This window comes from Qipengyuania zhejiangensis (assembly GCF_035607565.1).
GTDB classification, from domain to species: domain Bacteria; phylum Pseudomonadota; class Alphaproteobacteria; order Sphingomonadales; family Sphingomonadaceae; genus Qipengyuania; species Qipengyuania zhejiangensis.
Window position 1 is genome coordinate 1 of record NZ_JAYKGO010000003.1, and the last position, 225,733, is coordinate 225,733.

225 protein-coding genes, 7 tRNA genes and 1 other RNA gene (1 of these 233 cut by a window edge) are annotated in these 225,733 nt (G+C 62.6%); 104 read left to right on the forward strand and 129 right to left on the reverse strand.

The features are described 5' to 3' along the window. Positions 1–263: CHC2 zinc finger domain-containing protein (locus VR863_RS07600; protein WP_324827870.1), on the reverse strand; the 263-nt coding region annotated here is incomplete at its 3' end. 144 nt (positions 264–407) lie between these two features. Between VR863_RS07600 and VR863_RS07605 the strand changes: the two genes are divergently transcribed. Together VR863_RS07605 and VR863_RS07610 are read left to right on the forward strand one after the other, a co-directional pair. Then, positions 408–992, forward strand: a complete 585-nt coding sequence (locus VR863_RS07605; protein ID WP_324827871.1) for a lytic transglycosylase domain-containing protein — start codon at positions 408–410, stop codon at positions 990–992. After that, positions 989–1,192, forward strand: coding sequence for a DUF5818 domain-containing protein (locus tag VR863_RS07610; protein WP_324827872.1), 204 nt, complete (start codon positions 989–991; stop codon positions 1,190–1,192). The genes VR863_RS07605 and VR863_RS07610 overlap by 4 nt, the downstream gene beginning before the upstream one ends. A gap of 7 nt (positions 1,193–1,199) precedes the next feature. Here VR863_RS07610 and VR863_RS07615 read toward each other — a convergent pair whose 3' ends face one another. The 6 genes from VR863_RS07615 to VR863_RS07640 form a co-directional block, all read right to left on the reverse strand. Continuing rightward, positions 1,200–2,453 carry a tyrosine-type recombinase/integrase gene (locus VR863_RS07615; protein WP_324827873.1) on the reverse strand — a complete coding sequence of 418 codons (1,254 nt, stop codon included), beginning with the start codon at positions 2,451–2,453 and terminating at the stop codon, positions 1,200–1,202. A gap of 178 nt (positions 2,454–2,631) precedes the next feature. Continuing rightward, positions 2,632–2,708: transfer RNA gene (locus VR863_RS07620), tRNA-Met, on the reverse strand. 180 nt (positions 2,709–2,888) lie between these two features. Further along, positions 2,889–3,431 carry a 2'-5' RNA ligase family protein gene (locus VR863_RS07625; protein WP_324827874.1) on the reverse strand — a complete coding sequence of 181 codons (543 nt, stop codon included), beginning with the start codon at positions 3,429–3,431 and terminating at the stop codon, positions 2,889–2,891. Then, positions 3,428–4,402: an endolytic transglycosylase MltG gene (gene mltG / locus VR863_RS07630; RefSeq protein WP_324827875.1), complete on the reverse strand. Its 975-nt coding sequence runs from the start codon at positions 4,400–4,402 to the stop codon at positions 3,428–3,430. The genes VR863_RS07625 and mltG overlap by 4 nt, the downstream gene beginning before the upstream one ends. Position 4,403: 1 nt before the next feature. Further along, the gene (gene fabF, locus VR863_RS07635) at positions 4,404–5,663 is read right to left on the reverse strand and encodes a beta-ketoacyl-ACP synthase II (protein ID WP_324827876.1); all 1,260 of its coding nucleotides are present in this window, start codon (positions 5,661–5,663) and stop codon (positions 4,404–4,406) included. A 97-nt stretch (positions 5,664–5,760) separates the two neighbouring features. Further along, a complete protein-coding gene (locus VR863_RS07640; RefSeq protein ID WP_006834437.1) occupies positions 5,761–5,997 on the reverse strand; it encodes an acyl carrier protein in 237 nt (78 codons plus the stop codon). Positions 5,998–6,150: 153 nt separating this feature from the next. Between VR863_RS07640 and VR863_RS07645 the strand changes: the two genes are divergently transcribed. After that, positions 6,151–8,121 (forward strand): serine hydrolase domain-containing protein, encoded by a 1,971-nt coding sequence (locus tag VR863_RS07645; protein WP_324827877.1) that lies wholly within the window; start codon positions 6,151–6,153, stop codon positions 8,119–8,121. A gap of 109 nt (positions 8,122–8,230) precedes the next feature. Further along, on the forward strand, positions 8,231–8,662 hold the full coding sequence (locus VR863_RS07650; protein WP_324827878.1) for a ferritin-like domain-containing protein: 432 nt from the start codon (positions 8,231–8,233) through the stop codon (positions 8,660–8,662). 123 nt (positions 8,663–8,785) lie between these two features. Here the strand turns inward: VR863_RS07650 and VR863_RS07655 are convergent, their stop codons facing one another. Both VR863_RS07655 and aspS read right to left on the reverse strand, forming a co-directional pair. Continuing rightward, the gene (locus VR863_RS07655; RefSeq protein ID WP_324827879.1) at positions 8,786–9,772 is read right to left on the reverse strand and encodes a hypothetical protein; all 987 of its coding nucleotides are present in this window, start codon (positions 9,770–9,772) and stop codon (positions 8,786–8,788) included. Between the two features lie 153 nt (positions 9,773–9,925). Further along, positions 9,926–11,743 (reverse strand): aspartate--tRNA ligase, encoded by a 1,818-nt coding sequence (gene aspS, locus VR863_RS07660; RefSeq protein ID WP_324827880.1) that lies wholly within the window; start codon positions 11,741–11,743, stop codon positions 9,926–9,928. A gap of 154 nt (positions 11,744–11,897) precedes the next feature. Between aspS and rnd the strand changes: the two genes are divergently transcribed. Further along, a complete protein-coding gene (rnd, locus tag VR863_RS07665; RefSeq protein ID WP_324827881.1) occupies positions 11,898–13,100 on the forward strand; it encodes a ribonuclease D in 1,203 nt (400 codons plus the stop codon). 10 nt (positions 13,101–13,110) lie between these two features. After that, positions 13,111–14,007 (forward strand): hydrogen peroxide-inducible genes activator, encoded by an 897-nt coding sequence (locus VR863_RS07670; protein WP_324827882.1) that lies wholly within the window; start codon positions 13,111–13,113, stop codon positions 14,005–14,007. A gap of 144 nt (positions 14,008–14,151) precedes the next feature. On the opposite strand, the gene VR863_RS07675 is transcribed toward VR863_RS07670, so the two are convergent. Beyond that, complete coding sequence (locus VR863_RS07675) at positions 14,152–14,400, reverse strand: hypothetical protein (RefSeq protein WP_324827883.1); 249 nt, start codon at positions 14,398–14,400, stop codon at positions 14,152–14,154. Positions 14,401–14,463: 63 nt separating this feature from the next. Continuing rightward, a complete protein-coding gene (gene pgsA, locus VR863_RS07680; RefSeq protein WP_324827884.1) occupies positions 14,464–15,057 on the reverse strand; it encodes a CDP-diacylglycerol--glycerol-3-phosphate 3-phosphatidyltransferase in 594 nt (197 codons plus the stop codon). Positions 15,058–15,169: 112 nt separating this feature from the next. On the opposite strand from pgsA, the gene VR863_RS07685 reads away from it, so the two are divergent. Further along, the gene (locus tag VR863_RS07685; protein ID WP_324827885.1) at positions 15,170–16,498 is read left to right on the forward strand and encodes an MFS transporter; all 1,329 of its coding nucleotides are present in this window, start codon (positions 15,170–15,172) and stop codon (positions 16,496–16,498) included. Positions 16,499–16,502: 4 nt separating this feature from the next. Here VR863_RS07685 and VR863_RS07690 read toward each other — a convergent pair whose 3' ends face one another. Next, complete coding sequence (locus VR863_RS07690) at positions 16,503–16,697, reverse strand: hypothetical protein (protein ID WP_324827887.1); 195 nt, start codon at positions 16,695–16,697, stop codon at positions 16,503–16,505. A gap of 134 nt (positions 16,698–16,831) precedes the next feature. Between VR863_RS07690 and VR863_RS07695 the strand changes: the two genes are divergently transcribed. Beyond that, entirely contained in the window at positions 16,832–18,499 is a 1,668-nt protein-coding gene (locus VR863_RS07695; RefSeq protein WP_324827888.1) for a thiamine pyrophosphate-binding protein, read from the forward strand. A 67-nt stretch (positions 18,500–18,566) separates the two neighbouring features. On the opposite strand, the gene VR863_RS07700 is transcribed toward VR863_RS07695, so the two are convergent. After that, a complete protein-coding gene (locus VR863_RS07700; protein WP_324827889.1) occupies positions 18,567–18,749 on the reverse strand; it encodes a CsbD family protein in 183 nt (60 codons plus the stop codon). A 118-nt stretch (positions 18,750–18,867) separates the two neighbouring features. Continuing rightward, the gene (locus tag VR863_RS07705) at positions 18,868–19,275 is read right to left on the reverse strand and encodes an EVE domain-containing protein (RefSeq protein ID WP_324827890.1); all 408 of its coding nucleotides are present in this window, start codon (positions 19,273–19,275) and stop codon (positions 18,868–18,870) included. A gap of 168 nt (positions 19,276–19,443) precedes the next feature. On the opposite strand from VR863_RS07705, the gene VR863_RS07710 reads away from it, so the two are divergent. Genes VR863_RS07710 through VR863_RS07735 form a run of 6 tightly spaced genes read left to right on the forward strand, consistent with a single transcriptional unit; the run spans position 19,444 to position 25,186 of the window. Beyond that, positions 19,444–21,117, forward strand: a complete 1,674-nt coding sequence (locus tag VR863_RS07710) for a putative bifunctional diguanylate cyclase/phosphodiesterase (protein ID WP_324827891.1) — start codon at positions 19,444–19,446, stop codon at positions 21,115–21,117. A 51-nt stretch (positions 21,118–21,168) separates the two neighbouring features. Continuing rightward, positions 21,169–21,978, forward strand: a complete 810-nt coding sequence (gene dapF, locus VR863_RS07715) for a diaminopimelate epimerase (RefSeq protein ID WP_324827892.1) — start codon at positions 21,169–21,171, stop codon at positions 21,976–21,978. Next, positions 21,975–23,150, forward strand: a complete 1,176-nt coding sequence (locus VR863_RS07720) for a MiaB/RimO family radical SAM methylthiotransferase (RefSeq protein ID WP_324827893.1) — start codon at positions 21,975–21,977, stop codon at positions 23,148–23,150. Before dapF ends, VR863_RS07720 begins: the two co-directional genes overlap by 4 nt. Beyond that, entirely contained in the window at positions 23,147–24,070 is a 924-nt protein-coding gene (ftsY, locus tag VR863_RS07725) for a signal recognition particle-docking protein FtsY (RefSeq protein ID WP_324827894.1), read from the forward strand. Before VR863_RS07720 ends, ftsY begins: the two co-directional genes overlap by 4 nt. Continuing rightward, a complete protein-coding gene (locus tag VR863_RS07730; RefSeq protein ID WP_324827895.1) occupies positions 24,070–24,717 on the forward strand; it encodes an inner membrane-spanning protein YciB in 648 nt (215 codons plus the stop codon). Before ftsY ends, VR863_RS07730 begins: the two co-directional genes overlap by 1 nt. 10 nt (positions 24,718–24,727) lie before the next feature. Next, on the forward strand, positions 24,728–25,186 hold the full coding sequence (locus VR863_RS07735) for a GNAT family N-acetyltransferase (RefSeq protein ID WP_324827896.1): 459 nt from the start codon (positions 24,728–24,730) through the stop codon (positions 25,184–25,186). On the opposite strand, the gene VR863_RS07740 is transcribed toward VR863_RS07735, so the two are convergent. The 10 genes from VR863_RS07740 to VR863_RS07785 form a co-directional block, all read right to left on the reverse strand. Beyond that, positions 25,183–27,150 (reverse strand): potassium transporter Kup, encoded by a 1,968-nt coding sequence (locus tag VR863_RS07740; protein WP_324827897.1) that lies wholly within the window; start codon positions 27,148–27,150, stop codon positions 25,183–25,185. The two genes, VR863_RS07735 and VR863_RS07740, sit on opposite strands and share 4 nt — an antisense overlap. 121 nt (positions 27,151–27,271) lie before the next feature. Beyond that, positions 27,272–27,925 carry a tetratricopeptide repeat protein gene (locus tag VR863_RS07745; protein ID WP_324827898.1) on the reverse strand — a complete coding sequence of 218 codons (654 nt, stop codon included), beginning with the start codon at positions 27,923–27,925 and terminating at the stop codon, positions 27,272–27,274. Beyond that, positions 27,922–28,329 carry a cytochrome c-type biogenesis protein gene (locus VR863_RS07750; protein WP_324827899.1) on the reverse strand — a complete coding sequence of 136 codons (408 nt, stop codon included), beginning with the start codon at positions 28,327–28,329 and terminating at the stop codon, positions 27,922–27,924. Before VR863_RS07750 ends, VR863_RS07745 begins: the two co-directional genes overlap by 4 nt. Beyond that, a complete protein-coding gene (locus VR863_RS07755) occupies positions 28,326–28,853 on the reverse strand; it encodes a DsbE family thiol:disulfide interchange protein (protein WP_324827900.1) in 528 nt (175 codons plus the stop codon). The genes VR863_RS07750 and VR863_RS07755 overlap by 4 nt, the downstream gene beginning before the upstream one ends. Further along, entirely contained in the window at positions 28,850–30,805 is a 1,956-nt protein-coding gene (locus tag VR863_RS07760; RefSeq protein ID WP_324827901.1) for a heme lyase CcmF/NrfE family subunit, read from the reverse strand. Before VR863_RS07760 ends, VR863_RS07755 begins: the two co-directional genes overlap by 4 nt. Continuing rightward, the gene (gene ccmE, locus VR863_RS07765; protein WP_324827902.1) at positions 30,802–31,272 is read right to left on the reverse strand and encodes a cytochrome c maturation protein CcmE; all 471 of its coding nucleotides are present in this window, start codon (positions 31,270–31,272) and stop codon (positions 30,802–30,804) included. The genes VR863_RS07760 and ccmE overlap by 4 nt, the downstream gene beginning before the upstream one ends. After that, positions 31,269–31,409 (reverse strand): hypothetical protein, encoded by a 141-nt coding sequence (locus VR863_RS07770; RefSeq protein WP_324827903.1) that lies wholly within the window; start codon positions 31,407–31,409, stop codon positions 31,269–31,271. Before VR863_RS07770 ends, ccmE begins: the two co-directional genes overlap by 4 nt. 1 nt (position 31,410) lies before the next feature. Then, complete coding sequence (ccmC, locus tag VR863_RS07775; RefSeq protein WP_324829238.1) at positions 31,411–32,133, reverse strand: heme ABC transporter permease CcmC; 723 nt, start codon at positions 32,131–32,133, stop codon at positions 31,411–31,413. A gap of 85 nt (positions 32,134–32,218) precedes the next feature. Beyond that, a complete protein-coding gene (locus tag VR863_RS07780) occupies positions 32,219–33,283 on the reverse strand; it encodes a Leu/Phe/Val dehydrogenase (protein WP_324827904.1) in 1,065 nt (354 codons plus the stop codon). Between the two features lie 45 nt (positions 33,284–33,328). Then, a tRNA-His gene (locus VR863_RS07785) sits at positions 33,329–33,405 on the reverse strand. A gap of 468 nt (positions 33,406–33,873) precedes the next feature. On the opposite strand from VR863_RS07785, the gene VR863_RS07790 reads away from it, so the two are divergent. Continuing rightward, the gene (locus tag VR863_RS07790; protein WP_324827905.1) at positions 33,874–34,191 is read left to right on the forward strand and encodes a TraR/DksA family transcriptional regulator; all 318 of its coding nucleotides are present in this window, start codon (positions 33,874–33,876) and stop codon (positions 34,189–34,191) included. 77 nt (positions 34,192–34,268) lie between these two features. Here VR863_RS07790 and rpmE read toward each other — a convergent pair whose 3' ends face one another. The 12 genes from rpmE to rpsB all read right to left on the reverse strand — a co-directional run bounded on the left by rpmE (position 34,269) and on the right by rpsB (position 45,549). Beyond that, on the reverse strand, positions 34,269–34,493 hold the full coding sequence (gene rpmE, locus VR863_RS07795) for a 50S ribosomal protein L31 (RefSeq protein WP_324827906.1): 225 nt from the start codon (positions 34,491–34,493) through the stop codon (positions 34,269–34,271). Positions 34,494–34,588: 95 nt separating this feature from the next. After that, positions 34,589–35,047 (reverse strand): 3-hydroxyacyl-ACP dehydratase FabZ, encoded by a 459-nt coding sequence (fabZ, locus tag VR863_RS07800; protein ID WP_324827907.1) that lies wholly within the window; start codon positions 35,045–35,047, stop codon positions 34,589–34,591. Positions 35,048–35,075: 28 nt separating this feature from the next. Then, positions 35,076–35,747 carry an OmpH family outer membrane protein gene (locus tag VR863_RS07805; RefSeq protein ID WP_324827908.1) on the reverse strand — a complete coding sequence of 224 codons (672 nt, stop codon included), beginning with the start codon at positions 35,745–35,747 and terminating at the stop codon, positions 35,076–35,078. Continuing rightward, the gene (gene bamA / locus VR863_RS07810; protein ID WP_324827909.1) at positions 35,747–38,452 is read right to left on the reverse strand and encodes an outer membrane protein assembly factor BamA; all 2,706 of its coding nucleotides are present in this window, start codon (positions 38,450–38,452) and stop codon (positions 35,747–35,749) included. The genes VR863_RS07805 and bamA overlap by 1 nt, the downstream gene beginning before the upstream one ends. A 172-nt stretch (positions 38,453–38,624) precedes the next feature. Further along, a complete protein-coding gene (gene rseP, locus VR863_RS07815; protein ID WP_324827910.1) occupies positions 38,625–39,761 on the reverse strand; it encodes an RIP metalloprotease RseP in 1,137 nt (378 codons plus the stop codon). A 7-nt stretch (positions 39,762–39,768) separates the two neighbouring features. Then, positions 39,769–40,920: a 1-deoxy-D-xylulose-5-phosphate reductoisomerase gene (gene dxr, locus VR863_RS07820; protein WP_324827911.1), complete on the reverse strand. Its 1,152-nt coding sequence runs from the start codon at positions 40,918–40,920 to the stop codon at positions 39,769–39,771. Further along, a complete protein-coding gene (locus VR863_RS07825; protein ID WP_324827912.1) occupies positions 40,917–41,627 on the reverse strand; it encodes a phosphatidate cytidylyltransferase in 711 nt (236 codons plus the stop codon). The genes dxr and VR863_RS07825 overlap by 4 nt, the downstream gene beginning before the upstream one ends. Further along, positions 41,614–42,297, reverse strand: coding sequence for a polyprenyl diphosphate synthase (gene uppS, locus VR863_RS07830; protein ID WP_324827913.1), 684 nt, complete (start codon positions 42,295–42,297; stop codon positions 41,614–41,616). Before uppS ends, VR863_RS07825 begins: the two co-directional genes overlap by 14 nt. A gap of 28 nt (positions 42,298–42,325) precedes the next feature. Continuing rightward, positions 42,326–42,883 (reverse strand): ribosome recycling factor, encoded by a 558-nt coding sequence (gene frr, locus VR863_RS07835; RefSeq protein ID WP_324827914.1) that lies wholly within the window; start codon positions 42,881–42,883, stop codon positions 42,326–42,328. A 29-nt stretch (positions 42,884–42,912) separates the two neighbouring features. Further along, the gene (pyrH, locus tag VR863_RS07840) at positions 42,913–43,629 is read right to left on the reverse strand and encodes a UMP kinase (protein ID WP_324827915.1); all 717 of its coding nucleotides are present in this window, start codon (positions 43,627–43,629) and stop codon (positions 42,913–42,915) included. Positions 43,630–43,758: 129 nt separating this feature from the next. Beyond that, complete coding sequence (gene tsf, locus VR863_RS07845) at positions 43,759–44,685, reverse strand: translation elongation factor Ts (protein WP_324827916.1); 927 nt, start codon at positions 44,683–44,685, stop codon at positions 43,759–43,761. A 111-nt stretch (positions 44,686–44,796) separates the two neighbouring features. Further along, positions 44,797–45,549 carry a 30S ribosomal protein S2 gene (gene rpsB / locus VR863_RS07850; protein WP_324827917.1) on the reverse strand — a complete coding sequence of 251 codons (753 nt, stop codon included), beginning with the start codon at positions 45,547–45,549 and terminating at the stop codon, positions 44,797–44,799. Between the two features lie 351 nt (positions 45,550–45,900). On the opposite strand from rpsB, the gene VR863_RS07855 reads away from it, so the two are divergent. Beyond that, positions 45,901–46,143: a hypothetical protein gene (locus VR863_RS07855; RefSeq protein WP_324827918.1), complete on the forward strand. Its 243-nt coding sequence runs from the start codon at positions 45,901–45,903 to the stop codon at positions 46,141–46,143. Here the strand turns inward: VR863_RS07855 and VR863_RS07860 are convergent. The 3 genes from VR863_RS07860 to VR863_RS07870 are packed head-to-tail and all read right to left on the reverse strand — an operon-like array spanning position 46,127 to position 48,867. After that, positions 46,127–46,936 (reverse strand): CDP-alcohol phosphatidyltransferase family protein, encoded by an 810-nt coding sequence (locus VR863_RS07860; RefSeq protein WP_324827919.1) that lies wholly within the window; start codon positions 46,934–46,936, stop codon positions 46,127–46,129. The two genes, VR863_RS07855 and VR863_RS07860, sit on opposite strands and share 17 nt — an antisense overlap. Then, the gene (locus tag VR863_RS07865; protein WP_324827920.1) at positions 46,933–47,685 is read right to left on the reverse strand and encodes a phosphatidylserine decarboxylase; all 753 of its coding nucleotides are present in this window, start codon (positions 47,683–47,685) and stop codon (positions 46,933–46,935) included. Before VR863_RS07865 ends, VR863_RS07860 begins: the two co-directional genes overlap by 4 nt. A gap of 39 nt (positions 47,686–47,724) precedes the next feature. Further along, the gene (locus VR863_RS07870) at positions 47,725–48,867 is read right to left on the reverse strand and encodes a beta-ketoacyl-ACP synthase III (RefSeq protein WP_324827921.1); all 1,143 of its coding nucleotides are present in this window, start codon (positions 48,865–48,867) and stop codon (positions 47,725–47,727) included. Positions 48,868–48,942: 75 nt separating this feature from the next. On the opposite strand from VR863_RS07870, the gene VR863_RS07875 reads away from it, so the two are divergent. Beyond that, a complete protein-coding gene (locus tag VR863_RS07875) occupies positions 48,943–49,668 on the forward strand; it encodes a Crp/Fnr family transcriptional regulator (RefSeq protein ID WP_324827922.1) in 726 nt (241 codons plus the stop codon). Between the two features lie 80 nt (positions 49,669–49,748). Then, positions 49,749–51,620 (forward strand): ABC-F family ATP-binding cassette domain-containing protein, encoded by a 1,872-nt coding sequence (locus tag VR863_RS07880; RefSeq protein WP_324827923.1) that lies wholly within the window; start codon positions 49,749–49,751, stop codon positions 51,618–51,620. A gap of 47 nt (positions 51,621–51,667) precedes the next feature. Here the strand turns inward: VR863_RS07880 and VR863_RS07885 are convergent, their stop codons facing one another. The 10 genes from VR863_RS07885 to VR863_RS07930 all read right to left on the reverse strand — a co-directional run bounded on the left by VR863_RS07885 (position 51,668) and on the right by VR863_RS07930 (position 63,775). Continuing rightward, entirely contained in the window at positions 51,668–52,732 is a 1,065-nt protein-coding gene (locus tag VR863_RS07885) for a fatty acid desaturase (protein WP_324827924.1), read from the reverse strand. Between the two features lie 398 nt (positions 52,733–53,130). Beyond that, entirely contained in the window at positions 53,131–53,325 is a 195-nt protein-coding gene (locus VR863_RS07890; RefSeq protein WP_324827925.1) for a helix-turn-helix domain-containing protein, read from the reverse strand. Continuing rightward, complete coding sequence (locus VR863_RS07895; RefSeq protein ID WP_067673162.1) at positions 53,322–53,528, reverse strand: helix-turn-helix transcriptional regulator; 207 nt, start codon at positions 53,526–53,528, stop codon at positions 53,322–53,324. Before VR863_RS07895 ends, VR863_RS07890 begins: the two co-directional genes overlap by 4 nt. A gap of 656 nt (positions 53,529–54,184) precedes the next feature. Next, a complete protein-coding gene (locus tag VR863_RS07900; RefSeq protein ID WP_324827926.1) occupies positions 54,185–54,985 on the reverse strand; it encodes a universal stress protein in 801 nt (266 codons plus the stop codon). 142 nt (positions 54,986–55,127) lie between these two features. Then, positions 55,128–57,665: a magnesium-translocating P-type ATPase gene (gene mgtA, locus VR863_RS07905; protein WP_324827927.1), complete on the reverse strand. Its 2,538-nt coding sequence runs from the start codon at positions 57,663–57,665 to the stop codon at positions 55,128–55,130. Further along, positions 57,662–58,678, reverse strand: a complete 1,017-nt coding sequence (locus tag VR863_RS07910; RefSeq protein ID WP_324827928.1) for a lysylphosphatidylglycerol synthase transmembrane domain-containing protein — start codon at positions 58,676–58,678, stop codon at positions 57,662–57,664. Before VR863_RS07910 ends, mgtA begins: the two co-directional genes overlap by 4 nt. 11 nt (positions 58,679–58,689) lie before the next feature. Beyond that, entirely contained in the window at positions 58,690–60,246 is a 1,557-nt protein-coding gene (locus VR863_RS07915) for an MBL fold metallo-hydrolase (protein WP_324827929.1), read from the reverse strand. A 56-nt stretch (positions 60,247–60,302) separates the two neighbouring features. Further along, a complete protein-coding gene (locus VR863_RS07920) occupies positions 60,303–61,193 on the reverse strand; it encodes a ribose-phosphate diphosphokinase (protein WP_324827930.1) in 891 nt (296 codons plus the stop codon). Further along, positions 61,193–62,674, reverse strand: a complete 1,482-nt coding sequence (locus VR863_RS07925; protein ID WP_324827932.1) for a thymidine phosphorylase family protein — start codon at positions 62,672–62,674, stop codon at positions 61,193–61,195. The genes VR863_RS07920 and VR863_RS07925 overlap by 1 nt, the downstream gene beginning before the upstream one ends. A gap of 63 nt (positions 62,675–62,737) precedes the next feature. Further along, a complete protein-coding gene (locus VR863_RS07930; protein WP_324827933.1) occupies positions 62,738–63,775 on the reverse strand; it encodes a DUF389 domain-containing protein in 1,038 nt (345 codons plus the stop codon). A 208-nt stretch (positions 63,776–63,983) separates the two neighbouring features. Here VR863_RS07930 and VR863_RS07935 point away from each other — a divergent pair, with 208 nt between their 5' ends. Beyond that, positions 63,984–64,700, forward strand: coding sequence for a VIT1/CCC1 transporter family protein (locus VR863_RS07935; RefSeq protein WP_324827934.1), 717 nt, complete (start codon positions 63,984–63,986; stop codon positions 64,698–64,700). A 19-nt stretch (positions 64,701–64,719) separates the two neighbouring features. Here the strand turns inward: VR863_RS07935 and VR863_RS07940 are convergent, their stop codons facing one another. Then, positions 64,720–65,286 carry a DUF1003 domain-containing protein gene (locus VR863_RS07940; protein ID WP_324827935.1) on the reverse strand — a complete coding sequence of 189 codons (567 nt, stop codon included), beginning with the start codon at positions 65,284–65,286 and terminating at the stop codon, positions 64,720–64,722. Between the two features lie 166 nt (positions 65,287–65,452). On the opposite strand from VR863_RS07940, the gene VR863_RS07945 reads away from it, so the two are divergent. Beyond that, positions 65,453–66,319: a PPK2 family polyphosphate kinase gene (locus VR863_RS07945; protein ID WP_324827936.1), complete on the forward strand. Its 867-nt coding sequence runs from the start codon at positions 65,453–65,455 to the stop codon at positions 66,317–66,319. Between the two features lie 78 nt (positions 66,320–66,397). Next, positions 66,398–66,991 (forward strand): hypothetical protein, encoded by a 594-nt coding sequence (locus tag VR863_RS07950; protein ID WP_324827937.1) that lies wholly within the window; start codon positions 66,398–66,400, stop codon positions 66,989–66,991. Positions 66,992–67,040: 49 nt separating this feature from the next. Here the strand turns inward: VR863_RS07950 and VR863_RS07955 are convergent, their stop codons facing one another. After that, a complete protein-coding gene (locus VR863_RS07955) occupies positions 67,041–68,636 on the reverse strand; it encodes a SulP family inorganic anion transporter (protein WP_324829239.1) in 1,596 nt (531 codons plus the stop codon). Positions 68,637–68,790: 154 nt separating this feature from the next. Between VR863_RS07955 and VR863_RS07960 the strand changes: the two genes are divergently transcribed. Together VR863_RS07960 and cls are read left to right on the forward strand one after the other, a co-directional pair. Then, positions 68,791–69,354, forward strand: coding sequence for an HdeD family acid-resistance protein (locus tag VR863_RS07960; protein ID WP_324827938.1), 564 nt, complete (start codon positions 68,791–68,793; stop codon positions 69,352–69,354). A gap of 4 nt (positions 69,355–69,358) precedes the next feature. After that, positions 69,359–70,756, forward strand: a complete 1,398-nt coding sequence (gene cls, locus VR863_RS07965) for a cardiolipin synthase (protein WP_324827939.1) — start codon at positions 69,359–69,361, stop codon at positions 70,754–70,756. Positions 70,757–70,888: 132 nt separating this feature from the next. Here cls and VR863_RS07970 read toward each other — a convergent pair whose 3' ends face one another. Both VR863_RS07970 and VR863_RS07975 read right to left on the reverse strand, forming a co-directional pair. Next, positions 70,889–71,119, reverse strand: coding sequence for a conjugal transfer protein TraD (locus VR863_RS07970; protein WP_324827940.1), 231 nt, complete (start codon positions 71,117–71,119; stop codon positions 70,889–70,891). A 22-nt stretch (positions 71,120–71,141) separates the two neighbouring features. Further along, positions 71,142–71,447, reverse strand: a complete 306-nt coding sequence (locus tag VR863_RS07975; protein ID WP_324827941.1) for a conjugal transfer protein TraD — start codon at positions 71,445–71,447, stop codon at positions 71,142–71,144. A 173-nt stretch (positions 71,448–71,620) separates the two neighbouring features. On the opposite strand from VR863_RS07975, the gene traA reads away from it, so the two are divergent. The 3 genes from traA (at position 71,621) to VR863_RS07990 (ending at position 76,442) form a co-directional block, all read left to right on the forward strand. Next, positions 71,621–74,506 (forward strand): Ti-type conjugative transfer relaxase TraA, encoded by a 2,886-nt coding sequence (traA, locus tag VR863_RS07980; RefSeq protein WP_324827942.1) that lies wholly within the window; start codon positions 71,621–71,623, stop codon positions 74,504–74,506. An 11-nt stretch (positions 74,507–74,517) separates the two neighbouring features. Next, the gene (locus tag VR863_RS07985) at positions 74,518–75,300 is read left to right on the forward strand and encodes a DUF6118 family protein (RefSeq protein WP_324827943.1); all 783 of its coding nucleotides are present in this window, start codon (positions 74,518–74,520) and stop codon (positions 75,298–75,300) included. Between the two features lie 74 nt (positions 75,301–75,374). Further along, positions 75,375–76,442: a DUF1176 domain-containing protein gene (locus tag VR863_RS07990; RefSeq protein ID WP_324827944.1), complete on the forward strand. Its 1,068-nt coding sequence runs from the start codon at positions 75,375–75,377 to the stop codon at positions 76,440–76,442. Between the two features lie 40 nt (positions 76,443–76,482). Here the strand turns inward: VR863_RS07990 and VR863_RS07995 are convergent, their stop codons facing one another. Together VR863_RS07995 and VR863_RS08000 are read right to left on the reverse strand one after the other, a co-directional pair. Next, on the reverse strand, positions 76,483–77,679 hold the full coding sequence (locus VR863_RS07995; RefSeq protein ID WP_324827945.1) for a tyrosine-type recombinase/integrase: 1,197 nt from the start codon (positions 77,677–77,679) through the stop codon (positions 76,483–76,485). A gap of 196 nt (positions 77,680–77,875) precedes the next feature. Beyond that, positions 77,876–77,961 (reverse strand) — tRNA-Tyr (locus VR863_RS08000). 150 nt (positions 77,962–78,111) lie between these two features. On the opposite strand from VR863_RS08000, the gene rlmB reads away from it, so the two are divergent. Both rlmB and VR863_RS08010 read left to right on the forward strand, forming a co-directional pair. Then, positions 78,112–78,906 carry a 23S rRNA (guanosine(2251)-2'-O)-methyltransferase RlmB gene (gene rlmB, locus VR863_RS08005; protein WP_324827946.1) on the forward strand — a complete coding sequence of 265 codons (795 nt, stop codon included), beginning with the start codon at positions 78,112–78,114 and terminating at the stop codon, positions 78,904–78,906. An 18-nt stretch (positions 78,907–78,924) separates the two neighbouring features. Next, entirely contained in the window at positions 78,925–79,779 is an 855-nt protein-coding gene (locus tag VR863_RS08010) for a hypothetical protein (protein WP_324827947.1), read from the forward strand. 132 nt (positions 79,780–79,911) lie between these two features. On the opposite strand, the gene VR863_RS08015 is transcribed toward VR863_RS08010, so the two are convergent. From VR863_RS08015 to VR863_RS08030, 4 genes are all read right to left on the reverse strand, one after another. Next, a complete protein-coding gene (locus VR863_RS08015) occupies positions 79,912–80,184 on the reverse strand; it encodes an HU family DNA-binding protein (RefSeq protein WP_324827948.1) in 273 nt (90 codons plus the stop codon). A 250-nt stretch (positions 80,185–80,434) separates the two neighbouring features. Beyond that, complete coding sequence (gene lon, locus VR863_RS08020) at positions 80,435–82,828, reverse strand: endopeptidase La (protein WP_324827949.1); 2,394 nt, start codon at positions 82,826–82,828, stop codon at positions 80,435–80,437. A gap of 121 nt (positions 82,829–82,949) precedes the next feature. Continuing rightward, entirely contained in the window at positions 82,950–83,285 is a 336-nt protein-coding gene (locus tag VR863_RS08025; RefSeq protein ID WP_324827950.1) for a YbaB/EbfC family nucleoid-associated protein, read from the reverse strand. Further along, complete coding sequence (locus VR863_RS08030) at positions 83,282–85,147, reverse strand: DNA polymerase III subunit gamma/tau (RefSeq protein ID WP_324827951.1); 1,866 nt, start codon at positions 85,145–85,147, stop codon at positions 83,282–83,284. Before VR863_RS08030 ends, VR863_RS08025 begins: the two co-directional genes overlap by 4 nt. Positions 85,148–85,233: 86 nt before the next feature. Between VR863_RS08030 and VR863_RS08035 the strand changes: the two genes are divergently transcribed. Further along, positions 85,234–85,719, forward strand: a complete 486-nt coding sequence (locus VR863_RS08035) for a DUF4188 domain-containing protein (protein ID WP_324827952.1) — start codon at positions 85,234–85,236, stop codon at positions 85,717–85,719. Positions 85,720–85,726: 7 nt separating this feature from the next. On the opposite strand, the gene ffs is transcribed toward VR863_RS08035, so the two are convergent. The 4 genes from ffs to VR863_RS08055 form a co-directional block, all read right to left on the reverse strand. Next, an RNA gene (ffs, locus tag VR863_RS08040) (signal recognition particle sRNA small type) lies at positions 85,727–85,821 on the reverse strand. 127 nt (positions 85,822–85,948) lie between these two features. Further along, the gene (locus tag VR863_RS08045; RefSeq protein ID WP_324827953.1) at positions 85,949–86,227 is read right to left on the reverse strand and encodes an ETC complex I subunit; all 279 of its coding nucleotides are present in this window, start codon (positions 86,225–86,227) and stop codon (positions 85,949–85,951) included. A 16-nt stretch (positions 86,228–86,243) separates the two neighbouring features. Then, complete coding sequence (hrpB, locus tag VR863_RS08050; protein WP_324827954.1) at positions 86,244–88,673, reverse strand: ATP-dependent helicase HrpB; 2,430 nt, start codon at positions 88,671–88,673, stop codon at positions 86,244–86,246. Positions 88,674–88,694: 21 nt separating this feature from the next. Continuing rightward, positions 88,695–89,711: a polyprenyl synthetase family protein gene (locus VR863_RS08055; RefSeq protein WP_324827955.1), complete on the reverse strand. Its 1,017-nt coding sequence runs from the start codon at positions 89,709–89,711 to the stop codon at positions 88,695–88,697. A gap of 66 nt (positions 89,712–89,777) precedes the next feature. Here VR863_RS08055 and VR863_RS08060 point away from each other — a divergent pair, with 66 nt between their 5' ends. Next, positions 89,778–90,074 carry a chorismate mutase gene (locus VR863_RS08060; protein ID WP_324827956.1) on the forward strand — a complete coding sequence of 99 codons (297 nt, stop codon included), beginning with the start codon at positions 89,778–89,780 and terminating at the stop codon, positions 90,072–90,074. Here the strand turns inward: VR863_RS08060 and VR863_RS08065 are convergent, their stop codons facing one another. From VR863_RS08065 to VR863_RS08080, 4 genes are all read right to left on the reverse strand, one after another. Further along, complete coding sequence (locus tag VR863_RS08065; protein WP_324829240.1) at positions 90,075–91,412, reverse strand: sensor histidine kinase; 1,338 nt, start codon at positions 91,410–91,412, stop codon at positions 90,075–90,077. Between the two features lie 109 nt (positions 91,413–91,521). After that, on the reverse strand, positions 91,522–92,199 hold the full coding sequence (locus VR863_RS08070) for a response regulator transcription factor (RefSeq protein ID WP_324827957.1): 678 nt from the start codon (positions 92,197–92,199) through the stop codon (positions 91,522–91,524). Positions 92,200–92,309: 110 nt separating this feature from the next. Then, positions 92,310–92,615: a PepSY domain-containing protein gene (locus tag VR863_RS08075; RefSeq protein WP_324827958.1), complete on the reverse strand. Its 306-nt coding sequence runs from the start codon at positions 92,613–92,615 to the stop codon at positions 92,310–92,312. 71 nt (positions 92,616–92,686) lie between these two features. Then, positions 92,687–93,406, reverse strand: coding sequence for an SIMPL domain-containing protein (locus VR863_RS08080; RefSeq protein ID WP_324827959.1), 720 nt, complete (start codon positions 93,404–93,406; stop codon positions 92,687–92,689). A 146-nt stretch (positions 93,407–93,552) separates the two neighbouring features. Between VR863_RS08080 and VR863_RS08085 the strand changes: the two genes are divergently transcribed. From VR863_RS08085 to VR863_RS08095, 3 genes are read left to right on the forward strand one after another with little or no spacing between them, the layout of a single operon-like run. Next, positions 93,553–95,121 carry an amidohydrolase family protein gene (locus tag VR863_RS08085; protein ID WP_324827960.1) on the forward strand — a complete coding sequence of 523 codons (1,569 nt, stop codon included), beginning with the start codon at positions 93,553–93,555 and terminating at the stop codon, positions 95,119–95,121. 53 nt (positions 95,122–95,174) lie between these two features. Continuing rightward, a complete protein-coding gene (locus VR863_RS08090; RefSeq protein ID WP_324827961.1) occupies positions 95,175–96,980 on the forward strand; it encodes an ABC-F family ATP-binding cassette domain-containing protein in 1,806 nt (601 codons plus the stop codon). Next, the gene (locus tag VR863_RS08095) at positions 96,977–97,546 is read left to right on the forward strand and encodes a uracil-DNA glycosylase family protein (RefSeq protein WP_434784980.1); all 570 of its coding nucleotides are present in this window, start codon (positions 96,977–96,979) and stop codon (positions 97,544–97,546) included. Before VR863_RS08090 ends, VR863_RS08095 begins: the two co-directional genes overlap by 4 nt. Here the strand turns inward: VR863_RS08095 and VR863_RS08100 are convergent. Then, positions 97,531–98,004: a DUF6456 domain-containing protein gene (locus tag VR863_RS08100; protein ID WP_324827962.1), complete on the reverse strand. Its 474-nt coding sequence runs from the start codon at positions 98,002–98,004 to the stop codon at positions 97,531–97,533. The two genes, VR863_RS08095 and VR863_RS08100, sit on opposite strands and share 16 nt — an antisense overlap. Before the next feature lie 91 nt (positions 98,005–98,095). Between VR863_RS08100 and VR863_RS08105 the strand changes: the two genes are divergently transcribed. Both VR863_RS08105 and VR863_RS08110 read left to right on the forward strand, forming a co-directional pair. Next, positions 98,096–98,668: a helix-turn-helix domain-containing protein gene (locus VR863_RS08105; protein ID WP_324827963.1), complete on the forward strand. Its 573-nt coding sequence runs from the start codon at positions 98,096–98,098 to the stop codon at positions 98,666–98,668. Continuing rightward, positions 98,665–99,855, forward strand: a complete 1,191-nt coding sequence (locus VR863_RS08110) for a glycosyltransferase (protein ID WP_324827964.1) — start codon at positions 98,665–98,667, stop codon at positions 99,853–99,855. Before VR863_RS08105 ends, VR863_RS08110 begins: the two co-directional genes overlap by 4 nt. On the opposite strand, the gene secF is transcribed toward VR863_RS08110, so the two are convergent. The 3 genes from secF to yajC are packed head-to-tail and all read right to left on the reverse strand — an operon-like array spanning position 99,852 to position 102,790. Then, the gene (gene secF, locus VR863_RS08115) at positions 99,852–100,829 is read right to left on the reverse strand and encodes a protein translocase subunit SecF (RefSeq protein ID WP_324827965.1); all 978 of its coding nucleotides are present in this window, start codon (positions 100,827–100,829) and stop codon (positions 99,852–99,854) included. The genes VR863_RS08110 and secF overlap by 4 nt on opposite strands. Positions 100,830–100,844: 15 nt before the next feature. After that, positions 100,845–102,443 carry a protein translocase subunit SecD gene (secD, locus tag VR863_RS08120; protein ID WP_324827966.1) on the reverse strand — a complete coding sequence of 533 codons (1,599 nt, stop codon included), beginning with the start codon at positions 102,441–102,443 and terminating at the stop codon, positions 100,845–100,847. A gap of 20 nt (positions 102,444–102,463) precedes the next feature. Then, the gene (gene yajC, locus VR863_RS08125) at positions 102,464–102,790 is read right to left on the reverse strand and encodes a preprotein translocase subunit YajC (RefSeq protein ID WP_324827967.1); all 327 of its coding nucleotides are present in this window, start codon (positions 102,788–102,790) and stop codon (positions 102,464–102,466) included. Positions 102,791–102,991: 201 nt separating this feature from the next. On the opposite strand from yajC, the gene VR863_RS08130 reads away from it, so the two are divergent. The 5 genes from VR863_RS08130 (at position 102,992) to accC (ending at position 106,055) form a co-directional block, all read left to right on the forward strand. Next, positions 102,992–103,068: transfer RNA gene (locus tag VR863_RS08130), tRNA-Pro, on the forward strand. Positions 103,069–103,197: 129 nt separating this feature from the next. After that, a complete protein-coding gene (locus VR863_RS08135) occupies positions 103,198–103,611 on the forward strand; it encodes a holin family protein (RefSeq protein WP_324827968.1) in 414 nt (137 codons plus the stop codon). An 89-nt stretch (positions 103,612–103,700) separates the two neighbouring features. Beyond that, positions 103,701–104,132 (forward strand): type II 3-dehydroquinate dehydratase, encoded by a 432-nt coding sequence (locus VR863_RS08140; protein ID WP_324827969.1) that lies wholly within the window; start codon positions 103,701–103,703, stop codon positions 104,130–104,132. A 109-nt stretch (positions 104,133–104,241) separates the two neighbouring features. Continuing rightward, positions 104,242–104,697, forward strand: coding sequence for an acetyl-CoA carboxylase biotin carboxyl carrier protein (gene accB / locus VR863_RS08145; RefSeq protein WP_434785003.1), 456 nt, complete (start codon positions 104,242–104,244; stop codon positions 104,695–104,697). Between the two features lie 8 nt (positions 104,698–104,705). Then, complete coding sequence (accC, locus tag VR863_RS08150) at positions 104,706–106,055, forward strand: acetyl-CoA carboxylase biotin carboxylase subunit (protein ID WP_324827971.1); 1,350 nt, start codon at positions 104,706–104,708, stop codon at positions 106,053–106,055. A gap of 10 nt (positions 106,056–106,065) precedes the next feature. On the opposite strand, the gene VR863_RS08155 is transcribed toward accC, so the two are convergent. Further along, positions 106,066–106,500 carry a GFA family protein gene (locus tag VR863_RS08155; protein WP_324827972.1) on the reverse strand — a complete coding sequence of 145 codons (435 nt, stop codon included), beginning with the start codon at positions 106,498–106,500 and terminating at the stop codon, positions 106,066–106,068. Between the two features lie 10 nt (positions 106,501–106,510). After that, positions 106,511–106,975: an Lrp/AsnC family transcriptional regulator gene (locus VR863_RS08160; RefSeq protein ID WP_324827973.1), complete on the reverse strand. Its 465-nt coding sequence runs from the start codon at positions 106,973–106,975 to the stop codon at positions 106,511–106,513. A 227-nt stretch (positions 106,976–107,202) separates the two neighbouring features. On the opposite strand from VR863_RS08160, the gene VR863_RS08165 reads away from it, so the two are divergent. The 5 genes from VR863_RS08165 to VR863_RS08185 all read left to right on the forward strand — a co-directional run bounded on the left by VR863_RS08165 (position 107,203) and on the right by VR863_RS08185 (position 111,624). Further along, positions 107,203–108,981: a sensor histidine kinase gene (locus tag VR863_RS08165; protein WP_324827974.1), complete on the forward strand. Its 1,779-nt coding sequence runs from the start codon at positions 107,203–107,205 to the stop codon at positions 108,979–108,981. Between the two features lie 38 nt (positions 108,982–109,019). Continuing rightward, positions 109,020–110,021, forward strand: a complete 1,002-nt coding sequence (locus tag VR863_RS08170) for a polysaccharide deacetylase family protein (RefSeq protein WP_324829242.1) — start codon at positions 109,020–109,022, stop codon at positions 110,019–110,021. A gap of 57 nt (positions 110,022–110,078) precedes the next feature. Continuing rightward, positions 110,079–110,154 (forward strand) — tRNA-Ile (locus VR863_RS08175). Between the two features lie 28 nt (positions 110,155–110,182). Further along, a tRNA-Pro gene (locus tag VR863_RS08180) sits at positions 110,183–110,259 on the forward strand. 36 nt (positions 110,260–110,295) lie between these two features. Then, positions 110,296–111,624, forward strand: a complete 1,329-nt coding sequence (locus VR863_RS08185; protein ID WP_324827975.1) for an MATE family efflux transporter — start codon at positions 110,296–110,298, stop codon at positions 111,622–111,624. On the opposite strand, the gene VR863_RS08190 is transcribed toward VR863_RS08185, so the two are convergent. Both VR863_RS08190 and VR863_RS08195 read right to left on the reverse strand, forming a co-directional pair. Continuing rightward, a complete protein-coding gene (locus VR863_RS08190) occupies positions 111,621–112,823 on the reverse strand; it encodes a GGDEF domain-containing protein (RefSeq protein WP_324827976.1) in 1,203 nt (400 codons plus the stop codon). The two genes, VR863_RS08185 and VR863_RS08190, sit on opposite strands and share 4 nt — an antisense overlap. A gap of 83 nt (positions 112,824–112,906) precedes the next feature. Then, positions 112,907–114,103 (reverse strand): glycosyltransferase, encoded by a 1,197-nt coding sequence (locus VR863_RS08195; protein ID WP_324827977.1) that lies wholly within the window; start codon positions 114,101–114,103, stop codon positions 112,907–112,909. A 135-nt stretch (positions 114,104–114,238) separates the two neighbouring features. Between VR863_RS08195 and ettA the strand changes: the two genes are divergently transcribed. Then, positions 114,239–115,912, forward strand: a complete 1,674-nt coding sequence (gene ettA, locus VR863_RS08200) for an energy-dependent translational throttle protein EttA (protein WP_324829243.1) — start codon at positions 114,239–114,241, stop codon at positions 115,910–115,912. A gap of 4 nt (positions 115,913–115,916) precedes the next feature. Here ettA and VR863_RS08205 read toward each other — a convergent pair whose 3' ends face one another. Next, positions 115,917–116,498, reverse strand: a complete 582-nt coding sequence (locus VR863_RS08205) for a pyridoxamine 5'-phosphate oxidase family protein (RefSeq protein WP_324827978.1) — start codon at positions 116,496–116,498, stop codon at positions 115,917–115,919. 190 nt (positions 116,499–116,688) lie between these two features. On the opposite strand from VR863_RS08205, the gene VR863_RS08210 reads away from it, so the two are divergent. Beyond that, positions 116,689–117,654 carry an RcnB family protein gene (locus tag VR863_RS08210; RefSeq protein ID WP_324827979.1) on the forward strand — a complete coding sequence of 322 codons (966 nt, stop codon included), beginning with the start codon at positions 116,689–116,691 and terminating at the stop codon, positions 117,652–117,654. A gap of 88 nt (positions 117,655–117,742) precedes the next feature. On the opposite strand, the gene VR863_RS08215 is transcribed toward VR863_RS08210, so the two are convergent. Continuing rightward, complete coding sequence (locus VR863_RS08215; protein ID WP_324827980.1) at positions 117,743–118,294, reverse strand: cytochrome b; 552 nt, start codon at positions 118,292–118,294, stop codon at positions 117,743–117,745. A 101-nt stretch (positions 118,295–118,395) separates the two neighbouring features. Between VR863_RS08215 and VR863_RS08220 the strand changes: the two genes are divergently transcribed. Next, complete coding sequence (locus VR863_RS08220) at positions 118,396–119,064, forward strand: prolyl hydroxylase family protein (RefSeq protein WP_324827981.1); 669 nt, start codon at positions 118,396–118,398, stop codon at positions 119,062–119,064. A gap of 4 nt (positions 119,065–119,068) precedes the next feature. Here VR863_RS08220 and VR863_RS08225 read toward each other — a convergent pair whose 3' ends face one another. Together VR863_RS08225 and VR863_RS08230 are read right to left on the reverse strand one after the other, a co-directional pair. Beyond that, complete coding sequence (locus VR863_RS08225) at positions 119,069–120,697, reverse strand: lysine--tRNA ligase (RefSeq protein WP_324827982.1); 1,629 nt, start codon at positions 120,695–120,697, stop codon at positions 119,069–119,071. Positions 120,698–120,764: 67 nt separating this feature from the next. Continuing rightward, positions 120,765–121,214 carry an Lrp/AsnC family transcriptional regulator gene (locus tag VR863_RS08230; RefSeq protein ID WP_324827983.1) on the reverse strand — a complete coding sequence of 150 codons (450 nt, stop codon included), beginning with the start codon at positions 121,212–121,214 and terminating at the stop codon, positions 120,765–120,767. Between the two features lie 120 nt (positions 121,215–121,334). Between VR863_RS08230 and VR863_RS08235 the strand changes: the two genes are divergently transcribed. Genes VR863_RS08235 through VR863_RS08245 form a run of 3 tightly spaced genes read left to right on the forward strand, consistent with a single transcriptional unit; the run spans position 121,335 to position 125,860 of the window. After that, positions 121,335–122,543: a methionine gamma-lyase gene (locus VR863_RS08235; protein WP_324827984.1), complete on the forward strand. Its 1,209-nt coding sequence runs from the start codon at positions 121,335–121,337 to the stop codon at positions 122,541–122,543. A 51-nt stretch (positions 122,544–122,594) separates the two neighbouring features. Beyond that, positions 122,595–125,336 carry an ATP-dependent DNA helicase gene (locus VR863_RS08240; protein WP_324827985.1) on the forward strand — a complete coding sequence of 914 codons (2,742 nt, stop codon included), beginning with the start codon at positions 122,595–122,597 and terminating at the stop codon, positions 125,334–125,336. Then, positions 125,333–125,860 (forward strand): SixA phosphatase family protein, encoded by a 528-nt coding sequence (locus tag VR863_RS08245; RefSeq protein WP_324827986.1) that lies wholly within the window; start codon positions 125,333–125,335, stop codon positions 125,858–125,860. The genes VR863_RS08240 and VR863_RS08245 overlap by 4 nt, the downstream gene beginning before the upstream one ends. Here the strand turns inward: VR863_RS08245 and soxR are convergent. After that, the gene (gene soxR / locus VR863_RS08250; RefSeq protein ID WP_324827987.1) at positions 125,857–126,294 is read right to left on the reverse strand and encodes a redox-sensitive transcriptional activator SoxR; all 438 of its coding nucleotides are present in this window, start codon (positions 126,292–126,294) and stop codon (positions 125,857–125,859) included. The two genes, VR863_RS08245 and soxR, sit on opposite strands and share 4 nt — an antisense overlap. 114 nt (positions 126,295–126,408) lie before the next feature. Between soxR and VR863_RS08255 the strand changes: the two genes are divergently transcribed. Both VR863_RS08255 and VR863_RS08260 read left to right on the forward strand, forming a co-directional pair. Further along, positions 126,409–126,780 carry a VOC family protein gene (locus VR863_RS08255; protein ID WP_324827988.1) on the forward strand — a complete coding sequence of 124 codons (372 nt, stop codon included), beginning with the start codon at positions 126,409–126,411 and terminating at the stop codon, positions 126,778–126,780. A 160-nt stretch (positions 126,781–126,940) separates the two neighbouring features. Continuing rightward, complete coding sequence (locus VR863_RS08260; protein WP_324827989.1) at positions 126,941–128,200, forward strand: Xaa-Pro dipeptidase; 1,260 nt, start codon at positions 126,941–126,943, stop codon at positions 128,198–128,200. On the opposite strand, the gene VR863_RS08265 is transcribed toward VR863_RS08260, so the two are convergent. From VR863_RS08265 to ubiA, 3 genes are read right to left on the reverse strand one after another with little or no spacing between them, the layout of a single operon-like run. After that, positions 128,175–128,498, reverse strand: a complete 324-nt coding sequence (locus VR863_RS08265; protein ID WP_324827990.1) for an ArsR/SmtB family transcription factor — start codon at positions 128,496–128,498, stop codon at positions 128,175–128,177. The two genes, VR863_RS08260 and VR863_RS08265, sit on opposite strands and share 26 nt — an antisense overlap. Before the next feature lie 46 nt (positions 128,499–128,544). Continuing rightward, entirely contained in the window at positions 128,545–129,165 is a 621-nt protein-coding gene (locus VR863_RS08270) for an SOS response-associated peptidase (RefSeq protein ID WP_324827991.1), read from the reverse strand. After that, positions 129,165–130,082: a 4-hydroxybenzoate octaprenyltransferase gene (ubiA, locus tag VR863_RS08275; RefSeq protein WP_324827992.1), complete on the reverse strand. Its 918-nt coding sequence runs from the start codon at positions 130,080–130,082 to the stop codon at positions 129,165–129,167. The genes VR863_RS08270 and ubiA overlap by 1 nt, the downstream gene beginning before the upstream one ends. Positions 130,083–130,121: 39 nt before the next feature. Here ubiA and VR863_RS08280 point away from each other — a divergent pair, with 39 nt between their 5' ends. From VR863_RS08280 to VR863_RS08290, 3 genes are read left to right on the forward strand one after another with little or no spacing between them, the layout of a single operon-like run. Then, positions 130,122–130,877, forward strand: coding sequence for a 16S rRNA (uracil(1498)-N(3))-methyltransferase (locus VR863_RS08280; protein WP_324827993.1), 756 nt, complete (start codon positions 130,122–130,124; stop codon positions 130,875–130,877). A 41-nt stretch (positions 130,878–130,918) separates the two neighbouring features. Beyond that, entirely contained in the window at positions 130,919–132,289 is a 1,371-nt protein-coding gene (locus tag VR863_RS08285; RefSeq protein WP_324827994.1) for a glutamate--cysteine ligase, read from the forward strand. Between the two features lie 16 nt (positions 132,290–132,305). Beyond that, on the forward strand, positions 132,306–132,608 hold the full coding sequence (locus tag VR863_RS08290; RefSeq protein ID WP_324827995.1) for a putative quinol monooxygenase: 303 nt from the start codon (positions 132,306–132,308) through the stop codon (positions 132,606–132,608). Here the strand turns inward: VR863_RS08290 and VR863_RS08295 are convergent, their stop codons facing one another. The 5 genes from VR863_RS08295 to VR863_RS08315 all read right to left on the reverse strand — a co-directional run bounded on the left by VR863_RS08295 (position 132,609) and on the right by VR863_RS08315 (position 138,320). Further along, positions 132,609–133,964 (reverse strand): methyltransferase family protein, encoded by a 1,356-nt coding sequence (locus VR863_RS08295; RefSeq protein ID WP_324827996.1) that lies wholly within the window; start codon positions 133,962–133,964, stop codon positions 132,609–132,611. It abuts the gene before it with no gap. A 54-nt stretch (positions 133,965–134,018) separates the two neighbouring features. Further along, positions 134,019–135,359 (reverse strand): outer membrane protein assembly factor BamB family protein, encoded by a 1,341-nt coding sequence (locus VR863_RS08300; RefSeq protein ID WP_434785004.1) that lies wholly within the window; start codon positions 135,357–135,359, stop codon positions 134,019–134,021. A gap of 41 nt (positions 135,360–135,400) precedes the next feature. Continuing rightward, positions 135,401–136,198, reverse strand: a complete 798-nt coding sequence (locus VR863_RS08305) for a tetratricopeptide repeat protein (RefSeq protein ID WP_324827998.1) — start codon at positions 136,196–136,198, stop codon at positions 135,401–135,403. A gap of 116 nt (positions 136,199–136,314) precedes the next feature. Then, positions 136,315–137,457 carry a glycosyltransferase gene (locus VR863_RS08310; RefSeq protein ID WP_324827999.1) on the reverse strand — a complete coding sequence of 381 codons (1,143 nt, stop codon included), beginning with the start codon at positions 137,455–137,457 and terminating at the stop codon, positions 136,315–136,317. Beyond that, positions 137,454–138,320 carry an alpha/beta fold hydrolase gene (locus VR863_RS08315; RefSeq protein WP_324828000.1) on the reverse strand — a complete coding sequence of 289 codons (867 nt, stop codon included), beginning with the start codon at positions 138,318–138,320 and terminating at the stop codon, positions 137,454–137,456. The genes VR863_RS08310 and VR863_RS08315 overlap by 4 nt, the downstream gene beginning before the upstream one ends. A gap of 76 nt (positions 138,321–138,396) precedes the next feature. Between VR863_RS08315 and VR863_RS08320 the strand changes: the two genes are divergently transcribed. After that, complete coding sequence (locus VR863_RS08320) at positions 138,397–139,794, forward strand: protein adenylyltransferase SelO family protein (RefSeq protein ID WP_324828001.1); 1,398 nt, start codon at positions 138,397–138,399, stop codon at positions 139,792–139,794. A 94-nt stretch (positions 139,795–139,888) separates the two neighbouring features. Further along, the gene (gene astD, locus VR863_RS08325) at positions 139,889–141,289 is read left to right on the forward strand and encodes a succinylglutamate-semialdehyde dehydrogenase (protein ID WP_324829244.1); all 1,401 of its coding nucleotides are present in this window, start codon (positions 139,889–139,891) and stop codon (positions 141,287–141,289) included. 33 nt (positions 141,290–141,322) lie between these two features. On the opposite strand, the gene VR863_RS08330 is transcribed toward astD, so the two are convergent. Together VR863_RS08330 and VR863_RS08335 are read right to left on the reverse strand one after the other, a co-directional pair. After that, entirely contained in the window at positions 141,323–142,033 is a 711-nt protein-coding gene (locus tag VR863_RS08330; protein WP_324828002.1) for a hypothetical protein, read from the reverse strand. Between the two features lie 217 nt (positions 142,034–142,250). Further along, positions 142,251–142,763, reverse strand: a complete 513-nt coding sequence (locus VR863_RS08335) for a glycine zipper 2TM domain-containing protein (protein WP_324828003.1) — start codon at positions 142,761–142,763, stop codon at positions 142,251–142,253. Positions 142,764–142,948: 185 nt separating this feature from the next. Between VR863_RS08335 and rarD the strand changes: the two genes are divergently transcribed. Continuing rightward, positions 142,949–143,851 (forward strand): EamA family transporter RarD, encoded by a 903-nt coding sequence (gene rarD / locus VR863_RS08340; protein WP_324828004.1) that lies wholly within the window; start codon positions 142,949–142,951, stop codon positions 143,849–143,851. On the opposite strand, the gene pyrC is transcribed toward rarD, so the two are convergent. Continuing rightward, positions 143,829–144,875, reverse strand: a complete 1,047-nt coding sequence (gene pyrC, locus VR863_RS08345) for a dihydroorotase (protein WP_324828005.1) — start codon at positions 144,873–144,875, stop codon at positions 143,829–143,831. The two genes, rarD and pyrC, sit on opposite strands and share 23 nt — an antisense overlap. A gap of 40 nt (positions 144,876–144,915) precedes the next feature. On the opposite strand from pyrC, the gene ygfZ reads away from it, so the two are divergent. Then, positions 144,916–145,653, forward strand: coding sequence for a CAF17-like 4Fe-4S cluster assembly/insertion protein YgfZ (gene ygfZ, locus VR863_RS08350; RefSeq protein WP_324828006.1), 738 nt, complete (start codon positions 144,916–144,918; stop codon positions 145,651–145,653). A gap of 119 nt (positions 145,654–145,772) precedes the next feature. Here the strand turns inward: ygfZ and VR863_RS08355 are convergent, their stop codons facing one another. Then, the gene (locus VR863_RS08355; protein WP_324828007.1) at positions 145,773–146,372 is read right to left on the reverse strand and encodes a TetR/AcrR family transcriptional regulator; all 600 of its coding nucleotides are present in this window, start codon (positions 146,370–146,372) and stop codon (positions 145,773–145,775) included. A 112-nt stretch (positions 146,373–146,484) separates the two neighbouring features. Here VR863_RS08355 and VR863_RS08360 point away from each other — a divergent pair, with 112 nt between their 5' ends. Continuing rightward, positions 146,485–147,363 carry a metal-dependent hydrolase gene (locus VR863_RS08360; RefSeq protein WP_324828008.1) on the forward strand — a complete coding sequence of 293 codons (879 nt, stop codon included), beginning with the start codon at positions 146,485–146,487 and terminating at the stop codon, positions 147,361–147,363. Between the two features lie 53 nt (positions 147,364–147,416). Here the strand turns inward: VR863_RS08360 and VR863_RS08365 are convergent, their stop codons facing one another. The 3 genes from VR863_RS08365 to rplU form a co-directional block, all read right to left on the reverse strand. Beyond that, positions 147,417–147,956, reverse strand: coding sequence for a GNAT family N-acetyltransferase (locus VR863_RS08365; protein ID WP_324828009.1), 540 nt, complete (start codon positions 147,954–147,956; stop codon positions 147,417–147,419). A 208-nt stretch (positions 147,957–148,164) separates the two neighbouring features. After that, positions 148,165–148,434 carry a 50S ribosomal protein L27 gene (gene rpmA / locus VR863_RS08370; protein ID WP_324828010.1) on the reverse strand — a complete coding sequence of 90 codons (270 nt, stop codon included), beginning with the start codon at positions 148,432–148,434 and terminating at the stop codon, positions 148,165–148,167. Positions 148,435–148,446: 12 nt separating this feature from the next. Then, on the reverse strand, positions 148,447–148,917 hold the full coding sequence (gene rplU / locus VR863_RS08375; protein ID WP_324828011.1) for a 50S ribosomal protein L21: 471 nt from the start codon (positions 148,915–148,917) through the stop codon (positions 148,447–148,449). Positions 148,918–149,106: 189 nt separating this feature from the next. On the opposite strand from rplU, the gene VR863_RS08380 reads away from it, so the two are divergent. Further along, positions 149,107–149,625 (forward strand): hypothetical protein, encoded by a 519-nt coding sequence (locus VR863_RS08380; protein WP_324828012.1) that lies wholly within the window; start codon positions 149,107–149,109, stop codon positions 149,623–149,625. A gap of 71 nt (positions 149,626–149,696) precedes the next feature. On the opposite strand, the gene VR863_RS08385 is transcribed toward VR863_RS08380, so the two are convergent. The 15 genes from VR863_RS08385 to coxB form a co-directional block, all read right to left on the reverse strand. After that, positions 149,697–150,131 (reverse strand): hypothetical protein, encoded by a 435-nt coding sequence (locus tag VR863_RS08385; RefSeq protein WP_324828013.1) that lies wholly within the window; start codon positions 150,129–150,131, stop codon positions 149,697–149,699. Between the two features lie 77 nt (positions 150,132–150,208). Then, entirely contained in the window at positions 150,209–150,667 is a 459-nt protein-coding gene (locus tag VR863_RS08390) for a molybdenum cofactor biosynthesis protein MoaE (protein WP_434784981.1), read from the reverse strand. A gap of 1 nt (position 150,668) precedes the next feature. Further along, positions 150,669–150,911, reverse strand: coding sequence for a MoaD/ThiS family protein (locus VR863_RS08395; protein ID WP_324828015.1), 243 nt, complete (start codon positions 150,909–150,911; stop codon positions 150,669–150,671). 3 nt (positions 150,912–150,914) lie between these two features. Beyond that, positions 150,915–151,214, reverse strand: a complete 300-nt coding sequence (locus tag VR863_RS08400; RefSeq protein ID WP_324828016.1) for a Rossmann fold domain-containing protein — start codon at positions 151,212–151,214, stop codon at positions 150,915–150,917. Next, a complete protein-coding gene (locus VR863_RS08405) occupies positions 151,211–151,585 on the reverse strand; it encodes a dihydroneopterin aldolase (RefSeq protein ID WP_324828017.1) in 375 nt (124 codons plus the stop codon). The genes VR863_RS08400 and VR863_RS08405 overlap by 4 nt, the downstream gene beginning before the upstream one ends. A gap of 9 nt (positions 151,586–151,594) precedes the next feature. Beyond that, the gene (locus VR863_RS08410; protein ID WP_324828018.1) at positions 151,595–152,482 is read right to left on the reverse strand and encodes a class I SAM-dependent methyltransferase; all 888 of its coding nucleotides are present in this window, start codon (positions 152,480–152,482) and stop codon (positions 151,595–151,597) included. Beyond that, on the reverse strand, positions 152,482–153,873 hold the full coding sequence (gene thrC / locus VR863_RS08415) for a threonine synthase (RefSeq protein ID WP_324828019.1): 1,392 nt from the start codon (positions 153,871–153,873) through the stop codon (positions 152,482–152,484). Before thrC ends, VR863_RS08410 begins: the two co-directional genes overlap by 1 nt. A 50-nt stretch (positions 153,874–153,923) precedes the next feature. Beyond that, positions 153,924–154,499: an SURF1 family protein gene (locus VR863_RS08420; RefSeq protein ID WP_324828020.1), complete on the reverse strand. Its 576-nt coding sequence runs from the start codon at positions 154,497–154,499 to the stop codon at positions 153,924–153,926. A gap of 100 nt (positions 154,500–154,599) precedes the next feature. Beyond that, a complete protein-coding gene (locus VR863_RS08425; protein WP_324828021.1) occupies positions 154,600–155,421 on the reverse strand; it encodes a cytochrome c oxidase subunit 3 in 822 nt (273 codons plus the stop codon). 67 nt (positions 155,422–155,488) lie between these two features. Further along, complete coding sequence (locus VR863_RS08430) at positions 155,489–156,061, reverse strand: cytochrome c oxidase assembly protein (RefSeq protein WP_324828022.1); 573 nt, start codon at positions 156,059–156,061, stop codon at positions 155,489–155,491. Positions 156,062–156,068: 7 nt separating this feature from the next. Further along, positions 156,069–156,188 (reverse strand): cytochrome c oxidase system small membrane protein, encoded by a 120-nt coding sequence (locus VR863_RS14955; RefSeq protein WP_491848186.1) that lies wholly within the window; start codon positions 156,186–156,188, stop codon positions 156,069–156,071. After that, positions 156,185–157,117 carry a heme o synthase gene (locus VR863_RS08435; RefSeq protein WP_434784982.1) on the reverse strand — a complete coding sequence of 311 codons (933 nt, stop codon included), beginning with the start codon at positions 157,115–157,117 and terminating at the stop codon, positions 156,185–156,187. The genes VR863_RS14955 and VR863_RS08435 overlap by 4 nt, the downstream gene beginning before the upstream one ends. 8 nt (positions 157,118–157,125) lie before the next feature. Further along, positions 157,126–158,103 (reverse strand): alpha/beta fold hydrolase, encoded by a 978-nt coding sequence (locus tag VR863_RS08440; protein WP_324828023.1) that lies wholly within the window; start codon positions 158,101–158,103, stop codon positions 157,126–157,128. An 81-nt stretch (positions 158,104–158,184) separates the two neighbouring features. Beyond that, positions 158,185–159,903, reverse strand: a complete 1,719-nt coding sequence (ctaD, locus tag VR863_RS08445) for a cytochrome c oxidase subunit I (protein ID WP_324828024.1) — start codon at positions 159,901–159,903, stop codon at positions 158,185–158,187. Between the two features lie 33 nt (positions 159,904–159,936). Further along, positions 159,937–161,016: a cytochrome c oxidase subunit II gene (coxB, locus tag VR863_RS08450; protein ID WP_324828025.1), complete on the reverse strand. Its 1,080-nt coding sequence runs from the start codon at positions 161,014–161,016 to the stop codon at positions 159,937–159,939. Positions 161,017–161,226: 210 nt separating this feature from the next. On the opposite strand from coxB, the gene pyrE reads away from it, so the two are divergent. The 7 genes from pyrE to ruvX are packed head-to-tail and all read left to right on the forward strand — an operon-like array spanning position 161,227 to position 166,653. Then, complete coding sequence (pyrE, locus tag VR863_RS08455) at positions 161,227–161,808, forward strand: orotate phosphoribosyltransferase (RefSeq protein WP_324829246.1); 582 nt, start codon at positions 161,227–161,229, stop codon at positions 161,806–161,808. Beyond that, complete coding sequence (locus tag VR863_RS08460) at positions 161,805–162,563, forward strand: pyridoxine 5'-phosphate synthase (protein ID WP_324829247.1); 759 nt, start codon at positions 161,805–161,807, stop codon at positions 162,561–162,563. Before pyrE ends, VR863_RS08460 begins: the two co-directional genes overlap by 4 nt. Continuing rightward, positions 162,560–162,961, forward strand: a complete 402-nt coding sequence (acpS, locus tag VR863_RS08465; protein ID WP_324828026.1) for a holo-ACP synthase — start codon at positions 162,560–162,562, stop codon at positions 162,959–162,961. Before VR863_RS08460 ends, acpS begins: the two co-directional genes overlap by 4 nt. Next, on the forward strand, positions 162,958–163,839 hold the full coding sequence (lepB, locus tag VR863_RS08470) for a signal peptidase I (protein WP_324828027.1): 882 nt from the start codon (positions 162,958–162,960) through the stop codon (positions 163,837–163,839). The genes acpS and lepB overlap by 4 nt, the downstream gene beginning before the upstream one ends. Then, positions 163,836–164,954: an AI-2E family transporter gene (locus VR863_RS08475; protein ID WP_324828028.1), complete on the forward strand. Its 1,119-nt coding sequence runs from the start codon at positions 163,836–163,838 to the stop codon at positions 164,952–164,954. The genes lepB and VR863_RS08475 overlap by 4 nt, the downstream gene beginning before the upstream one ends. Next, on the forward strand, positions 164,954–166,189 hold the full coding sequence (locus VR863_RS08480; RefSeq protein ID WP_324828029.1) for a DUF3089 domain-containing protein: 1,236 nt from the start codon (positions 164,954–164,956) through the stop codon (positions 166,187–166,189). Before VR863_RS08475 ends, VR863_RS08480 begins: the two co-directional genes overlap by 1 nt. Next, entirely contained in the window at positions 166,168–166,653 is a 486-nt protein-coding gene (ruvX, locus tag VR863_RS08485) for a Holliday junction resolvase RuvX (protein ID WP_324828030.1), read from the forward strand. The genes VR863_RS08480 and ruvX overlap by 22 nt, the downstream gene beginning before the upstream one ends. 1 nt (position 166,654) lies before the next feature. Here the strand turns inward: ruvX and VR863_RS08490 are convergent, their stop codons facing one another. Genes VR863_RS08490 through VR863_RS08500 form a run of 3 tightly spaced genes read right to left on the reverse strand, consistent with a single transcriptional unit; the run spans position 166,655 to position 168,693 of the window. Next, the gene (locus VR863_RS08490) at positions 166,655–167,566 is read right to left on the reverse strand and encodes a transposase (RefSeq protein WP_324828031.1); all 912 of its coding nucleotides are present in this window, start codon (positions 167,564–167,566) and stop codon (positions 166,655–166,657) included. After that, positions 167,554–168,522 (reverse strand): hypothetical protein, encoded by a 969-nt coding sequence (locus VR863_RS08495; RefSeq protein ID WP_324828032.1) that lies wholly within the window; start codon positions 168,520–168,522, stop codon positions 167,554–167,556. The genes VR863_RS08490 and VR863_RS08495 overlap by 13 nt, the downstream gene beginning before the upstream one ends. Before the next feature lie 9 nt (positions 168,523–168,531). Next, positions 168,532–168,693 (reverse strand): hypothetical protein, encoded by a 162-nt coding sequence (locus VR863_RS08500; RefSeq protein WP_324828033.1) that lies wholly within the window; start codon positions 168,691–168,693, stop codon positions 168,532–168,534. A gap of 132 nt (positions 168,694–168,825) precedes the next feature. On the opposite strand from VR863_RS08500, the gene VR863_RS08505 reads away from it, so the two are divergent. Beyond that, positions 168,826–169,284 carry a PaaI family thioesterase gene (locus VR863_RS08505; protein ID WP_324828034.1) on the forward strand — a complete coding sequence of 153 codons (459 nt, stop codon included), beginning with the start codon at positions 168,826–168,828 and terminating at the stop codon, positions 169,282–169,284. 1 nt (position 169,285) lies between these two features. After that, entirely contained in the window at positions 169,286–169,690 is a 405-nt protein-coding gene (locus VR863_RS08510) for a PaaI family thioesterase (RefSeq protein ID WP_324828035.1), read from the forward strand. A 6-nt stretch (positions 169,691–169,696) separates the two neighbouring features. Here VR863_RS08510 and VR863_RS08515 read toward each other — a convergent pair whose 3' ends face one another. Beyond that, positions 169,697–171,886: a transglycosylase domain-containing protein gene (locus VR863_RS08515; protein ID WP_324828036.1), complete on the reverse strand. Its 2,190-nt coding sequence runs from the start codon at positions 171,884–171,886 to the stop codon at positions 169,697–169,699. Positions 171,887–172,071: 185 nt separating this feature from the next. Next, the gene (gene cobS, locus VR863_RS08520) at positions 172,072–173,064 is read right to left on the reverse strand and encodes a cobaltochelatase subunit CobS (RefSeq protein ID WP_324828037.1); all 993 of its coding nucleotides are present in this window, start codon (positions 173,062–173,064) and stop codon (positions 172,072–172,074) included. 53 nt (positions 173,065–173,117) lie between these two features. Here cobS and VR863_RS08525 point away from each other — a divergent pair, with 53 nt between their 5' ends. From VR863_RS08525 to VR863_RS08535, 3 genes are read left to right on the forward strand one after another with little or no spacing between them, the layout of a single operon-like run. Beyond that, positions 173,118–173,963 carry an oxygenase MpaB family protein gene (locus VR863_RS08525; protein ID WP_324828038.1) on the forward strand — a complete coding sequence of 282 codons (846 nt, stop codon included), beginning with the start codon at positions 173,118–173,120 and terminating at the stop codon, positions 173,961–173,963. A 54-nt stretch (positions 173,964–174,017) separates the two neighbouring features. Then, the gene (locus tag VR863_RS08530; RefSeq protein WP_324828039.1) at positions 174,018–174,647 is read left to right on the forward strand and encodes a glutathione S-transferase family protein; all 630 of its coding nucleotides are present in this window, start codon (positions 174,018–174,020) and stop codon (positions 174,645–174,647) included. Continuing rightward, a complete protein-coding gene (locus VR863_RS08535) occupies positions 174,644–175,081 on the forward strand; it encodes an SRPBCC family protein (RefSeq protein ID WP_324828040.1) in 438 nt (145 codons plus the stop codon). The genes VR863_RS08530 and VR863_RS08535 overlap by 4 nt, the downstream gene beginning before the upstream one ends. Before the next feature lie 18 nt (positions 175,082–175,099). Here the strand turns inward: VR863_RS08535 and VR863_RS08540 are convergent, their stop codons facing one another. Then, a complete protein-coding gene (locus VR863_RS08540) occupies positions 175,100–175,693 on the reverse strand; it encodes a J domain-containing protein (RefSeq protein WP_324828041.1) in 594 nt (197 codons plus the stop codon). A 59-nt stretch (positions 175,694–175,752) separates the two neighbouring features. Here VR863_RS08540 and VR863_RS08545 point away from each other — a divergent pair, with 59 nt between their 5' ends. The 4 genes from VR863_RS08545 to VR863_RS08560 are packed head-to-tail and all read left to right on the forward strand — an operon-like array spanning position 175,753 to position 178,651. Continuing rightward, positions 175,753–176,025, forward strand: coding sequence for a BolA family protein (locus VR863_RS08545; protein WP_324828042.1), 273 nt, complete (start codon positions 175,753–175,755; stop codon positions 176,023–176,025). Positions 176,026–176,035: 10 nt separating this feature from the next. Then, positions 176,036–176,926: a pirin family protein gene (locus tag VR863_RS08550; RefSeq protein ID WP_324828043.1), complete on the forward strand. Its 891-nt coding sequence runs from the start codon at positions 176,036–176,038 to the stop codon at positions 176,924–176,926. Between the two features lie 10 nt (positions 176,927–176,936). Further along, on the forward strand, positions 176,937–177,752 hold the full coding sequence (locus tag VR863_RS08555; RefSeq protein WP_324828044.1) for an SDR family NAD(P)-dependent oxidoreductase: 816 nt from the start codon (positions 176,937–176,939) through the stop codon (positions 177,750–177,752). A gap of 2 nt (positions 177,753–177,754) precedes the next feature. Then, complete coding sequence (locus VR863_RS08560) at positions 177,755–178,651, forward strand: alpha/beta fold hydrolase (protein WP_324828045.1); 897 nt, start codon at positions 177,755–177,757, stop codon at positions 178,649–178,651. Here VR863_RS08560 and VR863_RS08565 read toward each other — a convergent pair. Then, positions 178,648–179,745: a DUF2332 domain-containing protein gene (locus VR863_RS08565; RefSeq protein WP_324828046.1), complete on the reverse strand. Its 1,098-nt coding sequence runs from the start codon at positions 179,743–179,745 to the stop codon at positions 178,648–178,650. The genes VR863_RS08560 and VR863_RS08565 overlap by 4 nt on opposite strands. Positions 179,746–179,787: 42 nt before the next feature. Between VR863_RS08565 and hisG the strand changes: the two genes are divergently transcribed. The 10 genes from hisG (at position 179,788) to VR863_RS08615 (ending at position 192,336) form a co-directional block, all read left to right on the forward strand. Further along, positions 179,788–180,444, forward strand: a complete 657-nt coding sequence (hisG, locus tag VR863_RS08570) for an ATP phosphoribosyltransferase (RefSeq protein ID WP_324828048.1) — start codon at positions 179,788–179,790, stop codon at positions 180,442–180,444. After that, complete coding sequence (hisD, locus tag VR863_RS08575) at positions 180,444–181,733, forward strand: histidinol dehydrogenase (RefSeq protein WP_324828049.1); 1,290 nt, start codon at positions 180,444–180,446, stop codon at positions 181,731–181,733. The genes hisG and hisD overlap by 1 nt, the downstream gene beginning before the upstream one ends. Then, positions 181,730–182,182, forward strand: coding sequence for a transcription antitermination factor NusB (gene nusB, locus VR863_RS08580; protein ID WP_324828050.1), 453 nt, complete (start codon positions 181,730–181,732; stop codon positions 182,180–182,182). Before hisD ends, nusB begins: the two co-directional genes overlap by 4 nt. Next, a complete protein-coding gene (gene thiL, locus VR863_RS08585) occupies positions 182,179–183,114 on the forward strand; it encodes a thiamine-phosphate kinase (RefSeq protein ID WP_324829248.1) in 936 nt (311 codons plus the stop codon). Before nusB ends, thiL begins: the two co-directional genes overlap by 4 nt. A gap of 151 nt (positions 183,115–183,265) precedes the next feature. Continuing rightward, positions 183,266–185,371, forward strand: a complete 2,106-nt coding sequence (locus VR863_RS08590; RefSeq protein ID WP_324828051.1) for a sodium-translocating pyrophosphatase — start codon at positions 183,266–183,268, stop codon at positions 185,369–185,371. Between the two features lie 187 nt (positions 185,372–185,558). After that, complete coding sequence (locus VR863_RS08595; RefSeq protein ID WP_324828052.1) at positions 185,559–186,728, forward strand: GNAT family N-acetyltransferase; 1,170 nt, start codon at positions 185,559–185,561, stop codon at positions 186,726–186,728. Then, positions 186,725–187,600 (forward strand): transcriptional regulator, encoded by an 876-nt coding sequence (locus VR863_RS08600; RefSeq protein ID WP_324828053.1) that lies wholly within the window; start codon positions 186,725–186,727, stop codon positions 187,598–187,600. The genes VR863_RS08595 and VR863_RS08600 overlap by 4 nt, the downstream gene beginning before the upstream one ends. A 32-nt stretch (positions 187,601–187,632) precedes the next feature. Further along, on the forward strand, positions 187,633–188,553 hold the full coding sequence (locus tag VR863_RS08605) for an acyl-CoA thioesterase (RefSeq protein WP_324828054.1): 921 nt from the start codon (positions 187,633–187,635) through the stop codon (positions 188,551–188,553). Between the two features lie 271 nt (positions 188,554–188,824). Further along, the gene (locus tag VR863_RS08610; protein ID WP_324828055.1) at positions 188,825–190,678 is read left to right on the forward strand and encodes a DEAD/DEAH box helicase; all 1,854 of its coding nucleotides are present in this window, start codon (positions 188,825–188,827) and stop codon (positions 190,676–190,678) included. Positions 190,679–190,752: 74 nt separating this feature from the next. Continuing rightward, positions 190,753–192,336, forward strand: a complete 1,584-nt coding sequence (locus VR863_RS08615) for a serine hydrolase (protein WP_324828056.1) — start codon at positions 190,753–190,755, stop codon at positions 192,334–192,336. Between the two features lie 12 nt (positions 192,337–192,348). Here the strand turns inward: VR863_RS08615 and VR863_RS08620 are convergent, their stop codons facing one another. After that, a complete protein-coding gene (locus VR863_RS08620) occupies positions 192,349–193,167 on the reverse strand; it encodes a universal stress protein (protein ID WP_324828057.1) in 819 nt (272 codons plus the stop codon). A 126-nt stretch (positions 193,168–193,293) separates the two neighbouring features. Further along, positions 193,294–195,237 (reverse strand): excinuclease ABC subunit UvrC, encoded by a 1,944-nt coding sequence (uvrC, locus tag VR863_RS08625; protein WP_324828058.1) that lies wholly within the window; start codon positions 195,235–195,237, stop codon positions 193,294–193,296. A 76-nt stretch (positions 195,238–195,313) separates the two neighbouring features. On the opposite strand from uvrC, the gene VR863_RS08630 reads away from it, so the two are divergent. The 4 genes from VR863_RS08630 (at position 195,314) to VR863_RS08645 (ending at position 200,320) form a co-directional block, all read left to right on the forward strand. Beyond that, complete coding sequence (locus VR863_RS08630; protein WP_324828059.1) at positions 195,314–196,600, forward strand: APC family permease; 1,287 nt, start codon at positions 195,314–195,316, stop codon at positions 196,598–196,600. Continuing rightward, positions 196,601–197,776 (forward strand): BaiN/RdsA family NAD(P)/FAD-dependent oxidoreductase, encoded by a 1,176-nt coding sequence (locus VR863_RS08635; RefSeq protein WP_324828060.1) that lies wholly within the window; start codon positions 196,601–196,603, stop codon positions 197,774–197,776. It begins immediately after the preceding gene. Between the two features lie 148 nt (positions 197,777–197,924). Next, positions 197,925–199,532 (forward strand): WS/DGAT/MGAT family O-acyltransferase, encoded by a 1,608-nt coding sequence (locus VR863_RS08640; protein ID WP_324828061.1) that lies wholly within the window; start codon positions 197,925–197,927, stop codon positions 199,530–199,532. Further along, positions 199,529–200,320, forward strand: coding sequence for an esterase/lipase family protein (locus VR863_RS08645; protein WP_324828062.1), 792 nt, complete (start codon positions 199,529–199,531; stop codon positions 200,318–200,320). Before VR863_RS08640 ends, VR863_RS08645 begins: the two co-directional genes overlap by 4 nt. Here the strand turns inward: VR863_RS08645 and VR863_RS08650 are convergent. Further along, entirely contained in the window at positions 200,317–203,061 is a 2,745-nt protein-coding gene (locus VR863_RS08650; protein ID WP_324828063.1) for a TonB-dependent receptor, read from the reverse strand. The two genes, VR863_RS08645 and VR863_RS08650, sit on opposite strands and share 4 nt — an antisense overlap. Positions 203,062–203,299: 238 nt before the next feature. Here VR863_RS08650 and infA point away from each other — a divergent pair, with 238 nt between their 5' ends. From infA to VR863_RS08675, 5 genes are all read left to right on the forward strand, one after another. Beyond that, the gene (infA, locus tag VR863_RS08655; RefSeq protein ID WP_047806247.1) at positions 203,300–203,545 is read left to right on the forward strand and encodes a translation initiation factor IF-1; all 246 of its coding nucleotides are present in this window, start codon (positions 203,300–203,302) and stop codon (positions 203,543–203,545) included. A gap of 6 nt (positions 203,546–203,551) precedes the next feature. Continuing rightward, complete coding sequence (locus VR863_RS08660; protein ID WP_324828064.1) at positions 203,552–204,127, forward strand: Maf family protein; 576 nt, start codon at positions 203,552–203,554, stop codon at positions 204,125–204,127. Continuing rightward, complete coding sequence (locus tag VR863_RS08665) at positions 204,120–205,136, forward strand: Rne/Rng family ribonuclease (RefSeq protein WP_324828065.1); 1,017 nt, start codon at positions 204,120–204,122, stop codon at positions 205,134–205,136. Before VR863_RS08660 ends, VR863_RS08665 begins: the two co-directional genes overlap by 8 nt. After that, on the forward strand, positions 205,129–205,317 hold the full coding sequence (locus VR863_RS08670; protein WP_324828066.1) for a DNA gyrase inhibitor YacG: 189 nt from the start codon (positions 205,129–205,131) through the stop codon (positions 205,315–205,317). The genes VR863_RS08665 and VR863_RS08670 overlap by 8 nt, the downstream gene beginning before the upstream one ends. Positions 205,318–205,406: 89 nt before the next feature. Then, positions 205,407–205,481, forward strand: a tRNA-Phe gene (locus VR863_RS08675). Positions 205,482–205,486: 5 nt separating this feature from the next. Here VR863_RS08675 and VR863_RS08680 read toward each other — a convergent pair. Then, positions 205,487–206,386: a hypothetical protein gene (locus tag VR863_RS08680; RefSeq protein WP_324828067.1), complete on the reverse strand. Its 900-nt coding sequence runs from the start codon at positions 206,384–206,386 to the stop codon at positions 205,487–205,489. A 73-nt stretch (positions 206,387–206,459) separates the two neighbouring features. Here VR863_RS08680 and VR863_RS08685 point away from each other — a divergent pair, with 73 nt between their 5' ends. Continuing rightward, entirely contained in the window at positions 206,460–207,767 is a 1,308-nt protein-coding gene (locus tag VR863_RS08685; RefSeq protein WP_324828068.1) for a cation:proton antiporter, read from the forward strand. 149 nt (positions 207,768–207,916) lie between these two features. Beyond that, on the forward strand, positions 207,917–208,720 hold the full coding sequence (purC, locus tag VR863_RS08690; RefSeq protein WP_324828069.1) for a phosphoribosylaminoimidazolesuccinocarboxamide synthase: 804 nt from the start codon (positions 207,917–207,919) through the stop codon (positions 208,718–208,720). Here purC and VR863_RS08695 read toward each other — a convergent pair whose 3' ends face one another. Further along, complete coding sequence (locus VR863_RS08695; protein WP_324828070.1) at positions 208,721–209,602, reverse strand: diacylglycerol/lipid kinase family protein; 882 nt, start codon at positions 209,600–209,602, stop codon at positions 208,721–208,723. Between the two features lie 127 nt (positions 209,603–209,729). Between VR863_RS08695 and VR863_RS08700 the strand changes: the two genes are divergently transcribed. After that, positions 209,730–212,621, forward strand: a complete 2,892-nt coding sequence (locus tag VR863_RS08700; RefSeq protein WP_324828071.1) for a M16 family metallopeptidase — start codon at positions 209,730–209,732, stop codon at positions 212,619–212,621. An 80-nt stretch (positions 212,622–212,701) separates the two neighbouring features. Here VR863_RS08700 and VR863_RS08705 read toward each other — a convergent pair whose 3' ends face one another. Next, positions 212,702–214,930 (reverse strand): TonB-dependent receptor, encoded by a 2,229-nt coding sequence (locus VR863_RS08705; protein ID WP_324828072.1) that lies wholly within the window; start codon positions 214,928–214,930, stop codon positions 212,702–212,704. Between the two features lie 275 nt (positions 214,931–215,205). Between VR863_RS08705 and purS the strand changes: the two genes are divergently transcribed. After that, entirely contained in the window at positions 215,206–215,439 is a 234-nt protein-coding gene (purS, locus tag VR863_RS08710; protein ID WP_324828073.1) for a phosphoribosylformylglycinamidine synthase subunit PurS, read from the forward strand. Then, positions 215,439–216,116 (forward strand): phosphoribosylformylglycinamidine synthase subunit PurQ, encoded by a 678-nt coding sequence (gene purQ / locus VR863_RS08715; RefSeq protein WP_324828074.1) that lies wholly within the window; start codon positions 215,439–215,441, stop codon positions 216,114–216,116. Before purS ends, purQ begins: the two co-directional genes overlap by 1 nt. A gap of 45 nt (positions 216,117–216,161) precedes the next feature. Here purQ and VR863_RS08720 read toward each other — a convergent pair whose 3' ends face one another. The 4 genes from VR863_RS08720 to VR863_RS08735 form a co-directional block, all read right to left on the reverse strand. After that, the gene (locus VR863_RS08720; protein ID WP_434785005.1) at positions 216,162–218,480 is read right to left on the reverse strand and encodes a putative bifunctional diguanylate cyclase/phosphodiesterase; all 2,319 of its coding nucleotides are present in this window, start codon (positions 218,478–218,480) and stop codon (positions 216,162–216,164) included. 118 nt (positions 218,481–218,598) lie between these two features. Then, a complete protein-coding gene (locus VR863_RS08725; protein WP_324828076.1) occupies positions 218,599–218,988 on the reverse strand; it encodes a GFA family protein in 390 nt (129 codons plus the stop codon). A gap of 10 nt (positions 218,989–218,998) precedes the next feature. Further along, positions 218,999–220,822 carry a glutamine--fructose-6-phosphate transaminase (isomerizing) gene (gene glmS / locus VR863_RS08730; RefSeq protein ID WP_324828077.1) on the reverse strand — a complete coding sequence of 608 codons (1,824 nt, stop codon included), beginning with the start codon at positions 220,820–220,822 and terminating at the stop codon, positions 218,999–219,001. 57 nt (positions 220,823–220,879) lie between these two features. Beyond that, complete coding sequence (locus VR863_RS08735; RefSeq protein WP_324828078.1) at positions 220,880–221,797, reverse strand: DMT family transporter; 918 nt, start codon at positions 221,795–221,797, stop codon at positions 220,880–220,882. Between the two features lie 255 nt (positions 221,798–222,052). On the opposite strand from VR863_RS08735, the gene VR863_RS08740 reads away from it, so the two are divergent. Continuing rightward, positions 222,053–223,579, forward strand: a complete 1,527-nt coding sequence (locus VR863_RS08740; protein ID WP_324828079.1) for a TadA family conjugal transfer-associated ATPase — start codon at positions 222,053–222,055, stop codon at positions 223,577–223,579. 97 nt (positions 223,580–223,676) lie between these two features. Here the strand turns inward: VR863_RS08740 and VR863_RS08745 are convergent, their stop codons facing one another. Continuing rightward, the gene (locus VR863_RS08745; RefSeq protein ID WP_324828080.1) at positions 223,677–223,907 is read right to left on the reverse strand and encodes a hypothetical protein; all 231 of its coding nucleotides are present in this window, start codon (positions 223,905–223,907) and stop codon (positions 223,677–223,679) included. 117 nt (positions 223,908–224,024) lie between these two features. Between VR863_RS08745 and VR863_RS08750 the strand changes: the two genes are divergently transcribed. Further along, positions 224,025–224,153 (forward strand): hypothetical protein, encoded by a 129-nt coding sequence (locus VR863_RS08750; protein ID WP_324828081.1) that lies wholly within the window; start codon positions 224,025–224,027, stop codon positions 224,151–224,153. A 79-nt stretch (positions 224,154–224,232) separates the two neighbouring features. On the opposite strand, the gene VR863_RS08755 is transcribed toward VR863_RS08750, so the two are convergent. After that, positions 224,233–225,733: the 3' portion of a fatty acid--CoA ligase gene (locus VR863_RS08755; protein WP_324828082.1), read on the reverse strand. The gene runs 86 nt beyond the window's last position; only the last 1,501 of its 1,587 coding nucleotides appear in the window; its start codon lies off the right edge, out of view — the gene reads right to left on this strand; its stop codon occupies positions 224,233–224,235.

Below are 225,733 nucleotides of genomic sequence, written 5' to 3' on the forward strand. Positions count from 1 at the left end.
GAAGAACCCGAGAAAAACCTGGCCACCTCGAAACCTTCGCGGGCCAGAGCGGAAAGCACGCTCTGCTGATCGCAGCCCGCAAAACAATGGAAGAGAATAGCCTTTCGGCCGAGCGTCACGCCGAGCGAAGGTGTGCGGTCTTCGTGTGCGGGGCAGCAGGCCATCCCCTTTGTGCCTGACCATTTGCCCCCTCGGCTTTCACAGATCCTTCGGGCGGTGTCCTCGAGCGAATGACGTGACAGGGTTGAATTCGAAACGGGCATACCAGCTCCATAGCCTCACAATTGCCCCCTCCAGACGACCCCCTCTTCTCTCGGCTAAACTTGCAAAAAACGTTTTCCTACACCCACGTGTTCTATTTATGTTCTCTTGCGGATCGAGGCAAGGTGAAAGGTAATTCAATGCGAATGTCTCTGGTGGCTTGCGGTTGCGGTGCGCTCGCGATTGCGATTTCGGGATCCGCGCACGCGCAGGAGTTTCGGGTCTTCGACCATGACCTCGGCACAGTTGAGGTTACAACCGACAAAGGGCGCGCTTTCAACCCGACTGCAATCCACTTGGGCAAGCCAGATGGCGGCGCGGCCTATATCGATAGAAGCTTCAAGGAAGCCTTGTATGAGCCACTCATCCGGCAAGCTGAAGCGCGATACCAATTGCCGCCTCGACTGCTTCAGGCCCTGATTTGGCAGGAATCGCGGTTCAACCCGATGGCAATCAGTCCGGCTGGCGCCGCTGGGCTCGCTCAACTCATGCCGGGAACGGCAAGAGAACTTGGTGTCAGCAATCGCCACGATCCGGCTGAGAACATCGATGGCGGCGCGCGGTATCTGAAGCAGATGCTAGAGCGCTTCGGTGCGATCCATCTCGCGCTGGCCGCATACAATGCTGGACCCGGCGCTGTGTCGCGAGCCGGCGGGATACCGAAAAATCGGGAAACACCTGGATATGTGAAGAGCGTTATCGACCGATGGATGGCATACAGTTCGATATGACTACGAATCGGAAAAGGATCAGCGGACGGCTCGAGCACCTTCCTCGGGGAGCTGTAATTGTAACCGATGCCGGAGATCATTGGGTTCTCGAAGACTACGAACCCTCAAACGAAGACTTTGGATTTGAGGTTACCGCAGAGGGTATCGTTGTCGGGTTCGACCGCCTTCGCGTCGAATGGCTGGGGCAGGTGCCCGTCTAGGAGCAGGTCACGCGGCTCTCAAAACTGCAATGTTTTGCGCTTTGCCGCCGATGGAATCGAGGAAGTCTGCCCAATCCTGCAGCATTGCACGCCGAGGAGCGAGATATTCGGCAGCATTGTATGCTCCGCGAACTTCGTTCTCTTCGCTGTGTGCCAATTGCAGTTCGACCCAGTCTTCATGATATCTGCGGATCCACATCGGTGGTTCGCCGACCTCGACCAGCTGCTCATTCGCCCAGGTGCTCGCCAGACCCCTGAAGCCGTGAACAGTTTGTCGCCCGTGGTAACCGAGCCGATAGAGGCCATAGATCATCGTATTCTCGGAAAGCGGCATCTTGGGCTTCTGGCCTGGAAAGACGTATTCGCCTTCGGACTTGCTGATCATATCTTGAGCAAGAGAAGCGGCTTGTCGCGACAAAGGCACGATATGCTCGCGGCCCATTTTCATCCGATCAGCGCCAATGCGCCAAACTGGTGAATCTCCGACTAGACCTTCAAACTCGTGCTTCTTGGCGAACCGGAGTTCCTTGGTCCGGACCCATGTAAGAAGAGCAAAGGTCAATGCCGCCCGCGTAATTTCGGATCGTCTCTCACCCTCTTCCTGGTATCGCTCCATCTTGATGATGAGTTCGGGTAGCTGTGCCAGAGGCAGCTTCGCCATATGCTTGACCCGAGGACGTGGCTTCAAAGCCCCCCGAAGATGCGCCGTTGGATCGGAATCGCAAAGTCCGCTGGCAATCGCGAACTGGAATACCTGACCAATACATTGCTTGGCCCGTCGACTGATGTCCAGCGCGCCGCGCTCCTCGATCTTCCGAATGACCTTCAGGACTTCTGGTGGAGTTATCTCATGCATCATGAGCTCGCCTAAGACAGGAAGCACGTCCTGCTCCATCCGCGACCACACGCGCTTCGCATGGGCGGGATTGAGACTACTTGCTCTGTTCTCATGCCACATGGTGGCAATCGCCCTGAAGGTCTTAGCCTCTTCGAAGTCCCGACCCGGTTTGTGAACCATCGGGTCCCTGCCTTCGGCCAGCACACCCTTGGCAGCTCTCTTGAGTTCTCTTGCGGCCGCTATTCCGACTTCGGGGTAGGCACCGAAAGAAAGCAGCTTCTCTTTCCCGTGGTACCGGTATTTCAGCCGCCAGAGCTTCGAGCCGTTCTTTGGCACGAGGAGGAATAATCCCTCCCCATCCGCAAGCTTGTACGGACGCTCAGCCGCCTTCGCTTTTTTGATCTGAATCTCACTCAAGGCCATTGGGGGTATCGCTCCTTTTCGCTACCCCCGGAAAATACCCCCAAAATACCCCCACACCAAATCCGGCTTCAAGCGAATGCATGCGCACGCAGGCGGACGCGAATCACTCACATCATTCTGTTTTAATTGAGTTTTACGGATGCATGCGGAAGCAAGCGAACCCATGCGGATTCGAGATTGGTAGCGGAGGAGGGACTCGAACCCCCGACACGCGGATTATGATTCCGCTGCTCTAACCACCTGAGCTACTCCGCCCCGAGAGGCATACCGGGACCATTGGTCAGCACGGCAGGCGGCGCATTTAGGGCGCGGCGGTGTGGCGGTCAACCGCCCAATTGATCGGGCCTCTCAGTTTATGCGCGATCGCGGGTTGCAGCCTGATTTATCCGCTCGCCCTTGGCCGCCAACCCCGTGAACCGTTCGCAATTGAAAGCGTCATGATTCCTCGCGGCCGCGAAAGGCAAATGACCTGACCGGTTCCCATGGCCCACCGCGATAACGGAACAGGGAAAGCCCGGGAAAGGCAAACGGTCGCGGCACGATAAACTCGGCAAGCTCGGCTTGCAGCGCCTTGGCCTCGGCGCTGGTGACCTTGTTCTGGATTGTGACATGCAGCCGCGGACGATGCTGGTCCTGTGCCGTCAGCAGGCCATGGAAATTCTCCGCCAACCGTTCGCGAAGGCGCAACATGCCATCGCTTTCCAGCTTGATCGCGGTTCCGCCGCCGAGCGACATCAGACCGACCACCTGGCCCCGCACCGGCGCCACGTTGGCGGCAATGCGCTTGCAGCACGATATGACTTCGCCTTCGCTCATCGCGGGGAGTGCGTGGAAAAGCGTGACATGGGCTTCGAGGAAATTGCGTTCGGGCGGGAAATGCGCCGTTCGCAAAGCGGTGTACCGCGCATGCAGATCTTCGGGCAGTTGCGCCGTCAGAATGAGCGGTGCATCGCCCCCGTCGGAACCTGACGTGCTCACATCTCTCCGCGCTTGCGGCGGATTTCGAACCATTTGGCGACGTTGCGATTGTGTTCGTCCAGGGTCCGCGCGAATGCATGGCCGCCTGTCCCATCGGCAACCATATAGCGCGCGTCTGTATCGGCGGGGTTCAACACCGCGGCGATCGATTCTCGGCCCGGATTGGTGATCGGTCCCTTGGGCAGGCCGACCATCGAATAGGTGTTGTAATCGTTGATCGCGGCGATTTCCGACTGACGAATCCGGCGCCCCAGCGGTTTGCCCTTGGTAATCGGGTAGATAATCGTCGGGTCCGCCTGCAGCAGCATCCCATCCTTCACGCGGTTGGAATACAGCCCGGCAACCATCCGCCGTTCACGCGCCACGCCGGTTTCCTTCTCGACGATGGACGCCAGGATGACCGCGTCCTTGACGTTGTCGACCGCAATATCCTTCGCCCGCTTCGGCCACGCTTCCGCGAGGTAGTTCTGCATTGCCGCCTGCATGCGCGCGAGCACGGCGGCGCGCGTTTCGCCGCGTTCGAAATCATAGCTGTCGGGAAGAACGGACCCTTCGACCGGCACCGGTATTTCGCCGGTCAGCAGGTCTTCGGCCATCAGCCGTTCGTACACCATGATCGAAGGCAGACCTTCGGGCACGGTAACGAAGCGGCGGATCACCTGGCCGCTCTGCAAGGTGCCAAGGATTCGCGACGGACTGGCACCGGCCGGCAGTTGAAACTCGCCGGCCTTGATCGGGTCTCCCGAGCCGAAAATCTTCGCCCGCAGGAGGAAGCCTTCGGCTGAATCGATCAGCCCTTCTTCCTCGAGCTTGTCCGCAACCGAGGTCAACGATGCCCCCGATGGAACGATGAAGTTCGTGTCTTCCTCGACACCGGACGAGCCCCACCAGCCCGACAGGAACCATGCCGCGCCGACGAGCAGCGCGAGCGCAACCAGTGCGCCGAAGCCCAGCGCGCCCGTTTTCTTCACGTCAGTCGACTTTCTTGATGATCAAGGATGCGTTGGTGCCGCCAAATCCGAAGCTGTTGTTGAGGGCGGCCTTCACTTCACGCTTCTTTGCCTGCTTGGGCACAAGGTCCACGCCTTCGGTGCCGTCATCGGGATCGTCGAGATTCAGCGTCGGCGGAACGATCTGATCACGAATTGCAAGAATGCAGAAGATCGCCTCTACCGCGCCGGCGCCGCCGAGGAGGTGGCCGATAGCCGACTTGGTCGAACTCATGGATGCACCGCCGAGATCGTCGCCCAGCACGCGCTTGACGGCGGCCAGCTCGATCGTGTCCGCCATGGTCGAGGTGCCATGCGCGTTTACGTAATCGATGTCGGTCGTTTCCATGCCCGCCTTGCGCAGTGCCATACGCATGGCCAGTTCCGCGCCCTTCCCTTCAGGGTGCGGCGCGGTGACGTGATACGCATCGCCCGACAGGCCGTAGCCCACGACTTCGGCGTAAATCTTGGCGCCGCGCGCCTTGGCGTGTTCGTATTCTTCCAGAACGACCACACCCGCGCCTTCGCCCATGACGAACCCGTCCCGGCCCTTGTCATAAGGGCGGCTGGCTTCGGTCGGACGGTCGTTCATGCTCATGTTGAGCGCGCGCGCCTGGGCAAAGCCGGCCACGCCCAGCGGATTGATCGTGCCTTCTGCACCACCCGCCAGCATCACGTCGGCATCGCCGTCCTTGATCATGCGCGCCGCATCGCCAATCGAGTGTGCGCCGGTCGAACAGGCGGTAACCACGGCGTGGTTCGGCCCCATCAGACCGTATTTGATCGACACCTGGCCGGAGATGAGATTGATCAGGCGTCCGTGGACGAAGTGCGGGGAAACGCGCCCCGGGCCCCGTTCGTGGAGAACTATCGATTCGCTTTCGATGCCCGGCAAGCCGCCGATGCCCGAACCGATCGAAACGCCGGTGCGCAGCTTCAGGTCATCGTCCATTTCGGCAAGACCGGCGTCTTCGATGGCCTGGCCAGCCGCATCGATCCCGTAGATGATGAACGGATCGACCTGGCGCTGAACCTTGTGATCCACGCGCTTGTCCGGATCGAAGCCCCATTCGTGATCCTTGGGCTTCACTTCGCACGCGATCGTGCACTTCTGGTCCGACGTATCGAAGCGGGTAATCTGACCCGCTCCGCTCTTGCCGGCGATAAGGTTCGCCCAGCTGGTTTCGACGTCGCCGCCAAGAGGGGTGACGAGTCCGAGACCGGTTACGACCACACGACGCATGCAATTCTCCGTTTAAAAGACAACAGGCCCGGCCCTCTGACGGGTCGGGCCTGTCCGGTCCCGCCCCATGCAAGGGACGGGTCGAGAAGAGAGGTGCTTAGCCCTTGTGCTCTTCGATGTACTTGGTCGCGTCACCGACGGTGGTGATCTTTTCAGCCGCATCGTCGGGAATTTCCACGCCGAATTCTTCTTCGAAGGCCATCACCAGTTCAACGATGTCGAGGCTGTCTGCACCGAGGTCGTCGATGAAGCTGGCTTCCTGGGTAACCTTGTCGGCTTCGACGCCGAGGTGCTCGACGACAATTTTCTGCACGCGGTCGGCAGTATCGCTCATTTTATTCCCTCTCGAATTCTGGGGGTTTGAAAATTGCCTTTCGCCCTAATGAACGGGCGCGGCAAGCGCAAGGGTCTGACGCAGGACCTTGGAAATTGACCTTGCCCGGCACAAGTGTATTGTCCGGCTATTACACAGAAGGAACTCATAAATATGAAGCGCTTCGCCCTCGCCGCCTCTGCCTTGCTGCTGACCGCGTCCCCCCTTCCCCTGATGGCGCAGGACGACGCACAAACGGAACTGGTGGACACCGGCACTGGCGCACAAATGGTGCCCGTTCCCGGTTGGGCGAGCGAATCCCGCGACGGAATGCTCCTGTTCACCGCGCCCGAAGGCGACGCGACCACCGCAATCGTAGGTATCGATTCCGCGCAGGACGGCGGTGAAGCGGTAAAGCTGGCTTGGGCGAGGTTCGACCCCGACTTCGATCGCACCGTTCTGATCGCGCAAGATCCGCCCGCCCGCGACGGATGGGACAGCATCACGGTGGTGAATTACGAAAGCTCCCCGGCGGAAAAGATCGCCATCCAGGCGATCGCGCTGCGCAAGGGGGACAGCTGGACAGTCGTCCTGATCAACGGAGCCATCGCCACCGTCGCCAAGCGTGGGGCGCAGCTCAGCCAGGCATTCGGATCTCTTCGCCCGGCAAATTTCGAAAAGGAAACCTTCGCCGGCAAGGAAGCCAACGCCCTCACCCCCGAACGAATCGCCGAAATCACCGCGTTTGTGGGCGAAGCCATGAAGGGCCTCGAAATTCCGGGCGTGGGTCTTGCGCTGATCGATGACGGCAAGATCGTGTGGGAAGGCGGACTCGGCGTGACCGCTCTCGGCAGCACGGAAGCGGTCGACAAGGACACCGAATTCATGGTCGCCTCCAACACCAAGGGGATGGCCACCTTGCTGCTTTCCACCCTGGTCGATGAAGGCAAGCTGGGGTGGGACCAAACGGTAACCGATGTTTACCCCGAATTCCGCCTTGGCAGCGCGGAAACGACCGCGAATGTCCGGATAGAACATCTGATCTGCGCCTGCACGGGCCTGCCCCGCAAGGACATGCAGTGGGTGATGAACACAAGCGCCGAAACCCCGGCCAGCGACACCTTCGTTCAACTGGCGGCCACCGAACCGACGAGCGGTTTTGGAGAGGTCTTCCAGTACAACAATCTGATGGCCAGCGCGGCCGGGTATATCGGCGGCCATCTGGTCCACCCCGACATGGAAATCGGTGCGGCTTTCGACAAAGCGATGGAAGAACGGATTTTCGCCCCGCTGGGCATGACCCGCACGACGTTCGATTTCGACGCGGCGATGGCCGAAAACTGGGCGCGTCCCCATGCACGGGGATACGACGGCCCGGTCGAAATGGCGCCGATGGACTGGAACTACATGGTCTATCCTTATCGTCCCGCTGGCGGCGTCTGGTCGAGCGCGCACGACATGGCGCTCTATGCCCTCAACGAACTGTACGAAGGCACGCTGCCCGATGGCACGCAGCTGGTATCGAAGGAGAACCTGCTCAAGCGGCGCGAACACTATGTCCCGATCGGCGAGGATAGCTGGTACGGCATGGGCCTCATGGAAAGCGCCTCGATGGGCAAGTCGGTCTATTTCCACGGCGGCAGCCTGATAGGGTACAAGAGCAACTTCTGGTTTATTCCCGAAGACAAGGTTGGCGCGGTGCTGCTGACCAATTCGGATACCGGACAGGCTCTGCTCGGCCTGTTCCAGCGCAAACTGCTCGAAGTGCTGTATGACGGGAACGATGAAGCGGCGGAAAACCTGTCCGCTTCCGTGCGCCTGGGCGCAGAAGCGCGCGCCAAGGGCCGGGAAGGCATTGTCGAACAGGGCGATCCTGCGGTTCTTGCCGCCCTCGCCCCGCGTTACGTCAGCCCCGAACTCGGCCCGTTGACCGTAAGCCGTGACGGCGACGCCACGTGGATCACCGTCACTTCGGGCAAATCGCCCGTTGGCACCAAGGCGAACGACGACGGCACGCACTCGATCCTGTTCATGGTGCCCGGCTTCTTCGGTTTCCCGCTGATCGCCGGCGAACGCGATGGGAAGCGTGTGCTGACCCTCATCGACGCGCAGCACGAATATGTCTTCACCGAGGATGCGGGCTGAAGCGAAACGGTTTCGCGCCATGTCGAGGGGTCCGAGGCAAAAACCTCGGACCCCAAGCTCTCCCGCACCGTTGTATGGGCATTAACCCATTCAAATAGGGAAGCAAATCATGAGCAGTACCGTATACAAGAGCCTCACCGACACCACGTTCGATTCTGTCGAAGGCTATCGTAAAGCCGCCGAAAAAGCTGACAGCCCGCAGTTGCAGCAGGCGCTCAACCAGCGCCTCCAGTCGCGCGAGCAAACGCTGCGCCAGATGAATGCACAGCTCGAACTCCAGGGCGACGAACTCGTCACCAAGGGAACGATGACCGGCGAGCTGCACCAGATGTGGGTCAGCATCACCGACCTGTTCGAAAGCGGTGACGAAGCCGCCGCCGAACGTGTCGAAGAAGGCGAAGACTACATCAAGTCGAAGTTCGAAACCGCGCTCGAAAGCGACCAGCTCGAAGCTTCGGAACGCTCGGTCGTGCAGCAAGCCTATAGCGAGATCTGCGAAGGCGAACGCTTTGGCGACATGATCGCGAAACAGTACGACTGATCTCGCGTTCAATCACACCGGAAGGGCGCGGAGCGATCCGCGCCCTTCTTGCGTCAGGACGGATCGGTGAAAAAGTGACGACGGTCGCGAGCCGAAACCGGCCATTTCGAGACCGCTCTCCAGCTACGCCCCGTTGTGATCCTCATGTGCCAGCTGTGCGTCTTCAGGCCCGGCATGATGCAGCGCCAACTGCTGCTGCGCCCGGCGTCGCGAGGCAATGCGGGATAGGCCCGCAGTAGGGTAGTCCTTGCCCGGCTCCAGTCCGAGCGAGCGACTATAAAGTTCCTGCGCCCGGTCCAGGTCGCCCACCACTTCGCGGCAAAGCCCTGCATTGAAGGTCAAGGTGATATGGTCGGGCTGTAGCGCGTTCAGGCGGTCGAACTCGGCGCAGGCAGCACCCCAATCCGATTTGGTCAGGTTCAGGGCTTTCTTGAATGACTTGCGAAGCGATTTTGCCATGCCGTCGCGGCTTTCGAGGACACGGATATCCTCGTTTCGCTGGGTCGGAGCAAGGTCACGGCGCACTTCCCCGGCGAAGCGCTCGATCATGCCTGTGACCATGTCGCTGGCCGACGGCACCGAGGACTGGTTCTCGCAGTATCGCTGCGATCCGCTGGTCGAATACCCGCGGTCGTATACCAGCTCATCTCGTCCATCGAGCATCAGGACTTCGCCTGTGAACCGCACGGCGAGCTCGCGGCACTTGTACGTGAACGTGCGCCGCTCCACGCATTTGCCGTCCTTGTCCTCACGAACGCACTTTCGTTCTTCCGCGGTGCCCGACGGCAGGCGCTCCACTTCGGACAGGGCCGCTCCGCTGATCCACGCTGTCTGCGTTGCGCCCTCACCCGGACCTATGCCACGGCGGACATCGTAGTAAGCTGCTCCGTCGATCACTGCGCGCGCCATCGCGTCGCGCAGTTCAAGTTCGAATTTCGTGCCTTCGTTGCCGTCGAAACGCTCGATCACGATGGTCCGGAATTCCGAAGGAGCATCCGATCCGGCTGCGTATGTCCCTGAGATCGGCAATGTTTCTGCCGCCGCCGGCGTCGACAGGAGGGCGAAGCTCCCCGCTGCGAAAACTGCCAGCCCAGTTTGGCGAATGGTCATTCCTGCCCCCGTGCAAAATCTGTTTGCACCATTCTTAGTCAGGAAAAGTGATCCGAATATGAACAAGTCGCGGCATATCCGACCGCATCCGGCCCGAAGTCATCCGGAATTTCGAGTGTGGGGAGCGCGGCGCGAGGCCGCGCTCCCGAGAGATCAGTCGCCCGAGCGATCGGCGCGGGCTGCCTCTGCACCTTCCGGCTTGGGTGCGTCGATCGTCCGGATATGCACGTCACGCAGCTGGCGCGGGCTGACGAGCGAGGGCGCGCCCATCATCAGGTCCTGCGCCTTCTGGTTGAGCGGGAAGGCGATGACTTCGCGGATGTTCGGCTCGTCGGCCAACAGCATCACGATCCGGTCAATACCCGGAGCAGAACCGCCATGCGGCGGCGCGCCAAGCTTGAACGCTTCGATCATCCCGCTGAAGTTTTCGTCCACGTCAGCCTGCGAATAACCGGCGATTTCGAACGCCTTGTACATGATGTCCGGACGGTGATTACGGATCGCGCCGCTGGAAAGTTCGTACCCGTTGCAGACGATGTCGTACTGCCAGGCCTTGATGTCGAGCGGGTCCTGCGTTTCCAGGGCTTCCATCTCGCCCTGCGGCATCGAGAAGGGGTTGTGGCTGAAATCGACCTTCTTGGCGTCTTCGTCGTATTCGAACATCGGGAAATCGACGATCCAGCAGAACTTGTAGCAGCCTTCCTCGACCAGGCCCAGCACGTCGCCAACGCGGGTGCGCGCGGCACCGGCCAGCTTGGCCGCGTCCTTTTCCTTGCCGGCGGCAAAGAACAGGCCATCGTTTTCGCCAAGGCCCAGCTCCGCATAAAGCTTTTCCATGCCTTCGGTGCCGTGGTTCTTGGCGATCGGGCCGCCGAACTCGCCGCCCTTGCGGGTGACATAACCGAGGCCGGCGAAACCTTCGCGCCGGGCCCAGTCGTTCATTTCGTCGAAGAACTTGCGGCTCTTCTCGTGCGTTTCGGGCGCAGGTACCACGCGCACGCGGCCACCGCCGCCAACGATCTTCTCGAACAGGCCAAAGCCCGAAGTCTCGAAGTGGGCCGTGACATCGCTAATGACCAGCGGGTTGCGCAGGTCTGGCTTGTCGGTGCCGTATTTCAGCATCGATTCGGCATAGGGGATGCGCGGAAATTCACCCGCTAGCGTAACCGTCTTCCCGCCCGAGAATTCCTCGAACACACCGGCGAGCACCGGTTCGATCGCCTGGAAGACATCTTCCTGCGTCACGAAGCTCATTTCGAAATCGAGCTGGTAGAATTCGGGGCTGCGGTCGGCGCGCAGGTCTTCGTCGCGGAAGCAGGGCGCGATCTGGAAGTACCGGTCGAATCCGGCGACCATCAGCAACTGCTTGAACATCTGCGGCGCCTGTGGAAGCGCATAGAAACGGCCGGGATGAAGACGGCTGGGGACCAGGTAATCGCGCGCGCCTTCGGGCGAGGATGCGCCGAGGATCGGCGTCTGGAATTCGCTGAAGCCTTGCGCGATCATACGCTGACGAAGGCTGGTGATGACCCGGTTGCGCAGCATGATGTTTGCATGAACGCGTTCGCGGCGAAGATCGACGAACCGGTATTTCAGGCGCGTTTCTTCGGGATAATCTTCCGCCGAATTGACGATCAGCGGCAAATCTTCCGCCCGGCTCTGAACCGTGATGCTGCGGGCGAAAACCTCGATCTCGCCAGTAGGCAGGTTCGGGTTCACCGCCACGTCCGCGCGCGCCTTTACCGTGCCGTCGATCGTGACGACCGATTCCAGCTTGAGCTTTTCGAGCACCGGCAAGGCTTCGCTGTCGCTATCGGCAACGATCTGGGTGATGCCGTAGTGATCGCGCAGGTCGACGAACAGCACGCCGCCGTGATCTCGCTTGTTGTGCACCCATCCCGAAAGGCGGACGGTTTCGCCGACGGTTTCCTTCGTCAGCTGTGCGCAGTTGTGGGTACGATAGGCGTGCATCTAAAATCTTTCCATTTTCGGAGCTATGGCGCTAGGGCGCGGCGCGCGGGCAGCCATTAGCAGGAATCGCGCGCGCTAACAGGGCAAGGGCGACTTTTTGTCAAGGTCGGCCGGGCCGAGAGCGGTACTCCGCTCAACGGACAGAAAAGATACGATGAAAATACATGACCTCATTACGACCTCGGACGCGCTCGCCGAATTGTGCGAACGACTGGCGAAAAGCGACTTTGTCACGGTCGACACCGAATTCATGCGCGAGAACACCTATTGGCCGGAACTGTGCCTGGTTCAGATAGCCAACGAGGAAGAAGCCGCGGCGATCGACCCGCTTGCCAGCGGCATCGATCTCAGCCCGCTGTGGAACCTGATGTGCGACAATGAAGACGTGCTGAAGGTCTTCCATGCCGGTGGGCAGGATGTCGAGATCGTCTACAATTTCACCGGCAAGACGCCGCACCCGATCTTCGACACGCAGATCGCGATGATGGCCATCAGCCAGTCCGAACAGATCGGCTATGCCAACCTTGTCGAAAGCTGGCTCGGAATACCGGTCGACAAGGGGGCGCGGTTTACCGACTGGAGCCGCAGGCCACTGACCGAACGGCAGATCGAATACGCCATCGGCGATGTGACCCACCTGTCGGAAATCTTCCCGAAGATACTGAAAAAGTTGATCAAGACGGGCCGCGGCGTGTGGCTCGATGCCGAAATGGACAAGCTGGCCGACCCGGCGAATTACGCCAACGACGCGGGCCTTGCCTGGAAGCGCATCCGCTCGCCCGGTCGCAACCAGACGATCCTCGGTCGCCTCAAGGCATTGGCCGCATGGCGCGAAGGCGAAGCGCAGCACAAGAACATCCCGCGCGGACGGATCATGCGCGACGAGACGCTGGCCGATATCGCCAGCCATCCGCCCAAGAAGCAGGCCGACCTCATCAAGGTGCGCGGCCTGTCGAATGCGTGGAAAGACAACGACATCGGCAAACGGCTTATGAAAGTGCTCGAAAAGGCAGAGCCGCTTCCGAAGGAAGAAATGCCGATCAAGACCAAGCCGGGCGCTCCGCTGGGCAAGGAAGGCGCGCTGGTGGCCGATCTGCTCAAGCTGTTGCTCAAGATCCGCGCGCGCGAAATCGATGTGGCGGCGCGATTGCTCACCCGCTCGGACGAAATGGAAGCGCTTGCGGCGGGCGTTCGCAAATTGCCGATCCTGGAAGGCTGGCGCTACGAGGTTTTCGGCAAGGATGCGCTGGCACTGGTCGAGGGCAAGACCGCCTTCGCCGTCAAGGACGGCAAGCTGCTGATGACCCATGTCGACACCATGGGCGACGAAATGGCCGAAACGCAGGTGGCGGAATGAGTCGCGCCGGGTGAGCACCTATCTTCCCACGCTGAAACAGCTCCAGTATCTGGTTGCGCTGCACGAGCACGGGCATTTCGGACGCGCCGCAGAGGCGAGCTTCGTTTCCCAGTCGACCCTTTCCGCCGGCATTCGCGAACTCGAATCCCTGCTTGGCGTCACCCTCGTCGAACGCAGCCGACGGGTTGTGCGGTTTACCGCCCTTGGCAATCAGGTGGTGGAAAAAGCGCATCGGATACTGCGTGAGGCGGAGGAACTGGTGGACATGGTCCAGGCGGCGGGCAAGCCGTTGGCCGGTCAACTCCGCATGAGCGTGATACCGACGATCGCCCCCTTCATGCTTCCCCGTTTCTTGCCGCGTCTGCGCCGCGAACGCCCCGATTTGCAGCTGTTCCTGCGCGAGGAAACCAGTCACGACGCGGTCGAATCCTTGCAGCATGGCCGGGTGGACTGCGTGCTGCTTGCCCTGCCCTTTGCAACCGGCGAAGTCGAAAGCGCGCATATCGCGAACGATGAACTCTACGTCGCTTTCCCCAAGAACGATCCCCGTGACCCGCCCGCAGTTATTCCGCCGAGCATGATCGACGAAGGTCGGTTGCTGTTGCTCGAAGATGGGCACTGCCTGAAGGAGCACGCTCTGGCCGCCTGTGACCGGCCCGAACTGCGCGCGTCTGCAACCATGATCGGCACCAGCCTGCACACTTTGGTGCAGATGGTCGACAACGGCCTCGGGCTGACAATGCTGCCCAAGATGGCGGTCGACGCCGGAATCCTGAACGGAACGGATGTCGTGGCCCGCCCGCTGAAGAGCAAGAATGCTATGCGGGAAATTGCCCTGATCTGGCGCAAGAATTCGCCCCGACGGGACGATTTTGAACTGTTGGCCGAGGAATTGCGCGCCGGTTGAACCGGCCTGGGCGTCTTCGTTTACACGAAAGGGTGGTTAGCCCATTTCGTCCTGACGGCTGTCCTGATGGAACAAGGCGTGCCGTGAAACCGGCCCGGTCGTGATGCTCGCGGTCAGCGAACAACGCGGAAAAAACGCACCGTTCTAGGCGGCTACGCGCCGCTTCATGAAACCGTCGATCTTCTTCACGGCGATCATGGGGACAATCACGCTGAGCGCGATGCCGCCAAGCGAACACGCGGCAATCCAGATCGCCATGGGGGTGCCACCCGAAAGGTACAGACCGTAAATCACGGGCGCTGCCAGCACGAGGCCGCGAATTTCGTTCAATACGAAAGCGACGGCACCGATCTTGAGCAATGCGGCGAGCAACATGTGAAGTGTAGCGGTCATGCCCCGTTGTCTAGAGGGCAGAAGTTGATTTTTCGTTGACCGCCAAACTGCGGTTCGCCCGCATCAATCCATGTGCTTGAGGCCGACCCGCAGATAATCCCAGCCGGTTACCACCGTCAGCACGGCCGCGGCCCACAGCGTGACGAGGCCGACCGTATGCGGCACGTTGGCGTCCACGGTGCCGATCATCAACGTCCAGCCCGGCAATCCTTCGCCAAGGATCAGCGACCCCAGCGCGACGAGCTGGAAGGTAGTCTTCCATTTCGCAAGTCGGCTGACCGGCACGGAAACCTGCAATCCGCCGAGGAATTCCCGCAGGCCCGAAACCGCGATTTCGCGCATGAGGATGATCAGTCCGGCGATTACGTGCATGTCGCCCACATAGGGGCCGCGCAGGACGTTCTGGGCAGCAAGAACGAGAATGACCGCCGCGACCATGATCTTGTCGGCAATGGGATCGAGGAAGATGCCGAGTTTCGAAACCGCGCCACTGGACCGGGCCAGCATTCCGTCGAAATAGTCGGTGATCGCCATGGCGCAGTAGAGCACGAACGCCGCCAGATAGCCGTTTTCCCAGCCGGGCCACCACAGCAGGAAGGCGAGCAGAGGTATCGCAACGATCCGCGACAGGGTGAGCATGTTCGGCAGCGTCAGCATCGTGAAATCCCCCTAGCGCGTTGCGACCCGCCGCAAAAGTGGCGGTTTTGCCTTGTCCGCTTTTCTGATGGCTCTACAATCGGCTCCCTATCGCGGCAGTGCCCGGGGGGTCATGACTACTACTACGCATCTGCTGCGCTCCAGGCGCTTCTTGCCGCTGTTCGTCACACAGCTTTTCAACGCCTTCAACGATAACCTCTACAAGACAGCGATGGTCCTGTTCGTCGTGTACCAGGTGTACAACGACGAAAGCACCGAGGCCGCCTTCAGCGGGCTGGCTTCGGGTTTGTTCATCCTGCCGTTCTTCATCCTTTCCGCGCTCGCCGGTCAGCTTGCCGACATGCGCGACAAGGCGCGGATCATCCGCATCGTGAAATTCTGCGAAATCCTGATCATGATGGTGGGGGCAGTCGGCCTGACGATGGCGTGGAAGGGCATCGCGGTCGATACCGTGGCCATCCCGCTGCTGCTGGTCGCGCTGTTCGCGATGGGTGTGCATTCGACTTTCTTTGGGCCGATCAAATACGCGATCCTTCCCCAACACCTCGGCAAGGACGAAGTCCTGGCGGGTACGGGCTGGGTCGAAGCCGGGACCTATATTGCCATCCTTGCAGGGACGATCATCGCCGGATGGATACCGGTAGAAGTCGCTGCAATCGCAATTGTCGGCACCGCCGTCGTGGGTTGGCTGGTCAGCCTGCAAATCCCGACCGCGCCCGCGCAGGGCGAACCGGAAAAGCTCGACTGGCACATCCTTCGCGCATCGGTGAAGCTGGTGCGCGACACCATGCACAACCCCGAAGTGTTCTACGCAATCCTCGCGATCAGTTTCTTCTGGACCATCGGTGCGGTGCTGTTCATCCAGTTCCCGCCTCTCGCCAAGAACGTGATCATGGCATCGAAGGAAGTGGCCAGCCTCTTCCTCGTGGTGTTTTCCGTCGGGGTGGCGATCGGGTCGATTGCGGTGAACAGGTTGCTGAAGGGCACGGTTTCGGCGCGCTACGCCCCGCGATCCGTTCTCGTGATGGGCCTGTTCGTCGTGGCCTTCTATGTCGTCTGCAAGCTCTGGCAGGCCGACGCGCCGACCGAATTGCTCGATGTCCCGGCGTTCATTTCCTGGCCGATGGCGACGCTGTTGCTGATGTGCCTACTGGGGGTCGCGGTTGCTGGCGGCATGTTCGTCGTTCCGCTATACGCATTTCTAACCACGCGGGTCGCGCCCGAAAAGGCGTCGCGAACGATCGCTGCGAACAACATCGTGAATTCTGGCGCGATGGTCGGCGGGTCCTTGCTGGCGATGGGCATGAGCGCGATTGGCGTCCCCATCGTGGAGCAGGTGCTGATTAGCGCCGCGATGTGCCTGTTTTCCGCATGGCTAGGCAAGCGGCTTCACGAAGCGGAACAGGTGGCCGCCGAAGCGGCGCTTCAGGCCGGCCCGTAATCGTTCAGATGATGAAGGCCAGGACCGCCGCAAACGTCGCGAAATAGGTCGTCGCGACACCGCGAATATCGCTCGCGGTCAGCTTCCAGTCGACGGTATCGTTCGCCGGAAGGTCCGCAAACGCGGTTCGCCGTTGGGGAAGGCTGGCCCTGAACCAGTGCCGGGCCGTTTCGCTCGAAAGGACAAGTGCGCGTCTCATGATGCCGGGTTAACGCTTTTTTAACCCAAAGCGATCCCGAACAAATGTGCGTGTCACAAAACGGTACGCAATCGCAGGGTGCGGCCCTCATGGCCGATTGCCAGCCGCAGGCCATCGGGCTACTCGCGCAGGCCATGAAAGCGCCCGAAACACCCGCCGCCGCCCGCCTCCTCGTCGACTGTCTGGTCGAACAGGGATGCGACCGTATCTTCACCGTTCCGGGGGAAAGTTTCCTCCAGGTTCTCGATGGCCTTGGCCAGCAGGACACGATCGAAGTGGTCACGTGCCGCCAGGAAGGCGGGGTCGCGTTCATGGCCTGCGCCGATGGCGCGATGACGGGCCGTCCGGGTGTCGCTTTCGTAACGCGCGGTCCGGGCGCCACAAATGCCAGCATCGGCGTCCACGTGGCGATGCAGGATTCGCAGCCGATGATCCTGTTCGTGGGCGATGTCGATTCGTCGATGCGCGATCGCGAAGGCTTCCAGGAAGTCGACTTCGCCGCCTTCTTCGGCCCCATCGCCAAATGGGCCGCAAGGATCGATTCCGCAGACCGCATTCCCGAATACGTGGCGCGGGCATACGCAACCGCGATTTCGGGGCGCCCTGGCCCGGTCGTGCTGGCCCTGCCCGAAGATATGTTGAGCCGTGCCACGCAGGCGGTCCCGCGCGCGCGCGTCGAACGGCCCGCGCAGGCCCCCTGTCCCGATGCAATGCAGGCGATGATGGCGTTGATTGCTGACGCTGCGTCGCCCGTCGCGATCATTGGCGGCGCGGGTTGGAACGCCAGGGCGAGAGAGCATTTCCAGCTGTTCGCCGAACGGCTGGGCATCCCCGTCGCCACGGCCTTCCGCCGTCAGGATGCAATTTCCCCCTCCAGCCCGGTCTATGCGGGCAATCTTGGCTATGGACCGAACCCCAAGCTGGTCGACCGGGTCAAGAACGCGGATCTGATCCTTGCCGTGGGCGCGCGGCTCGGCGAAGCGACGACCGACGGTTACACGGTGCCGCCGCTGGTCGCTGCGGATCGCCACCTGATCCATGTCCACCCCGATGCCGACGAGCTCAACAGCGTCTATCCCGCAACCTTGGCGATATGCGCCGACATGGGCGAATTCGCCGAAAGCGCCGCCTTGTGGGACGAAGGCGAAGCGATTGATTTCGATGCCGGGGCGCAGGCGCATGCGGAATGGCAAGCGTGGGCCACAGCCCACCCCAACGGACACCGGCTCGACATGGGCCAATGCGTCCAGTTCATGCGCGATACGCTGCCTGCCGACACGATCGTGTGCAACGGCGCCGGCAACTTTGCCGGTTGGTGGCACCGGTACTGGCGCTATGCCGGTTTCCCCAGCCAGTTGGCCCCCACCTGCGGTGCCATGGGGTACGGCGTGCCCGCTGCCGTATCGGCGGCGCTGCGTCACCCGGAACGCACTGTGGTGGCCGTTGCCGGCGATGGCGATTTCCTGATGAACGGGCAGGAATTGGCCACCGCCGCTCAACACGGCGCGAACCTGATCGTGATCGTGGTGGACAACGGGGCATACGGTACCATCCGCATGCACCAGGAACGCGAATTTCCGGGCGAAGACCGGATCAGTGCCACGCGGCTGGCCAATCCCGATTTTGCCGCGCTTGGTCATGCGTTTGGCGGTTGGTCGACCCGCGCCGAAACAACCGCGCAATTCGAGACTGCCCTGGCCGAAGCCAAGGGCCGAACCGGCCTGCGCCTGATCCATTGCGTGATCGATATCGAACAGCTGGCGGCTTCCGGCGCTACGATCAGCGGCCTTCGCGACCGATAGATAAAGAAAAGGGCCGCCCCTGTTTGGGGGCAGCCCTTTTCGTGTTCGATCAGGCGTTAAAGCGTCGTCAGATATCGTTGCCGAGCTTGCCTTCGATTTCGCCCTTGAGCTGCTGGGCTTCGCCCTTGCGCTCCTGGCGTTCGCCATCGCGTTCCATGCTGTTGTTGTCGGTTGCGTCGCCAACGACCTGCTTCGTGTTGCCGGCCAGTTCGTTTGCGTTGCCTTTCAGCTTTTCGGTCAGTTCACCCATGGGGTATCTCCTTGCTGTGTGATCGCACTGAATTTCGTGCAGTTACAAGGAGATAACTGGCCAACTCGAAAGTCGTTCCGGCCTATGCGGCGAACCGGGGCTGCTGCGGGACCAGATTTCAGACGCCGGCCATCGAAAGGATGATCGACCATTCCTCCGGCTTGATCTCAGCCACCGATAAGCGCGACAATTTGACCAGCTCGCAATCGGCCAATCGGGGTTCCGCCTTTATCTGCTTCAGCGTCACCGTGTTCGGCAGCTTGGTCTTCGGCTTGATTTTCACAGCGGCCCACTTGCCTTCGGGATCGGTCGGGTCGGTAATCCCCGCCACGCTCACTTCGCAGATGCCGACGATCTCCAGCCCTTCCCGCGAATGATAGAAGAACGCCTGGTCCCCGACCGCCATCGCAGCCAGATTGTTCTTCGCGCGGTGGTTGCGCACACCGTCCCAGGTGCCTTCTTTCTCCGCCACAAGGTCGTCCCAGCTGTATTTGAAGGGTTCGGACTTCATCAGCCAGTAACGCATCGGGCGGTTCTCCTTGTCAGCACATGCCAGTTGATCGGCACCGCGACCTAGCGTGCCGACCTTCCGGTGGCCACCCTGCCCCGACCGCCGATTAACGGGTTTTTAGCTCTCTTTGGCTAGGTCCGCAGGCTCTATCTACAGGGGGCGGGCTTGGTCGCAGGATCGACATTGGAAGACGGCACGGAGGTTCGCGGTTCGAAGCAGGCCTTCGCTCGCAAGGAGCACGATTTCGTGACGCTTGGGATCGCGATCGCGGCCATCATCCTTTTCGTCGGCACCGCCGGTGTCGCGCTGCCCACCCTGTTTCGCGCCTGGAACGGCAATGCGCCCTCCCCCGATCTGATCCTGACAAACGCCCTTCTGCTCAACATCGCGCTGATCCTTCTGGGATGGAACCGGTACAAGATCCTGAATGCGGAACTCGTCCAGCGGCGCCACTCGGAAAAAGAGGCCCGCAGGCTGGCGGAAATCGACCACCTGACCGGTTGCCATAACCGCCGCAGCTTTACCGCGGCGCTCGGCGACTTGCTGGCCAGCCAGACCCGTCCCGACCGTGCCTTTGCCGCAATCGCGGTCGACCTCGACAATTTCAAACAGGTCAACGACCTCAACGGCCACCAGGCCGGCGACGAGGTGCTTTGCGTAACGGCGGGGCGTATCGCAGGGCTGCTGCCCGAAGGTGGTCTGCTCGCCCGGCTTGGCGGAGACGAGTTTGTTTGCGTGGTGCCCTTTCATCCGCAGGTTCCCGACCGGATCGACCATCTTGCCACGCGCATGGTGGAAATCATGTCGTCGCCCGTGCGGCATGACGGCGTCGCCATCGACGTGACCATTTCGATCGGGATCGCTTCCAGCACCGAACTCGACAACATGGGTCTTGGCCCGATTTCCGCGCAGAAGCTGATGCACAAGGCGGATATCGCGATGTATCACGCCAAGAAGCAGGGCAAGAACCGCTTCTACTGGTTCGAAACGCCGATGGAAAACGAGCTGCGATTCCGCAACGAGCTGGAAGCCGGCATCCGCAAGGGTATCGCGCTGGGCGAATTCAAGCCGTATTACGAACAGCAGATCGACCTGACATCGGGCAAACTTGTCGGGTTCGAAATGCTGGCCCGCTGGGAATCGCCCGAAATGGGCGTCGTCGGACCGGACATTTTCATCCCCATCGCCGAAGAAATCGGCGTGATCGGGGACATGAGCGAACGCCTGATCGCGCAGGCTTTCGAAGACGCGAAAGCGTGGAGCACCGAAATCACCTTGTCGGTGAACATTTCGCCCGTGCAAATGCGCGACCCGTGGTTTGCGCAAAAGCTGCTCAAACTGATGGTGAAGCACAATTTCCCGGCCAATCGCCTGGACATCGAGATCACGGAAAGCTGCCTGCACGAAAACATCGGCATGGTCCGCACCATGATCACCAGCCTGCGCAACCAGGGCGTCCACATCAGCCTCGACGACTTCGGCACCGGCTATTCCAGCCTGTCGCAATTGCGCAGCCTGCCTTTCGACCGCCTCAAGATCGACCGCAGCTTCATTTCCGAGCTCAAGGAAGAAGAACACAACGGCAAGCTGGTCGATGCGATCATCTCGATGGGTGACGGGCTCAAACTGCCCATCACGGCGGAAGGCGTTGAAAACGAAGTTGTTCTCGAAGCGTTGAAGCGCATGGGCAATCTGAAGGGTCAGGGATACCATTATGGCCGCCCTGAACCCGCCGACCTGGTCATCGAACGCCTGGCCAAGCAAAACCTTCTGGCCAGACCGTCAACCGGTGGCGTGGCCCAAATCGGTTTGGCCGAACGCAGCACCGAACACGAAAGCGACGCCAAGGCGGGCTGAGACCCGTGCGCACTGGACGCTGCGGGCGCCAGTGCATAGATGCGCTGCGTAATGCGCGTCGATTTCACCAAGATGCATGGCCTGGGCAATGATTTTGTCGTGCTCGACGCGCGGGCAACGCCCCTGCCCGCCATGACCCCAGCGCTTGCCAAAGGCATCGCGGACCGGCGCACCGGCATAGGCTGCGATCAGCTCATCGTTCTCGAACCGAGCGACAGCGCCGATTTCCGCATGCGGATCTACAATTGCGACGGGGGCGAAGTTGGCGCCTGCGGCAACGCCAGCCGCGCGGTTGCCCTGCTTCATGGCGTGGACGCAAATGTGGAAACAGCAGGAGGGATCATCCGGGTTCAACCCGGCGATGGCGGCGCCAGCGTCGACATGGGCGAACCGCGTTTCGTTTGGGATGCAATCCCGCTTGCCTACCCGATGGACACATTGACCATGCCCGTCGGATGGGACGGATTGGACGCACCCGGCGCGGTCAACGTGGGAAATCCACATGTGATCTTCTTCGTGGCGGATACCGATGCCGTACCGCTGGACCAGATCGGTCCGCAGATCGAAAATGACCCGCTTTTCCCGGAACGGGTCAACGTGAACGTCGCGACCATCGTCGACCGTTCGCGCATCCGTTTACGCGTGTGGGAACGCGGCGCGGGCCTCACGCGGGCGTGCGGCACGGGTGCGTGCGCCACCGCGGTTCACGCGATGCGGCGCGGGATCGTCGACCGCGAGGTGACCGTCACGCTTCCCGGCGGAGATCTGAGGATCGCCTGGCATGCCGACAACCGTATCGAGATGACCGGACCCGCGACAGAATCCTTTCGCGGCACGTTCGAGTGGGACGATTTCGTGTGAGCGCAGCCCAAGTGATCTCTCTCGGTTGCCGCCTGAATCTGTCCGAAAGCGAACGCATCCGCGCCCTTCTTGGGGATGAACGCGGGGTCGTGGTCGTGAACAGCTGCGCCGTCACATCGGAAGCCGTGCGCCAGACGCGCCAGGCAATCCGCCGTGCGCGCCGTGCCAACCCCGAAGCGCGCCTGCTGGTAACAGGCTGCGCAGCCGAGATAGAACGCGATCAGATCGCCGCCATGCCCGAAGTCGATGGCCTGATCGCAAACGGCACCAAACTGGACCCGCGCGCCTGGAATGTGCCGGTTCCTTGCGAGCCGGTGCTCCCGCGCCACACGCGCGCCTTCATCGCGGTTCAGAACGGTTGCGACCATGCCTGTACGTTTTGCGTGATCCCGCAGGGGCGCGGGACGAGCCGTTCGCTGAACGTCGCCCAGATTCTTGCCGAAGTTGAGCGCCACCTTGATCTGGGCGCTTCCGAAGTAGTCCTGACCGGCGTCGACGTGACCAGTTGGGGGCATGATCTGCCCGACAAACCGCCGCTCGGCCAACTGGTGCGCGCCATCCTCGATACGTTTCCCGAACTGGCCCGCTTGCGGATGTCCTCGCTCGACGGGGTGGAAATCGATCCTTTGCTGTTCGACCTGTTCGCCAGCGAAGATCGCGTGATGCCGCACCTTCACCTGTCCTTGCAGCATGGGCACGATCTCATTCTGAAGCGCATGAAGCGGCGCCACAGCCGCTCCGACGCGCTCGACCTTGTCGCTGGACTGAAAGCCCGGCGTCCCGGCATTGCGATCGGGGCGGATCTGATCGCCGGTTTTCCGACTGAGACGGACGATCATCACGCCGCCAATCGTGCCATCATCCGCGAACTTGCGATCGTCCACGGGCATGTATTTCCCTATTCGCCCCGGCCCGGAACCCCCGCCGCACGGATGCCGCAGATCGATCGCGCGACGATCAAACAGCGCGCAAACGAACTGCGGGCGGAAACTGCGGCGGTTCGCAGCGATTGGCTGGCGTCACTCGTCGATAAACCGCTGAGCGTCCTCGCCGAGCGCGACGGCACGGGCTATGCGCCCAACTTCGCCCGCGTGGAGCTGCCCGAAGGCACGGCGCGTGGCACGATCGTGACCGTCACCCCCACCAAATTCGAGGATGGCCTGCTGATATGAGCGAGACGAGCTGGACCGACCGGTTGTTCGGAGGCTTTCGCAAGACGTCCGAGCGGCTGACGAGCAATCTCACCGAAGTGGTCGGGACGGCCAAGCTGGACGACGCCACGCTCGACGATGTCGAGGATGCCCTCATCCTGTCGGACCTCGGTCCGTCTGCCGCCGCGCGTATCCGCGCCAAGCTGGCGGAAAAGCGTTTTGGCCTCGAGATTACCGAACGCGAGCTGAAGGAAGCTGTCGCCGAGGAAATCGCCGCCATCCTGCGGCCCGTCGCGAAACCGCTGGAGATTACGGCTTTCCCGCGCCCCCAGGTGGTGCTGGTGATCGGCGTCAATGGCAGCGGCAAGACCACCACCATCGCCAAGCTGGCGCACCTTTTCCAGGAAGACGATTACGCCGTCATGCTTGCGGCGGGCGATACCTTCCGCGCCGCCGCCATCGGCCAGCTGGCCACCTGGGCCGAGCGCGTGGGCGTACCGCTCGTCCGCGGGCCTGAAGGGGGCGATCCGGCCAGCATCGTGTTCGATGCGGTGAAGAAGGCGACCGATATCGGCACCGACGTGTTGATCGTCGACACCGCAGGCCGCCTGCAAAACAAGCGCGAGCTGATGGATGAATTGGCCAAGATCCGCAAAGTCCTGGGTCGACTCAATCCCGAAGCGCCCCACGATGTCGTGCTCGTCCTCGATGCCACGAACGGGCAGAACGCGCTCAGCCAGATCGATGTGTTCAAGGAAGTGGCAGGCGTCACCGGCATCGTGATGACCAAACTCGATGGCACGGCACGCGGCGGCGTTCTGGTCGCTGCGGCGGAACAATATGGCCTGCCGATCCACGCCATCGGCGTTGGCGAGAAACTTGACGATCTGCGCCCCTTCGACCCCGATCTGGTCGCCCGCGTCATCGCAGGAGTTGCCTGATGAACGATACTGCGAAACCCAGGCCCAAGACCGGCTGGCTCCATATACTGGTCGATTACGGGCCGCTCCTGGTGTTCCTGGGCGTCTACAAGTTCTACCAGCCGCCCGAGACGTCGACATTCGGCGAAATTGCGGCCGTTATCTACGGCACAATCGCGTTCATGGTGGCAGCCGTGGTCGCGCTGCTCTTCAGCAAGTTCAAGTTCGGCCACATATCGCCCATGCTGATCCTGTCGACCACGCTGATCGTCGCGTTCGGGGGCTTGACGATCTGGTTGCAGGACGAACGGTTCATCCAGATCAAGCCAACCGCAATCTACATCCTGTTCGGCATTCTGCTGATCGGGGGATGGATACGGGGCAAGGCCCTTCTCCAGATACTGCTCGAAGCGGCGTTCGAGGGCGTGGACCGCGAAGGTTGGCTCAAGCTGTCGCGCAACTGGGGCGTGTTCTTCCTCGCTCTCGCCGGCCTGAACGAAGTGCTTCGCGCGCAGCTCGATTTCGAAAGCTGGCTGTGGGCGAAGCTATGGGTGTTCATGCCGCTGAGCTTCCTGTTCACCTTTACACAGATCCCGATGCTGCTGCGGCACGGGCTGGCATTGGAAGACGCCGACGAAGTCCTGAAAGACGAACCGCCAACCGGATGAGGCAGGAATCGTGGCAGGAAATGACGCGCTGAATTTCGAGATCAGTCTCGACCCGGCTCACGCGTTCGCCAAGGTGTTGAGCCGGGGCATTGCCGATTTCAATCGCAAGACGATACCCGACCTCGAACCGAACGAGGACGAAATCCGGTTTCACGTTCTGGCAACCGATGCGGCAGGCGAACTTGTCGGCGGTCTGCGGGCGGCCTGTTACTGGAACACATTGCACATCGAATTGCTCTGGCTGTCGGACGCCGCGCGCGGATCAGGTCTGGGCCGGCAGGTAATCGCCCGCGCAGAGGCATTCGCAATCGAGAGTGGGTGTGAAAAAGCCCTGGTGGAAACCACCAGCTGGCAGGCAAGGCCCTTCTACGAGAAAAACGGGTATGCCCTGTTGGCGACGCTCGACGGGCGGCCGAAAGGGCACGCGACGCACTATCTCACGAAGTCGTTGGGCCCAAAAGAAGCCTAGATTTCGACCTGGCTGCCCAGTTCGACGACCCGGTTTGTCGGGAGCCGGAAGAAGTCCATCGCGGTTGCCGCATTGCGCAGCATCCAGGCAAATATCTTCTCGCGCCAGATGGGCATACCGGGCTTCTCGCTCGGCAGCAGCGTCTGGCGGCTGAGGAAGAAGCTGGTCTGCATCATGTCGAATTTGCCCCCACAGCGTTCCATCTGCTTGAGGCCCAGCGGCACGTCGGTTTCCTGCATGAAGCCGTAATTCAGCACGGCGCGGTAGAACCCGTCGCCCAGATCGGCGATTTCGCACCGTTCGCTTTCCGGGACGTAGGGCACTTCGGCGATCAGCACGGTGAGGATGACCACACGCTCGTGCAGCACCTTATTGTGCTTGATGTTGTGCAACAACGCCGACGGCACACCGGCGGTCTGGCTGGCCATGAAGATTGCCGTGCCGGGAACCCGCGTCGCGCTGTTCTTGGCGGATTTGGCGAATATCTCGATCGGCAGGGCCACTTCGCTCATCCGGTCACGCATCAGCTTGCGCCCGCGCGCCCAGGTGGTGAGCAGCGTGAAGGCCACGAGGCCGATCACCAGCGGGAACCAGCCGCCATCGGGGATCTTCACGAGGTTTGCGGCGAAATACGCGCCGTCGACGATCAGGAACAGAACAACGACCGGAAGCGCGACCCACCAGCGCCACTTCCACACGCCCACGAACAGCACGCCCATCAACAAGGTGTCGATCGTGACCGCGCCCGTGACCGCGATGCCATAGGCGCTCGCCAGATTGGACGAATTCTGGAAGGTCAGCACCAGCAGGATCACCGACACCATCAGCGCCCAGTTCACGAACGGGATATATATCTGCCCCGCTTCGGTTTCGCTCGTGTGGCGAATCGACAAACGCGGGATGAAGCCCAACTGCATGGCCTGGTGGGTGATCGAGAACGCACCCGAGATGACGGCCTGGCTGGCAATGAATGTCGCCATGGTGGCAAGGATCACCAGCGGCAGGCGGAACTCTTCGCTCGCCAACAGGAAGAACGGGTTGCGGATCACTTCGGCCGCCAGTTCGGGCGGAAGGTCGGCGATCATCGCACCCTGCCCGAAGTAATTCAGCAACAGGCATGGCATGACGAAGCCGAACCACGAAAGGCGCATCGGTCCGCGCCCGAAATGGCCCATGTCCGAATACAGCGCCTCGGACCCGGTCACGGCGAGAACCACGGCCCCCAGCGCGAAGAAGGCAATCGCGCCATCGGTCACGAAGAACATGACGGCGTAATAGGGATTGAGCGCCCAGAGAATGTCGGGATTCTGGACAATCTGGTTCAGGCCAAGCCCGGCAATGGTCACGAAATATATGATCATCACCGGCGCAAACAGCATCCCGACCTTGGCCGTACCCCGCTTCTGCAGAATAAACAGGAAGACCAGCAAAACCAGTGCGATAGGTATGACCAGCGGGTCCAGCCGGTGGTCCACCACGGTCAACCCTTCAACGGCGGAAAGCACCGAGATGGCCGGAGTAATCATGCTGTCGCCATAGAAAAGCGACGTGGCGAAGACGCCCAGCAGAACCACCAGCCAGCCGTAATTCGTCTTGCCGATATGGCGCGAAAGCAGTGCGACCAGCGCAAGGCTTCCGCCCTGCCCCTTGTTGTCGGCGCGCATGAGAATGGTGACGTACTGGAGCGAAACCACGATCAGCATCGACCAGAAGATCAGGCTGACGACCCCCAGCACGTGCATCCGGTCGATCGCGATGGATATGTGGTTTGCGCCGGAAAACGTTTCCCGGAAGGCATAAAGCGGGCTGGTCCCGATATCGCCGAAGACGACGCCGATCGCGCCAAGGGCAAGGGCGCCCTTCGAGGTCCCGTGACCATGGCCATGGCCATGGCCATGGCCGCGTTCACCGTGCGAAGGCAGGCCTTCGGGCACGGTTCCCTGCACGTCTGTGCTGTCGCTCATGGGTTGGTTCGGTCCGGCTGCATAGTTCAGTTTGCCTGGATGGTGGGCGCTGTGCCCCGCAGAAGGCCGCGGCGATTAGCAGCATCGCCTTGCCCCCGCAACACAATGCGTGAACCGTGTATCAGGGCGTGGGCGGCGCTGCGCCCTGCGGCGCGATGCCCAAAAGCTGGTCCAGGCGGCCCAGACGTTCGGCCAGCAACGGTTTCCACGACGCGTCTTCGGGCGCACTTTCGAGCAGTTCCTGCCACAACTGGCGCGTTCGGCCAGGTTCGCCTGCGCGCAGGGATGCCAGGCCCAGAAAATAGGTAGGTGCGGGGTTGGACGGATCGACTTCTTCGGCGCGAGAATAGGCGAACAGGGCAGCGGCGGTCAGTTGCCCGTCGGCATGTTCCACCAGGGCATTGCCCAGCGCCAGCCACGCTTCGCCGTCCCGCGGGTTTTCCGAAACCGCGTTCCGCAGGAAATTGGCCGCCTGGTCGAACTGCCCGCGACGGGCAAAGGCGTCTGCCGTAATGACGAAGCGTGACGGCAGGGCGCCTTCGGGATAAAATTCACGGCGCGCCTGAACCAGCAGTTCGCCCGTCTCTACCGAACGTTCCTTCTGCCCCGATGCAGGCGCGCTGGCCTGTCCGGGAGAGCCCTGGAGCGCGTATCCGGCAAGGCCGAACAACAGGCTGGCGCCAAACAGCATCCACATGGCTTTGGGCAATTTGACGATGAAGATCGCGCCGATGAAGGCAAGCGCGGCCAGCGCAACGATGGGAAGCCAACTCATGCGCGCCTCCGCAGGCGACCGAACAGGATGCCCGCCGCCACAAGGATCAGAAGGATCGGGATTGCAAACAACGGCCAGGTGCTGGCGCTGACTTCAGGCTTGTAGCTGACGTAATCGCCGTAGCGCTGCATCAGCCAGCCACGGATCGAATCCGGGCTTTCCCCCGCGGCAATCCGGATGCGAACCTGGTGGCGCATGTCGCCCGCCATCGGCGCATCGCTGTCGGCGATGGATTGCGACTGGCATTTCAGGCAGCGCAGGGTTTCCATCAATTCCTGTGCCGCCTGTTCCTGCGCCGGATTATCGAGCTGGCGATAGGCATACGGTGCCGGCGGCATCGTGTCCTGCGCCGCCAGCGGCGCCGACAACGCAAGCGCGATCGAGGCCACGATGATGCGGATCACTGGCGCGCCTCCTGCAATTTTTCGAGAAGCAGCGGCACGTCGTCGGCGCGCACGTCACCGATATGCTGGTAACGAATCATGCCCTTGCCATCGATGACGAAGGTTTCGGGCACACCTGACGAACCGATGGCCAACTGCACTTCGGAAAGATCGTCGCGCCCAATCGCGCTGTAGGGATTGCCGTGCCTGGCCAGAAAACGTGCGACATCCTCGGGACGGTCGCGGATGGCCACACCGACGATTTCGACGCCCTGGCTCTTCAAACGCTCGAGGTGCGGGGCCTCTGCAATGCAGGGAAGGCACCAGCTTGCCCATATGTTGAGCAGGCGCGGCGTTCCGTCGGCAAAGCGTGCGCTGGCTGCCCCGCCTGCACCGTCCATCGCCGGAGGAAGGTCGAAATAGGGCAGCGGCTGGCCGATCATGCCGCTTTCGACGAATTCGTCCTTGGGCTGCGTCAACTGATACGCGGCAAGGCCGATAAAGGCCGAGAAAGCCAGCAGCGGGAGCCAGACTTTCCAGCTCATGTCAGCGATTCCTGTTCGCGGCGGCGTGCCGCCATCCGTGCGGTGACGCTACGCCGTTTAAGGTCCGCCATAACACGGCCGATCAGCGCCAGAACACCGCCCAAGGCCACCAGCAGGCCGCCATACCAGATCAGCGTGACAAAGGGTTTCCACCACAACCGAAGCTGCCACCGCCCATCGGGCGCACGGTCACCGATCACCGCGTACAGTTGTCCGTTCCAGCGGGTGACCAGCGCGCTTTCCGTCGTCTGCTGGGGCGGCGCCCAGAAACTGCGCGCCTGCGGACCAAGGATCGTGGGATCACCGCCGTCGTACCGGGCTTCCATTCGCCCTTCGATCGCGGTCCAGTTGGGACCGGCAACAGGTTCTACCCCCAGCAGGGTGACCCGCCAGGGGCCGACGTCCGCGCTGTCGCCCACCGTCACGGCGGCCAGTCGTTCTTCGGAAAAAGCGCTTTCGCTGGCCATGCCCAGCAGCGCCACCGCGATGCCGAAATGCGCCACGACCATGCCCCACGTGGCAAGCGGGATGCGGCTCAACCGCCGTCCGCGTAAGGGCAGCAGGCTGGCGACAGCCAAACCGGTGCCAAAAGCAAGGCCGAGCAGCGGCAAGAAGGAGATGTCGCCCAGCAGACTGACCAGCACCAACGCCGCCAGCACCAGCGCCGCAAACAGCGCCATTTCGTTACGAATCCGGTCAAACCGGTCACGCCGCCAGCGCAGCAGCGGGCCAACGGCCATGACGGCAAGCATGGGCATCACGAAAATCGCACCAACCGGATTGAAATAGGGCGGACCCACCGAAACCCGCACGTCGAACGCTTCCGTCAACAAGGGATAAAGCGTGCCGAGCAACACGATCGCCAGAATTGCGCTCAACATCACGTTGTTGAACACGAGCGCGCCTTCGCGGCTGGCGACAGAGAAGCGTTCGCCTTCGTTGATCGTGCCCGCGCGCAAGGCAAAGAGCAGCAGCGCACCGCCGATAAACAGGGCCAGCAACGCAAGGATGAAAGTCCCGCGTTCCGGATCCACGGCAAACGCATGGACGCTGGTCAGGATGCCGGATCGCACGAGGAATGTGCCCACCATGCTCATCGAGAAGGCGACCACGCCCAGCATGATCGTCCACACCCGCAACGCGTCGCGGCTGGCAAGGACGCTGGCGGAATGCAGCAGGGCGGTGGCCGCAAGCCACGGCATGAGCGACGCGTTTTCGACCGGGTCCCAGAACCACCAGCCACCCCAGCCCAGCTCGTAATAGGCCCAGTACGAACCGGCAGTGATGCCGATGGTGAGGAAGACCCAGGCGCCAAGGACCCATGGCCGCATTGCGCGGGCGAAATCGGGGGTAACCTGCCTTGTAAGAAGGGCGCCGACGGCAAAGCTGAAGGCGACCGAAAGACCAACATAGCCAAGATAAAGCGTGGGCGGATGGAAGGCGAGGCCGAGATCCTGCAGCAGCGGGTTCAGGCCCATCCCTTCGGCGACGGGGGTGGGAAGACGTTCGAACGGGTTCGAGCTGAGCAACAGGAATGCGTAGAAACCGAGCGACACCACCCCCTGGGCCGCCAGCGTCGCCTGCATCGTACGTTCGGGTAGCCGGCGTTCTACCGCGGCGATCAACGCCCCGGCGAGGGCCATGACGGTGACCCACAGCAGCATCGAACCTTCATGGTTACCCCATGCGCCCGCGAGTTTGAACACGAGCGGCTTCATCGAATGCGAGTTGGCCGCAACAAGTTTCACCGAAAGATCGGTGATCGCAAACAACCAGACGAGCATGACGAAGGATACCGACACCAGGGCACCCTGGACGATGGCGGCCGGCCTGATGAGGGCGGCGAGTTCGGTATCCGGTCCGGCCCGCACGGCCAGGAAACCGGCGATCATCTGCATGGCTGCCAATGCAGCGGCGAGCCAGAGGGCGGCGAGGCCAAGTTCGGCGATCATTCGATGCCAACCGTGGTTTCTTCGGCCATTTTCGCGGCCTGATGCTGTTCCATTTCCTGAAGCTCGCGGGGCACGTAATTCTCGTCATGCTTGGCCAGCAGATTGTCGGCGATGAAAGTGCCGTCAGCCCCCAACCGTCCTTCCGCAACCACGCCGGAGCCCTCGACAAACAGATCGGGTGCGATGCCGCTGAAGCGCACGGGCACACCGCTTCCTTCGTTTCCGGTCACTGTGAAGCGCAAGGTCACACCGTCGGCATCGGTGCTGAGCGAACCTTCTTCGACCATGCCGCCAAGGCGCACGGCCTGGCCCACTTCCGGCGGATCGGCGACCATTTGTTCGGGCAGGTAGAAATAGCTCGCCTGGTTCCGCAACGCGTACGCGGCAAGCAGGCCTGCCCCCACCAGTGCGACCAGCGCCAGAACAACGAGCACCAGGCGCTGGTGCTTCGGTTTCAATCGGTTCATTTACGCCGTGCCTCTTCTCGCCGATGCTCGGCCCGCTTCATGGCCGCCCAGCTCCATGCGACCATGCCAAGCGTGCCGACGATCCCGACGGCATAAGCGGCAATCACGAAATCCCATTGGTCCAGCGCCTCGCGCATGTCAGTTCGTCTCCATCGCGCGGCGACGCAGACGCGCTTCCGCCTGGATATCGGCCAGCAGCGCGCGCATCCGGGCAAGCACCACGCCGCCGAACAGCAGCGAGAAACCCGCAACCGCCACCAGCAGCGGCACCAGAAATTCGGCGTCGATCGCGCTCTTGCCCATGGTTATGCTGGGTGGCTGGTGAAGCGAATTCCACCACACGACACTGCGGTTGATGATCGGGATGTTGATGGCGCCAAGAACCCCGAAAATTGCCGGTATGCGGGGGCTGACCCCTTCCCGTTCGGCAGCCTGAGCCAGCGCGATATAGGCCACGTAGAGAAACGCCAGAACCAGCATACTGGTCAACCGGCCATCCCAGACCCACCAGGTTCCCCAGGTCGGACGCCCCCATATCGAACCGGTCACGAGGCAGATCACTGTGAACACCAGGCCGGGGACGGCCGATGCGCGCGCAGCCAGGGCCGCCAGCGGGTGGCGCCATACGAGGAAAGCCATGCTCGACAGGGCGATGGCGGTCCAGCCGCCCATCCCCAGCCATGCGGCGGGCACGTGCAGGAACAGTATCCGCACGGTATCGCCCATCAAGCGATCGGGCGGCACATGGAACAGGCCCCAGAACAGCGCAGCCGCACTCACCAGCAGCCCGCTCGTCAAAAGAAGAGGGGTCAACCAGCGGGCGAGCGCCAGAAAACGCTTGGGATTGGCAAAGCCGTGCATCGAATATCCGTCCGTCAAACGCTTTGGCAGCGGTTTGGGCCGGAAACAATGGCCTTGAGAAAGGCCTGCCCGGCCCTTTCGAGGGTTATCGTCCGATCAATTTCTGCGCCATGCGGTCGGCAACCTGATCGGGCGAACTTCCGCTGGTGTCGCTTTCCTGCCAGATCTGCTCCAGCCGGCCCGGAATAAGCGCGATACGCTTGCGCACTTCGTTGATGTCGCACGGCGTCTTTTCGACGCGGCACAGATATTCCAGCGTGACCGAGATGATCCCGCCCGCGTTGATCACATAATCCGGTGCGTAAAGAATCCCGCGCTTTGCCAGCAGCGGCCCGTGCTCGGCGCGCTTGAGCTGGTTGTTGGCGCCGCCTGCCACCACCTGGCAGTCGAGACGGGCAATGCCTTCGTCGTCGAGAATCGCGCCCAGTGCGTTCGGGCTGAAGACATCGCAGGCAACCGACATGATCGCATCGGATGCCGCCGTTTCCGCGCCGAGTTCGGCAGCAAGCTTTGCAGCGCGCTCGGCATCGATGTCGGACAGAGTCAGACGGGCACCTTCGCGGGCCAGAAGCCGGGCGACACCGCCGCCCACGCTGCCAGTGCCCTGGATCGCCACATGGACGCCCGCAACCGAATCCTTGCCGAGCTTGTGCTTCACGGCAGCCTTGATGCCGAGGAATATGCCAAGCGCGGTGAACGGGCCGGGATCGCCCCCTGCAGCGTCGAGCCCTTGGACCGGGAGGCCGGAGACATACTGGGTGCGCTGGGCCACGGCGGCCATATCAGCTTCGGAAATGCCCACGTCTTCGGCGGTGACATACCGGCCGCCAAGCGATTCGACCGCATCGGCAAACGCTGCGAGCATTTCGGGTGTCTTGTTGCGATTCTTGTCGGCGAGGATAACGGCCTTGCCCCCGCCCATGGGCAATCCAGCCATCGCGTTCTTGTAGCTCATGCCGCGGCTCAGACGCAGGGCGTCGCGCATGGCATCGCCCGGTTCGGCATAGTGCCAGAACCGCGTACCGCCCGCGCCGGGGCCGAGATGCGTCGAATGGAGGGCGAAAATCGCCGTCAGGCCGCTCTTCGGATCCCGAACGAGCTGAACCAGCTCGTGATCGTCATAATCCGCTTCGGTCCAGAAAGCCGTCATCGCGTAAATGCCCCCATGAGCTTGGGCGGCAGATCAAGGGGGAAATGGGGCGATCGAGGGGTCTCGAACCCCCGACCTCCGGTACCACAAACCGGCGCTCTAACCAACTGAGCTACGATCGCCACAAGCCCCCGGAACCGCCCGGGAAGGGGGCCTGATACGCCTGCGCGAGGGAGCGTCAACCCGTCTCGCGCGACGGCGCGTGCCTGTTGCACAACATGTTCCAAATGGGAAGGGAAAAAGCGCAAGCGGGCCGTCCTGCGTAACTATCTTTCGCGGGGCCAAATACGCTTCCCCGTTGCGATGGTGGCGCAAGCGGACGAATCCGGTGGTTCCCCCAGGTTCGCGGGGGCGGCAGCGCGGCCGGAGTTTCATGATCTACCTCAATGACGAGGGTGCCTGAGGCGGCCCATTGGCGAACAGCGATGGGTGATACTGGCCGGTCGCAAGCCGACAGATTGCCTTGCCGGAAAAAGGCGCAGGTGCCGCGGACATCAACATCCGCGCACCAACCAAAATGGCAGGATGGTGCGTGGAAGGCTGAAATACGCTAAAGTGATGCAATACCGCGAATATCAGTGGAGATGGTGATGACCGAATACGACGACCTGGCCCAACAGTTGCGCGACCGTCTTGCCGCCCTTCTTGATCGCACGGACGTGATCGAGGACGATTTGCGAAACCCGCTCGACCCGGATTTCAGCGAACAGGCCGTGGACCTCGCCGATGACGAGGCGCTTGAAGGCGTCGATGCGGTGCTCCGCAACGAAATCGGACAGATCCGGCTCGCTCTCTTGCGGATAGAGAACGGGACGTACGGAACGTGCAGTCAGTGTGGCAAGCAGATCGCGCGCAAACGCCTCGAGGCACGGCCTATCGCCACGCGCTGCATCGACTGCGCAGCCTGACCAAACGCGCAGCTCTGAATGCAAAAGGGGCGGCCCTTGCGGACCGCCCCTTGTAAATTCGGTTGGAAGCGAAGCGCTTACTTCTTGAGGCTGAGGCCACCGAAGCGCTTGTTGAAGGCTGCAACGCGGCCACCTTCCTGAAGCTGCTGCTTGCCGCCGGTCCATGCCGGGTGGCTGGTCGGGTCGATTTCCAGCGTCATGGTGTCGCCTTCCTTGCCCCAGGTGGAACGGGTCTGGAATTCGGAACCATCGGTCATCTTGACGTTGATGGTGTGGTAAGCGGGGTGACCTTCGGCCTTCATGATATTCGTCCTTCTAGCATCGGAGCGGTTCCGACCGATCCAGCTGTGTGTTTGGAAAGCGGCGCCATTACCGGCGGCACCGCCAATTGGCAACCCTATTCGGGCGCGTCCGCGATCATGGCCGTAAAGGCGACTTCGCAAGTGACCTTGCCATCGACGCTGGCTTCACCCGCGAACTTGCAGACGCGCGAACGTTTCTGGACAAAGGTGGCCTTGAGATCGAGCAACACGCCCGGCGTTACCGGGGCGCGGAACTTCGCGTTCTCGATAGCCATGAAATAGACCAGCTTGCCCGACCCCGCGAGGCCGAGCGATTCGACCGCGAGCACGCCGGCAGCCTGGGCCAACGCCTCGATCTGAAGCACACCCGGCATGATGGGCGCGCCGGGGAAATGGCCCTGGAAGAAATCTTCGTTGAAGCTGACCGCCTTGACCGCGTGGATACTCTCGTCGGGGACGAGTTCCTTCACCCGGTCGACGAGCAGCAGGGGATAGCGGTGAGGCAGGCGCTTGAGCACCTCGACTACGTCGAAACCGCTGGTTGCTTCGGCCATCCCCTGCTCCTTCGTCACGAAAGGTCGCTCAGCGACCCGTCGGCTGTGCCTGCTGCTGCTGCTGAGCCGCCTGCGCGGCCTGCTGCTGCGCCACACCCACGAGGATCTGCGAAACCGTCTGCTGGATCTGCATCGATTCCTGGCGCGGACGCCAGTTGGCCGGCGGCGTGATCTGGACGGTCGGCATACGCTGGTTGAGCGCGTTGACGATATCGGTGGTGACATTGACCGCGTCCGGCGCCCACTGGATGGCATCCGGGTTCAGCATGATCTGGATCTTCTTCTGGCCGATCACCTGCTGCTGGGCGTTGTTGTAATCGTTGACCAGCTGTTCGAGCGCATAGGCCTGGGCCAGCACGATGGGCTGCGAAGCCTGCTGGACCTGCTGTTCCTTCTGCTGGATCTGCTGAACGACCGTCGGGTTCGCCTGCAGTTCCTGCTGGGTCAGCTGACCGTCCTTGTCTGTGTCGAGGCTCTGCTGAAGGGTCGCGGCTTCCTGACGGATGGTGCGAAGCTGCTGGATCTGTGCCGCGTACTGCTGCTCGATCTGCTGGTATGCGGTGATGCGGGCCTGCGAGCGGACGAAGACGGCTTCGGGGCTGCTGGTTGCGATCCCGGCTACCTGTGCAGCTGCGGGGGTGCCGACAAACGCCGCACCGGCAAGCGCCGCGGCCGCGATGGTCTTTGCATGGATATTCATCAGAATTGGGTTCCTACGTTGAAGGAGAAGGTCTTGGTGTCATCCCCGACCTGGCTCTTGAGAACCTTGGAGATGTCGATCCGGAAGGGACCGAAGGGCGAATTCCAGTTCACGCCGATACCGACGGATACACGCGGAGCTGCACTGTCGCCGATGAACACTTCCTTGAAGGCAGCGGCAACGATGCGCGGGGTGTTGTCCGTTCCATCAGGCGCGGTGGGGCTGGTCACGATTTCCGTGCTGACAACCACGCCATCGGCATCGCGGGTGACCTGATCGTACAGCGGGGCACCCGCATCGTTGATATCGGGCACGCCGGACGGGAAATCCTGCAGGATCGGTTGCTTGATGCCGAACAGCGAACCGACATCGAGGAATACCGACGGGCGCAGGCCCATTTCACGGGCGCCGCTGCCCAGCGGAATTTCGATTTCGGCGCGGCCCAGGTAATAGGCCTTGCCGCCAATGGCATCGTCGAACCGGCGATCGGCCGAGAGCGCATCCTCGAGGGTCTGCGGCACGGCGGGCGTGGTCGCGTCGTTATCATCATCGACATAGTTCAGACGGACGATGCGAGGGCCGACGCCGCGAATGTCGAAGCCGCGGATCTGCGGTTCGCCAAGGAAGAACCGGTCGGTCAGGCGAACATCGTCCTGGCCTGCCTGGTTGTTGTTTTCGAAGCCGCGAATCCAGCCACCTTCACCCGCGAGGGAGAAGACGAAGCCCGAACCGAGACCCCAGTATTTCGCCATGCGTGTCCGCATACGGGCGTATTTCACATCTCCGCCCAGACCGGCGAATTCCGTTGTGAAACTGACCGTTTCGCCGCGCGTGGGACGCAGACGGCTGTCGAGCGTGTCGAAGTTCAGCGTCAGGCCGAGGATCGAACTGGTACGCTGACCGATCGCTTCGCACAGGAACCGGCTGGCCTTGATCGGGTCGCAGGTGGCGACGCCATCGCCGTCGCGATCCGAGAAGTAGCTCTGCCCCAGCGTCACGTCGTCATAGTTGAACGTGTAGCTGCCGACCGCCGAGATATACTCGGTGAGCGGAACACCGGCGCGCAGCGAGAAGCCCGTGGTGGCCTGCTGGAACGTGGTGTTGCGCTGCTGGTTGCGGGTGTTGAAGCTGTTGAAGTCGCGCCGGTAGATGTCGGCGCCTGCCGAGATATTGCGGTCGAACACGTAGGGTTCGGTAAAGCTGACCTGGGCCGACTTGGAATAGCGCGAATAATTCAGGCTGAGACCGACCGTCTGGCCGCGCCCGCGGAAGTTGCGCTGGCGGATCGAGCCGGCAAGGATGAAGCTTTCCAACGAGCTGAAGCCTGCGGAAAGCTGCAATTCGCCCGTCGCCTGTTCTTCCACGTTCGCTTCGAGCACGATGCGGTCTGGCTGGCTGCCTTCGACCTGGGTGATCTCGAAGTTTTCCTGGAAATAGCCCAGCGAATTGATGCGCGCTGTCGAACGCGCCACGCCGAGCGAGTTGAACGCGTCACCTTCGGAAATACGGAACTCGCGGCGCAGAACCTTGTCCTGCGTCAGCGTGTTGCCGTTGACGTCGATGCGTTCGACATAGACGCGGGGCGCTTCGCGCAGGACGAACGTGACATCCATGGTCAGATCGTCGGGATTGCGGCGGAAGTCGGGGCTGATATCGGCAAACGCATAACCGAAGGTACCGGCCAGCTCGGTCAGCTGCTCGACGGTATCTTCGACCTGTTTCGCGTCATAGAAATCGCCGCCCTTCATGGGCAGGCGGCCCGTCATGGTTTCGCTGTCGAAATCGCGAATCTGGCTTTCGACCTTCACGTCCCCGAACTTGTACCGCTCGCCTTCCTCGACCACGTAGGTGATGATGAAGTCGCGCTTGTCGGGCGTCAGTTCGGCAACGGCCGAAACCACGCGGAAATCGGCGTAGCCTTCGGTGAGGTAGAACTGGCGAAGCTTCTGCTGGTCGAACGCGAGGCGATCGGGATCGTAGCTGGTGTTCGAGCTGAAGAAGCTGGTCAGGCGCGCCTGCTTCGTCAGCATTTCGCTGCGCAGTTCGCCATCCGAAAACTCGTCGTTTCCGATGATGTTGATCTGGCGAACCTTGGACTTGGGCCCTTCGTTGATCTCGAACACGATATCAACGCGGTTCTGGTTCAGCTCGACCATCTTGGGTTCGACCGTAGCGGCAAACCGTCCCTGGCGCTTGTAAAGCTCGATGATCCGCGAAACGTCGGCACGGACCTTGGAACGCGTGAAGATCTGGCGCGGCGAGAGCTTGATCTCGGGCAGGATCTTGTCGTTCTTGATGCGCTTGTTACCTTCGAGGATGATCCGGTTGATAACCGGGTTTTCCACGATGGTGATGACCACGTTTCCGTTGGTGTTCATCACGCTGGCGGTGGCGAACAGTTCGGTAGCGTAGAGGTCCTTCAGGACCTCGTCGCCGACCGCCTGCGTCCAGACTTCGCCGGGACGCAGCCGGATATAGGACAGGATCGTCTGGGCTTCGAGGCGCTGGGCCCCGGTCACCACGATCGATCGAACGATCTCCTGCTGGACAACCGGCGCTGCGGCCTGAGCCTGGGCGGGATCATCGCTTTCCTGGGCGACCGCGATTTGCGGCATCCCGGCGAGCATGGTTCCGGCAAGCAGGCCGATCGCCAGTCGCGCAGAGGGTGCCTTGCGGCGCGTGGCGGCAGATGCAAAATCAGTCATCGACAAGGAAGGTCCCGTCCTCGTTAAAATGTCACGGCGCCGGCTGGCGATAGGCCCGATCCGGCGGTGTGCCACCCTGTGCAGGGCGGCCCGAAGGTCCCCTGCCCGAAGCGCACCCGCCAATCAAGCGCTGCAACTGTGAATGCCGGCTTCGTGCGCTCCATTTCCCCCGCTAATTCCCGAAGATCGGGAGTCCGGCGAGGTCGTTTACCGTGACGAATATCATCAGCATGAGCACAAGGGCCACGCCGGCTCGATACGCCACTTCCTGACCGCGTAGGCCCACCGGCTTCCGGCGGACCGCTTCGGCCGCGTAGAAAGCCAGGTGCCCACCGTCGAGGGCCGGGATTGGCAGCAGGTTGATGAATGCCAAATTAAGCGAGATCAGCGCAACGAAGTTGATGAAGGACAGCGCCCCCATGCTGAGCTGTTCACCAGAAAACTTTGCGATTTTCACCGGACCGCCCAGTTCCTTCACCGAACGTTCGCCGGTGAATATCTGGCCGATTCCGGTCAGCATCATGTCGACAATGCCGATGGAGTGGTCGACCGCAAGACCGACGCTGGCGACGATACCCTGCGGTTCGTATTCGTAATCCGCACCCGCGGCCTGGATGCCGACCAGCCCGATCTTGGACACATTGCCGAAATTGTCGGTAAATTCGTGGCTGCCGACAGGGACAGCGAAGGTGCGCTGCGCGCCTTCACGGGCCACCGTGATATCCAGCGTTCGCCCCGGATACATCATGATGGCGTCCTGCACATCGCGGAAACCGGCCACGGTTTCGCCCGCGATCGACACGATCCTGTCCCCGACCAGAAGGCCTGCATCGCGCGCAGGAGACTGCTGTGCAAATTCGGCAATGGTAAGCTGGCTTTCGGCGTCTGCGGGCACCGGCTTGCCGTAAAAGGCGAAGAAACTGGCAAAAATCGCCAGCGTCACGAGGATATTCGTGGCCGGTCCGGCAAAGACGATCAGCGCACGACGGCCAAGCGACGCGTGGTGGAAACTGCCTTCACGTTCGTCCGCCGACGCCCGTTCGATCGCGTCGGCGTCGGGGATGCTGGCAGGGTTCATGTCGCCCTTGAACTGGACGTAACCTCCCAGCGGCAAGGCGGAAAGTTTCCAGCGCGTGCCACGCCTGTCGGTGAAGCCCCAGATTTCCTTACCGAAACCGACGGAAAATGCCTCGGCATGGACGCCGAACCAGCGGCCGACCAGGTAATGGCCAAGCTCGTGAACGGTCACCAGCGGTCCCAGCAACAAGGGGAAACCGACGACGTAATACAGCCACAGGGGCAGGTTCAATTCCAACTCAGGCAGGCTCCAGCAATCGGGTGGCACAGCGGCGTGCATCCTGGTCAACGCGCAGAACGTCTTCCAGGGTCCGCGGCGCGGCCGGAAGTTCGCCATTCGACAGAACGCTTTCGACCACTACGGGGATGCGGCTGAACGCAATCTTACGCGCCAGAAACGCGGCAACCGCAATCTCGTTGGCCGCGTTGAGCACCGCCGGGGCTGCCCCGCCATGTTCTGCCGCTGCGCGCGCAAGGCGGGTTGCGGGGAAGCGCTGTTCGTCGGGGGCAAAGAAACTGAGTTCGCCGATCGCGGCCAGGTCCAGCGGTTTGCACGGTGTGTCCATGCGCTGCGGCCAGGCAAGGCACGATGCGATGGGAACGCGCATATCGCTGGGCCCCAACTGGGCCAAGGTCGATCCGTCCCGGTATTCCACCATCGAATGGATCACGCTTTGCGGGTGGACGACAATCCGTATCCGGTCGAGGCCTACGGGAAACAGGTGGTGCGCCTCGATCAGTTCAAGGCCCTTGTTGAACATGGTCGCGCTGTCGACGCTGATCTTTGCGCCCATGTCCCAATTGGGATGGGCCACGGCCTGTTCCGGAGTGACCGATCCCAGATCCTCGACCAGCCTCAACGGCCCGCCGCTGGCAGTCAGCGTGATAAAGCGCACATCCTCGATCCGCCCGCCCTGCAGGCACTGGAATATAGCGTTGTGTTCGGAATCGACCGGCAGAAGCGTGGCACCGTGTCGGGCCACGGCAGCGGTCATCACCTCACCGGCGGAAACTAGCGCTTCCTTGTTGGCCAGGGCAATGGTGCCGCCTTGCTCGATCGCCGCCATGACCGGGCCCAGACCCGCGCAGCCGACGATGGCCGCCACTGTCATGTCGACCGGGCGCGACGCCGCTTCGCAAAGGGCGGAACTGCCTGCCGCGGCCTCGATGCCGCTGCCGTCCAACGCTGCGCGAAGATCGTCGAGGCAGGTTTCATCGGCGACAACCGCAATTTGCGCCCCGAATTCACGGGCCAGCCGCGCCAACCCTTCCACGTTGCCGTTGGCCGTCAAGGCAACCACCCGCCAGTCGTCGCGATTGCGGCGAACCAGGTCGAGCGTCTGTTCGCCGACCGAACCGGTTGCGCCCAGGATCGTGATCGAGCGGGTCAAGAACCGACCCCGAAGAACGCGGCGACAAGGACCACGGGAATCATCCCGTCGACCCGGTCGAAGAACCCGCCATGCCCGGGAATGAGCTTCGAACTGTCCTTCACACCGGCTTTGCGCTTCAACCAGCTTTCAAAGAAATCGCCAGATTGGGCGGCCACGGCGATGACCGCACCGATCACCATTATCTGGCCCACTTCGGTTGCATCGAACATCAGCGTAGCGTCGCCTGCCGTGCGGCGGCCAACCACGTATATCCACGCCGCCACCCAGATCGCGGCGCCGATAATCCCGCCGATCAGCCCGGCCCAGGTCTTGGACGGGCTGATCGATGGGGCGATTTTCGGGCCCCCGATCGTACGGCCGGAGAAATAGGCGAAGGTATCGACAAAGATCACCGCCCCGACCACGCCGACGATCATCGCCGGCGGAAAACGGGTCAGTGCAGCCCCCGCCAGTCCGATATAGGCCGCGCCCGCAAGGATGCCGGCGAGGCGGTACGGCACATTCTGCGTGGCTTTCACCACCAGCAGGACGAATTCGACAAAGGCCGCCAGCACGACAGCGGCGATGAGCCAGTCGAGCCAGGGATCGCCCGCGACAAGCGCCCCTATCGCGATCGCCAACATCACGATGGCTGATACGATCCGTACCGGAAGATCGGCGTTCTTGCGGGCTGGTGCGGCCTGCGGGGTTTCAACGTCCGCCAAATCGTCTCTCCCGGTTGGTGAAGTCCTCGAGCGCCTGACGCAAATGCTCCGGCGTGAAATCCGGCCATAGCACATCGGTGAAGAGCATCTCGGCATAGGCCGCTTGCCAGAGCAGGAAGTTCGACAGGCGCACTTCGCCGCTGGTCCGGATCAACAGGTCGAGCGGCGGCAGCCCCGCGGTGTAGAGATTGGCGGCAAGGCTGTCTTCGGTGATCGGACCCTGCTCGGCAGCGCGCTGCGCCGCCTGCACGATTTCCGCCTGCGCCCCGTAATTGAGCGCAACCGCCAGCGTGCGCGATCCACTGGCTGTCTGCTCCAGCGCATCTTCGAGCATTTCGACGATGTCGGGCGCAAGCGACTGCCAGTCACCGATAATGTGCAACCTGACATCGTTGGCGATGAATTCGGGCAAGTCCGATTTGATGAACTTGCGCATCAGGTTCATCAGATCGTCGACTTCCTCGTCCGGCCGCTTCCAGTTCTCCGAACTGAAGGCATAAAGCGTGAGGCATTCGATCGAGGTGTCCTTGAGGCTGCGCACGAGTTCGCGCACGGCCTCCACGCCCTTGCGGTGGCCCATCACTCTCGGCAAATGCTTGCGCTTTGCCCAGCGGCCGTTGCCATCCATGATGATGGCGACGTGCCGTGCCTGCGGCCCCTCCGATGTCATCCTCTCGCTCCGATCCCCATCCGGCCCTTTACTGCGTCAGGATTTCCTTTTCCTTCGCCTGCGCGGCCTGGTCGGCCTCGGCCACATAGGTGTCGGTCAGCTTCTGGACCTCGTCCTCGGACCGCTTGCGCTCGTCCTCGGAGATTTCCTTTTTCTTTTCGTCTTCCTTGAGCGCTTCCATACCGTCGCGGCGGACGTTGCGAATGGCGATCTTGGCCTGTTCCGCATACTGGCCGGCCAGTTTGGCAAGATCCTTGCGGCGTTCCTGCGTCAGGTCGGGCATCGGCAGGCGGACGGTCTGGCCGTCGGTCATCGGGTTGAGCCCGAGGTTGGCCTTGGCGATACCCTTTTCGACCGCGCTCACGTTCGACTTGTCCCACACCTGCACGGTGAGCATCCGCGCCTCGGGCGCCGAAACGGTGGCGACCTGGCTCAGCGGCATCATCGCGCCATAGACTTCGCACACCACCGGATCGAGCAGGCTGGTGTTCGCACGCCCTGTGCGCAAGCCGCCAAGATCGCTCTTGAGACTTTCGACGGCGCCTTTCATGCGGCGTTCGATATCGGCTTTGTCGTACTTTGCCATGGTTCGGCTTCCTCTGACTTCTTGTGTTTTCAGCTCTGGACGATGGTCTGCACGCCTTCGCCTGCAAGAACGCGGGCCAGATTGCCCTTCTCGCGGATGGAGAAGACGACGATCGGAATGTCGTTGTCGCGGCAAAGGGCCACTGCGCTGGCGTCCATGACCTTGAGATTGTCTGCAAGGACACGGTCGTAAGTTACGGTGTCATAACGCGTTGCCTGGGCGTTCTTCTTGGGGTCGCTGTCATACACACCGTCGACGCTGGTGCCTTTGAGCAATGCGTCGCAGCCCATTTCCGCAGCCCTCAGCGCGGCACCGGAATCGGTGGTGAAATAGGGTGCGCCAACGCCCGCAGCGAAAATTACGATGCGGCCCTTTTCCAGGTGGCGTTCGGCACGGCGGCGGATGACCGGTTCGCACACCTGGTCCATCTGCACGGCAGACTGAACGCGTGTCGGCACGCCAATCTGTTCCAGCGCGTTCTGCATCGCCAGCGCGTTCATGACGGTGGCCAGCATTCCCATGTAATCGGCCTGCGCGCGGTCCATCCCCTGGGCTGCACCGGACATTCCGCGAAAGATGTTGCCGCCGCCAATGACGAGGCAGATCTCGAGCCCCTGCTCCTTGGCCGCTTTCACTTCCTTTGCCAGTTCCAGAACGAAGGCCGGATCGATGCCGAACTGCTGATCCCCCATCAACACTTCGCCCGACAATTTCAGGAGGACGCGTTTCATCGGGGGAAGGCTCATGCAGGACTTTCTGGTTTTCAGGGTTTGCGCGGCCTTAGAGCGCAGGGGCGCGCCTGCCAAGTGGGCGGGTACGAAAACGGCCGCCGAACCGAAGTCCGGCGGCCGCAGAATTTTCGAAGCGAAGAACGCTTAGCCGGCGACGGCAGCAGCCACTTCGGCTGCGAAGTCGCTTTCTTCCTTCTCGATGCCTTCGCCCAGCTGGAAGCGGACATAGTCCACCAGCTCGACCTTGGCGCCGATTTCCTTGGCAGCCTGTTCGACGACCTGCGAGATCGGGGTCTTGTTGTCGATGACATAGACCTGGCTCAGCAGGGCGTTTTCCTTGGCGTACTTGGCCACGGCGCCTTCGACCATCTTTTCCTGGACGTTCTCGGGCTTGCCGCTTTCGGCAGCCTTTTCGCGGGCGATCGCACGTTCACGGTCGATCACTTCGGCGTCGAGACCTTCAGCGGTCAGCGCCTGCGGGAAAGCGGCCGCAATGTGCATGCCAAGCTTCTTGCCGAGGTCGGCCAGCTTGTCCTTGTCGCCTTCGCTTTCAAGAGCGACGAGCACGCCGATCTTGCCAAGGTCGGCTGCGACAGCGTTGTGCATGTAGGGCACGACCACGCCATTGGTGACCGAAACCGCCTTCATGCGGCGGACCTGCTGGTTTTCGCCGATGGTTGCCACGTTGTTGGTCAGCTTTTCGGCAACGGTGCCGCCGTCGGGATAGGCCGCGGCCTTCAAGGCGTCGGTATCCGTGCCGCCGACAGCCAGGGCAACCTGCGTGGTCTTGCGAACGAAATCCTGGAACTGGTCGTTCTTGGCCACGAAGTCGGTTTCCGAGTTCACTTCGACCGCCACACCGGTGGTGCCTTCGACGGCAATACCAACGAGGCCTTCGGCTGCGGTACGGCTCGACTTCTTCTGTGCGGTGGCGAGGCCCTTGGCGCGCAGCGCGTCGACAGCGGCTTCGATGTCGCCGTTTGCGGCTTCGAGCGCCTTCTTGGCGTCCATCATGCCCGCGCCGGTCTTCTCGCGCAGGGCTTTCACGTCAGCGGCAGTGAATGCAGCCATGATCAAATTCCTTCTGAAATTGGTATGCGGGCACCGGGCCAGCTGGAAAGCGGCCCGGTGCGTAGCGTTGCAATGTGACGGGCGCGTTTCCGCGCCCGGTCACGAAACGGCTCAGGCCTCGATGGCTTCTTCGGGCGGATTTTCCATCGCACCGAAGTCTGCACCCGAATCCTGGATGCCTTCGCCCTTGCCGCTGCGGGCAGCCTGGGCGATCGCATCGCAGTAAAGCTTGATGGCGCGCGCAGCGTCGTCGTTGCCCGGGATCGGGAACGCGATGCCTTCGGGATCGACGTTGGTGTCGAGCACCGCGACGACCGGAATGCCGAGAACGTTGGCTTCCTTGATCGCCAGGTCTTCCTTGTTGGCGTCGATCACGAACATGACATCGGGAATGCCGCCCATGTCGCGGATACCGCCGAGCGAAAGTTCCAGCTTGTCGCGTTCACGCGTCAGCTGAAGGACTTCCTTCTTGGTCAGCCCGGACATTTCGCCGCCGAGCTGTTCGTCGAGCGTCTTGAGACGCTTGATCGACTTCGAAATGGTCGTCCAGTTCGTGAGCATGCCGCCCAGCCAGCGGTGGTTGACGAAGTGCTGGCCCGAAGCGCGGGCTGCTTCTGCAACGGCGTCCTGCGCCTGCCGCTTGGTGCCAACGAACAGAACCTTGCCGCCCGAACGCGAAGTCTGGTTCACGAAGTCGAGAGCGCGCGCGAACAGCGGCACGGTCTGCGACAGGTCGATGATGTGGATGCCGTTGCGCGCGCCGAAAATATACGGCTTCATGCGCGGGTTCCAGCGGTGGGTCTGGTGGCCGAAGTGTGCGCCGGCCTCGATCAGCTGCTGCATCGTGACGGTAGGAGCCGCCATAATAGTATTCCTTTCCGGTTGTGCCTCTGGAAAGCTGGAACCCGTGTTGCGGAGTATCCCGCGACGGGCACCGGTATGAGCGCCTTCCATGTGGATTTGCCCGTCGTGAAGAACAGCCGGAATGGCCGATTCTCGCGCGGACGGCGGGCCTTTAGCCCCCATTCGGTTGGAAATCCAGCCTCGATTCACCGCTAAAAAAGGGAAATCTGGCGCGAAAAGCGCTTGACAGGCCAGAACAAAACGAGAACACTGTTCTCATCGCCGGAACTTCCGGCGGGCAATAAGGGTTTTCCACCATATATCCCCGACCTGTCAACAAGGTTGTCGACAGCCGGGCCAGGAGAATTTCAGATGTTCGCACTGTTCCTCGTCGCCCTTTTCGCCCTCGCCGCAATCGCGGCCCTGGGCGTGCTTGCCGATAGCGGATTGCGTTGGTGGTCCGCTTTCGGCCAGCTCCGGCGCGAGATTCGGCACGAGGGTGTATATGCGGCTCTGCCCGCACTGCGTTCGCCCGTCGTATCGGGGGGATGCACCGGGCTTGGGCGTCCGTCCTTGCGCCCGTTGCCGGTGATCTCGGTCAGCCGCGCCGCCTGATCCGCGTGTACTTGATCAGCGAATAAGGAAGCAGTGACAGATACCCCGCGCAGATCGCGCTCAGTGTCCACCATGGTTCCAGCAGCAGCGCGGCAAACAGCAGGCCGACGAAGGCCAGCACTTCCAGCCTGATTCCGCGCCGTGGGCGCAGCGATGTCCAGCTTGGCGTGGCCATGTTCGAAATCATCAGGCCCGCAATTGCGACCAGCCATATCCCGACAAAGATCGGCTCGCGCAATTCATCCAGACCCGTGGCCATCCACAGATAGAATGGCGCGAACGCCAGACCCGCGCCAAGCGGCGCGGGAACGCCGGTCAGAAACCCCAAAGATTTGTGGGGCTGATCCTGCGTGTCGATCTGTGCGTTGAACCGCGCCAGTCGCAGCGCACAACAGATTGCGAAGGCCAGGGCCGCAAACCAGCCGAGGCGCGGTTCGGACTGCAACGACCACAGGTATACGATAATCGCGGGCGCCGTCCCGAAACTGAGCGAATCGGCAAGACTGTCGAGTTCGGCGCCGAAGCGCGACTGCGCGTTTAGAGCGCGCGCGATCCGGCCATCGATGCCGTCAAGCACGCCGGCAAGAAGAACGGCAAGGACAGCCGCCCCCCAGTTTTCCGCAATGGCAAAGCGAATGCCGGTCAGACCCGAACACAGGGCCGCAGCGGTGATTGCGTTCGGTACCATTGCCCGTAACGACAGGCCGCGCGAACGACCCAGGATCGGCCGTTCATCCTCAGCCGCCTTTGGCCCGAGACGCGCATGTTCTTCAGGTTCGTGCGGCAGGTTCATTGGGCGACACCTTCGATAAGTTTCTGCGTACCGATTTCTGCCAGGACGGTTTCGCCCGCTATGGTCCGTTGCCCCAGCAAAACCTTGGAATCGGTCCCCGCAGGCAAATAAACATCAACCCGGCTGCCAAACCGGATCAGGCCGACACGTTGCCCCACCCCGACCGTATCGCCCGGCTTCACGAACGGAACGATCCGCCGCGCCACAAGGCCCGCGATCTGCGTGAAGCCGATCTTCACCCCGTCCATCCGTTCGATCAGGATGTGCTGGCGTTCGTTTTCCTCGCTCGCCTTGTCCAGCCCTGCATCGACAAAGCTTCCGGGAATATAGATCACCCGCCGCACCGTGCCCGCAACGGGTGCCCGATTGATGTGAACGTCGAACACCGACATGAAGATCGAAACGCGGGTGACCTTGCCCGGGGCAAGTCCCGTGTGTTCGGTGCCATCGTCAATCGACAACTCGTTTGGCAGTTCGACTTCGGCAATCTGCGAAACGAGACCGTCGGCCGGGGCGACGATCAGGCGTTCGTCCTGCGGCACCACGCGTTCGGGATCCCGGAAGAACGCAAACACGCCAAGCGACAGGAGCAGCAGCGGCCAGCCGACGATTTCCCAGTCCAGGCCGAACAGGAACCCAAGGCTCACCACCACCGATATCAGCCCGAACTTGCGCCCCTCGGGGTGGATTGCGGGCCAGGACCAGCGGGCTTCGCCGCGGCCCCGGTTGTCTAGAAGATCACCTGCCATGATGTTGACCTACGCGTTGGATCGCGGTGGAACAAGGCATCACGCGGCTTTGCGAACGAACACCGTCCCAGCCGAATACCCCGCACCAAAGCTGCAGATAAGGCCGGTATCGCCCGCGACCAGATCGTCGCTGTGCAGGTGAAACGCGATGATGGACCCTGCGCTCGACGTATTCCCATACGTATCCAGCACGGTCGGGCTTTCGTCCGCGTTCGCTTCGTGGCCGAGCACTCGTTGGGCGATAAGGCGGTTCATGCCGGCATTCGCCTGATGCAGCCACAGGCGGCGCAAACCAGCCGGATCGATGCCCAGCCGCTCCGCTTCGCTGACGATCATCTCGGCCACCATCGGCACCACTTCCTTGAACACCTTGCGGCCTTCCTGGACGAACAGTTTGTCGGCCTTGCCCTGCCCTTCGGGTGAAGCCCGATTGAGAAATCCGAAATTGTTGCGGATGTTGTTCGAGAACACGGTCTTCAGCTTTGTGCCGAGAATATCCCAGTGCGCGGCAGGGGCGATCGCGGCATCCTCGACCAGGACCGCGGTGGCCACGTCGCCGAAGATGAAATGGCTGTCGCGATCACGCCAGTTCAGGTGCCCGCTGGTGATTTCGGGGCTGACGACCAGCACGCTGCGGGCGTTACCCGCGCGAATGTAATCGGCGGCGGTCTGGATGCCGAAGGTGGCCGAAGAACACGCAACGTTCATGTCGAAACCGAAGCCGTCGATCCCCAGCGCCTGCTGAATCTCGATCGCCATGGCGGGATAGGGCCGCTCCATATTGGAGGCCGCGCACAGGACCGCGTCCACATCGCTGGCCTTGCGCCCTGCCCGCTCAAGCGCCTGACGGGCCGCTGCCACACCGATTTCGGCCATCAACGACAGTTCATCGTTGCTGCGTTCGGCCCAGCGCGGACCCATCGAGTCAGGATCGAGCACCGGTTCCTTGGCCATCACGTGCCGGGACTTGATGCCGCTCGCCTTCTCGATGAATTCGACCGAGCTTTCGTTCAGCGGCTCCGCCTCGCCCGCCGCAATGACGTCGGCGTGGGCGGCGTTGTGCCGACGGACGAATTCGTTGAAGCTTGCGACCAGTTCTTCATTGGAGATGCTGTCCGCAGGGGTGAAAAGACCGGTGGCCGAGATGACGGGGCGACCGGTCATTTGCGTATCGTGACTCATGCCGGCCCAGTTACGCGTGCGTATCGCTGCGAGCAAGAGTTGGCACTTTCCCCGTGACGCACTAAGCATTTCATCATGAGTCTCTCCACGACCGAGCGCGCCGCTAATTTCTGCCAGGCTTGTGCGATACGAAATCGTGCGATCTGTTCCGAGCTAGACGACAAGGAAATAGGCGTTCTCAACCAGTTGGGTCGCCGCAGGGTGCTCGTTCCCGGCGAACAGCTGCTCTGGGAAGGGGACGAAGCCGTGCTCGTCGCCAATGTGATCGACGGTGTCCTGAAATTGTCGACCCAGACTGTGGACGGCAAGGAACAGATACTGGGGCTGGTGTACCCATCGGATTTCCTCGGCCGCCCGTTCGGCCAGACGACGCCTTACGGAGTCGAAGCGTTGACCGAAGCCAACGTCTGCGTGTTCGAGCGGCGCGATTTCGACCGGTTCGCACGCGAACATCCCCGGCTCGAGCACAAGCTTCTCGAGCGCACGCTGGCCGAACTCGACCGCACGAGGCGCTGGATGTTGCTGCTGGGCCGGATGAATGCCGAACAGAAGCTGGCGACCTTCCTGCTCGAAATGGCCAGCCGACTGGGCGAAACCGGATGGAAAGAAGGTAATGGGGCGACCGGTCGGATCATCGATCTTCCGTTGTCGCGCCAGCAGATTGCCGATGTGCTCGGCCTCACGATCGAGACGGTCAGCCGCCAGCTTACGAAACTGAAGAAGGATGGCCTCATCGACCTTCCGTCGCGCCGCGAAATCGCGATCCTTCAGCCTGCCGAACTGGAACACAGGGCTGGCTGATCCGTCCTGACGGCCACTTATCGGTGCCGGACCCACCTTTCGCAGTTGGGCACTTCACAAAGCCCTGTTAAGGGGCCGCCATGCTTCAGATCGACGACCTTACTGTGCGCCTTGGCGGGCGACCCATCCTCCAACGCGCAAGTGCCTCCATACCCAAGGATGCGCGGGTCGGGCTGATCGGGCGCAACGGCGCAGGAAAATCCACGCTGATGAAGGCCATCATCGGCGAGATTGAGCCCGACGAAGGCGAAATCACGAAGCCGTCGCGGTGCCGCATCGGCTATATCGCACAGGAGGCGCCGAACGGGTCGATCACCCCGGAACAAGCGGTGTTGGCCGCCGACGTCGAACGCACCCGGTTGCTGGAAGAATCGGAAACCTGCACCGATCCGGACAGGCTTGGCGACGTTTATGATCGCCTGATCGCAATCGATGCCTACAGCGCGCCATCGCGGGCCGCCCGCATTCTGACCGGGCTTGGCTTCGACGAGGAAATGCAGGCGCGCCCGCTCGACAGTTTTTCAGGCGGCTGGAAAATGCGCGTGGCGCTGGGGGCGCTGCTGTTCTCCGAACCCGATATCCTGTTGCTGGACGAACCGTCGAACCACCTCGACCTCGAAGCGACGCTGTGGCTCGAGAATTTTCTCAAGAGCTATCCCGGAACCCTGCTGGTCATCAGCCACGAACGCGATCTTCTGAACAAGGTCGTCGACCATATCCTGCATCTGCAGGGCGGTCAGCTGGACCTGTATACCGGCGGTTACGACAGTTTCGAGAAACAGCGCGCCGAACGCGCCGCACAGCTTGCCTCGGCCAAGGCCAACCAGGACGCGCAGCGTGCGCGCCTGGAAGATTATGTCGCGCGCAACAGCGCCCGTGCATCCACCGCGAAACAGGCCCAGTCGCGGGCCAAGATGTTGACCAGGATGCAGCCGATCGCCGCGTTGATGGAAGATCCGTCGCTCAGCTTCGAATTTCCCGATCCGGCTGAAATGCGTTCGCCTATGATCGTGACCGAAGCGGTCGCGGTGGGATATAACGACGCTTCGCCGGTTCTGAAGCGCGTCGACCTGCGGATCGATGCCGATGACCGGATCGCGCTCCTGGGACGCAATGGCAACGGCAAGACCACGCTGGCGCGCCTGCTGGCTGCACAGCTCCAGCCCATGGAAGGCGAGGTGAACGCGCCCGGCAAACTGAAAGTCGGCTATTTCACCCAGTACCAGGTCGAAGAGCTTGCGAGCGAAGCGACCCCGCTGGAACTGATGACGCGCATCATGGACGGGAAATCGCCCGCCGCCGTGCGCGCGCAGTTGGGACGGTTTGGATTTTCCGGGAACCGCGCCACGCAGAAGGTCGAAAAGCTGTCCGGCGGCGAACGTGCGCGCCTTGCGCTGGCGCTCATCACCCGTGACGCGCCGCATCTGCTGATTCTGGACGAACCGACGAACCACCTCGACGTCGACGCACGCGAAGCACTCATTCGGGCGCTGAACGATTATACCGGTGCTGTCATCCTGATCAGCCACGATCGCCACATGGTCGAACTGACCGCCGACCGGTTGATCCTCGTCGATGGAGGCACGGCGCGGGCCTACGATGGCAGCATGTCGGATTACATCGACTTCATCCTGGGCCGTAACCAGCCGAAGTCCGACAATGGCGCAGCGGGTGGCAAACGATCCAAGGGCAAGACGCGCAAGGCGAACGATCAGCTCAAGAAAGTCCGCGCGGAGATCGGCAAGCTTGAAAAGGAGATGGCCAGCCTCCAGGCCGATTGCAGCCGGATCGACAAGGCGCTGATCGACCCTGCCAGCGCGACCGATCGTTTCGCGCAAAAATCTCCGGGCGATCTTCTGGCCTTAAGGGCGCAGATTTCCGGCGATCTGGAGCAAACCGAAGCCGAATGGCTGGCGCTTGGCGAGCAGCTGGAGACTATCGAGAACGATTGATCGGGGTGGCGTGCAAGGCGCGTGGTTGCGCGTCGGACACCCCGGGTTCAGGCTGCGCGTCGTGCCGCTTCCCGGAAGGACACCAGCCGGCGCCGGTCTTCGTCCCACAGGGCAAGGCCAAGCGAACGCATGGCCTGACGCGGCGTGATCCGGTTCACCGTCTTCAGTCCGGGGTGCGCCTTCAGCACTTCGGGCAGGCGATAGAACGGTATCCTGCTGGCCAGATGATGGACGTGGTGGATACCGATATTGCCCGTGAACCAGCGCAGGGGCGCGGGCAGCTGGAGATAGGAACTTCCGCCCAGGGCCGCGTCGTGAAACGACCAGTCCGCCGCCGTTTCCCAATGCGCCTCTTCGAACTGGTGCTGGACATAGAACAGCCAGACACCAAGCGAGGCGGCAACCAGCAACACCGGCAGGAAAACCAGCGTCGTCACAAGCGCTCCGAAGACCAGTCCCAGGATCAGCAGCAGGATGGCTGTGGCCGCATTCGTTCCCATCGCGCTCGTCCAGTAAAGCCAGCCGTCTTTCATCTGCCCAATCGGCAGACGATGGCGCACGATGAACAGGTAGGCTGGCCCGATGCCCAACAGCACCAGCGGTTGGCGATAGAGGCGATAGAACAGCCGTTGCAGGAAACTGCGTTCGCTGAATTCCCGCACCGTAAGGGTGTCCACGTCCCCAAATCCGCGCGCGTCAAGATTGCCGGTGCCGGCGTGATGCAACGCGTGCGACCGGCGCCAGCAATCGTAAGGCGTGAGAGTGAACACGCCGAGCGCCCGGCCAAGCCAGTCGTTTCCGGACCGGTTCGGGAAAAACGATCCATGCCCGCAATCGTGCTGGATAATAAACAGCCGCAGCAGGAAAAGTCCCGCCAGGGGCGTGAGCGCCAGCGCAAGCAGGTAACCGGCTTGCACGGCAAACAGGATGCCTGCGAACAATGCCAGGAACGGGACCACGGTAACGGCAAGTTCCCAGGCGCTCCGGCTGCGGCGGGGATCCCGGAAAGCGTTCAGTTCGCGGACCAGTTTGCGCGGGTCCGGCACGTTGTTCGCAACGTGCCCGCAACCGTCAACGCGGGCGTCGCCAAAACCGTCATCGGACTGCGACACACATACCTCTTTAGTATTAGAATTCACCGGGATCTCAACTCTGCGCACATCAGCGTCACGGGAAAATGACCGCGACCTTCGATTGGAGGACATCACTTAATGGGTATTGGGGCCAGCGCAACGCCTGAGGCAAAATAGAAACGTTTGCGAAGTGCCGAGGGAGAGCCGGTGGTGGACAGGGCTTGATTCGAACCGGAAAAATAACGCTTTGATATCAATCCTGTTCTCGGAATGAGCGGGAGGCCTCCCCCACACTCTCCCCCACATTTTCGTTCATTTAACGGTGGTTCGGTTCAGCGTTTCGACCAAAAAACTGAATAAATGGGCCGTTCGCAGGGCGCGTGATCGCCACATAATGGCACGTTCTGACACTGTCCATTTGCGGGTTAGCGACCTGGTCAGTTCAATGCCCGATGCCGCTCCACCAGCCTGTGCAAACTGGATGTGGTGATGCGCGTTGCTTTGCCGATCTTCACCGCTTCTAGTTCGCCGTTGGCAATCAACTCGTAGAGTTTTGTTCGGCCAACGCCGATCATGCGGGCGGCGTCATTGACCCGGACGCAGATTGGCTCGACGAGCTGCCGTCCGCTCATTCTGCCGGTTCCTCTTCACGATAGTGAGCGGGATCGGCGATCCAGCGATTGATGGCTGACTCATGCCATCCCGCGCCATGCACGCTGATCTTCACCTGCGAGGGGAAAGTGCCTTCGGCGATCTTGCGGTAGATGGTGGAACGGGAAAGACCGGTGCGGTCGAGCACGGTCTTCAAACGGATGATGCGTTCGGTATTGGACATTGGGCGTTCTCATTATTGATACTGGCAGCCCCTCTACGGAACATAATGAGAACTTTTTGGTGCAGCGCAAGGGTCAGTCTGAGTTGAAATTCGAGCAAATCTTCAACGATTTGCATGATATGAAACGGCTATGGACGGTCCGAGACCTTTGCGGACAAACCGCTCAACATCTGTCGGTTCTGAAAATTTTCGCGCCCAGCGCGAATTTGTGATTCACGCGGCCGAAATTGCGAGGGCAAGGACGTAATCCCGCGCCAGCGGTACCAGAATCTGCGCGAATCGTATTAAGAAAATACAATGCTATCGCGATCCTCGCTGTTTTCGAATTGGCATGAGGCGAGTGATTTATGTGCAGTCGATCCTGTCTACCTAAAATGGCCGAAACTGGGCCGGTAGCGGAAAGTCTGCTTTTGGCTAAGCGTGACGTGAAAGCCGACGGAGCCACTATTTCAATGTTTTCCTGGGCAATGTCTACAAGATTGATCCCTTTGCAATTGCCGTGGATTTGGCGCGTCGCGTTTCTGACATCCGTCTGGTAGCGCTCGATCCCGGCGGTCACCTAATTTTTGGGCACCTTGCAGAGTTGGCGAGGTCAACAGACAAATATTGGGAAGCTACAGGACAATGACCGTCAGTCTGGTTGGGCTCGTTAGTGTTTAGTGAAACACTAAGAGTGGCACATTGCTTTCTCTCAACAGTCGCTTCGTGACCCCTCCAAAGATGGCCTCAGGGATCCGCCCGCTGCCATAGGCTCCCATCACCACGTATCTCGCGCCTTCCTCTTGCGCTCGCTCCAGAATGGCGTCTGCGATCCTGTCATCAGTTTCACGAGACAGCGGGCCGCTATTGATTCCATACCTACGCAAATAGCCGACCGCGTCATCAAGCTCGAGCGGCCCGCCGGGTCCATTGAATTGGAGCACCGTCACTCCATACGCCTTTTCAAGCAAAGGGACCGCCGCCCTCATCGCCTCGTTCGCTTCCGCTTCGCCGTCCCAGGCGACGAGGACTTTCCCGCAAGGGTCAAACCCCCGGCATTTCGGGGGCACGACGAGTACCGGTCGCTTCGCCTTGACGATCACTTCACCCGCGATCCGCAGGGCATGATCCAGGTCATGCGATGGTGCCTGGCTCGTCAGGATGACAAGGTCAGCAAACCCGATCGCTCTTGGGATCTCATCGCCGGGATCACCAGTGACCCCGAGCATCTCCCAACTCACACCTTCCGAAGCCATCCGTTTCTCGATTGCCGACTTGTTCGACGCTTCGCCTTCCCGTGCTAACTGCAAAAGTGTGCTGAGGCCCCAGCGCGTGATGCTCTCGTCCCCCCATTCCGGCGGTATGACAATGTCCAGGCAGATCAGATGACCTGAAAGCTGCCGCGTCAGGTCGATTGCGACCTGCAATCGTGCCTCCTGTTCGCGATCATTATGCAAGAACACCAGGATGTTCTTCATCCAGAGCCTCCGCTGAGCTAGAAACAGCAATTCGCCTTAGCCGACTGGAGCGGTGACAGAAAGAATATTGACCGTAATCCCGCGAGCTATCCGGCTCATTTTCGTTCCTGCTTCCACCCCTAGATGGAGAAGCGGGAGTGCGTCAGCCCCCAGGAAATCTGCGGAAATAGAACCGCTTGGCAATCTCCGTCGACAGGGCATAGGCGGCGACGATGAGGCTACAGAACAGCATCATCCTGACGCTCGGCGCATAAAGGCCGAACAGCCAGTCGGCCGCCGGGAGGTAGGGCATTGCGACCGCCGCGACGGCTAGCACCACTGTCAGCCACACGAGCAGCGCAGAAGGCCTGCTGGCGAAGCTGAAACGTCGCGTACGCAGGATGAGCAGGACGACCAGTTCGGTAAGCAGCGAGATCACGAACCAGATCGTCTGGAACTCGGTCTCTCCGGCCTCCATGACCAGCCGCAAGGCTGCGAACGTGACCAGGTCGAATAGGGAACTTAGCAAGCCAAACACGATCATGAACCGCTGGATGGACTTCACATCCCAGCGCTGCGGAGTGTCGATCCGTTCTTCATCAACTTTGTCAGACGAGATTGCCGCGGCAGGCACGTCGGACAGGAAGTTGTTGAGCAGGATCTGTTTGGGAAGGAGCGGCAGGAACGGGAGGAGCGGCGTGGCGACCGCCATGCTGACCATATTGCCGAAATTTGCACTGGTGGTGATCGATATATATTTCAGCGTGTTGGCAAAAGTCCGCCTTCCCGAAACGATGCCTTGCGCGATTACGCCAAGGTCCTTCTCGAGCAGGACAAGGTCAGCGCTCTCGCGCGCAACATCGACGGCCTGCTCAACCGAAATCCCCACATCCGCCAGTTGCAGCGCAGGAGCGTCATTGATGCCGTCTCCCAGATAGCCGACGGAATTCCCCGTTTCCTGCAGCGCCCGGATGATCCGCTCTTTCTGTTGCGGATCAATCTCGGCAAAGATCGAAGTTTGGACTGCCCGCTGCTGCAAGGCGGCACTGGACATGCGTGTAATCGCCTCGCCGGTCAGGATCGATTTGGGATCAAGACCCACTTCGCTTGCCACATGGGCGGTTACGTACCGATTGTCGCCGCTGATGACCTTGGTGGCAATGCCCAGCTCCGCAAGCTCGCGAATGGTCTGCGCCGCATCCTCTTTCGGCGGATCACGGAAAAGGAGGAGGCCGGTCAGGACCATATCGCGTTCCGTATCCCTGCCGATCTGACAATCAGGGGCGATCTCGCGCTCGGCGAGGGCAAGCACGCGGTAGCCAGCCTCGCCCTGCTTGCGAAACAATGCATCGAGCGCAAGCCGCTCTTGCGATGATAACAGCCGTGTTTCCGACCCGATCCGGATATGGCTGCAAACCGACACAACCTCAGCGTAGGCGCCCTTGGTCACGAGCAGTGCCTTGTCTGCCGCGTCCGTCCCGGCAACAGCGATGCTGAGCCGCCGCCGGCTGAAATCGTAGGGAATTTCGCCCAGCTTGCGACATCCGTCGCCGGTCTGCCCCGCGCGTTTGCCAGCCGCAACGATCGCCTCGTCCAGGGGATTGGCAATGCCGCTTTCGAAATGGGAGTTGAGGAAGGCCGCGCGCAGGACTGTGTCGCTGGCCGCACCAGAAGGATCGATCGCCGCATCGAGCATGACCACGCCCTGTGTGAGCGTGCCGGTCTTGTCAGTGCACAGGAGGTTCATGCTTCCCAGGTTTTCGACCGCTTCCAGCCGGCGGACGATCACCCCGCGCTTCGACAGGCGTTGCGCTCCGGCGGACAGGGTCACGCTGATGATGGCGGGCAGAAGCTCCGGCGACAGTCCCACCGCCAGCGCGACCGCAAACAGGAGCGAGTCGATCGCCGGCCGGCCAAGCAGCTGGTTCGCCGTCAGAACCGCGATCACAATCACGATCATCACCCGCATCAGCATCGCGCCGAATTTGCGAACCCCGCGCGCAAAATCGCTTTCCTCAGCCCCTGCCTGCAAGCTTTGGGCGATCGCGCCGAACTGCGTCTCCTGGCCCCGTTGCAGGACCAGCATCGTGGCAGTCCCGCTGCGAAGCGACGACCCCATGAAAAGCCAGTTGCTTCGTTGCGCGGCTGGTGTGTCTTTCGGGGTCAAGCCCGGCGCTTTCTCGACGGGCATCGATTCCCCTGTCAGCGCGGCCTGGGTAACCAGGCAATCCTGGGCCTCGATCACCAGCCCGTCGGCGGGAACAAGGTTTCCGGCTGACAGCCTGACAAGGTCGCCCCGGACAAGCTCTTTGACCGGAACCTCGGCTTCAGTGCCTCCCCGCAAGGCCCTGGCACGCAGGGCAATGCTCCCGCGCAGGGCCTCCATCGCACGCGAGGCCCGGAACTCCTGCGAGAAGCTCAAGATTCCGCTCCCCACCACGATCGCAAGGATGATGGCTGCATCCATCCATTCGCGCAGGAAGGCCGCGACGAGCGCTCCGAACAACAGGATAAGCACAAGAGGACTTTTGAACTGGCGGCCAAGCAGAGCGAGAACCGGCGCTGAGTGCCTGTCCTGCAGGCTGTTCGGCCCATCTTCAGCCAGCCTGCGCTCGGCCTCCCCAACTGTGAGGCCTGACGGCGAACTATCAGCCAGCCGAAGGGCCTGGTCGACCGGCAACTGCCAGAATTCGTCCTTCACGCCCTGCCCCTCCCATCGCGGCCATTCGAAGCATGCATCCCTTTCCGGAGGAGAAAGAAGCTTGGAATGAGCGGCAGCCAGAGCGTGAGACCGCGAAGAAGCAGGACAGCGGTCAGTCCTCCCTCGAATGCGACGCCAAGCGAGACCAGCATGGCCACCGCAGCCGCCTCGAAACTGCCAAGGCCCATCGGAATGGGAGACAAGGTTGCAGAAATCGAACCGGCCATGAGCGCAAGAAACGCAGTCCCCGGTTCGAATGGCATGCCAAGCGCCATGAAGATGATTGCGAGGGTCATCGAGTCGGCGAGAAAGACGGCCGCGTTGCAAACCGCCACGCGGCCCAGCAACCCGTGATCCCGGACGAGTTCCGCCGGGGCTTCGCCAATTACGGTCAAGAGCTTGGCGATCGGAGTGAAGCGCTCGATCCGCGGAGGAAGCGGTTTGCTGCCGCGATTACGCAACCACAGCGCAAGCAGGGGAATCGCAAGCGCCACCAACAGGAATGCAGTGACAAGTCCAACCAGCAGCGGGGTGGCATCCTTGTGCAGCCACAGGACGACCAGCATAACGACTGCCAGAACGGCATAGGCGACATAATAGCCTAGCAGCGAGATAATGAGAGTTGCCGCTGCAGCACTTCTCGGTACTCCTAGGCTCGTGAGCCGGTCGATGAGCAAGACGTGACCGCCGATGCCGGCGCTGGGAATGGCCTGGTCGGCGAACAGCTTGGACACTGCGATCGGAAGCAGCTGTATCAGCGGGCGAGGCGAAGCCGCGCGCTTCAGGACAGACTTCCAACCATAGGCGACCGATGCATAGGTTCCGAACTGCAGGGCTATCGCGACCAGCAGCCAGATTGGTTCCGCTTGACGCAGCAATGCCAGAAAATGCTCGAGGTCGCCAAAATGCATGACTGCGAAAACAGCACCGGCGATGGCCAGGGCGATGGCAAGACGCCGAGAAAACCTGCTTCCCTTTACTGGGGCGTTCTGGCCCTGGCCTTCAGGAGTCATCTCGCGATCATCTACTTGTCGAGCCTTTGTGACTGGCGCTGGCCATGATTGCGTTTGAACTCGGCATAGGAATCGAGCACACGCCGCATTTCCTCGAGGGCTTCCTGCCGCCGCTTCTCGTCCCTGATCCGGTGCAGTTGGCCTTTCAGGTCGGACACGAATTCCGCATAGCTGTTTTGCCAGTCGCGTCCGGTCGCCTGCTGCAAATCCGCCCGGCCAGTTGAAACCCGCTTTGCCGCTGCTCCGGCCGAGAGCGCATAGGTTTCCCCGAGCAAGGGCAGCTTGACCGTAAGATCCGGATCGCGGCGCTGCAATTCGCGGCGCAACGTCTCCATCGCTTCCGGCTCGCCGTGGGTGAGGAACAGGTTTCCGGCAATGGGTGCACGGGCGGCGATCCATTCGAGCAGTTCCCCCTGATCGGCATGGGCCGAGTAGCTGTCGATACGCCTGATCTGCGCCCTTATGTGAATGTCGTTGCCCGAAATCCGCACCGATCGCGCGCCGTCGAGTATGGTCCGTCCCAATGTACCCTGCGCCTGGTAGCCGACAAACAGGACCGTTGAATCGTGACGATGGAGGTTATGGATCAGGTGATGCCGGATGCGTCCTGCCTCGCACATGCCGGAAGCCGCCATGATCACAGCACCGGAGACCGAATTCAGTCGGATGGATTCCTGCGTTTCATTGACGAACTTGAAGTTGGATCGGTTGAAGATGTTGGCGCCGCCGGTGTCCTCCATTTCGCGAACATGGCGAGCGAAAACACCCGTGACCTCGTTCGCCAGCGGAGAGTCGACAAAAACGTTTACGTCTCCGATTTTGCCTTCGTCGAGAAGGACGGCGAAATCGAGCAGCAACTCCTGCGTCCGCTCGAGCGCGAAGGTCGGAATGACAAGGTTACCGCCGCGCGCCATTGCACCAAGCACTTCGGCCTGCAGCAGCTTGCGCCGATCTTCGACCGTTGTTTCCTCGCGATCGCGGTCGCCATATGTGGACTCACAAATGACGTAATCGAGGCCCGAAGGCCCCTCGGCGTCGGCTAGGAAAACCTTGTGCTCCGGCCCGAGGTCGCCCGAACACATGATCCGGACTCGATCAATCTCAAGCTCGACCGATGCTGAACCGAGAATGTGTCCGGCATTCCAAAATGTGGCGCGCATGGATGGAACCGGCGCGAAGGATTGTTCAAGGCTCACCGGATGGCACTGGCGCCAGGCCTGCATTGCATCACTTTCGGTATAGAGCGGGACGAATTGCCGATCGCCCGGCCGGTCACGCCGACGATTGTGGCGCTGGGCCTCCATTTCCTGGATGCGTCCCGCATCGGCGAGCATGAATTCCAGCAGGTCGCGAGTTTCTTGCGTGCAGTATATCGGCCCGTCGAAGCCCTGTGCGACCAGCTTGGGAAGCAAGCCGCAATGGTCGATATGGGCATGGGTCAGGATAACGGCATCGATCTGCGATGGCTTGAACTCGAAATCACGATGATTGGCCGACTCCAGCGTGCGTGAACCCTGGAACAATCCGCAATCGACCAGGATCGAATGGTCACCGCAGGAAAATTGCATGCATGAACCGGTCACGGTCTGAGCCGCGCCGTGAAAGGTAACGGTTGGAGAAGCACTCATGCAATCAATCCTCTTTCGCGGATGCCGTGGGCCAGCGTTTCTGCCAGCTCTATCTGAGCGGTCGGACCGGGAATGGAATCACTTGAACGGATCCGTTCGATCCCTGCCTCATGCAAGGCAGCGAGGTCCTGGCTGCTTGCCAGGCAATGCGTTGCCAACGCCTCGATTTTTGCAGCGTCCGCCTCGCGCAGCATCCGCGCCGCAACGGCCAGCGTCACACCGCTTGAAATCACATCGTCGACCAGCACAACGTGCCGCCCCTCAACATGCCCGATATCGGCGAACTCGATATCGACCGAGCGGTCCCCGTCCCGCATCTTTCGACCCACCAGAAAGTCGAGGCCGAGCGGTTCGGCAATCGCCCGGACCCATTGTTCGCTCTCGCCGTCAGGGCCAACGATCAGCGGGTTCACGGACAAGTCGAGCGAAGCCGAAAGGGCCTGTTTGCCGAACAGGTTTACCGCAGGAATTCCGGGCATGACTTCTCCGAGATCGTGGATGCGATGGAGATGGGCATCCACCGTGACGCAACCGTCAAATGCGCCAGCAATCAGTTTTCCAATGACTTGCTGGCTGACAGCCTCGCCGGGATGGAATGCCATGTCCTGCCGCATGTAGCCGAGATAGGGCGCAACCAGGATCACCCTGGTGGCGCCGTTCTCGTGCAGGGCCGAAGCGGAGAGCAGAACATCCACGATTTTCGCGTTGGGATCATCGAGCGAGCAATAGAGGATAGCGGCGGGTTGGACTGGCGCAGCCACGCGCACAAGGCTTTCACCATCGGGGAAGCGATGCAGGGCGATAGGGTTGCTGCCGGCACCCAATATGTCGGCGAGCCGTCGCGCAGGCTCCGCATCCCGATCAAAATGATGGACTGCCGCGCCCATCAGGCCACCTCGAAGCCGCCATCTTCGGCAGCCAGGTCTGCGGCAAAGGCCAGCCCCGTCTCGGAGTTGGCGTAGATACGGTAGAGCACCTCACCCTTGCGCACTCTCTCCCCGACCTTGCGCAGCAGGTGGATACCGGCACCCTTGTCCATTGGCGCCCCGGCGATCCGCGCAATCCGTGCCATGCGCTCGCAATCGATGGCACGCACATGACCGGCGGCAGGGCTGCGAATATCGTGCTGGTGGGCACCCAGAGGAAACTCTTTCACCTGACGGCCCTGCGCCTCGATTATTCGCTCCATCTTGGCAAGGGCGGCGCCCGACGCCAGCAGTTCGAGCGCCCGGGAATAGCCCTTCCCGCCTTCAAGCGCCGGATCGAAATCAATGATACGGCCTGCGAGGACAAGGGCATGTTCGCGCAGGTCCTGCGGCGCATCTTCCTCGTTACGCAGAACCGCCATCACGTCACGGGCTTCCAGAACCGGACCGATGCCACGGCCGACCGGCTGCGAACCGTCGGAAATGACGATCTCGGTCTCCAGCCCCAGATGCCGCGCAACATATTCGAAGGTCTTGCGCAATCGGACGGCGTCGTCCTGCGACCTGACCTTGGCACTCGGCCCGACGGGAATGTCCAGCACGAGATGCGTCGAGCCGGCGGATACCTTCTTGGAGAGAATGGACGCGACCATTTGCTCATGCGTGTCGATGCGCAGCGGACGTTCCACCGATATGAGGATATCGTCTGCAGGCGAAAGCTGCACCTTGCCACCCCAGGCAAGGAAGGCGTTCTCCTCTTGCGCGATGCGTATCATGTCCTCGTGCAGAAGGTCGACATTCGCCAGCACTTCCATCGTATCCGCTGTCCCCGCAGGCGAGGTGATCGCGCGCGAGGAGGTCTTGGGCATGAGCAGCCCGTGAGCAGCAACAATGGGCACAACGATCATCGAGGTTCGGTTTCCGGGAATTCCGCCGATGCAGTGCTTGTCCACGACGGGTCTTGAATCCCAGTGCAGGCGCTGGCCGACGCCGATCATGGCATTGGTGATGCCGAGCGTTTCCTCCGTCGTCATGAACCCTGCACAGGCGACCAGGAATGCCCCGATTTCCATCGGAGAGTAGCGATGCGCCGCAATGTCTGCGATGATCTCTTCCAGCTCGCTGTCGCTGAGCGTGTCTCCATCGATCTTGCGCTTGACCCATTCGAGGCTGGCAGGAGGCCGCGCCTGCTCGATCTCGACTTCTGTACCTTCGGCAAGCGCGAGGCGGCGAAAAGCCTGCTCGCCCAGTCCGATCTGGCCATTCTCCAATAGACCGCCATCATCGATCAGCGCGAGTGTCGCAAGGATTTCGTGCCCGCTAGCATGAACCCGTATTTTGCGCAGCGCCTGAAACTGTTCAGGTGAATAGCCATTTCCGCCACGGAGCATGAATGCCGTATTCTCAGGATGCGTATCGATCGGCAGATGTCTGATTTTCATGGGGCGCAGTCCTAGCGCAAAGGAAGAGCAATTACGAGAATTCGCAATTGGCCCAGCGGCGATCTAATTTGTTGAAACAAAGCGGGCTTCCATACCTGTCGCGCCCTCGACCCGCTGGCGTAGTGCTTCGAGCTCGGGGTCAGCTTCGAGCGAGCGGTCCAGCAGCAACACCAATTGCCCTCCCGTAATGCTCAGGACTGTCACATTACGCGTAGCCGGATCTGACCGCAGTGTGTTCTGGACCTGCTGGTACCGAAGGGTCTGCGCATTCGCCTGCTGTGCGATATTTGCATAATTGGATGCCAAGGGGTCCAACAGGGCGAGGGTAAACAGGGCCGTCGCGATCGTACCTCCAAGAAACCATTTCCGCCGGTCAGGCGCTGCAAACGTTCCCGAAAGGAAGAATACCAGCAGGGACGCAACCGCAATCCCGGCAAGGTTCGTGAAGAACAGGAGCAACGCCCCCTCTGCAAGCAGGAACCGCTGGTCCTCAAGCATCATTCCTGCGACGCAGAGCGGCGGAACAAGGGCAACGGCGATGGCAACGCCGGAAAGAACGGTCGAGAACTCCGAGCGGTAATAGCCGTAGGCACCTGCAACGCCAGCCGCCAGCGCTATGCCAAGATCGCGAAGGTCGGGCGCAGTTCGCGCGAGCACCTGTTCGTTCGGAGTTGCTACTGGCAGGACAAGATTGATGAGATAGGCGACAGCCATCACGCCAACCGAACCAGCCAGGACGAGGCCAAACAGTCGGAGCATCTCCTGCTTCCAGCCAAGGGCAATGGATGCCCCCAGGGCAAGGATCGGCTGGCCCAGCGGAGCAACAACCATGGCGCCTATAACGACAGCGGCTGAATTCTCCGACAGGCCGAGCGTCGCGATGCAGGCGCTCATGGCCAGCATGAGGGCGAATGGCAGCTTCCAGTGGGATTTCAGGTTGAAGAAGAGAAGATTGAACGCCTCGCGATTGTCGATCGGCAACGGATCGATCGAGAATATCTGCGAGCCGGCTGACTCCGCTGGTTTTTCGATCTGCAACAGGTCGGGTTGAACCGAGCCGTTGGGTGGTTTTGCAGAATCATCCGGTCCACCGCTCTTCATCAAATCCTCTTCCCGCTTTCAACAACCAAGACGCACGCGGTTTAGTTGAACGCGAACATATTTACGAGGCAAACAGTGTAGGCCTGCGCAGGCGTGATCCTTTGCGTTCGATTGAACAAAGACGCCCGTAGTCGGGAATTCATTCTTCAGGGACGTTGCGAAAGTCATGTTCTAGTGCAAAGCTCGCCCAGAAGTGGATACTTCATGAATGGATAACGACTTGCCCAGAGCCTCGGCACATCCGGACGATCCGCATTATGTCACACGAAGCGGATGGCTGCGCGCCGCCGTTCTGGGCGCAAATGACGGGGTTGTATCGATTTCCTCTCTAATCGTGGGTGTCGCCGCAGCCGATCCGACCCCCGGTACCGTGCTGACCGCTGGCTTTGCCGGGCTATCGGCTGGCGCGATGTCGATGGCTGCAGGCGAATATGTCTCGGTCTCCTCGCAATCCGACACCGAGAAAGCCGATATCTCCCGTGAAACCGCAGCGTTGAAAGAGGATCCCGAAGCCGAACTGGCCGAGCTGGCCGACATATACCGAGAAAAGGGTCTGAGCGATGAAACCGCCTTCGTCGTTGCGAGGGAGCTCAGCGCGCGCGATGCGCTCGGCACGCATGTCCGTGACGAACTCGGCTTGTCTGCCGCTCACGCGGCAAGGCCTTTCCAAGCCGCGCTAACGTCCGCAGCGACTTTCAGCGTATCAGCGGCTGTCCCGCTGCTGGCGGCGCTGCTTGCCCCTGCCGATGCGATCATCCCTGTCGTACTTGCAGTGACTGTCGTCACGCTCGCCGCCCTCGGGGCCTTGGGCGCGAAAGCCGGTGCCGCGCCGATCCCGCGCGCGACTTTGCGGGTCGTCGTTTGGGGCTTGTTCGCGATGGCCATCACAGCCGGCGTTGGCTGGCTGTTCGGTGTCAGCGTCTGATCGGACGCTTGGCCGCAAACTATTCGGATGACGCGCTTTTCAAACGGCTGTCGATTGCTTTCAGCTGACGCAGGATTTCGTCCTGCTGAGTCAGGATTTTTTCATGCTGCTCGCCGCGGAGCCGGTCAAGCTTCTGTTGCATGCCCAGGATCTCGATTTCGGAACGCAGATTGACTTCGTAATCGTGCGCTGCGGCGATACGGTCCTTTTCGGCCTGTCTGTTCTGGCTCATCATGATCACCGGCGCCTGAAGCGCGGCAAGCATCGAAAGGATGAGATTGAGGAAAATATAGGGGTATGGATCGAATGCCTGCTGCGAGGTCAGGAAATATCCGTTGATTGCGGTCCATACGACAAGGAAAAGCAGGAATGTGGCGATAAATGGCCATGATCCACCCACGCGGGCGACACCGTCGGCAAGGCGATCCCAAAACGTATCCTCCCGTTCGGCGAGTTCACCTGCATCCTGACTTATGGGGCGTCGTTGCTCGATATGTTCCATGACGCGCCGCTCTTCGGCATCAATGGGGGTCAGGCCCAAATGCTTGCGCGCAAGATCGACTGTGAGACGGGTTAAGTTGGGCATCCGGTTTTCTCCTCGGCGCGCCGCTTTTGACGTGCGCTTACGTAATAGTGTTGGCTGATCCATCCGGTGATAGCGATCTTGGCAAGAAGAGACACGATTCCGTCTGCTCAATTGATCACAAATCGAATATCGAGACATCTCGCAGGACGGATGAAGAGGGAGTTCGGTGAGCTTGGAATATAGATCTGAATTTCGAATCGTGACTGGACAGTCCGTGCGTCTGGCTGACCGTGCCCCCGCGTATACCGGTCATGATTTGCGCCGCGAGGACTCCGAGAATGTCAAACGGGCTGCTGTCGAACAGATCGATCGCCTTCAATACCTGCTCTATGCGGCGGCCGAGTCATCGCTTCTTATCGTGCTTCAGGGAATGGATGCTGCGGGCAAGGATGGCGTGATCCGGCATCTGTTTACCGGCCTCAATCCCCAGGGGACCCGTGTGCATAGCTTCAAGCAACCGACGCAGGTTGAACTTGCTCACGACTTCCTCTGGCGCGTCCATGCCCAAGTGCCCGCCCAAGGCGAAGTCGCGATATTCAATCGCTCCCATTATGAGGATGTTCTGGTCGCCCGCGTCCACCGTCTGGCACCCGAGGCAAAGTTGACGTCGAGGTTCGATGCGATCAATCGGTTCGAGCATCTACTTGCGGAGAACGGAACACGTATCCTGAAATTCTTTCTGCATATCAGTCCTCAAGAGCAGCTCGAACGGTTTCGGAAACGGATCGAAGACCCGCTAAGAAACTGGAAGATCAGCGAAAGCGACTATTCCGAAAGGGAAAACTGGCCGGAATACGTAAAGGCCTATGAAGATGTACTGGAACGGACCAGCACCGAATGGGGGCCTTGGTTCGTAATACCTTCGAACCACAAGTGGTTTCGCGATTTGGCGATTTCAAAGATCATTGCGGAGGAGATGGAAAGCCTGCAGCTCCACATACCCCCTCCCCGGGTGGACCTGGATGACATTCGCCGGAAATATCATCAAACTGTCAACGAAGAGCGGTCCATCGAGCGCGAAACAGGCCTGTGAAGCTCTTTTGGCCAGTAGGGAAATGCGAAGGGCCCAACCTTCGTGTAATGGCGATCACGTTGCTGTTGGGGTAATCGGATGAACGAAAGAATTGCCGACATACTGGGCCAGATGCACAGGCTCGAGCTCGAACTACGCGAGGAAATCGCGCAACTGCCTACGCGATCGGAAATCCTCACCAAGGCCCGGACTCTCGAAGATGAATTTCGGCAGGGGCAGCGCGCTCTCAAGACGAAATTGGTAACATATGTCGGTCAGGCACAGATCTCATCAGTGCTCACGGCTCCGGTGATCTATTCCATGATCGTGCCGCTCGTTCTGCTCGATCTGTGGGCCACGCTGTATCAGCAGCTTTGTTTCCGCGCCTACCGTATCCCGCGTGTCAAACGGTCCGCATTTGTGGTAATCGATCGGCAATATTTGCCCTATCTCAACCTGCTGGAGAAGCTGAACTGCCTCTATTGCAGCTATGGCAATGGCGTGATTTCCTATGTCCGCGAGATTGCCAGCTTGACCGAGCAGTATTGGTGTCCGATCAAGCACGCGAGAGCCCCCCTCAGCCCACATCATCGCTACCAGGGATTTCCCGATTACGGTGATGCCCAAGGATACAAAAGCCGACTTGCCGATTTGCGCGAAGAGGTTCGAAGGACCACCTCGAAGAAGCGGTGATCGTAGTCTGAGATTACGGGAAAGCGCAGGGCAGGTGGAGTAAAGGCAGTCATGACGATAGGGCCTGCAGCCGCGATCTGGCTCCGGATACCGCGTCCATCACACTGAAGGAACCTTCCTCTGCCAGCTTCGAGCCGGCATTTCTGAGACCCTCGCGCGCCCGGTCGTGCAAGCGAGCAAGCACCAGTTCGATCCCGTTACGTTGGAGGATCACTTCCAGTTCGAGCAACGCCTCGATGGCGGTGCTGTCCAGATCATCGGTTTCTTCGAGGCTTAAAACAACGACCTCCGTATTCGCTGCGAGAGCCGCTTCGCCGACTTGGCCAAGTACCGATTCCGCATTCGCAAAGATCAGCGGGGCATTGGGCCGGTAAATCGCCAGCCCGACTATTCGTTGCGCTTCCTTATGGGCATTGAGATCAACGAAATTGTGGCTGTGTGGCTGTTGCCGACCGAGCTCGCTGATTACGGGTCGAGCCAGTCGGTGCAACAGGTCTGCCAGCGAGAGTCCAATGGCGAAAAGCATTCCATTGAGCACGCCGAAGACCAGCACACCCAGAGCTGCGGCGATCGCGAGCGGGTAGTCGCGGCGTAGCCGCTTCAGCTGTTCGAAGGGGGCGATCGACAGGGAATGCAGCAAGGCTGCAATGACGACCGCTGAGAGCACGGGTGCCGGGATCAGCGAAACCGCCCCTGGTGCGAGCATCAGGACGAGAACCAGCACGAAACATGCGGTCGCGCCGGCAAGACGGGATCGCGCCCCAGCCGCTTCATTCGCCGAGCCAGCGGAGAAGCCGGCTCCCACGGGCATGCCCTGCATTGCCCCCGAGGCAAGATTGGCAAGGCCCAATGCCGCAACCTCGCGCGAGGCTTGAAGCTGCTCGCCGTGCCGAATGGCAAGAGTTCGCATCGTTCCCCAACTCTCCGCGAACAGGATGAGCGCAATCGGTACTGCCATGCGCGCAAGCTCGGGTATCGCACTGAGCTGACCTTGGAGACCTTGGCGCCAAGAGAGCGCGAAATCGACTGCCGGGGCCATTTCGACGCCGAGCTCACGTAGCCCCAAGAAACTGCTTGCCATGATGCCTGCGAGGAGAACCGTAAGCCCGGCGGGGATCGACCGGAAGCGGCGCAGCGACAGGAACAGTCCAAGCGTTGCAACGCCCGTGGCGAGACTCGCAATGTTGGTCGCGCCGATCTGGCTCCACAATTGGCTCAGCGTATGCCAGACACTGCCGTACCCAGTGTCAATCCCCGTCATGTGCGGCAACTGCCCGACAATAATCGTTAGCCCGAGGGCAAAGCCGAAGCCGCGCAGAACCGGACGGGATATGAACCCCGTAATGACGCCAATCTGCGCGAGCGACAAAGTAATGAAGATCAGGCCCACGAGGGCCGTGAGCACCGCTGCAGCTCCGGTATATCCCGCGACATTTGTTTGAAGCGACGCGAGAGACGCGGCAAGGATCGCCGCAGCGGAGGATGTCGGCGAAACGATCGCTAGCCGGCTTCGCCCGACAATCAGATAAACGAGGCCACCAATGATCGCGGCGGTCAGCCCCGCCCTGGGTGGCAGTCCGGCTATGGCGGCATAGGCTGCAGCTTCGGGCAGCAGTAGTCCGGCCACGGCAAGTCCGGCCAACACGTCTTTCCTGAAGAATTCAGGACGAATTGAAACGGTCGGCAATCAACCCTCGCACAATTTCTTTGAATTTGCGCTTCTAGCAGTCCATTCCTTGTTGTCGATTAGATGCCTCGCACCTCTCATGTGCCAGAGCAGGTTTGCGCAGCTTCAAAGATTGCCTGACAAGGGCAAGGAAGGAACCGCCTTGACACAGGATCGAAACGAGAGGGCATGGACCTGGGTTGTCGCACTGGGGTTGGCGATGATCGTGGTTGGCTTGCTGGCCGTCCTCAACCCGGTTGCAACCGGAATTGTGAGCGGCCTGTTCTTGAGTTTCATATTCCTCCTTGGAGGAGGAATCGCTCTATTGGTCGGCTTCACGGATAATGGACTTTCTCACCGCCTGGTCGACATAATTTTCGGCCTGCTTTCCATCGCTGCGGGCGTTCTGACAGCCATCAATCCCTTGATCGGAGCTGTGACGCTCGCCTGGATCGCGGGCGCCATGTTCGTGGTTTCCGGCGTGATGGAAGTCGTCTCGGCCATTCGAGGGGGTGGGCATCGCGGGCTATTACTGTTTCTTGGCATCGTTGATGTCCTGATCGGCCTGTATTTCCTGTTCTCTTCCCCTGAGCTTGCGCTGGTCCTATTGGCCATTTTGGTGGGAGCGGGCTTCGCCTTCAGAGGTATTTCGATTCTGATGTTCGGCTGGATGCTACGCAAGAACCCCAGCATCTAAGACATTGAGCTGGGGCCTTGCCTATTATGCGCTTGAATGGGCGATCCGCATTACGGCGCTGTTGATCGTTCCTGTCCGGAAACCCGCCGCGACTGCCACAAGCTGGCTTCTCCTCATTTTCTTTCTGCCCGTCCCCGGCATCGTCTTGTATCTGGCCATTGGCAGTGCGTCGCTTCCACGCTGGAGAACACGGCAGTTCACCGCCCGCCTCCCCGAATTCTCGAAGCTGGCGAACTCGATCGCACGGGAAGACCCTGACGGTTCCAAGTCCGAAGATCTGACAGAAAAAGTCGTAGCGAACAGCGGCCTGATGCCCGCCATCGGCGGAAACAATCTGGAATTGCTCGTCGACTACCAGGCGATGATCGATCAGCTGGTCACCGATATCGACGAAGCTAGCGAGCGCGTCCACATGGTTGCCTATATCTTTGCCAGCGACAGCACAGGCAAGAAGGTCGTGGCGGCTCTAGAAAGAGCAGTGAAGCGCGGTGTCCAATGCCGCGTACTGGTCGATCCCATCGGATCGGCACACTGGTTTCGTGAAATCCAGTCCATGCTTAGGGGAATAGGAGTGGACGTGCGGGCAACCCTGGCCCTGCATTCGCTTCGACGCTGGACCCGTCGGGACCTTCGCAACCACCGCAAGCTCTATTTGATCGATGGCGATACCGCTTACGTGGGGTCGCAGAATATTGTGGCTGCAGATTTCCGACCCGGCATTGTCAATCAAGAGGTGGTTGTTCGGTCGCAAGGCCCCGTCGTGGCGGAGCTGGAAGCGATCTTTGCCGTCGACTGGCAGAATGAGACTGGAGAATGGTTAGGGGACAAGATTTCCATCCCCAAGGCTGCCGGAAATGCCAGGCTTCAAGTTCTCGCGAGTGGTCCAGACTTCTCTCCGGAGGGATTTCGCTCACTGCTACTTCAGGTCATTCATTCCGCCTGTTCGCGGATACTCATAGTCACGCCGTACTTGATACCCGATCCATCGGTCTTGGCCGCCATGAAGCTTGCCAGATTGCGCGGTGTCGAAATTGTCATTGCGGTTTCGCGCGTGCGCGACCATCCCATCGTCCATCTCGCACAGGAATCATACTACTCCGAGTTACTCGATATTGGTGTCCAGCTTGTCGCGGCGCGCGATGGTCTGCTGCATGCCAAGGTCGTAGTCTCTGACAGGCAAGTGGGTGTTGTCGGTTCCGGGAACCTGGACATTCGATCTCTCATATTGAACGATGAGCTGAGTCTCGTCATTTATGATGAAGCATCGATCGCAGCGCTTGCCGAAACCGTCGAACGGATGATCGAGAGTGCGGGGCCTATCTCACGGACAGAATGGGATGCTCGGCCGAAGTTGGCTCGAGTTGTAGAGAATTTGGCCCGTTTAACGAGCCCGCTTTTATAGCCTTCAGTGAGGTTGGAGTGGATGTCAGCTTTTGGTGCTTCATGCCCATTGCCGCAACGGCATACTGTGGGGCGCAAAGCTGACGCGAAAAAGCACCTTTCAAAGGCGAGATACGGGAGTTGCGCTCCGCGCTTACTGAGCTGAGTTCTCCGCCTCAAACGCCCTCTTCCCCTTGCGCCGGAACAGCACCAGTGCCTGCGCCCCATCCGGTCCGCGCAGCTTTGCGGCGACGGTAAGGAATGCGCCGTAGAGTGCGGCGCGATCATCGTCGGTCAGCTCGACCAGATCGGCCTTGGCGACCAAGCCGCCCAGCTCGATCAGCTGCCGGGTCCGCTCGCGGCGTTTCACTTGCCATTCGCGCATGTCGGTTCGTGCCTTTGCCGCGTCAAGCCGATGCCGCGCCGCCGTCGAGCGGCAGAGTGCCTTCCTGCTGCTGGCGAGGTCCGCTCGCAGTGTCGCGTGCCTTGCCCTGAAAGAAGGCCGCGCCGCGCTTGCGCCAGCCCTCCCCTATGGCCTTGTCGGCATTGGCGGCAGCGTCGAGCAATGCGCCTGCCAGGATATCGGCATCGAGCGCGTCGGCTCCGGTTGCCGTGACCAGCGCACCAAGGTCGCGCACCCGGCGCTCCTTCAATTGCTTTGCCTTGTCGGCAAGTGCCTTGAGTTCCGAATCAAAATCGCGGGGTTTGCGCATGGGACATCTCCATCGTTGGTGTGATGGAGCCATGATAATCGTGCTTGTAATCCAATGCAGTAAGGTCGCCGGGACAGTGTGATACGGCCTAGTCCCGATCAGGATTTTATCATGAGAGGGCGCGCTTATACGTCGTGCCGACGTGGCGTTTGGAGTGTAACTGGATTGCCGTCATGGCAATCTTTCACTTCAGCGCAAAGGTCATCGGACGGTCGAGCGGTCGCAGTGCCGTGGCGGCGGCAGCCTATCGGGCAGGCGAACGGTTGCACGATGAACGCATCGACAGAACCCATGATTTCACCAACAAGGCAGGCGTTCTCCATTCCGAGGTGTTGCTGCCCAAGGGCGCGCCCGAAGCCTTCGCCGACCGCACCACCTTGTGGAACGCGGTCGAGGCTGCCGAGAGGCGCAAGGATGCCCAGCTTGCCCGCGAGGTGGAGTTCGCCCTGCCCCGCGAGTTGTCGAAGAAAGACAACATCAAGCTGGCGCGCGAGTTCGTCAAAGCCGAGTTCGTCGAGAAAAGCATGATCGCCGATCTCAATGTCCATTGGGATATCGGCGAAGACGGCAAGGCCAAGCCGCACGCGCATGTCATGCTGACGATGCGGGAGGTCACCAAGGGCGACTTTGGCGCAAAGGTCCGCGACTGGAACAAGACTACGCTGATCGAGCAATGGCGCGAGCGCTGGGCCGATCATGTGAACCGCGCCCTGGCAGAGCGCGAAATAGATGCGCGGATCGATCACCGCAGCCTGGAAGCGCAGGGTATTGCGCTGGAACCGCAGGACAAGATCGGCCCTGCTGCCTCGCGCATCGGCGGACGCGGGCTGGAAGCCGAGCGGATCGAGGAACACCGCGCGATTGCGCAGCGCAACGGCGAGCGGATCATCGCCAATCCGGAGCTGGCTCTGGATGCCATCACGCACCAGCAAGCCACATTCACCAAGCGCGACCTTGCGGCCTTCGTTCACCGGCACAGCGACGGCAAAGAGCAGTTCGACGCTGCCTACAAGGCCGTTCGAGCATCAACTGACATAGTCGCCCTTGGCAAGGATGGACGCGGGCAGGACCGGTTCACTTCGCGAGCAATGATCGAGACCGAACAGCGCCTGCATCGCGCCGCCGACACGATGGCGCAGCGCACCGGTCACGCCGTCAATGATGTGCAGCGGAACGCCGCTTTCCACAGCGCTGCGAAGCGCGGGCTGGCCCTGTCTGGCGAGCAGAAAACCGCTTTCGAGCATGTGACGAAAGGCAAGGGTCTATCGGTTGTCGTCGGCTATGCGGGGACCGGCAAGAGCGCGATGCTAGGCGTGGCGCGTGAGGCCTGGGAAAGCGCGAGCTACAATGTGCGCGGCGCAGCGCTCTCTGGCATTGCCGCCGAGGGGCTGGAGAACGGCTCAGGCATCGCATCGCGCACCATTGCCAGCCTTGAGCATCAATGGAGCAAAGGGCGTGAACAGCTCACGTCCCGCGACGTGCTCGTCATAGACGAAGCAGGCATGGTCGGCACGCGCCAGATGGAGCGCGTGCTCGTCGCTGCCGCCAGGGCCGGAGCGAAGGTGGTTCTGGTTGGCGACCAGCAGCAGCTTCAGGCCATCGAGGCAGGCGCGGCATTCCGGGCGATCCATGAGCGCCACGGCGGGGTCGAGATCAGCGAAGTCCGCCGCCAGCTATCGGCATGGCAGCAGGATGCGACGCGGCAGCTCGCCACGGGCCGCACCGGAGAAGCGATCCGCACCTATGAGGAGCGCGGGATGGTCCATGCCGCCGACACGCGCGCAGTTGCACGGACAGAGCTGATCGAGCGCTGGGATCGGGAGCGGCAGGCCAGCCCCGCCGACAGCCGGATCATCCTCACCCACACCAATGACGAGGTCCGCGAGCTGAACACAATGGCGCGCGAGAAGATGCGCGAGGCTGGCGCGCTGGGTACCGATGCCACGATCAAGGCTGCACGCGGCGAGCGGCAATTTGCATCTGGCGACCACATCATCTTCCTGCGCAACGAACGCGGGCTTGGGGTCAAGAACGGCACGCTGGGCACGGTCGCAATGGCCAGTCCGCAGAGCATGGCCGTGCGCACCGAGGATGGCCGGGAAGTCGCCTTCGACACCAAGGACTATGCCCATATCGATCATGGCTACGCGGCCACGATCCACAAGGCGCAGGGCATGACCGTGGACCGCACGCATGTGCTCGCCACTCCGGGCATGGATAGCCATTCCGCCTATGTTGCCATGTCGCGACACCGCGACGGGTTGGCGCTCCACTATGGCCGCGATGATTTTGCCGATCAGTCCAAACTTGTTCGCATGCTGAGCCGCGAGCGCGGAAAGGACATGGCAGGCGACTACAAGCCCGAACAGGCCTTCGCCGTACTGCGCGGCATCAGCTTCCGCGAGCGGATCATCGAGATGGTTCGGCAGGTGCCGCAGAAGGCCAAGTCCATCTTCGGAAACTTCCGTCCGCAGGCCCGCCAGCTTGAGCCAATCCCGGCATCGGCGAACATGCAAGACGACCAGCGTCGCGCGGCCGAACGCTTCGCCCGTGCGCTTGGCGATATCGGCACGATGCAGGCCCAGGGCTTGCCCGTCCTTCCGCACCAGAAAGACGCGCTGGAGAAGGCTGGAAAGGCGCTCGACGCGATCCGACCCCATGCCGCCACCGATCTCGCCAAGGCGCTGGATCGGCGTCCTGAGCTGATTGCAGAAGCCGCTGGCGGGCGCAGTCAGGAGGCCATGCGCGCCATGCAGCACGAAGCCGCCGTGCGCACCGATCCGGCGCTGCGAACCGAGCGCTTTGTTAGCGACTGGCAGGGGTTGAGCACGGCGCGCAAGCAGCTTGAGCAGCAAGGTGACCGCGCGGGCGCTGCTCGTGTGTCGGCAAAGCTGACCGAACTGGCGAAGGGGCTTGAACGCGATCCGCAGGTCGAAGGCCTGCTGCGCGGCAAGACCCGCGAACTCGGCATCAATCCGAAGCCCGAACGCACCATCGCAAACGAACTTACCGCAACCCTCACCCGCGAGCGCACCCGCGCTTTCGACATGGGCATCTAGGAGAAAGAACCATGGACGACGACAACATCGAAGAAGTGCAGTTGGACCTCGAAGTCGAGGAACCGCCCGCCCCGCAGCTGAAATTGGAGATGGAAGCGGCGGAAGCGTCCGATCCGGCAACGGAAGCCTTCGCTCGCCTCGAAGGTGAAATGGCAATGGTGCGCCATACGGTCCAGAACATGGCCAGGGAACGAGCCGACATCGTGATCCCGGACTACACAGCTACGCTCGCCCAGATGGCCGATCATCTGGCGCAGGTCTCCAAGACGTTGAGCACGATCGGCAACAAGCCTGCCATCGAGCTGACGCCGGAAGACATCGCGGTTCAGATCAAGCGCGCCTCGCTCGACATGCTGCGGGACAGCAGCGACCTGTTCCGGCAGGGCCGCAGGCACTTTGACAGCGCCGCCATGCAGCTCAGCGCGATGGTCGGGCGTGTCCGCGCCGAGGACGAACAGAAGCGCCAAACATGGCGCTTTGCAGGAATGGGGTTGGCTGCCGGTATGTTGCTATGGTCGATCCTGCCCGGCACCATCGCGCGCGCCATGCCTGAAAGCTGGCATTGGCCCGAACGGATGGCTCGCAAAGCCGTTGGCGAACCCACGACCTTGGAAGCAGGCATTCGGTTGATCCGGTCACAGAATCCCGAAGCATGGGAGGAATTGGTGGATGCGCAACGGATCCTTAGCGCGAACCGCGAAGCCTTGGAGCGATGTAACGAAAGGGCGCAAAAGGCGGCCGGTCCAGTGCGGTGTTCAGTTCAAGTAAGACAGGAAAACATGACGGATTCTTGATCCAAACGAATAATCAAGCAAAGCAAGGTGACGATCCAGTTGCGGCCCTCATTCACTAGAGATAATTCTTCCTAATGATCAGTACCATCCTCGCAAAGACGATCACCTTATGCACAGCGATGCTATCGTTGTTCGTGGCGGGGGTCATTTCGATCCCCCAGCCATCACAATTTTCAGATTGGACGGTTGCTTGTGACAATGTCCTGCATTGCGAAGCAATTGCGGGCTTTGCATCTGGCGGCAGTGCGGACGAATGGACACTTCACGTCACCCGTAGTGCGCTCCCTCAGGCAGCCCCTCAGGTGGAAGGGTTTCCAGCGTTTGGTGGACCGATTGAATCAGGACGCATAAGATTCGATGGTCGCGAAGAAGGTTTTAAGTTCGAGAACAATGGTCAGCTTGTCGGCGATCCGTATGCATTTTTGAGCGCTTTAGCGCGAGCGCGCATTGTCGAGGTCATGAGCCATCATGGCAATGTGATTGGCACTCTGCCTTCTAGCGGTGCCAGCGCAGCCTTGCGTTGGATCGATGACAAGCAAGGACGAGCCGGGACAGTGACTGCGATCGTCGCCAGAGGCCAACAGCCTGCAACTGACGTCCCTCCCGCTCCTGTACTTCCACGAATTGCTCAGCCTGCAACGTCCAGCGCTCCACCCCGCTTGCTCAGCTCGTCTGATGTCAGAACGATACGTAGCCTTGGGGAAGGCTGCGAGGAGAACCCTCCCGAAGACTTTCCGTTAGGTGTCGAAACCTACCGATTGGATTCCACGTACACAGTTGGAATTGTTGGGTGCTTCCTGGGCGCCTATCAAGGCCCCTCTGTCATCGTGGTAATTGATGAGGAGGGAAGCTGGGACCTTGCACCCATCGAATTGCCGGAAGAGATGGCAGAGTATCGCCTAGGCTCACCCTGGCAACACATGCTAACCGGAGCGGGCTATAGCAGCGAGGATCGGCTACTCACGGAATGGTCCAAAGGACGCGGCCTTGCCGATTGCGGAACCTCAGCTTCTTGGGCTTGGGATGGAGAAATATTTCGGCTCACTGCATACCGCTCGCTCGAAGTATGTAGCGGTGCGCAGCCAGGGACATGGCCCTCCCTTTGGCAGACGGCCAACGATCCAATTGGCGACGGCGATTAGCTCGCGATCAAGAGTAGGACGATGCGTCGCTTTTCAAGAGTTAGCCCTCCGACGGCGAAGCAACGCCCGAGCAATAGCTCCCCCAAGCTTCCATCAACTTCACCCTCGCCCCTGGATTGTCCGGCGTGCCGAGATAGGTAGTGCGCCTATAGGCGGCCTGCACCGCATCAGGCGTCTTGTGCGCCAGCGCCGCTTCGACAACCGCATTGGGGAAGCCTTCGTTGGCAGCCCAGTCGGTAAAGCTGGAACGGAAACCGTGGACATGGAACGGCTCCTGCATGTCGCGCATGACCTTCAGCAGCGTCATGTTGGACATTGCCTTGCCGGTCATGCCGGGAAAGACCACTTCGGCCCCCTCGAGCCGCATTGCGTCCGCCTTTACAAGCACCGTCAGAGCTGCCTCTGACAGCGGCACAATGTGCGCCCTGCTGCGCTTCATGTGTTCGGCTGGGATTGTCCAAAGGCGCTGGTCGAGATCGAACTCGTCCCATTTCGCGAGCCGCACTTCCTGTGAGCGAACGCCGGTCAGAATGAGCAGGTCGAGCGCCAAACGCGAATAGGATGGCTTGCGACGCAGCGCGGTCAGGAATGAAGGAACGGCGACGTATGGCATCGCCTTGCGGTTTGCCGGTTTCTTGATCTGTCGCGGCAGCCCCCGCCCCGCTTTCAGGCTACTGTTGCCCGATGGAGCCTCCGTGGAGCGCCATCCCTTTGCATGTGAGTAATCGAGGACCGCGCAAATCCGGTTGCGGACCTGGCGGGCTGTTTCGGGAATTTCCTGCCAGATCGGGGTGAGGATTGAGATGATGTCGGCAGCGGTGATACCGCCAGTCGTCATGTCTCCCAGCTTTGGAAAAGCGTAGTTTTCCAGACTGGCGAGCCATTGGCGACCGTAGACATCACTCTTCCAGCCAGCCTCATTCTCGGAGTGATATTGGGTAGCGGCTTCACGGAAGGTGACCTTGGCGGCTTCCTCGTCCTTGCGCTCGGTCAGCACGTCGCGCTTCTCGACCTTTACGGCCTTGCGCAATTCTGCCGCCTTGGCGCGCGCTTCGGCCAGCGTGACCAGCTTCGGACTGCCCAGTCCAATATCCTGACGTTTGCCATCACGCTGGATTCGCAGGAGCCAATAAGCTCCTCCTCTTTTGTCGACTCTGAGAACTAATCCGTCGCCATCCTGATAGGTGCCCGGATTCGCCAGAGCGGCCTTAACCGCAACCGCCGTGAGTTTGCCCATAGGTTACTCCCACATCTTGGCCGCCATTGTGGGAGAAACCAAGTGTGGGAGGAAGCCACTTTACTCCCACACCTCTCCCACACTACGCTCCGGCTGCAAGCAAACAGAAGCGGTCGAGTGCGGACGATGTAAAGCAGAATACCCTTGGTTTTCTGCGATTTCTAGGGCTTTTCGGGGATGTCTTGAGAAAGGGCGGTGGTGGACAGGGCTGGATTCGAACCAGCGTACGCTTGCGCGGGCAGATTTACAGTCTGCTGCCTTTAACCACTCGGCCACCTGTCCACACGGGCTCGCCTGATCTCGCTAGGGAGAAATGCTGGGGAAACCGTATGGCTCCCCGGCCGAGAGGCGCCCCTTTGGCGAAGCTGCGCTTGCCTGTCAATGGGCACACTGGCAGGAGCCGCTACCGATGTATCGAACAGGACAAGAATGATGGCTAAAGGCGAACGCAAGCGCGCACTCAGGGGACGGGCCGGCCGGATGAACGGCGGCCGCGGAAGCGGCAGGGCCGGCACCGGGCAGGTGCGGATATGGGGTCGCCATGCCGTGGAGGCTGCGCTCAACAACCCGGACCGCGTCCATCGCAAGCTGTGGGCCACGCGCGAAGGCATCGAATCGCTCGATGGCGAGCTGCCGGCCGATTTCCCCCTCGAATACGCCGAGGTCGCCGATCTTGCCCGGCTGGTCGCGAAGGACGCGCCGCATCAGGGGCTGGTGCTCGAATGCGCCCCGCTCGAGGATATTCATCTGGACGAGGTTCTCGACGGCGATGCCGCGCGCCCCATCGTGGTGCTCGACCAGGTCACCGATCCGCACAATGTCGGGGCGATCATGCGCTCGGCCGCCGCATTCGGTGCATCCGCGTTGGTAACGCAGGACCGGCATTCCCCGCCCGAAGGCGGCGTGCTGGCCAAGGCCGCATCGGGCGCCCTGGAAGTTCTTCCCTGGGTGCGGGTCGTCAATCTGGCGCGCGCGCTGGAGCAAATGGCGGAAAGCGGATACTGGCGCATCGGTCTCACCGGCGCTGCCGAGGCGACGCTGGCCGAAGCCCTGCCTGCCGGGCCCGTCGCGCTGGTTCTGGGCGCAGAGGGTGACGGCATGCGGCACAACATCGAAGGGCATTGCGATGCCCTGGCCAAACTGCCGATTGGCGAGACGATCGAAAGCCTCAACGTTTCGAACGCCGGCGCAATTGCGCTATACGCGGTGGCGACACGGAAGGTTTGATCGAAAAAGGGGGGCACAATGATCGCCACTAGAATTCGCGCAGCGGCATTGGCCGGGGCCAGCGCGCTCATGGTATCGGGGTGTCTGCTGACGCCAGGTCAGTTCAGCAGCGAACTTCACCTGATGAAGGATGGCAGCTTCGCTTTCACCTATGATGGCGAAATCCAGATGCTCGCCCTCAGTGCGCTGGCGGAAATGGGTGCGAAGGCGGAAGAGCCGTTCGAAGCGGAAGCCTGTTACGACGACGAGCTGGACGAGCGCGAATGCACCGCCGCCGAAATCGGCGAACAGAAGGAAACGTGGGAGGCCGGGCGCGAAGAGCGCATGGCGCGCAAGGCTGCCGAGGCCGAACAGATGAAGACGATGCTGGGCGGCATCGACCCGGCGAACCCGGAAGCGGCACAGGATCTTGCCAAGAGCCTGCAACGGCAGCGCGGGTGGAACACGGTCGAATACCGCGGTGACGGCACATTCGATGTCGACTTCGCGATTTCCGGTGCCCTGTCGCACGACTTTGCGTTTCCCACGATCGAGAAGCTGCCGATGGCCAACATGTTCGTGACCGCCATCCTGCGGAACAATGGCCAGATCCGTGTCGATGCGCCCGGATTTGCCGCACAAGGCGGTGGAAACCCCATGCAGGGCATGCTGGCGGGGATGTTCGGGCTGGCCGCGCTCTCGGAAGAAAAGGGCGAAGAAGCCGCGCCCAAGATAGCCATGGCGGACGGAACCTTTGCGATCGTCACCGACGGCCGGATCCTGGCCAACAACACCGATGAAGGCCCCCAGCTCCACGCTCGCGGTCAGGTGTTGAAGTGGGTAATCACCCCGCGCACCGAACAGGCCCCCACCGCGCTCATCGCTTTCGACTGAAGCGCGCCCGCCAACCCTTTGGCACACGAGACACATGAAAAACGCCGCACCGGCCTGATGGCTGGTGCGGCGTAATTCGTATCGGGATCGCGCGACGAGGCGTAGGCCGCGCGTTCCCCAAGATATCCGTGCTTAGTTGACGGCATCCTTGAGGCCCTTGCCGGCCTTGAACTTGGGCTGGTTCGATGCCTTGATCGTCATCGGTTCACCGGTACGCGGGTTACGGCCGGTCGAAGCCTTGCGCTTGGCGACCGAGAATGTGCCGAAGCCGACGAGACGAACTTCGTCACCGCCCGAGAGCGCCTTGGTGATGGAATCGAAAACGCCTTCGACTGCGCTGGAAGCGTCGCTTTTGGAAAGGCCGCTGGCGTCGGCGACCGCGCCGATCAGATCGTTCTTGTTCATTTTTGGAACCCCCTCGTTCGTATTGGGATGTGTGTCAGATGAATCGCCTCTGCGAAGGGGAGCGAATTGAGAGTTTTTTGGCGCAAGTGTCAAAGGCAAAATCGGCTAAAAATAGCCATTCCTGACCCAATCGGAACCCAAATCACGGTGAACCGAGTGTTCACCACGAACCGCCTGCACACAGGTCTTCAACAGCAACTGAAAATCAGCTGCGCCACAGCGACGATTCGCTGCAGCGCAGCATGTTTTCCTAATGCGCGGTGGGGGGCGGAGGCGTTGCCTGCGACGGGTTCGGCTGGCTCGCCAGATCGTCGGCTTCGGTCCACTCGATCGGTTCGGGCACGCTGCACAGCGCATGGGCCAGAACTTCATCGACGTGGGACACCGCCACGATCTCGAGACCCTGCTTCACGTTGTCGGGAATCTCGGCGAGATCCTTTACGTTGTCTTCCGGGATCAGGACCTTCTTGATCCCGCCACGCAGCGCCGCAAGCAGCTTTTCCTTCAGGCCCCCGATGGGCAGCACGCGGCCACGCAAGGTCACTTCGCCCGTCATCGCGACATCGGCGCGAACCGCGACACCCGAAAGCGTCGAAACGATGGAGGTCACCATGCCCACGCCCGCGCTCGGGCCATCCTTGGGCACGGCCCCTTCCGGAAGGTGAATGTGGATGTTCCGGCGCTGGATCAGGCTGGGCTTGATGCCGTAATGTGGCGCCCGCGCCTTCACGAAACTGAAGGCGGCGGCGATGCTTTCCGTCATCACTTCGCCCAGCTTGCCGGTGGTCTTGATTTCACCCTTGCCCGGCGTGGTCACGCTTTCGATGGTCAGCAATTCGCCGCCCACTTCGGTCCACGCCAGCCCGGTCACGGCACCGACCTGGGGTTCTTCTTCGCCCATGCCGTGCTTGAACTTGCGAACACCGGCAAATTCGTGGAGATTTTCCGCCGTGATCGCGACGCTCGTCGCCTTGCCTTCGAGAATCTGGCGCAAGGACTTGCGCGCGAGACGGGCCAGTTCGCGTTCCAGCGTGCGGACGCCCGCTTCGCGGGTGTAATAGCGGATCAGATCGCGCAGACCGTCCTGGCTAAGCGCAAATTCACCGTCCTTGAGGCCATGCTCCTTGATCTGCTTGGGCAGCAGATGGCGGGTCGCAATCTCGACCTTTTCGTCTTCGGTGTACCCTTCCAGCCGGATGATTTCCATCCGGTCCAGCAGCGGCTGCGGCAGGTTGAGGCTGTTGGCCGTGGTCACGAACATGATGTCGGACAGATCGAGATCCAGCTCCAGGTAATGGTCCTGGAACTTGCTGTTCTGTTCGGGGTCGAGAACCTCCAGCAACGCGCTGGCCGGATCGCCGCGGAAATCCTGGCCGAGCTTGTCGATTTCATCGAGCAGGAACAGCGGGTTGGATTTTCCGGCCTTCTTGAGGTTGGTGACGATCTTGCCCGGCAGCGAACCGATATAGGTCCGGCGGTGGCCGCGGATTTCCGCTTCGTCGCGAACGCCGCCCAGCGACTGACGCACGAATTCGCGCCCGGTAGCCTTGGCAATCGATTTGCCGAGGCTGGTCTTGCCCACGCCCGGAGGGCCGACGAGGCACAGGATCGGCCCCTTCAGCTTGTTGGTTCGCGCCTGCACGGCGAGATATTCGATGATCCGGTCCTTTACCTTTTCCAGGGCGTAGTGATCGGCATCGAGGATCTCCTGAGCCTTGCCGATGTCCTTCTTGACCTTGCTCTTCTTGCCCCACGGCAGGCCAAGCAACACATCGAGGTAATTGCGGATGACGGTGGCTTCCGCGCTCATCGGCTGCATGGTGCGCAGCTTCTTGAGTTCGCTTTCCGCCTTCTCGCGAGCTTCCTTCGAAAGCTTGGTCTTGGCGATCTTCTCGGTCAGTTCGGCAATCTCGTTGCCGCCGTCTTCATCGCCATCGCCCAGTTCGTTCTGGATCGCCTTGAGCTGTTCGTTGAGGTAATATTCGCGCTGGGTCTTTTCCATCTGGCGCTTCACACGGCCACGAATCCGCCGCTCCACCTGGAGCACGGACAGTTCGCCTTCCATGAACGACATGACCATCTCGAGCCGCTTCAGCGGATCGTGTTCGACCAGCAATGCCTGCTTGTCCGAAACCTTGGCGTTGATGGCCGCAGCGATCGTGTCGGCCAGTTCGCCAGCGTCGTCGATGCCGGCGAGTTGCTCGGCCGCTTCTTCGCCGATCTTCTTGTTGAGCTTGGCGTATTCGCCGAACTGTTCGACAACCTGCCGCATCATCGCGACCACTTCGCTGCCCGATGCGGTAATCGGGTCACGGTAGGAAAGCTCGGCGACGACATGATCGCCCTGGGTTACCAGTTCTTCGAGCGTGGCGCGGCGGGTACCCTGCACCAACACGCGCACAGTGCCATCCGGCAATTTCAGCAGCTGCAAAACCTGCGCGACCACGCCGATATCGTAAAGGTCGTGTCGTTCGGGGTCGTCACAGCCGGGATCGAGCTGGGCGAGAAGGAAAATGTCCTTCGAACCTTCCATCGCCGCTTCGAGCGCCGCCACCGATTTGTCGCGGCCCACGAAAAGCGGAACGACGAGGCCGGGGAAAACAACGATATCGCGCAGGGGAAGGAGGGGTAAGCTGGGGGTCATATGTCCAATCCGTAGAGGCCTTGAGGGCCGTTTCCCGGAATATGGTGACGCGGCCCCCGCTTCGCAACGCGCCAGGCTTAAAGGGTGTGGAAGAGCGGGGGATCACCCCGCCCCACCCTTCTTACAAGCCGGGCAGCTTCATGCCGGGCGGAAGGCCCATACCCTGCTGGATCTTGGACATTTCTTCGCCGGAAACACGGTCGGCCTTGTCGCGCGCATCGTTGAACGCGGCGGTCACAAGATCTTCGACCATCTGCTTTTCTTCCGGCTTCATCATGCTTTCGTCGATCGTGACACCGATTATGCGGCCGCGCGCGCTGGCGCGAACCTTGACCAGGCCGCCGCCGGCAGTGCCTTCGACTTCGATTTCGTCGAGCTTGGCCTGCGCCTCGCCCATCTGCTTCTGGATCGTTTCGGCGGCCTTCTGCGCCTGGGCGAGCATTTCTTCCATGTTCATGCGTTTCTACTCCAAGGGGTTTCGCGCCGAACGGGGGGATCGGCGCCATCTTCAATCAGTTCGGCATCGGGGAACGCTGCAAAGGCAGCCTTCACCAAAGGATGCGCGCGGGTGGCCGCGGCAGCGGCGGCCCGTTCATTCTGGGCCTGCTCGACCAGCGAAACCATGCCCGAACCGCCCGGCAGTTCCTCCACGATCCATCGCTTGCCGCTGATCGAAGCAAGGGCATCGCGAAGGATCGGAACGATATCGTCGGTGAATTTCCCGTCGCGCGAAAAGCGCAACGTGCCGTCCGCCAGTTCGATCACCCGCACCTGCAGGCGCATCACGCTGGCCGCCAGGGGTTGGCCCGCCGCATCCACGGTATCGACCAGCGTTTTCCAGTCAAGGGCTGCCTTGGCGGTTGGCGCCGACGAAGGCGCTGCGCCGTCCGCCGCCGGGGCAGGAGCCTGCGACGCGAGGGTTTCGAGTTTCTTCGCCAACTTGCCCGGATCGGGCATCTGCCCGGCATAAAGTACCCGGAGCAGCGCCATACGCAGCGAAACGAGAGGATCGGGCGCCAGCCGCACTTCATCGTGGCCCTTGAGGAGCAATTGCCACAACCGATGAATCTGCCCGATTGCGAGCTGTTCAGCCCAGCCGGTGAGCGCGTCGCGTTCTTCCGCCGTGGTGGCGTCCGCTTCGCCGCCGGCAATCTGTGCCAGGGCAATCCGGTGCGCCAAATCCATCTGCGCCCGCATCAGGGCCAGCGGCTCGACACCCAGGGCGTATTGTTCGTCTATCGCGGCCAGCAGGGATTTTCCGTCGCCGTCCAGCATGAATCCGAACAGGCGCCTCTGGGCCGATTTGTCCGCAAGGCCGAGCATGTCGCGCACGCGCGCGGCGGTGACCCGGCCTTCAGTGTCCAGATCCGCATGGGCGATCGCCTGATCGAGGATGGACAGCCCGTCGCGCACGGAACCTTCGGCCGCACCGGCAACGATGTGCAGCGCCTCATCTTCTGCCTCGACTTCTTCCTTGCGGCAGATTTCCGCAAAATGCGATTGCAGCAGGTCCACCGGGATACGGCGCAGGTCAAACCGCTGGGTCCGGCTGAGCACGGTGACCGGCAGTTTGTCGACTTCGGTGGTGGCAAACAGGAATTTCACATGCGCCGGCGGTTCTTCGAGCGTCTTGAGCAGGGCGTTGAACGCGTTGCGTGACAGCATGTGAACTTCGTCGATGATGTAGATCTTGTACCGTGCGCTGACCGCAGCGTACCGCACGGCTTCGATGATTTCGCGCACATCGTCGACACCGGTGTGCGACGCGGCATCCATTTCGATCACGTCGATATGGCGGCCTTCGGCAATCGCGCGGCACGGCTCGCATTCGCCGCACGGGCTGATCGTCGGGCCGCCCTGCCCGTCGGGACCGATGCAGTTGAGAGCCTTGGCGATAAGCCGCGCGGTGGATGTCTTGCCCACCCCGCGAACGCCGGTCATCAAGAACGCATGAGCCAGCCGATCGCGTGCAATGGCGTTCGCCAGGGTGCGGACCATCGCATCCTGTCCGATAAGTTCGGCAAAGGTTTGCGGTCGGTACTTGCGAGCCAGAACGCGGTACGGCTGGGTGGCAGGGGCTGGAGCCGAGGGCGAAACCGGGGCTGCAGGGGCCGTTGTCGTCACCTCCGGCGTGGCCGAATCGGCAATTTGCGGGTCGGTGGCCGGAGCCGTCACGGACGGTGCGACCTCCGGCTGTGGCGGTTCGGCGCCGAACATCGATTCCTGCCCTGCCTGCTCAAGCTCGGCAGCGCTCGGCGCGGTCTCTTCATCATCGCTCGCCCATGGAAGCGAGTCGGGATTGTCCGGTGAATCACCCATGGCTGGATAGGTAGGGGCTACAGCGTGGTTTGTCGAAGCCCTCCTTGGTATCTATGCTCCAAATTTCGGGATGGGGGCACGATCGTATGAAGGTGAATTCGGGACGTTTTACCGCCGACCACAGGGGTCCGCTGGTCGTCTTCGTCATCGGGATGCGGATCAACCGCTTCCTGAAACCGGGCAAGTGGGTGCCCGTCGCCCGGTCGATGCGGCCCATGATCGAGGAATTGTCGGCCAATCCGCAAAGCGGTTTCCTGGGGGCCGAAACCATGATCCAGGGGCTGCGTACCATCATGCTGCTACAGTACTGGAAGGATTTCGGCAGCCTCGAAGCCTATGCGCGTGACCGCGATCAAAAGCACCTGCCTGCGTGGACAGCCTTCAACAAGGCCATCGGCAGCAACGGGACCGTGGGCATATTCCACGAAACATACACGGTCCCTGCGGGCGGATACGAAACCGTTTACGGAAACATGCCCGATTGGGGTCTAGGCAAGGTCGCTGGCCTGACGCCCGCGGTCGGTTCACGCAACGAAGCACGCTCGCGAATGCGAGAGACGGTTGACCCATGACTGACTGGAAATAGGAGCCGGCCGACCCGCCGCAATCCACCTGGGCTGCTTCCTTCCGGACCTGACCCGGTGAGCGAACGCAAACGTCCGACCGACTCCCGGGGCGCCATATGGCGATGCGGGCGCGGGGATGCAAGCGCGGATGCGTATGGGATCAGCCGAGTGCGGTCCCGATGCAATTGCCCGGCATTTCGCCGAGTGCGTCAGCCCGGTGGCACCGGGCTGGAAATCAGCGAAAATTGTCGGCGTAAGCCTGTAGTTTCAGACCCTTTGGCGGGGTCGCGTGCACACGTGCAACAATGCCATATTTGTCGGCATAGGCCTTGGCCTCATCCACGGAGCCGAATGTAAGCTGCACCTGCGCCTGCGTATCGCCGCTGCCGGTCCACCCCATCAGGGGGTCGGCACGCCGCGCTTCAGACTGCTCGAATTCGAGCACCCATTCATCGGTACGGGCGCGGCCCGACTGCATTGCGTTTTTCGGTCGCTGATAGATTCGTGCTGCCATGGGGTTGCCCTGTAATTCAGTTGGAGCCCTTGGAAAAGGCGTTCTTGGTCTTCAGGCTGGGTTTCTCGGTCCAGGGTGCCTCGGGCCAGCGGTGCTTGGGATAGCGGCCCTTCATGTCCTTGCAGACATCCGCCCAGCTGCCTCGCCAGAATCCGGGCAGATCCCTGGTCGACTGGATCGGCCGCCCCGCCGGGCTGGTCAGCTTCAGCAACAGCGGCGTGTTGCCAATCATAGGATGGCGTTCGAGACCAAACAGCGCCTGCACCCGCACCTCTACGCTCGGCGCATCGTCGCCAGTGTATTCGATGCGATGCGTCGTCCCCGCCGGTGACGTGAATTCGCGTGGGGCCAGCGTATCGAGACGCTGGCGCGTGTCCCAGTCCAGCATCCCCAGAAGGGCGTCGACAAGCCTGGCCCTTGGCAAGGCAAGGTCGCGCCGGCCCGCCAGCATGGGCGCCAGCCAAAGCGAGGTGTCCTGCGCCAGCCGCTCCGCCGACAAGGTGTCCGCCCCCGCATACCGCGCCCGGGCCAGCAGATCGGATGGCAAAAGTTTCCCAAGGTTATCCCGCGCCTTATCCTCAAGGATATCCACAATCGCCTGTGCATCGGGGGCGTCGTCCGGCCCGCTGGCCAGGGTGATGTAACCGAGTGCGCGTTGAACCAGCGCCTCGACCCGTTCGCCATTCCATCGCACCACCTGACGGCGTTCAATCCGTTCGGGCAGCCAACGCTCGATATCGGCCTCCTCCAGCGCAATCGCGGATGTGACGTGCGCGCCCTTTGCCTGCCCCTGCGCGTCGCCGATCACGATGAACGGGGCGCGGGCCAGCGGCGAAGCCGGATCGAGCGCGAAGCCGCGTCCGCCCGCCGCAATCCAGCTTTCCCCCCGGCTATCGCGGCGTTTGGCAATGAATTCCGGACGACCTGCGGCCAGAAGAATCGCCGAGGGCGGCTGATCGGACACCTGTTTCGGCTGCACCAGTTCCTGCGCCTTCTTCGCCCACCGATCGGCGAGTTTCCGGCTCGCTTCGGCGCGCGGGGACCGGGCGGCGTTCCACCGCGCCAGACGCGCTTCCAGATCTTCCCCGCGTCCACCCAACCCGCGTTCCTGCAGCAATAAGGCCAGCCGCGCCGCGTGCCGTTGGGCGCCATGCTCGGCCCCGAAAAGAACCGTCGCCGCGCCCTGGGGATCGAGCGGAAGCTGGGCGAGCTTCGACCCGCGCGCGGTAATGCGGCCATCCAGGTCGAGCGCGCCGAGGGCCAGCAATGTCGTACGCGCGGCTTCGACGGAGGCGTCAGGCGGCGGGTCGAGCCACGCCAGTTGCGCCGGATCGCCGCACCCCCATTGCGCCAGCGCCAGGACGAGCGGCGACAAATCGGCCGTCGCCATTTCCGGCGGATCGAACGGCTGGCGCCCCTGATGCCCCCCCTGCTCCCACAGGCGATAAGCCACGCCCGGTCCCTGGCGCGCGGCGCGGCCCGCGCGCTGGGCGGCAGCAGCCTGACTGGCCCGGTGGGTGACAAGATGGGTGGTGCCGGCTGCGCGGTCGAATTCCGCCCGCCGGGACAGGCCCGCATCGACGACGATCGCAACACCGTCCAGCGTCAGCGACGTTTCGGCAATCGCCGTGGCAAGCACGATGCGGCGGCGCCCTGACGGATCGCGCCGAATGGCTGCGCGTTGTCCGGCCGGATCAACCTGACCATGCAACGGCAGCACCAACGCCGATGGGAGACGTTGCTCAAGCCGTTCGCGCGTGCGTTCGATCTCGCCGACGCCGGGCAGAAAGGCGAGAATGTCTCCGTCTTCCTCGGCTCGCCACGCGGTGACAATCGCTGCCGCCATGGCGTCTTCCACGCGCAGCTGGGGGGACGAACCAAGCCATTCGATCCTCAACGGATGAGCGCGGCCTTCGCTTTCCAGAACGGGCGCGTCGGTGCCGAGAAGCCTGGCAAAGCGCGCACCGTCGATCGTGGCGGACATGACAACAACCCGCAGATCCTCGCGCACGATGCCGCGGCTTTCCAGCGCGAGCGCGAGGCCGAGATCGCTGTCGAGATGCCGTTCATGCGCTTCGTCGAACAGCACGGCGGATACGCCGGTCAGTTCCGGATCCGCCAGAATGGTGTTGACGAAGATAGCTTCGGTCATGACCAGCACCCGTGTCCGGGCCGATTTCTTGCTGTCGAGACGGGTCAGGTAGCCGACGGTTTCGCCGGGCTTTTCACCCAGCTGTTCGGCCATGCGTTCGGCCGCGGCACGGGCCGCGACACGGCGGGGCGATGTCAGGATAACCGTTCCGCTGCACCATTCCTGATCCAGCAGCGCCGTCGCCACAGCCGTGGTCTTGCCCGCGCCCGGCGGCGCGACCAGCACAGCGCCCGTTCCCCGCTGCAAAGCCGCAAGCAGGTCCGGAAGGACGGAATGGATCGGCAGTTTGGACACGGCCAGTGCCCTTAGGACGGATCAGTACCCGCGCGCCACCGCGAACAGCGCCGCCTGGCCCATTGCCTGGCGAGCCTTGCTGTCGGGGAATATCGACAAGGCGTCGATTGCGCGCTGGGCGAAATGCCGTGCCCGTGCCCGCGTATCGGCCACGGCGTTGTGGCGATCGATCAGTTCGACCGCATGGTCGAGATCCGCATCGCTGGTCCGGAAACCGCCGATTGCCGCTTTCCAGAACTCGCGTTCTTCCTCGTTGCCGCGAGCGTAGGCGAGAATGACCGGAAGGGTCATCTTGCCCTCGCGGAAATCATCGCCGCGGTCCTTGCCCATCGCTGCCGCGTTGGAATCGTAATCGAGCGCATCGTCGACAAGCTGGAAGGCCACGCCGAGGTTGCGGCCGTATTCGTCGAGCGCACGTTCCTTTTCCTCGTCGCATTCGGCAACGACCGCAGCGATCCGGCTGGCTGCAGCGAACAGGGCCGCCGTCTTGGCGCGAATAATGTGAAGGTAGCGCTCTTCGCTCGTATCGATCTTGCGCTGGGCGGTGAGCTGGTCGACCTCCCCTTCGGCGATGATGGCGCTGGCGCCCGAAAGAATTTTCAGAACCTTCAGGCTGCCGTCCTCGACCATCAGTTCGAAGGCGCGGCTGAACAGGAAATCACCCACCAGCACGGTGGCAGGGTTGCCGAAAATGATGTTGGCTGCCGCTTTCCCGCGCCTGAGATCGCTGCCGTCGACGACATCGTCGTGAAGCAGCGTGGCGGTGTGGATGAATTCCACCGCAGCGGCCAGCTTGTAATGGCGGCCGCCGTTGTACCCGACAACTTCGGCACCGGCGAGAGTCAGCATCGGCCGCAACCGCTTGCCGCCACCCGAAATCAGATGCCCCGCCAGCGCCGGTATCAACGGCACTTCGCTTTGCATCCGGTCGAGGATGACCTGGTTGACCTGGTTCATGCCCGGAGCGGTGAGAGCCAACATGGGCTCAATCGAGGCTTCGGGTTCCTTGCGCGGCAGGGTTACGACTTCGGCTGTCATTTCGGCTTGGCCATGGGCTGCACTTGCTTTCTTGGCAAGCGGGGAATTGGTGTTAGCGTGCTTCATATGACCAACGCGCCAACGTCCGATCCGGTCCTAGCCGGCTTTCGCAAGAGCATCGACAACATCGATGCTGCGCTGATCCATATCCTGGCCGAACGCTTTCGCATCACGCAAGCGGTGGGGGAATACAAGGCGAAGAACGCCCTACCCCCTGCCGATCCCAACCGCGAAAAGGAACAGATCGCCCGCCTCCGTCATCTGGCGGAAGAAAGCGAACTCGATCCCGAATTCAGCGAGAAGTTCCTGCGGTTCATCATCGACGAGGTGATCCGCCACCACGAACGCGCGCGCGACGCCTGATCAACCGGCCCGCGGCAGGCTGAGCCGGACGAGCAGACCGCCGAGATCTTCGCTTTCGCCAAGCTCGACCGATCCGCCATAGATTTCCGCCACATCGCGCACGATGGCCAGGCCAAGGCCGGTGCCGGGTTTGCCCGTGTCCAGCCGCGCCCCGCGATCGAAGATGCGAACGCGTTCGGCTTCGGGAATGCCGACGCCGTCATCCTCTACCCAGATCACGCATTGTTCGGACCCCGGCTCCGCGTCGATGGTCACGAAGACGCTGCCGCCGCCGTATTTCGCGGCGTTTTCGATCAGATTGCCCAGGATCTCGTCGAGATCCTGCCGTTCGATCGCCACGGTCGATTCTTCCCCCCCGGCGATGTCGAACCGCGTGCCGTGATAGAGGCGCTCGACGGCGCGCCGGACCGCCTCTGCGCTTTCCCTGACAGGGACACGCGCGTGTCCCACGGCACGCCGCCCCACGGCACGGGCGCGCGCAAGATGATGGTCGACGTGGCGCTGCATCGTGCGCGTTTCGCGGATCACCGCCTCGTTGAGATCGGGTGACCGCGCCGTGGCAGCGTTGGTCAGCACCGTAAGCGGGGTCTTGAGCGCATGGGCCAGATTGCCCGCATGGGTTCGCGCTTCCTCGGCCTGCTTTTCCGTATGGGCGAGCAGCGCGTTGATTTCCTCCACCAGGGGTTCGACCTCGAGCGGGAGCGGTTCGGTGATACGGTTCGTGCCCTGGCTGCGCATGGATTGAATGGCGGCGCGCACACGCCGCAGCGGCGACAGGCCATACCAGCTTTGCAGCATCGCCATCGCCATCAGGCCCAGCGCCAGCGCGGCAAAACTCCATATCAGGATCGACCGGATACGGTTGATCTGGAAATCGAGTTCCTCGCGCGCGGATGCGACCGCGAAGGTCCACCGCGTTTCGCTGTCGGGCAGGATGACGGAACGTTCGACAATCCTGAGAGGTTCGTCGGTAAACTGGTCCGAATTATAGAAATGCGGATCGGTATCGATATGGTCTTCGCGCAGCCTTAGCGGCGTATCCCACAGCGATCGCGACGGCTTGGTCGCCAGCGAATAGGATGGCGTGTCTTCCTGCCCCTGGGCGCTGATCTGCCAATACAGCCCGCTGTTCGGCTCAAGAAAACGCGGTTCTCCCAGCGGACGGTTGAAATACACTTCGCCATCGGGCCCGATTTCCGCAGTGACGATCATGGCGTTGAGCAGATATTCCAGCTGATCGTCGAAATTGCTTTCGACCATGCGCGTCAGCGTCCGGTCGAGAGCGAAACCGCCGCCCAGCAGCAACACGCCGATCCATATCGCCGCGATGGCCATCATGCGCGCGGCAAGGCTGCGACCCGCGCCCGGCGGGCCGGACACGGTCACATGGGAATCGTCCTGCGCCACAGCGCGCGCGTTGCCAGCCGGTGCCCGCGTTGCGGGACCGTCAGGCGCGCGGCTGATCGGCGGGGTCGTCGAGGCTGTACCCAAGTCCACGGATCGTCGTGATTACCTCCGCACCCAGCTTCTTGCGGATGCGCGTGACGAAGACCTCGATCGTGTTGGAATCGCGGTCAAAATCCTGATCGTAAATGTGTTCGATCAGTTCGGTGCGGCTGACCACCTTGCCCTTGTGGTGCATGAGGTAGCTCAGCAGCTTGTATTCCTGCGCCGTCAACTTGACCGGTTCGCCGCCGAGCGTCACCCGGCCCGAACGCGTATCCAGGCGCACACCGCCGGCCGTCAGTTCGGAAGACGTGTTCCCCGAAGCCCGGCGGATGAGTGCGCGCAGACGCGCGATAAGCTCTTCGGTCTGGAACGGCTTGGCGAGGTAATCGTCCGCGCCGGCATCGAGACCGGCCACCTTGTCGCTCCAGCTGTCGCGCGCGGTAAGGACCAGCACCGGGAAGCCGCGGCCTTCCTTGCGCCACATCCCCAGCACCGTCAGCCCGTCAATTTCCGGCAGGCCGAGATCGAGGACAACGGCATCGTAATCCTCGGTGGTACCGAGGAAATGACCGTCTTCCCCATCGGTCGACAGGTCGACGGCGTAACCGTTCTGTTCGAGTGTCGATTTAAGCTGCTGGCCGAGCGTGGGCTCGTCTTCGACAATAAGAATTCTCATTCAGGCACCATCCCTGTCTTCGCATGACGCGTTTCGTTCATGTAGATGAACGCGTCAACCTGAACGAAGGTTTCGCGTGCGCGAACAATCTTCGCCCACGATCCGAAAAATCACCTGCTGCGGCGCAGCACACGGCCCGTGCGGGCATCGACATCGACGAACAACACGCGCCCGTCGCGGATGAATTTCAGCCTGTAGGCCATGGCCGTGGGATCGTAAGCGGGGCCGAGATATTCAGCCCCCTTCATCGTGGGCAGGATGCGCGATTCAATGTCCCGCAAGGGCATGATGTTGCCCGCATTCATTTCGCGGCGGGCCTCGCCCTGTTCCGTGCGCCGCTGGGCTGCAGCGGGTTCGGCAAGGATCGGGCCGACAACGAGGCCGAGCGCGAGGATCGAGGCGAGAATGGGTTTCATGATGTATTGATGCCTAGGCCCGTCGCATTGAACAAGATGTGAATGTTCGCAGCGACGGGTGTTCAGCATTTTTATCGGGTCATCTCGTACTTTACCGTGATGCTGACGCCCGTGCCGACTTCGCCCGGTTCGATCGGCGTTGTCGTATCGGCGGACGAAGCGCTTACGGCAATGGCTCGTTCCATCACGGGCATGGGGCCGAACGACTGGAAGCTTTCCGAGACTTCGAGCAGGCGGACGCCTGCATAACCGGCCATCCGGGCATAATCGGTGGCCATCAACCGGCCACGCTCGAACGCGGCCTTGCGCGCTTGCGCCTTCGCGTCGACATCGTCTTCCAGCATGAAATTGGGGCCGTAGATATTGTTCGCGCCAGCCCCGACCAGGGCATCGAGCACTTCACCGGCGCGCTTGAGGTCGCGCAGCTTCACACTGACCTGGTTGCTGACATCATAACCCACGAAGGTCGGCGGAGTACCGTCGTTATTATACGAATACTGCGCGTTGAGATTGAAATTCGATGTCTGGATATCCTTGCGCGCAATACCGAGCGCGCGGAGCTTGTCGATCAGCCGTTCCATTTGCTGCGCGTTGAGGCGCACGGCTTCCTGTGCGGTCTTGGCACGGGTCATCACCCCTGCCCCGACCTGGGCAACGTCGGGGGCCGAACGCACCACTTCGTTGACTGTCAGTTCCACAACCGGACCCTGGCTGGCGATCTGGATTTCGGCGGCCTGCGCGGGTGCGGCGATGGCGGCAGCGATTGTTATGGGAAAAGCGAAATTCTTCATGGACATGTTCCTCGTTCGAAGATGAAAATGTGTTCCTTGCAGCTTTACCCATTGCTGAACGGCAAAGTTCCCGGCTCGGCGCTCGCACCTCCCGCTTCACACCGGACGATTCTGAAGATAGGGCGCCGATCCAGGGGGACAACTCGATGCACATCGCCAAGCTTGCCGTTGCCGCTTTCGCACTGGTTCTGGGCCAATCGGTCGCAGCGCAATCGCAAATGGAACCGGTGCCCACCCGCCAGTCGGGCGAAGGCGACGGACCTTTCGCCAAGCTGGTCATTCGCGGTGCCACGGTGATCGAAGGGACAGGCGCACCGCCCGCCGGCCCGGTCGACATCGTCGTGGAAGGGAACCGGATCACCGGCCTTTATCCTGGCAGCGCGCCAGAGAATGTCACGGGCGGCGCGCAACGCGAAATCGATGCGCGCGGGATGTATGTGCTGCCCGGCTTCGTGGATGTGCATGGCCACAATGGCGATCCCGGTAAGGCCCCCCAGCCGTCCTACGGATACAAGCTGTGGCTGGCGCACGGCGTAACCACGGTGCGCGGCGTATCGTTCTATTTCGGTCCGGGCACGCCCGACCTTTCCGACACGTCGCGCAGCGCGGCCAACACCATCGTTGCGCCGCGCCTGATCCCCTACGCCGTGTTTGGCGACAAATGGTCACGCGGCGAACCGGCCACCCCGGCCGAGGCGCGCGAATGGGTTCGCTGGGCCAAGGCGCAAGGGTTTTGGGGGGTGAAGTTCTTCAACTCCTCGACGCCAGCCGTGCTCGCCGCGGCACTGGACGAAGCGGAAAAACTGCAAATGGGCACGGTGGCCCACCTCGCGCAGACCGGCGTGGCCGAAGTGAACGCCCGCAAGGCCACCGAACTGGGGCTGGACGGGATAACGCATTTCTACGGCCATTTCGAAAGCCTGCTGAAAGACGGTCAACTGGTTCGTTACCCGGCGAACTACAATTATTTCGATGAGCAATCGCGGTTTGCATGGGTGGCGCGGCTTGCCGATCAGGTGGTCGAACCGGGCAGCGACAAATGGGACGAATACATCGACTTCATGGTCGACAGCGGCGTGACGCTTAGTCCCACGTTCAACATCTATTCCGCCAGCCGCGATGTCATGCGGGCACGCGCCTTCGACTGGCACGAAAAATATACCCTGCCTTCGCTGATGGATTTCTACGCCCCAAGCGCGACCAACCACGGCAGCTATTACAAGGACTGGTCGACCGAGGACGAGGTCGCCTGGCGCAAATTCTACCGGACCTGGTTCGACATGACGCATGATTTCCACCGCAAGGGTGGGCGCGTCACCGCCGGTTCCGATCCGGGCTATATCTACCAGACGTGGGGCTTTGCCTACATCGGCGAACTCGAGATGCTGCGCGAAGCCGGCCTGACACCCCTTGAAGTAATCCGTGCAGCGACGATCGACGGCGCGCGGGAAATCTACGCGCCGCGCGGGGAAGAGCCACCGATGGGCCGTGTTGCTGTGGGCATGTTGGCCGATCTCGTGATCGTGCCGGAAAACCCGCTCGATAACCTGAAGATTCTGTACGGCACGGGGCATACCAGGTTGAACCGGGAAACGGGCCTGATCGAGCAGGTCGGCGGCGTCCGCTGGACGGTAAAGGACGGCGTCGTTTACGATGCCCGCCAGTTGCTTGCCGATGTCGCGGCGATGGTCGAAGCGGAGAAGGCTGAACGCTAGAACGCATCTGGGTGCTTGCAGGCCGAGGGCCGCGCGCCTACCTCGCGCCCCCTATGGCACAGCCCCCCATCCTCAGCCTCGAAGGCATTGCGTTGCAGCAGGGCGGCCGATGGCTGTTCGGCGGGCCCGATAACGAACCTCTCGACCTGCATATCGGACCGCGCGACCGGATTGCCCTGATCGGCCGCAACGGCGTTGGCAAGACCACCTTGTTCCGCCTGATCGACGATCAGATCGAAGCCGACCGCGGGCTGCGCAAGATCAAGCCCGGCACGCGTGTCGTCCTGCTGGAACAGGACCCCGACCTGACCGGTCACGCCACGCTGATGGAATGGGCGCTAGACGGCGAACACGCACCGGCAGAGCACGAGATCGAGGCGATCGCAGGCCAACTCGGCATCGATATGAGCCGCAAGACCGATGGCGCCAGCGGTGGCGAAAAACGGCGTGCGGCGATTGCGCGCGCGCTGGCGCAAGATCCCGATCTGCTGCTGATGGACGAACCGACCAACCATCTCGATCTGGCGGCGATCGATTTCCTCGAACAGTGGCTGGACCGTTACAAGGGCGCGTTCCTGGTGATCAGCCACGATCGTACCTTCCTCAAACGCCTGACACGAGTCACGATCTGGCTCGATCGCGGGAATCTCCGGCGCAAGGAAGTCGGCTTTGGCGGCTATGAGGCCTGGGAAGAACAGGTCTACGCCGAAGAGGCCCGTGCGGCAGACAAACTCGACGCCAAGCTCAAGCTTGAAGCCCACTGGCTGGAACGCGGCGTCACCGCACGGCGCAAGCGGAACCAGGGCCGTCTCGAAAAGCTGTGGCAGATGCGCGCCCAGCGCGCATCGATGATCGCCAGCGCGGGTACCGCCAAACTGAAACTGGCAACCGAAGAAGACTTCAAGTCCAAATCGGTCATCGTCGCCGACAAGATCACCAAGGCCTATGGCGAACGGACCATCATCAAACCGTTCAGCCTGCGCATCCAGCGCGGCGACCGCATCGGCCTGGTGGGGGCGAACGGTGCCGGCAAGACGACCCTGCTGAAAATGCTCACCGGCGAACTTGAACCGGACAGCGGCACGGTGGACATTGCCAAGACCCTGACCGGGGTCATGATCGACCAGCAACGCGCCCTGCTGACGGCCGACAAGACCGTTCGGCAGGTCCTGGCCGAAGGCGGCGACTGGATCGATGTGCGCGGCGTCCGCAAGCACGTGCAGGGATACCTCAAGGAATTCCTGTTCGACCCCAAGATCGTCGACATGAAGGTTTCGGTGCTTTCCGGCGGGGAACGGAGCCGGCTGTTGCTGGCGCGCGAATTCGCCAAGGCATCCAACCTGCTCGTGCTCGACGAACCGACGAACGATCTCGATCTCGAAACGCTCGACCTGCTGCAGGAAGTCATTGCGGATTACGAAGGCACCGTCCTGATCGTCAGCCACGATCGCGACTTCCTCGATCGCACTGTCACCATCACCCTCGGCCTCGATGGCAGCGGCAATGTCGATGTTGTGGCGGGCGGTTACGAAGACTGGGAGGCCAAGCGCCGTCAGGCCGCAGGTGGCAAGGCCAAGGCGGATAAAGCGGAAGCAAAGGCGGCGCCCCCACCTCCGCCGGCTCCGAAATCCAGCAAACTTTCGTACAAGGACCTGCGCGATTACGAGCTGCTTCCGCAGCGTATAGAAGAACTGGAAGCGGCCATCGCCAAGGGCGAAGCGATACTTTCCGATCCGGCGCTCTACACGTCCGACCCCCAGAAATTCGCCAATATTTCCAAGGGAATCGAAAACGCCCGCGCCGAAAAGGATGCCGCTGAGGAACGCTGGCTCGAACTGGCGGAGATGGTCGAAGGGTGACGCTGGGCCGCGAAATCGCAGGCTGTCGCCTGTGCGCGGAACACCTGCCGCACGGCGTGCGCCCCATCGTCAGCTTCTCCACGACTGCGCGGCTCCTGATTATCGGACAGGCGCCCGGTTCGAAGGTCCACGAAAGCGGCATCCCGTGGGATGACGCCAGCGGCAATCGCCTGCGCGACTGGACCGGTCTTTCGCGCGAACAGATGTACGATCCTGCCCAGGTCGCGCTGGTTCCGATGGGTTTCTGTTATCCTGGAAAATCCAGTGGAGGGGACAAGCCGCCGCGTCCCGAATGCGCAAGGACATGGCACGCACAGGTCCTGGGACAACTGCCGCAGAACCGCCTGACCTTGCTGGTCGGAACCTACGCCCAGGCCTACTATCTGCCCGGCTCGCGCAAGCTCACCCTGACCGAACGGGTGAGGAATTTTCGCGCATTCCTGCCAGCCCATTTCCCGCTGCCCCACCCGGCATGGCGTTCGGCGACCTGGATGCGGCAGAACCCCTGGTTCGAAGCAGAGGTCCTGCCGCGTCTTCGCAGCGAAATCGATCAGCGGATACGATAGAATTCGGCAACCCTGTCGAGCGCGAGCCTGAGAACCAGCTTCCCACTGCGCGCCGGCCACTGCAGCGCTTTTTCCGCATCCGGAAGTCCTTCGCAGGCGCAAGCGACCCGCCACAGAATATCCTCAAGACCGGGCCCGGCTTCGCGCATGGCGCCGTCAAACCGGGCCTTTGCGGCAAGCTGGCGTTCCGACGGCGTCAATCCATCGCCTCCACCGCCATCGACGCGGATCGGATCCCAGCGCATGGTGATTGAAGGTGCCATTTGCGCGCGCTCGTAATCGGCCCTGATCCGTTCGCCGGCATCGAATTGCCTTTCGGACAGATGCCCCCGCGCATGGAGCCATGTGAGCGGTGATTCCGCCAGATTTACCGTGACGCTGCGCCGCTTGCCCTTCGCGCCCTGCCCCCGAAGCGGGCCTTCCTCGGTTAATTCTCGTTCGACCAGTCTGCGCTGCACGGGTTTCTCCTTCGAATTGCGGGAAAGCCCTTGCATGTCTGCGGTTCGTGTAGGAAAGATAAAAAACCAATTTGGTTATCGGAGCCGTCGATTGATCAACCGTATCCGCGATATCCGGCGTGAAAAAGGCTGGACGCTTGCCGATCTTGCCGAAGCATGCGCCCCGCCCACCACGCCGCAAACGATCGGTCGCCTGGAAACAGGAATGCGGAACCTGTCGCTCAATTGGATGGAACGCATTGCGGCCGCGTTGGACATCGAACCGGAAATGCTTGTTCGTTCGGACAAGGCGGACCAACCCCAGATCGTCGCCAGTCTGGGCGCGAACGGTCCCGAAGCATTATCCCGCACGCGCGACGCGATGCTCGCCACCGATCTTGGCGGCGCAGGCGCGCTTGTTGTCCTCGCGATTGATTATCCAAGTGGAGAGTATCGTCCGGGCGATCACCTCTGGCTGCGGCAATTGGCAATCGAGGATGCATCGAAGGCCATCAATCGCGATGTGCTGGTGCCCAAGAAGGGTGGACGCTTTGCGTTCGGTCGGTTGATCGACCGCCAGGGGGACTTGCTGGGCATACTTCCGACCGGACAGGGCCAGAAACAGGACGTGATCAAGGACGCGCCGTGGATCGCCGTGGCGGAAATGCTGGTCCGCGCGCTGTGAACCCGCCCAAAAACCGGCGCGTGCTTTCGCTGGCCACATTGTTCCCCAACAGCGCCAGCCCGCGGTTCGGCATCTTCGTGGCGAAGTCCCTCGAAGCCTTGCAGCGCCAAACGCATTGGGAACCGGTGGTCGTAAACCCCATCGGTTTGCCGCCGGTGCTTTTCGGGCGATACCGGGCCCTGGCGCAAGCCGCGAAGGACGGCCGCGAATTCGGCCTTCAGGTATATCGGCCGACCTTCCGGCTGCTCCCCAAGGTCGGCGGCCGATTGAACCCGGCGATGCTTGCCCGCGCCGTATTGCCGCTTGCCCGCAAGCTCCATGCCGAAGATCCGTTCGATCTGATCGATGCCCAGTTCTTCTATCCCGATGGTCCGGCTGCAAAGATCATTGCCGCAGAATTGGGACTCCCGTTTTGCGTGAAGGCCCGCGGGGCGGACGTGCATTACTGGGGTGCGCGAAGCTATGGGCGTGAGGCTCTGCTCGACACGGCCAAAGCCGCCAGCGGCGTTCTGGCCGTGTGCGAGGCGCTGGCCGACGACATGGCGGCGTTGGGCATGGATCGCGAAAAGATCGATATTCACCACACCGGCCTTGACCGCGACCTGTTTCGGCCGCTGGACCACGTGGGCCTGAGGGCGCGGCTGGCGGAGACGTTCGGCTTCCCGTTTTCAAGGAGCGAGACACTCCTCCTCACCGTTGGCGCCTTGATCGAACGCAAGGGGCAGGCCTTTGTGATCAAGGCAATTTCGGACCTGCCCGATGCGCGGCTGCTGCTGGTCGGGAAAGGCGAGGATGAAGGCAGTTTGCGCGCCCTGGCCAAGGAATGCGGCGTCGCGGACCGGGTGCATTTTCTCGGCAGTCTGGAGCCCGATACCTTGCCACCGCTGTATTCGGCAGCGGACGTGATGGTGCTGCCGTCGGCCAGCGAAGGTCTTGCGAACGCATGGGTTGAATCGCTGGCGTGCGGAACACCGCTGGTCATAACCGATGCAGGCGGATCACGCGCGGTGGTGACCGGGCCGGACGCCGGCGTGATCGTGGCGCGGACCGTGCGAGCGGTGCGGGATGGGATCCGGATGGTGGCAGACCGTCCCCGCTCACCGGAAACGGTGGCGGAAACGGTCCGGGATTTCAGCTGGGAAGCGAACGGCAAAGCGCTCGCCGCATATTACGACAGCTTGGTTTAAACCTCGCCGCGAGCCAGCTTGTCCTGTTTGTCAGCAACGGATTCGGCCGGGATGAAGCTGTCGCTCGTCACGCCAAGCCACACCAGGATCGGTGCCGCCATATAGACCGAGCTGTAGGTGCCCACGAACAGGCCGAGCGTGATACCCGCAACCATGCCGAAGAGACTTGCCGGTCCGAAGAACAGCAACGGGATCAGCGCCACGAACAGGGTCAATGAGGTCATGACCGTGCGGGCCAGGGTTTCGTTCACCGAAAGATCGAGCAGTTCCGGAAGCGGCATCTTGCGGAATTTCTTCAGATTTTCACGGATACGGTCATAAACGACAATGGTGTCGTTCAGCGAGTAACCGATGATCGCCAGAATCGCGGCGATAATCTGCAGGCTGAATTCCATCTGCAGCAGCGAAAACATGCCCAAGGTCAACGAAACGTCGTGGAACAGGGCAAACAGCGCACCGACACCGAACTGCCATTCGAACCGGATCCAGATATAGACCGCGATCGCCGCCATTGCGGCCAGAAGCGCATAGATCGCCGTCTGCCTGAATTCGCCCGATACCTTACCCGAAACGTTGTCGTTCCCGTCGAGGCGGAAATCGGAATACTCCCCCTGCAAGGTAGACACGATCTGGTTGGCAGCCTGCTGTGCGGCCTCCTTGTCGGCTGACACTTCGTCCGGCAAGCGAACACGGATCGAAACCTGGTTATCGGCACCGAAGCGCTGGACGACCGGCGAGCCGTAGCCGAGTTCCTCAACCTTCTCGCGCAGCTCCGACACAGGTGCCTGCGTGCTCTGCGTGAAGGTTGCCCGCACTTCCAGACCGCCGGCGAAATCGACGCCGTAGTTCAGGCCCTTGGTAAAGACCAAGGCCCAGCTGGCAGCGATCAGCAGAATGCTGACGATGAAGAACGGCGCGCGCCATTTCAGGAACTTGATGTTCGTATCGTCAGGGACGAGCTTGAGCAGTTTCATGGGTCCCGTCTCCTCTTAAAGGTTCAAATCGCTTGGCCGCGCCTTGCGCAGCCATCCTGCGACCCACATCCGGGTCAGGGTCACAGCGGTGAACACCGAAGTGAACAAACCGATGATAAGGACGACCGCGAAGCCGCGAACCGGACCCGATCCGAACAGGAACAACAAGACGCCGGCGATGAAATTGGTCACGTTGGCGTCGTAGATCGCGCGGCTCGCTTCCTTGTAACCGGTTTCGACCGCGGCAACGACACGGCGCCCGCGTTTGCGTTCTTCACGGATACGTTCGTTGATCAGCACGTTGGCGTCGACGGCCGCACCGATGGTCAGCACGAAGCCGGCGATGCCGGGCAACGTCAGGGTGGTGCCCATGGCCGCCATGATCCCGAGGATCATGAACACGTTGATGACCAGAGCAACCGTCGCATAAATGCCGAACCGGCCATAGCTGGCGATCATGAGCAGGACGACCAGCATCGAGCCGATGCCCATGGCGAACATGCCCTTGCGGATCGAGTCGGCACCAAGGTCGGGGCCGACTGTCCGCTCCTCGATCACGGCCAGATCGACAGGCAAGGCACCCGAGCGAAGCGAAATTGCGAGCTGGTTGGCCGTTTCGACCGAAAAGCCGCCGGAAATTTGCGCCGTGCCACCGCGGATCGGTTCGTTGATGTTCGGTGCCGAGAGCGCCTTTCCGTCCAGAATGATGGCAAACGGCTTGCCGACATTCTCGGTCGTCAGTTTGGCGAAGCGGCGCCCACCGTCGGTATCAAACTGGATGTTCACAACCGGTTCGTTGGTCTGCGGATCGAAGCTTTGCTGTGCGCCGGTGAGATTATCACCGCGAATGCCGCCAAGCCGGCGAACAGCCAGCGAATTGCCCGCATAGGCCGACGTTTCGGCGTAAGGGAAAATCTCGCTTCCCGGAGGGGCGAGGCCTTGAGCCACGTCGCTCGGCAGTGCGCTCTGGTCGACCAGCTTGAATTCCAGCTTCGCGGTCTGGCCGAGCAAGGCCTTGAGCTGTTCGGGGTCCTGAAGACCCGGCACCTGGACCACGATGCGCGTATCGCCCTGACGGATGATCGTCGGCTCGCGCGTGCCCAAGGCGTCGATGCGCTTGCGAACCACTTCGGTCGCGCTTTCCATCGCGTCCGAAACGGCCTGGTCGATACCCTCGGCAGTGGGGGTCAGGATCATGCGGTTGCCATCTTCGACGGCAAGATCCCATTCGCGAACCAGCCCGGCGCCGTTCATGGAAGGCAACATCAGCTCGCGCGCACGGTCGATTTCCGACGGATCGTCGAGGATGAAGCTCAACCGGCCACCACGCGTCGACACGTCACCAATGCGGATCCGCGGTTCGGCCTGACGCATTATGCCGCGAACGTTTTCTTCCATGTTCTCGAGCCGCTGGGTCGCCACCTGGCTGCTATCGGCTTCGAGCAGGATATGGCTACCGCCAGCAAGGTCGAGGCCGAGGTTGACCATCGGATCGGGCAGCGCGTCGGGCCAGCGGACGCTGGTCATGGAAAGCAGCGAGGGAAGCGCGGCCATGCAGGCGAGGCCGGTAATCAGCCAGAGCCACACTTTCCGCCAGGTGGGGAAATCGAGCATTTTGGGAATCCGCCCTCGGTTCAGTCGTTCGCTGCAGGTTTGCTGCGCGATGACAGCACTTCGCCGATTGTGGTGCGCACCGCCTTGACGGTCATACCCTTGGCCAGTTCGACATGGACGAAATGATCTTCGACCTTGGTGATCTTGCCGACAAGACCGCCCGCGGTGACGACTTCATCGCCCTTCTGGAGGCTCTCGACCTTTTCGCGATGCTGCTTTTGCTGGCGCATCTGCGGACGGATAATCAGGAACCAGAGAATCAGCAGCATGCCGAGGGGCAGGATCCAACCGGTCCATGCAGGCGGCTGAGCCACGGTGGAACTGGCGGCGGCGAGAAGATCGAGCATCGAGGAACTACCTGTCGGTTTAATGGTACGGCTGGCCGCAGATGGGAGACGGGCGCGCCGTGTTCAAGCGCCCCTGTGCATCCTCTCAGGCCGAGGTGCGGGCGCGGTTAGCAGCTATGCAGGCGCAGGGCAATGAAATGGGTAAGACAGGTGCTTGCCATGCCCGAAAGCCCGGCTTATAGGGCCGCCCTCCACTGGTTTCGGGACGTAGCGCAGTCTGGTAGCGCACCACACTGGGGGTGTGGGGGTCGCTGGTTCGAATCCAGTCGTCCCGACCAGTGGCAACCCTCCTGATAGTTCACCCCTTAGGGCCCAGACCGCTTAAGGTCTGCCGCGCACGCTGCGCGAACTTTCCTACACGAACCAATATGGTTACGTGCCTCGGTTTCTTTAACCGGAGACCGCCCATGCCCTTCGCCGAATCGCTGATCGGCCCGATCGCTTCGATCATCGACAAGATCATTCCCGACAAGGAAGCCCGCGCCCGCGCCAAGCTGGAGTTGCTCGCCCTTGAGGGGACCCATGAACTCAAGACAATCGAGGCGCGGCTGTCCGCCATCATCGCAGAAGCGCAGTCGCCCGATCCGTGGACCAGCCGGGCGCGCCCCAGCTTCCTCTATGTGATGTATGCCTTGATCCTGCTCAGCGTGCCCATGGGCGTCATTGCCGCCTTCGATCCGATTGCGGCCCAGGCCATCGGGGAAGGAATGACCCGCTATCTCGGCGCCCTTCCCGATGCGCTCTATGCGTTGTTCGGCACGGGCTACCTTGGTTACACGGCCGCCCGCCAATGGGGGAAGGTCAAGGGCGTGGACGGCTGACGCTGCCCTGGATCACCTACCTTGATCGCCTCACCTGCCGCCTTCTTCGCCCCTCTTGCGCGCCGCGACATCGGGCGTAGAAGCGCGGCATGGAAACCGTCTTCGTCCTCAACGGCCCGAACCTGAACCTTCTCGGCACGCGCGAGCCTGAAATCTACGGCTCCGATACGCTCGACGATATCGCCGTCATGCTCGATGAGAGGGCTGCCGCGCTCGGGCTTGCCATCGATATGCGCCAGACCAATCATGAAGGCGTCCTGGTGGATTGGCTTCACGAAGCCCGGGAAACAGGGGTCAAGGCGGTCCTGCTGAACGCGGGCGCCTATACCCACACTTCGATTGCCCTGCTCGATGCGATCAAGGCCATTGGCGTTCCGGTTATCGAAGTCCACCTGTCCAACCCGCAGGAACGTGAGGAATTCCGCCACATTTCCTATGTCGGCATGGCAGCGGCGGATTGCGTGCAGGGCCTTGGCCCACGCAGTTATATCGTTGCGCTTGAACGCGCTGCGGCGCTCTGACCGGCACCCCCACCCCTTGTCACACGCGGCCCGCGGGCGCATAGGCGCTGGCGAATAGCAGAACAGGGTACCTATGGCCGACAACAAGCGTAGCGCCGGCACGTCCGGCATGAACGTCGATACCGCACTCGTCCGCGAACTCGCCGAGATGCTGGACGACACAGGGCTTACCGAAATCGAAGTCGAGGATGGCGATCGCAAGATTCGCGTGTCGCGCGGTGGCGGAATGGCAATGGCCGCCCCAGCGCAAATGCTCGCCTCGCCGCAGCAGCCAGTTGCTGCGGCAGCCCCCGCAGCCGCGGCCCCTGCCGCGCCTGCCGCCGAAGACCACGCCGATGCACTGAAATCTCCGATGGTCGGAACCGTCTACCTGGCGCCCGAACCGGGCGCCGCCGACTTCGTAAAGGTCGGGGACAGCGTGAAGGTGGGTCAGACCCTGGTCATCGTGGAAGCGATGAAGGTCATGAACCCGATCGCGGCCGACAAGGCGGGCACGGTGAAGGCCATCCTAGTAGAGAACGCGCAGCCGATCGAATTCGACCAGCCGCTGATCGTTATCGGCTGAGGCTGCCCGTGGGAATCCAACGTATCCTGATCGCCAACCGTGGCGAAATCGCTCTGCGCATTCATCGCGCGGCCCATGAAATGGGCATCGAAACCGTCGCCGTCCATTCGACCGCCGACGCCGATGCCATGCACGTGCGCCTGGCGGATCATGCCATCTGTATCGGGCCGCCGCCTGCTTCGGACAGCTATTTGAATATTGCCGCGATTATTTCGGCAGCCGAGATCAGCCAGGCCGACGCCATCCATCCAGGCTACGGCTTCCTTTCGGAAAACGCCAAGTTCGCCGAAATCGTCGAAGCGCACGATATCAAGTGGATTGGCCCCAAGCCCGAACATATCCGCACGATGGGCGACAAGGTTGCCGCCAAGCAGACGGCAGGCAAGCTTGGACTGCCGCTTGTGCCCGGTTCGGACGGGGCTGTTTCCGATATCGACGAAGCGCAAAGAATTGCGCACGAAATCGGTTATCCGGTGATCATCAAGGCCGCCAGCGGCGGTGGCGGGCGCGGCATGAAGGTGTGCGAGAGCGAAGATCAGCTCGAAACGCTCATGCAGCAGGCCGGCAGCGAGGCGAAAGCCGCGTTCGGCGATGCGACCGTCTATATCGAAAAATACCTCGGCAATCCGCGTCACATCGAATTCCAGGTGTTCGGGGATGGCGAAGGCAATGCGATCCACCTCGGTGAACGCGACTGCTCGCTTCAACGGCGCCACCAGAAGGTGCTCGAAGAAGCGCCGTCGCCCGTGCTTGGTGAAGAAGACCGTATGCGCATGGGCGCCGTCTGCGCCGATGCGATGGCCCAGATGGGGTATCGCGGCGCGGGGACGATCGAATTCCTGTGGGAAAACGGCGAGTTCTATTTCATTGAAATGAACACGCGCCTGCAGGTCGAACACCCCGTGACCGAAGCGATTACCGGCGTCGACCTGGTGCGCGAACAGATTCGCATCGCGGAAGGCCGTCCGCTTTCGGTTACGCAGGACGAAATCGAATTCCACGGCCACGCGATCGAATGCCGCATCAACGCCGAAGACCCGTTCACCTTCGCACCATCACCCGGGCAGGTGACGTATTTCCACGCGGCAGGCGGTATGCATGTCCGCGTCGATAGCGGCCTGTACGCCGGTTATAAAATCCCGCCCTATTACGACAGCATGATCGCCAAGCTGATCGTGTACGGCCGCACCCGCCAGGGCTGCATGATGCGCCTGCGCCGTGCGCTCGAGGAAATGGTCGTCGAAGGTGTGAAGACCAACATTCCGTTGCACCAGGAACTGCTCAAGCAGGCGGACGTGCAGAGCGGCGAGTATTCGATCAAGTGGCTGGAAGAATGGCTTAAGGAACGCGAAAGCTGATCGGCGTCGCCTAGTCGAAGCTGAAGCCCGCGGCTTTGGCTTCGGCTATAACCTGCGCACCCGTCTGCCGGGGATGATCGCCCGCAAGCCGACACCATTCGGCCGCTTCGTCGGCGAAGATTTCCAGTTCGATCTCCGCCTTTGCCGCGGCGTCGAACAAGCCGGCAGAAAAACTGCGGTTGCCCGTGGGCAGGAACCGAAACCACAAATTGCTGCCGCAGGCGCTGCAAAAGGCGCGTTCAGCCCATTCGCTGGAACGGTAGACGGTTACCGATCCCTCGCCGTGGACGACCGCTTCCTTTCCGCTTTGCGCGCTGTAGAACGCCCCGCCCCAGCGCCGGCACATGCCGCACTGGCAAATTTCAACCTCAGGGGATGGTGAATGCAATTCGATGCGAACCCCGCCGCACAGGCAATGGCCGTCGATCGAGGCAGGTTCAGCCATGCCGATGGCTTCAGCCCAGCGGAACGCCGGGGTCGTTCTTGCTCGTGCGGATCGTCAGCGACGTCTTCACGCTGGCGACATTGGGCGCCGGCGTGAGCTTGCTGGTCAGGAATTCCTGGAACGCCTGCAAGTCCTTGGCGACGATCTTGAGAATGAAGTCGATTTCGCCGTTGAGCATGTGGACTTCGCGCACTTCGGGCAGGTCGGTCATCGCCGCTTCGAACTCTCGCAGCGAAGTTTCCGCCTGGCTCTGCAAGCTGACCATCGCGAAGACCGTGATCGAGAAGCCGAGCTTTCCCGGTTCGAGATCCGCATGATAACCCCTGATCACGCCTTCTTCTTCCAGCGCACGAACGCGGCGGAGACACGGCGGCGCTGTCAGACCGACACGGTGTGCCAGTTCGACATTGGTAATCCGCCCCTCGGCCTGCAGTTCGGCCAAGAGCCTGCGGTCGATATCATCCAGATTAGCCATCACCGTACGTCCTTGGAAATTTGCGTTGAGAGCCACGCGACGCGAGTCATTACATGAAATGTTGACAACGCGAACACCGCTGCTTGGCTAACATTATTATCTTTGCCAGCAATTGTCCCGCTTTGCAACGCGAAGGCAACTTCTCGTTCATCACAAGTTTTTCACAGATAGAAACGTCGGCCTGCGATGGTTTATGACCGATAAACCCCGCTTCGCTCGGAGAACCAATGCATTTCGATGACCGCCTTGCCACAGTGCTGCGCCACCGCGCCACGGGCGAGCGTGCGGGCAAGACGCAGTTTCGCCAGTTGATAGACCTGCTGGGCGAACGCCCGCAGGCGGGCGATCCGGCCTTGAAAGCCGCTGCATATCTGCGCCTCATCGCCTTGGCGGAAATGATCCCCGCCAAGGAACGTGCCGGAATCGTTGGCGAAACCGGCTGGCGGTTCCGCAATCCCGAACTGGTTCGCTGGTTCGGCGAGGCGCACCCATCCATCGCTGCCGCCGCGCTGCAACGCGCCCATCTGACCGGCGCGGAATGGGAAACCCTGATACCCCGTCTGCCGATCCGGGCCCGGGGCTTCCTGCGCCATCGGCGCGACCTTCCAGAAGAAGCTGTGCGAATCCTCGATCGGCTTGGCGTGCAGGATCGCGCCCTGCCCTTGCCCGACGTGGTCGAAATTCTGGTCGAACACGAACAGCCGCAGACCGCTGAGGCGCCCCAGATCGGCGCGCTTCCCGACGAACCGCATCCGCTGAAACTGTCCGCCGCGAACGACGAATCGGAACTGGTGACCAAGGCCAGCGAAGAAATCGCGGAAATCCAGCCACGCGCACCATCCTCGACGCCTGATGGCGAAGGTATCCGTGCGCTGGTCGAACGTATCGAAGCGTTCAAGCGCAACCGCGGCGCGCCAGGCGGCGAGGATGCCCCTTCGCTCCCCCTCGCCGGTCTCGAGGATGCGCCACGGCGCAAACCACTGCAGAGCTTCATTTTCGGCACCGATTCGGAAGGCCGGGTCGACTGGGCCGAAGGCGGCGTCGCCCCGATGATCATCGGCACCATGCTGTCCGCACGTACCGAAGCCGCAAGCGGCGACGATGACATAGCGGCTGCATTCCACAACCGCCGCCCGGTCCGCCGGGGGCGTATCACATTGCGCGGCGCGGGCCCGATTGCGGGAGACTGGATCGTGGATGCGGCGCCGCGTTTCACCCGCGGCGACGGGCGCTTCTATGGTTATGTCGGCCGTTTCCGCCGCGCCGCCGAAGATGCGCGGGACACCGGCCAGGAGAGCGCCGACCGGCTGCGCCAGTTGCTCCACGAACTGCGGACGCCGGTTAACGCGATGCAGGGCTACGCCGAGGTTATCCAGCAGCAGGTTTTCGGCCCCACACCGCACGAATACCGGGCGCTGGCTGCATCTATCGCCGGGGATTCGGCGCGAATTCTTGCCGGCTTCGACGAACTCGACCGGCTGGCAAAGCTGGAAACGGGCGCGCTCGACCTGGAACCGGGCAGCAGCGATTTTGCCGGCATCGCCCGCGCGCAGATCACCCAGCTTCAGACGGTTCTCAGTCCGCGCGTCGCGCGTTTCGATGCCGATATCCAGGCCAACGCGGCAATGCTGCCCCTCGACCAGAGCGAGGCGGAGATGCTTGCCTGGCGGGTGTTGGCGACGCTGGCCGGGGCCACGGGCGCCGGGGAAACGGTGAACCTCGATCTCAGGACCGAAGACGAACAGGTGTTCTTGCGCGCGCAATTGCCCGCCAAGCTCGCGGCCACCGAAGACCTGTTTTCATCCGAAGCACGAGCCGGCGGAAGCACGCTCAGTTCAGGCATATTCGGAGCCGGGTTCTCCTTGCGCCTCGCCCGGGCCGAAGCGCGGTCAGCGGGAGGCGAGCTGGCGCGCGATGGGGGCTGGCTTGTCCTGACCCTGCCGCTCTTGACGCCCGAAGATGCACTGCCTAGCCCGGTCGATGCACCGGGTCGCGCCGCAGGCTAAGCTCGCCAAGGCCATGCGCTTGCAAGGACGGTCTTTTTATCGCCCACGCCAACCTTCTTGATCCCCCGGATAAGCGGCAGCGGGTCGAATTTTCGCCGGGCTTCGGCCAGCGCTCCTTGTTGACCGTGGACGCCGAAGAGGAATTCGACTGGTCGCAGGACTTTCGCGCGGATGGATACGGCCTCGATCATGTCCGGCGGATCGCGAAGTTCCAGCAGTTTTGCGAAGGCCTGGAGGTTTCGCCCGTCTATCTGATGGACTGGCCGATCGCGAATTCGGAAGGCGCACAGGAAATTATCGGCGCCGCGGTGAAGGCGGGCAAGGCCGAAATCGGCGTTCAGCTGCATCCGTGGGTCAATCCGCCACTCGAGGAAGCCGTCGGACCCGGGGCCAGTTATGCGGGCAATCTTTCGCCCGAACTCGAGCGGGAAAAGTTCTTGCGCCTGCGTGACGCGATAGAAACGAGTTTCGGTGCCGTCCCGCGCATCTATCGCGCCGGCCGCTACGGGTTGGGGCCGAGTTCTTCGAAAATGCTGGCGGAAACAGGGATCGCCATCGATTCGTCCGTGCGCGCCCGTTTCGATTACCGGCATGACCATGGCCCCGATTACAGCCGGCATCCGGTCGAACCCTATTGGACCGATCCGGACCGAAAGCTCATCGAGCTGCCGCTGACGACCGTCTTCTGGGGGCTTTTGCGCCGCCAGGGCGAAACGCTCTTCCCGCTGGTGGATAGCGTCCCGTGGCTGGGCGGCGCGCTCGCTCGTCTCGGGTTGCTCGAACGGATCGCGCTGACGCCTGAGGGCGTTTCGCGCGAAGAGGCGCTGCGCGGCATCGATATCGCGCTCGACGATGGCTTGCCGATTATCGTTCTCAGCTTCCACAGCCCCTCTCTCGCGCCGGGCCACACGCCCTATGTGCGCAGCGAAGAGGATCTGGACCTTTTGTATGACTGGTTGCGCGCAATTTATACCTATCTGGACATGCGCGACGTGCGGCCGACGACAGTTTCGCAAATCATGGACGCTGTTGTCGTATAGCCGCTTGCCACTCTGCCAGAGCGCGGCTAGGCGCGTGCATCCGCTAGCGGATTCTGGGGGCCTGTAGCTCAGCGGTTAGAGCTGGCCGCTCATAACGGCTAGGTCGCGGGTTCGAATCCTGCCGGGCCCACCAGTATAGCGACGCGGTTGTGAAACAGTGTCGGGGAGTAGCGCAGCCCGGTAGCGCGCCTGCTTTGGGAGCAGGATGTCGCAGGTTCGAATCCTGTCTCCCCGACCAGTTTCACCCACCCAGCCGGAGGATCGCGCGAATCGCATGCCCTCGCCCTCCGCCTCCACCGCAAACCAGCCCATCGACACCCGCGTAATCTGGGCAATCGCCCTGCCCGCGATGGTGACCAACGTGGCAACCGCGCTGATCGGTGTGGGCGACATGTGGATCGTGGGCCAGTTGGGCGACGCGCCAACGCAGGGCGCCGTCGACATCGGCGCGAAACTGTTTGCCGTGCTGTTCACCGTGATGAACTTTCTCAAGACGGGGACGACCGGACTTGTCGCGCAGGCCGGAGCAAGGACGGGTCGGCAAGAACAGGCGGCAGTCCTGCTGCGCGGCCTGATCGTAGGGCTGGCCATTGCCGCGCTGCTCATCATCGCCAAACCCCTGCTGCTGCCGGCCTTGCTGGGCGCATTGGGCGCCGAAGGCAGCGTGCGCGATGCGGCAACGACATACGCCGAAATCCGGTACTGGAGCGCGCCTGCGGTGATGGCCAATTTCGCCATCGTCGGGTTCCTTGTGGGCCAGCGGCGCATGAAGCAGGTGCTGGTGATCGAGGTTGCGTACAATCTCGTCAACGTGGCCCTGGGACTGCTGCTTGCCCTTGGGATGGACTGGGGAATTGCCGGTATCGGCTGGTCCAGCTTCGTTGCGGAATACGCCAAGCTGATCGCCTGCGCCGCGCTGGTCCTGCGCAGCGACGGGGCCAGCCTTTCCCTTATCCTGCGAGAGCGAACCCAGTTCTCGCTGGCTGCCTTGCGCCCATTTCTTTCCATAAACCGCGACCTTTTCCTGCGAACGGTGGTCCTGATGATCGCGATTGCCGTGCTGACCCGACTTGGCGCCGAACGCGGGCCGACGGTTCTTGCGGCCAACGGTATCGTCTACCAGCTGTTCATCCTGTCCGCCTTGCTGCTCGATGGTTTCGAGAACGCGGCCCAGGTTCTCAACGGGGAACGCCATGGTGCAGGCGATCGGGCGGGCTTTCTCGCGTATATCCGGGCGATAATGTGGCGCGGGATGGTGGCCGCGGCCCTGCTTGCAGGGCTGTTTGCGGTTGCCGGAAATGCCGTGATCGCCAGTTTTGCCGCGACCCCCCTGGTCGCCCGCGAGGCGCAGAGCCTGCTTCCCTGGCTGATCGCCATTCCGTTCGCAGGGGTGGCCAGCTTCGTCCTCGACGGGGTATTCGTGGGCGCTAGCTGGACCCGCGCCCTGATGATCAGCATGGCGGGTGCTGCGGCCCTGTACGGCGTCTTGCTGTGGTTGACTTGGCCGCTGGGCAACGACGGCCTGTGGCTGTCTTTCGTCGCGTTCCTGCTTCTTCGGGCCGGTTTTCAGCTGGCGCTGATGCCGCGCCTCTTGAGCCGTTAGGCGGTCGCTTCGCGAAGCCCGCCGGTCACGGAAAGCGCGATCGGCGCGGCGCTACCATCTTCGCCGCACACGCGATTGCGGCCCGAATCCTTGGCCCGATACAATTCCGCATCGGCCCGTGCGAAGAGCTTGCCATAGCCTTCACCTTCGCGGCGCCCGGCAACGCCGAAGCTGGCCGTGAGCCGGTGGTCGGCTGGGATTCCCGCAATCACGGTTTCGCCGATACGGCGCCGGATGCGTTCGGCCATCGCGTTGGCGCGGTCCGTGTCGCAGTTCCAGGCAAGGATGCAGAATTCCTCGCCACCGATCCGCCCTGCGATGTCGCTGTTGCGGATCATGCTGGATATCACCGTCCCGAATGCGGCAATCGCCTTGTCACCTGCCTGGTGACCGTAAACATCGTTCACCGCCTTGAAGTGGTCGATATCGGCCACCACGAGGCCGACCGGGACGCCTTCCTGTTTCGCCCGTTCGATAATCGCCAACGCATCCTGTTCGAAAGCGCGGCGCGCCAGCAGGCCCGTCAGGACATCGCGCTCCGCCCGTTCGCGTTCGGCGACCAGCTTGTCCCACGTGCACGCCCCGATCAACGTCACCGCCGTCATCAGAGACTGGATCGTTACCGCTACGCTGAGCACGGAATAATAGATGCTTTCGCGGTAATCGGTCGCGTTCGATCCGCCTGCGATCAGCAAGGTCAGCACGGGACGCACGAAGAACTGGGTCGCGGAAATTGCGAACAGGACGATGATCAGCGTGTCGATCGCCGTGCTCTTGGGTGCCTGCATCAAGGCAAGGGTGCCGAGCAGGAACATGACCCCATAGGCAGTGTTCACAATGTACAGCCGCGGCCCGGTTTCCGCAGAAATGGACACCGCTACTGCCAGGGTGATTGCCGAAATCAGATAGGTCAGGCCCAGTGCCGGAAGCGAAACCCGCTGCCCAACCCGATTGACGGCACCCCAGATGACGCAGGCGCTGCCCGCCGCATAGAACGCCTGGGTGAGATGGAAGACATAGAACGCCCCGGAATCGGGCAGAATATGGGTTGCACCGAAACCAAGGGCGAAGAAGAAATAAGCCCCGGCGAACGCCAGCACGTACCGCCCCATCTTCCCGCGCTGCCACAGCACAAGAAAGACAGTCACGAAGACGATCGCCATCATTGGCGTGATAAGTCCAAGTATCTGTTCGCGCATCGTTTCGATTCAGGCCTCTTGGCGAAAACCCGTAACGCGAGATGCTTAACAAGTCGTTTTGATTTCAGCTCGTAACCGCCCTGTCATTCCTGTTCGCACAGGTCCCAGAACTGTTCCACATTCGCTGCCGCCTGACCTGCCAGGGGATCGAACAGCAGTTCGACCGCGTCGGCGAACCTGTCGCAATCGGCCAGCCAGGCGCGCTCGCCGCTGGCGGCGCTCAACGCGTTCCATGCCGTTTCGTCCGAAGCGGTCGCCACCATTGCGCGCGCGATCGAGCCGGGAGACGACGCTTCGACGACGTGGCCCGTTGCCCCGCCGCGCACCAACGCATCGCGGGCGCCCACATTCGTCGAAACGATGGCCGGGATGCCAAGCGCGACCGCTTCGTTGACGACATTGCCCCATTGTTCTTCGGTCGAAACGAGGCACAGTGCCAGCGCGCGGGACAGCTGTGCGGCAACCCCCGCGCTGTCTCTCTGGCCTGCAAATTCGACATGGCCCGCCAACCCCTGGTCCCGAACAAACTGCTCCAGCTCCATGCGCTGCGGCCCGTCGCCGACCATCACGAGCCGCCTCGCCCCGTCCCCCGTTTGTGCAACATAGCGCCGGTAGCCTTCGATCAGTGTCGCAAGGTTCTTCTTCGGCACCAATCGGCCGACATAGGTGAACGCGCGGTCGTTCCACGCAGGCGACCCGCTTGGCGCAAGGCCCCTGATGCGGTCCATCGAAAGGGTGTTGTACCCGGGCAGAATGGCTTTGTCGTCGAAACCCAGGAAACGCAGGTAATCGCGCTGGCGCGGCCCCGCGACCAAGGCGGCGGAAAACCCCGCCAGAAGCCGGGCCTTTACCTGCTCACGCATGAGATTTCGGGGCTTGTCGTCAAATTTGGAGCACGTCATCGCGACGATCTGGCGCCCCTTTGCGCGCCGACGCCATGACAGCGCGACGATATCGGGTTCCGACCAGGGAATGCCCGACAGCACCAGCGCGCAATGCCGCAGGGCGCCGGCATAGGCGGTCAACCGTTCAAGGCGGCCGATGTCGTCGTAAACGCGGTCGGGAAACAGGGTACGGTATTCGGCGTGGCTGGTCGCACGCTTCGCTTCCCAGTCATACGTGCGCTCTGCGCCGGCGCATTCCACGCCGATAACCCGGGCGCGCCCATGCAGCCGTTCGGCAGCCGCTTCGATGCGGTCGATATGGTAAGGCGCGAAATGGGTGTGCAGGATTGCGATCGTCGGCAACCCGCCCATTTCGTCCGTCACGGCGCTGTCCATCTGTCGCGCGCTAGGGCAAAGGGGCCGCCAAGCCAATCCCGCGCTTGCCCCGGCGCCCCTCGGACATTATCTGCGCCAGCGAGATCACGGGCGCAAATGCCCAGACACCCCGAGATACCCGAAGGATACGCCACGATGGCCGCGCAATACGCCTATGTCATGAAGAACATGACCAAGACTTTCCCCGGTGCCAACAAGCCGGTGCTGAGCGATATCAACCTGCAGTTCTACCGCGGGGCGAAGATCGGCATCGTTGGCCCCAACGGCGCGGGCAAGTCCACCCTGATCAAGATCATGGCCGGGATCGACACCGACATCACGGGCGAAGCGTGGCCGGGCGACAACATCACGGTCGGTTATCTCGAGCAGGAGCCCGAGCTGGACCCGAACAAGACCGTGCTCGAAAACGTCAAGGACGGCGCGCGCGAAACGGCCAGCCTGGTCGAACGGTTCAACGCGATCAGCGCGGAAATGGCCGAACCCGACGCCGATTTCGAAAAGCTCGGCGACGAGATGAGCGAGCTGCAGACCAAGATCGACGCGGTCGACGGCTGGACGCTCGACAACCAGCTCGAAATCGCGATGGAAGCGCTGCGGTGCCCGCCGTCCGACATGGGCGTGGAAAGCCTTTCGGGCGGTGAAAAGCGCCGTGTCGCGCTGACCCGTCTGCTGATTCAGAAGCCCGACATCCTGCTGCTCGACGAACCGACCAACCACCTCGATGCCGAAAGCGTCGAATGGCTTGAAAACCACCTGAAGGAATACGCGGGCGCGGTTCTGATGATCACCCACGATCGCTACTTCCTCGACAATGTGGTGGAATGGATCCTCGAGCTCGATCGCGGATCGTACTATCCGTACGAAGGCAACTATTCGACCTATCTGGAAAAGAAGGCCAAGCGTCTCGAACAGGAAAGCCGCGAGGAAAGCGGCCGCCAGAAGGCGCTCAGCCGTGAACTGGAATGGATCCGGCAGACGCCCGCTGCGCGCCAGACCAAATCCAAGGCGCGTATCCGCAAGTTCGAGGAACTGCAGGAAAACCAGAAGGATCGTAAGCCCGGCAAGGCGCAGATCGTTATCCAGGTGCCCGAACGTCTTGGCGGCAAGGTCATCGAAGCCAAGAACATCTCGAAGGCTTATGGCGACAAGTTGCTGTTTGAAAACCTGTCCTTCATGCTGCCCCCCGGCGGCATCGTCGGCGTGATCGGTCCCAACGGTGCCGGCAAGTCCACCCTGTTCAAGATGATCACCGGCCAGGAACAGCCTGACAGCGGCACCATCGAAATCGGCGATACCGTTCGCCTGGGTTACGTCGACCAGAGCCGCGATCATCTCGACCCCAAGAAGAACGTCTGGGAAGAAATCTCCGACGGCCTCGATTACATGAAGGTCAACGGCCACGACACGTCGACGCGTGCCTATGTCGGCGCGTTCAATTTCAAGGGTGCCGACCAGCAGAAGAACGTCGGCAAGCTGTCGGGCGGTGAACGCAACCGCGTGCACATTGCCAAGATGCTGAAGCAGGGCGGCAACGTCCTCCTGCTGGACGAACCGACCAACGATCTCGACGTGGAAACGCTGGGCGCGCTGGAAGAAGCCATCGAAAACTTCGCCGGCTGCGCCGTGGTTATCTCGCACGATCGCTTCTTCCTCGATCGCCTGGCGACCCATATCCTCGCCTTCGAAGGCAACAGCCACGTCGAATGGTTCGAAGGCAACTTCGAAGCCTACGAAGAAGACAAGCGCCGCCGCCTGGGCGACGCGGCAGACCGCCCGACGCGCCTGGCTTACAAGAAGCTGACGCGCTGACGCGTCAGGGCGCGATCCAGCGCCCCTCCCACAAAGGGCCATCGGCGCGGAATATGGCCCGCCGATGGCCTGTGTGGGCAAGCGAGAACCAGTCGGCCTCGCGTAGTTCCACCAGCAGCACCGCGAAGTTCTGGCGCGCGGGGACCAGATCGGCGTCGCTGGGTTCGGCGCGTTCGAATTGCGGCGGCAGGCCCGATGTCGGCCCGTCCGCCGGCCGTCCCGGCTCCACGCCGAGATAACAGCGGCGCGAAAAATTGTCCCCCGCCGCCCATGCAGCATCGGCAACCGGCCCCGCCCGTTCGATGCGGCCATGACCGCGAAGGCGCAATTGCACCTTGGATTCGCTGTCGTAAGCGATCACGGACACGCGCGGGTCCGCTTCTATGACGCTGACCTTCGGGGACCGCGCGTCGGTGTGGAACCGCAGGGTCCAGGTGGCCGATTCGAAATCACGCAGAACCATGACGCGCGAATCGGCATCGGCAGTTGTCACGATGGGCGTGTGGACAGCGGATTTGCGATTTGCGGCACCACCAGCCAACCTGGCCACGATATCGCGTTGAATCTGGTCGAGCGTGTCTAGCATGGTTGATGGAATGCACCGCAATGTGACTTGTGCCAAGCGATGTGATATTCAGTTTCAAGGGCGTCAACATGAACGGGAGGCCGACAGACCGGTTCAGATACGGGTCAGGCCGACATGATACAAAGTGAGACATCGACAACGCGCCGCGGTGGTGGAGCGGCACTTTAACGAGACGAAGAGGACACGCTCCATGAACATGACCAAGCTGATGAAGGGCAGTGCGCTGGGGGCCTTGGCCGCAGCCATGACCATTACCGCCTTGCCAGCCGAGGCACAGGCCCAGGATCGTCGCGAACAGCGCGAACAGCGTGCCAAGCGCGATAAGGAACAGAGCCAGCAATCCCGCCAGGACCGTCGCGCAGAGCGTCAGCAGAGCCGTGCCCAGGCCCAGCCGGCACGCGCCGAACCGCAGCGCCAGCAGAACAATCGCCGTAATGGCGACATCGGCAGCCGTGCGGTCAGCGATGCGAGCAAGCGTGCCGCCGAACGTCAGGGCCGCGACTGGAATCGCTCGGATCGCCGTTCCGACGTTGCCGATCAGCGTTCGAACCGTGACGGCGACCGTTCGCAGCGCCGTGCGACCAACGATCGCAACCAGACCTATACCGGGGATCGCAACCGCAGTTATCGCGACGGGCGCCGTGACGAACGCCGCCAGGATTCTGCCGAAGATCGCCGCATCCGGGAAAACGCCTATCGTGCGGGGCGCCGTGCCGAACAGCGCCGCGACCAGTACGAAGATCGCACCGTCCGCCGCGATGGCTATCGTGACGGGTACCGCGATGCCCAGCGCTCGGAACGCCGTTCGCGGTATTACGATGGCCGGCGCTGGCATGAATACAACCGCTGGAACGACCGCAGCTGGCGTAACGACCGTCGCTACAACTGGAACAGCTACCGTTACAGCAACCGCAGCATCTTCCGTCTGGGCACCTATTACGCGCCCTATCGCGATTACCGCTATCGCAGGCTGAACATCGGTTTCCGCATCGGCAACCTGTTCTTCGGCAGCCGCTACTGGATCAACGATCCCTGGCGCTACCGCCTGCCGGAAGTTTACGGCCCTTATCGCTGGGTCCGGTATTACGACGATGTGCTGCTGGTCGATGTCTACAGCGGCGAAGTGGTCGACGTGATCTACGACTTCTTCTGGTAAACCATTCTGCCTGCCGGCCTGAGAGTGGACCGGCTGGCAGACGAACCCCCGCCGAGCGATCGGCGGGGGTTTTTCGTTTGCGGGGGTGTCAGACCTTACCGAAAGGCAGCATGCGGAAAATGCCGCCGTTCTTGTCGAAGAACGTATGCTTGAGCGCGCCCAGAATGTGCAGCCCGATAAGATAGATGAAAATTTCCCCGCCGGTGCCGTGCAATTCGAAAATCGCTTCGCCAGTGTCTGCGTTTTCGCCCACCGGCAACGCAGGCAGAGTGAATATGCCAAACACGTCGACGCCCTTGCCGTAGAACGAACTGGCCAACCATCCGCCGATCGGCAGGCCGATCAGCAGGACATAGAAGATCACGTGAACCGTGCGTGCCAGCGTGGCTTCCCACTTGGCCAAGTCCGAAGGCAGCGCGGGAACCGGGTGCGTCCAGCGCCAGACCAGGCGGCCAAGGGTCAGCAACAGGATCGTGATGCCGAGCGCCTTGTGGTTGAACATGATCGCGCCGGCCGCTTCGCGCGTTGCCGCGTGTTCCGCCGATTCCGCAATCCGCCAGTTCACGATGACTGCGATTGCGATGGCCCAGTGAAAGATCATGGCGCCGATGGAATAACGGCGGGCGGCGGTGTCGGTCATGGTGAATTCCCCAAATTTTTCTCGCGCGAACCTAGCGATTCGGCAGACTTCGGCAAGCGGGATACTTGCAGCTTGGCCCTCGATTGCTAACACATTCCTCGATGACCAAGACAGCGACAATCCCCGACCAGGGTGCCCTCAAGCGTGTGGGCGCACAGGTGAGAAAGCGGCTCGAGGCCGATCCGCAGGCCTACAAGGTGCCGACCGATCAGGCAGAAATCTTCGCCATCGGCGACTTCCTGACGCCCGAGGAATGCAAGCGGCTGGTCGTCATGATCGATGCCGTCGCCAGGCCGAGCGAGCTGCACGAAACCGCCTACATCGCCAAGTTTCGCACGTCCTATTCCGGCAATTTCGACCCGCACGATCCGTTCATCAAGATGATTTCGCGCCGGATCGACGATCTCCTCGGCATGAATCCGGCTTGTGGGGAGCGTATACAGGGCCAGCGGTACCTGCCGGGCCAGGAATTCAAGCCGCACAACGACTGGTTCTACACCGATCAGGAATACTGGAATATCGAGCGCAAGCGCGGCGGTCAGCGTTGCTGGACCGCGATGGCCTTCCTGAACGAAGTCGAAGAAGGCGGGCATACGCATTTCGTGAACGTGGGCGCGATGATCGAACCGAAGCCCGGTGTCCTGCTCGCGTGGAACAACGCCACGCCCGAAGGCGCACCCAATGAAGGCACGCTACACGCCGGAACGCCCGTCATCAGCGGGTCCAAATACGTCCTGACCAAATGGTATCGCACCCGCCACCACGGGTGACCGGTCAGCTGCGCCCGATCGCCTCGGCGATCAGCTTGCGGCTGTTTTCCACGCCGTAAAGCGCGATGAAGCTGCCCATTCGCGGCCCCTGATCGCTGCCCAGCAAGGTCTGGTAAAGCGCCTTGAACCAGTCGCGCAGGTTCTCGAAACCGTATTCTTCACGCTTGCCGATTTCGTAGACTTCGGTCTGCAAATCCTCGGCGCTGATATCCGCTGGCGCGTTCGCGAGATAATCGTTCAGGGCAGCCAGGGCCGCCGCTTCCTGCGCGGTCGGCGCGCGCTTGTGCAGTGTCGGGGCGATATAATCGCGGGTGTAGTTGACCGCCGTTTCGATCAGCCGGTCCAGTTCGGGCGGCGTTTCCGCACCGCCAATGTAACTGTCGAGATATTCGCGCAGGTTCGACACCGTCGCTTCGGTCCCCAGCACGCTGGCAAGGTTCAGCAGCAACCCATATGTCACCGGCAAGGTTTCCCCTGCACCGGGCGCTTCTGCCCCTTCGTATCCGCCGTTCGCGCGCAGCAAGTGCCACACCGGATTGCCAAGCTGCTTTTCGAGATCCTGTTCGGCCAGCCGTTCGCGGAACTGCCAGTAATCGTCCACCGCGCGCGGAATGACGCCGACATGCAGGTGCTTTGCGCTCTTCGGGTTGGGGAAGATGTAAAAGCCCAGGCTTTCTTCGCTGCCATAGGTCAGCCATTCCTCGATCGTCAGGCCGTTGCCCTTCGACTTGGAAATCTTTTCGCCGTTCTGGTCGAGGAACAGCTCGTAGATCAGGCCTTCCGGCTTGCGCGCACCCAGGACCTGAACGATCTTGCCCGACTGCACACCGCTGTCGGTCAGGTCCTTGCCGTACATTTCGTAATCGACGCCGAGCGCATACCAGCGCATCGCCCAGTCGACCTTCCATTGCAGCTTGGACATACCCCCAAGGGCAGACTGTTCGATCACCGATCCGTCTTCGTCGGTAAAGCGGACCAGCCCTGCGTCGGCATCGACGATTTCCACCGGAACCTGCAGCACCTTGCCCGTGGCGGGGCTGATCGGGAGGACGGGTGAATAGGTCTGACGCCGCTCTTCGCGCAGGGTCGGCAGCATGATGTCGAGGATCGCCTGGTTCTTGCGCAGGACCTGGCGCAAGGCATCGTCGAAATGCCCCGAATTGTACATGTCGCTCGACGCGACGAACTCATAATCGAAGCCGAACCGATCAAGGAACGCGCGCAGCATGGCGTTGTTGTGCGCGGCAAAGCTTTCGTGCCCCTTTTCGAAAGGGTCGGGGATCCGGCTCAGCGGCTTGTGGAGGTTCGCCTCCAGAAGCTCGCGATTGGGCAGGTTGTCGGGGACCTTGCGAAAGCCGTCCATATCGTCGGAAAAGGCCACAAGGCGGGTCTTGCCGTCTTCGGGCCTGGCACCGATTAGCGCTTCGAACGCACGGCGCACCAGCGTCGTGCGCAACACTTCCTGGAACGTGCCGATGTGCGGCAGGCCGCTGGGACCGTATCCGGTTTCGAACAGGACCGGCGACCCGTCCGGCTTGGTTCCGTCGGGATAGCGCTTGAGCAGGCGCTGCGCCTCCTGGAACGGCCATGCCTTGGATACGCGAGCGGCTTCGATCAGGGTCTGTTCGGTCATCCCTTCCCTCTCGCCTCTGCCGGTTCGTTTCGCAAGTGCGAAAGCGACCCCCGCCGGGCCGGGCGGATCAGGGCAACTCGACCGTATCCTTCACCGTGCCATAGACGAAACTGGTGTTGATCGTGGCGATGCCGGGCGTCTTGTGCAGCGTGTTGCGCATGAATTCCTCGTACGCATCCAGCCCGGGCACCACGATCTGCAACAGATAGTCCGACGCGCCGGTCATCAGATGACAGGTCAGGATCTGCGGTGTTTCGCGGACGCGTTTCTCGAACGCATCGACGACTTCGCCGTCATGGCGGGCCAGCGTCACCTGGACGAAGGCTGTGACCGGATACCCTGCCGCCTCGCGGTTCACGATGGCGACGTAGCGTTCGATCACGCCCGCCTTTTCCAGATTACGCACCCGTCGCAGGCACGGAGAGGGGGAAAGGTTTACCCGTTCCGCCAGTTCCGCATTGGTCAGCCTTCCGTCGCGCTGCAGTTCGATGAGGATCTGGCGGTCCTTGCTGTCCATATCACCCCCTTGATTGGCAGTATCTGCCAAAATTGAACTAAATCATGGCATACTTAGGAGAGAAATTCCATCCGAACTTCTCTACGTTGCGGGCGAACACAGCATAAGAGGCCGCTCCACATGACTAAGCCGACCCTGTCCGGTTTCACCAGCCGCGCGATCCATCACGGTTACGATCCTGCCGAAAACCAGGGCGCGCTGACCCCGCCCATGCACATGGCGTCGACCTTCGCGTTCGAGACTGCGGAACAAGGCGGGGCGATCTTCGCCGGCGAACAGCAGGGCTATTTCTATTCGCGCATCTCCAATCCCACGCTGGATTTGCTGGAGCTGCGGATCGCGGCACTGGAGGGCGCCGAAGCGGGTGTCGCCACGGCCAGCGGCATGGGCGCGATCACGGCCGTGATGTGGACGTTGCTGAAGGCAGGCGATGAGATCATCACCGACAAGACCCTGTATGGCTGCACCTTCGCGTTCTTCCGCCACGGGCTGGCAAAATTCGGTGTGAAGGTCACACACGTCGATCTGACGCAGCCGGCTGCGCTGGAAGCGGCCATGAACCCGCAGGTCAAGGTCGTGTACTTCGAAACGCCTGCCAACCCGAATATGCGCTTGGTGGACATTGCAGCGATTGCCGAAGTCGCCCACGCACATGGCGCGCAGGTGGTGGTCGACAACACCTATGCCACCCCAGCCCTCACCCGCCCCGTGGAACGCGGCGCGGATATCGTGGTGCATTCGGCCACCAAGTATCTGGGCGGACACGGCGATCTGGTGGGCGGCCTGGTCGCCGGAACCGCCGAAACGATGCAGAGGGTCCGCCTCGAAGGGCTCAAGGACATGACCGGCGCGGTGATGAGCCCGTTTACCGCCACGCTGATCATGCGCGGCCTGAAGACGCTGGCGCTGCGAATGGAACGGCACAGCGCAACGGCGCTCAGGATCGCCCGCTGGCTGGAGGCGCAGCCGCAGGTCGCCGCGGTGCATTATCCGGGCCTCGAAAGCTTTGCACAGGGCGGTCTGGCACGCCGCCAGATGGCCCTGCCCGGGGGAATGATCGCGTTCGACCTCGCCGGTGGTTATGATCAGGGCATCCGCTTCATGAACCGTCTGCAGATGGTGATCCGCGCGGTTTCGCTGGGCGATGCCGAAACGCTGGTGCAGCATCCTGCTTCGATGACCCATTCGACCTACACGCCGGACGAACGCGCGGCCCACGGGATCGGTGAAGGATTGCTGCGCCTGTCGATCGGGCTGGAAGACGCCGAGGACATCCTTGCCGATCTGGAACAGGCGCTTGCCGCATCGGACATCGCACTGGCGGCATAACCGGATAGCGCGGCTTGCCCCCCGTTCCGTTTGTGTTCTAACGGCATCGGGGTGAGCCAGCCCCTGCCCCTTCCTGCCCTCCATGCCAGCCACGCGGGGACGTGGCTGCGCGATGCGAACGGCGGCACGCGCGGGTGTTCGAAGGGCGAAGCCGTAATGGCCGCGGCCGATACGCCGCTGCTGATGATGAACGCGCCGTTGGTGGCGAACCGGTTGGGGTATCCGGACCTGTCGGGCCTCGATCTTCTGGAACTCTACGCGTTCATCCACCCGGCGAAATTCTGCGTGCCCACGCCCAAGGGTCTGGCCCATGCCCTGGGCCTTGAAGAACCGGCCGACGATGCGGCCGTGCCGCTGTTGCTGCAACAGGCGGCGGGCGCGCTGATGGAAACGTGCGAGAGCGTGGACTGGGCCGAGCGCGAAGGCGCGTGGTCGGGGCTGCAATCGCTGGCCCGGCTTCGCTGGCCTTGGGCGCAAGTCCTCGCCCCCCATATCACGCAGCCCGAGCGGGCCGAAAAATGGCTGTTCACCCGGCTGCCCGAATGGGAGGAAACGCCCGAGAGGCCGCAACCCCAGCAAGTGCTGATCGAGGAAGCCGAAATCGAAGGCCAGCTTGCCCGCCTGACGGGCGAAGGGGCCGAGCAGCGCGACGGGCAGCGCATGTTTTCGCGCGGGGCCGGCGGTGTCTTCGCCCCGCGCGACCGGCAACGGCGGCCCCACGTGCATCTGGCGCAGGCGGGCACCGGGATCGGCAAGACGCTGGGCTATCTGGCGCCCGCATCGCTATGGGCGGAACGGTCCGGCGGGACGGTTTGGGTAAGCACCTACACCAAGAACCTGCAGCGCCAGTTGCGACAGGAAAGCCGCCGGGCGTGGCCTGCCGCGCGGGCCGATGGTTCGCCCCCCGTCGTCGTGCGAAAAGGGCGCGAGAACTATCTTTGCCTGCTGAACCTTGGAGATGCGCTGCAAGGCGGGTTTACCGGCCGTCCGGCAGTCCTTGCCCACCTCGTTGCACGCTGGGCCGCCTACAGCCAGGACGGCGACATGGTCGGCGGCGATCTGCCCGGTTGGCTGGGCACACTGTTCCGCAAGCGCGGGATCGCGGCGCTGACCGACCAGCGCGGCGAATGCGTCTATGCCGGCTGTCCGCATTACCGAAAATGCTTCATCGAACGCAGCGCGCGCAACGCGGCGCAGGCCGATCTGGTTATCGCAAATCATGCGCTGGTCATGGTCAACGCGGCGCGCGGCCGCGACATGGCCAGCCGCCCCACCCGCATCGTGTTCGACGAAGGCCACCACGTTTTCGATGCCGCCGATTCCACGTTCTCGGCCGCGCTGACCGGGGCAGAAGCAATCGAATTGCGGCGCTGGATCGTGGGTCCGGAACGCAATTCGCGGGGCCGCCGCCGGGGTCTGGCGGCACGTCTGGCCGATGTGGCCAGCTATGACGAGCAGGGCGGCGAGGCCGTGGAAGCCGCAGTCGAGGCGGCGCAGGTTCTGCCCTCGGACGGCTGGCTGGGCCGCGTGGCCGAAGGCGGGCCGATCGGTCCGCTCGAAGAGCTTCTGGGGCAGGTCCGGGCGACAACCTATGCGCGCGACGAGAGCGGGCAGGAAGCCGGCTACGGCATCGAAACCGAGGCATCCCAGCTGCCGGGCGAACTGGTGGCAGCCGCAGGCAACGCGGCGCAGGCGCTGTCCGCGATCCGTTCGCCCCTGCTGAAGCTGGCCGGACGGCTCGAAGCTATCGTTGAAGACGCGCCGGACTGGCTCGACGGGCAAGGCCGTGCGCGCATCGAAGGCGCACGACACTCGCTGGCGTGGCGGATCGACCTGTTGGCCGCCTGGGAAGCGTTGCTGGCGCGCCTCGGTGGCCCGGCAGACCCCGAATTCGTCGACTGGCTGGCTGTCGACCGCAACGATGCGCGCGAATTTGACGTCGGACTCTACCGCCATTGGCTCGACCCGATGAAACCGTTCGCCAAGGTGGTGCTCGAACCGGCGCACGGCGTCATGCTGACCAGCGCAACACTGACCGACCGCGATGAAACCGGCGCCGACTGGGCTCATGCTATCGCCAAGAGCGGGGCGCCGCATCTCGACCTGACGCCGAGCACGGCGCAGGCGGACAGTCCGTTCGATTACGCGAACCGCGCCGAAGTGCTGATCGTCACCGATATCAGGCGCGGCGATATCCCCGCCCTGGCCGGCGCCTATGCCCGGCTGATCGAAGCTTCGGACGGCGGCGTGCTGGGCCTGTTCACGGCGATCCGCCGGATGCGCGCGGTCTATGGCCGCATTGCCGACCGTCTCGCACGGGCCGGGCTGCCGCTTTATGCCCAGCACGTCGACCCGATCGACACCGGCACGTTGACCGATATTTTCCGCGACGACCCCCGCGCCAGCCTGCTGGGGACCGATGCGTTGCGCGACGGCGTCGATGTGCCGGGGCGTTCGCTGCGCTGCGTGGTCATGGAAAGCGTGCCGTGGCCGCGCCCCACCATCCTGCACCGCGCCCGCCGCGCGGCTGCCGCCGACCAGGAAGGCGGCGGGCAGCGATACGACGATCGCATTATCCGCGCGCGGTTGGCGCAGGCCTTTGGTCGGCTGATCCGCACGCGCCAGGATTCGGGCCATTTCGTGGTCCTGTCATCCGCTTTCCCCAGCCGCCTGCTCTCCGCCTTCCCCGAAGGCACGCCTGTCGTGCGCGTGACACTTGAAGAGGCTTTACAGCGGGTCGCCAAGGGTGTTGGAACACGCGAAGACACCCCAGCGGAGAACCAAGCCTCGTGAAAATCCTCGGTCTGTTGCGCCACGCCAAGTCCGATTGGGGGCAAAGCGACAAGCGCGATTTCGACAGGGGGCTGAACGACCGTGGCCATCGCGGCGCGCAGGTCATCGGGGATCACATCCGCAAGCACGGGGTGAAATGGGAACGGGTGATTGCCAGCCCGGCCCAGCGTGTGCGGCTGACCCTTGCGGACGCACTTCCCGGCATCGAACCGCAATGGGATGAACGGCTTTACCTGGCCGGGACGGACACCATCATGGACGTGCTGCGCGAAACCGGCGGCGATGCCGCTTCGGTGCTGTTGGCAGGTCACAATCCCGGGCTTGGCGACATGCTGTTCGAACTGGTCGCCCCCAGAAACGAAAACGCGCTTTACGATGAAGCGAAGGTGAAATTTCCAACCGCCGCCTTTGCCGTGTTCGAACTGGATATCGATGATTGGGCGGACCTGCGCGATGGCTGCGCAAGGCTCGTCCATTTTGCCCGCCCGCGCGATCTCGATCCCGATCTCGGGCCGGAATACTAACGCAGAACCCGCGGCCCCGCGCCGCGCTGCCCCCAGGTGTCGCCGGCGTTGTACAGCGCGCATTTCCTGAGGCTTAGGCAGCCGCACCCGATGCAGCCGTCGAGATCGGCGCGCACCTTTTCAAGTTGGGCAATCTGGTCATCGATGCGTTTGCGGATCGACCCGCTGATCCGCTTCCAGTCCGCGGCATTGGGGGTGCGGCCCATCGGCAGCCGCGACAGCGCCTCCTCGACCTCGGTCAGGGACAGTCCCAGCTTCTGCGCGATCATGATGAAACTGATCCGGCGGATATCACTGCGGAGATAGCGGCGCTGGTTGCCGGCCGTTCGCCATGGCTCGACCAGACCTTTCTCTTCGTAGAAACGGATTGCGGACACGGCCAGGCCAGTGCGCCGGGCCAGGTCCCCGATGGACAGCAGATCGTTCGGTTTCATCGATCATGGCGATAGACAAATTGGCGCTTGACCTCAAGTGAACTTGAGGTTTCATAAGCCTGTGCATCGCAAACGACGGCCTGGACATCGGGCCGTCAGAGCAGGAGATGCACAATGACCACAGGCCGGCTGGAACACGCCAACATTACCGTCACCGATCCTGACCGCATTGCGGCCTTCCTCCAGAAACTGCTGGGTTGGCGCATCCGCTGGCGCGGACCTTCGCAGCTTGGCGGGTCGACGATCCATGTGGGGGACGAGGACGCGTATCTGGCCGTGTACACGAACGACAACGCCCGGGGCGGCTTTGCCAAGGGTGCGCCGTTGAACCATATCGGCCTGCTGGTCGACAATCTCGACGAAGCCGAGGAAATTGTCCGCGCGCATGGGTTGGAACCCTTCAACCATGGCGATTACGAGCCGGGCCGGCGGTTCTATTTCCTGGACTGGGACGGCATCGAATTCGAGGTCGTGAGCTATGAATGAGATCATGCCGCGCACGCCCCCTTTTGCCCGCCCGTGTCACGCAAATCGGCGGCGCAATCCTCCCACGTCCGAAACTGGCGAGCGGGCGGTATTTCCATGCCATTCGCTTCGTGTATGAATTCGCCATGCGGGCCATCCAGGCCCGTTCAGGGGAATTTTCATGAAGAGCCTTCCGGTCGCCGTCACGTTCGCCTTATTCGCCGCACAGCCGCTTTCGGCGGAAACCGTGGCGGTCACGGCAGACCGTTTGCTCGACGTGGAAGCAGGCCGTTACATCGAAAAGCCGGTGGTCGTGATCGTCGATGGCCGGATCACGGGCGTGCTGCCGAACGGGGCCGCGCCTGAAGGTTCGCGGGTAATCGACCTGGCTGGCCACACGCTTCTGCCCGGCCTGATCGACATGCATGTCCACCTTGACGGGCGGCCCGAATACGGCGGGTATTCGGGCCTCCAGTTCACGGATAATTTCTGGACCGTGCTGGGTGTCACGAACGCCGAAAAGATGCTGCGCGTGGGCTTCACCACCGTCCGCAACGTCGGGGACAGCAACTACAACGTCAAATCGATCGACCAGGCGATCGAAGAAGGATGGGCCATCGGGCCGCGCATCGTCACGGCAAATTACGCACTCGGCGCGACCGGTGGGCATTGCGACGAAACATTCCTGCCCCCCAGCTTCGAGGCCAAGAGCCCCGGCGTGGCCGATTCTCCCGAAGACTTCCGCGTCCGGGTGCGCGAGCAACGCAAGTACGGCGCCGAGGTCATCAAGGTTTGCGCCACCGGAGGGGTGTTCTCACGCAATACGGAACCGGGCCAGCAGCAGCTTCACGAAGCCGAGCTGCGCGCAATCGCTGAAGAAGCGCATTTCTGGGACCTCAAGGTTGCGGCGCACGCCCACGGGGCAGCAGGCATCAACGCCGCGATCCGCGCGGGCATCGACACGATCGAACACGCCAGCCTTATCGATGACGAAGGCATCAAGCTTGCCAAGCAGCACGGCACCTGGCTCAGCATGGATATCTACAACACCGATTACACGCAGCGTGTGGGGCAGTCGAACGGAACGCTCGAGGAGAATTTGCGCAAGGATCGCGAGATCGCGCAGGCCCAGCGGGACAATTTCCGCCGCGCACACGCCGCCGGTGTCAAAATGGTCTTCGCCAGCGATGCAGGCGTGATGCCGCACGAAGAGGTCGGCGGCCAGTTCCGCGTCATGGTGGAATATGGAATGACCCCGATCGACGCCATCCGCGCTGCCACCGTCAACGCGGCGGCGGCCCTGGGCCAGACGGGTCAGGTCGGTGTGGTGAAGCCCGGCGCGTGGGGAGATCTGATCGCCGTTTCCGGAGATCCGCTGGCAGACGTAGGCGAACTGGCCGACGTCGACGCGGTTATCAAGGGTGGTGCGTTGGTGGAGTAACCGATGCGCCGGCGTATCCGGCCATCGCCCCCAGCGGCACATCTTCGAACCGGCCAAGCCATCGGCGCGCCATTTTCGCCAGCGGCATGGGGTTGAGATAGTGGCGCTTGCAGCGGCCGTCGCGTTCGCTGGCCACCAGTTCGGCGGATTCGAGCACCGCAAGATGTTTGGCGACTGCCTGCCGGGTCATCGGCAAGTTATCGCTGAGGTCGGATAGCGTAAGCCCGCCTTCCTCGCTCAACCGGTCGAGCAGCAAGCGGCGCGTGGGATCGGAAAGGGCGACGAAGGTGTCCGTCATGCAGCCAAGCTAGGCATGGAGCGCCGAGTCGCTCAAGTTTTCGGGATCAGAGCAGGCCCACTTGTCCACGGCCTGACCATGGTTCGCCCGTACGCTCGATCGCCAGATCTCCCGTCCACGGCTTGCACAGGGCAAAGGCATCCTCGGGCGATCCATCGGTCCAGGTGCCGCGATCCTCGTCAGCCAGCAACACCGGCATCCGCGTGTGGAGTTCCGCCGCCGCGCCGTCCGCGTCGGTCATCACCATGGAATACACCTCGCCCCATTCGTCGGATCGGCGCCACACCCCCGCCACGGCAAACAGGTCCGCATCGGGGCGGTAAAGCCAGCTGCGTGTTTTGCTGCCTTTCGCACCTTCGGCTTCGGCCCATACGGTCACCGGGATCAGGCAGCGCCGCTCTTCGAAGCTATGCCGCCAGAAGAAGCTGTGCAATTTGTCGGTGCGCGCGTTGTTGACCGGCTTGGGTTTGAGCGGCTGGCCGCTCTTGCCCTTCATCACCAACGGGAAACCCCAGGTCATCTGCCTGAGCCGGCCTTGCGCGACCACCGCGCCGGGATAGCCGGGAAAAACCTCCGTCCCGAAATTCGCGCCGCCAAGGTCGTTGACGGCGTCGAACCATTTGGCGACCTCGTCCTTGTTCCTGGTCATGCGATAGAGGTTGCACATCAGGCGTTGCCCACGACGAAACAGGCCGCCGCCACCAGTGCGCCTGCCCAGCGGTTGGAGCGGAAGCGTTCGAGGGGATTTTCCGGGTCGTTCGTGTCCAGAGTGGCGACCTGCCACGCGAGATGCGCAAATGCCGGAAGCAACGCCAGAAGCGCCACCCAGTCTCCGCGATAGAGCCAGAAGCCCAGCGCCCACAACGCCGCTGCACCGCAGTAGAAGAGGGCAACCCCGCCCTTTACCTGCGCGCCCAACCGCAGGGCGGACGAACGGATGCCAACCAACGCGTCATCTTCGCGATCCTGCAGCGCGTAGATCGTATCGTATCCGATCACCCACAGGGCCGCGCCAGCATAGATCGCGGCCAGCGCATCCAGATTGTCGGCGCGCAGCTGGGTCCAGCCGACAAGCAGCCCCCAGGTAAACACCATGCCCAGCCACGCCTGCGGCCACCAGGTAATGCGCTTCATGAACGGATAGGCTGCGACCAGAGCGACGCTGGCCAACGCAACGCCCTGCGCCAGCGGACGCAATTGCAACAGGACGACCAGCCCGACCAGACACAGCGCCAGCAGCCAGACCCAGGCCACCTTCGTGGAAATCCGGCCACTTGCAACAGGACGTGCCGCGGTCCGTGCAACCTGGCGGTCGAGACCTGCGTCCACGATATCGTTGTAGACGCAGCCCGCCCCGCGCATCGCGATGCTGCCCACCAGCAGCCAGGCGACCAGGCCGAACTGCCAACCGGCACCCGCCAGCCAGACCCCCCAGGCGCAGGGCCAGAACAGCAGCCACCAGCCGATCGGCCGGTCAAATCGCGCCAGCTGCGCCAGATCGCGCGGAAATTGCGGCAGGCGTGCGATCACGCCGCGGTGCTGCGTATCGGGGACGATGCCGGATGTGGCTGACGTATCGCTCATCGCTTGCTTCCTATCGTCCGAGACGCCAACAGGAAAGCCATGCCCGCAACACCCGCCTGGCCTCCGAAAAGCGCGCCGCGCCTGTTCGTCGAGCAAACCCTATCCCTCGGCGCGTTCGTGCAGATCGAAGGCAACCAGGCGCATTACCTTGCCAAGGTCATGCGGGTGGCACCCGGAGATGCGGTGATCCTGTGCGACGATGTTACCGGCGAATGGGCTGCGGAGGTTCTCGACGCGGGGAAACGCCACGTGTCGCTGGAACCGCGCGAACATCTGCGGCCGCGCGAACCGGTGCCCGATTTCTGGCTGTGTCCGGCGCTGCTCAAGAAGGACCGGTTCGACCTGGTGCTGGAAAAAGCCACCGAACTGGGTGTCGCGCGGATCGCGCCCGTCATCACGCGCCGCTGCGTGGCGGACAAGCTGAACGCCGACCGTGCACGGATGATCGTGACCGAGGCGGCAGAACAATGCGCGCGAACCGCTCTCCCGGATCTGGGCGACCCAGCTAAGCTCGATCGACTGTTGGCCGAATGGCCGCCCGAACGAACCCTGTTCTTCGCGGACGAAAACGGGGGCGAACCGGCCGCCGATGCCTTTTGCTATCACGATGGACCGGCGGCCTTGCTGGTCGGGCCCGAAGGCGGCTTCGACGAAGCGGAGCGCAGCGCCATACGCGCGCATCCCGCCGCCAAGGCGATTTCGCTGGGTCCGCGAATCCTTCGCGGCGAAACCGCCGCCATCGCCGGGATCGCCGTGTGGATGGCCGAAGCGGGCGATTGGATCGACGAGGAATAATTTCCTTTCCAGCGCCCTTTGGGTTTCCTATCGCAACCCGCATGAGCACGCGCGAAACATCGGGGTCTGAAGATCCGATAATTGAATCCCGCGACCAGCTGGTCGCCCCGATGCAGCTTGGCGAAAAGCCGAAGGACGCCTGGCGCATAGGGACGGAGCACGAAAAGCTGGTGTTCCGGCGCGAAGATTTCCGCGCCCCGACCTATGACGAAAAGGGCGGCATCCGCGATATCCTGATGAGCCTGCGCCAGTTCGGCTGGGAGCCGGTGGAAGAAAACGGCAAGGTGATTGCCATGCGCGGGGATGACGGAACGGTCAGCCTCGAACCGGCTGGCCAGCTCGAGCTATCGGGCGCGCCGCTGGAGAACCTGCACGAAACCTGCGCCGAAACGGGGCGTCACCTGACGCAGGTGAAGGAAATCGGCGACGCGTGCGGGGTTGGGTTCCTGGGGCTGGGAATGTGGCCCGACAAGACCCGCGAAGAACTGCCCATCATGCCCAAGGGTCGTTACGAAATCATGCTGCGGCATATGCCGCGAGTGGGATCGATGGGCCTCGACATGATGCTGCGCACCTGCACGATCCAGGTAAACCTCGATTATTCGTCCGAAGCGGACATGGCGCAAAAATTCCGCACCAGCCTGGCGTTGCAACCGCTGGCCACCGCGCTGTTCGCCAATTCGCCCTTCACCGAAGGGAAACCGAACGGTTACCTGTCCTATCGCAGCCACATCTGGAGCGACACCGACCCGCATCGCACCGGGATGCTGCCCTTCGTGTTCGACGACGATTTCGGATACGAACGCTATGTCGATTACATGCTCGACGTGCCGATGTATTTCGTGTTCCGCGACGGCAAATATATCGATGCCGCGGGCCTTAGCTTCCGCGACTTTCTGAAGGGCGAACTTGCAGCCCTACCCGGCGAAAAACCCACGCAGAGCGACTGGTGGGACCACCTGTCCACCGCCTTCCCCGAGGTGCGCCTGAAAAGCTTCCTCGAAATGCGCGGCGCCGATGGCGGTCCGTGGAGCCGGATCTGCGCCCTGCCCGCTTTCTGGGTCGGCTTGCTCTACGATCAGGGCGCGCTCGATGCGTCATGGGATCTCGTGAAGCACTGGACGATGGAAGAACGTGAGGAATTGAGGAACGCAGTGCCCAAGCTTGCGCTGGATGCGGCGATTCCGGGCGGCGGCAAATTGCGTGATCTGGCCAAGGAAGTGCTGGCCATTGCGCGCGCCGGTTTGACCGCGCGCGCGCGCCTGAACACCTCGGGCGACAACGAAACGGGCTTCCTCTCGACGCTCGACGAAATCGTGGCGACCGGGAAGGTGCCGGCGCAAGTGTTGCTCGATCGCTATCATGGCGATTGGCAGGGCGATATCAAACGCGTCTACAAGTACAGCTTCTGAGCGGAGGAACACGGCGATGATCCAGATCAACGGTACGATTTCACTTGCACCCGGCACCGACGACACCCTGATCGACGCTGTGGTTGCCATGGTCCGTGCAAGCCGTGGGGAAGACGGCTGCCTCGACTATACCTTTGCCCGTGATCTTGCCGATCCCGACACGCTTGTCCTGTTCGAACGGTGGCGCGACCGCGAAGCGTTGGCCGCGCACGGCGCTTCGGCGCATATGGCCGAATTTCAGAAGGTCATGGCGGCCAATCCGCCCGTCGGCCGCGATCTCAGGATTTACGAAACCGACGACGGTCAGCCTCTGGGCTGATCATCCGGCGGATTGCAGGCCCAACCGGCGGCGCGGGTCCAGCCAGCCAAACAATCGCGTCAGCGGTGCAGTGATCGCACCGTGGCCGGCCATCCAGGCATGGTATTCGCGATATTTGGCATCTTCGGACAGCAGATGCGCTTCTTCGGTTTTCGCCCGCCAGAAGTAGATGCCGTTGACCACCAGCAGGAAGAAGCAATTGCGTATGGCTTCCACTTCCGAACCGCTGGACACCAGAAACGGCAAGGTCGCAAACCACCAGAAGAGATTCTTCGAAACGTAGGCGGGATGGCGCGTGAAACGGTACGGCCCGTTGGTCAGCACGCCCCGGTACGTCAGGTTTGAAAAGCGCAGGCCGAAAGCGAAGGTCGCCCAGGCGTAGAACCCGGTCAGCAGCACCAGACCCGCGCCCCAGCCGGCCAACGCCACGTCATTGCCTGCAAACCAGTGCGTCCAGCCCGGAGCGTCGAATTCGTAATTGATCGCGCGCCCGTCACCCAGAATGCCCCAGACGAAGGGCGGGTAGCAGATGAGCGCCGCGACCCATCCACCAAGAAACGGATTGCCGCTGCGGATGTGCGCATCGAGCGGACGCATCGTAACGATGTAACCGACGGTCCCGATCATCACATCGATCATGAACATCGCCTCGATGGCGATCAGGGCCATCTTCTCCGGGCTGTGCGCGATGACCGAAAGTTCCGCTTCCACCACGTTGCGAAAGGCAAACGGGATGATCGAAATCATGAATGCGGTGAAGAACCCCTTGATGATCCAGGTTCGCCAATGCGCCTTGACCTGCGCCACGTCCCACCCTTCGCGAAGCAGGACCATGGCTCCGAAATGCCAGGCGTGGTCGCGCCGATTGACCAGGTATCGATCGATCCAGAACAGGTAAGGGATCGACAGGACGATGATCGGTATCGAGGCCCACGCCAGCACGTTGATCGCGAAAACGTAATTCCCGCTCCAGTACCAGCGGCACAGGCAGTAAAGCGCAGCAAGGATCGCCCATGTCGCCCAGATTCCGGCGAGCTTTGTCAACGTAATCCCGTGTTCGGCATTGCGCGCCCTGGCCAACGACCAGTCCAGCCCGGTCGAAGGCCGACGGTGCACCTTGTCGACAAGGGTGGACCACAGCGCCATCGGCAAGGCGGCCGCCACCAGGCCGACCAGTGCGGCGTGCGGTCCCGCCATCGGCGCACGCGGCCCCGGCAGGTTCAGCGCATCGGCAAACTGCGGATAGGCGCGCGCAAAGGCAACCCAGGCAAACAGCCCGGCAAGTCCGACCAACCCGACAGCCGATGAAACATCGCTTTGCGGCCGTGCGGTGGGAATTGAATCCTCTGCGCTCATACCGCTGCGCCGTAACCGATCCTGGTTAACAGACCGGGCACATTCGCGCGGAAATCAACGGAACGCGGTGATCGTTCCGCCGTCGTCGAGGACGTAAAGCGTGTTGTTGGCCACCACCGGAGGAAGGGTTACCGGCTTGTCCAGCTCGTGGAACAGGCTTGCCGAACCTTCTCCCGTGCTGATGCGGTAAATCTCGCCTTCCGAATTCACGACCCAGAGATTGTCGCCAGCCAGGACCGGACCGTTCCAGAAAATCGGTCCCTTCTGGTCTTTCTGATCACGCCAGCGCGGCAGCTGGGTCAGCCAGCGAACCTTGCCGGTGGTGCGCGCAATGGCGAGCAGGCGGGCATCGTCGGTAAGGGTGAAAATCCACTCTCCCGCGATCGCCGGGGTCGAAATGCCCGCAAGGTTCAGTTCCCAGATACGCTGGCCGGTGACCAGTTCATACGCTGCCATGCGGCCACCCTGGCCAAGCGCGTAAACACGCCCCTGATCGATGATCGGATCGGCATCGATATCGGTCAGCGAACCGACCGAGGTGGAGATCGACGTGCGCGCCAGCGCATCGGCCCACAGGGTGCGGCCGTTTTCATAACGATGGGCAATCAATTCGCCCGAGCTGTAACCCGCGATCACGGTGCCCTGGCCAGCGGCCGGCGCGGCGACGCCGAACACGCCCGCAGCGGTCGAAGACCCGGCCTGCTGCCACTGGACAGCGCCATCGGCGGTGTTCAGTGCGACGATCTGGTTATCCTGCGTCATCACGAAAACCGAACCGAACGCGATCGTGGGGGAGCCGCGCAGCGGTCCCGCAGGCTTCACCTTCCACAGTTCCGCGCCGCTGGTCGCATCGAGCGCGATAACATCGCCGGTGCCGGCGGTAAGGAAGACCTTCCCGTTGTCATAGCTGGCGCCGCCGCCGAAGGCCGACGGGCGTACGTCGCTGCTCATGGCCGCGGCGTAGGACCAGCGCCGCGCGCCGGTCTGCGCGTCGAACGCCGACAGTTGGCCGTCACCGCCAACCACGAACATCGATCCGCCGCCGACTACCGGCGATGCGCCAAGGCGCTTGCGATCGCTGCCGCCTTCGACCTGCGCGGTGAAGGCGCGCACGGGTGTGGCGGACAGGGCGAGATGGCCGTAGGATTTGCTGGCGGTACCGCCTGCCTGGGCCCAGCTCGGGTTGACCGTCGCCGGTGGCAGAACGACTGTTACGCCAGCCAGCGCCGGATCGATCTGCGCGCCGCTTTCGATGCGCGACAGGATGGGCGTGCGCTCGCCGAGCGTCGGGGTGGTCTTCTTGTCACCGCCACCGAACAATCCGCCGCTGCACGCCGCAAGCCCAAAGGTCAGGGCCACGGTCAGCGTGCCGCGCAAAATCGCCTGTCGATCCATCCGTACCATTTCTATCGTCCGTTCCGGCCCTTGGCGGCCACTTATTGCGGTGCGGCGGCGACAGCGCCGTCCGCAGGTTCTTCGGTCACACCCTGTTCCTCGAGCAAGGCGTCGACATCCTTGATGGCATCGACACCGAGGACACCGGCCATCTGGCGGGCGCGCGACTTGAGCGATTCGGGGGCGGTTTCATCCTGGGCAATCTGCGCGAACAGCGCGCCAGCTTCGGCCCGCTTGCCCTGATCGAGATAGGCATGACCCACCAGTTCGCCCGCGCTGGCAAAATACTGCTTGCCCGGAACCGCGAGCGGTTTCAGCGCGGCGACAATTTCGGCGCTGCCCATACTGTCGTATTTCGTGGCGACTTCGCGCAACTTGGCCAGATCGCGCAACGCAGAGGGCGCGCTTTCGTTCGCAGCAACGGCAGCGAACAGCCTGGCGGCTTCGTCAGGGCGCGATTGCTGGGCGGCAATGCCGGCGCGCATCATCGCGGCGAAGCTCGATGCGCCCTCGCCGCCTTCGCCAGCCAGCGCTTCGAGCTGGTCGTATCCGCTCTTGAGGTTGCCGGCCTCGACCTGATCGAGCGCGGCGACCAGCACTTCTGCATCCTTTTCCATCGCCGCTTCCTGGCGGCTTTCCCAGAAAAGATATCCGCCAAAGCCTGCCAGCGCCAGAACGAGACCGGCCAGAAGCGGCTTGCCCCATGCGTTCAGGAACTGCTCGGCATCCCCCTGGCGCACGGCATCGTCGACTTCGCGCAGCAACGCCTCGCGCTCGGCTGCGTCGCGCTGGGCCAGTTTTTCTTCGCGGGTGATTTCGGACTTGGGTGTGAGGGCCACGTTGGGCGGGCTCCGCTTTGGTGAATTCAGGTTCGCGGGTCTTTAGGCAGTGCGCCCGTCAAGGGCAATGGTCTGCCGACCCTGTCCCCGTCCGAGTGAACCGCGCATGAAAGGGTTCACAGGTCCCGCCGCATCGCGCTGGAATAAAGGCGGCGGTAGGTGGCGATCATGCGGTCCTGATCGAACTGGGCACGGGCCTTGGCGCGGTTGGCCTCCCCGATCCGGTGCCGCAGTTCCTTGTTGATCGAAAGCTGGAGCAGGGCCTCGGCAAGTTCACCCTCGTCTCGGGCAAGTGAGATGAACTCGGAATTCGGCTCGGAAACGATGTGGGCGATATCGCCAACCGCCGGCGCGGCGATCGGCAGGCCGGCGGCCATGGCCTCCACGACCGAAAGCGGAAACTGCTCAGAATCGCTCGACAGAGCGAAAATGTCGAACAGGCCGATCACCCGTGCCGGATCGGATACCGCACCCGGTACGTGAACACGGTGGTTTACGCCCAGCCGGTCCGCTTCGGCGAGGATCGCGTCGCGCGCCTCCCCCTCGCCCAGAATGACCAGCTGCCAGTGGTCCTGAAGCGGTGCAAACACGCGGACCAGCCGCGGCAAATTCTTGATCGTGCGCAGACCCGCCAGCGTGCCGACCCACATTTCGCCCGGATGCTTGACCAGCCGCAGCGCTTCCTTCTTCGGCCGCATCGCAAACGCCTTGGTATCGATCCCGTTGGGAATGCGCTTCACCCGCCCCAGCGGTTGCTGCCAGTCGACCAGCGCGATTTCTTCCAGTTGCTCGGAAGGAACCACCAGGCCGGCCGCCTTGCCCAGCGCGATACGGCGATACCATGTCCGCCGTTTCTTGAGCTTCTTCAGCTCGGTTTCGTCAAACCCGTCTTCGTGGTGGATAAGCGGCGGAAGGCCGTGAACGTCCTTGAACAAGGTGTGCGCCATCACCGCATCCATGGCGCCCCAATTGTAGGTCAGGACGAGGTCATACCCCTTCATCGCCTTGGCAATTTTCTGCAATCGTCCCGGCAACGGCATGCCCTTCAGGCTGGGGAAGTCCGGCTGGACGGTAACCTTGATGCCCCTGGCAATCCGGTCAGCCGCGCCAAGCCGGTCCGGTTCGGCGGACACGATCGTGTGTCGTGCGTTCGCGCCGAAAGCGTTGATCAACTGGACGCAGCGCACTTCCTTCCCGCCAGCCGCAAACGTCGAATGCAGGTGCAGGATATGCGGCACGCCGCTGCCTTTCCCGCTCACGCAAGGTCCGCCAGCAAGGCATCGATGGCAACGCGTGCCTCGGGCTCGTCCAGCGTGGGCGCATGGCCGATCCCCGGGATCGTGACCGCGCGTGCGCCGGGGGCACGGCTCTGCATCTGGGCAAAGGCATCTTCCGGCAAGAGCCCCGACAAGGCCCCGCGAAGCAACAGCAACGGCTTTGCCGCCAACGCATCGAAAGCGGGCCACAGGTCCGGCGGAACCGCGTTGCTGTCCGCCGCCATGATCGGCTCGGCAATTTTCATGTCGTAATCGAACACGATGCGGCCGCTGCTCGACAGCGTCATCCCGCGTTTGGCCATCGCGATCCATTCGTCGATGGTGAACCGAGGGAAGGACGCGGCGTGCACCTCTTCCAGCGCGCGCGCGGCGTGCATCCATGTCGGGAAGCTGCGCCCCTGCCCGACATAGCCCTTGATAGAATCGAGACCCGCGGGGTCGAGCACCGGCCCGATGTCGTTGAGCACGGCGCCCACCACGCGGTCGGGCTGGAACTGCGAAAGGATCATCGTGATCAGGCCGCCCATCGACGTCCCGATCGAAACGAACCGGTCGATTGCCTCCTGCTCCAGCAGCGCCATCAGGTCCGCGACATAGGTCGGCGGGGAATAGGTGGCGGGATCGCTCGCGTATTCGCTTTCACCGCGTCCGCGCATTTCGGGCACGATCACCCGCCAGCCCTGCGCGGCGATATGATCGGCAAGCGCTTCGAAATCGCGCGCGTTGCGGGTCAGCCCGTGAAGGCAGATGACCGGCGGGCGGTCTGCGTTTCCGGCATAATCGCGGAAATGTAGGGTGAGACCGTCGGCGCTCTGCCACGTGCGGTCGGTGTAACTCTTGTCCATGGGTGGCGGCGCATGTCCCGTCGCAATTGCGTGTCGCGCCCTTGTGCCGGACGCGCTCACCGCCCACTATTGCTTTATGCGAGCCGAACCGCAAGCCGCGAGCTATCGCCCCGACACTCCGATCGACGCCCTGGCCCCCTGGCTGGGAGATCCGGTGGCCGCCGCCGATTTTCCCGATACACGGCTGCGTTTCCGGAATGACCGCCACGCCGCCGCGGTGGGACTGGCGGATATGGACGATGCCGAATGGTGCCGCCATTTCGGGCGGTACGAACCGCTCGACGGCAATCTGCCGCAGCCCCTGGCGCTGCGGTATCATGGCCACCAGTTCCGTGTGTACAACCCCGAAATCGGCGACGGTCGCGGCTTTCTGTTCGCACAGATGCGCGGCGGCGATGGACGCCTGCTCGACCTTGGCACCAAGGGGTCGGGCCAGACCCCGTGGAGCCGCGATGGGGATGGACGGCTCACGCTGAAGGGCGCGGTGCGCGAGATCCTCGCCACGGAAATGCTCGAGGCGCTTGGGGTGTACACCTCGAAGACGTTCAGCGTGGTCGAAACGGGAGAGGAATTGTGGCGCAGCGACGAACCGTCGCCGACGCGGTCCGCCGCCTTGACCCGGCTGAACCACGGCCACATCCGCATCGGCACCTTCCAGCGCCTGCTCGCGCTGGAGGAACGCGATCACATGGCGCAGCTGGTCGATTATTGCCTGGCCCAGTTCCCCGGCCCTCCTCCGCCCGCCGATGCCCCCGGGCGCGACGAGCCGGCGGTGCGGCTCATGCACCACGTCGTCGAAAGGATGGCCGATCTGGCGGCAAGCTGGATGGTCGCAGGCTTTGTCCACGGCGTTCTCAACACCGACAACATGAACGTCAGCGGCGAAAGCTTCGATTACGGCCCGTGGCGATTCCTGCCGCGTTGGGATCCCGGCTTCACCGCCGCCTATTTCGACCATTCGGGCCTTTATGCCTTTGGTCGTCAGCCCGAAGCGCTGCACTGGAACTGCGGCCAGTTTGCTGTTGCGTTGCGGATGCTGGCCGATTCTGCACCCCTCATCGCCGCGATGGAGCGGTTCGGCGCCTTGTACATGGAAGCCATCGGGCGCCGCTGGTGCTGGCGGCTGGGCGTGACGCCGCGCGGCACCGAAGCGGACACCGCGCTCGTATCCGCTTGCGAAGCGGCGCTGCAGGCCGGCCGCGAAAACCCCGACGCGTTTTTCCTGCGTCATCGCGGAGGCCGTGACGCAAGCGGAACGCTGGCCGATGCACTGTCCGGTTACGAACCGACCGACACATCGCACCCCTATTGGTCCGACGATGCCCCCCAATCGATGCTGGTCGACGAAGTGGAGGCCATCTGGTCCGCAATCGACGAACGCGACGACTGGCAGCCGCTTCACGGCAAGGTGGCCGCGCTGCGCCGAATGGGCGAAGCGCACGGGGAGCCGCCAGCGCCCGCCGGACATGAATGAGCAAGGTCAAAACTGTATTTGACGCCCTGCACCCGGTATCTCATAGGCCGGGCGCGCAAGAAAACGGGCCGCAGGAAGGTTGATAGTGTCTGAAATGGAACTGGTTTCCCACGAACCCGCAACCGGTGCTGAAATCTGGCGCGGAGCCGCGGGCAATGTCGACCACGCAATCGAACGGGCGCGCGATGCCATGCGCGACTGGGCGCGCCTGCCGCTGGCGCAGCGGGTCGAACTCATGCGACGCTTTGCCAACACCGTCCGCAAACACGCGGATGATTTCGCGGAACTGATTGCTCGCGAAGCGGGCAAACCCTTGTGGGAAGCGCGCACCGAAGTCGAAGCCGTGATCGGCAAGGTCGATATTTCGGTTACCGCATACGCCGAACGCACCGGCCAGAAGAAATTGAACAGCGCGCTGCAAGGCACCGCTGCGCTGCGGCACAAGCCACACGGGCTGATGGTGGTGCTGGGGCCCTATAACTTCCCCGCGCACCTTCCCAATGGCCACATCGTGCCGGCGTTGATCGCGGGCAACGTGGTCATTTTCAAGCCGAGCGAGAAGACCCCCGCCGTGGGCGAATTCCTGACGCGCTGCTTCCACGAAGCGGGCGTTCCCGAAGGCGTGATCCAGTGCATCCACGGCGCTGTGGACACGGGCCAGGCGCTGGTCGAACACGACGGCGTCGACGGCGTTCTGTTCACGGGTTCGGCGCGCGCGGGCATCGCGATCAACCGCAAGCTCGCCACCAATCCGGGCAAGATCGTCGCGCTGGAGATGGGCGGCAACAACCCCATCGTCGTCATCGACACGCCCAAACTTCAGGACGCAGCCGTGACGATCGTCCAATCGGCGTTCACATCGGCGGGCCAGCGTTGCACGGCTGCGCGGCGCCTGATCGTAATCGATTCCATGTTCGACGCCATGGTCGCCGAAGTGAAGCAGCTGGCCGAACGCCTGATCGTCGACGAACCCTTCGCCGATCCCCAGCCGTTCATGGGCTGCGTGATCGACAACGCGGCCGCCGACCTGATGTCGGAAAGCTTCGTTGCGCTGATGGGTCGCGGCGGTAAACCGGTGATGCACATGAAGCGCCCGGACGAAAAGCTGCCGTTCCTTTCGCCGTCGATCCTCGATGCCACGGATATTTCCAACCGGCCCGACATCGAATTGTTCGGTCCGCTGCTGCAGGTCATCCGCGTCGCCGATTTCGACGAGGCGATCAAGGAAGCCAACAACACGCGTTACGGCCTTTCGGCGTCACTGATCGGCGGCGGACCCCAGGATTTCGAGATTTTCTGGCATGAAATCCGTGCCGGTATCGTCAATTGGAACCGACCGACCAATGGCGCATCTTCGGCGGCACCTTTTGGCGGAGTAGGGCTGTCGGGCAATCATCGTCCGGCGGCGTATTACGCGGCCGACTATTGCGCCTATCCCGTGGCAAGCACGGAAATGGAACAGCCCCGCGCAACGATTGGCGTCGGCCTCAAATAACGCAACGACCTGCGGCGCGATCGCCGCGCGCGATCAGTTGGTGGTGACGAGATCGATCTGGGTCACGCCGGAATCGAGGCGGCGACCGTACACGACATAGGCCGATTGGCCCTTTGTCCCGCTCAGCACGTTGTCGCCCGCCTTTACCACGTGGTCGACACCGAACCCGGCGTCCCGCGCACGGGAACTGTAGAACGCCAGCACATCGTCCAGTGCAACCGGCGTGTAGAAGGTGACGATCCTCAACGCGCACTCGCCCTCGTCGCTTCCGGCGGCTTCCTGGGTGTTGCCGCGGGGATAGACCGGGAATGCGGTGGGAAGCCTGGCCGCCCACGAAGCGCTGTATTTGACGCTCGCGGCGCAATTCGCCCCGCCCGGTGCCACGGCGGCCTGTGCCGCCGCGATCATGGCGGCGCTGTCGGGCGCATTTTCGGCCAGTTGGCGCGCAGCGGGCGCCGGCTTCAGGCTCTCGGTCCCGCCCACGAGTTCGGCCGCGCGCGTCCGCGCCGCATCCACTGCGCGCTGGCTCTTGTCGATATCGGGAATGGCGGCGTTGCCTGTGCCCGAGAGCGCGGCGTTCGCTTCGTTGTTTCCGGCAAGATCCGGGTCGGTCAGCAGCTCGTCGTTCAACGCCTGTTCGCTGGCCGGGTCGATCGCGTTTGCCGCATCATCGCCCTCGCCGCCGCCGCTGCATGCGGCCAGCAAGGCAATCGGGGCAATCGTGGCAACGAAACGGAAGGTCATCGGTGTTCTCCGGCTGTGTTGGCTTCGCTCTGCGGTGCGAACCGTTGCAATTCCAGCGGCATCGCGCGGGTTGCATCATAGCGGGACAAACATGGCAGGAAAGAAAAAGGGCGCCGCCGGTCCCCCTCATGGGAACAGACGACGCCCTCCGCGGCTCGGTGGGAACCGCCCACGGTCGTGGGTGGGCACGACCGAAGTTGAAATCATGGAATAACGCTTATCCGCAACGGGTGTTCGACCGGTCGATCGAACGACCCAGGAGCGCGCCCGCTACGCCGCCAAGGACAGCGCCCAGGGTCCGGTCGCCGCGGCCCGCCACTTCGTGGCCGAGCAACGCGCCGACACCTGCACCGACCAACAGGCCCGTGGTGCCGTTTTCGCGCTGGCAGTAATAACGGCCATCCTGCCCGCGCCAGACGCGCGTGTCACGGTGGACCGGCTGCCCGTAATTGCTCGCATAGCCAACGTAATAGGGGCGCGACTGGCGGTAATCGCGCCGGTCGCCGTAGCGACGGTCATCGTAGCGACGGTCATCGTAGTGACGATCGCCGCGATGGCGTTTCCAGTCCTTGCGATGCTTCTTGCCGTGCTCATACGTCAGGTCGCCATAGACGGCGTCGGCGCTGGCATAGGTCGATGCGTGCGTGGCTGGGGCGGCGGCTGCAGGGGCCGAAAGCGCGAGGCCGGTTGCGGCCAGCACCATGGTGGAAAGCTTGAAGGGATTGGCCATCGTCTGCGTCCTTTTTATCATTCTGATCGGTAACTGTTGGTTCGTTATGGTTCAGCTTTAACCCCCACAATCTGAACGGAATGCAACAGGCTTGTCAGATTCCGGATTTGCGATGAGGCGAGTTTCTGGCAGCGACGAATTGACGCTTGCCGGGCCATCTGCGGGCCCGTAGGCGCCATGGCGACATGCAGCAGAAACCCGCCCATCTCGATCGCACCGGCCTGGGCGCAGCGTTTACAGCCTATCTGATCTGGGGGTTTCTGCCGCTTTACCTGATCCTGGTGAAGAGCGTGCCGCCATTCGAATTCGTCGGATGGCGGATCATTTTCACGCTTCCACTGTGCCTTGCGATCGTGCTCTTTCGCAAACAGGTCCCCGAAGTCCGTGCCGCGCTTGCCGATCGGAAATCGCTCCGTTGGCTTGCGCTCAGCGCCACGCTCATCGCGGTGAACTGGGTGGTCTATGTGTGGGCGATCCAGACGGGCCACGTCTATGCGGCCAGCCTCGGGTACTACATCAACCCGTTGGTCAATGTGCTGCTCGGCACGCTCCTGCTCGGCGAAAAGCTGACGCGGCTTCAGTGGGCTGCGGTTGCGCTTGCGGCGCTCGGCGTTTCGATGCTGCTTGGCGGCGCGCTGACAACGCTCTGGATCAGCCTGACCCTGGCGCTCAGCTTTGGCACTTACGGCCTTATTCGCAAGCAGGTGCCGGTCGGCTCGTTACCCGGCCTCACCATCGAATCACTTCTGCTTCTGGTGCCAGCGGGTGCCGTTGCCTGGTATTACGCCACGCTTCCCGCAGGGTCGGCCTTCGGACAGGACACCGGCCTGAGCATGGCGATCGCGCTCGGCGGGGCGCTGACGGCGTTTCCGTTGCTGATGTTCGCCATTGCCGCGCGCAAGCTGCCGTATTCCACGCTTGGCTTTATCCAGTTCCTCGCGCCCAGCATCGTTTTCGTCCTGGGATTGACCGTCTTCGGCGAAGAGCTGAAGCCGGCGCAGGCGGCGTGTTTTGCGTGTATCTGGGCGGCCGCCGGGATCTTTGTCTGGGACCTCGCCAGCCGGTCTAGGAAGCAAACCGCCAGCTGAGTGTTTCGCCAGCGTGGAAGGGTACGATCATCGCCCCTCCCCCGTCGACTTCGGCGGGAACTTCCTGGGCCACCTTTTCGAGTGTGACCGTGCCTTCGTTGACCGGAAGCCCATAGAAATGCGGGCCGTTGAGCGAAGCGAAACCTTCGAACCGGTCAATCGCCCCCTCCTCGTCGAACACGGCGAGGTAGCTTTCCAGCGCATGGGGCGCGTTGAAGATACCCGCGCATCCACAATCCGATTCCTTTGCCCCACGGTGGTGCGGCGCGCTGTCCGTTCCGAGGAAGAATTTGGCCGAACCGCCGGTTGCCGCAGCCCGCAGCGCCAGGCGATGCTCTTCGCGCTTCGCCACGGGCAGGCAATACAGGTGCGGCCTGATGCCCCCGACGAGGATATCGTTCCGGTTGATATGCAGGTGTTGCGGGGTGATGGTTGCGCCGACGTTGGGGCCGGACGCTGCGACAAAGTCGGCGGCCTGCCGGGTGGTTATATGTTCGAAGATCACCTTCAATTGCGGCAGACGCGCAACCAGCGGTTCGAGGACGCGATCGATGAACACCGCTTCGCGATCGAAGATGTCGATATCGGCATGGGTCACCTCACCGTGGACGCACAACGGCATTCCGATTTCGGCCATCCGTTCCAGAACACCGGCGATGTTGGTGACATCGGTAACGCCATGGGCCGAATTGGTGGTGGCGCCTGCGGGGTACAACTTCGCGGCGGTCAGCACCCCGTCGGCAAAACCTGCGGCAAGATCGTCCGCATCGCTCTGGTCGGTGAGATACGCAGTCATCAGCGGGGTGAAATCCATGCCCTGGGGCACGGCATCCACGATCCTGTCACGATAAGCTGCGGCCAGCGCGCTGGTCGTGACCGGCGGCGACAGGTTGGGCATCACGATCGCACGACCGAACTGGCGCGCGGTATAGGGCACGACAGCGCGCATGGTGGCCCCGTCACGGAAATGCAGGTGCCAGTCGTCGGGGCGGCGGATCGTCAGCGATTCGGATGCATGGCTCATGGGAAGTTGCCTATGACGGGCAGGCGCCTATCTGTCACCCATGACCGCCACACGCCTTTTCGACCGATCCGTCGTCCGCCTCGCTCCGCTGGAGGGTGGCGAGGACGTCGCCGACTTCCTCCAGGGCCTCCTGACCAACGACGTAAAGGGGGTGTTGCCCGCTTACTCGGGGTTGCTGTCTCCGCAGGGCAAGACGCTCTTCGATTTTATCGTATGGCCGGGTGCCGGGGGCGAATTGCTCCTCGATTGCGAAGCCAGCGCGGCGGAAGAACTGGTCAAACGGCTCTCGCTCTATCGCCTGCGCCGCAAGATATCGATCGCCGTCGATCCGGATGTTTCCGTCCACTGGAAGATGGGCACAGGCGACGGGGCGGCGGCTGATCCCCGGCTTGGCGCTCTGGGCCAGCGATGGCTTGCCCCGACGAAGGACGCAGACGAACCAGCCGATGCCGATTGGCTGGCCCACCGTCTTTCGCTCGGCGTGCCCGAAGGGCGGGCGGAAATGGGTGATATTCTGTGGCTCGAAACCAACGCTGTCGAGCTGAACGGAGTGAGCTTTGCCAAGGGCTGTTATGTTGGACAGGAAAACACCGCCCGGATGAACTGGCGTTCCAAGGTCAACCGCAGACTGGTCGTCGTTCCTCTCGACAAATCGAACGAAAAGCGGCGCAAGGTCGCTTACGAAGCGTTGGCGCTGGCCGTGGACCATTTGCGGCTGGAGGATATCGATCCGTCGCAGGTGCCTTCATGGATGAAAGCTGCGCTGACGGAGAGTTAGACCGGCAACAAAGTGGCGCGCGGACACGACATGGCCGATATCCGCCGCCGTGCTCTGATGGAATGCCTGGCGAATATGGCCGCGCTGGAGGCCAAGTTCAGTCAGCGCATGAACCACGCTTAGCCCGGCTGAACGAGATCCGCGATCGAGTTCACCAGCATCCGCTCTGCCCTGTCGCGCGCAGCGGTTTGCGGCAGGCCAAGCGATCGGGACAACGCCTGACCGATCAGGGCATCGCCCATCGCCATCAGCACCAGCGCAAGGGTTTCCTCGTGCACCTGCCTGGGAGCGGTTCCGTGGGCGGCTTCCTCGGGTGCGATTTCGTCGACCAGCGCGTGGATCGTTTCGACGATGGGGGTGAGCGCGTCCTCGTTTCCCGTCAGGATCATCCAGCTCGCCAGCGCCCCTGCGCCTTCCTTGTCGAACGCATCGAACGCCAGATCGACGACTTCGCGCGGCGAGCCAAGGCCCGCACGGCTGGCGCGCACGGCTTCGACGATGGTGGCGCACACGGTTTCCGCGAGGTGCCGTGCCAGTTCGCGCTGCAAGCCGGCGGCCGAACCGAAATGATGGAGCAGGTTTGCGTGTGTGCGGCCGATACGGGCCGAAACCGCTTTGAGCGTCACCGCTTGCGGCCCCGCCTCGATCAGCAGTCCGCGCGCAGCTTCGAGCGCTGCAAGGCGGGATTCTTCGGGAGACAATCTTTTGCGGGTCGCCATGGAAAACCGTTAACCCATCGATGCGCAAGGAGGAAGCCGTTTACCGGATGTTATTGACATGCATGTCAGTAATCACTATTGACACCAATGTAAGTAAGCCCGTGGAGCAACCATGAACGCCCCTGTGAAAATCGACGCCGATACCCGCAAATCCGCCCCGACCCCGGCGGATCTGACCCTTACCGTGCGCGACGAACGCTTCAATCGCAACACCACGCCGCGGCGTTGGTGGGCTGGCGAACCTTTCGGCACCGCGTGGCACAACGCGCTGTCGGCCACGTTCCCACGCGGCGAAGCCTTTTTCATCGAAGCCGTGAAGGCCCACCGTGAAGGCGCCGAACCCAAGCTCGAGGCCGAAATTCGTGCGTTCGTGAAGCAGGAAATCAATCACACCCGCGAACATATCGCCTTCAACCGGCTGGCCGAAAGCCACGGCTATGACATCAAGGCGATCGACAAGCGCGTGGGCGAAATGCTGGCTTTGACCAAGGACCGCCCCGTCATCGTGAATCTGGCCGCAACCATGGCGCTGGAACATTACACTGCCATGATGGCGTATGAATTCCTCGCGAATCCGAAGCATTTCAAGGATGCCGACCCGGAAGTTCGCAAGATGTGGGAATGGCATTCGGTCGAGGAAATCGAACACAAGGGCGTCGCTTTCGACACCTGGAACCACGCCACGCGCGACTGGAAGCCGTTCCGCCGCTGGAAACTGCGCAGCCTGATGATGCTGATCGTAAGCTTCAATTTCTTCCGCAATCGCTGGAGCGATACGCTGGAACTGCTTGCCCAGGACGGCATCACCGGCTGGAAGGCCAAGTGGGGCCTGTTCAAATATCTGACTGTCAGCCCGGGTGTGGTTCGCCGCATTTTCCCCGCATGGCTGGCCTACTTCAAGCCCGGGTTCCACCCGTGGGATCACGACGATCGCGAACTGATCGGCAAGTACGAGGGTGACTTCCAGGCCGCCCTGATGCCCGCCGAATAAGGCGCTTGCCCCAGACGAAAAAGGCCCCGCAGCGATGCGGGGCCTTTTTTATGTCATGCAGCCTTCGGGGACGCCGTGTCCGCATATTCCAGATCGAGCCGGTAGAGAGCGCAGTCGACCGCTTCGCCGCGTGCACAGCTATGCCGCGGCGCAACCTTGCCGGTGGGCGTGAACCCCAACTTGCGGAGCACCTTGCCCGAAGCCGGATTGTCGAGGAAATGCCCCGCATTGATCGTACGATAGCCGAGCAACCTTGCCACTTCGAGCACACCGGACGCCGCTTCGGTTGCATAGCCCCTGCCCCAGTAAGGTCGCGCGATCCAGTAGCCGAGTTCGATGCCGTCCTCGCATTCGCCCAGGCCAACCGACCCGATGATCGTCGAACCGTGGTCGCCGGGAAGCGTCATCAGAAAGTTCGGGACACGCGGGCTTTGTTCCCGTGCCACGAATTCACGCGCATGCTGGGGAAGATAGGGCCATGGGGCGCGCGCCAGATTGCGGACGACGCCCTTGTCGGCGATTCCGCCGAACAGCGCTTCCCAATCTTCGGGCCAGGAGGGCCGCAACAGCAGCCTCTGCGTAACATGGAACATCGGTATTCTCCCCAGTGGACCACGCCCCGGGCTCCTAGGCCGGACGCGTGACAATTGCGTGATGGCGAAAGCGAATTTCGCCGCGGATTTGTCAGAGGGAGAAACGACAAGAGGGAGACGGGTCGGTCCCATCTCCCTCTAAGTCTGCCGGTCTTGAACCCGGCTGGGACCGTTCCGTCTGGACGATCCCTTTATCGGAGCGTCCGATTTATTCGGCGGCTTCTGCCATCATGTCGACCGACACGTACTTGCGGCCAAGCTTGCCCTTGTGGAATCGGACGACGCCATCGGTCAGCGCGAACAGCGTGTGGTCCTTGCCCATGCCGACATTGGTCGCCGGGTAGAACTTGGTGCCGCGTTGACGCACGATAATGTTGCCGGCGATCACGTTTTCGCTGCCGAACTTCTTTACGCCGAGACGACGACCGGCCGAATCACGACCGTTGCGCGACGAACCGCCTGCTTTTTTATGTGCCATGGTCCGGTTTCCTTACTTCTTGTCTTCGGTCTTTTTGGCTGCAGCCTTCTTGGGCGCTGCCTTCTTGGCCGGAGCTTTCTTTTCAGCGGCTTCCGACTTCGGAGCGGCCTTTTTGGCTTCGGCCTTGGGGGCGTCGTCCTTCTTGGCGGCTTCCTTCTTCGGAGCAGCGGCCTTCTTGGCGCCGCCGGTGCCGACATCGGTGATACGCAGCAGGGTCATCTGCTGGCGATGACCGTTCTTGCGGCGATAGTTGTGACGGCGACGCTTCTTGAAAACGATCACCTTCTCGCTCTTCGCCTGCGCGATGATTTCCGCCGAAACGGTTACCTTGGCGGCATCTTCGAGCGTTTCGCCTTCACCGGCGAGCAGAACGTCGCCCAGCGTGATGGTTTCACCGGCTTCACCAGCCAGCTTCTCAACCGCGATTTTGTCTCCGGCGGCAACCCGGTACTGCTTGCCGCCCGTGCGCACTACTGCGAACATGGTGCTTGTCTCTCAATCAATAAGCTTTGCCGTGATCTTGCGAATGCACGGCGCACCCGTCGAGCCGCCGGATGGCGGCCCCGGAAAGAAGGGTGCCGTTAGGGGAAACACTTCCCCAAGTCAACGTCTGGCACCACGAATTTTGCAGGCCCGCTGGCGCGCGCTGCGCTGCGTGCTATGGCGGGTGGGATGATCGACCGCAAGACCTTCCCTGCAGCTATTGCCCTTATTGTCCTGTCGGGATGCGCTTCAACCGCGTCCGGGGAATATCCTTCGCTGGCTATTCGCGATGTGGAGCGGGTCGAGGGCAGCTTCGATCCTGCCCCTGCGCAGCGCCTCGATGTGCCGCAGGTTGCCGTGGACATGACCGGAGGGTTGGACGCGCGATTGGCGGCCCTGGTCGCGCAGGCCCGCGATGCCCATGATTCTTTCACCGCTTCCGCACCTCAGGCGGAAACCCGCGTCAGGGCAGCGGCCGGAAGCGAAATCGGCAGCGATTCGTGGGCTTCGGCCCAGGTCGCGTTGGCGGACCTCGATTCGGCACGCAGCCTTGCGGCTGTCGCGCTGGGCGACCTCGACATCCTGTACGCCGCGGCCACGGTGCAGGCTGACGATTCGGCGCAGATCGAAGCGGCCCGTGCGCAGGTCCTGGCCCTCATCGGCGAAGAAGATGCCGTGCTGGAGCGGCTGCGCGCCCGCGTGCGCTGACCCCCGATTTACAAGAAAGGCGCGGAACCGGCTGTCCGGTCCCGCGCCCTGTGCGGTCAGAATGGGGCAGGTCAACCTGCGGTCACGCTCCCCACGATCGTGACGGCCACGATACCCCAGACAAAGACCAGCACCGGAAGGATAAGGACCTGCACCGCCGCATCCTTGGCCTGAACGCGCCCGGTGTGAGTGGAAATGCCATTGCGGACCAGCGCGCTCCAGGTCTTGGGCGCAATCTGCCCCCCTTCAGGCGCGAGTCGGGTCCAGATCGTCGGAAGCGCAAAACCTGCGACAATCACGAAAGCGAACAGCACCATCGGCAGGATCAGGCCCGGCGTCGAAAGTCCGGTCGCCATGACCACAAGAAAACCGAGATAGCAGCCGACTGTCAGCACATAGAGCGACTGCGGCAATTCGAAGCTGCGGTCGACCACCGTGTGCGGCTTTGCCCGATCATGCACAATGGCCTGTTCGGCAACCAGATGGCGGGGAAGATTTTTTGACATGATTTCGGCTCCTGTTTCGCAAGACAGGATGCCGCCGCCGCAGGTGGGTGTCCTTGACCGAAATCAAGAACCGTCGATCAATTCCAGCGCGCGAGATCGGCGTGATCGCGTTCCCGCGGTTCGATCCAGTGCCAGCCGTCCGGGCGTTTCTCGCGCTTCCAGAACCAGGCGGCGCTTTTGAGATGATCCATCAGGAAATCCACCGCGTCGAATGCTTCGCGGCGATGACGGGACGCCGTGATGACGAGGACGATCGGCTGACCCGGGGCCATGACGCCCACGCGGTGCCAGACCAGCACGCCATCGAGGCCGAACCGCCTGAGCGCGCTGTCCGCAAGCTGGCTCATGCCCGGCAGTGTCAGTGGCTGATAATGCGTCAGCTCGAGCGCCTGTACGGCCTCGTCCGGTCTGACCGTTCCGAGAAACGAGGCCACGGCCCCGGCGCGCTGATGGGCCGAGCTGAAGGCGGCCAGCCCCTCACCGACCGACATTCCCTTTTCCAGCAGGCGAACGTCGGCAGGTGCTGCAATCTGCATCCTAGCCACCGCTGACAGGAGGAAGCAAGGCGACCTCGTCCCCATCGTTCGCGAACAGCGCCGTCTTGTCTGCCAGCACGCGGCCCGAACAGGCCACGTTGACCCTGCTCTCGGCAAGTTGCCCTGCAATTTGCGGTCCCACCTCCCGAAGGAGGCCGTGCCAGTCGAGCGGGCCCGCCACCTCGCGCTCCTGCTCGCCCGCCATATCCCGCAAGGGGCCAAGAAAGACGATCCGCACACTCACCGGTCAGGTTTCCAGGTATTGCCCGGTAATGCCGGGCGCAATTGCCAGATATTCGGCGGTGGCATCGAGAGCCGCCCCTTCGCCGGCGACCATGTTCACGCGGCGCGGCGTGTGTTTGCGCGCCAGGCCCGCCACTACGGCCAACCGCCATTCACGGTGTTCGTACCCGGCAGATGGCAGTGCGATCGTCACATCGTCCCCCTTGGCCAGGGTATCTTCGACATGCGCGAGCCAATGCTGGTGGAAGAGGCTGGCCGCCGCCAGCGGATCGTCCGGCAGTCCGTCCACCGCAATTTGCTTCATTCGCGGCGCTCGCGGTGGAGGGTGATGCCGATCTTCTCGTGCGCTTCAGCGATCGCCAGTTTCACGATCTTCACCGTGACCGCTTCGATCCGGCGATCCTGCAGGAACAGGGTTTCGCACACATGGTCGGCCACGGCTTCGATAAGCTTGAAATGGACGCCTTCGGGCAGCGCATCCGAAGCCGCGAACTTGAGGTCCATGTAATTCTTGCTGGCGTCGAGCGATGTGTCCGGATCGTACCGGTCGAGCGGCTTCAGCCGCACGGTGATCGTGAAGCGGAGCGGCTGAGGGCGCCCGGTTTCTTCGGAATAAATGCCCGTCAGGACATCGTGTTCGAAATCGGCGACCTCGAGGATGAGCGAATCGTGCATCCCCCTCCCCTAGCGCGGATTGGACCAGCGCGCGAAAATCGCGGTTGGAAGAAGTCGACCACCCGATTGTTCCTGCACCGCAAGATCGCCGTGTTCGATCCGGCCGGGCAAACCGTCGAACACTTCGTCCAGCAGGCCGGCAAGCGCCAGGCTGCTCATGCGGACGGCGTAAACGGTGAGAAACAGGAACCGGCTGTCGGCGTCCAGCAGCTTGCGGCAATCCGCCACCAGGCCGGGCAGGCAATCCTCAAGGCGCCAGGTTTCGTTCTTTGGCCCTCGCCCGAACTTGGGCGGATCAAGAATAATGCCGTCATAGCGGTTTTCACGGCGCACTTCGCGCGCGGTGAATTTGGCCGCATCGTCGACCAGCCAGCGGATGGGACGGTCATCCATTCCCGAAAGTTCGGCGTTCTCGCGGGCCTGCGCGACCGATTTCTTGCTCGCATCGACATGGGTGACGCGGCCATGCTTACTGAGCGCCAGCGACCCCACCCCGGTGTAACCGAACAGGTTGAGCGTTTCGGCGTCGGTCGAATCGCACAGCTGGTCGCGCATCCAGTCCCATACGGGGGCCATGTCGGGAAAAAACCCGAGGTGGCGGAATGGCGTGGGTTGCGCCGTGAAGCGCACCTCGTTCCACCCCAGCGGCCAGCCCTCGTCGGGCAAGTCGCTGGATGCGGTCCAGCGGCCGCCGCCATCCTCGTCCGCCCCTGGCACGAATTCGCTGTTCGCTTGCCAATCCTCGATCCGGGGCGACCACATGGCCTGCGGTTCGGGGCGGATGAAGCTGTGCGGGCCGAAGCTTTCCAGCTTCCGCCCGTCACCGCTGTCGAGCAAGCGATAGCTGTCCCAGCCTTCGCCAACCATGAGCATGGGTTCCCGTACCAGATCGGCCATCAGGCAGCGGTGTCCATGATATGCGCCCGCACCGCTTCGTAGGTTCCGGGCAGTTCGACATAGGCTTCCTCGCGCGCGAACAAATCGCCCACACGGGTCGGCAAGGAAGGGCGGATGCCGGTGGCGCGTTCCACCGCGTCGCCGAACTTGGCCGGGTGCGCGGTGGCCAGCGTGACCACCGGAGTCTGGGCAGGCAATGGCACGGTGCGCGCCGCATGGAGGCCGATGGCGGTATGCGGGTCGATCGTCTCGCCGCAATGTTCGTACGCCCACCGCATCGACTGCGCGGTTTCGCCTTCATCCACGCGCGCGCTGGTGAAAAGCGCCGCGGCCCCTTCGCGCTGGGCGTTGGTGAGGCGCATGGTTTTTTGGGCTTCGAAGGCGCGCATCTGTTCGCCCATGGCGGCGCCGTTGCGCCCGCCCACATCGAACAGCAGACGTTCGAAGTTCGAACTTACCTGTATATCCATGCTGGGTGCAGCCGTGGGGGTAACCGTCCCAGCGGTGTAATCGCCGGCGCTGAGCGCGCGGTGCAGGATGTCGTTCACATTCGTCGCGACGATCAGCCGTTCGATGGGCAGGCCCATGCGCGCGGCAACATGGCCGGCGAAGACATCACCGAAATTGCCCGTGGGCACGCTGAAGGCGATCGCGCGTTCCGGCCCGCCGAGTTGCAGCGCGGCGGCGAAATAATACACAACCTGCGCCATCAGCCGCGCCCAGTTGATCGAATTGACCGCGCCGATACGGTGGTTCGCCGTCACGTCCGTGTCGGAAAAAATCCGCTTCACCATCGCCTGTGCGTCATCGAAGCTGCCTTCGATAGCGACATTATGGACATTGGGCGCACGCACGGTGGTCATCTGGCGACGTTGCACGTCGCTGACGCGGCCTTTTGGATGGAGCATGAAAATCTCCACCCGATCGAGCCCGGCGACCGCATCGATCGCGGCACTGCCAGTATCCCCGCTGGTGGCGCCGACGATGGTCAGGCTGCCGCCTTCGCGCGACAGGAATTCCTCGAACAGCAGGCCCAGCATTTGCAGGGCCACGTCCTTGAATGCCAGCGTAGGGCCATGGAACAGTTCCAGCAGCCAGTTGCGTTCATCCAGCTGGGCGAGCGGGGTCACGGCAGCGTGCGAGAAACGGCCATAGGCCCTGCCCGTCAGTTCGCGCAGGCGTTCCGGTGTGAGGCAATCGCCCACGAACGGCTGCATGATCCGCGCAGCCAGTTCGGCATAGGGGAGACCGCGCATGGCCGCGATCTCGTCGGGCGAGAATGTCGGCCATGATTCGGGAACATAAAGCCCCCCGTCGCTGGCGAGGCCGGCCAGCGTGACGCCGGCAAAATCGAGCGCAGGCGCGCTGCCACGGGTGGATACATATTTCATCGGACAAGCCGGTTAGCGGCGCATGGTGGAGCGGGCAAGCAAACGGCTCTTTATCCGGCCGAAGCGTCCCTGCCCCGGCGCCTGAGCGCGAGGATGTAAATCACCAGGGCCGTAAGCGCGAAGAAGAACCATTGCCCCGCATAAGCCAGGTGGTTGTTCGGGATGTTCGCCGGATCGGGGCGGGCCAGCGGTTCGAGGCCTGCCACACCCTGACTTGCGACGATCCGGCCACCCGGCGCGATCGTTCCGCGCACTTCGCCCCCACCCCATTCCACCGGTGCCGGATCGCGCGAGAAACCGAAGTCCAGCGTAACGGCCTGCCCGTTCGGAAGGTTGCAGGTGGCGCGGTGGGCAAGGCCGGGCTCTCCGGCAGCACTGCGGCCCGCAACCGTCGTCGCGCCGGACAGGCTGGCGCAGGTCACCGATGTCTGGCGATAGAGAACCGCGTCGATACCGGCGGGATCGGCCGGATAGGGGACTTGCGCGCTCATCGTCTGGGCCGCGCCGTAGCGTGCAAGCATCGCCTGCTTTTCGTCCATGCGGTTGAGCTGCCAGACGCCGAGCGCGATCATCGTCGCAATGGCGGCGGCGACGATGATGGTGGGGATCACGGGTACTCGTGTCACAGGTGGTCCTTCGGGGTTGCGCAGGCACGGCCAAAACCGAGAGGGGCAGCCGCGGCCAAGCCGGACTGCCCCTCGCGATAATCAGATATGCCCGGAGACATCAGTGGATGGTCGCGCCCCATCCGCCCCAGACGTAGACGACGATGAAGAGGAACAACCACACCACGTCGACGAAGTGCCAATACCAGGCTGCCGCTTCGAAACCGAAGTGCTGGCGCGGAGTGAAATGGCCCTTGTAGGTGCGAACCAGGCAGACGATCAGGAAGATCGTGCCGACCAGCACGTGGAACCCGTGGAAGCCGGTCGCCATGTAGAAGGCCGAGCTGTAGGTGTTGCCGCCGAATGCAAACGGCGCGTGCATGTATTCGTAAGCCTGGATCGCGCTGAACAAGGCGCCCAGCATGATGGTCAGCCACAGGCCCTTCTTGAGGCCTTCACGGTCGCCATGGATCAGCGAATGATGGGCCCAGGTTACCGTGGTGCCCGAACACAGCAGGATCAGGGTGTTGAGCAGCGGCAGGCTGAACGGATCCATCACCGCTTCGATCGCGACCGGCGGGAACTGTCCGCCGACCACTTCGGAAATTTCCGAGGGGAACAGCGAGAAATCGAACCAGCTCCAGAACCACCCCACGAAGAACATCACTTCCGAAGCGATGAACAGGATCATCCCGTAACGCATGTGCAGCTGGACGACCGGCGTGTGGTCACCGCGCTGGGCTTCCTTCACGATGTTCGAGAACCAGCTGAAGAAAGTGGCGATCAGACCGGCAATGCCGAGGCCCAGCACCAGGTGCGCGCTGGCCATGTCGTGCATGAACAGCACCATGCCCGATGTGAAGGTAAGAGCCGATACCGAGCCGATGAGCGGCCAGATGTCCGGTTCGAGGATGTGGTATTCGTGATTGACGTTGCCAGCCATTATTCTCGCGTCCTGTGTGTCGCTTGCGTGGCAGCCCTTATCGCGCAGCGGGGCGCGGGTCTAGGCCCTACTCCGCGGAATCTATCGCACGGTGGAAAGTATAGGACAGCGTGATCTGTTCGACACCGTCCATATTGGGGTCATCCAGCGCCTTTGGATCGACAAAATAGAGCACCGGCATACGCACCTGCTGCCCCGGCTCCAGCGTCTGTTCGGTAAAACAGAAACACTGGATCTTGTTGAAATAGGCCCCGGCCTGTTCGGGTTCGACGTTGAAGGTCGCCGTGCCGGTGATGCGTTCGTTCGAATCGTTTCGGGCGATATAGATCGCCATGTCGCGCTGGCCGATGGTCACCGTGTCGGTGACCTGTTCGGGACGGAAGCTCCACGGAACATCGCCTGCGGTCGTGCCATCGAAACGGACAGAAATCGTGCGCCCGCCAGCGCTTGCACCGAGCCGTTCGGCCTGCGCCGCCTCGCTTTCGGTTGCACGCTGGGTCGTGCCACCAAAGCCCGTCACCTGGCAGAACAATTGATAGAGGGGCACCGCGGCATACCCGAGGCCGAGCATTGCCAATGCGCCGAGCAGGGCCAGGAAGGCCGTGCGGTTCTTGCGGGCTTCGAGCGTAGCGGCAGTCATCGCATCCTCACATCCGGGCGATGGTTATCACATAGAACAACACGGCGAGAAAAAGCAGAATCCCGCCGAGCACGAGATTGCGGCTTTTCTGGCGACGCTTGTATTCGGCATTTTCTTCGGGGGTCATCCGATTACTCCATTTGCCGCCAGCAACCGGTCGACGACCAGGGCGGCGAACAACGCGAAAAGGTAGAACACGCTAAAGGCGAACATGCGTTTTTCGGGCACCATCTTGTCACCTTCGCCCGCCGTCCGGAACGCGACGGGTACGCTCAGTGCGAGGAATGCGAGCGATAGCGCCAGCGAAGCGATCCCGTACACATACTCCGTACCGCCAATGAACCACGGTGCCGCGGCCACAGGCACAAGCGCCACGCAATAGGCGAGCATCTGGAGACGGGTGGATTTTTCGCCCTTCACCACGGGCATCATCGGGATGCCGACATTTGCATAATCGGTCTTCACGAACAGGGCGAGCGCCCAGAAATGCGGCGGAGTCCACATGAAGATGATGGTGAAAAGCAGGACCGGCATGAGGGTCACATCGCCGGTTACCGCCACCCATCCGATCATCGGCGGGAATGCCCCAGCGCCGCCGCCAATCACGATGTTCTGCGGTGTGCGCGGCTTCAGCCACATGGTGTAGATCACCGCGTAGTAGACAATGGCAACGGCCAGAATGATCGACGCCAGCCAGTTGACCGCGACGCCCATGATCAGCACCGATGCGACCGAGATCAGTATCCCGAAATCGCGCGCGTCGGTCCGGTTCATGCGTCCCGACGGCAGCGGCCGGTTCGCGGTGCGTTTCATTCCCGCGTCGATATCGGCTTCCCACCACTGGTTGATCACAGCCGATCCGCCGGCCCCCAGCGCGATGCACAGAATTGCGGTGAAACCGATCACGGGATTGATCGACCCTGGCGCAGCCAGCAATCCGCACAGGCCGGTGAAGATCACCAGCGTCATCACACGCGGCTTCGTCAGCGCGAAAAAGTCGCGCCATTCCGCGGGAAGTTGGATCGGGGTTGCCTGGGTCATGGAATCGGGCTGCATATAGGGGCTCAGAGCCGGTTTAACCAGTCAATCAGCAAGCGGTTGACCTCATCGGGCCGCTCTTGCTGGGTCCAGTGGCCCACGCCGTCAAGAACGTGGCCCTCCACCTTCGGGGCGAACATCCGCATCATGCCCACGGGATCGGTGATCGCACCGAACAGAAACGTCGCGGGATCGCGCGTTCCGCCAATGAACAGCGCGGGCTGTTCGATGCGCTTGTCCCGCCAGTTCTGAAGCCATTCGAAATCGGCGACATGGTTGCGGTAACGGTTGAGCGGGCCACGAAAGCCCGACCGGCGAAACTCGCCTTCATAAAAATCCATGTCCGCTTCGGTCAGCCAACCCACGGGTTGCGGATCGGGAAGCCCTTCGAGGAAGGTAGCGCCGAGCGGCTTGCTCCAGTAATCGCCGGGCGGAACATCGCCGCTGATGGAATACATCATCCGCTGGACCCAGTCGCGCGGATCCTTTTCCGCTTCGGCCTCGGCAACTCCGGGCTCCTGGAAATATTCCTGGTAGAAGAACCTGCCCTGCGAGGTGAAGTGTTCTTCGTACACCTCGGTAAACGGACGGCTGGGAACGCCCGCGAACGGAACCGACATTCCGGCGACCGCGCTGAAATGCTCGGGGTTGGTGAGCGCGCTGTTCCAGACGATCGGCGCACCCCAGTCATGTCCGATCAGGATTGCCGGACGGTCGGGTGACAGCGCCTTGCGAAGCCCTACGAGGTCTCCGACGATGCGCTCCATGGCGTAGGCATCGACGGGCTGCGGCTTGTCCGAACCGCCATAACCACGCACGTCGATGGCGCACGCTGTAAACCCGGCGTCCGCGACAGGACCAAGCTGGTGCCGCCAACTGTACCAGCTTTCCGGAAAGCCGTGGACCATGATCGCCAGCGGGGCAGAGCCCGGCTCGGGCCCTTCGATCGCGCAGCGCAGGTTCAGTTCACCAACGTCGACTGTCCGCATTTCCGGCATCGTCATCTCCTTCGCGATCCACACGGCCGATATGCGAACGGCCGGCCCGCAAGGGACCGGCCGCTGCTTGTTCGTCCTGCCGCGGCCTTACGCCGATGCGGGCTTGCCGCCAGTGGGCAGGTGATTGTGGTGATCGTGGTGGTCCTCGATCACCGGCAGTTCGCTGAACTGATGGAACGGCGGCGGGCTCGACAGGCTCCATTCGAGCGTCGTGGCGCCTTCGCCCCAGTAATTGTCTTCCGCCTTCTTGCCCCAGATGAACGCATACACCAGGTTGGCGAAGAACAGCAACATCGATGCGGCCATGATTTCATAACCGATCGTGCTGATTTCGTTCCAGTACGCATAGGCATCCGCATAATCGGGGTAACGGCGAGGCATGCCCTGCCAGCCCAGGAAATGCTGCGGGAAGAAAATCACGTTCACGCCGATGAAGAAGCCCCAGAAGTGCGCGTGAGCGAGGAATTCGGAATGCATCCGGCCGCTCATCTTCGGGAACCAGTAGTAGAAGCCGGCGAACAGCGAGAACACCGCGCCCATCGACAGCACGTAGTGGAAGTGAGCCACCACGAAGTACGTGTCGTGAACCACGTCGTCCACGCCGCCATTGGCGAGATAGACGCCGGTCACACCGCCCACGGTGAAGAGGAAGATGAAGCCCAGCGCCCAGACCATCGGCGATTTGAAGGTGATCGAGCCACCCCACATCGTCGCGATCCAGCTGAAGATCTTGACCCCGGTCGGGACCGCGATGACCATCGTCGCAGCGGTGAAATACATCTTCGTGTTCACGTCGAGACCGACGGTATACATGTGGTGCGCCCACACGACGAAGCCGACCACACCGATCGCGACCATGGCGTATGCCATGCCGAGATAGCCGAACACCGGCTTGCGGCTGAAGGTGGCGACGATCTGGCTGACCATGCCAAAACCGGGCAGGATCATGATGTACACTTCAGGGTGGCCGAAGAACCAGAACAGGTGCTGGTAAAGGATCGGATCACCGCCGCCGGCAGGATCGAAGAAGGTCGTGCCGAAGTTACGGTCGGTAATCAGCATCGTGATTGCAGCGGCCAGCACAGGCAGCGCCAGAAGCAGAAGGAATGCGGTTACCAGCACCGACCATACGAACAGCGGCATCTTGTGCAGGGTCATACCCGGCGCGCGCATGTTGAAGATGGTGGTGATGAAGTTGGTCGCGCCAAGGATCGAACCTGCACCGGCAAGGTGCAGCGAGAAGATGGCGAAATCCACTGCGGGACCGGTCGAACCGGTCGTCGACAACGGTGCGTAAACGGTCCAGCCAACGCCCGCGCCCGGACCCGTGCCGCCGGGCACGAAGAGCGAGAACATCAGGCTGAAGAAACCGGCAACAGTAAGCCAGAAGGACACGTTGTTCATGCGCGGGAACGCCATGTCCGGCGCACCGATCATGAGCGGCACGAACCAGTTGCCGAAGCCGCCGATCATTGCCGGCATGACCATGAAGAAGACCATGATCAGACCGTGCGCGGTGATGAACACGTTCCACATGTGGAGCGAGGTATCGAAGTCGGCGTTGCCGCCCATCAGCTCGGCCCAGAACTGGAGGTACTGGATACCCGGTTGGGCCAACTCCATACGCATGATGCCCGAAATCGCGCCACCGACAATGCCGGCGATGATCGCGAAGATCAGGTACAGCGTACCGATGTCCTTGTGGTTGGTGGACATGAACCAGCGCGCGAAGAAGCCGGGCTTGTGGTCGGCATCGTGCGCGTGGTCGTCGTGGTGTGCCTGGAAGCTGTCGGCGGTAGTGGCCATCGTGCTATACTCTCGAGCTGATCGTCGTAATTCTTAGGTGGTCGCGTCTTCGACCGGGGCGGCGCCTGCACCGGCGGCACCGGGTACCGCGCTTTCGGGCTGCTGGAGCGGAGCGGCCGCGGGGGCTGCTTCCACACCAGCTTCTTCGGCACCGGCGATCTTGCCGCCCTGTGCCAGGACCCAGGCGTTGTACTGGTCCATCGGCAGCGCTTCGATCGCAATCGGCATGTAGCCGTGGCGCGCGCCGCACAGTTCCGAACACTGGCCGTAATAGACGCCAGGTTCGTTGATGGTCAGCATCTTCTCGTTCAGACGACCGGGAACCGCATCGAGCTTGAACCAGAGACTGGGTACGGCGAACGAGTGGATCACGTCGGCTGCGGTGGTCTGAAGGCGGATCGGAACACCCACGGGCAGAACCATGCGGTTGTCCACGCCCAGCTGGTGCGGCTCGCCGCGGGCTGCAGCCTCTTCTTCGGTCAGCATGTTCGAAACGATTTCGAAATCGCCGTTGTCCGGATAGGAGTAGCCCCAGTACCACTGGTAACCGATCGCCTTGACGGTGATCGCATCCTTTGGCGGCGTTTCGTACTGCTTGGCGATCAGCGTGATCGACGGGATCGCGATGCCGAGCAGGATCAGCGCCGGAACCACGGTCCACACGACTTCGATCAGCGTGTTGTGGCTGGTCTTGGAGGGAACCGGATTGGCCCGCTTGTTGAAGCGCACAACCACGTAAATGAGCAGTCCCAGCACGAAGATGCTGATGATCGCCATCACCCAGATGAGGAAGGTGTGGAGGCCGTTCGCATATTCGCCAGTGGGCGAATACTGCTTCTGGACGTCCCATGCCTTGGCAATCGGCATGCCCTTGCCCTCGGTCGGGGCCATCGGCGTGTACGCGCTGGCGCCGGCGCCGACATCGGTCGTCGAAGCGTCCGCCGCAACGGCAGGATCGACAGACTCGAGAGCGGCCGCCGTGGTCGCTTCTGGCGCGGGGGCGATCGCTTCATCCTGCGCGCTTGCGGCTTGCGGTGCAAAAGCAAGCAGGCCGGCCATGCACAGGCTGGCGACACTCCGGTGGAACCCGTTGCGGGAGCCGAGAAATTTCATCGTCTGGACGCTCTTTCGTGTCTCGTTTTCGGCTGGGTCACGAAGGACCCGTCATGATCGCGCACGCGCAGGCAATGGCCTGACGCAGGACGCGATTTGGGGTGCCTATAGGCAGGGTTTGCGTGCGCCTCAAGCTGTGAGGGGACAAAAATATGCATAATCGTTTGCCTCTTGCGCAACGCGTCGCAAACCGCTTTGAGCCAGCACCGTATGACCGAAGAAGAAATCATCCACGAATTTCGTGCCAGCGAAGCCCTTCTCGAAGGGCACTTCAAACTTAGCTCGGGACGCCACAGCGGGCATTACCTGCAGTGCGCGCGCGTGCTCATGAACCCGGAACGGGCCGGAAATCTTGCCCGCGCTCTGGCTCAGGCTATCCCCCGCGATGTTCGGTCGCAGATCGACGTGGTCGTCAGCCCCGCCATGGGCGGGTTGATCATCGGCCACGAAATGGGCCGTGCGCTGGACAAGGACGCCATGTTCCTGGAACGCCCGGAAGGCGTGTTCGAGCTGCGCCGCGGCTTCCGGCTGGAACCGGGTGCGAAGGTGCTGATGGTCGAAGACGTGGTAACGACGGGTCTGTCCAGCCGCGAGGCGATTGCGGCCGTGGGCCGCGAAGGCGGCGAAGTGATCGCGGAATGTTCGCTGGTCGACCGCTCGAACGGCGAGGCGGATCTCGGCGTTCCCTTTTTCCCGCTCATCACTCTGAACTTTCCGACCTATGCCGAAGGCGAAGTTCCGGCCCGTCTGGCCATGATCCCGATTACCAAGCCGGGGAGCCGCAAGTCCTGATCCGGCCCTTGCGCCTCGGGGTCAACATCGACCACGTCGCCACCATTCGCAACGCGCGGGGCGGCGACCATCCCGACCCCGTGCGGGCCGCACAGATCGTCGCGCAAGTCGGCGGTGACGGTATTACCGCGCATCTGCGCGAAGATCGCCGCCATATCCGCGACGATGATCTCAAGCGCATTCAGGCGGCCACCAATCTTCCGCTGAATCTGGAAATGGCCGCGACCGAGGAAATGCTGGCGATCGCGCTCGCGCACAAGCCGCACGCTGCCTGCATCGTCCCCGAAAAGCGCGAGGAACGCACAACCGAAGGCGGGCTGGATGCTGCGGGCCTCCATAACCAGCTCGCCCCCATCGTGTGGAAACTGCGCGACAACGGCATTCGCGTATCGCTGTTCATCGAGGCGAGCGAACGCCAGCTCGAGACGGCCCAGCGCCTCGGCGCAGAAGTGGTCGAGTTTCATACCGGCGAATACGCGCACGCCGGCCTTGATGGGGATGCGGAACGTGAAATGCGCGAGCTGGACCGCATTGCCCGGATGGCGGCGCTGGCGGTCGACATGGGGGTCGAACCCCACGCAGGGCATGGCCTCACCTACGAGAACGTCAAACCGATCGCCGCCATTGCCCAGTTGGCTGAACTGAACATCGGCCATTACCTGGTGGGCGAGGCGGTTTTCGTCGGGCTGGAAGAAGCGGTGCGACGAATGCGGACCCTGATGGACGAAGCGCGCGACCAGGGCGGCAAGCCATGATCATCGGCCTGGGTTCGGACCTGTGCAATATCGAGCGAATCCAGAACTCTCTGGAACGCTTTGGGGAACGGTTCGAGAACCGTGTCTTTACCGAAATCGAAATCGCCAAGGCGCGCCGCCGCCCGTTCACGATCGCGGGCACCTATGCCAAGCGGTTCGCGGCGAAGGAAGCCTTCTCCAAGGCCGTGGGAACGGGGTTTCGCCGGGGCGTTTTCATGAAGGATATCGGCGTCGTCAACGCGCCGTCCGGTGCCCCCACGCTGGCACTTGCCGGCGGGGCGGCGATCCGGCTTGCGGAAATGGTCCCGGCGGGCCATGAGGCGCGCATTCATCTCACCCTCACCGACGATCACCCATGGGCGCAGGCCTACGTTATCATCGAGGCCCTCCCTGCATGAGCACCGGCACACCGGCAATGAACGATCTTTCCGAGAAAAAGCCCGAAAATTCCGACGAGAAAGTCGACTGGATCGCCGAATTGCGCGGTCTGGCGATCATGCTGCTCGCCGTGGTCGGTTTTCACAGCTTCATCGCCAAGCCGTTCTATATCCCGTCCGAATCCATGATGCCCAACCTCCTGGTCGGGGACCGGCTGATCGTCAGCAAATACCCCTATGGCTGGAACTGGTCCTCAATCAGCTTTCACCTTGCCCCGCGCAGCGATTGGCGGATCTTCGGCTCGACACCTGAGTACGGGGACATCGTGATCCCGGTTCATCCACTGCGTGACGAGGATTACATCAAGCGCGTCGTCGCCCTTCCCGGTGACACGATCGCGGTGCGAAACGGCCAGGTAATTCTCAACGGTACGCCTGTTCCGCAGAAGGTCGAACCGGCGCTCGATCTTCCATTCGATGCCAATTCACGCTGCGACGGTTTCGGCTTCGATGATTTTCGCGCCACCGACGATGCCGGCAAGCGCACCTGCCGCGTGCCGGTCCTGCGCGAAACGCTGCCCAATGGCGCAACGTACCTCGTCATCGACCACGAGAACCAGTCGCTCGACGATTTCGCCGAAATCACCGTGCCCGACGATGCGGTGTTCGTGATGGGCGATAACCGCGACCATTCCGCCGATAGCCGCGAAGTATCCAGCGACCGCGGCCTCTTGGGCCCTGTCCCGCTCGCCAATATCGGCGGACGTGCGGAATTCATCACCTTTTCGCTCGACGGAACCACGTCGCTCAACCCCGTCAGCTGGTATACCAGCTTGCGCGAAGGCCGTTCGTGGAGCACTTTGCGACCTCCGCTGGTCGAAAGGAAAACCGCGCAATGACAGGCACATCGTCGTCCGAACACGGCAAAGGCAAGGACGACGAGAGCGACCCTGGCGCGAGCCCGACACGCATTTCAAGCCCCGAACTGCGGTTCGAAGCGGCGCGGGCCCTTATCTGGGGCCTGGTGATCGGGTTCATCGTCCTGGCCGTCCACATATCCCAATCGTTGCTCGTGATTTTCGGCGCTATGGTTTTCGCCGCGATGATCGATGGCGGAGCCCGGCTGCTGGGTCGCATCCTTCCGATCGGGCGCGGCTTTCGCGTGGCGATCGTCCTCCTTTTGACGACGGCGTTCTTTGTCTGGCTGGGCTATTTTGCAGGCTCGCAGATTTCCCAGCAGGCCGCAGAATTTCCGACGATCATCAGCGACCAGCTGACCCGCCTGTTCGAATATCTGCAGTCCAAGGGTTTCGCCATCGATCAGGCGAACGTGCAGAGCATCGCCAGCAACATGATGAGCGGCGTAGGCACGGTAACGAAGGCGATCGGTGGCCTGTTCGGCGGCCTGACGACCGTGCTGCTTATCGGCATCATCGGGATATACCTCGCGGTGGACCCGCGCGTGTACGAACGCGGCGTTGCGTGGATGATCCCGGAAAACCGCCGCGGCGCGTTCTACGATACGTTGAGCTATCAGGCCTACACCATGCGCCGCCTGCTGGCAGGCCGTCTGGTCGGCATGGTCGCGGAGGGGATTTTCACCTGGGCGCTTCTGGCGATCTACGGTGTGCCGATGGCGGCCCTTCTGGGCCTGCTGACCGGTTTGCTGGCCTTCATACCCAACATCGGCGCAATCATTTCGGGTGTGCTGATGGTCCTGATCGGATTTTCCGGCGGCACCGACATGGGCGTCTACACCATCATCGTCTATTTCCTGGTCCAGAACTTCGACGGGTACATCCTTGTGCCGATGATTGCGAAGAAGACGGTCGATCTGGCACCTGCCCTGGTGCTTTCGGCCCAGCTGATCTTCGGCGTGCTGTTCGGCATCCTCGGGCTTGCTCTGGCAGATCCATTGCTGGCGATGATCAAGGTTGCGCTGGAAAGGCGTTCGGCGCGGCTGGAAAGCGTTGACGAGGGGGCCGCCGACGGCGCCCCGGCGGAGGCTGTATAGTGGCGCGCAAGTTTCTCTATATCGTGGCGGTCATCATCGCGGTGTTCATTGCCGGGGCCATCGCCCTGTCGATCTGGTCACGCGAAGCCACGCAGATCGCGTTCGTGCCGCGCGGCGAGTTCGTGCAGCAGGAACCGCTGGCGTCGAACGCCTATCAGGACCCGGAGATGTGGTATTCGCGCCCCGGGATCGGCACCAACGATCCGGCCCGCTACCAGCCGGCAATCGCCCAGCCACCGGTCGACCCCGCAACCCGCGCGCCTTCGCCCGATGCACCGGCTGCGGAACGCAGCCTCGATCAACCCGATCTCAGCGACGTCGGCCCATCGGTTGCCGGAGAGCCGGCAGATGCGCAGGCACTGCCGTCTTTCGCGGTCTTCTTCGTCCCGCCGACCAGTTACATTCAGGCCGGCGGAGACTGGAACGCGGTTCTGGACGATCCGACCACCGACAGCCGCGCCCGCACCTTCCTCAAGGGGCTGGCCAGCCCGTTCAATCGGGCGGATGAAATCTGGGCCCCCAAATACCGCCAGGCCGCCGCCGGTGCGTTTCTGACCGACAAGCCCGAAGCCCAGCAGGCAATCGATGCCGCGTATGCCGATGTGGCCCAGGCGTTCCGCTATTTCGTCGAAAGCGTCGATCCCGGAAAACCGATCGTGCTTGCCGGCCACAGCCAGGGCGCCGCGCATGTCCTGCGCCTGCTGCGCGATGAAGTTGGCGGGACCGCCCTCGCCGATCGGGTGGTCGCCGTATACGCGCCCGGTTGGCCGATTTCGGTCGAACACGATCTTCCCGCGCTTCCGTTCCCCGCCTGCGCCGCGTCCGGCCAGACCGGCTGCGTGCTTTCCTGGTCTTCCTTCGCCGACGAAGGCGACGCATCGCTCATCATGGAACGCTACCGCGCTACGCCTGGCTATGACGGTGCGCCGCGCGGGGACGGACCGATCGTTTGCGTCAATCCGCTGACGGGCGGCGCGGGCGCGCAGGCACCTGCCAGCGCCAATCTGGGGACTCTGGTGCCCGACGAGGGGCTGGCATCGGGCGAACTTGTCCAAGGTGCGGTGCCTGCGCGATGCGGTGTCGGAGGCCTGCTTTACATCGGCGATCCGCCAACGCTGGGCGAAGGGGTTCTGCCGGGCGGCAATTATCACGTCTACGATATTCCCCTGTTCTGGAAGAACCTTCAGGAAGATGTGGTCGAACGGGTGCGGGCGTGGACGACAACCCGATCGTAACCGACAACGCGCTGGATTTCGGTGACACGCTGCCCGATGGCGGGGCGCTGCTTGCACTGGACGTGGGCACCAAGACCGTCGGGATTGCCACCTGCGATGCGGGCTGGCGCTATGCCACCGCGGGCAAGACGATCAGTCGCGGCAAATTCGGCAAGGACAGCGAAGCCTTGCGGGCCATAGTCGAGCAGCGTTCGATCAAGGGCGTCGTCGTCGGCCTGCCGCGCAACATGGATGGCAGCGAGGGGCCGCGGGCGCAGGCGAGCCGCGCCTATGGCCGCAACATCGCCGCAGCCCTCGGACTGCCCGTTCTGCTGTGGGACGAACGCTGGTCCACAGCCAGTGCGGAAGGTGCCATGATCGCCCAGGACATGAGCCGTGCGCGCCGCGCCGAACGGATCGACAGCCACGCGGCGGCGGTTATCCTGCAGGGCGCGATCGACGCGCTGGCCGGTGGCTTCCTTTAGGTTACGTTCCGATCTGCATCGTCTCGAGGCGCTTCCTTCGGACCTTCGCCTCATGCGCCAGCAGGACGCTCCCCGACCGTTCCGCTTGGCGCCATAATGCATCGCGGACGGCGGGATCGGATGCCAGGCCATCGCGCGCTTCGTAACTTGCCAACCGCATCCGTTCGCTGGGGTGGCGCCGCCCAAAGGTATCCGCCAGATCGAGCGCCGCATCGCCGCCCATTCCAACCGCACAGCGCAGAAACACCTCGGTCGATGTCGGGTTCAGGACTGCACTGACCGTTCCGCTGTCGAGATCGAACCCATACTGATCATGCCACCCCTGCGCCGGGTCCACGTGCATGATGTTGAGCGAGACGGACATGGCGGCGGGCGGCAGTTGCGAATGGATGTCCCGATGTGCGCGATAGTGCATCAGGCGCCCTTCGTGCAGCGCGCTTCTTTCCACGAAGCGCAAGCGCGCCTGTTCGCCCCTGTAACCTGCGACGGATTCGTAATCGTATTCGAAGTAGTCGCTGACATAACCCGGGCCGAAATAGCCGACGGTCAGAAAGTCGAAATTGTGATCGTGGGGTATGCCGTAAACGAAATTGCGCGCGCCGCTGGCGCCAAAGCAGGACTCGTTCGCGCTGGGCCAGATATTCGCGCGCAGGAAAGACCTGCCACGAACGGGCGACAGCATGATGGCCTGCGGCCCATAGGCGCTGGCTTCGAACGCATCGGAGCGATTGTCCTTCAACTGGTCGACCAGCAGGTCGCCAAGAAACGTGCGGTTGTTCCCCAGCTGTCCAAGCAGCGCCGCGGCGCGGTCCGTACCGACTTCGTCAGCGGGATCGAATCCGTCGCCGAGCCGGTCGAGCACCTGTTCGACGGTGGCCGTCTCGGCCGAGGAATGTTCAATTACCCTTGGCATCGAGACACCCGTGTTCGCGAGAGTTGGGGATAGGCTTCGATCAGTTGAGCCCGCAGCGCACCGGCAGGGACCGACAACGGATCGAGCGGGTCCTGCGCGGTCCGATCCAGTGCCGCAAATCCGGTGTGCGCATCCAGCGCGAGGCATTCGCGCAAGGCCTGCCACCGGAAATGGTCGCTCCCCTCCCGGGCAAGCTGCGCCATTGCAGGGGCGGCATCACGCCGGCCCATCCGGCCCAGCAACGCCATCGCCAGTTCGCGGTGGCTTTCCGCGCGGTCGCCGCTGGCACGATGCACCAATCCCCCGTCGTCCAGTCGGAAAACCCGCGATGGCCCGGAATTGCGTGCGGATCGCGCGATGCGCAATATGACGAAACGCCCGTGGACGCGCGCGATCAGCCGCGCCTCCCGCTCGCTGAACTCCATGGCTTCGCCCTCCACGATCCGGCGTGATCGGTAATCGATTACGCCCCGATCAATCGTCTCGGACAGGATCTCTCCTATCGTCAGATCGGCGGCGCCTTTCAGCACGATTTCATGGCGCTCATCGTCGCAAAAGGTGATGCTTGATGCGGGCTGGCGCTGTTCTGCCCCGTCAAAGGCGATAAGGGTGATCACCGCCCTTCCCACGCTGGCCAATTGCAGGATGGCAGTCCCGCCGCTCAACTGATGACGGAAAGGAACGTGCCCCATCGGATGAATGCCCAAGGTGGCGCACAATTGCCCGATCAGGGGATCGACCAGCGCGCTCGCCGTTTCGTGACACGAGGCGATTTCCCGCAACCGTGCGCATTCCCTCCAGCTTGCACCCGCACCGTACAGTCCCAGCTCGGCAACCATTGCACCGACATCGGGACGGCACAGCCAGCTTTCGCGCGTATTCTCCATCGCAATTTGCGCTGCGCGTTGCGCGGCCCGATCGCCGCGCAACGCCCTCAATTGCCTGCCGATGTGCATGTCCGGCTGTCAGAGCCCGACCAGGGCATTCGTCGTGTCGTAGACGTAGACCATGATGACGATCAGCGAATCGTCCATGCCGCCTCCGCCGCCACTTGCCAGGCTTCCGAACAGGCCGGTGGCCGTGTCCAGGCCGGGGATGGTCGCGATATCGATCTTGGGGATGTTCATTCGTGTTCTCCGAATTTGCGGCGAGCCACGACCCTTCGTCCACGCCCGCCAGGCAGGGCCTTGGCGTGCAGCCGATGCGGCTTGAAATTAAATGATTGTAAGCCTTGCGCAGGGGGCGCTATCGCACCGGCCATGACCGGCCAGCCACGCAAATTCGATCCGGAAGCCGCAACGCCGTACTTCGCGGGGCGCGGGCACTCGGGCTGGCTGGGGCTGCGCTATTCCGACCACGGCGACGACTGGGTTGAACTCGAACTGCCCTGGCGCGAAGATCTGCTGGGTGACAACGGGCAGCGCGTGCTGGCCTCGGGTCCGATACTCAGCCTGATGGACATGGCCAGCGGCATGGCGATCTGGCGGGCGATGGACGATTTCACCGCCATCGCCACGTTGGACCTGCGGGTGGATTACGTGCGCCCCGCACGCGAAGGCGCGAGCGTATTCGGCCGCTCGCAATGCTACCGCGTGACGCGCAGCGCCGCGTTCGTGCGCGGGCTTGCGCATGACGGCGATGCCGATGATCCGGTCGCGCATATCCAGGCAGTCTTCATGAAGATCGACTCTGCCGCGCCGCTGGTGACGCATGACTGAAATGTCCGATGCAAACGCGCTGACGCCTTACGCTGCCTCGCTCGGCATTTCGCTCGAACGGTGGGAGGGCGGCGCCCCTGTCATGGCCGTCGAATTCGACGAAACCGTCGAAGGGCGGCCGCAGCATTATCATGGCGGGGCGACGGGCGGACTGCTCGAAAGCGCAGGTTACGCCATCCTGCGCAGCGAACTGGACCGCATCGGGCGCAAAGCCTTGCTGAAACCGATCAACATCACGGTGCAGTACCTGGCCGCCGGCAAGAACCGGACCAGCTATGCCAAGGGGCGCATCACCAAGCTCGGTCGCCGCAGCGCCAACATCACGGTGGAAGCCTGGCAGGATGATCCTGCGCGGCCCATTGCCACGGCGGTGATGAACGTCCTGGTTGCCGATACCGACGTCTGACGCGCGCTATTGCGGTTCCAGCTGGCGCTGGTTTTCCTCGATCTGCCGCAAGGCTTCATCCCTGCGTTGTTCGGCCCTGCGGCGCGCCTGTTCGATGGATTGTTCATCGACCCCGATGCCGTCGTCGCCCACGCGAATGTCGATCGGAATACCGTCAATCTCGGTCGAGAAGACCGCCTCTCCATCGCGGATACGCAGCCGCGAATTGCCATCCCCGATCGGGATATCCTCGATGTCCGGCACGTCCAGCGGCTCGATGGGGCCACCGGGATCGGCCTGATCGCTGGGTGCAGGCTGGCGCTGAGCCGCGCTCGCCCCAAGGGCCTCGTTCATGAAGTCGCGCCACACGCGCGCGGGCAGACCGCCGCCCGTGATGCCGCCATCCAGCGGCGAATTGTCATCGTTGCCGATCCACACGCCCACAACCAGGTCCCCGGCAAAGCCCACGAACAGCGCATCGCGATTGTCCTGCGTGGTTCCGGTCTTGCCGAAGTTTGGAACGCTCAAGGTCGCGGCCCGGCCCGTGCCCTTGTTGATGGCCGCACGCAGCATGCGCTGCATTTCGTCACGGGTGGAGGACGAAAAGCTCGACGGGCCGTCCCACATCTTCTCGAACCAGCCCTGCTCGGGCCGGGCAAACGCATGGGGTTCGACAGGATAGGCGTTGGCTGCGATCGCCGCATAAGCGGAGGTCAGTTCGAGCAAGGTCATCGTTCCGGTGCCCAGCGCCATGCTGGGATCGCCCTTGGCCAATGGCGATGTGACACCAAGGTCGCGGGCCGTTGCGATCACCTTGTCGCTGCCGACTTCGCCCAGAAGGCGCACGGCTGCAACATTGCTCGATTGCGCGAAGGCATCTTCCAGCGTCAGGCTTTCCGAATAGCGCCCCCGCGAATTCTTCGGACGATAGCTGCCTTCGGTGATCTCGGTATTCGCGATCCGGTCACCCGGCTCCCACCCGGCGCGCAGGGCCGCCAGATATACGAACAACTTGAAGGTCGAGCCCGGCTGCCGTTTGGCCTGCGTGGCGCGGTTGAAGGGCGACTTGGCGTAATCCTTTCCGCCGATCATCGCCACCACCTCGCCGTTGGGCCGCATCGCGATCAGCGCGACCTGGGCTGAGCCAAGCGGGGCGCGCTGGGTGACCTTGCGGGCGATGTTCTGCAGTTTGGAATCAAGCGTGGTCGTCAAGGTCCGGCGGTCGTATCCGCCTTCGGTCAGCTTGCGGGCTTCGGGCAAGGCCCAGTCAGCAAAATAGGTGCCCGTCGGAACGTCGCTGCGCATACGCACATCGAGCAGCGGCGGACGCATCGCCCGCGCTTCGCCTTCGGTGATGAACCCTGCCGCGACCATCGACTGGACGACCAGCCGCATCCGCTTTTCCGCGCGGTCGTAATGCTTGGTGGGCGCGTAGGCGGACGGTGCCTGCAACAGACCGGCCAGCATCGCGGCCTGGTTGGCCTTGAGCTTTTCCGGCTGGCGATAGAAATAATGGAGGCTGGCCGCACGCAAGCCGTACACATTGTCGCCGAAATAGGCGTTGGAAAGATACCGCTCGAGAATTTCGTCCTTCGTCAGCCAGGATTCCAGCCAGAACGCAATCATCGCCTCTCGGGCCTTGCGGGTCAGCGTGCGTTCGGGCGTCAGGAAGGTGAACTTGGCAAGTTGCTGCGTGATCGTGCTGCCACCGCCCGTACCGGTGAACGCAGCGCGCGCAATGCCGCGGGGGTCGACGCCCCAGTGATCGTAAAACCGGCGATCCTCGATCGCCAGAAACGCCTCGACCACGTGGGGCGGCAGGTTGGACACGTCCACCGGTTCGTCGGTAATCGCCCCGTTCCGCGCGATCGGTGTTCCGTCGGCGGCGAGCAGGGTGATTTGCGGCGGCGCAATGGGTTCGAGCGACTTCGACAAGGGCGCGGTGATCGCCAGCCAGGCGACAAGGACGAGGAACAGGCCGATCAGGGCCGCGACGATCCGCACCGCCCACCAGCGCTTGCGCCGGTCACGCCAATAGTCGATCTGCCAGACGCGCAGCCGTTCCTTTTCCGTGCGGGCAACGGCGCTGTCGAGATCGTCCCAGCGCGCATCCCAGGCATCGTCGTCTAGCCCGTCGTGCAGGGAATAGTAGCCTCGATGCCCCTGCACCTCCGGCTCGCTCCGCCGCCTGCGAAAGATGGAATCGATGACGCCCATAACCTACTGTGTTAGCAACTCAATACAGCTATGAATAGGGTCTGTGACATTAACCTTCAACGACCGGCATGACGGTTCGCGTGGCGGTGCCGAGCAAGCGCGGCCTGCGCCTTGCTGCCCCGTCAATCATGGGCGAGGCACGTCAGGGGCGGGCAGCGCGACCGGACCGGCGTGCCCCGTTCGTATCATGATTTCCCGACCACGCTTTCGGGAAGGTCGGTGCCGAACACGCGCTGGTAGTATTCGGCCACCAGCATACGTTCTTCCTCGTCGCACTTGTTGAGGAAGGAGAGGCGGAACGAGAATCCGACATCCTTGAAGATGGCGTAATTCTGCGCCCAGGTGATGACCGTACGCGGGCTCATGACCGTGGAAATATCGCCGTTGATGAAGCCCTGCCGCGAAAGGTCGGCAACCTTGATCATGTCGGAAAGGATCTTGGGGTCGATATCGGGGTTTTTCGCCTCGACGATCTTCTGTTCGGTTTCGGCGGGCAGATAATTCAGACCGACGACGATGTTCCAGCGGTCCATCTGCCCCTGGTTGATCTGCTGCGTGCCATGATAAAGGCCGGACGTATCGCCCAGGCCAACCGTGTTGGCGGTGGCGAACAGGCGGAAATTCGGATCGGGCCGGATGACGCGGTTCTGATCGAGCAGGGTGAGCTTGCCCTGCTGTTCCAGCACGCGCTGGATGACGAACATGACATCCGGTCGCCCGGCATCGTATTCGTCGAACACGAGCGCCACGGGGTGCTGCAAGGCCCACGGCAACAGGCCTTCACGAAATTCGGTGACCTGCAACCCGTCACGAAGCACGATCGCGTCGCGGCCCACCAGGTCGATACGGCTGATGTGCGCATCCAGGTTGATACGGATGCAGGGCCAGTTGAGGCGCGCGGCGACCTGTTCGATGTGCGTGGACTTGCCCGTGCCATGATAGCCCTGGACCATCACGCGGCGGTTGTGGGCAAACCCGGCCAGGATCGCCAGCGTCGTATCCGCATCGAAAACATAGGCTTCGTCGAGATCGGGTGTGCGCTCGTCCGGCTTGCTGAAGGCAGGCACCTTCCAGTCGATATCGATCCCGAAGGTGTCGCGCACGTCGACCTCGATATCGGGGGCGGGAAGGACGGTCTTGGCGGCCGCGTCGAAGCTCTTGTCGGTCATCTCGTTCATCGCGCTTGCGACGTAGGCATTTATCTCGCGCGCGCCAAGCCTATATTGGGAAAGTGAGTCGCCCCGACCCCCTAGAATTTCTGCGCCAGCGGATAATCGGCAATGTCCGCGCAGCCTTCAACGAAGGCAACACCGCGGCCCAGCCCCGCCCCCCATCGGACGATGCGCTGTTCGAAAAGGACAGCCCCATCCGCATGGTCCACGCCGATGTCATCGGGATGATGGTTGGCGGGATACGGGGCCTGTTTCTGCAAATGCTGCATCCCCACGCCTTGCAAGGCGTGCTCGATTTCTCGAATTTTCGGACCGACCTGCACGGGCGCCTCAGCCGGACCGCGCATTTCATTACCGACACCACCTTTGCGCATCGCGATGTGGCGATGGCATCGATCGAACGGGTCAACCGGATCCACAAATCGGTGAACGGCACGCTGCCCGACGGTTCGCTTTATTCCGCCACCGATCCGCGCACGCTGGCGTGGGTGCACGTAGCGGAATCGACCAGCTTTCTGGCAGGCTACATGCGCGTCTCACGCCCTGACATGCCGGGCCACGAACAGGACGAGTATTTCCGCCAGTTCGCGCTGGTGGCGCGCGCGCTGGGCGCCGATCCCGTCCCGCTCGACCGCCGCGAAGCCGAGGCAATTTTTCGCGAGCTGCGCCAGGATCTCAAGACAAGCGCCGAAGCGCGTGAAGTTGCCGAATTCGTTGTGAACGTGAAACCCGAAGGCGCCCCGCCTGCCCTGCAAAAGGCGATCGTGGCGGAATCGATTGCGCTCCTGCCGCCGTTTGCGCGGTCGATGCTTGGTCTCGAACGGCCCGGACTGGGGGGCATTCCGGCCCGTGCAGCCACCTGGGGCGTAGGCAGGACCCTGCGCTGGGCATTTCGCCAGAATTGACAGGCGACGGCATTCGTTGCCTGCTACATCGCGAAGGCAAAGAGGAGACCGGCAATGGCGAATTTCACCTTTTTTACCAATCCGATGAGCCGCGGCCAGATCGTGCGTTGGGCGCTGCATGAAGTCGGGGCCGCTTACGACACCGAACTGGTGGATTGGAGCGACAAGCCAAGATCGCTGACCGACGCCAACCCGATGGGAAAGGTGCCGACGCTGGTTCACCACCACGAAGGCGATCACATTCATGTGATCACCGAATGCGCGGCGATCTGCCACTATCTCGCCGAAGTTCATGCCGACGCCGACCTGCTGCCCCATGCACACGAAAAGGCCGATTACTTCCGTTATCTCTTCTTCGCCGCCGGTCCGGTCGAACAGGCGGTGGTGGCAAACGCCATGGGCTGGGAAGTTCCCGAAGACAGGGTGGGCATGGCCGGCTTTGGAACCTACGAACGCACCATCGACGCGTTCGAAGCCATGCTGGCGGACCGGGATTTCGTGTGCGGCGCGCGCTTCACGATGGCGGATGTCTATGTCGGCAGCCAGGTCGATTGGGGGCTTCAGTTCGGCTCCATTCCCGCCCGCCCCGCATTCGAGGCTTACGCCGGCCGTTTGCGCGCGCGCCAAGCCTATACCGCGGCCAAGGCCATCGACATGAAACTGATCGCGGAGATGCAGAAGTGAACGAACTTTCGGTCACCCGATACATCGACGCACCGCCTGAAAAGGTGTGGGATGTCCTCACCAACCGCCAGGAAGAATGGTGGTGCCCGGTGCCATGGCGGACGGAAATCCTGGCGCAGGATCGCCGTGCGGGCGGGCGCTGTTCGATGGTGATGAAGGGGCCCGATGGCGAAGTGATTCCGAACGAGGGAATTTATCTCGCCTGGGAGGAAGGCCGCCGGTTCGTGACCACGGACGCACTCGACGCGGATTTCAATCCTGCGGGCCCGTTCATGGTCGGTATCTGGCAAATCGAACCCGAAGGCGATGGAACGCGGTACACCGCAATCGCACGACACTGGACCGCGGAAGCCTGCACCCAGCACAAGGACATGGGCTTCGAAGACGGCTGGGGTGCCTGCGCGCAACAGTTGGCGGCGCTGTGCGAGGCGTGACCGTACCGCCGGGCGATTTCAGACGAGGGCGCGCGATTTCCTGAGCAATTGGTAGGCTTCGACGACTTGCCCCAGCCGCGCTTCGTGGCGCCGGTCGCCGCCGTTGCGGTCGGGGTGATACCGGCGCACGAGTTCGGAATAGCGCCGCCGCAATCCGCGCAAGTCGACTTCCAGGCCCAGCCCCATCGCATCGAGCGCCTTGGCTTCGTCGGCGCTGAAACGCCCGTCCATCGCCATCTCGACCTCGCGCCGGGCGCGGCTCTTGATGCCGTTGGCGCGTGCGGCAATGGCATCGAGCGGGTCGACGTAATCGGCCCAGCGCGGCATTCCGTCGACGCCCGCGGTTGGCCGGAAGCTGGGACTTTCGGTGCGCCATCCGCTGGCCGGGCCTTGCGCTTCGATGATTTCTTCCGCGCTCATCCCTTCGAACCAGTCGTAGCCTGCGTTGAATTCGCGCACGTGGACAAGGCACATCCAGCGCCATTCCCCCGGCCCGTCAAAACCATGGCCCCGCGTTCCGGGCGCGCGGAATTCCCCCGGCTCGTTGCAGGTGGGGTGGGAGCATTGCCGTCCCGTTTCTTCATAACGTCCGTGAAACTTAGATTGCCGCATTCGCTCTAGGATGGGGAGCGATTTCAGGTATGGAAACCCCACCAGAGGAGATTTAGTGCATGGCCGGCAGTGTCCAGCAGGAAATGGAAGCCCTTCTGACCCAGGCGTTTCAACCCACGCGCCTCGAAGTCATCAACGACAGCGCAAAGCATCACGGCCATTCGGGCGATGACGGTAGCGGGGAATCGCATTTCACCGTCGTCATCGAAGCGGCCGCCTTCGCAGGCAAGAGCCGACTCGATCGCCAGCGCATGATCAACAAGGCACTGGGCGATATTCCGGGCGAACGGGTCCACGCCCTCGCCATCCAGGCTTCGGCACCGACGGTTTGAGAGGCAGCGCATGAGCCAGATCGCACAGGTAATCACTCCGACGACCCATGATCTCGGCCAGTTCGAGGTTCGCCGGGTTCTTCCGGCCCGTGCGCGGTCCATGGTCGGCCCGTTCATCTTCGTCGATCAGTTTGGCCCTGCCCAACTCGACCTTGGCGCCGGAATGGATGTCCGCCCGCATCCGCACATCAATCTGGCGACAGTGACCTGGCTGTTCGAAGGCGCCATCGATCACCGCGACAGCCTGGGCACCTTTTCGACCATTCGCCCGGGGCAGGTGAACCTGATGACCGCCGGGCGCGGTATCGTGCATTCCGAACGGTCACCCGATGCCGAACGCAAGGCCGGACCACGCCTGTTCGGTATGCAGACCTGGCTGGCCCTGCCCGATGGGCGCGAGGAAATCGATCCCGCGTTCGAAGCCGTGACCAACCTGCCGGTGATCGAGGACGGGCGCGCGAAAGCCATTGTCATCATGGGCGAATTGTGGGGCGAACGCGCGCCGACCACCACCTATGCCGACACGATCTATGCCGAAATCATCCTCGAACCCGGCGGCGCGATCCCGTTGGAAGAAGACGCCGACGAGCGCGCGGTGATGCTGATCGACGGCGAAGCGAGCGTGGATGGTCACGAGCTGGTGAAACACCAGCTGGCCGTCCTCCAGCCGGGCCGGGACATGACCTTGCAGAGCAAGACCGGCGCGCGCGTGATGCTGCTCGGCGGGGAGGCGTTCGAAACGAGCCGTCACGCCTGGTGGAATTTCGTCAGTTCCAGCCGCGAACGGATCGAACAGGCCAAACGCGACTGGCGCGACGGGCGCTTTCCCAAGGTGCCGGGAGATGAAGAGGAATTCATTCCCCTGCCCGAAGGCGCGCCCAAGACCGTGACCTATCCTTGAGGGGGACGATATGAGTTTCGAAGGCAAGACCGCATGGATCACCGGGGCAAGCAGCGGCATCGGCGCCGCACTGGCACGCGAATGGGCCGGCCGCGGCGCACGCATAATCCTGTCGGGCCGTGACGAGGCGCGGTTGGCCGAGGTGGCCGACAGCCTGCCAACGCAAACGCTGGTGCTGCCGTTCGACGTGCGCGACGATGCGGCAATGCAGGCCGCCACGGCCAAGGCTGCCGCCTGGAACGGCGGGGTCGATATCTTCGTGGCCAACGCAGGCGTGTCCCAGCGCAGCCCGGCCATCGACACGGCGATGGATGTCTACCGCGAGATCATCGACATCGATCTCACCGCGCAAATCGCCGCCACGCAGGCGCTGCTCCCGCACGTAACGCAAAGGGGCAGCGGGCACCTGCTGTTCATCTCCTCCATCGCGGGCAAGGTCGGCGTTCCGATGCGGACAGCCTATTGCGCGGCCAAGCATGGCCTGATCGGATACGCCGATGCGCTGCGCGCAGAATTGTCGCAGCGCGGCGTTTCGGTGCATGTCGTGTGCCCCGGATCGGTCGCCACCGATGTCAGCCGCAACGCCCTGACGGCCGATGGCAGCAAGCGCGGGCGCAGCGACGGGGTCATCGACAACGGCCTTGCACCGGCCGAAGCGGCGAGACGCATTGTCGACGGTGTGGCCGCAGGTCAGCGCGAAATCATCGTGGCAGAAGGCATGGAACAGGCGATGGGCGAAATGCGGCGCACCCCGGACCAGTTGCTGGACCAGGTCGCCGGGATGGTCGCTGCCGGATACATGGAGAAGATGCAGGCCGAGGACTGACCATGGAACAGACGCGTGTTTCGCTCGCCAACGGGATCGAACTCGACGTGGTCGACGAAGGGCCGCGCGATGCACCCGTGCTGTTTTTCCTGCATGGCTTTCCCGAAAGTCATCGCACCTGGCGCAACCAGATCCGGCATTTTTCCGACCGGTTCCGCTGCATCGCGCCCGATCAGCGCGGCTATCGCGGATCGTCCAAGCCGCAGGATGTCGAAAGCTACACCCCCGACAAGATGATCGGCGACGTGTTCGGCCTGGCCGATGCACTGGGTGTGGAAACCTTCACGATCGTGGGTCACGACTGGGGCGGCGCGATCGCGTGGGGCGTGGCGTATGCCGGAATGATGAACGGCCGCGTCACGCGTGCGATAATCGCCAATGCGCCGCATCCGGTGCTGTTTCCCCAGTTGCTCTACACCAACCGCCAGCAGCGCGAGGCCAGCCAGTATTTCCGCGCGTTTCGCGACCCGTCGCATGATCCCCTGATCCGCGAACATGGTCTGGGCGCGCTGTTGATGCAGGTGTTCGGCGGCGATCTGACGACAGCCATGGAGCCCGAGGAACAAGCCGCCTTGCTGCGCGATTGGTCCGACCCGGACGCCGCGTTCGGAATGCTCAACTACTACCGCGCCAGCCCGATGGAAGTGCCGACGCTCGACGCGCCATATGAATTGCCGGAAGGCTACCAGCCGTTTGCCCTGCCAAGGCTCGCCATCCCGACCCTGGTGATCTGGGCGCTGGAGGACGCGGCGCTACCGCCCGCCAATCTCGACGGGATCGAAGACGTGGTGGTCAATCCCGAAGTGGTGAAAGTGCCCGGTTCGGGCCATTTCGTTCAGTGGGAAAAACCGGCAGCCTTCAACGCCGCGCTGGAATCGTTTCTGGCCCGAACCGCCTAGCCTGCGATCCAGTCGATATCGGCACCGTGGGGGTGTGACCAGGCAAGCTGGATCGACCGTTCTCCCCCTGGCCAATACCGGACGCGAAGCATGTGGCGGTGAACGGTGCGGTCAGCCTCGACGCTGACCCACGCCAACGGCGTTTCGCGCGTCGCCCTGGCCCCTGCGGCTTCCATCGCGGCGGTGATCCGTTCCTGCTGATCCTGGGGTACGTATTGCCACACGATCGAATGCATCAGCATCCGCGTGGTGCCCGGTTCCTGCGGCTTTGCCAGTTCGGCCTCCACGAAATCGGCGGCGTTCATCCCGGCAATATCGGGTCTGGCGACCTTGGCAGCAGCGATGGCCGCCTCCATCCGCTCGAAGCGGACCGAATGCTCGGGCCAGATATAGGCTTTCAGCCGCAACGCCTGCGCGGCGTCGGTAAGGTCGACGGGCGCGACATCGCATCCCCTGGTCGACACAATGGCAATGGGATGGTCCGGCGGGGGGGCGCCCTGCCATTCCGGTTTGAAGTGCATGGCGGCATCGGCGGGCCCAACTTCGACGCCGCCCAGATCGTAGCGGTATCGATCGAGCATCAGGTTGATCCCCGCGCTCGACCCGATTTCCAGGCATTGAAAACGCGGCGGCAAACCTTGGTCCGCAAGCCACAGCATGGCGGCGATGAAATTGCTCGATCGGCCCGCCTCGTTCGTTTGCGGCGGACCGTCCAGCCATGGGAGAAGCCGCGCTTCGTGGGCCTGCATTGCATTGGCCACGATGCTGGCATCATCGGCCCCGATGCCCCGGTAAATGGGTAAAAGCGCCGGTTCGTCAGCCGAAAGATGCAGCGAATGCAGCCCGCCGGCGATCCGCAATGGCAGGGCATCGGCAAGGGGCGCGCCCTGCCATTGTGCAATCCGGCGGGCCAGTGCGTTATCCAGACCACCTTCGATAGCGGCCCAGATCGCGGCAACCACGCGGGCGGTAATCGGCGCACCGGCATTTTCGCAATAGGCGACCTGATTGGCGAAAGCCGTGGGAACCGCGCCACCCCCGCGAGCGGACATGTCGATCTTTTCGTAATCGGGCCTTTGCGATGAATCGCCCATACACGTTGCCCTTTTCCATGCGCTTGCCTATCTGCGCCAGCGATGAGCGATACCCTGACCTTTGCCGTGCCCAAGGGGCGTATTCTCGACGAAGCGTTGCCCGTGATGGCGCGTGCCGGCGTGGTGCCCGAAGATGCGTTTCACGACAAGGCCAACCGCTCGCTGACATTTGCCACCACGCGCGACGACATGGCGTTGATCCGCGTGCGCGCCTTCGACGTGGCGACATTCGTTGCCCACGGCGCCGCGCAGCTCGGCATCGTCGGCTCCGACGTGATCGAGGAATTCGACTACGCCGATCTTTACGCGCCGGTCGATCTCGACTTTGGCCACTGCCACCTTGCCGTTGCCGAACCCAGGGAAGGCGCTGCGAGCGTCGACGGGGCGAGCCATGTCCGCGTGGCGACGAAATACCCCAATCTGACACGCCGCTATTTCGAGCAGCGCGGCGTGCAGGCCGAATGCGTCAAGCTCAACGGCGCGATGGAAATTGCCCCGGCGCTGGGTCTGGCCGGACGGATCGTGGACCTTGTTTCTTCGGGCCAGACGCTCAAGGACAACGGCCTGGTCGAAACCGGCCATATCCTCGACATTACCGCCCGTCTCATCGTGAACCGCGCCGCGTTGAAGACCGATCCGCGCGTTGCGGCCCTGGTCGAGGCGTTCCGCCGCGATGCGTCCGAGCGCAGGGCCGCCTGATGAAATTCCTGCGAACCACCGATCCCGATTTCGAACGCGCGTTCGAACGCGTGGTGCGTAACCGCCGCGAAAGCGACTCCGATGTTGCGCGCGATGTCGCCGCCATCCTCAACGAAGTGCGCGAACGCGGCGATGCCGCGCTGGCGGAATATTCGCTGCGGTTCGACGGACACCGCCTGGCCACGGATGACGATTGGCGCATCCCTGCGGCGGCCTGCAAGGACGCCTACGACGCTCTGGACGCTGATTTGCGCGACGCGCTTGAACTGGCTGCGGAACGTATCCGCGCCTATCACGCCAGCCAGCTTCCCGAAGACCGCGATTACACCGATTCCATCGGAATGCGCCTCGGCGCGCGGTGGTTGCCGGTGGACGCTGCGGGGCTGTATGTCCCCGGGGGCCGCGCGGCCTATCCGTCTTCGCTTCTGATGAACGCCATTCCGGCAAAGGTTGCCGGCGTCGGGCGCCTCGTGGTGACCACGCCGACGCCCAAGGGACAGGTCAATTCGCTGGTTCTTGCCGCCGCGCATATTGCCGGTGTCGATGAGATCTGGCGGGTCGGCGGCGCGCAGGCCGTGGGCGCGCTGGCGTATGGCACCCAGCGCATCGCCAAAGTCGACGTCATTACGGGGCCGGGCAATGCCTGGGTCGCCGAAGCCAAGCGCCAGATGTTCGGCGTTGTCGGCATCGACATGGTCGCAGGGCCGAGCGAAATCCTGGTCATCGCGGACAAGAACAACAATCCCGACTGGATTGCCGCCGACCTGCTGAGCCAGGCCGAACACGATCCCTCCAGCCAATCCATTCTCATCACCGACGACGAAGCGCTGGCCCGCCAGGTCGAAGACGCCATCGACCGCGCGCTGATTAAGCTTTCGACCGCGAAGACCGCCAAGGCAAGCTGGGACGCGCACGGCCTGATCGTGATCGTCGACAACCTCGATCAGGCACCAGCCCTGTCCGACCGCCTGGCGGCCGAACATGCCGAACTGATGGTTGAAAACCCGCAGGCCCTGTTCGACAAGCTGCGCCACGCGGGCAGCGTGTTTCTGGGCCGCCACACGCCCGAGGCGGTGGGGGATTACATCGCCGGTCCGAACCACGTTCTTCCCACCGGCCGCCGTGCCCGTTTCGCCAGCGGCCTTTCGGTCCTCGACTTCATGAAGCGGACCAGCTTTATCGACGCGTCCGACGACGCGCTGGCCGCGATTGGTCCGGCCGCCGTCAAACTGGCCGAAGCAGAAGGCCTGCCCGCCCACGCCCTTTCGATTTCCGTGAGACTCAAGTGAACCATAAAATTCGCAGCCAGGCCCGTTCGGCCGCCCGCCTTGCCGCCGTCCAGGCGCTTTATCAGCAGCACATGGAAAAGACGCCGCTCACCCGGCTTCTCAACGAATTCCACCAGCACCGTATCGGTCAGGTGATCGAGGACGAGGAATACGCCGACGCCGACGTCGATTTCTTCGACGACATCGTCGCCGGGGTCGGAGCGCGGAGCGACGAGATCAATGAACGGATCGCAGCCCGCCTCGCATCCGGCTGGACCTTGGCCCGACTGGACAAGACAATGCTCCAGATCCTGCGCGCGGGCACCTATGAATTGATCGCGCGCGCCGATGTGCCCAAGGCCACGGCGATCAGCGAATATGTCGATGTGGCCAAGGCGTTCTTCGACGACCGCGAGGCGAAATTCGTCAACGGCATTCTCGATGCGGTGGCCACAGAGGCCGGGCGCTGAACGAACACGATTTCATCGCCGCGCTTCGGGCGCTGGCGACGACACCGGCTGCGCGCGGGCTGGAAGACGATACTGCGGTCATCGAAATCGGCGGGGAAACGCTCGTCCTCACGCATGACGCGATGGCCGAAGGCACGCATTTTCTTGCCGGGACAGACATGGCCGACGTCGCCTGGAAACTCGTGGCAGTGAACCTGTCCGATCTGGCGGCAAAAGGTGCCGAACCCGTGGGGGTTCTGCTCGGGTATTCGCTCGGCCAGGACGACGAACGCTTCGTTGATGGTCTGCGCGACGTGCTGGCCCGATACGATGTCCCGTTGCTGGGCGGTGATACCATCCGCAGTCGCGGCCCGCGCACTTTCGGGCTGACGGCCATCGGGCGCGCCTGCCATACACCGGTGCCCTCCAGATCGGGTGCAAGGCCGGGCGACGAGATCTGGGTGTGCGGCACGATCGGAGACGCATCGCAGGGCTTTCTCGAACTGACGCGGCAGGACGCTGGCGGCGAAAGCGGTTCGCCGCAAAAGCCTGACCCCTACTTCACCGGAAAACTCCTTCGCCCCCAGCCCCTGCTGGACGAAGGGAAGGCGCTCGCACCGTGCGTAACGGCCATGATGGACGTGTCTGACGGCCTGCTGCTCGATGCCGAACGGATGGCGCGCGCCAGCGGAGTGACGATCGATATCTCATCCGGCCAGATTCCGTTTTCCGCCCCCTTCATGGCCGCTATCGGTGACGACAGCACGTTTGCCGCCCGCCGCCATGCTGCCAGCTGGGGCGATGACTATGCACTGCTGTTCACCATGCCCGCAGGCACCCGCCCACCCGCGGCGTCGTGCAAGGTCGGCGTAGTCCTGCCGCGTTCGGAGGCGCCGCTGCTGCTCGACGGTTCGGAACCGTCGCCGGACGCGCCGCTGGGCTACACGCACTAGCTGCACGATCATGCCAGTCGATAAGCGCCGAATTGTGCGCTTTTCGGCCTTGTCACGCAACAGATGACCCTTATACCCACCCGCCATATGGCCGCGCGTTTCCCGCGTTCGGTCGAAAAATGACATAATCAAACGGGAGGGGATTTTTTTCGTGGACCTTGTTCTCATATCCATCGTGTTGGGACTGCTTGCCGTCGTGTACGGCTTCGTCACCAGCCGCCAGGTGCTCAACAGCGGCGCCGGCAACGCAAAGATGCAGGAAATCGCTGCCGCCATCCAGGAAGGCGCTCAAGCCTACCTGAAGCGCCAGTACACCACCATCGCCATCGTCGGTGTGGTCGTGGCCATCCTGGTCTTCGTTTTCCTTGGTGCCATTCCGACAATCGGTTTCGTGATCGGCGCCGTCCTGTCGGGCGTTGCGGGCTTTATCGGGATGAACATCTCGGTGCGCGCGAACGTGCGTACCGCGGCTGCCGCGCAAAGCGGTTTGCAGCAGGGTCTGACCCTGGCGTTCCGCGCGGGTGCGATCACCGGGATGCTTGTTGCAGGCCTTGCCCTGCTCGCGATCGCAGTGTTCTTCTGGTACCTTATCGGCCCTGCCGGTTTTGCACCGAATGACCGCCACGTGATCGACGGGCTGGTCGGCCTTGCCTTCGGCGCATCGCTGATTTCGATCTTTGCGCGTCTGGGCGGCGGTATCTTCACCAAGGCCGCAGACGTCGGCGCCGACCTTGTCGGCAAGGTCGAAGCGGGTATTCCCGAAGACGATCCACGCAACCCCGCCGTTATTGCCGACAACGTCGGCGACAACGTCGGTGACTGTGCCGGCATGGCCGCCGACCTTTTCGAAACCTACGTCGTGACCGTCGGCGCCACCATGGTGCTGACCGCGTTGCTGCTCAAGGGTCTCGGCGATATGTTGTTGCCGATGATGGCGCTGCCGCTGCTTATCGGCGGCGCGTGCATCGTGACCTCGATCATCGGCACGTACTTCGTTCGCCTCGGTGGCGGCACGAACGTGATGGGCGCAATGTACAAGGGCTTCCTTGTCACCGCTCTGCTTTCGGTCCCGCTAATCTGGTTCGTGATCAATTACGCGCTGGGCGGAATGGATGCGACGATCGGCACCGCATCGGAAGGCATCGCTGCCTTCAACGGATGGGCGCTGTTCTGGTGTTCGCTGCTGGGTCTCGTCATCACCGGCCTGATCATCTGGATCACCGAGTATTACACGGGCACCGATTATCGCCCGGTACGCTCGATCGCCAAGTCGTCGGAAACCGGCCACGGCACCAACGTCATCCAGGGTCTGGCCATCAGCCTTGAATCGACCGCGTTGCCGACCCTGGTCATCGTGGCGGGCATCATCATCGCCTATACGCTCGCGGGCCTCATCGGCATCGCTTACGCGGCAACCGCCATGCTGGCGCTTGCAGGCATGGTCGTCGCGCTCGATGCCTATGGTCCTGTCACCGACAACGCCGGCGGCATCGCCGAAATGGCGGGCCTCGATGACAGCGTTCGCGAGAAGACCGATCTGCTCGACGCCGTGGGCAACACCACAAAGGCCGTTACCAAGGGCTATGCAATCGGTTCGGCCGGCCTCGCCGCGCTGGTGCTGTTCGCAGCCTACACCACCGACCTGAAGGAGTTCTTCCCGGATCTGACTGTCAATTTCAGCCTCGAGAACCCTTACGTCATCGTCGGCCTGCTGCTTGGTGCCCTGCTCCCGTACCTGTTCGGTGCGATGGGCATGACCGCCGTTGGCCGCGCTGCGGGCGACGTGGTGAAGGATGTCCGCGAACAGTTCGCGGGCGATCCCGGGATCATGGCGGGCACAAGCAAGCCCGATTATGCCCGCACGGTCGATCTCGTCACCAAGGCAGCGATCAAGGAAATGATCATTCCTTCGATGCTGCCGGTCCTGGCACCCATCGTGGTCTACTTCGTGATCACGGCGATTGCAGGTCAGGAGAACGGCTTTGCCGCTCTCGGGGCACTGCTGCTCGGCGTGATCGTCAGTGGTCTGTTCGTCGCTCTCTCGATGACCGCGGGTGGCGGCGCGTGGGATAACGCGAAGAAGTACATCGAAGATGGCAACCACGGCGGCAAGGGCTCCGAAGCCCATAAGGCCGCCGTAACGGGCGACACCGTTGGCGATCCCTACAAGGACACCGCCGGTCCGGCCGTCAATCCGATGATCAAGATCACCAACATCGTTGCGCTGCTGCTTCTCGCAGCTCTCGCAGCCGGCTGATCCAGCAACTTCCCTTTCGGGAATGAAAACCCCGTCCGGAGCGATCCGGGCGGGGTTTTTCCTGGCCATGTGTCCATGCACCAGACCCCGCCATGATCATCACGCCATTAAGCGTTTTTCAGCGTCCTTGCTGTAGGCGTGCCTGACACGATGGAACGGAAGCGCGGTGTTGACGGCTAGCCAGGCTTTGAATTCAGGGGATACAGGCGAAGGGCGCAGCCACGGCGCGGCCTTGGCGGTGCCCGCCTGCGCGCTCGCCGACGGGTTGCATATCCGTGGGTGGACCGAGCTGGATCTGCCGGCATTGCTTCCCGCATGGCGCCATCTCGCCGCGCATTGCGCCACGCCAAATCCGTTCTTCGAAGACTGGTTCCTTATCCCGTCGCTGCAGGCGTACGATCCACAGGGCGCTGTCAGACTGGCGCTGCTGGTCGAACGGGGAAGGCTCGTCGCGCTGACGACGCACTGGCGCGATCCCAATTACCACGGCCGCAAACTCGCAAACCTTGCGCCCTGGCACCACCCGAACATGTTCTGCGCCTTGCCGCTCGTCGCGCACGGGTTCGAAACCGCCTTCTGGCGGGCATTGCTGGCCGATACGGACGCATCGGCCCAGGGCGCATGGTTCTACCATTTCCCGTCGGTTCCACGGCAAAGCCCGGTCACCCGCGCGCTCGTGGAAATCTGCACCGCAGACAATCGCCAATTTCGCGAAGTGCGGAGCGAAAGGCGCGCGATGCTGCGCGCGGGCCCGACACCGCAGGCCCACCTCGATGACACGATGACCGCCAAGAAGCGCAAGGAGCTGCGCCGTCAGCGCAAACGGCTTGAGGATCACGGCGCGGTCGAGGTCATCCGAAGCCGCGACGAAAGCGGCCTGCACGACTGGATCGCGAAATTCATCGACCTCGAAAAACGGGGGTGGAAGGGCAAGCGCGGTTCGGCGCTCGCGTCCGACCCCAGGGGGGTGGAGTTCTTCACCAACGCCCTGGCTGGCGCGGCCGCGCAAGGGCGTCTCGAAAGGCTCGCGATTGCGTGCGATGGACGCCCCGTCGCGATGCTCGCCACCTTCATCAGCGCTCCGGGTTCCTTCGCCTTCAAAACCAGTTTCGACGAAGATTTCGCCCGCTTTTCTCCCGGCATGCTCTTGCAGATCGAAAACCTTGCCTTGCTCGATAACCCTGCCATCGCATGGTGCGACAGCTGCGCAGCGGCGGACCACCCGATGATCGAACGCATCTGGCGCGACCGGCGCGAAATGATCTGGCTGAGCGTCGGCATCGGGCGCGGCCTGCGGCGCACAGCGGGCGAATTCTACACCCGGATCGAAGCCCGCCGTGCAAGGAAGGACAGATGACCGACCCCGTTTTCGACAGCGCAGCCGGCGCCCGGCAAAAGGTGTTTCCTGCCGAATCCATCGGTGCATTTGCCACAAACTATCCGGAAATTCCGCATGCGCTCGATCATCGCTTGGGCGCGGACAGCCGGTTTGAACCCGATACTCTCGCGGCCCTGGCAGCCAGGCTTCCCCCGGCGAGCATCGAATACAACCGTGGGGATCTGCCGGTGGGCGTCGACGGCAAGCCCGGGTCCAATGGCCTGTCGATCGAGGACACGATCCGCCATATCGCGACCAGCAACAGCTGGGCGGTGCTGAAGAACATCGAACAGGTGCCCGAATATCGGGCGCTGCTGATGGACCTGCTCGGCGAAATCCGTCCGCAGATAGAGGCGAAGACCGGGACGTTGCTGACGCCGCAAGCCTTTGTGTTCATTTCCAGCCCCGATGCGATCACGCCGTATCACTTCGATCCGGAACACAACATCCTGCTCCAGCTTGTCGGCACCAAGACGATGACCCAGTTTCCGGCAGGCGACGCACGGTTTGCGCCGGATACGGTCCATGAAAGCTACCATCTTGGCGGCCCGCGGGAATTGCCGTGGGACGATACCCTGCTCGACGGTGGCACGGCGTTTGCGCTTGCGCCGGGACAGGCGGTTTTCGTGCCCGTGATGGCGCCCCATTTCGTCAGGAACGGGCCGCAAAGCTCCATCTCGCTGTCGATCACCTGGCGCAGCGAATGGAGCTATGCCGAAAGTTACGCCCGCAGTTTCAACGGCACGCTGCGGCGGCTTGGCATTTCTCCGCGCGCGCCGGGGCGCTGGCCGCATTCCAATCGGGCCAAATCCTTCGCATGGCGCGGCTTGCGCAAGCTCACACGCGCTTGACGCAAGCGTAAACCGGTCGCAAAGCCCCGCGCGTGACCGACACCAAGACACCCGAGCAACTCGTTTCAGGCCTCGTGCGCCTGTTGACCGTCAGCCGCGACAGCGACGATGCCTTTACCGCGCCCCAACAGCCGGGCGGCGTTGGCCGCGTCTTCGGCGGCCAGGTGATCGCACAGGCGTTGCAGGCAGCCCAGGCGACCGCCCCGGACGGGCTGGAGGCGCACTCGCTCCACGCCTACTTCCTGCGCGGCGGCAGGGAAGGTGTCGATATCTCCTACACGACCGCACGCGATTTCGACGGGCGCAGCTTCGCCAACCGCCGGGTGGTTGCGATGCAGGCGGGCGATGACGGCGAACTGGCGCCGATCCTGAACCTTACCGCCAGTTTCCAGAGGCCCGAGGAAGGCCTGGTCCATGACGACGCTGCCATGCCCGACGTCGCCCCGCCCGAAGAACTCAAATCCGACATGGAAATGCGGCACAAGATGGTGGAGCGCGCAGGCGACCGGATGACCGAGGCGCAGCGGGCGCTCGTCCTTCGTCCCCGGCCCATCGATATGCGCACGGTTGACCGGCTGCACTGGATGAATTCCGAACCACGCGAACCCCGCGCCCACAGCTGGTTTCGCACGGTCGCACCGCTTCCGGACGATGCCGCCTTGCACCGCGCAGTGATTGCCTATGCGAGCGACTACACGCTGCTTGGGACCAGCGCCCTGCCCCATGGCCTGTCATGGATGCGCGGCGAACTGGTGGGCGCCAGCCTGGACCATGCAATCTGGTTCCACCGCCCTGCCCGCGCCGACGAATGGCTGCTGTATGCCACCGATGCCCCGTGGAGCGGTTCGGGCCGGGGGTTTAACCGCGGACGCATATTCAACCGCGCGGGCGAACTGGTGGCAAGCGTTGCCCAGGAAGGCATGATGCGCAAAAGGGTGAAGCGCGAACGTTGAGTGCGGGGCAGGCTCCTGGGCCTGAACGATAATTGGCGGATTTGCCGATCTATCGAATGCTGGGCGAAGATGCCCCGTCATCGCCGCCTTCGCACCTGCAAAAAAAACCGCAAGCCAAAGACGCACTTTGTCGCTATAGGCGTTCGACAAAGGCGCTCGCGGACCCATCCGTTATCCGCCGCAGCCGGTTTGGCGCCTGCGATGGCGCAGTCCTTCATACCCCCGTTTCTCCCGCGCCGCACCCGTGGCGCCCTTGTCTGTGTGAGTTTGCATGCCTTTCGAAACCGTCCCGCCGATTATCGGTGAAGCCCTGACCGAGCGCGGCTATGCCGCCCCTACTCCGGTGCAGGCTGCCGTGATTGCCCCCGATGCCGCCGGACGCGACCTTGTCGTCTCGGCGCAGACCGGTTCGGGCAAGACCGTCGCATTCGGCCTCGCGCTGGCCGACCAGCTGCTGGCCGAATCCGGTTCCATGCCGCTGGTGGAAAAGCCGCTGGCGCTGGTCATCGCACCGACCCGCGAACTCGCCCTGCAGGTGAGCCGCGAACTGGGCTGGCTGTTCGCCAAGGCAGGGCTGCGTATCGCAACCTGCGTGGGCGGAATGGACGCAAGCAAGGAACGCCGCGCGCTTCGTGCCGGGCCGGCCATCGTGGTCGGTACTCCGGGGCGCCTGCGCGATCACCTCGAACGCGGCGCGCTCGACCTGTCGGGCCTGATCGGCGTCGTGCTGGATGAAGCGGACGAAATGCTCGACATGGGCTTCCGCGACGATCTCGAGGAAATCCTCGACGCGACGCCCGATACCCGCCGCACCCTCCTGTTCTCCGCCACCATGCCGCAAGCTATCGTACGGTTGGCCGAACGCTATCAGAGCAACGCGCTACGCCTTTCGCTGCGCGGCGAAGATCGCGGACACGGTGACATCAGCTATCAGGCGATTACCGTCAGCCCTTCCGAAATCGAGAACGCGGTGGTCAACCTGCTGCGCTTCCACGAGGCGGAAACGGCAATCCTGTTCTGCGCCACGCGCGACAATGTGCGCCACCTTCATGCAACGCTTCAGGAACGCGGCTTTGCCGTCGTTGCCCTGTCCGGCGAACACTCGCAGAGCGAGCGCAACCAGGCCCTGCAGGCGCTGCGAGACCGCCGGGTTCGCGTGTGCGTGGCGACCGACGTTGCCGCGCGCGGGATCGATCTTCCCACCCTCAGCCTCGTCATCCACGTCGAAATTCCGCGCGATGCCGAAACGCTTCAGCACCGTTCGGGCCGTACCGGCCGTGCGGGCAAGAAGGGCACCGCCGCGATCATCGTGCCTTACAACCGCCGCCGCCGTGTCGAAGGCATGCTGCGCGGTGCCAACATCGCCGCCGAATGGATGGACGCACCCGGGCCGGACCAGATCCGCGCAAAGGATCGCGAACGCCTGATGGACGCACTGACCGCATCGGTCGAATACGACGATGAAGATCGTGCGATGGCACGGGACCTGATGGAAAAGCGCTCGGCGGAAGATATCGCCGCTGCGCTTGTGCATGCCCATCGCATGCGCCTGCCCCAGCCCGAAGAACTGCTCGCCAACACCCCCGAAGCGCGCGAAAAGGCCAAGGCCGATCGTCATCGCCCCGGTTTCGAAGACGTGGTGTGGTACAAGATCGGTGTCGGACGGCGACAGAACGCCGAACCGCGCTGGATCCTCCCGCTGCTGTGCCGCCGTGGCCACATCACCCGCAACGAAATTGGCGCGATCAAGGTCGGTCAGTTCGAAACCTGGTTCCAGGTTCCGCGCGACATTGCCCCCAAGTTCTCGGACGCCCTCAAGCGCACGGCCGAAAGCGAAGACGAACAGGACGCGATCCCGATCGAGGAATCGCCGGAAGGTCCGCGCATGGAAGCGCGCACGAATCGCCGCGACCGCGACAATTCCGACGGGCCGCGCGTTCGGCCCAAGCCCTTCGACAAGGGCGCCGGATTGAAGCCCGGCGGCGGGTTCAAGGGCAAGCCCGGCGGGTTCAAGGGCAAGCCTGGCGGCTTCAAGAGCAAGCCCGGCGGCGGGTTCAAAGGTAAGCCTGGCGGTCCCGGTAAGGGCGGCCCCTTCAAAGGTCCGCGCAAGCCCAAGGGCGACTGATCATTATCCGCTAGGTTTCGCACCACGCGGTCGCTAGCTTCAGGCCCTGATTTTCGGGGATGGAGTTTGCGCAGATGAAATTGATCCGCCTGGTCGCAGCGGCCACACTCGGTGTGGCCGCACAAGGCGTCGCCGCGCACGAACCTGTTCCCCCGCTGGCGATTGCCAAGCCCGTGCCTGCCCCCGATTACGAGGGAGAGGCACGGCGGATCGTCGACGCGCTGGATGCAACCGGAATGGTTGCGGCCGTCATGGTCGATGGCAAGGTGGTCTACACCGGTTCCTTCGGCGTACTCGAAGAAGGCAGCGATAATCCTGTCACCCCGGATACGCTGTTCCCCATCGCCTCCATCTCCAAGGCGTTCACCACGACGGCGCTTGCCATTCTCGTCGACCGCGGCGAACTCGACTGGGACGACCCGGTTCGCAAATATATCCCCGAATTCGCCATGTACGATCCGTGGGTCAGCGAACGGTTCACGATACGCGACGCGCTGACCCACCGGTCAGGCCTTCCCCTGGGCGCAGGCGACCTGCTGATCTGGCCCGATGGCAACGCCGCGCCTTCCGATATTGTCGCCGCACTGCCCCATCTAAGGCCCACCACGGGTTTTCGTGACGGATTTGCTTATGACAACCTGCTCTACGTCATTGCGGGCGAGGTGATCGAACGGGTGTCGGGCAAGAGCTGGTCCGATTTCGTAACGGACGAAATTTTCACCCCTGCGGGGATGGCCAACTGCGCTGCCGACCAGTCGCGGATCGCGCCCGGTCGAACGGTCGCAAGCGGGCATGAAAGGGCCGCTGGTGAAACCAGCGGCACGCCGGTCGATCCACGGATGAATTTCAGCCTGACATGGGCGGCAGCGGGTGGAATTTTCTGCACGGCAAGCGACATGATGGTCTGGTCCAAGCTCTGGCTGGATCGGGGCGTAACCGCCACCGGAACGCGGCTTGTCAGCGAAAAGCAGGCGGCTGAACTGTGGAAGGGTGTGACGCCCGTCGGCAGCGGCGCAATTCCCGAGACTGGCGGATCGACCAACCTTTCGCTCTATGCCCTGGGATGGTTCGTGCGCGATTGGGAAGGCACGCCGATGGTGACCCATTCCGGCGGCGCACCTGGCAGCACCAGCAATCTGATCCTGTTGCCGCAGGAAAACATCGCCGTTTTCGCCGCGTCCAACGACTATATGTCCACCGCCAGCGCCTATACCCGCCAGATTGCGGACGATCTGGTGGGCGGCCGTAACGAGGACGTGATCGCGGCGGCTGCAAAGGCGAACCGGGAAGCGAACGATGCGGCCCTGGCCCTTGTATCGGACGCGATTTCACCGCCGGCCGATGCAGCGCGCCCGTCCCTGCCGCTTTCGGCCTATGCAGGCACGTACCGCGATCCGTGGTACGGCAACGTGACAATCAGTCTGCGCGCGGACGGATTGTTCATCGACATGCAGCGTTCGGCCATCCTCGACGGGCCTCTCACCCCGTTTGCGGGTGACACATTCGTCGCGATCTGGCCTGACCGGACGATCAAGGCCGACGCCCTGGTGACGTTCGAAGTGGCCGATGGTGCGGTAACGCGGATGACCATGAAGGCCGTGTCGGACATTACCGATTTCTCGTACGACTTCCACGATCTCGACCTGGTGAAACAGTAACGCGGGTCGCCGTCAATGCGCCAGCAACAGGGGGATGCCTGCGTTGCTGAGCATGGCGCGGGTCGCGCCGCCGAAAACCCGTTCGGACAACCGCGTACGCCCGTACGCACCCATGACGATCAGGCCTGCACCGCGCGTATTTGCAGCTTCGACAAGCGCGTGGGCAACGCCGCCGTCACCTGCCTTCACTGCCACTACCTCGCAGCGGATTCCGTGCCGGCTGAGATAATCCGCGCCGCTCACCGGCGGCAGATCGTGGCTGGTGTCCGGCTTGCGGGCCTCTTCGACCGAGACGAGATATACGGCCTTCGATTTCTTCAGCATCGGAAGGGCTGCACGAAGGGCGTGTGATGCCTCGGCGGAACCGTCCCAGCCAACGACGGCCGGAGTTTCGGGATCGAAGCGCGTGGTACCGTAAGGCAGGAAAAGCACCGGGCAATTCGCCGACAAGGCCAGTTCGCCAGCGGCAAAGGACGGACCGGACCGGGTATGGTCCACTTCCGGTTCGCCATAGACGATGAGATCGCTCAGCATCGAATGCTTGAGCAGCGCAAGGGTTACCGGACCCGCCTCCTCGACCCAGTCGTAACGGACATCTTCGTTGGCGAGATCGGCCACCGTCGCTTCGTGCAGCTTCGTGCCTTCTTCGCGCATGACCGGGATCATCGCGGCAAACACAGCGCCATAGGGATCGAGCGAGACGTCCGCCGAATACGGCAGGGAATGGACCAGTGTCAGGTGGGCATCGAAGGCCCGCGCGATGTCGAGCGCGGCATCAAGTCGGCCGGAAAAGCCGGCATCGGACTGGGCGTTGAAGAGAATCGATTTCATCACGCATCTCCCGCGAAGCGAGGCGCTGCTCTGGATCAGAGGCCATTTCCCTCGCTCAATTAAGTGATCATCGTGTATGCTGGGACGCCTGTCGTTGATCTGGCGCAAATTTGCGGTGCGCGTTCGTCACCCGCCGGCGTGATAGAAATCGTAGATCTGCTGTGCCACGCCTTCGCTGATGCCCGGCGCGCGCATCAGGTCGTCCAGGCCGGCGGCCCTGACCTTTCCGGCCGTCCCGAAATGCAGCAAAAGCGCGCGCTTACGCGATGGACCGATGCCGGGGATTTCATCCAGCGGACTGGCGGTGATCGCGCGGCTGCGCTTGGCCCGGTGCGCCCCGATGGCAAATCGATGCACTTCGTCCCGCAGCGTCTGGAGATAGAACAGCAACGGCGAATTGACCGGCAGGGTCTTTTCGCGGCCGTCCGGGAAATGGAAGACTTCGCGCCCCTCGCGCCCATGATGGGGGCCCTTGGCGATGGCGATCAGCGGGACGTCCTCGATACCCATTTCCGCCAGCGTATCGCGCACGCTGGACATCTGGCCCTTGCCGCCGTCAATCAGCACAAGGTCCGGCCAGATGCCGACCTTCTCGCGATCGGGATCGTCCTTCATCGCGCGGGCAAAGCGCCGCTCCATCACTTCGCGCATCATGCCGAAATCGTCGTTGGTCTGCGCGGTCTTGATGTTGAACTTGCGGTACTGCCCCTTCTCGAACCCTTCGGGACTGGCCACGACCATCGCACCAAGCGCCTTGTCGCCCTGAATGTGGCTGTTGTCGTAGACTTCGATCCGTTGCGGAACGTCATCGAGTTCGAGAAATTCGGCCAGTTCGCGCAGCCGGCGGGCCTTTGTGCCGGTTTCTGCCAGCCGCCGTTCCAGCGCCTCGATCGCGTTGCGACTGGCCTGTTCCATCAACTTGCGCCGGGCACCGCGCCGCGGGATCGAAATGGCGACAGCCTGTCCCGCCTTTTCGGCCAGGGCTTCGGCCACAAGGTCCTGCTCCGGCAGGTCGCGGTCGACCAGGATCGTGCGCGGCGGCGGCACTTCCTCGTAGAATTGCAGCAGCACATCCGAAAGCACTTGCGATTTCTCGATCTCGCCGGTGTTTCGCGGGAAGAACGCCCGGTGGCCCCAGTTCTGCCCGCCACGGATGAAGAACGCCTGCACTCCGATCTGGCCGCCCTTCGCCGCAAGGGCGAAAACGTCCGCATCGCCCACACCGCTGGCGTTGATCGCCTGGCTGCCCTGGATGAATGTGGCGGCGCGCAACCGATCGCGCAGGATCGCCGCGGTTTCGAAATCGAGATCCTGCGCGGCCCTGGCCATCTGCTTTTCGATTTCCGCCTGCACCGCGCCGGATTTTCCCCCCAGGAAGTCCTTCGCTTCGCGCACCAGGCTGGCGTATCCCGCTTCGTCGATACGACCCACGCAGGGGGCGGAACACCGCTTGATCTGGTAAAGCAGGCAAGGCCGGTCGCGATTGTTGAAGAAACTGTCGGTGCAGCTGCGCAGCAGGAAAAGTTTTTGCAGCGCGTTCAGCGTCTTGTTGACCGATCCGGCGCTGGCAAACGGACCGTAGTAATTGCCCTTCGCGCGCCGTGCGCCGCGATGCTTGCTGATGCGCGGAAAGGCGTGATCGCCGCGAAGCAGGATAAACGGGAAACTCTTGTCGTCACGCAACAGGACATTGAACGGCGGACGGTAGCGCTTGATCAGCTGCGCTTCGAGCAACAGCGCTTCGGCTTCCGAATTGGTGGTGACGATTTCCATGGCGCGGCACTGGCTGACCATACGCTGCAGGCGGTTGGTAAGGCCTTTCACCTGCGTGTAATTGGCCACGCGGGCCTTCAGGCTGCGGGCCTTGCCCACATAAAGCACATCGCCGCGCGTATCGAGCATCCGGTAAACGCCCGGTTTGGGCTTGAGCGTCTTCACGGTTTCGCGGATCGCCTTGATCCCGGCTTCCAGGTCCGGCTGCGCGCTGGCAATCGTGTTGGTGGCGCGTTCCTCGTTGAAACGCTCCTTGCCTCTGGGATCGGGGGGAGAACCGGCTTTCGTGCGCGACATGGTGGTGGAGATAGGCGGCGCAGCCGGTTTTCTCAATCGCTTGCGCGCACGCCCTTAAACGGGCACTCAACCGCGGATGAACGGGGAAAAACTGGCGCCGCCGCGCACGGTCGGCTTTTGGGGTACATCCCTGTTTCCGCTCAATGGCATGATCGGCGCCGGAATTTTCGCCCTGCCCGCCGTGTTAGTGGCCGCCGTCGGCAATTTTGCCCCCTGGATGATGCTGCTGGGCGGGATCATGTTCATGCCGATGGCGCTGGTTTACGCCTGGCTTGCCGGGCGGTTCGATCACAGCGGCGGGCCGGTCCTCTACGGCGAAGCGGCCTTTGGGCGATTTGTCGGGTTTCAGGCAGGATGGTCGCGGTATGCCAGCGCAATCGTGACAGGCGCGGCCAACACGCATGTGATGATTGCGTATTTGGCGGTGGTCTTCCCGGCCCTGGACGATCCCACGACCGCGTCGATCGCGGTCGCTTTCGTGCTCGCCGCGACCACGATCATAAACCTCCTGGGAATGCGCGGCGCAATCGGGACACTGGGCGCGATGACCTTCATCAAGGTCGTGCCGCTGATCATCCTTGTGCTGTCCGCCCTGTTCGCAGGCAATCCCGCAACCGGTTTCGCCCTGCCCCAGTTCTCCGAGGTGGAAACGGTCGTGCTGCTGCTTTTCTATGCCTTCATGGGCTTCGAAAGCGTGACCGAGGCGGCGGGTGAATTTCGCGATCCACGGCGCGATGCGCCGCGCGCGATCGTGTCGATGGTGCTGGCGGTGACGGTTCTCTACGTGGCGATCATCTGGGCGTATCTGGCGATCGGTCCTGGCACCGGGAATGAAAAGAACGCGCTTGCCGGGACCGCGCGTGTGGCGTTGGGCGATTTCGGCTCCATCATGATCGTGGTCGCGGCAGCTTTCAGCATCGGCGCCAACACCTTTGCCGGGGCAACAACCCTGCCCCGCCTCAGCTTCGGCATGGCGGAAAGGGGGATGCTTCCGGCGTGGTTCATGGGGTTGAGCAAACGCTGGCTGACCCCGGCCAACTCCATCGTCTTCGGGGGTGTTGCCTCCGTCGCGCTGGGGCTGTGGGAAGGGTTCGAGGTGCTCGCGATGGCCGGCACTCTCGTCCGCCTGGTCACTTACGTCATCTGCGCCGCGGCGCTGCCGGTGCTCGAACGGCGCGAAGGGATGAACAGTCCCTTCCACCTCGCCTGCGCAGCGTTCGCCGTGATCAGTTCGCTATGGGTGGCAACCCATGCCGATGCCAACGCCTATCTCGTTCTGGCGGGGATCCTGGTCGGCGGAACGGTGCTCTATTTCCTCGCCGCGCGCGAAACACCTGTCACGCCAACGCTCGCGGAAAGTTGAATGTCGGATAGCTTTGACGCGATTGTCCTGGGCGCAGGGGCCGCAGGGCTGATGTGCGCCGCGCGCGCGGGTCAGCGTGGCAGGCGCATTCTCATACTCGAAAAGGCGGATAAACCGGGCAAGAAGATCCTCATTTCCGGTGGTGGCCGGTGCAATTTCACCAACATCGGCGCGGGGCCGGGAAATTACCTTTCGTCCAATCCGCATTTCGCCAAGTCCGCCCTTGCCCGTTACACTCCGCGCGACTTTCTCGACCTGGTCGAAAGCTACGGCATCGCCTGGCACGAAAAGACACTGGGCCAGCTGTTCTGCGACGGGTCGGCCACACAGATCGTCGACCTGCTTCTCGAAGAATGCGCGAAAGGCGATGTCACGGTGCGCTGCGGCGAAGACGTGGCCGCTGTCCGCCATGACGGCGGGGTCTACACTGTCACCACCCAGCACGGCAGCTATCGCGCACCATCGCTTGTGATTGCCACAGGTGGCCCGTCGATCCCCAAGATGGGCGCCACCGGCTTTGCCTATGACATTGCCCGCCAGTTCGGGCTCAAGATCGTCGAACCGCGTCCTGCACTCGTGCCGCTGACGCTGGGCGGAGACGAGGTTCTGTTCCGCGAAATATCGGGGGTATCCGCCCATGTCGTGGCGGGCGCGGGCAAGGCCAGCTTCCCCGAAGCGGCTCTGTTTACCCATCGCGGACTGTCGGGACCGGCGATCCTTCAGGCATCGTCCTACTGGCGCGCCGGCGAACCGATCGTGATCGATTTCCTGCCCGGACGTGCAACCGGTTGGTTGCTGGACGCCAAGCGCGACACGCCGCGCGCCACAATGCGTTCGGTGCTGAAAGAGGCGCTTTCCGCGCGGCTGGCCGATATTCTGGCCGAAAAGCTGGGGATCGAGGTCGAACTGGGCAACGCGCCCGACAAGGCCCTGCGCGCGGCCGAAGAGCGGCTCGCCCATTGGCAATTCCACCCCAACGGCACCGAAGGTTTCGCCAAGGCGGAAGTGACGGTGGGGGGCATTTCAACAGCGGAGCTTTCATCCAAGACCATGGAAGCAAAGCGGATTGCCGGCCTTTACGCCATCGGCGAAGCGGTTGACGTGACCGGCTGGCTGGGCGGCTACAACTTCCAGTGGGCCTGGGCGAGCGGCGTTGCCGCGGGGGACGCGCTGTGAGCCCACGCCGCAAGGGAAGGCTTTGACGCGGGCGGCAAGTTGACCGCAGCTTTGCGTGTGGTAGCCTTCGCCCTCTTCGGACCCGCAAAAGCGGGCCGTTCCCGCCCCTGGCAACCGCGCCACGGGTCCGGGCAGGAGGGAGAACTCGATGCGCCAGCTCCAGGGAATGGATGCAAGCTTTATTGCGCTGGAAACACGCAATTCCCCGATGCACATCGGATCGATCCTCATCTACAACCCAGAAACCGCGCCGGGCGGATTTGTGCGCTTCAAGGACATCCTCGCCTTCTTTGAAAGCCGGATGCAGTTGTCCCGCACCATTCGCCAGCGGCTCGTGCGCGTGCCGTTCGACCTCGACTATCCCTATTGGATCGAGGATCCCGACTTCGACCTCGAATACCACGTCCGGCACATTGCCTTGCCCCAACCGGGGGACTGGCGGCAATTGTGCATCCAGGCGGCGCGCATCTTCGCCCGCCCGCTGGATCTGACCCGCCCGCCGTGGGAATTCACCGTTGTCGAAGGGCTGGAAAACATCCCCGGTGTGCCCAAGGGCAGCTTCGCCATGGTCACCAAGGTGCATCACGCGGCGATCGACGGGATGAGCGGGGTGGACCTGCTGGAAGCGATGCACACGCTGACGCCCGACGAGCCTGCACCCCAGACGCCCGATGAATGGAAGCCGGAAAAGGTGCCCAGCCCGGTCGAATTGCTGGGCAAGAGCTATTTCAACGCGATCACCAACCCCCTCAAGCAGATCGAGGTGGCGGCGAAGGCTGCGCCGGGACTGGCCAAGGCGCTCAAGGGTCTGGCGGCAAAGGAATTCGATGTTTCGGGTGAAATGATTGCGCCCAGGACACGCTTCAATCGCAAGATTTCAGGCCACCGCGTTGTCGAAGGCCGCAGCGTTCCTCTGGCCGATATCAAGGCGATCCGGACTGCCGCGCCCGGAGCCAAGGTCAACGACGTGTTTCTGGCCATCGTTGGCGGGGCGATGCGCAAATACCTCATCTCCAAGGACGATCTGCCCAAGAAGACGCTGACTGCGATGGCCCCCATTTCGGTCCGGTCGAAAGATGAAAAAGGCGACATGGGCAACCAGGTTGCCGCCATGGTCGCACCGTTGGGAACCCATATCGAAGACCCGCTGGAACGGCTGCGGTACTGCCATGATCGCACCAGCAATTCCAAGGCCATGACCGACGCGATGGGCGCCCGCAACATGACCGAGATGAGCAAGGTCAGCCCGGCCTTGTGGATGAGCCTGGGCGCGCAGCTTTATACGCGGCTGGGCCTTGCCGATCGCGGCGTGGGTCCGATGTTCACCACCGTGGTCACCAACGTGCCTGGCCCACCAGTGCCGATCTATTCATCGGGCGCGCGGCTTGAAAGCCAGATGGGGCTTGTGTGCCTGACCGACGGGATGGGCCTTGGCCACGTGGTCCAGTCCTATACCGACGAAGCGACCATCGCGTTTACCGCGTGCCGCGAACTTCTGCCCGACCCCGAATTCTACGCCCAGTGCATCGAAGACAGCTTCACCGAACTGCGCGATGCGGCCCTGGGCGCGGGCAAGGAGCCACCGGCCAAACCTGCGGCTGAGAAGAAAACCGCCCCGAAAAAGGGGCCAGATCCCGCCAGATCCGCTGCAAAAAAGCGGGCTGCACCCAAGAAGAAAGCGCCCGCAAAGGGCACCAAAGGGGTCGCCAGCCGTTCAACGGCTGCCCCGAAAGGGAAAGGAAAATCCACGAAATGACCGCAACCGCCACCATCGACAAGGGCTCTGCCCGTCCGCCACACGCGCTGCTCGCCCTGTCCGAGCCGGGCCGTGCGATGGGCGAACTGGCCAGTTTCTACGCGCTTCGTCCGCTCATGGGGATGTTGCCCAAAGGTGACGGACACGGCGTCCTCGTCCTGCCGGGTTTCATGGCGTCGGATACCTCGACCCGCCCGCTCCGCTCGTTGCTCGAGAACCTCGGTTACGATGCGGTGGGCTGGAATCTGGGCCGCAATGTCAAAGTCGACAACGCCCGGATCGAAGCCATGATGGGCTGCGTCGAGGAGCTTCACAGCCGCTCCAGCGGCAAGGTCAGCATCGTGGGCTGGAGCCTGGGCGGTGTGTTCGCCCGCGAACTGGCAAAGCTGGCACCGGAAAAAGTGCGTCAGGTCATCAGCCTGGGAAGCCCGATCAGCGATGATCGCAACCACACCAACGCGCGCCGCCTGTTCGAATATCTCAACGGCCATGAGCCCGAGCCTGTCCGCCAAGGCAACTTCCGCGAATTGGCCAAGGCACCGCCTGTGCCGACGACCTCGATCCTCACCAAGACCGACGGCGTGGTGGCATGGCGCGGTTCGGTTCAGGCGAACGACCACGACCAGTGCGAAAACATTGAGGTTTTCGCCAGCCATTGCGGTCTGGGCGTCAATCCGGCGGCGGTTTATGCCATCGCCGACCGGCTGGCGCAGGCTGAAGGCAGCTGGCAACGCTTCGCGCCGCGCGGCCTCGCGCAGCTCGTCTTTCCGAAGTCACGCCTGCACTAGAACTGCTTGCGCAGGTCGATACCCAGATAACGTCCGACCGGGTCGAGTCGGCGCGGGTCGAACGCATCAGGCACATTCCCGTCTGAATCGACGACCTTGCGCTGCGCGTCAAACACGTTGTTGGCGACCAACGACACGCGGAACCCCTTCAGCAGGCCGCTTTCCTTGCTCAGCGCCTCCCCCAGATCCATGAACAACCGCACGTCGAATGTCGCAAGGTCGCCATAGAACAGGTCGCTGCTGCCGGGCAGGCCGCTGCCGCTAAGGGTGGCAGACCCCTGATAGACACCGGACAGGCGTGCGCCATAACCGGCCCAGAACAACCCGCCTTCCAGACGCGAACTGTGCCGCGACACCACGCTGCCGCCGATGACATCGCCATCGAGCTGGTCGAGCAACGGTCCCCCCGACGCCAGCAACACCTCGTTTTCGAGCGCGACCGTGTGGTTGAGGCTGACGAAATACCGCCCCTGTCCATCATCGCCGCGGCTGAACGGATTTCCGCCACCCGGACCACCGCCGCGTCGGCCACCCGTATCTGCGGGAGGGCCGCCGTTCTGCGCGGCGTCGGCGGCGCACATACGCTCGCGCATCTGCGCCAGACGCTGCTGATCGATCTCGCCGTCCGGCCCCTTGAGCCGCTCCAGCATTTCCGGCGGCAGGGCATCCAGCTTCGGCGGGTCCGCGCAGATTGCAGCCCGCAGCGCACCGAATTGTTCGCCCGTGCGTTCACCGCAGAACCGCTCGCGCGCCTGGGCAATTTTAGCAGGATCGGGTTGACCGTCGGCACCAAGCAGGCGCGAACGCATCTGGTCCGGCAATTGCGAAAGGTCGGGCGCTTCACCTTCCGGAACCGCACAGAATTTCTCCCGCATGGCCTGGAAACGCGCAGGGTCGAACCCGCCGCCCGTGTCCCCGCCTGGCCGCGAACCGGCGTCAGCGCGCGGCGAAGCACCTGCCGACGGCGCACCGCCCGCATTGCCGCCACGTTCCTGCGCCTTGCCCACGGTGCCGCGGGTGTTGAGGCCAAAGCTGAGCGAACGGCTGCGCGTTTCGAACAGGGTCACGGGCCGCAGATCGACTGCCAGCAGATCGCCGGCGCCATCCCGCGTCACCCGATCCTGGAACGCGCTTTCGAAGGCCGCGGTGTAGGACGGCGAATCCAGCGTGACATCGCGCGACCGGTTGATCGCGAAATCGATCTGAAGCCGCGTGTTTTCCCAGAACGGCAGTTCCCAGTTCGCGCCGAATTTCCAGTCCGCCTGCGTTTCGGCGACAAGCGAGGGATTGCCGCCGCTTGTCACGGTGGCCAGCACATCGTTTCCGGTGGCGAAATCGAACAGCGAGACATTGAAAGTGTGGATGCTCGGGCTGCCCAGCGCGGTGAGCGAAGGCGCGACTTCGCGCCAGATCCGGGTGGCCTGGAAACTGAGCCGTTCGAACGGAGACCAGTTCAGTCCCGCGCTCCAATCGGTCAGACCGCCAAAATCCGAAAGGTTTTCGGCACCGACCGAGAAGTTGGCCGAAAGACCGCCAATGGCGCCCCATGCACCGCCGCGTTCGGATATCGGAACATTGACATTGAGGCCGGAGCCAAGCCGGCGCCTCGTTCCGGTAAAATCGTCGTCCGAGCGGGTATCGGCGCTTTCGATCCGCTTCCAGTCGAACGCAAGATTGAGGGTGGTCGAGACGTCACCCGCCGGGAGCGAAAGCGGATAGCCAATGAAAGTGGCCTTGTTCGCGATCGTCCACGTGCGGCTTTGGGAAAGGTCGAATCCGGCAGAGTCGCTGCTGTCGATTTCCGTATCGCTCACCGCGCGGACCGCATCGGTGGTGAAGGTTGCCTGCCAATCGCCGATCGAGCGGTTGTAGGCGCTGGCGAAGGAATAGGTATCGGTCGTGTTGCGCCGTTCCAGCGCGGACACGTCGCCGCCAATTTCGCGCAGACCGGACAGCGAAAGGCTTTCGTTGCGCGAAGCGGTGGCGTTCAGGCTGATGGACGATCCGCTGTCGATGAAGGCACGCGCGTAATTGGCTGTCCCCTCGACCTGCAAGCTGTCGGACACCAGGCTGCGGAAAGGCGCTTCGTCAACGACGCCGGGGATGCTCGATGGAACAGAAAGCCCGCGTTCCGCCTCGGTCAGCAAGCTGACGTCTTCCACGTCGAGGTTGAAGTTGAGCCGACCGCCATCGGCGATCCGCAGGTAGGTCAGTTCCTGCTCGTTGCGCCAGTAGCCGCCGCTGTCGGGCGCTTCCACTTCCAGTTCGGCGGTGAGGGACGAGTAATCGTTCTTCAGGACGATGTTGACGACGCGCTGATCCGGCGGAAATCCGAACCGCTGCGCCACTTCTTCGGCGAAAACCTCGATCTTGGCGACGCTTTCTGGCGGGTAACTGCGAAATTCGCGGAAACTGGACACGCGGATGCCGTTGATGAGGAAAACCGGCCGCCCGCCGCCACGCGCACCGCGCCCGCTGGTCGTCGCCGGTTCGATAGCCTCGAGGATGTCGGAGATGGAACTGCCGCCGAACGCAGCGATGTCTTCGGAATCGAATTCGGCCACAGGCGGCTGTTCGACGATCAGCTGGCCGCGAATACGCGTGCTGGTGACGACAATCGTCCCGGGATCGAGCGTGGGCTGATCGGTGCTTTCTTCCTGCCCCGACTGCGCCTGCGCGATGTCCTGGGCCTGTACGGTGCTGGCCCATGCGAGTGCAGCCAGCGAAGTGGCGATTGGCATCAGATGTTTCACTAGAAATCCCTTACCGGACAATGCTGCGCCATTCCCCCCGGAAGGCCACTCATTGAAGGCTGCAATGACTGCAAGCAAGGACCGTTCCTGTAACGGTTTGTCGCCGGTCGAGCGGGATCACCGGTTCATCGGAAGGTGGGGTGCAGGCGAGGCTTCCCTTTTCCCACGCCTGCCGCTAAAGGGCGCCTCCACTGTTCCAGAACCAATTTACGGAAAAAGAGACTGCATGGCCAAAGAAGAACTCCTCGAAATGCGCGGCAAGGTGGTCGAACTGCTGCCCAACGCGATGTTCCGGGTGGAGCTCGAGAACGGTCATGAAGTGCTCGGCCACACCGCGGGCAAGATGCGCAAGAACCGTATCCGCGTCTTGGTTGGCGACGAAGTGCTGTGCGAACTGACGCCTTACGATCTCACCAAGGCCCGCATCACCTACCGCTTCATGCCCGGACGCGGCGGCCCCGGCCCGCAGTAATCCGGCGTGGGTTCGCCCAAGCTTGTCCTCGCATCCGCCAGCCCGCGCCGCCGCGACCTGATCGCGCGGCTGGGGCTGGAGCCCGATGCCATCGCACCAGCCGACATCGACGAAACCCCTCACAAGGGTGAACTTCCGCGCGACTATGCCAAGCGCATGGCGCGCGAAAAGGCGCACGCCGCCGCTTCGCCCGATGCCTATGTTCTGGCCGGGGATACGGTGGTCGCCGCAGGGCGACGCATCCTGCCCAAGGCCGAAGACGAGGCGACCGCCCGCAAGTGCCTGGGCCTGTTGTCGGGTCGGCGGCATCGCGTTCTGTCCGCCATCGCCCTTCGCGCACCAGACGGATCGCTGCGTGAACGGGTGAGCGAGACGGTTGTGATGTTCAAACGCCTGAGCGCCGACGAAATCGACGCCTACATCGCCAGCGGCGAATGGGACGGCAAGGCTGGTGGATACGCCATCCAGGGCCTGGCCGAAGGGCTGATCAGCCGCATCCAGGGAAGCCATTCCGGGGTTGTCGGACTGCCGCTCTACGAGACCCGCGCCTTGCTGAAGGCGGCGGGCTTTGCCCTTGCCTGATCCGTCGAAGGGGGCGCCGTCCGGCCAGGAATGGCTGGTCGAGGAAGGCATCGGCGAACATCGGGCCATCCGCCTCGCTGAAAACGGACAGATCGCGGCGGCGCGGCTTTACTGGCCGGGCAGCTTGACCGCCGGACAGGTCGAAGACGCCCGCCTCGATCAACGGATAAGAAATTCACCGCGCGGCGTGGCCGTTTTCGCAAGCGGCGAAAGGGCGCATATCGACCGCCTTCCCGCCTCCGCAAGTGAAGGCGCAACGATGCGTCTGGAAGTAACCCGATCGCGCCTTGCCGAAGCTGGCCGCGTCAAGTTGGCGCAATGCCGGCCGAGCTACCTGCCGCTGGCCCCCGCGCCCACACTTGCCGAACAGATCGGTTCGTGCGGGGATCGCGCGAAGATCGTGCGCCGCTTTCCTGCCGAGGCAGGGTGGGAGGAATTGTGGAGCGATGCCAGCGGCAACTTCGTCGAATTCGACGGCGGAAGCCTCGTGCCGTACCCCACCCCTGCAATGCTTCTGATCGACATCGACGGTTCGCAAGCGCCGGACAGGCTGGCCCGCGAAGCCGTGGCACCGCTTGCGGCAATGCTGCGGCGGATGGATCTGGGCGGCAATATCGGCATCGACTTCCCGACCGTTGCCGAAAAGGCCAGGCGCAAGGAAATCGACGAGCTGCTGGAGCGCGCACTGTCCGGCTGGCCGCACGAACGCACGGCAATCAACGGTTTCGGCTTCTTGCAGATCGTATCCCGGCTGGAACGCCCGTCGATCCTGCATCTTCTGCATTCCGACCCTGCCGGTGCCCATGCGCGGCGGCTTCTCCGCTCGGCCGAGCATCTCGAGGGGCCAGGCATACTTGCTCTCAGCGGAACGCGCGATGTGGCCGAGGCGCTGCAACCCTCATGGATCGAGCAGCTGGAGCGACGGACAGGGCGCAAAGTGCGGGTATCGGCCGATTCCCAGGCTTGGGACCCGGAACTGTGCCATGTACAGGTGGTATCCGATGACTAGCCTGACCAGACCTTGCCCGATCTGCCGCAAGCCGCGGACAGAGGAATTCACGCCGTTCTGTTCCAGGCGATGCCGCGACCGCGACCTCGCCCGGTGGTTCGGCGATGGCTACGCTGTGCCCGGCCGTCCCGCGCTGCCGGAAGAAATCGCCGCCGAAGTGGTTCGCAACGACGATGACTGAATTACCCCCTTGCCAAGGCAAGCGGGCTTCGCCATAGGCGCGCTCTCATTGCTCGCCGGCCCTTTCGGGCCAGTTTGCCGAAGCGATGTGCCCGGGTAGCTCAGTGGTAGAGCAGACGACTGAAAATCGTCGTGTCGGTGGTTCGACTCCGCCCCTGGGCACCACTTCGCTATCCGAGCCGATCCAACATTCCGACAACCAGCGCCCCGGCATCCGCAAGCGCGGCAAGATCGCGCGGCCGTGTCAGCCGCCACACCGGCACTTTCGCCACCACGGCGGCGGCCAGGGCGCCCTGTTCGCCCCACCGCCCCATCGCTTCGATAGCTTCGGGACGGTAAATCGTGCCCCGCAGCACCGCCTTGAGGGCATGAACACCCGATAGCGGATCGAGCGCGAGGCGATCGCCAGTTTCAAGAACACAGATGGCCGAGAGCGGCATGGCGCCGCCCCGCGCATGATGTGCCGGGACGGAACAGTGGAACTTGTCCTCGCGGACGAGGTCACGCTCGATCACCCGGTCCTGCCAACCAAAGTGCGCCACGGCTTCGCCCCACAGTTTGATCCGCGCGCTCGACGGGTGGATGCACACCCCCTCGCCCATGGTGCCGATACGGCTGAGATCGTCGGCCACGAGCGCTGCACCCGCTGCGATCATCGTGCCCGCCATCGTGCTCTTACCTTCGCCCGCCGCGCCGCAGAACAGCGCCGTATGGCCCGCAATCTCGATTGCGCTACCGTGCCACATGGCATCGCCGCGCTGATAACCGAGCAGGCCCCACGCGCTGCCGAGGGTGAACAGGCGCACCATGCGCGGGTCTGCGGCGGTGCTGGGAAAGACGACCATCCGCCGCCCCGATTCAAGCTCCCATGCCCCGATGCCGTCGATGGCAAAGCCCGCCGTGTCATTCGTGACCGCTGTGCTGGCATCGGACCGGAATGCAGGGGCCTGCCCATCGGAAATCGCGATCTCGACATCGGCATCGCCCGGCCAGTCGCACGAGAACGCGTCCCATTCGGGCAGGTGCATCTCGGACGCGATGCGAAGACCGGAATGGAAATAGCGATGCATGTAGCCCTGCTGCCCAAGGCTTTGTTCCGGCGCAAGCTTCACCTTGCGGTCTGGGCGCGCTATCGCCGGGATCATGCATGAAACCGCATCCGGCGCGCTGTCCGCCTTCGATATCGCCGCCCTTCTCGTGGTCGCATCGGCCCTGTTGGGGTGGTTCAACCATCATTTCGTGAAACTGCCGCATGTCATCGGCCTGACGGTGATGGGGGCGCTGGCGTCCATCGGACTGATGGTGGCCAACGCGCTCATCCCGGGGATCACGCTGGACGATTGGGTTGCGCGCACGCTGGTGGACCTCAATTTCACCGACACGTTGCTCCAGGGGATGCTCAGCTTCCTGCTGTTTGCGGGCGCTCTGCATGTCGATCTGGCGCGGCTGAAAGTCGCCTGGCTGCCGGTCCTGCTCCTCTCCACAGTCGGCGTCGTGATCTCCACCGTTCTGGTCGGGCTGGCCATGTGGGGCATGGGCCTGCTGCTGGGCCTGTCGGTTGCGCCGATCTGGTATTTTGTGTTTGGCGCGCTGATCGCTCCGACCGATCCGGTGTCCGTGCTTGGCGTCCTGCGCGAAGAAAACGTGCCGGCGTCCTTGCAAAGCGCGGTGGCAGGCGAAAGCCTGTTCAACGACGGTGTCGGCATCGTCATCTTCACGATCCTGCTCGGCGCGGCGGTGACGGGGGCGGATTTCAGCCTTTCGGAAGGCGCGCGACTGTTTGCCATCGAGGCGGGTGGCGGCGTGCTGGTGGGGCTGGTCTTCGGCTACATCGGATACCGCGCGCTGGCGAGCATGGACGAATACACGCTGGAAGTGCTGATCACCCTTGCCATCGTGATGGGTGGATACGCCCTGTGCAGCTATTTCCACATTTCGGGGCCCCTTGCCATGGCGGTGGCGGGGCTGCTGATCGGCAACCAGGGGGTTACTTTCGCGATGAGCGACGTGACCCGCGATTACGTGCTGAAATTCTGGGAACTGGTGGACGAACTGCTCAACTCGGTCCTCTTCCTGCTTATCGGGCTGGAGATGATCGCGCTTGTCCCGGGCGTCGATGAAATGATCCTGGGGCTGGCTGCCATCCCGCTGACGCTGGCAGCGCGGGCGGTGGGCATCGTCGTTTCGACCAAGGCAATTCCCGCCGCGCGGTTGCAGGACAAGGGTGCCGGCAGGGTGCTGTGGTGGGGCGGCCTGCGCGGGGGGATTTCGATTGCCCTTGCCCTGTCCTTGCCGGCGGGTGAAACCCGCGAACTGATCCTTGCGGCCACCTTTGCCGCAGTCCTGTTCAGCGTTCTGGTCCAGCGCGCCACCCTGGGGCGCCTGATCGAAAGGTTGAAGGAACAACATGCCCCCGCTGTCGAGGACGCGCCCACGCGCTCGGTGCATTGATCGAGCAAGCCCGGCTGCGCATGACGGCGCAGGCGCAATTGCTTTCGTGACGCCGCTTATGTATGGGCGGCTCACACGCCCCGGAGCCGCGGACGCCAGCCGATCCCGCCGCCGGGGCGATAGCTTTTTAAGCGCGAAGGAACAGCTGTATGGCACGTCGCCGCCAGATCTACGAAGGCAAGGCCAAGATTCTCTATGAAGGCCCCGAACCGGGCACACTGATCCAGTACTTCAAAGACGATGCGACCGCCTTCAACGCCCAGAAAAAGGGCACGATCAACGGCAAGGGCGTGATCAACAACCGCGTCAGCGAATACGTGTTCACACGCCTGTCGCACATCGGCATCCCGACGCATTTCATTCGCCGCCTCAACATGCGCGAACAGCTGATCCGTCAGGTGGAAATCATTCCCCTGGAAGTGATCGTGCGCAACGTGGCCGCCGGTTCGCTCTCCAAGCGCCTCGGCATCGAGGAAGGCGAGCTGCTGCCGCACACTTTGCTCGAATATTGTTACAAGGACGACAGCCTCGGTGATCCGCTGGTATCCGAGGAAGAAATCGCCTGCTTCAACTGGTGCAGTCACGAAGAGATGCAGGACATGGCCAGCATGGCTATCCGCATCAACGATTTCCTGTCCGGAATGTTCAGCGCGGTCGATATCCGCCTGATCGATTTCAAACTGGAATTCGGCCGTATCTGGGACGGCGATTACAGCCGGGTAATCCTGGCCGACGAAATCAGCCCTGACGGTTGCCGCCTGTGGGATATCAACACCGGCGAAAAGCTCGACAAGGACCGGTTCCGCCGCGACCTTGGCGGCGAAAGCGAAGCCTACCAGGAAGTCGCGCGCCGTCTTGGCCTGCTGCAGAACGAGGATTCGGGTCCGGGCGAGGTGCTCGACATGAACGCGCACCGCGGGCGTCTGCGGACGCCGAACAAACCCAAGAAGTAATCAGACCACATACCGCAGCGTCAACCCGGCCGGCGCGATGACATAAGCGCAGTCGGGAAAATGGTCGCCATCGACCTGCACGGGCGTGACGCAGCGGTCGAATTCGATGCGCCGCACCGTGCGGATATCGGCCAGCCCCATCCGCGCGATGGGCAGGCCGAGCATCGATGCAAGGCTGAGGGCGGCGATCCGCATTCGGGTGGAGCGTGTAAGCGTGATGAGCTCTATCGAATCCGCCGAAAGCGCGGCTGCCGGGCTCAACCGGAACGGCCCCGCATAAAGCGCGGCGTTCGACACGATGGCGGCCTCTGCCTCGCACGTAAATTCTTCGCCGCCGGACAGTTCGCCGCGGATCGTCACCGGATTGCGCGGCCAATCCCGCATCTGCTGCATCATCGCCACGACATAGGCGTATCGCCCGATGCGCTTCTTGAGCGGCCCCGACACCCGCGCCACCGCATGGCTGTCTGGCCCGATCGAAAGGCATGACACGATCGGCACATCGCCCAACCGGTACAGCGGGGCGTGGACCCAGCGCGCATCACCCGCCTTCCACCCTTTGGCGATCTGCCGGGCGAACGCGCCCGGCGCGCGCGCATAACTAAGTTCCCTCGCCACCAGGTTGATCGTGCCCGATGGCGCGACGCACAGCGGCAGGCGGCCGGCATCCGCGCCCATGGCCTGCACGGTATCGCGCAAGGTTCCATCCCCGCCGTGGATACAGACCAGATCGGCCGTGCCCGAAAACCGGACCCCGTCACGCGCCGTCGGCACCATCGTCACAGCAAATCCGCTGGCCTCCAACGCATCCGCCAGCGCCTCCAGATGCGCGGTGCCGAAGCTGCCGGAAACCGGATTGTAGACGAGATCGATCCTGCTCACCACCACGTGTTAAGCGAACCCAATCGCGCGATAAACTGTTTTCGGCTCAAGCCGTTGCATTCCTATACACAGGGGTTAAGCTTATCGGGAAACACCGCGTTCTGCGGCATTTTTCCAGGGGACCACCATGCTTTCGAACGCCCGCCGCCGCGCACTTGCCGCGTTGCCGATCTTTGCCTTGTCGCTGGCCGGCTGCGCCACCTACGCGCCGGTCGAAACGACAGCGGCGCCGGACGCAACCCAGGTTGCTGCAGCGGCCAACACCACGGGTTGGGGTTATCCCGTTTACGACATACCCGCCGACCCGGCGGTCCGGTACGGCGTACTCGACAACGGAATGCGCTATGCCATCGTCAAGAACGGCACGCCCAAGGATACTGCGGTGGTGCGCTACGGTTTCGATGTGGGCTGGGTCGATGAAACGGAACAGACGCTGGGCCTTGCCCACATGCTCGAACACATGGCCTTCAACGGCTCGGCCGCGATTCCCGAAGGCGAGATGCTGAAATTGCTCGAACGCGAAGGGCTGGCCTTCGGCGCGGACACCAACGCTTCGACCGGTTTCGAAGACACGATCTACAAGCTGGACCTTCCGCGCACCGATCCGGCGCTGCTCGACACCGCGCTGATGCTGATGCGCGAAACCGCCTCCGAACTCACGCTGGCACCCGACGCGATCGACCGCGAGCGCGGGGTCATCCAGTCCGAAACGCGCACGCGCAACAATTACCAGATCCGCCGCATCAAGGATTACCTGCAGTTCATTGCCCCTGCCACGCGCTTTGCCACCCGCTTCCGCGCGGATGGCACCACGCAGAACATCGACAGCTTCTCTGCCGCCACCCTTCGGGACCTGTACGAAGGGTTCTACCGGCCGGACAACGCCGTTCTTGTCATCGCCGGCGACATCGAACCCGATCTGGTCGAGGCCAAGATCAAGGACCGCTTTGCCGACTGGCAGGCCCCCGCCGCCCCGATTGATTTTGTCGACAAGGGAACGGTGGACCTTGCGCGCGGCGCGGCGGCGAAGAATTTCGTCGATCCCGACGTGCAGTATATCCTCACGATCGACCGGTTCGCGCCTTATGCGGCGCGGCCCGACACGGTCGAGGAATTTCGCGACAAGCTGTTGCTCGACATCGGCACCGCCGTGCTCAACCGCCGGTTCCAGAAGATCAGCAGCCAGCCAGATACGCCGGTCATCGGCGGCGCGGCCAGCGCGAGCGACTTTTTCGATGTTGCCCGACAAAGCTCGGTGACGCTTCAGGCCAAGGAAGGTGAATGGAGCGAAGCGCTGGCAGTTGCCGAACAGGAAACCCGCCGGGCGGCAACGCATGGCTTCACGGCGGGCGAAATCGCCGAACAGATCGCCAATATCGAATTGCAGTACCGCATGGCCGCCGAACAGCAGGCAACGCGTCGCAGCGCAGGCCTGGCCGAAGCGATCCTTGCCACACGGCGGGACGAAAAGATCTTCACCACACCGGAAACCCGCTACCAGTTGTTCCGGCAACTGAAGGCACACATGACGCCCGAGAACGTCAGCCAGGCGTTCCAGCGGCAGTTCGCCCTGTCCGATCCGCTGATCCACGTTTCGACCAAGCAGGCCATCACGAACGGCGAAGCGGCGATCCTTGCTGCCTATGGCGCATCGACCAAGGTCGCTGTGGCCCCGCCCGAAGATAGCGGCGCAACCGCCTTTTCCTACACCGATTTCGGTACGGCGGGCACGATCGCCAGCGACACCACGATCGACGATCTTGGCGTTCGCACGATCCGGTTCGCAAACAATGTCCGGTTGAACCTCAAGACAACCGATTTCGAGGATGGCAAGGCGCGGTTCCGTGTCCGCGTGGGCGATGGCCAGTTGGCCATGAAACCCGATCAGACAGCCGACGCAATCTTCCTGTCCGCGATGTCGCCCTTCGGCGGGTTGGGCAAGCACAGCTTCGACGAACTCCAGCAGGTGCTCGCCGGCCGCCAGCTGACCTACGGTTTCGCCCCTGAAGACGACCGTATCCAGGTTTCCGGCAACACGACGATGGCCGACCTGCCACTGCAGATGCAGGTCAGCGCAGCCTATCTGACCGATCCCGGGTTCCGCCCCGAAGCGATGAGCCGGTGGCAGGCATTGGTGCCGCCCTTCGTGGCGCAAACCGATTCCACGCCGGCCGCCGTGGCACAGTTCAAGGTTCCGCAAATCGTCGCCAATGGCGATCCGCGCTTCGGTTTCCCCGAAGAAGCCGAGCTGACGGGTGTTACGCTGGACGGTGCCAGCGCGATCTTCAAAGACAGGCTGTCCGGAGGACCGATCGAGATCACCGTGGTCGGCGATATCGACGAAAGCGCCGTGATCGATGCGGTCGCTTCCACCTTCGGCGCGCTCCCCGTGCGTCCCGCCGCGCTGGGTGATTATACCGCTGCCCGCAAGGCGAGCTTCGCCACGGATCGTGCCCCGATCACCTTGTACCATGACGGCGCTGCCGATCAGGCGCTGGTCCAGACATACTGGCCGACGGGCGACGACGACGATGCGCAGGAAGAAGTGACGATGCAGCTTCTGTCCGAAGTGATGGGGCTGCAGCTGCTCGAGAAAATCCGCGAGGAGCTGGGCGCGACCTATTCGCCCAACGCCAGTTCGAGCATGTCGGATGTGTTCGACGGCTACGGGACGTTCTCGACGTCGGTCGTGGTCGCACCGCAGCAGGCAGACGAAGTGTTCGGCGCAATCGATGCCATTCTGGCGGGGCTGCGGGCGGCACCTGTCGATGCCGATACGCTGAACCGCGCGCGCAAGCCTCTGCTCGAACGCACGGCGCTGAACCGGCGCGAGAACGGCTGGTGGATTTCGTCCATCGACGAGGCGCAGCTTCGCCCGGACCGCCTGGGACGTATCAGCACCATCGAACAGCGGTTGAACGCGGTGACCCCGGAAATGCTGCAAGCCGCCGCCCAGCGCTATCTCGACCCGTCGGATGCCCTGCGGGTGCGGATCGTGCACAAGAGCCAAGCCGAATAGGCCCCGGCTTTTTCCGAACCTGACAAAAAAGGCCGGAGGGACGCGTGTCCCTCCGGCCTTTTTCGTAGGTGGTGCGAAGCTTAGTAGCTGACGCGGGCCGACAGGCCGAACACGCGCGGATCGTTCACGAACGCGGTGTTGTTGTTGAAATCGATGCCGCCCTTCACGTTGTCCGCGTTGGTGATGTTGCGAACGAACGCCGCCACTTCCAGGCTGCCGTCCGTGCGGGCATAGCCAAGGCGAAGGCCGCCTTCGACCTGGTTGTTCGAATTGAATTCGCGGCTTTCATACAGGAAGAAGTTGGTCTTCCCCTGATAGGCCCAGTCGGTGAAGGCGAAGAATTCGCCGGTCGCGCTGACGGGGAAGGAATAGCGCGCGGTTACGTCCGCGATCCATTCAGGTGCGTTGGGGAACGGGTTTCCATCCACCAGCGCACGCGTGTTGCCCGACAGGACGACCGTGGGGTCGACCACGGTGCACTGTGCGCAGATGCCGACAGCTAGGTTTTCGTCTTCGATCTTGGTATCGTTCCAGCTCACACCGGCCGTAACGAGGAAATCGGGCGAAATCTGGAACGCGCTGTCAAGTTCGAAGCCGAAGCCCCGGCCCTTGTCGGCGTTGACCAGCTGCACCAGATTGTCCGCACCGCCCACCGCCGAGAACTGCGGATCGTTGATGGTGTAATAGTAGATCGCACCGTTCAGGCGGACGCGGCGATCGGCCAGTTCCGACTTGAAGCCGACTTCGTAGCTCATGATCTTTTCGCTCGTCGCGATGGACGGAGCAGCGAAAAAGGCCACGTCGCGGCCCTGGATCGTCGGTGCGCGGAAACCGCTGGCGACACGGGCGAAGACGCTGGCGTCCTCGCTCACGTCGAGGAATGCGGCGAGATCCCAGCTCAGGCGCGAATCGGAAACCGAACGGGCCTGCGGCGCCGCACCCGACACGACGACGAAATCCTTCTGGTCATCGGTCCAGCGCAGACCGCCAGTCAGCTTGAGCACATCGCTCACGCGGGTCGAAACCTGGCCGAACACGGACCAGCTTTCGTTAGTGTGATTGACGGTGACCGGCGGTGGGAAGTCGAAGCCAACGGTGGTCACGTTGAAATCGCTGTCGAAGTAGAATGCACCGACCTGCCATTCGAAAGCGCCGCCCGATGCCGAAGCGAGGCGAACTTCCTGGGTGAATTGCTCAAGGTCGATCGAGTCCTGCGTGTCCGACGGGAACGGGATGAAGCCCGGCCCCATCACCGGCAGGAAGCTGGCGCCAAATCCACCGTCGATGTCGCCGCGGCTGCTGCCTTCGCTGTTGGCCCAGCTGGTGATGCTGGTCAGCGTTGCGAAATCGGCATCGTAATTGGCGCGCACCGTTGCGATGTCTGCCTTGTACTTGGCCTGGTTGCCGGCACCCGCGTCGTAGAAAACCGTGTCGCGGTCGTAATTGTCGTTCAGGTTGTTGTCGCCCGGACCAAGGATGTTGGCGCGGAAAAGCGTCGACGTGCCGTCGAGGTCACGCGCCGAGTAGGAACCCAGGATCGACAGGTTGTCGGTGGGGGTCAGCAGCAACTGGGCGCGACCAGCAATCTCGCTGTAGGCGCCGTAGGCGTCCTCTTCACCGGTGAAGCCATTGTCGACCCAGTTATCGCGCTGTTGCCACAGGCCGGAAAGGCGCAGCGAAACCACGCCGGGAACGATCGGGACGGTAACGCCGCCGTCGATCGAGACGGAATTGAAGCTGCCGTAGCTGAACGACCCATCGACGGAGAAGGTGTCACCCGGCTTCACGGTATCGATCTTGACGATGCCGGCCGGCGTGTTGCGGCCGAACAGCGTGCCCTGGGGGCCGCGAAGGACTTCGATCCGTTCGATATCGAAGATCGGGAAGGACTTCAGTGTGACGTTTTCCATCACGACATCATCCATCACCACCGAAACCGGCTGCGATGCGGCAAGATCGAAATCGGTGTTGCCGAGGCCGCGGATATAGAACCGGGGCGCGGCGCGGCCGTTCGAGCTTTCGATGAACAGTCCGGGGACGCGTGCGGCAAGCGCGGTTACTTCCGCGCCGCCGTCGAAGATCGACTTGACGGTGTCGGCCGAAAGGGTCGCGGCGGAAACCGCCACGTCCTGGAGGTTTTCCTCGCGGCGGTTGGCGGTCACGATGATGGTGTTGAGCTGGCCATCGCCCTGCTCTTCAGCGCCGGTCGTGGCGGTATCCTGGGCAAAAGCGGGCTGCGAAGCGGCGGCGGCAAGTGCCACAAGGCTGGTGCCGACGAGGCGGCGAACGAGAGTGCGATTAGTTTTCACGGCTGGTATCCTGCTTGATCCCGGGCCAATTGCGGCGGGAAGGTGGAGGGAAATTTGTAGGCTGGATGCGGCGCGATAGCGGTTTTGCGCCATTCCCGGAATTGCCGCCGTGCAATTGCGGGCAGATTTGTGTCCGCAACGCCTCATATGTTGCACTCCGGTTACAGCCTGTGCCATCCCGCGTCCGTCCCCCACCGCATATTTGCCACTGCTTGAAAGCTGGCGCACTTCACGGCATAGGCGCGCGCAAAGCCGCGCAAGCGAAAGGCCCGTTCATGAAGATCCGCGTCCACGTCAGCCTCAAGCCCGGTGTCCTCGACCCGCAGGGTCGCGCCGTTCACCATGCTCTCGAAGGCCTCGGCTTCGAAGGCGTCGACGATGTCCGCATCGGTCGCACCGTCGAACTCGATGTCGCCGACTCGACGACGGACGAAGCGCTCGACGAAATGTGCCGCAAGCTGCTGGCCAACATGGTCATCGAAAACTACCGGATCGAGAAGGTCGGCTGATGTCGTTCCGCGCCGCTGTCATCACCTTTCCCGGTTCCAACTGCGACCGCGACATGGCGGTGGCGATCGAGCAGGTATCGGGAACCGCTCCGCTGCGCGTCTGGCATGCCGATGCAGCCTTGCCCGATCGGCTAGATTTCATCGCCCTGCCCGGCGGATTTTCCTACGGCGATTATCTGCGTTCGGGCGCCATGGCGGCCAACAGCCCGATCATGCGCGACGTAAAGGCCGCGGCAGAACGCGGGGTGCCCGTTCTGGGCGTGTGCAACGGCTTCCAGATTCTCACTGAAGCCAGCCTGTTGCCCGGTGCGCTGATGCGCAACGCCGGACAGAATTTCATCTGCCGGACGGTCGCCCTGACGGTGGAGAACACGCAATCGCTGTTCACTGCCGGCTATGAGACGGGCCAGGTGATCCACATCCCGGTGGCGCATCACGATGGCAATTACTTTGCTGACGACGCGACGCTCGACCGTATCGAAGGCGATGGGCGCGTGGCCTTCCGCTATGCGGAAAACTGCAACGGATCGCGCCGCGACATTGCAGGCGTTCTTAACGCGGGCGGCAACGTTCTGGGGATGATGCCGCACCCCGAACGCGCGGTAGATGCCGCGCATGGCGGCACCGATGGATTGCCGCTTTTCGAAAGCGTGGTGAAGGCGCTGGCCAAGGCCTGAGCGTTTTGGCGCGGCCCAGATGGCGGGCCGCGTTGCAAACCTTGCCTATCCGGCCTTGCGCTTCATGTCGGTGGCGCGCCGGGCGAACAACTTGCGCGCATCTTCTGCAGGCATCGGGCGTCCGAAGTGGTAGCCCTGGATCTTGGTGCACCCCATGTTGCGGACCATGTCCGCTTCTTCCTCGGTCTCGACGCCCTCTGCCGTCGTCGTCATGTCGAGGCTGTCCGCCATCGCCACGACAGCGCGGATAATGGCGAGCGATTCCCGGCTGTTCTGCGCGGCCCCCTGAACGAAGCTGCGGTCGACCTTGATGGTCGAGAACCGCAGTTTCCGCAGATAGCCGAGCGATGAGTAACCCGTGCCGAAGTCATCGAGGGCGACCGAACAACCCAGCGCGATGCACTGTTCCAAAGCCTTGCGGGCCACACTGGCGTCGCGCAGAAATATGCTTTCGGTAACCTCGATCTCGAGCCGCTTGGGGTCGAGCCCGCTGTGCGAAAGCGCCTGCACCACCGTCGTGGCGAAATCGGGTTCGAGCAGCTGTTCGGGTGAAACATTGATATTGACCTTCACATCGCGCGGCCAATTGTTTGCGGCTTCCTTGCAGGCTTCCTGCATGACCCATGTGCCGATCGGCACGATCAGCCGGGTGTCTTCCGCCAACGGAATGAACTTGCCCGGGCTGACGAACCCGTGATCGCTGCTGTTCCAGCGAATGAGCGCCTCGAAACTGACCAGCTCTTCGGTATGCGAATCCACCACCGGCTGGTAATGAAGGACCATCTCGTCCTTCTCCAGCGCGTTGCGGAGCGAGAATTCGAGCTGCCGGCGTTCTTCGGCATTGGCATGGAGCGACGGTTCGTAGTCGCGGTGCTCGCCGCCGCCTGCATCCTTCGCGCGGTACAGCGCGAGATCGGCGTTACGAAGCAGCTCTTCCACCGTGTTGCCGTCGCGCGGGCCATAGGCCGACCCTATGCTGGCGCCCACGTACAGGATCTGGTTTTCGATCTTGTAAGGGGCCGACAGCTGTTCGATGACCGCCTTGGCAAGGAATTCGATCCTCTTCTTGTCGGACGCATCGCGAATGACGATCGCAAACTCGTCGCCCCCGAGGCGGCCGCAAACCTCGCCATCGCCCACCAGGCTTTTGAGCCGGTTCGCGACCTGAGCCAGCATCTGGTCACCCACCAGGTGGCCCAGCGAATCGTTGACCGATTTGAACCGGTCCAGGTCGATCATCAGGAACGCGCACCGTGTGCGCCAATGATCGGCATATTTGAGCGCATCGCCCAAGGCTTCGTTGAGCATCAGGCGGTTGGGCAATTGGGTCAGCGTGTCGTACCGGGCGAGGTAGGCAATCTTTTCGGAGGATTCGCGCTTCTCGGTTACGTCGGAACCGACCCCGCGGTACCCCTGGAACTTGCCGGATTCGTCGACAATCGGCGCACCGGACAGCTCCCACCAGTGGAGCCCGTCTTCCAGCACAACCCGCACGATCAGGTCCGAGAACGGCTCCTTGCGCTTCAGCTTGTCCGCAAATTCGCGCACGCCTTCGGCCACGTCTCCGCTGTTCCAGTGTCGACCGGTGATCAGTTCGAGGAAGGACGTGCCTTCGATGTCGGCAGCCCTGCGGCCCAAGGCGAACGCAAAACGGGGCGAAACGGATTTGAGGCGGCGGCGGGTGTCGATCTGCCACAGCCAGTCGGCCTGGCCTTCTTCGAATTCGCGCAAGAGCATCGAAACGACTTCGGTCTTTTCGTGCATGGCCGCGTCGGTGATGCGCCCGGCCACAGCCACGCGGGCATTTTCGACCACGCCGGCAATGGCCAGGAGGCCCGAAAAGGTGATCACGCTCAGCAGCATCAAGTCGCCGGTCAAAATGGCGGACACGATGCCGCCGGAGACCACCGCCGAAGAGAACGCGATGGAGCTTAGCGGCGCACTGTAGCGGCTCGTAGTGGTGGCAAGGATGAGTACCGCGACGATCGTCCAGATGATCGGAAGTTCATACGCGCCGCCCGCACGGGCAAACAGCATCAGACCGATGCCCCAGACCACGCCTTTCGAAGCGCTGGCAACCGCGTGGCGCCGCATATCGTCTTTGCCATAACTCGAATGCTCTGCTTCGGCGGCTCGGCGATCTTCGATAGCTGCGAGCGCCACGGCAAACGCCAGCGCCGCGCCCCAGCAGCCGATCAGGTATGGCGAGACCAGCCCCCACAAGGCAACGAAGACGAGGGCGAAGCCGACCGCGTGCAGCACAACGCGCATGATGAGGCGCTGCTGCAGGAGCGAGTATTGATGCCCGTGAACACGCGACCAGTCGCCGCCGTCGGGCGTTGCCAGCCCGATGGATTGCCGAATCGACAACGGCGCGGATTTTCCCGCTGGGATTTCAACACGATCGCTCACCCTTGGAAAGTTAACGGCCAATGGTTAGCCGACCGTAAAGTTCTGGTGGCCCCGCGTCGCTTTTTTACAATTATGTATCAGGGGCTTCCTGCTTCGCCAGAAGCTGCCGGGCCGCGTCCCAATTGCGTCCGTCGAATGGCTGCTCAACCGCTTCGATGGCTTCCGGATTGTCGAGGCAATGGAAGGAAACGCTGAAGCTTTCGGGGTGCGAACGGGGGCGGTAGAAGCTTTTTACGCCGCAGGTCTGGCAGAACAGGTGTTCTGCCTTGCCCGTGCCGAAGCGATACGAGGTCAGCGCCTCGCCGCCCGCAACGAGAGTGAAACACTCCTGCGGAACGATGAGATGAAGAAACCCCGTCATCGTGCAGATGGAGCAATTGCAGGCCAGCAAGGTGACCGGCGGTTCAATCTCGATCGCGAACCGCACTTTGCGGCAATGGCATCCGCCTTCGACCTTCATCGATGCAGCCTCACTCTACCGTGACCGACTTGGCGAGGTTGCGCGGCTGATCGACATCGGTGCCCTTCACGCAGGCCACATGATACGCCAGCAGCTGCACCGGAATGGCGTAAACCAGTGGCGCAATCAGTGGGTGGACCCGCGGCATCTCGATCGTCGCCAGGCAACCTTCACCGGCCGCCTCCAGCCCTGCCCCGTCGGAGATAAGCACGATCTGGCCGCCACGCGCGCGCACTTCCTCCATGTTGGAAACGGTCTTTTCGAACAGGGGGCCCGAAGGTGCCAGAACGATCACGGGGACCGCCTCGTCGATCAGGGCGATGGGGCCATGCTTCATTTCGCCGCTGGCATAGCCTTCGGCGTGGATGTAGCTGATTTCCTTGAGTTTCAGGGCGCCTTCCATTGCCAACGGATAATCCAGCCCCCGCCCGAGATAGAGCACGTCGCGTGCCGGCGCGATAAGGTGCGCCATCGACGCGATATCATCGTCATGATCGAGCGCCGCGTTGAGGCACGCGGGCGCTTCCAGCAGATGCGCGACCACTTCCTGTTCTTCCGCCCGGCTCATCAGCCCCTTCTTCACCGCCATATGCGCGGCGAGTGCGGCCAGAACGGCCAGCTGGCAGGTAAACGCCTTGGTCGATGCAACACCGATTTCGGGGCCGGCATGGGTGGGCAACAGCAAATCCGCCTCGCGCGCCATCGAACTGGTCGGCACGTTGACGACAACGCCAATCGTCTGGCCGTTCTCCTTGCAATGACGCAACGCCGCCAGCGTGTCCGCCGTTTCGCCGCTTTGCGAGATGAACAGCGCCAGGCCACCGTCTTCCAGCACCGGTTCGCGGTAACGGAACTCGCTCGCCACATCGATATCGACCGGGACGCGGGCAAACTGTTCGATCCAGTATTTCGCCACCATTCCTGCATAATAGGACGTACCGCAGGCAACGATGGTCACGCGCTTAACGGACGAAAGGTCGAAATCGAACTGTGGCAGTGCCACCGAATTGTCCGACTGGCGCAGGTAGGATGTGAGCGTTTGCGCGACCACGGTCGGCTGCTCGAAAATCTCTTTCTGCATGAAGTGGCGGTAATTGCCCTTTTCCACCGCAGCTGCGGATGCGCCGGATTGCTGGACGACGCGTTCGACCCGGTCCCCTTCGGAATCAAATATCGTCGCGCCATCGCGCGTGACCACGACCCAGTCGCCTTCTTCGAGATAGGAAATCTGCTGGGTCAACGGGGCGAGCGCGAGGGCATCGGAACCAAGGTATGTTTCCCCGTCACCGTAACCCACTACCAGCGGCGAACCGCGGCGTGCACCGATCAGCATGTCGGGATGATCGCGGAACGCGATGGCCAGGGCGAAGGCACCGCGCAGGCGCGGAAGGACATTGGCCACGGCATCCTGCGGGCTTTCCCCGTCTTCGACCCGCCGAGAAATCAGGTGGGCGACAACTTCACTGTCCGTGTCGCTTTCGAGCGTTCGCCCGGCCTCCCTCAGTTCGCTGCGCAGTTCCTTGTAATTTTCGATGATCCCGTTGTGGACCAGCGCAAGGTGATCGGTGGCGTGGGGGTGCGCGTTCTTCGCCGTCGGGGCCCCATGCGTGGCCCAGCGGGTATGCGCGATGCCGATCTGGCCCGATGCGGGGTCACTCGCCAGCACCGCGGCGAGATTTGCCAGCTTGCCCTCGGCCCGGCGGCGCACGAGCTGGCCGCCATCGACCGTGCAGATCCCTGCGCTGTCATAACCCCGGTATTCCATCCGCCGCAGCCCGTCCACGAGCCTGTCGGCGACCGCTTCCTTGCCGACAATACCGATAATTCCGCACATAAACGCTGTTCCTTGAATTCCGTCCGCCCGCCTGACTTAACGACTATTGAGCGCTTATCAATCGACCGCTGGCGCCGTTGTCTGCACTGCCGGCCTGGCCGAAGGGGTGCTCCACCACAGGATCAGCCCGGCGCCGATTATGATGCCCGCCCCGGTCAGGGTCAGCGCATCGGGCACATCGTCAAACCACCACCATCCCATGAAGGTGGCGACCAGCATCTGGACATAAGTCGTCGGAGCGATGGTGGCCGCCCCCGCGCGCATCGTGCCCATATAGGTCAGCCAGTGTGCCGTCGTTGCCGTGACCGCCACCACGGCGCATCGCGCAATCACTGTCCAGTCAGGGGGCGTGATGGCCAGGGCCTCGATTCCTGAAAAATGCCCACCGATCGTTGCGATCAGCAACAAGGGCATCGCGCCAATCGCGATATAGGCCTGCATCGACAGGGAACTGCCCTGCCCGGCGCTGGCCCGGTTGGCGATCACCATCAGCGAAAAGAACCCCGCCGATGCCAATGGCAACAGCGCCACCGCGCCCAGTTGCGCAAGGTTGGGCCGCAGCACCAGGGCGACGCCGCAAAGCGCCACGATCGACGCGATCCAGACGGCCGGGCGGACTTTTTCGCCAAGCAAGGGACCGCTCAACAGCGCCACCAGCACGGGGGCCACGAAACCCAGCGCCATGGCAGACGCCAGCGGCATGACGAAAATCGCGGAGAAAAAGCAAAGTGTCGCGCCCGCGAGGCAGATCCCGCGCGCCAGCTGCAACCACGGATGGCTGGGGCGGAAAGACGCCCCTCCTTCGCGGTGTCCCAGCATGGCCGACAGTGCCACCGCCCCCAGGGCGAACCGCAAGGTGGCCACGGCCAATGGCGACCATTCGCCCGCCATCGTCTTGATGACGGCATCGCCCACCGACAGCACGGCAAAGCCGGTCAGCGCCAGGATAATCCCGCTGCGTTCGCTATGTTGCATTGTCGGCCCCGATTTCCGCGAGTTGCCGGGCCCCGCTATACGTCGACTGCGCCCGTGACCAGCCGTTAACCACCTGCGCTGTATAAGGCTGCCGCAGCCTCGAACTTTCCCGAGGCAAAAGCGGCTATCGGCCGGTCGCCATTAGGGAAAAATCAAGGTTTCTTTTTTATTCACCAAACATCGAGACGCGAACTTTGCCGAAAATTCGGCTGAGTACGCGCTGGGCAGAACAAGAGTATCCTCGGGGGTAATGCAATGAGCGCATTCGGACGGAAAAATGGACCGGCAGGGATGGCCACCGGTGCACGTCCGCAATTCGGCGTCGCCCGCCCCATGCACGGCGGCGGCGCTGCGCCCGGCAGGCAGGGCGAAGGCCAGGCAGATGGCGGCGAACAGTTCCCACCCCTGCCGGAAAAGCCCGCGCCCGCATCGGGCGGCAAGCCCGGCGCCGAAGATGCGATGTCGCGCCTTACCGACCGCATGAACACGACCCACTCGGGCGAATCCGAAGTAGGCGGGTTCGAAGCGAGTGTTCACAAGATCAAGGAACAGGTCCTCCCGCGCCTGCTCGAACGCGTCGACCCCGAAGCCGCGTCGACGTTGAGCAAGGACGAGCTTTCCGAAGAATTCCGCCCCATCATCATGGAAGTGCTGGCCGAGCTGAAGGTCACCCTTAACCGCCGCGAACAGTTCGCGCTGGAAAAGGTGCTGGTCGACGAACTGCTCGGTTTCGGTCCGCTCGAAGAGCTGCTTACCGATCCGGACGTGACCGACATCATGGTCAACGGCCCCGACCAGACCTACATCGAAAAGAAGGGCAAGCTGACCATCGCGCCGATCAAGTTCCGCGATGAAAACCATCTTTTCCAGATCGCCCAGCGCATCGTGAACCAGGTCGGCCGCCGCGTCGACCAGACCACCCCGCTGGCCGACGCCCGTCTCAAGGACGGTAGCCGTGTGAACGTCATCGTTCCGCCGCTGTCGCTCAAGGGAACGGCGATCTCCATTCGTAAGTTCTCCGAAAAGCCGATCACGCTCGACATGCTCAAGGACTTCGGTTCGATGAGCGAGAAGATGTGTACCGCGCTCAAGATTGCGGGCGCCTGCCGGATGAACATTGTCATCTCGGGCGGTACGGGTTCGGGTAAGACGACCATGCTAAACGCCCTGTCGAAGATGATCGACCCGGGCGAGCGTGTTCTCACGATCGAGGATGCGGCCGAACTTCGCCTGCAGCAGCCTCACTGGCTGCCGCTCGAAACGCGTCCGCCGAACCTCGAAGGACAGGGCGCGATCACGATTGGTGACCTTGTGAAGAACGCCCTGCGTATGCGCCCTGACCGCATTATCCTGGGCGAAATTCGTGGCGCGGAATGTTTCGACCTTCTCGCCGCCATGAACACGGGCCACGACGGGTCCATGTGTACGCTTCACGCCAACAGCCCGCGTGAGTGCCTTGGCCGTATGGAAAACATGATCCTGATGGGCGACATCAAGATCCCCAAGGAAGCCATCAGCCGTCAGATTGCGGAATCGGTCGATCTGATCGTTCAGGTGAAGCGTCTTCGTGACGGTTCGCGCCGCACGACCGAAATTACCGAGGTTATCGGGATGGAAGGCGACGTGATCGTCACCCAGACCTTGTTCAAGTTCGAATATCTCGACGAAAGCGACGACGGCAAGATCATCGGCGAATTCCGCAGTTCGGGCCTGCGCCCCTACACGCTTGAAAAAGCGCGCCAGTTCGGTTTCGACCAGGCGTATCTGGAAGCCTGCCTGTAAGCTCGAGTCAGCAAGCAGCGGGCGTCTGCGGCAGGTGACGAATCACGGCCGCGGATGACGCAGGCGCAGGTTCGTGAAAGGCTGCCCGTCCGGCAGGTCAGCCTTGCGCCAGTCCGGGTATTGCCACCGCAAGACATCCCCCGCCGATGACCGCGAAACACACGAACAACCCGGTCCACGGGACCCAGCCGACCCGGTTCAACTCGGCCCGCTTGATCCGCCGCCGTTCCATCCACGAACAGAACCCTGCAACCAGCAGAAACCCGACCCCCCACAGGGTCAGGATCTCGGCTTCGCTGGCAAACAGAAGGAAGTCAGGCGCTTTCATCGCGCGGGATATGGGAGCGGCGCTTCACACAGGCAATGGACGGGAGGGAACCGATGTGCAAATCATAGGTTTTTCTACGCGACGCGCCCTCCGGCGCCCTCAGGGAAGGAATACACCATGTTGAAGAAGTTCCTGCTTGCACTTGGCATCACCGCGATGAGCCTGACTGCCGCAGCGTGCAACACCGTGCGCGGCGTCGGTAGCGATCTTCAATCGGCCGCAAACGCAGTCGACGAAGAAACCTGAACCAGGCCACCACGATCAAAAAAGCCCGCCATCACGGCGGGCTTTTTTCGTTTCAGGCACCGCGTTGGCGCGATGCGGCCTAGTTCACCTGGCGTTCGCGCCCTTCCCAATACGGCGCGCGCAGTTCACGGCGCAGGATCTTGCCGCTCGCGTTGCGCGGCATGATTTCGATGACATCCACGCTCTTTGGTACCTTGAAGCCGGCCAGGCGTTCGCGCGTCCATTCGATGATGTCGGCCTGGTCCACTTCGGCGCCTTCCTTGGGCACGACGCACGCCTTGACCGCTTCGCCCCAGGTATCGTCCGGCACGCCGATCACCGCCACTTCCGCGACGGACGGGTGGCCATAGATCGCGCTTTCGACCTGAGCGGGATACACATTTTCCCCGCCGGATATGATCATGTCCTTGATGCGGTCCTGAATATAAACATACCCGTCATCGTCCATGTAAGCTGCGTCGCCCGTGTGCATCCACCCGTCGATCAGGGATGACGCCGTGGCGTCGGGCAGGTTCCAGTACCCCGACATGTTCGACGGGCTGCGGCAGATCAGTTCGCCCACTTCGCCGCGCGGCAATTCGGCGCCGTCTTCGCCAATGACCTTCAGTTCGGCACCCGGCACGGCCTTGCCCGCGCTTCGCATCCGCTGGTTGCCTTCCAGATCGTGATCTTCGGGGGGGAGCATGGCGATCGTGCCGGTCGTTTCGGTCATGCCGTAGCATTGGAGGAAGCCGGCACCCGGGATGGTTTTCACTGCCTCGCGCAGCAGATCGAGCGGGATCGGTGCCGCGCCGTACATGACGTATTTGACCGCGGAAAAATCGGTCGTCTTCGCGCGGGGATGATGCACCACCATCTGCAGCGCCGCCGGCACGATGAACAGGCGCGTGACGCCCTGTTCGAACCCGTCGAGCACGCCTTCCGGCGAAAATTCGGCCTGAACGATTGCGCGCAGACCCGCCGCCATCGCCATGATGCCCAATCCGGTGCCGCCGATGTGGGCGCACGGCATGCACACCAGGATGGCTTCGTTATCGTCCCAGCTGGACCACGGCTGGCCTGCGGCTTCTGCCGGTTGGCGCAGCGAGAACAGATTGGCGTTGGTCAGCACCGCGCCTTTCGGATTGCCGGTGGTGCCAGAGGTGTAAAGCTGGAGCACGGCGTCGTCTGGGCCGGCGGGCTCGAACTCGTCCGCGGGCGCGCTCGCAATTTCGTCCAGAGCCGCGGTCTTGCCGATCACTTCGGGGGCCGCATCCATCTGGCTGCAAGCCTTCGCGGCCAGATCGTCGAACCCTGAGTCGACAAACAGGACCTTGGCCCCGGTATCGCCGAGGATGTAGGCGATTTCCGGTGCGGCAAGTCGCCAGCCGATCGGCACCATCACAACGCCGACACGCGCCGCCGAATAGAACAGCTCGAAATAGAGACGGTCGTTCTTGCCCAGCCAGGCAACCCGATCGCCCTTGGTAACCGCGTGAGCGGCCAGCATCGCCACAATCCGGCGCGAACGTTCTTCCAGGCCGGCAAAGGTAAGCTCGTCACCTTCCTGCTCGAGCGCGATCCGGTCGGGCCGTTCCTGC

What these genes read in the sequence shown, in the direction of transcription:
- VR863_RS07605 (WP_324827871.1), top strand. Translation starts at nt 408, where the DNA reads ATGTCTCTGGTGGCTTGCGGTTGCGGTGCGCTCGCGATTGCGATTTCG.
- VR863_RS07610 (WP_324827872.1), top strand. Translation starts at nt 989, where the DNA reads ATGACTACGAATCGGAAAAGGATCAGCGGACGGCTCGAGCACCTTCCT.
- VR863_RS07615 (WP_324827873.1), bottom strand. Translation starts at nt 2,453, where the DNA reads ATGGCCTTGAGTGAGATTCAGATCAAAAAAGCGAAGGCGGCTGAGCGT.
- fabF (WP_324827876.1), bottom strand. Translation starts at nt 5,663, where the DNA reads ATGCGTCGTGTGGTCGTAACCGGTCTCGGACTCGTCACCCCTCTTGGC.
- VR863_RS07640 (WP_006834437.1), bottom strand. Translation starts at nt 5,997, where the DNA reads ATGAGCGATACTGCCGACCGCGTGCAGAAAATTGTCGTCGAGCACCTC.
- VR863_RS07645 (WP_324827877.1), top strand. Translation starts at nt 6,151, where the DNA reads ATGAAGCGCTTCGCCCTCGCCGCCTCTGCCTTGCTGCTGACCGCGTCC.
- VR863_RS07650 (WP_324827878.1), top strand. Translation starts at nt 8,231, where the DNA reads ATGAGCAGTACCGTATACAAGAGCCTCACCGACACCACGTTCGATTCT.
- VR863_RS07655 (WP_324827879.1), bottom strand. Translation starts at nt 9,772, where the DNA reads ATGACCATTCGCCAAACTGGGCTGGCAGTTTTCGCAGCGGGGAGCTTC.
- aspS (WP_324827880.1), bottom strand. Translation starts at nt 11,743, where the DNA reads ATGCACGCCTATCGTACCCACAACTGCGCACAGCTGACGAAGGAAACC.
- rnd (WP_324827881.1), top strand. Translation starts at nt 11,898, where the DNA reads ATGAAAATACATGACCTCATTACGACCTCGGACGCGCTCGCCGAATTG.
- VR863_RS07675 (WP_324827883.1), bottom strand. Translation starts at nt 14,400, where the DNA reads ATGACCGCTACACTTCACATGTTGCTCGCCGCATTGCTCAAGATCGGT.
- pgsA (WP_324827884.1), bottom strand. Translation starts at nt 15,057, where the DNA reads ATGCTGACGCTGCCGAACATGCTCACCCTGTCGCGGATCGTTGCGATA.
- VR863_RS07685 (WP_324827885.1), top strand. Translation starts at nt 15,170, where the DNA reads ATGACTACTACTACGCATCTGCTGCGCTCCAGGCGCTTCTTGCCGCTG.
- VR863_RS07690 (WP_324827887.1), bottom strand. Translation starts at nt 16,697, where the DNA reads ATGAGACGCGCACTTGTCCTTTCGAGCGAAACGGCCCGGCACTGGTTC.
- VR863_RS07695 (WP_324827888.1), top strand. Translation starts at nt 16,832, where the DNA reads ATGAAAGCGCCCGAAACACCCGCCGCCGCCCGCCTCCTCGTCGACTGT.
- VR863_RS07700 (WP_324827889.1), bottom strand. Translation starts at nt 18,749, where the DNA reads ATGGGTGAACTGACCGAAAAGCTGAAAGGCAACGCAAACGAACTGGCC.
- VR863_RS07705 (WP_324827890.1), bottom strand. Translation starts at nt 19,275, where the DNA reads ATGCGTTACTGGCTGATGAAGTCCGAACCCTTCAAATACAGCTGGGAC.
- dapF (WP_324827892.1), top strand. Translation starts at nt 21,169, where the DNA reads ATGCGCGTCGATTTCACCAAGATGCATGGCCTGGGCAATGATTTTGTC.
- ftsY (WP_324827894.1), top strand. Translation starts at nt 23,147, where the DNA reads ATGAGCGAGACGAGCTGGACCGACCGGTTGTTCGGAGGCTTTCGCAAG.
- VR863_RS07730 (WP_324827895.1), top strand. Translation starts at nt 24,070, where the DNA reads ATGAACGATACTGCGAAACCCAGGCCCAAGACCGGCTGGCTCCATATA.
- VR863_RS07740 (WP_324827897.1), bottom strand. Translation starts at nt 27,150, where the DNA reads ATGAGCGACAGCACAGACGTGCAGGGAACCGTGCCCGAAGGCCTGCCT.
- VR863_RS07745 (WP_324827898.1), bottom strand. Translation starts at nt 27,925, where the DNA reads ATGAGTTGGCTTCCCATCGTTGCGCTGGCCGCGCTTGCCTTCATCGGC.
- VR863_RS07755 (WP_324827900.1), bottom strand. Translation starts at nt 28,853, where the DNA reads ATGAGCTGGAAAGTCTGGCTCCCGCTGCTGGCTTTCTCGGCCTTTATC.
- VR863_RS07760 (WP_324827901.1), bottom strand. Translation starts at nt 30,805, where the DNA reads ATGATCGCCGAACTTGGCCTCGCCGCCCTCTGGCTCGCCGCTGCATTG.
- ccmE (WP_324827902.1), bottom strand. Translation starts at nt 31,272, where the DNA reads ATGAACCGATTGAAACCGAAGCACCAGCGCCTGGTGCTCGTTGTTCTG.
- VR863_RS07770 (WP_324827903.1), bottom strand. Translation starts at nt 31,409, where the DNA reads ATGCGCGAGGCGCTGGACCAATGGGATTTCGTGATTGCCGCTTATGCC.
- ccmC (WP_324829238.1), bottom strand. Translation starts at nt 32,133, where the DNA reads ATGCACGGCTTTGCCAATCCCAAGCGTTTTCTGGCGCTCGCCCGCTGG.
- VR863_RS07780 (WP_324827904.1), bottom strand. Translation starts at nt 33,283, where the DNA reads ATGACGGCTTTCTGGACCGAAGCGGATTATGACGATCACGAGCTGGTT.
- VR863_RS07790 (WP_324827905.1), top strand. Translation starts at nt 33,874, where the DNA reads ATGACCGAATACGACGACCTGGCCCAACAGTTGCGCGACCGTCTTGCC.
- rpmE (WP_324827906.1), bottom strand. Translation starts at nt 34,493, where the DNA reads ATGAAGGCCGAAGGTCACCCCGCTTACCACACCATCAACGTCAAGATG.
- fabZ (WP_324827907.1), bottom strand. Translation starts at nt 35,047, where the DNA reads ATGGCCGAAGCAACCAGCGGTTTCGACGTAGTCGAGGTGCTCAAGCGC.
- VR863_RS07805 (WP_324827908.1), bottom strand. Translation starts at nt 35,747, where the DNA reads ATGAATATCCATGCAAAGACCATCGCGGCCGCGGCGCTTGCCGGTGCG.
- bamA (WP_324827909.1), bottom strand. Translation starts at nt 38,452, where the DNA reads ATGACTGATTTTGCATCTGCCGCCACGCGCCGCAAGGCACCCTCTGCG.
- uppS (WP_324827913.1), bottom strand. Translation starts at nt 42,297, where the DNA reads ATGACATCGGAGGGGCCGCAGGCACGGCACGTCGCCATCATCATGGAT.
- frr (WP_324827914.1), bottom strand. Translation starts at nt 42,883, where the DNA reads ATGGCAAAGTACGACAAAGCCGATATCGAACGCCGCATGAAAGGCGCC.
- pyrH (WP_324827915.1), bottom strand. Translation starts at nt 43,629, where the DNA reads ATGAGCCTTCCCCCGATGAAACGCGTCCTCCTGAAATTGTCGGGCGAA.
- tsf (WP_324827916.1), bottom strand. Translation starts at nt 44,685, where the DNA reads ATGGCTGCATTCACTGCCGCTGACGTGAAAGCCCTGCGCGAGAAGACC.
- rpsB (WP_324827917.1), bottom strand. Translation starts at nt 45,549, where the DNA reads ATGGCGGCTCCTACCGTCACGATGCAGCAGCTGATCGAGGCCGGCGCA.
- VR863_RS07855 (WP_324827918.1), top strand. Translation starts at nt 45,901, where the DNA reads ATGTTCGCACTGTTCCTCGTCGCCCTTTTCGCCCTCGCCGCAATCGCG.
- VR863_RS07860 (WP_324827919.1), bottom strand. Translation starts at nt 46,936, where the DNA reads ATGAACCTGCCGCACGAACCTGAAGAACATGCGCGTCTCGGGCCAAAG.
- VR863_RS07865 (WP_324827920.1), bottom strand. Translation starts at nt 47,685, where the DNA reads ATGGCAGGTGATCTTCTAGACAACCGGGGCCGCGGCGAAGCCCGCTGG.
- VR863_RS07870 (WP_324827921.1), bottom strand. Translation starts at nt 48,867, where the DNA reads ATGAGTCACGATACGCAAATGACCGGTCGCCCCGTCATCTCGGCCACC.
- VR863_RS07875 (WP_324827922.1), top strand. Translation starts at nt 48,943, where the DNA reads ATGAGTCTCTCCACGACCGAGCGCGCCGCTAATTTCTGCCAGGCTTGT.
- VR863_RS07880 (WP_324827923.1), top strand. Translation starts at nt 49,749, where the DNA reads ATGCTTCAGATCGACGACCTTACTGTGCGCCTTGGCGGGCGACCCATC.
- VR863_RS07890 (WP_324827925.1), bottom strand. Translation starts at nt 53,325, where the DNA reads ATGAGCGGACGGCAGCTCGTCGAGCCAATCTGCGTCCGGGTCAATGAC.
- VR863_RS07895 (WP_067673162.1), bottom strand. Translation starts at nt 53,528, where the DNA reads ATGTCCAATACCGAACGCATCATCCGTTTGAAGACCGTGCTCGACCGC.
- VR863_RS07900 (WP_324827926.1), bottom strand. Translation starts at nt 54,985, where the DNA reads ATGAAGAACATCCTGGTGTTCTTGCATAATGATCGCGAACAGGAGGCA.
- VR863_RS07910 (WP_324827928.1), bottom strand. Translation starts at nt 58,678, where the DNA reads ATGACTCCTGAAGGCCAGGGCCAGAACGCCCCAGTAAAGGGAAGCAGG.
- VR863_RS07915 (WP_324827929.1), bottom strand. Translation starts at nt 60,246, where the DNA reads ATGCAATTTTCCTGCGGTGACCATTCGATCCTGGTCGATTGCGGATTG.
- VR863_RS07920 (WP_324827930.1), bottom strand. Translation starts at nt 61,193, where the DNA reads ATGGGCGCGGCAGTCCATCATTTTGATCGGGATGCGGAGCCTGCGCGA.
- VR863_RS07925 (WP_324827932.1), bottom strand. Translation starts at nt 62,674, where the DNA reads ATGAAAATCAGACATCTGCCGATCGATACGCATCCTGAGAATACGGCA.
- VR863_RS07930 (WP_324827933.1), bottom strand. Translation starts at nt 63,775, where the DNA reads ATGAAGAGCGGTGGACCGGATGATTCTGCAAAACCACCCAACGGCTCG.
- VR863_RS07935 (WP_324827934.1), top strand. Translation starts at nt 63,984, where the DNA reads ATGGATAACGACTTGCCCAGAGCCTCGGCACATCCGGACGATCCGCAT.
- VR863_RS07940 (WP_324827935.1), bottom strand. Translation starts at nt 65,286, where the DNA reads ATGCCCAACTTAACCCGTCTCACAGTCGATCTTGCGCGCAAGCATTTG.
- VR863_RS07950 (WP_324827937.1), top strand. Translation starts at nt 66,398, where the DNA reads ATGAACGAAAGAATTGCCGACATACTGGGCCAGATGCACAGGCTCGAG.
- VR863_RS07970 (WP_324827940.1), bottom strand. Translation starts at nt 71,119, where the DNA reads ATGCGCGAATGGCAAGTGAAACGCCGCGAGCGGACCCGGCAGCTGATC.
- VR863_RS07975 (WP_324827941.1), bottom strand. Translation starts at nt 71,447, where the DNA reads ATGCGCAAACCCCGCGATTTTGATTCGGAACTCAAGGCACTTGCCGAC.
- traA (WP_324827942.1), top strand. Translation starts at nt 71,621, where the DNA reads ATGGCAATCTTTCACTTCAGCGCAAAGGTCATCGGACGGTCGAGCGGT.
- VR863_RS07985 (WP_324827943.1), top strand. Translation starts at nt 74,518, where the DNA reads ATGGACGACGACAACATCGAAGAAGTGCAGTTGGACCTCGAAGTCGAG.
- VR863_RS07990 (WP_324827944.1), top strand. Translation starts at nt 75,375, where the DNA reads ATGATCAGTACCATCCTCGCAAAGACGATCACCTTATGCACAGCGATG.
- VR863_RS07995 (WP_324827945.1), bottom strand. Translation starts at nt 77,679, where the DNA reads ATGGGCAAACTCACGGCGGTTGCGGTTAAGGCCGCTCTGGCGAATCCG.
- rlmB (WP_324827946.1), top strand. Translation starts at nt 78,112, where the DNA reads ATGGCTAAAGGCGAACGCAAGCGCGCACTCAGGGGACGGGCCGGCCGG.
- VR863_RS08010 (WP_324827947.1), top strand. Translation starts at nt 78,925, where the DNA reads ATGATCGCCACTAGAATTCGCGCAGCGGCATTGGCCGGGGCCAGCGCG.
- VR863_RS08015 (WP_324827948.1), bottom strand. Translation starts at nt 80,184, where the DNA reads ATGAACAAGAACGATCTGATCGGCGCGGTCGCCGACGCCAGCGGCCTT.
- lon (WP_324827949.1), bottom strand. Translation starts at nt 82,828, where the DNA reads ATGACCCCCAGCTTACCCCTCCTTCCCCTGCGCGATATCGTTGTTTTC.
- VR863_RS08025 (WP_324827950.1), bottom strand. Translation starts at nt 83,285, where the DNA reads ATGAACATGGAAGAAATGCTCGCCCAGGCGCAGAAGGCCGCCGAAACG.
- VR863_RS08030 (WP_324827951.1), bottom strand. Translation starts at nt 85,147, where the DNA reads ATGGGTGATTCACCGGACAATCCCGACTCGCTTCCATGGGCGAGCGAT.
- VR863_RS08035 (WP_324827952.1), top strand. Translation starts at nt 85,234, where the DNA reads ATGAAGGTGAATTCGGGACGTTTTACCGCCGACCACAGGGGTCCGCTG.
- VR863_RS08045 (WP_324827953.1), bottom strand. Translation starts at nt 86,227, where the DNA reads ATGGCAGCACGAATCTATCAGCGACCGAAAAACGCAATGCAGTCGGGC.
- VR863_RS08055 (WP_324827955.1), bottom strand. Translation starts at nt 89,711, where the DNA reads ATGACAGCCGAAGTCGTAACCCTGCCGCGCAAGGAACCCGAAGCCTCG.
- VR863_RS08060 (WP_324827956.1), top strand. Translation starts at nt 89,778, where the DNA reads ATGACCAACGCGCCAACGTCCGATCCGGTCCTAGCCGGCTTTCGCAAG.
- VR863_RS08065 (WP_324829240.1), bottom strand. Translation starts at nt 91,412, where the DNA reads ATGATGGCCATCGCGGCGATATGGATCGGCGTGTTGCTGCTGGGCGGC.
- VR863_RS08070 (WP_324827957.1), bottom strand. Translation starts at nt 92,199, where the DNA reads ATGAGAATTCTTATTGTCGAAGACGAGCCCACGCTCGGCCAGCAGCTT.
- VR863_RS08075 (WP_324827958.1), bottom strand. Translation starts at nt 92,615, where the DNA reads ATGAAACCCATTCTCGCCTCGATCCTCGCGCTCGGCCTCGTTGTCGGC.
- VR863_RS08080 (WP_324827959.1), bottom strand. Translation starts at nt 93,406, where the DNA reads ATGAAGAATTTCGCTTTTCCCATAACAATCGCTGCCGCCATCGCCGCA.
- VR863_RS08085 (WP_324827960.1), top strand. Translation starts at nt 93,553, where the DNA reads ATGCACATCGCCAAGCTTGCCGTTGCCGCTTTCGCACTGGTTCTGGGC.
- VR863_RS08090 (WP_324827961.1), top strand. Translation starts at nt 95,175, where the DNA reads ATGGCACAGCCCCCCATCCTCAGCCTCGAAGGCATTGCGTTGCAGCAG.
- secF (WP_324827965.1), bottom strand. Translation starts at nt 100,829, where the DNA reads ATGAAACTGCTCAAGCTCGTCCCTGACGATACGAACATCAAGTTCCTG.
- secD (WP_324827966.1), bottom strand. Translation starts at nt 102,443, where the DNA reads ATGCTCGATTTCCCCACCTGGCGGAAAGTGTGGCTCTGGCTGATTACC.
- yajC (WP_324827967.1), bottom strand. Translation starts at nt 102,790, where the DNA reads ATGCTCGATCTTCTCGCCGCCGCCAGTTCCACCGTGGCTCAGCCGCCT.
- VR863_RS08135 (WP_324827968.1), top strand. Translation starts at nt 103,198, where the DNA reads ATGCCCTTCGCCGAATCGCTGATCGGCCCGATCGCTTCGATCATCGAC.
- VR863_RS08140 (WP_324827969.1), top strand. Translation starts at nt 103,701, where the DNA reads ATGGAAACCGTCTTCGTCCTCAACGGCCCGAACCTGAACCTTCTCGGC.
- accB (WP_434785003.1), top strand. Translation starts at nt 104,242, where the DNA reads ATGAACGTCGATACCGCACTCGTCCGCGAACTCGCCGAGATGCTGGAC.
- VR863_RS08155 (WP_324827972.1), bottom strand. Translation starts at nt 106,500, where the DNA reads ATGGCTGAACCTGCCTCGATCGACGGCCATTGCCTGTGCGGCGGGGTT.
- VR863_RS08160 (WP_324827973.1), bottom strand. Translation starts at nt 106,975, where the DNA reads ATGGCTAATCTGGATGATATCGACCGCAGGCTCTTGGCCGAACTGCAG.
- VR863_RS08165 (WP_324827974.1), top strand. Translation starts at nt 107,203, where the DNA reads ATGCATTTCGATGACCGCCTTGCCACAGTGCTGCGCCACCGCGCCACG.
- VR863_RS08185 (WP_324827975.1), top strand. Translation starts at nt 110,296, where the DNA reads ATGCCCTCGCCCTCCGCCTCCACCGCAAACCAGCCCATCGACACCCGC.
- VR863_RS08190 (WP_324827976.1), bottom strand. Translation starts at nt 112,823, where the DNA reads ATGCGCGAACAGATACTTGGACTTATCACGCCAATGATGGCGATCGTC.
- VR863_RS08195 (WP_324827977.1), bottom strand. Translation starts at nt 114,103, where the DNA reads ATGGACAGCGCCGTGACGGACGAAATGGGCGGGTTGCCGACGATCGCA.
- ettA (WP_324829243.1), top strand. Translation starts at nt 114,239, where the DNA reads ATGGCCGCGCAATACGCCTATGTCATGAAGAACATGACCAAGACTTTC.
- VR863_RS08205 (WP_324827978.1), bottom strand. Translation starts at nt 116,498, where the DNA reads ATGCTAGACACGCTCGACCAGATTCAACGCGATATCGTGGCCAGGTTG.
- VR863_RS08210 (WP_324827979.1), top strand. Translation starts at nt 116,689, where the DNA reads ATGAACATGACCAAGCTGATGAAGGGCAGTGCGCTGGGGGCCTTGGCC.
- VR863_RS08215 (WP_324827980.1), bottom strand. Translation starts at nt 118,294, where the DNA reads ATGACCGACACCGCCGCCCGCCGTTATTCCATCGGCGCCATGATCTTT.
- VR863_RS08220 (WP_324827981.1), top strand. Translation starts at nt 118,396, where the DNA reads ATGACCAAGACAGCGACAATCCCCGACCAGGGTGCCCTCAAGCGTGTG.
- VR863_RS08225 (WP_324827982.1), bottom strand. Translation starts at nt 120,697, where the DNA reads ATGACCGAACAGACCCTGATCGAAGCCGCTCGCGTATCCAAGGCATGG.
- VR863_RS08230 (WP_324827983.1), bottom strand. Translation starts at nt 121,214, where the DNA reads ATGGACAGCAAGGACCGCCAGATCCTCATCGAACTGCAGCGCGACGGA.
- VR863_RS08235 (WP_324827984.1), top strand. Translation starts at nt 121,335, where the DNA reads ATGACTAAGCCGACCCTGTCCGGTTTCACCAGCCGCGCGATCCATCAC.
- soxR (WP_324827987.1), bottom strand. Translation starts at nt 126,294, where the DNA reads ATGAAACCGAACGATCTGCTGTCCATCGGGGACCTGGCCCGGCGCACT.
- VR863_RS08255 (WP_324827988.1), top strand. Translation starts at nt 126,409, where the DNA reads ATGACCACAGGCCGGCTGGAACACGCCAACATTACCGTCACCGATCCT.
- VR863_RS08260 (WP_324827989.1), top strand. Translation starts at nt 126,941, where the DNA reads ATGAAGAGCCTTCCGGTCGCCGTCACGTTCGCCTTATTCGCCGCACAG.
- VR863_RS08265 (WP_324827990.1), bottom strand. Translation starts at nt 128,498, where the DNA reads ATGACGGACACCTTCGTCGCCCTTTCCGATCCCACGCGCCGCTTGCTG.
- VR863_RS08270 (WP_324827991.1), bottom strand. Translation starts at nt 129,165, where the DNA reads ATGTGCAACCTCTATCGCATGACCAGGAACAAGGACGAGGTCGCCAAA.
- ubiA (WP_324827992.1), bottom strand. Translation starts at nt 130,082, where the DNA reads ATGAGCGATACGTCAGCCACATCCGGCATCGTCCCCGATACGCAGCAC.
- VR863_RS08280 (WP_324827993.1), top strand. Translation starts at nt 130,122, where the DNA reads ATGCCCGCAACACCCGCCTGGCCTCCGAAAAGCGCGCCGCGCCTGTTC.
- VR863_RS08285 (WP_324827994.1), top strand. Translation starts at nt 130,919, where the DNA reads ATGAGCACGCGCGAAACATCGGGGTCTGAAGATCCGATAATTGAATCC.
- VR863_RS08290 (WP_324827995.1), top strand. Translation starts at nt 132,306, where the DNA reads ATGATCCAGATCAACGGTACGATTTCACTTGCACCCGGCACCGACGAC.
- VR863_RS08295 (WP_324827996.1), bottom strand. Translation starts at nt 133,964, where the DNA reads ATGAGCGCAGAGGATTCAATTCCCACCGCACGGCCGCAAAGCGATGTT.
- VR863_RS08300 (WP_434785004.1), bottom strand. Translation starts at nt 135,359, where the DNA reads ATGGATCGACAGGCGATTTTGCGCGGCACGCTGACCGTGGCCCTGACC.
- VR863_RS08315 (WP_324828000.1), bottom strand. Translation starts at nt 138,320, where the DNA reads ATGGACAAGAGTTACACCGACCGCACGTGGCAGAGCGCCGACGGTCTC.
- VR863_RS08320 (WP_324828001.1), top strand. Translation starts at nt 138,397, where the DNA reads ATGCGAGCCGAACCGCAAGCCGCGAGCTATCGCCCCGACACTCCGATC.
- astD (WP_324829244.1), top strand. Translation starts at nt 139,889, where the DNA reads ATGGAACTGGTTTCCCACGAACCCGCAACCGGTGCTGAAATCTGGCGC.
- VR863_RS08330 (WP_324828002.1), bottom strand. Translation starts at nt 142,033, where the DNA reads ATGACCTTCCGTTTCGTTGCCACGATTGCCCCGATTGCCTTGCTGGCC.
- VR863_RS08335 (WP_324828003.1), bottom strand. Translation starts at nt 142,763, where the DNA reads ATGGCCAATCCCTTCAAGCTTTCCACCATGGTGCTGGCCGCAACCGGC.
- rarD (WP_324828004.1), top strand. Translation starts at nt 142,949, where the DNA reads ATGCAGCAGAAACCCGCCCATCTCGATCGCACCGGCCTGGGCGCAGCG.
- pyrC (WP_324828005.1), bottom strand. Translation starts at nt 144,875, where the DNA reads ATGAGCCATGCATCCGAATCGCTGACGATCCGCCGCCCCGACGACTGG.
- ygfZ (WP_324828006.1), top strand. Translation starts at nt 144,916, where the DNA reads ATGACCGCCACACGCCTTTTCGACCGATCCGTCGTCCGCCTCGCTCCG.
- VR863_RS08355 (WP_324828007.1), bottom strand. Translation starts at nt 146,372, where the DNA reads ATGGCGACCCGCAAAAGATTGTCTCCCGAAGAATCCCGCCTTGCAGCG.
- VR863_RS08360 (WP_324828008.1), top strand. Translation starts at nt 146,485, where the DNA reads ATGAACGCCCCTGTGAAAATCGACGCCGATACCCGCAAATCCGCCCCG.
- VR863_RS08365 (WP_324828009.1), bottom strand. Translation starts at nt 147,956, where the DNA reads ATGTTCCATGTTACGCAGAGGCTGCTGTTGCGGCCCTCCTGGCCCGAA.
- rpmA (WP_324828010.1), bottom strand. Translation starts at nt 148,434, where the DNA reads ATGGCACATAAAAAAGCAGGCGGTTCGTCGCGCAACGGTCGTGATTCG.
- rplU (WP_324828011.1), bottom strand. Translation starts at nt 148,917, where the DNA reads ATGTTCGCAGTAGTGCGCACGGGCGGCAAGCAGTACCGGGTTGCCGCC.
- VR863_RS08380 (WP_324828012.1), top strand. Translation starts at nt 149,107, where the DNA reads ATGATCGACCGCAAGACCTTCCCTGCAGCTATTGCCCTTATTGTCCTG.
- VR863_RS08385 (WP_324828013.1), bottom strand. Translation starts at nt 150,131, where the DNA reads ATGTCAAAAAATCTTCCCCGCCATCTGGTTGCCGAACAGGCCATTGTG.
- VR863_RS08390 (WP_434784981.1), bottom strand. Translation starts at nt 150,667, where the DNA reads ATGCAGATTGCAGCACCTGCCGACGTTCGCCTGCTGGAAAAGGGAATG.
- VR863_RS08400 (WP_324828016.1), bottom strand. Translation starts at nt 151,214, where the DNA reads ATGAAGCAAATTGCGGTGGACGGACTGCCGGACGATCCGCTGGCGGCG.
- VR863_RS08405 (WP_324828017.1), bottom strand. Translation starts at nt 151,585, where the DNA reads ATGCACGATTCGCTCATCCTCGAGGTCGCCGATTTCGAACACGATGTC.
- VR863_RS08410 (WP_324828018.1), bottom strand. Translation starts at nt 152,482, where the DNA reads ATGGCCGATCTGGTACGGGAACCCATGCTCATGGTTGGCGAAGGCTGG.
- thrC (WP_324828019.1), bottom strand. Translation starts at nt 153,873, where the DNA reads ATGAAATATGTATCCACCCGTGGCAGCGCGCCTGCGCTCGATTTTGCC.
- VR863_RS08425 (WP_324828021.1), bottom strand. Translation starts at nt 155,421, where the DNA reads ATGGCTGGCAACGTCAATCACGAATACCACATCCTCGAACCGGACATC.
- VR863_RS08430 (WP_324828022.1), bottom strand. Translation starts at nt 156,061, where the DNA reads ATGACTGCCGCTACGCTCGAAGCCCGCAAGAACCGCACGGCCTTCCTG.
- VR863_RS14955 (WP_491848186.1), bottom strand. Translation starts at nt 156,188, where the DNA reads ATGACCCCCGAAGAAAATGCCGAATACAAGCGTCGCCAGAAAAGCCGC.
- VR863_RS08435 (WP_434784982.1), bottom strand. Translation starts at nt 157,117, where the DNA reads ATGCAGCCCGATTCCATGACCCAGGCAACCCCGATCCAACTTCCCGCG.
- VR863_RS08440 (WP_324828023.1), bottom strand. Translation starts at nt 158,103, where the DNA reads ATGACGATGCCGGAAATGCGGACAGTCGACGTTGGTGAACTGAACCTG.
- ctaD (WP_324828024.1), bottom strand. Translation starts at nt 159,903, where the DNA reads ATGGCCACTACCGCCGACAGCTTCCAGGCACACCACGACGACCACGCG.
- coxB (WP_324828025.1), bottom strand. Translation starts at nt 161,016, where the DNA reads ATGAAATTTCTCGGCTCCCGCAACGGGTTCCACCGGAGTGTCGCCAGC.
- pyrE (WP_324829246.1), top strand. Translation starts at nt 161,227, where the DNA reads ATGACCGAAGAAGAAATCATCCACGAATTTCGTGCCAGCGAAGCCCTT.
- acpS (WP_324828026.1), top strand. Translation starts at nt 162,560, where the DNA reads ATGATCATCGGCCTGGGTTCGGACCTGTGCAATATCGAGCGAATCCAG.
- lepB (WP_324828027.1), top strand. Translation starts at nt 162,958, where the DNA reads ATGAGCACCGGCACACCGGCAATGAACGATCTTTCCGAGAAAAAGCCC.
- VR863_RS08475 (WP_324828028.1), top strand. Translation starts at nt 163,836, where the DNA reads ATGACAGGCACATCGTCGTCCGAACACGGCAAAGGCAAGGACGACGAG.
- VR863_RS08490 (WP_324828031.1), bottom strand. Translation starts at nt 167,566, where the DNA reads ATGCCAAGGGTAATTGAACATTCCTCGGCCGAGACGGCCACCGTCGAA.
- VR863_RS08495 (WP_324828032.1), bottom strand. Translation starts at nt 168,522, where the DNA reads ATGCACATCGGCAGGCAATTGAGGGCGTTGCGCGGCGATCGGGCCGCG.
- VR863_RS08500 (WP_324828033.1), bottom strand. Translation starts at nt 168,693, where the DNA reads ATGAACATCCCCAAGATCGATATCGCGACCATCCCCGGCCTGGACACG.
- VR863_RS08505 (WP_324828034.1), top strand. Translation starts at nt 168,826, where the DNA reads ATGACCGGCCAGCCACGCAAATTCGATCCGGAAGCCGCAACGCCGTAC.
- VR863_RS08510 (WP_324828035.1), top strand. Translation starts at nt 169,286, where the DNA reads ATGTCCGATGCAAACGCGCTGACGCCTTACGCTGCCTCGCTCGGCATT.
- VR863_RS08515 (WP_324828036.1), bottom strand. Translation starts at nt 171,886, where the DNA reads ATGGGCGTCATCGATTCCATCTTTCGCAGGCGGCGGAGCGAGCCGGAG.
- cobS (WP_324828037.1), bottom strand. Translation starts at nt 173,064, where the DNA reads ATGAACGAGATGACCGACAAGAGCTTCGACGCGGCCGCCAAGACCGTC.
- VR863_RS08530 (WP_324828039.1), top strand. Translation starts at nt 174,018, where the DNA reads ATGGCGAATTTCACCTTTTTTACCAATCCGATGAGCCGCGGCCAGATC.
- VR863_RS08540 (WP_324828041.1), bottom strand. Translation starts at nt 175,693, where the DNA reads ATGCGGCAATCTAAGTTTCACGGACGTTATGAAGAAACGGGACGGCAA.
- VR863_RS08545 (WP_324828042.1), top strand. Translation starts at nt 175,753, where the DNA reads ATGGCCGGCAGTGTCCAGCAGGAAATGGAAGCCCTTCTGACCCAGGCG.
- VR863_RS08550 (WP_324828043.1), top strand. Translation starts at nt 176,036, where the DNA reads ATGAGCCAGATCGCACAGGTAATCACTCCGACGACCCATGATCTCGGC.
- VR863_RS08555 (WP_324828044.1), top strand. Translation starts at nt 176,937, where the DNA reads ATGAGTTTCGAAGGCAAGACCGCATGGATCACCGGGGCAAGCAGCGGC.
- VR863_RS08560 (WP_324828045.1), top strand. Translation starts at nt 177,755, where the DNA reads ATGGAACAGACGCGTGTTTCGCTCGCCAACGGGATCGAACTCGACGTG.
- VR863_RS08565 (WP_324828046.1), bottom strand. Translation starts at nt 179,745, where the DNA reads ATGGGCGATTCATCGCAAAGGCCCGATTACGAAAAGATCGACATGTCC.
- hisG (WP_324828048.1), top strand. Translation starts at nt 179,788, where the DNA reads ATGAGCGATACCCTGACCTTTGCCGTGCCCAAGGGGCGTATTCTCGAC.
- hisD (WP_324828049.1), top strand. Translation starts at nt 180,444, where the DNA reads ATGAAATTCCTGCGAACCACCGATCCCGATTTCGAACGCGCGTTCGAA.
- VR863_RS08600 (WP_324828053.1), top strand. Translation starts at nt 186,725, where the DNA reads ATGACCGACCCCGTTTTCGACAGCGCAGCCGGCGCCCGGCAAAAGGTG.
- VR863_RS08610 (WP_324828055.1), top strand. Translation starts at nt 188,825, where the DNA reads ATGCCTTTCGAAACCGTCCCGCCGATTATCGGTGAAGCCCTGACCGAG.
- VR863_RS08615 (WP_324828056.1), top strand. Translation starts at nt 190,753, where the DNA reads ATGAAATTGATCCGCCTGGTCGCAGCGGCCACACTCGGTGTGGCCGCA.
- VR863_RS08620 (WP_324828057.1), bottom strand. Translation starts at nt 193,167, where the DNA reads ATGAAATCGATTCTCTTCAACGCCCAGTCCGATGCCGGCTTTTCCGGC.
- uvrC (WP_324828058.1), bottom strand. Translation starts at nt 195,237, where the DNA reads ATGTCGCGCACGAAAGCCGGTTCTCCCCCCGATCCCAGAGGCAAGGAG.
- VR863_RS08630 (WP_324828059.1), top strand. Translation starts at nt 195,314, where the DNA reads ATGAACGGGGAAAAACTGGCGCCGCCGCGCACGGTCGGCTTTTGGGGT.
- VR863_RS08635 (WP_324828060.1), top strand. Translation starts at nt 196,601, where the DNA reads ATGTCGGATAGCTTTGACGCGATTGTCCTGGGCGCAGGGGCCGCAGGG.
- VR863_RS08640 (WP_324828061.1), top strand. Translation starts at nt 197,925, where the DNA reads ATGCGCCAGCTCCAGGGAATGGATGCAAGCTTTATTGCGCTGGAAACA.
- VR863_RS08645 (WP_324828062.1), top strand. Translation starts at nt 199,529, where the DNA reads ATGACCGCAACCGCCACCATCGACAAGGGCTCTGCCCGTCCGCCACAC.
- VR863_RS08650 (WP_324828063.1), bottom strand. Translation starts at nt 203,061, where the DNA reads ATGCCAATCGCCACTTCGCTGGCTGCACTCGCATGGGCCAGCACCGTA.
- infA (WP_047806247.1), top strand. Translation starts at nt 203,300, where the DNA reads ATGGCCAAAGAAGAACTCCTCGAAATGCGCGGCAAGGTGGTCGAACTG.
- VR863_RS08670 (WP_324828066.1), top strand. Translation starts at nt 205,129, where the DNA reads ATGACTAGCCTGACCAGACCTTGCCCGATCTGCCGCAAGCCGCGGACA.
- VR863_RS08680 (WP_324828067.1), bottom strand. Translation starts at nt 206,386, where the DNA reads ATGCATCGCTATTTCCATTCCGGTCTTCGCATCGCGTCCGAGATGCAC.
- VR863_RS08685 (WP_324828068.1), top strand. Translation starts at nt 206,460, where the DNA reads ATGCATGAAACCGCATCCGGCGCGCTGTCCGCCTTCGATATCGCCGCC.
- purC (WP_324828069.1), top strand. Translation starts at nt 207,917, where the DNA reads ATGGCACGTCGCCGCCAGATCTACGAAGGCAAGGCCAAGATTCTCTAT.
- VR863_RS08700 (WP_324828071.1), top strand. Translation starts at nt 209,730, where the DNA reads ATGCTTTCGAACGCCCGCCGCCGCGCACTTGCCGCGTTGCCGATCTTT.
- purS (WP_324828073.1), top strand. Translation starts at nt 215,206, where the DNA reads ATGAAGATCCGCGTCCACGTCAGCCTCAAGCCCGGTGTCCTCGACCCG.
- purQ (WP_324828074.1), top strand. Translation starts at nt 215,439, where the DNA reads ATGTCGTTCCGCGCCGCTGTCATCACCTTTCCCGGTTCCAACTGCGAC.
- VR863_RS08725 (WP_324828076.1), bottom strand. Translation starts at nt 218,988, where the DNA reads ATGAAGGTCGAAGGCGGATGCCATTGCCGCAAAGTGCGGTTCGCGATC.
- glmS (WP_324828077.1), bottom strand. Translation starts at nt 220,822, where the DNA reads ATGTGCGGAATTATCGGTATTGTCGGCAAGGAAGCGGTCGCCGACAGG.
- VR863_RS08735 (WP_324828078.1), bottom strand. Translation starts at nt 221,797, where the DNA reads ATGCAACATAGCGAACGCAGCGGGATTATCCTGGCGCTGACCGGCTTT.
- VR863_RS08740 (WP_324828079.1), top strand. Translation starts at nt 222,053, where the DNA reads ATGAGCGCATTCGGACGGAAAAATGGACCGGCAGGGATGGCCACCGGT.
- VR863_RS08745 (WP_324828080.1), bottom strand. Translation starts at nt 223,907, where the DNA reads ATGAAAGCGCCTGACTTCCTTCTGTTTGCCAGCGAAGCCGAGATCCTG.
- VR863_RS08750 (WP_324828081.1), top strand. Translation starts at nt 224,025, where the DNA reads ATGTTGAAGAAGTTCCTGCTTGCACTTGGCATCACCGCGATGAGCCTG.